The organism is Micromonospora ureilytica (genome assembly GCF_015751765.1).
Taxonomy (GTDB): domain Bacteria; phylum Actinomycetota; class Actinomycetes; order Mycobacteriales; family Micromonosporaceae; genus Micromonospora; species Micromonospora ureilytica.
On the sequence record NZ_JADOTX010000001.1, the window covers coordinates 5,037,653 to 5,265,565 of the forward strand.

Annotated in this window: 213 protein-coding genes and 2 tRNA genes (1 of these 215 running past the window's edge); 92 read left to right on the forward strand and 123 right to left on the reverse strand. The window is 70.9% G+C overall.

The features are described 5' to 3' along the window. The first annotated feature begins 256 nt into the window (after nt 1-256). Nucleotides 257-1,105 (forward strand): 1,4-dihydroxy-6-naphtoate synthase, encoded by an 849-nt coding sequence (locus tag IW248_RS22960; RefSeq protein ID WP_196928642.1) that lies wholly within the window; start codon nt 257-259, stop codon nt 1,103-1,105. Here the strand turns inward: IW248_RS22960 and IW248_RS22965 are convergent. Together IW248_RS22965 and IW248_RS22970 are read right to left on the reverse strand one after the other, a co-directional pair. Continuing rightward, entirely contained in the window at nt 1,066-1,452 is a 387-nt protein-coding gene (locus IW248_RS22965; protein ID WP_030486362.1) for a cold-shock protein, read from the reverse strand. The two genes, IW248_RS22960 and IW248_RS22965, sit on opposite strands and share 40 nt — an antisense overlap. Before the next feature lie 27 nt (nt 1,453-1,479). After that, nucleotides 1,480-2,103 (reverse strand): HAD family hydrolase, encoded by a 624-nt coding sequence (locus IW248_RS22970; protein WP_196928643.1) that lies wholly within the window; start codon nt 2,101-2,103, stop codon nt 1,480-1,482. Between the two features lie 83 nt (nt 2,104-2,186). On the opposite strand from IW248_RS22970, the gene IW248_RS22975 reads away from it, so the two are divergent. Further along, a complete protein-coding gene (locus IW248_RS22975; RefSeq protein ID WP_196928644.1) occupies nt 2,187-4,673 on the forward strand; it encodes a helicase-associated domain-containing protein in 2,487 nt (828 codons plus the stop codon). Nucleotides 4,674-4,702: 29 nt separating this feature from the next. Here the strand turns inward: IW248_RS22975 and IW248_RS22980 are convergent, their stop codons facing one another. Together IW248_RS22980 and IW248_RS22985 are read right to left on the reverse strand one after the other, a co-directional pair. Next, nucleotides 4,703-4,939, reverse strand: a complete 237-nt coding sequence (locus IW248_RS22980) for a hypothetical protein (RefSeq protein ID WP_196928645.1) — start codon at nt 4,937-4,939, stop codon at nt 4,703-4,705. Nucleotides 4,940-5,036: 97 nt separating this feature from the next. Beyond that, on the reverse strand, nt 5,037-5,918 hold the full coding sequence (locus tag IW248_RS22985; protein ID WP_196928646.1) for a L,D-transpeptidase family protein: 882 nt from the start codon (nt 5,916-5,918) through the stop codon (nt 5,037-5,039). Nucleotides 5,919-6,090: 172 nt separating this feature from the next. On the opposite strand from IW248_RS22985, the gene IW248_RS22990 reads away from it, so the two are divergent. Continuing rightward, on the forward strand, nt 6,091-7,770 hold the full coding sequence (locus tag IW248_RS22990; RefSeq protein WP_196928647.1) for a DNA repair helicase XPB: 1,680 nt from the start codon (nt 6,091-6,093) through the stop codon (nt 7,768-7,770). Between the two features lie 326 nt (nt 7,771-8,096). On the opposite strand, the gene IW248_RS22995 is transcribed toward IW248_RS22990, so the two are convergent. Next, on the reverse strand, nt 8,097-8,324 hold the full coding sequence (locus tag IW248_RS22995; protein ID WP_196928648.1) for a winged helix-turn-helix domain-containing protein: 228 nt from the start codon (nt 8,322-8,324) through the stop codon (nt 8,097-8,099). A 461-nt stretch (nt 8,325-8,785) separates the two neighbouring features. Between IW248_RS22995 and IW248_RS23000 the strand changes: the two genes are divergently transcribed. Continuing rightward, nucleotides 8,786-9,052 carry a hypothetical protein gene (locus IW248_RS23000; protein ID WP_196928649.1) on the forward strand — a complete coding sequence of 89 codons (267 nt, stop codon included), beginning with the start codon at nt 8,786-8,788 and terminating at the stop codon, nt 9,050-9,052. A gap of 21 nt (nt 9,053-9,073) precedes the next feature. On the opposite strand, the gene IW248_RS23005 is transcribed toward IW248_RS23000, so the two are convergent. Then, nucleotides 9,074-9,646: a TetR/AcrR family transcriptional regulator gene (locus IW248_RS23005; protein ID WP_196928650.1), complete on the reverse strand. Its 573-nt coding sequence runs from the start codon at nt 9,644-9,646 to the stop codon at nt 9,074-9,076. 88 nt (nt 9,647-9,734) lie between these two features. On the opposite strand from IW248_RS23005, the gene IW248_RS23010 reads away from it, so the two are divergent. After that, entirely contained in the window at nt 9,735-10,106 is a 372-nt protein-coding gene (locus tag IW248_RS23010) for a DUF4267 domain-containing protein (protein WP_196928651.1), read from the forward strand. Nucleotides 10,107-10,116: 10 nt separating this feature from the next. On the opposite strand, the gene IW248_RS23015 is transcribed toward IW248_RS23010, so the two are convergent. Next, the gene (locus IW248_RS23015; RefSeq protein ID WP_196928652.1) at nt 10,117-10,836 is read right to left on the reverse strand and encodes a hypothetical protein; all 720 of its coding nucleotides are present in this window, start codon (nt 10,834-10,836) and stop codon (nt 10,117-10,119) included. 128 nt (nt 10,837-10,964) lie between these two features. Beyond that, the gene (locus IW248_RS23020; RefSeq protein ID WP_196928653.1) at nt 10,965-11,717 is read right to left on the reverse strand and encodes a TIGR03089 family protein; all 753 of its coding nucleotides are present in this window, start codon (nt 11,715-11,717) and stop codon (nt 10,965-10,967) included. A 142-nt stretch (nt 11,718-11,859) separates the two neighbouring features. Between IW248_RS23020 and IW248_RS23025 the strand changes: the two genes are divergently transcribed. Together IW248_RS23025 and IW248_RS23030 are read left to right on the forward strand one after the other, a co-directional pair. Next, complete coding sequence (locus tag IW248_RS23025; protein ID WP_307788164.1) at nt 11,860-12,948, forward strand: hypothetical protein; 1,089 nt, start codon at nt 11,860-11,862, stop codon at nt 12,946-12,948. A gap of 54 nt (nt 12,949-13,002) precedes the next feature. Beyond that, on the forward strand, nt 13,003-15,303 hold the full coding sequence (locus IW248_RS23030; protein WP_196928654.1) for an esterase-like activity of phytase family protein: 2,301 nt from the start codon (nt 13,003-13,005) through the stop codon (nt 15,301-15,303). A 56-nt stretch (nt 15,304-15,359) separates the two neighbouring features. Here IW248_RS23030 and ligD (IW248_RS23035) read toward each other — a convergent pair whose 3' ends face one another. Both ligD (IW248_RS23035) and ligD (IW248_RS23040) read right to left on the reverse strand, forming a co-directional pair. After that, nucleotides 15,360-16,274, reverse strand: a complete 915-nt coding sequence (ligD, locus tag IW248_RS23035) for a non-homologous end-joining DNA ligase (protein ID WP_196928655.1) — start codon at nt 16,272-16,274, stop codon at nt 15,360-15,362. Continuing rightward, nucleotides 16,264-17,205: a non-homologous end-joining DNA ligase gene (gene ligD / locus IW248_RS23040; RefSeq protein WP_196928656.1), complete on the reverse strand. Its 942-nt coding sequence runs from the start codon at nt 17,203-17,205 to the stop codon at nt 16,264-16,266. The genes ligD (IW248_RS23035) and ligD (IW248_RS23040) overlap by 11 nt, the downstream gene beginning before the upstream one ends. Nucleotides 17,206-17,290: 85 nt before the next feature. Here ligD (IW248_RS23040) and ku point away from each other — a divergent pair, with 85 nt between their 5' ends. The 6 genes from ku (at nt 17,291) to IW248_RS23070 (ending at nt 22,591) form a co-directional block, all read left to right on the forward strand. Beyond that, nucleotides 17,291-18,319 carry a non-homologous end joining protein Ku gene (gene ku / locus IW248_RS23045; protein ID WP_196928657.1) on the forward strand — a complete coding sequence of 343 codons (1,029 nt, stop codon included), beginning with the start codon at nt 17,291-17,293 and terminating at the stop codon, nt 18,317-18,319. Nucleotides 18,320-18,391: 72 nt separating this feature from the next. Beyond that, on the forward strand, nt 18,392-19,030 hold the full coding sequence (locus IW248_RS23050) for a DUF4241 domain-containing protein (protein WP_124816470.1): 639 nt from the start codon (nt 18,392-18,394) through the stop codon (nt 19,028-19,030). A gap of 146 nt (nt 19,031-19,176) precedes the next feature. Beyond that, nucleotides 19,177-19,848 (forward strand): FKBP-type peptidyl-prolyl cis-trans isomerase, encoded by a 672-nt coding sequence (locus tag IW248_RS23055; protein WP_196928658.1) that lies wholly within the window; start codon nt 19,177-19,179, stop codon nt 19,846-19,848. A gap of 190 nt (nt 19,849-20,038) precedes the next feature. Continuing rightward, the gene (locus IW248_RS23060) at nt 20,039-20,866 is read left to right on the forward strand and encodes an SCO6745 family protein (RefSeq protein WP_196930322.1); all 828 of its coding nucleotides are present in this window, start codon (nt 20,039-20,041) and stop codon (nt 20,864-20,866) included. A 32-nt stretch (nt 20,867-20,898) separates the two neighbouring features. Beyond that, nucleotides 20,899-21,552 (forward strand): HAD family hydrolase, encoded by a 654-nt coding sequence (locus IW248_RS23065; protein WP_196928659.1) that lies wholly within the window; start codon nt 20,899-20,901, stop codon nt 21,550-21,552. Between the two features lie 28 nt (nt 21,553-21,580). Continuing rightward, nucleotides 21,581-22,591, forward strand: coding sequence for an NADPH:quinone reductase (locus IW248_RS23070; RefSeq protein ID WP_196928660.1), 1,011 nt, complete (start codon nt 21,581-21,583; stop codon nt 22,589-22,591). Between the two features lie 179 nt (nt 22,592-22,770). Here the strand turns inward: IW248_RS23070 and IW248_RS23075 are convergent, their stop codons facing one another. Next, nucleotides 22,771-24,405: a fatty acid--CoA ligase gene (locus IW248_RS23075; protein WP_196930323.1), complete on the reverse strand. Its 1,635-nt coding sequence runs from the start codon at nt 24,403-24,405 to the stop codon at nt 22,771-22,773. Between the two features lie 71 nt (nt 24,406-24,476). On the opposite strand from IW248_RS23075, the gene IW248_RS23080 reads away from it, so the two are divergent. Beyond that, nucleotides 24,477-24,968 (forward strand): NUDIX domain-containing protein, encoded by a 492-nt coding sequence (locus tag IW248_RS23080; RefSeq protein ID WP_196928661.1) that lies wholly within the window; start codon nt 24,477-24,479, stop codon nt 24,966-24,968. 15 nt (nt 24,969-24,983) lie between these two features. On the opposite strand, the gene IW248_RS23085 is transcribed toward IW248_RS23080, so the two are convergent. After that, the gene (locus IW248_RS23085) at nt 24,984-26,018 is read right to left on the reverse strand and encodes an aldo/keto reductase (RefSeq protein WP_196928662.1); all 1,035 of its coding nucleotides are present in this window, start codon (nt 26,016-26,018) and stop codon (nt 24,984-24,986) included. Nucleotides 26,019-26,143: 125 nt separating this feature from the next. Between IW248_RS23085 and IW248_RS23090 the strand changes: the two genes are divergently transcribed. Continuing rightward, entirely contained in the window at nt 26,144-26,776 is a 633-nt protein-coding gene (locus IW248_RS23090; protein WP_196928663.1) for a TetR/AcrR family transcriptional regulator, read from the forward strand. Nucleotides 26,777-26,843: 67 nt separating this feature from the next. Here the strand turns inward: IW248_RS23090 and IW248_RS23095 are convergent, their stop codons facing one another. Both IW248_RS23095 and IW248_RS23100 read right to left on the reverse strand, forming a co-directional pair. Further along, nucleotides 26,844-28,520: an MDR family MFS transporter gene (locus IW248_RS23095; RefSeq protein ID WP_196928664.1), complete on the reverse strand. Its 1,677-nt coding sequence runs from the start codon at nt 28,518-28,520 to the stop codon at nt 26,844-26,846. A 153-nt stretch (nt 28,521-28,673) separates the two neighbouring features. Next, complete coding sequence (locus IW248_RS23100; protein ID WP_196928665.1) at nt 28,674-29,216, reverse strand: type 1 glutamine amidotransferase domain-containing protein; 543 nt, start codon at nt 29,214-29,216, stop codon at nt 28,674-28,676. Between the two features lie 154 nt (nt 29,217-29,370). Between IW248_RS23100 and rfaE2 the strand changes: the two genes are divergently transcribed. Beyond that, nucleotides 29,371-31,197: a D-glycero-beta-D-manno-heptose 1-phosphate adenylyltransferase gene (rfaE2, locus tag IW248_RS23105; protein ID WP_196928666.1), complete on the forward strand. Its 1,827-nt coding sequence runs from the start codon at nt 29,371-29,373 to the stop codon at nt 31,195-31,197. Further along, complete coding sequence (locus IW248_RS23110; RefSeq protein ID WP_196928667.1) at nt 31,194-32,072, forward strand: glycosyltransferase family 2 protein; 879 nt, start codon at nt 31,194-31,196, stop codon at nt 32,070-32,072. Before rfaE2 ends, IW248_RS23110 begins: the two co-directional genes overlap by 4 nt. Before the next feature lies 1 nt (nt 32,073). On the opposite strand, the gene IW248_RS23115 is transcribed toward IW248_RS23110, so the two are convergent. From IW248_RS23115 to IW248_RS23125, 3 genes are read right to left on the reverse strand one after another with little or no spacing between them, the layout of a single operon-like run. Beyond that, complete coding sequence (locus IW248_RS23115) at nt 32,074-33,180, reverse strand: glycosyltransferase family 9 protein (protein WP_196928668.1); 1,107 nt, start codon at nt 33,178-33,180, stop codon at nt 32,074-32,076. Between the two features lie 8 nt (nt 33,181-33,188). Then, nucleotides 33,189-33,740, reverse strand: a complete 552-nt coding sequence (locus IW248_RS23120) for an Hsp20/alpha crystallin family protein (protein ID WP_196928669.1) — start codon at nt 33,738-33,740, stop codon at nt 33,189-33,191. Then, nucleotides 33,740-34,243 (reverse strand): DUF2231 domain-containing protein, encoded by a 504-nt coding sequence (locus IW248_RS23125; protein WP_124816362.1) that lies wholly within the window; start codon nt 34,241-34,243, stop codon nt 33,740-33,742. Before IW248_RS23125 ends, IW248_RS23120 begins: the two co-directional genes overlap by 1 nt. A gap of 166 nt (nt 34,244-34,409) precedes the next feature. On the opposite strand from IW248_RS23125, the gene IW248_RS23130 reads away from it, so the two are divergent. Continuing rightward, complete coding sequence (locus IW248_RS23130; RefSeq protein ID WP_196928670.1) at nt 34,410-35,027, forward strand: pyridoxamine 5'-phosphate oxidase family protein; 618 nt, start codon at nt 34,410-34,412, stop codon at nt 35,025-35,027. 35 nt (nt 35,028-35,062) lie between these two features. Here the strand turns inward: IW248_RS23130 and IW248_RS23135 are convergent, their stop codons facing one another. Further along, complete coding sequence (locus tag IW248_RS23135) at nt 35,063-35,617, reverse strand: DUF4240 domain-containing protein (protein WP_307788166.1); 555 nt, start codon at nt 35,615-35,617, stop codon at nt 35,063-35,065. A 110-nt stretch (nt 35,618-35,727) separates the two neighbouring features. Here IW248_RS23135 and IW248_RS23140 point away from each other — a divergent pair, with 110 nt between their 5' ends. The 6 genes from IW248_RS23140 to IW248_RS23165 all read left to right on the forward strand — a co-directional run bounded on the left by IW248_RS23140 (nt 35,728) and on the right by IW248_RS23165 (nt 41,832). Further along, nucleotides 35,728-36,372 (forward strand): class I SAM-dependent methyltransferase, encoded by a 645-nt coding sequence (locus IW248_RS23140; RefSeq protein ID WP_124816358.1) that lies wholly within the window; start codon nt 35,728-35,730, stop codon nt 36,370-36,372. Between the two features lie 283 nt (nt 36,373-36,655). Beyond that, nucleotides 36,656-38,971 (forward strand): hypothetical protein, encoded by a 2,316-nt coding sequence (locus IW248_RS23145; protein ID WP_196928671.1) that lies wholly within the window; start codon nt 36,656-36,658, stop codon nt 38,969-38,971. Further along, the gene (locus IW248_RS23150) at nt 38,968-39,579 is read left to right on the forward strand and encodes a tetratricopeptide repeat protein (protein WP_196928672.1); all 612 of its coding nucleotides are present in this window, start codon (nt 38,968-38,970) and stop codon (nt 39,577-39,579) included. Before IW248_RS23145 ends, IW248_RS23150 begins: the two co-directional genes overlap by 4 nt. Continuing rightward, the gene (locus tag IW248_RS23155) at nt 39,576-40,853 is read left to right on the forward strand and encodes a glycosyltransferase (protein ID WP_307788167.1); all 1,278 of its coding nucleotides are present in this window, start codon (nt 39,576-39,578) and stop codon (nt 40,851-40,853) included. The genes IW248_RS23150 and IW248_RS23155 overlap by 4 nt, the downstream gene beginning before the upstream one ends. Nucleotides 40,854-40,938: 85 nt before the next feature. Continuing rightward, nucleotides 40,939-41,157, forward strand: a complete 219-nt coding sequence (locus IW248_RS23160) for a hypothetical protein (protein WP_196928673.1) — start codon at nt 40,939-40,941, stop codon at nt 41,155-41,157. Nucleotides 41,158-41,253: 96 nt separating this feature from the next. Beyond that, a complete protein-coding gene (locus IW248_RS23165) occupies nt 41,254-41,832 on the forward strand; it encodes a hypothetical protein (protein WP_196928674.1) in 579 nt (192 codons plus the stop codon). A gap of 101 nt (nt 41,833-41,933) precedes the next feature. Here IW248_RS23165 and IW248_RS23170 read toward each other — a convergent pair. Then, nucleotides 41,934-42,007: transfer RNA gene (locus IW248_RS23170), tRNA-Thr, on the reverse strand. A gap of 12 nt (nt 42,008-42,019) precedes the next feature. Between IW248_RS23170 and IW248_RS23175 the strand changes: the two genes are divergently transcribed. Further along, nucleotides 42,020-43,906, forward strand: coding sequence for a metallophosphoesterase family protein (locus IW248_RS23175; protein WP_372432722.1), 1,887 nt, complete (start codon nt 42,020-42,022; stop codon nt 43,904-43,906). A gap of 147 nt (nt 43,907-44,053) precedes the next feature. Here the strand turns inward: IW248_RS23175 and IW248_RS23180 are convergent, their stop codons facing one another. From IW248_RS23180 to tmk, 6 genes are all read right to left on the reverse strand, one after another. Beyond that, the gene (locus IW248_RS23180; RefSeq protein ID WP_112585777.1) at nt 44,054-44,893 is read right to left on the reverse strand and encodes a PSP1 domain-containing protein; all 840 of its coding nucleotides are present in this window, start codon (nt 44,891-44,893) and stop codon (nt 44,054-44,056) included. Between the two features lie 377 nt (nt 44,894-45,270). After that, nucleotides 45,271-45,951, reverse strand: a complete 681-nt coding sequence (locus IW248_RS23185) for a hypothetical protein (protein ID WP_196928676.1) — start codon at nt 45,949-45,951, stop codon at nt 45,271-45,273. Beyond that, nucleotides 45,951-46,256 carry a hypothetical protein gene (locus tag IW248_RS23190; RefSeq protein ID WP_196928677.1) on the reverse strand — a complete coding sequence of 102 codons (306 nt, stop codon included), beginning with the start codon at nt 46,254-46,256 and terminating at the stop codon, nt 45,951-45,953. The genes IW248_RS23185 and IW248_RS23190 overlap by 1 nt, the downstream gene beginning before the upstream one ends. A 1-nt stretch (nt 46,257) precedes the next feature. Next, nucleotides 46,258-46,587 carry a YbaB/EbfC family nucleoid-associated protein gene (locus IW248_RS23195; protein ID WP_007454690.1) on the reverse strand — a complete coding sequence of 110 codons (330 nt, stop codon included), beginning with the start codon at nt 46,585-46,587 and terminating at the stop codon, nt 46,258-46,260. Nucleotides 46,588-46,709: 122 nt separating this feature from the next. Then, complete coding sequence (locus IW248_RS23200) at nt 46,710-47,963, reverse strand: DNA polymerase III subunit delta' (RefSeq protein ID WP_196928678.1); 1,254 nt, start codon at nt 47,961-47,963, stop codon at nt 46,710-46,712. After that, the gene (tmk, locus tag IW248_RS23205) at nt 47,963-50,026 is read right to left on the reverse strand and encodes a dTMP kinase (protein WP_372432765.1); all 2,064 of its coding nucleotides are present in this window, start codon (nt 50,024-50,026) and stop codon (nt 47,963-47,965) included. Before tmk ends, IW248_RS23200 begins: the two co-directional genes overlap by 1 nt. A gap of 343 nt (nt 50,027-50,369) precedes the next feature. On the opposite strand from tmk, the gene IW248_RS23210 reads away from it, so the two are divergent. After that, nucleotides 50,370-51,575: an amino acid deaminase/aldolase gene (locus tag IW248_RS23210; RefSeq protein ID WP_196928679.1), complete on the forward strand. Its 1,206-nt coding sequence runs from the start codon at nt 50,370-50,372 to the stop codon at nt 51,573-51,575. A 38-nt stretch (nt 51,576-51,613) separates the two neighbouring features. Here IW248_RS23210 and IW248_RS23215 read toward each other — a convergent pair whose 3' ends face one another. Further along, nucleotides 51,614-52,219, reverse strand: coding sequence for a TetR/AcrR family transcriptional regulator (locus IW248_RS23215; RefSeq protein ID WP_124818825.1), 606 nt, complete (start codon nt 52,217-52,219; stop codon nt 51,614-51,616). A gap of 226 nt (nt 52,220-52,445) precedes the next feature. On the opposite strand from IW248_RS23215, the gene IW248_RS23220 reads away from it, so the two are divergent. Beyond that, nucleotides 52,446-53,762 (forward strand): D-arabinono-1,4-lactone oxidase, encoded by a 1,317-nt coding sequence (locus IW248_RS23220; protein ID WP_196928680.1) that lies wholly within the window; start codon nt 52,446-52,448, stop codon nt 53,760-53,762. 64 nt (nt 53,763-53,826) lie between these two features. On the opposite strand, the gene IW248_RS23225 is transcribed toward IW248_RS23220, so the two are convergent. From IW248_RS23225 to IW248_RS23255, 7 genes are all read right to left on the reverse strand, one after another. Next, a complete protein-coding gene (locus tag IW248_RS23225; protein ID WP_196928681.1) occupies nt 53,827-54,792 on the reverse strand; it encodes an endonuclease domain-containing protein in 966 nt (321 codons plus the stop codon). Between the two features lie 118 nt (nt 54,793-54,910). Beyond that, nucleotides 54,911-57,742, reverse strand: a complete 2,832-nt coding sequence (topA, locus tag IW248_RS23230; protein WP_196928682.1) for a type I DNA topoisomerase — start codon at nt 57,740-57,742, stop codon at nt 54,911-54,913. Between the two features lie 427 nt (nt 57,743-58,169). Further along, the gene (locus tag IW248_RS23235) at nt 58,170-58,886 is read right to left on the reverse strand and encodes a hypothetical protein (protein ID WP_372432723.1); all 717 of its coding nucleotides are present in this window, start codon (nt 58,884-58,886) and stop codon (nt 58,170-58,172) included. Continuing rightward, a complete protein-coding gene (locus IW248_RS23240) occupies nt 58,877-59,416 on the reverse strand; it encodes a hypothetical protein (protein ID WP_196928683.1) in 540 nt (179 codons plus the stop codon). Before IW248_RS23240 ends, IW248_RS23235 begins: the two co-directional genes overlap by 10 nt. A gap of 103 nt (nt 59,417-59,519) precedes the next feature. Next, on the reverse strand, nt 59,520-61,880 hold the full coding sequence (locus IW248_RS23245; protein ID WP_196928684.1) for a sodium-translocating pyrophosphatase: 2,361 nt from the start codon (nt 61,878-61,880) through the stop codon (nt 59,520-59,522). A gap of 315 nt (nt 61,881-62,195) precedes the next feature. Beyond that, nucleotides 62,196-62,633: an ATP-binding protein gene (locus tag IW248_RS23250; protein ID WP_124819720.1), complete on the reverse strand. Its 438-nt coding sequence runs from the start codon at nt 62,631-62,633 to the stop codon at nt 62,196-62,198. Further along, complete coding sequence (locus tag IW248_RS23255; RefSeq protein WP_091395433.1) at nt 62,630-62,986, reverse strand: STAS domain-containing protein; 357 nt, start codon at nt 62,984-62,986, stop codon at nt 62,630-62,632. The genes IW248_RS23250 and IW248_RS23255 overlap by 4 nt, the downstream gene beginning before the upstream one ends. A 140-nt stretch (nt 62,987-63,126) precedes the next feature. On the opposite strand from IW248_RS23255, the gene sftH reads away from it, so the two are divergent. The 3 genes from sftH to IW248_RS23270 all read left to right on the forward strand — a co-directional run bounded on the left by sftH (nt 63,127) and on the right by IW248_RS23270 (nt 66,528). After that, nucleotides 63,127-65,547 carry a DEAD/DEAH box helicase gene (gene sftH / locus IW248_RS23260; RefSeq protein ID WP_372432725.1) on the forward strand — a complete coding sequence of 807 codons (2,421 nt, stop codon included), beginning with the start codon at nt 63,127-63,129 and terminating at the stop codon, nt 65,545-65,547. 99 nt (nt 65,548-65,646) lie between these two features. Next, nucleotides 65,647-65,856: a hypothetical protein gene (locus tag IW248_RS23265; RefSeq protein ID WP_124819716.1), complete on the forward strand. Its 210-nt coding sequence runs from the start codon at nt 65,647-65,649 to the stop codon at nt 65,854-65,856. A gap of 93 nt (nt 65,857-65,949) precedes the next feature. After that, nucleotides 65,950-66,528, forward strand: coding sequence for an LURP-one-related family protein (locus IW248_RS23270; protein WP_196928686.1), 579 nt, complete (start codon nt 65,950-65,952; stop codon nt 66,526-66,528). 460 nt (nt 66,529-66,988) lie between these two features. On the opposite strand, the gene IW248_RS23275 is transcribed toward IW248_RS23270, so the two are convergent. The 10 genes from IW248_RS23275 to IW248_RS23320 all read right to left on the reverse strand — a co-directional run bounded on the left by IW248_RS23275 (nt 66,989) and on the right by IW248_RS23320 (nt 75,464). Then, a complete protein-coding gene (locus IW248_RS23275; protein ID WP_196928687.1) occupies nt 66,989-67,405 on the reverse strand; it encodes an Rv3654c family TadE-like protein in 417 nt (138 codons plus the stop codon). Further along, complete coding sequence (locus IW248_RS23280; RefSeq protein ID WP_196930328.1) at nt 67,405-67,800, reverse strand: TadE family type IV pilus minor pilin; 396 nt, start codon at nt 67,798-67,800, stop codon at nt 67,405-67,407. The genes IW248_RS23275 and IW248_RS23280 overlap by 1 nt, the downstream gene beginning before the upstream one ends. A gap of 47 nt (nt 67,801-67,847) precedes the next feature. Next, complete coding sequence (locus IW248_RS23285; RefSeq protein ID WP_081883916.1) at nt 67,848-68,015, reverse strand: DUF4244 domain-containing protein; 168 nt, start codon at nt 68,013-68,015, stop codon at nt 67,848-67,850. A gap of 22 nt (nt 68,016-68,037) precedes the next feature. Beyond that, on the reverse strand, nt 68,038-68,772 hold the full coding sequence (locus IW248_RS23290) for a type II secretion system F family protein (protein WP_196928688.1): 735 nt from the start codon (nt 68,770-68,772) through the stop codon (nt 68,038-68,040). Next, on the reverse strand, nt 68,769-70,070 hold the full coding sequence (locus tag IW248_RS33760) for a type II secretion system F family protein (RefSeq protein WP_307788168.1): 1,302 nt from the start codon (nt 70,068-70,070) through the stop codon (nt 68,769-68,771). The genes IW248_RS23290 and IW248_RS33760 overlap by 4 nt, the downstream gene beginning before the upstream one ends. Next, nucleotides 70,067-71,278 (reverse strand): TadA family conjugal transfer-associated ATPase, encoded by a 1,212-nt coding sequence (locus IW248_RS23300; protein ID WP_196928689.1) that lies wholly within the window; start codon nt 71,276-71,278, stop codon nt 70,067-70,069. The genes IW248_RS33760 and IW248_RS23300 overlap by 4 nt, the downstream gene beginning before the upstream one ends. Beyond that, entirely contained in the window at nt 71,275-72,378 is a 1,104-nt protein-coding gene (gene ssd / locus IW248_RS23305; protein ID WP_196928690.1) for a septum site-determining protein Ssd, read from the reverse strand. Before ssd ends, IW248_RS23300 begins: the two co-directional genes overlap by 4 nt. 220 nt (nt 72,379-72,598) lie before the next feature. Further along, entirely contained in the window at nt 72,599-73,609 is a 1,011-nt protein-coding gene (locus IW248_RS23310; RefSeq protein WP_196928691.1) for a CU044_5270 family protein, read from the reverse strand. Beyond that, nucleotides 73,609-74,163 carry an RNA polymerase sigma factor gene (locus tag IW248_RS23315; RefSeq protein WP_307788169.1) on the reverse strand — a complete coding sequence of 185 codons (555 nt, stop codon included), beginning with the start codon at nt 74,161-74,163 and terminating at the stop codon, nt 73,609-73,611. Before IW248_RS23315 ends, IW248_RS23310 begins: the two co-directional genes overlap by 1 nt. A gap of 110 nt (nt 74,164-74,273) precedes the next feature. After that, nucleotides 74,274-75,464 carry a serine hydrolase domain-containing protein gene (locus IW248_RS23320; RefSeq protein ID WP_196928693.1) on the reverse strand — a complete coding sequence of 397 codons (1,191 nt, stop codon included), beginning with the start codon at nt 75,462-75,464 and terminating at the stop codon, nt 74,274-74,276. A gap of 452 nt (nt 75,465-75,916) precedes the next feature. On the opposite strand from IW248_RS23320, the gene IW248_RS23325 reads away from it, so the two are divergent. Together IW248_RS23325 and IW248_RS23330 are read left to right on the forward strand one after the other, a co-directional pair. Continuing rightward, on the forward strand, nt 75,917-76,207 hold the full coding sequence (locus IW248_RS23325) for a DUF7668 domain-containing protein (protein WP_196928694.1): 291 nt from the start codon (nt 75,917-75,919) through the stop codon (nt 76,205-76,207). A gap of 1,344 nt (nt 76,208-77,551) precedes the next feature. Further along, on the forward strand, nt 77,552-78,079 hold the full coding sequence (locus IW248_RS23330) for an AAA family ATPase (RefSeq protein ID WP_196928695.1): 528 nt from the start codon (nt 77,552-77,554) through the stop codon (nt 78,077-78,079). A gap of 25 nt (nt 78,080-78,104) precedes the next feature. Here the strand turns inward: IW248_RS23330 and IW248_RS23335 are convergent, their stop codons facing one another. Beyond that, the gene (locus tag IW248_RS23335; protein ID WP_196928696.1) at nt 78,105-79,370 is read right to left on the reverse strand and encodes an MFS transporter; all 1,266 of its coding nucleotides are present in this window, start codon (nt 79,368-79,370) and stop codon (nt 78,105-78,107) included. A 57-nt stretch (nt 79,371-79,427) separates the two neighbouring features. Between IW248_RS23335 and IW248_RS23340 the strand changes: the two genes are divergently transcribed. Then, nucleotides 79,428-80,399, forward strand: a complete 972-nt coding sequence (locus tag IW248_RS23340) for an ArsR/SmtB family transcription factor (RefSeq protein WP_196928697.1) — start codon at nt 79,428-79,430, stop codon at nt 80,397-80,399. 594 nt (nt 80,400-80,993) lie between these two features. After that, nucleotides 80,994-81,797: an HAD family hydrolase gene (locus IW248_RS23345; RefSeq protein WP_124822520.1), complete on the forward strand. Its 804-nt coding sequence runs from the start codon at nt 80,994-80,996 to the stop codon at nt 81,795-81,797. An 18-nt stretch (nt 81,798-81,815) separates the two neighbouring features. On the opposite strand, the gene IW248_RS23350 is transcribed toward IW248_RS23345, so the two are convergent. Continuing rightward, nucleotides 81,816-82,562, reverse strand: a complete 747-nt coding sequence (locus tag IW248_RS23350; RefSeq protein WP_124822519.1) for a Fic family protein — start codon at nt 82,560-82,562, stop codon at nt 81,816-81,818. A 219-nt stretch (nt 82,563-82,781) separates the two neighbouring features. Here IW248_RS23350 and acs point away from each other — a divergent pair, with 219 nt between their 5' ends. From acs to IW248_RS23370, 4 genes are all read left to right on the forward strand, one after another. Continuing rightward, nucleotides 82,782-84,746, forward strand: coding sequence for an acetate--CoA ligase (gene acs / locus IW248_RS23355; protein ID WP_124822518.1), 1,965 nt, complete (start codon nt 82,782-82,784; stop codon nt 84,744-84,746). A 267-nt stretch (nt 84,747-85,013) separates the two neighbouring features. Further along, nucleotides 85,014-87,809 carry an immune inhibitor A domain-containing protein gene (locus IW248_RS23360; RefSeq protein ID WP_231396409.1) on the forward strand — a complete coding sequence of 932 codons (2,796 nt, stop codon included), beginning with the start codon at nt 85,014-85,016 and terminating at the stop codon, nt 87,807-87,809. Between the two features lie 332 nt (nt 87,810-88,141). After that, a complete protein-coding gene (locus tag IW248_RS23365) occupies nt 88,142-90,586 on the forward strand; it encodes an immune inhibitor A domain-containing protein (RefSeq protein ID WP_196930330.1) in 2,445 nt (814 codons plus the stop codon). A gap of 165 nt (nt 90,587-90,751) precedes the next feature. Continuing rightward, complete coding sequence (locus IW248_RS23370) at nt 90,752-91,684, forward strand: alpha/beta fold hydrolase (RefSeq protein ID WP_196928699.1); 933 nt, start codon at nt 90,752-90,754, stop codon at nt 91,682-91,684. Between the two features lie 4 nt (nt 91,685-91,688). On the opposite strand, the gene IW248_RS23375 is transcribed toward IW248_RS23370, so the two are convergent. Continuing rightward, nucleotides 91,689-92,054: a UCP033725 family protein gene (locus IW248_RS23375; protein WP_124822515.1), complete on the reverse strand. Its 366-nt coding sequence runs from the start codon at nt 92,052-92,054 to the stop codon at nt 91,689-91,691. Next, nucleotides 92,051-94,969, reverse strand: a complete 2,919-nt coding sequence (locus tag IW248_RS23380; RefSeq protein WP_196928700.1) for an SseB family protein — start codon at nt 94,967-94,969, stop codon at nt 92,051-92,053. Before IW248_RS23380 ends, IW248_RS23375 begins: the two co-directional genes overlap by 4 nt. A gap of 152 nt (nt 94,970-95,121) precedes the next feature. Between IW248_RS23380 and mycP the strand changes: the two genes are divergently transcribed. Beyond that, on the forward strand, nt 95,122-96,345 hold the full coding sequence (mycP, locus tag IW248_RS23385; protein ID WP_196928701.1) for a type VII secretion-associated serine protease mycosin: 1,224 nt from the start codon (nt 95,122-95,124) through the stop codon (nt 96,343-96,345). Nucleotides 96,346-96,451: 106 nt separating this feature from the next. On the opposite strand, the gene IW248_RS23390 is transcribed toward mycP, so the two are convergent. Both IW248_RS23390 and IW248_RS23395 read right to left on the reverse strand, forming a co-directional pair. After that, nucleotides 96,452-96,745, reverse strand: a complete 294-nt coding sequence (locus IW248_RS23390; protein WP_124815472.1) for a WXG100 family type VII secretion target — start codon at nt 96,743-96,745, stop codon at nt 96,452-96,454. A 21-nt stretch (nt 96,746-96,766) separates the two neighbouring features. Beyond that, entirely contained in the window at nt 96,767-97,087 is a 321-nt protein-coding gene (locus IW248_RS23395) for a WXG100 family type VII secretion target (RefSeq protein ID WP_124815470.1), read from the reverse strand. A gap of 289 nt (nt 97,088-97,376) precedes the next feature. On the opposite strand from IW248_RS23395, the gene eccE reads away from it, so the two are divergent. From eccE to rarD, 4 genes are all read left to right on the forward strand, one after another. Then, on the forward strand, nt 97,377-99,332 hold the full coding sequence (gene eccE / locus IW248_RS23400) for a type VII secretion protein EccE (protein WP_307788171.1): 1,956 nt from the start codon (nt 97,377-97,379) through the stop codon (nt 99,330-99,332). Nucleotides 99,333-99,392: 60 nt separating this feature from the next. Then, nucleotides 99,393-99,779 (forward strand): phage holin family protein, encoded by a 387-nt coding sequence (locus IW248_RS23405; protein WP_030334166.1) that lies wholly within the window; start codon nt 99,393-99,395, stop codon nt 99,777-99,779. A 128-nt stretch (nt 99,780-99,907) separates the two neighbouring features. Beyond that, nucleotides 99,908-100,405, forward strand: a complete 498-nt coding sequence (locus tag IW248_RS23410; RefSeq protein ID WP_196928702.1) for a GNAT family N-acetyltransferase — start codon at nt 99,908-99,910, stop codon at nt 100,403-100,405. Further along, nucleotides 100,402-101,328: an EamA family transporter RarD gene (gene rarD / locus IW248_RS23415; RefSeq protein WP_196928703.1), complete on the forward strand. Its 927-nt coding sequence runs from the start codon at nt 100,402-100,404 to the stop codon at nt 101,326-101,328. The genes IW248_RS23410 and rarD overlap by 4 nt, the downstream gene beginning before the upstream one ends. 100 nt (nt 101,329-101,428) lie before the next feature. Here rarD and IW248_RS23420 read toward each other — a convergent pair whose 3' ends face one another. Beyond that, nucleotides 101,429-102,145: an anti-sigma factor family protein gene (locus IW248_RS23420; RefSeq protein ID WP_124821329.1), complete on the reverse strand. Its 717-nt coding sequence runs from the start codon at nt 102,143-102,145 to the stop codon at nt 101,429-101,431. Next, the gene (locus IW248_RS23425) at nt 102,142-102,657 is read right to left on the reverse strand and encodes a sigma-70 family RNA polymerase sigma factor (protein WP_051708644.1); all 516 of its coding nucleotides are present in this window, start codon (nt 102,655-102,657) and stop codon (nt 102,142-102,144) included. The genes IW248_RS23420 and IW248_RS23425 overlap by 4 nt, the downstream gene beginning before the upstream one ends. A gap of 227 nt (nt 102,658-102,884) precedes the next feature. Here IW248_RS23425 and IW248_RS23430 point away from each other — a divergent pair, with 227 nt between their 5' ends. Next, nucleotides 102,885-105,011 carry a PhoX family protein gene (locus tag IW248_RS23430; protein WP_196928704.1) on the forward strand — a complete coding sequence of 709 codons (2,127 nt, stop codon included), beginning with the start codon at nt 102,885-102,887 and terminating at the stop codon, nt 105,009-105,011. A gap of 94 nt (nt 105,012-105,105) precedes the next feature. On the opposite strand, the gene IW248_RS23435 is transcribed toward IW248_RS23430, so the two are convergent. Continuing rightward, nucleotides 105,106-105,888 carry an IclR family transcriptional regulator gene (locus IW248_RS23435; RefSeq protein ID WP_124821331.1) on the reverse strand — a complete coding sequence of 261 codons (783 nt, stop codon included), beginning with the start codon at nt 105,886-105,888 and terminating at the stop codon, nt 105,106-105,108. 154 nt (nt 105,889-106,042) lie between these two features. Here IW248_RS23435 and IW248_RS23440 point away from each other — a divergent pair, with 154 nt between their 5' ends. Beyond that, the gene (locus IW248_RS23440) at nt 106,043-107,272 is read left to right on the forward strand and encodes an MFS transporter (RefSeq protein ID WP_196928705.1); all 1,230 of its coding nucleotides are present in this window, start codon (nt 106,043-106,045) and stop codon (nt 107,270-107,272) included. Here the strand turns inward: IW248_RS23440 and IW248_RS23445 are convergent. The 20 genes from IW248_RS23445 to mqnC all read right to left on the reverse strand — a co-directional run bounded on the left by IW248_RS23445 (nt 107,248) and on the right by mqnC (nt 130,665). Then, nucleotides 107,248-108,333 (reverse strand): polyprenyl synthetase family protein, encoded by a 1,086-nt coding sequence (locus tag IW248_RS23445; RefSeq protein ID WP_124821333.1) that lies wholly within the window; start codon nt 108,331-108,333, stop codon nt 107,248-107,250. The genes IW248_RS23440 and IW248_RS23445 overlap by 25 nt on opposite strands. 90 nt (nt 108,334-108,423) lie before the next feature. Continuing rightward, nucleotides 108,424-109,977 carry an NADH-quinone oxidoreductase subunit NuoN gene (nuoN, locus tag IW248_RS23450; protein ID WP_124821334.1) on the reverse strand — a complete coding sequence of 518 codons (1,554 nt, stop codon included), beginning with the start codon at nt 109,975-109,977 and terminating at the stop codon, nt 108,424-108,426. Then, a complete protein-coding gene (locus tag IW248_RS23455; protein WP_196928706.1) occupies nt 109,974-111,506 on the reverse strand; it encodes an NADH-quinone oxidoreductase subunit M in 1,533 nt (510 codons plus the stop codon). The genes nuoN and IW248_RS23455 overlap by 4 nt, the downstream gene beginning before the upstream one ends. 64 nt (nt 111,507-111,570) lie before the next feature. Beyond that, nucleotides 111,571-113,496, reverse strand: coding sequence for an NADH-quinone oxidoreductase subunit L (nuoL, locus tag IW248_RS23460; protein ID WP_196928707.1), 1,926 nt, complete (start codon nt 113,494-113,496; stop codon nt 111,571-111,573). A 12-nt stretch (nt 113,497-113,508) separates the two neighbouring features. After that, nucleotides 113,509-113,808: an NADH-quinone oxidoreductase subunit NuoK gene (gene nuoK / locus IW248_RS23465; protein ID WP_030486270.1), complete on the reverse strand. Its 300-nt coding sequence runs from the start codon at nt 113,806-113,808 to the stop codon at nt 113,509-113,511. 57 nt (nt 113,809-113,865) lie between these two features. Then, entirely contained in the window at nt 113,866-114,636 is a 771-nt protein-coding gene (locus tag IW248_RS23470; protein WP_124821337.1) for an NADH-quinone oxidoreductase subunit J, read from the reverse strand. Continuing rightward, on the reverse strand, nt 114,633-115,274 hold the full coding sequence (nuoI, locus tag IW248_RS23475; RefSeq protein ID WP_196928708.1) for an NADH-quinone oxidoreductase subunit NuoI: 642 nt from the start codon (nt 115,272-115,274) through the stop codon (nt 114,633-114,635). Before nuoI ends, IW248_RS23470 begins: the two co-directional genes overlap by 4 nt. A 1-nt stretch (nt 115,275) precedes the next feature. Beyond that, nucleotides 115,276-116,628 (reverse strand): NADH-quinone oxidoreductase subunit NuoH, encoded by a 1,353-nt coding sequence (gene nuoH, locus IW248_RS23480; RefSeq protein ID WP_196928709.1) that lies wholly within the window; start codon nt 116,626-116,628, stop codon nt 115,276-115,278. Further along, nucleotides 116,625-119,132 (reverse strand): NADH-quinone oxidoreductase subunit G, encoded by a 2,508-nt coding sequence (locus IW248_RS23485; protein ID WP_196928710.1) that lies wholly within the window; start codon nt 119,130-119,132, stop codon nt 116,625-116,627. The genes nuoH and IW248_RS23485 overlap by 4 nt, the downstream gene beginning before the upstream one ends. Then, nucleotides 119,132-120,448 (reverse strand): NADH-quinone oxidoreductase subunit NuoF, encoded by a 1,317-nt coding sequence (gene nuoF / locus IW248_RS23490; RefSeq protein WP_196928711.1) that lies wholly within the window; start codon nt 120,446-120,448, stop codon nt 119,132-119,134. The genes IW248_RS23485 and nuoF overlap by 1 nt, the downstream gene beginning before the upstream one ends. Then, nucleotides 120,445-121,446: an NADH-quinone oxidoreductase subunit NuoE gene (gene nuoE, locus IW248_RS23495; protein ID WP_196928712.1), complete on the reverse strand. Its 1,002-nt coding sequence runs from the start codon at nt 121,444-121,446 to the stop codon at nt 120,445-120,447. Before nuoE ends, nuoF begins: the two co-directional genes overlap by 4 nt. A gap of 53 nt (nt 121,447-121,499) precedes the next feature. Continuing rightward, the gene (locus IW248_RS23500; protein ID WP_196928713.1) at nt 121,500-122,828 is read right to left on the reverse strand and encodes an NADH-quinone oxidoreductase subunit D; all 1,329 of its coding nucleotides are present in this window, start codon (nt 122,826-122,828) and stop codon (nt 121,500-121,502) included. Further along, a complete protein-coding gene (locus IW248_RS23505) occupies nt 122,825-123,562 on the reverse strand; it encodes an NADH-quinone oxidoreductase subunit C (protein ID WP_196928714.1) in 738 nt (245 codons plus the stop codon). The genes IW248_RS23500 and IW248_RS23505 overlap by 4 nt, the downstream gene beginning before the upstream one ends. Then, nucleotides 123,559-124,236, reverse strand: coding sequence for a NuoB/complex I 20 kDa subunit family protein (locus tag IW248_RS23510; RefSeq protein WP_124821345.1), 678 nt, complete (start codon nt 124,234-124,236; stop codon nt 123,559-123,561). Before IW248_RS23510 ends, IW248_RS23505 begins: the two co-directional genes overlap by 4 nt. Nucleotides 124,237-124,250: 14 nt before the next feature. Continuing rightward, a complete protein-coding gene (locus tag IW248_RS23515) occupies nt 124,251-124,616 on the reverse strand; it encodes an NADH-quinone oxidoreductase subunit A (protein WP_007454588.1) in 366 nt (121 codons plus the stop codon). Between the two features lie 135 nt (nt 124,617-124,751). Next, entirely contained in the window at nt 124,752-126,029 is a 1,278-nt protein-coding gene (locus IW248_RS23520) for a geranylgeranyl reductase family protein (protein ID WP_124821346.1), read from the reverse strand. Between the two features lie 139 nt (nt 126,030-126,168). Then, on the reverse strand, nt 126,169-126,393 hold the full coding sequence (locus IW248_RS23525) for a hypothetical protein (RefSeq protein ID WP_124821347.1): 225 nt from the start codon (nt 126,391-126,393) through the stop codon (nt 126,169-126,171). A gap of 87 nt (nt 126,394-126,480) precedes the next feature. Then, nucleotides 126,481-127,191 carry a demethylmenaquinone methyltransferase gene (locus IW248_RS23530; protein ID WP_196928715.1) on the reverse strand — a complete coding sequence of 237 codons (711 nt, stop codon included), beginning with the start codon at nt 127,189-127,191 and terminating at the stop codon, nt 126,481-126,483. 227 nt (nt 127,192-127,418) lie between these two features. Further along, nucleotides 127,419-129,068 carry a hypothetical protein gene (locus tag IW248_RS33985; RefSeq protein WP_231396411.1) on the reverse strand — a complete coding sequence of 550 codons (1,650 nt, stop codon included), beginning with the start codon at nt 129,066-129,068 and terminating at the stop codon, nt 127,419-127,421. A 406-nt stretch (nt 129,069-129,474) separates the two neighbouring features. Further along, complete coding sequence (gene mqnC / locus IW248_RS23540) at nt 129,475-130,665, reverse strand: cyclic dehypoxanthinyl futalosine synthase (RefSeq protein ID WP_196928716.1); 1,191 nt, start codon at nt 130,663-130,665, stop codon at nt 129,475-129,477. Nucleotides 130,666-130,782: 117 nt separating this feature from the next. On the opposite strand from mqnC, the gene IW248_RS23545 reads away from it, so the two are divergent. Then, complete coding sequence (locus IW248_RS23545; RefSeq protein WP_196928717.1) at nt 130,783-131,226, forward strand: hypothetical protein; 444 nt, start codon at nt 130,783-130,785, stop codon at nt 131,224-131,226. Nucleotides 131,227-131,262: 36 nt separating this feature from the next. Beyond that, entirely contained in the window at nt 131,263-131,790 is a 528-nt protein-coding gene (locus IW248_RS23550; protein ID WP_196928718.1) for a hypothetical protein, read from the forward strand. Nucleotides 131,791-131,998: 208 nt separating this feature from the next. On the opposite strand, the gene IW248_RS23555 is transcribed toward IW248_RS23550, so the two are convergent. From IW248_RS23555 to paaA, 6 genes are read right to left on the reverse strand one after another with little or no spacing between them, the layout of a single operon-like run. Beyond that, nucleotides 131,999-132,400: a hypothetical protein gene (locus tag IW248_RS23555; protein ID WP_196928719.1), complete on the reverse strand. Its 402-nt coding sequence runs from the start codon at nt 132,398-132,400 to the stop codon at nt 131,999-132,001. Then, nucleotides 132,397-133,506, reverse strand: coding sequence for a 1,2-phenylacetyl-CoA epoxidase subunit PaaE (gene paaE / locus IW248_RS23560; protein WP_196928720.1), 1,110 nt, complete (start codon nt 133,504-133,506; stop codon nt 132,397-132,399). The genes IW248_RS23555 and paaE overlap by 4 nt, the downstream gene beginning before the upstream one ends. After that, nucleotides 133,503-133,979 carry a 1,2-phenylacetyl-CoA epoxidase subunit PaaD gene (paaD, locus tag IW248_RS23565; protein ID WP_196930332.1) on the reverse strand — a complete coding sequence of 159 codons (477 nt, stop codon included), beginning with the start codon at nt 133,977-133,979 and terminating at the stop codon, nt 133,503-133,505. The genes paaE and paaD overlap by 4 nt, the downstream gene beginning before the upstream one ends. Then, on the reverse strand, nt 133,973-134,698 hold the full coding sequence (paaC, locus tag IW248_RS23570; protein ID WP_196928721.1) for a 1,2-phenylacetyl-CoA epoxidase subunit PaaC: 726 nt from the start codon (nt 134,696-134,698) through the stop codon (nt 133,973-133,975). The genes paaD and paaC overlap by 7 nt, the downstream gene beginning before the upstream one ends. Next, on the reverse strand, nt 134,695-134,979 hold the full coding sequence (gene paaB, locus IW248_RS23575) for a 1,2-phenylacetyl-CoA epoxidase subunit PaaB (RefSeq protein ID WP_124821353.1): 285 nt from the start codon (nt 134,977-134,979) through the stop codon (nt 134,695-134,697). The genes paaC and paaB overlap by 4 nt, the downstream gene beginning before the upstream one ends. Nucleotides 134,980-135,011: 32 nt before the next feature. Next, complete coding sequence (gene paaA, locus IW248_RS23580) at nt 135,012-136,088, reverse strand: 1,2-phenylacetyl-CoA epoxidase subunit PaaA (RefSeq protein WP_196928722.1); 1,077 nt, start codon at nt 136,086-136,088, stop codon at nt 135,012-135,014. Between the two features lie 370 nt (nt 136,089-136,458). On the opposite strand from paaA, the gene IW248_RS23585 reads away from it, so the two are divergent. Further along, nucleotides 136,459-137,448 (forward strand): hypothetical protein, encoded by a 990-nt coding sequence (locus IW248_RS23585; protein ID WP_196928723.1) that lies wholly within the window; start codon nt 136,459-136,461, stop codon nt 137,446-137,448. Continuing rightward, the gene (locus IW248_RS23590) at nt 137,448-138,410 is read left to right on the forward strand and encodes a serine hydrolase (protein ID WP_196928724.1); all 963 of its coding nucleotides are present in this window, start codon (nt 137,448-137,450) and stop codon (nt 138,408-138,410) included. The genes IW248_RS23585 and IW248_RS23590 overlap by 1 nt, the downstream gene beginning before the upstream one ends. A gap of 46 nt (nt 138,411-138,456) precedes the next feature. On the opposite strand, the gene IW248_RS23595 is transcribed toward IW248_RS23590, so the two are convergent. The 3 genes from IW248_RS23595 to IW248_RS23605 are packed head-to-tail and all read right to left on the reverse strand — an operon-like array spanning nt 138,457 to nt 141,281. Further along, nucleotides 138,457-139,308 (reverse strand): menaquinone biosynthetic enzyme MqnA/MqnD family protein, encoded by an 852-nt coding sequence (locus IW248_RS23595; RefSeq protein ID WP_196920646.1) that lies wholly within the window; start codon nt 139,306-139,308, stop codon nt 138,457-138,459. Then, on the reverse strand, nt 139,260-140,654 hold the full coding sequence (locus tag IW248_RS23600; RefSeq protein WP_196928725.1) for an MFS transporter: 1,395 nt from the start codon (nt 140,652-140,654) through the stop codon (nt 139,260-139,262). The genes IW248_RS23595 and IW248_RS23600 overlap by 49 nt, the downstream gene beginning before the upstream one ends. A gap of 42 nt (nt 140,655-140,696) precedes the next feature. After that, on the reverse strand, nt 140,697-141,281 hold the full coding sequence (locus IW248_RS23605) for an ArsR/SmtB family transcription factor (RefSeq protein ID WP_124821359.1): 585 nt from the start codon (nt 141,279-141,281) through the stop codon (nt 140,697-140,699). Between the two features lie 159 nt (nt 141,282-141,440). Between IW248_RS23605 and IW248_RS23610 the strand changes: the two genes are divergently transcribed. Together IW248_RS23610 and IW248_RS23620 are read left to right on the forward strand one after the other, a co-directional pair. After that, the gene (locus IW248_RS23610) at nt 141,441-142,691 is read left to right on the forward strand and encodes an HNH endonuclease signature motif containing protein (protein ID WP_196928726.1); all 1,251 of its coding nucleotides are present in this window, start codon (nt 141,441-141,443) and stop codon (nt 142,689-142,691) included. A gap of 288 nt (nt 142,692-142,979) precedes the next feature. Beyond that, complete coding sequence (locus IW248_RS23620) at nt 142,980-145,232, forward strand: HelD family protein (protein WP_231396412.1); 2,253 nt, start codon at nt 142,980-142,982, stop codon at nt 145,230-145,232. On the opposite strand, the gene IW248_RS23625 is transcribed toward IW248_RS23620, so the two are convergent. After that, complete coding sequence (locus tag IW248_RS23625; protein ID WP_196928727.1) at nt 145,221-145,832, reverse strand: hypothetical protein; 612 nt, start codon at nt 145,830-145,832, stop codon at nt 145,221-145,223. The two genes, IW248_RS23620 and IW248_RS23625, sit on opposite strands and share 12 nt — an antisense overlap. Before the next feature lie 198 nt (nt 145,833-146,030). On the opposite strand from IW248_RS23625, the gene IW248_RS23630 reads away from it, so the two are divergent. From IW248_RS23630 to IW248_RS23650, 5 genes are all read left to right on the forward strand, one after another. Then, a complete protein-coding gene (locus IW248_RS23630; protein ID WP_196928728.1) occupies nt 146,031-146,675 on the forward strand; it encodes a transporter in 645 nt (214 codons plus the stop codon). Beyond that, nucleotides 146,672-146,983 (forward strand): transcriptional regulator, encoded by a 312-nt coding sequence (locus IW248_RS23635; protein ID WP_196928729.1) that lies wholly within the window; start codon nt 146,672-146,674, stop codon nt 146,981-146,983. The genes IW248_RS23630 and IW248_RS23635 overlap by 4 nt, the downstream gene beginning before the upstream one ends. Beyond that, complete coding sequence (locus IW248_RS23640; protein WP_231396413.1) at nt 146,980-147,921, forward strand: ABC transporter ATP-binding protein; 942 nt, start codon at nt 146,980-146,982, stop codon at nt 147,919-147,921. Before IW248_RS23635 ends, IW248_RS23640 begins: the two co-directional genes overlap by 4 nt. 10 nt (nt 147,922-147,931) lie before the next feature. Beyond that, a complete protein-coding gene (locus IW248_RS23645; protein WP_196928730.1) occupies nt 147,932-148,669 on the forward strand; it encodes an ABC transporter permease in 738 nt (245 codons plus the stop codon). A gap of 94 nt (nt 148,670-148,763) precedes the next feature. Continuing rightward, nucleotides 148,764-149,528, forward strand: a complete 765-nt coding sequence (locus IW248_RS23650; protein WP_124821365.1) for a VOC family protein — start codon at nt 148,764-148,766, stop codon at nt 149,526-149,528. 23 nt (nt 149,529-149,551) lie between these two features. Here the strand turns inward: IW248_RS23650 and IW248_RS23655 are convergent, their stop codons facing one another. From IW248_RS23655 to IW248_RS23670, 4 genes are all read right to left on the reverse strand, one after another. Beyond that, the gene (locus tag IW248_RS23655) at nt 149,552-150,370 is read right to left on the reverse strand and encodes an ABC transporter ATP-binding protein (RefSeq protein ID WP_196928731.1); all 819 of its coding nucleotides are present in this window, start codon (nt 150,368-150,370) and stop codon (nt 149,552-149,554) included. Next, the gene (locus tag IW248_RS23660) at nt 150,367-151,464 is read right to left on the reverse strand and encodes a FecCD family ABC transporter permease (RefSeq protein ID WP_307788177.1); all 1,098 of its coding nucleotides are present in this window, start codon (nt 151,462-151,464) and stop codon (nt 150,367-150,369) included. Before IW248_RS23660 ends, IW248_RS23655 begins: the two co-directional genes overlap by 4 nt. 13 nt (nt 151,465-151,477) lie before the next feature. After that, nucleotides 151,478-152,407, reverse strand: a complete 930-nt coding sequence (locus IW248_RS23665; protein WP_196928732.1) for an ABC transporter substrate-binding protein — start codon at nt 152,405-152,407, stop codon at nt 151,478-151,480. A 355-nt stretch (nt 152,408-152,762) separates the two neighbouring features. Then, nucleotides 152,763-154,640 (reverse strand): M14 family metallopeptidase, encoded by a 1,878-nt coding sequence (locus tag IW248_RS23670; RefSeq protein WP_196928733.1) that lies wholly within the window; start codon nt 154,638-154,640, stop codon nt 152,763-152,765. A gap of 210 nt (nt 154,641-154,850) precedes the next feature. On the opposite strand from IW248_RS23670, the gene IW248_RS23675 reads away from it, so the two are divergent. Next, on the forward strand, nt 154,851-156,188 hold the full coding sequence (locus tag IW248_RS23675) for a C39 family peptidase (protein ID WP_196928734.1): 1,338 nt from the start codon (nt 154,851-154,853) through the stop codon (nt 156,186-156,188). Nucleotides 156,189-156,254: 66 nt separating this feature from the next. Here the strand turns inward: IW248_RS23675 and IW248_RS23680 are convergent, their stop codons facing one another. The 3 genes from IW248_RS23680 to mqnE form a co-directional block, all read right to left on the reverse strand. Beyond that, nucleotides 156,255-156,533 carry a DUF4229 domain-containing protein gene (locus IW248_RS23680; protein WP_196930335.1) on the reverse strand — a complete coding sequence of 93 codons (279 nt, stop codon included), beginning with the start codon at nt 156,531-156,533 and terminating at the stop codon, nt 156,255-156,257. Nucleotides 156,534-156,606: 73 nt separating this feature from the next. Further along, on the reverse strand, nt 156,607-157,044 hold the full coding sequence (locus IW248_RS23685) for a hypothetical protein (RefSeq protein WP_124815229.1): 438 nt from the start codon (nt 157,042-157,044) through the stop codon (nt 156,607-156,609). A 23-nt stretch (nt 157,045-157,067) separates the two neighbouring features. Then, on the reverse strand, nt 157,068-158,237 hold the full coding sequence (gene mqnE / locus IW248_RS23690; RefSeq protein WP_124815231.1) for an aminofutalosine synthase MqnE: 1,170 nt from the start codon (nt 158,235-158,237) through the stop codon (nt 157,068-157,070). A 239-nt stretch (nt 158,238-158,476) separates the two neighbouring features. On the opposite strand from mqnE, the gene IW248_RS23695 reads away from it, so the two are divergent. The 4 genes from IW248_RS23695 to IW248_RS23710 all read left to right on the forward strand — a co-directional run bounded on the left by IW248_RS23695 (nt 158,477) and on the right by IW248_RS23710 (nt 164,664). After that, the gene (locus tag IW248_RS23695) at nt 158,477-160,042 is read left to right on the forward strand and encodes a C40 family peptidase (RefSeq protein WP_196928735.1); all 1,566 of its coding nucleotides are present in this window, start codon (nt 158,477-158,479) and stop codon (nt 160,040-160,042) included. 114 nt (nt 160,043-160,156) lie between these two features. Further along, complete coding sequence (locus IW248_RS33210; protein ID WP_231398138.1) at nt 160,157-161,713, forward strand: hypothetical protein; 1,557 nt, start codon at nt 160,157-160,159, stop codon at nt 161,711-161,713. 197 nt (nt 161,714-161,910) lie between these two features. After that, nucleotides 161,911-163,941 (forward strand): DEAD/DEAH box helicase, encoded by a 2,031-nt coding sequence (locus tag IW248_RS23705; RefSeq protein WP_231396414.1) that lies wholly within the window; start codon nt 161,911-161,913, stop codon nt 163,939-163,941. Between the two features lie 102 nt (nt 163,942-164,043). Further along, nucleotides 164,044-164,664 (forward strand): putative glycolipid-binding domain-containing protein, encoded by a 621-nt coding sequence (locus IW248_RS23710; RefSeq protein ID WP_124818349.1) that lies wholly within the window; start codon nt 164,044-164,046, stop codon nt 164,662-164,664. 79 nt (nt 164,665-164,743) lie between these two features. Here IW248_RS23710 and cds1 read toward each other — a convergent pair whose 3' ends face one another. Both cds1 and IW248_RS23720 read right to left on the reverse strand, forming a co-directional pair. Continuing rightward, nucleotides 164,744-165,835, reverse strand: coding sequence for an L-cysteine desulfhydrase Cds1 (gene cds1 / locus IW248_RS23715; protein WP_196928736.1), 1,092 nt, complete (start codon nt 165,833-165,835; stop codon nt 164,744-164,746). Between the two features lie 52 nt (nt 165,836-165,887). Then, a complete protein-coding gene (locus tag IW248_RS23720; protein WP_124818345.1) occupies nt 165,888-166,346 on the reverse strand; it encodes an Lrp/AsnC family transcriptional regulator in 459 nt (152 codons plus the stop codon). A 270-nt stretch (nt 166,347-166,616) separates the two neighbouring features. On the opposite strand from IW248_RS23720, the gene IW248_RS23725 reads away from it, so the two are divergent. Next, a complete protein-coding gene (locus IW248_RS23725; protein ID WP_007454516.1) occupies nt 166,617-166,883 on the forward strand; it encodes a BldC family transcriptional regulator in 267 nt (88 codons plus the stop codon). Between the two features lie 102 nt (nt 166,884-166,985). On the opposite strand, the gene IW248_RS23730 is transcribed toward IW248_RS23725, so the two are convergent. Continuing rightward, nucleotides 166,986-167,615, reverse strand: a complete 630-nt coding sequence (locus IW248_RS23730; RefSeq protein WP_196928737.1) for a UbiX family flavin prenyltransferase — start codon at nt 167,613-167,615, stop codon at nt 166,986-166,988. 152 nt (nt 167,616-167,767) lie between these two features. Here IW248_RS23730 and IW248_RS23735 point away from each other — a divergent pair, with 152 nt between their 5' ends. Continuing rightward, a complete protein-coding gene (locus IW248_RS23735; RefSeq protein WP_196928738.1) occupies nt 167,768-168,751 on the forward strand; it encodes a terpene synthase family protein in 984 nt (327 codons plus the stop codon). Between the two features lie 21 nt (nt 168,752-168,772). Here IW248_RS23735 and mqnP read toward each other — a convergent pair whose 3' ends face one another. Both mqnP and IW248_RS23745 read right to left on the reverse strand, forming a co-directional pair. Next, entirely contained in the window at nt 168,773-169,684 is a 912-nt protein-coding gene (gene mqnP / locus IW248_RS23740) for a menaquinone biosynthesis prenyltransferase MqnP (protein WP_196928739.1), read from the reverse strand. Continuing rightward, on the reverse strand, nt 169,684-171,144 hold the full coding sequence (locus IW248_RS23745) for a menaquinone biosynthesis decarboxylase (RefSeq protein ID WP_124818338.1): 1,461 nt from the start codon (nt 171,142-171,144) through the stop codon (nt 169,684-169,686). Before IW248_RS23745 ends, mqnP begins: the two co-directional genes overlap by 1 nt. Nucleotides 171,145-171,352: 208 nt before the next feature. On the opposite strand from IW248_RS23745, the gene IW248_RS23750 reads away from it, so the two are divergent. Then, nucleotides 171,353-172,228 carry an alpha/beta fold hydrolase gene (locus tag IW248_RS23750; protein WP_196928740.1) on the forward strand — a complete coding sequence of 292 codons (876 nt, stop codon included), beginning with the start codon at nt 171,353-171,355 and terminating at the stop codon, nt 172,226-172,228. 24 nt (nt 172,229-172,252) lie between these two features. Here IW248_RS23750 and IW248_RS23755 read toward each other — a convergent pair whose 3' ends face one another. Beyond that, nucleotides 172,253-172,807 (reverse strand): carboxymuconolactone decarboxylase family protein, encoded by a 555-nt coding sequence (locus tag IW248_RS23755; protein ID WP_196928741.1) that lies wholly within the window; start codon nt 172,805-172,807, stop codon nt 172,253-172,255. 83 nt (nt 172,808-172,890) lie between these two features. Here IW248_RS23755 and IW248_RS23760 point away from each other — a divergent pair, with 83 nt between their 5' ends. Continuing rightward, a complete protein-coding gene (locus tag IW248_RS23760; protein ID WP_196928742.1) occupies nt 172,891-173,367 on the forward strand; it encodes a MarR family winged helix-turn-helix transcriptional regulator in 477 nt (158 codons plus the stop codon). Nucleotides 173,368-173,443: 76 nt separating this feature from the next. Here the strand turns inward: IW248_RS23760 and IW248_RS23765 are convergent, their stop codons facing one another. The 8 genes from IW248_RS23765 to hemL form a co-directional block, all read right to left on the reverse strand. Continuing rightward, nucleotides 173,444-173,632 (reverse strand): DUF397 domain-containing protein, encoded by a 189-nt coding sequence (locus tag IW248_RS23765; protein WP_196928743.1) that lies wholly within the window; start codon nt 173,630-173,632, stop codon nt 173,444-173,446. Then, complete coding sequence (locus IW248_RS23770; protein ID WP_196928744.1) at nt 173,623-174,429, reverse strand: helix-turn-helix domain-containing protein; 807 nt, start codon at nt 174,427-174,429, stop codon at nt 173,623-173,625. The genes IW248_RS23765 and IW248_RS23770 overlap by 10 nt, the downstream gene beginning before the upstream one ends. Nucleotides 174,430-174,694: 265 nt before the next feature. Continuing rightward, entirely contained in the window at nt 174,695-175,666 is a 972-nt protein-coding gene (gene ccsB / locus IW248_RS23775) for a c-type cytochrome biogenesis protein CcsB (RefSeq protein WP_196928745.1), read from the reverse strand. Continuing rightward, nucleotides 175,666-177,303, reverse strand: coding sequence for a cytochrome c biogenesis protein ResB (gene resB / locus IW248_RS23780; RefSeq protein ID WP_196928746.1), 1,638 nt, complete (start codon nt 177,301-177,303; stop codon nt 175,666-175,668). Before resB ends, ccsB begins: the two co-directional genes overlap by 1 nt. Further along, nucleotides 177,303-178,121 (reverse strand): cytochrome c biogenesis CcdA family protein, encoded by an 819-nt coding sequence (locus IW248_RS23785; RefSeq protein WP_196928747.1) that lies wholly within the window; start codon nt 178,119-178,121, stop codon nt 177,303-177,305. Before IW248_RS23785 ends, resB begins: the two co-directional genes overlap by 1 nt. After that, nucleotides 178,121-178,690, reverse strand: a complete 570-nt coding sequence (locus tag IW248_RS23790) for a TlpA family protein disulfide reductase (RefSeq protein ID WP_196928748.1) — start codon at nt 178,688-178,690, stop codon at nt 178,121-178,123. Before IW248_RS23790 ends, IW248_RS23785 begins: the two co-directional genes overlap by 1 nt. Continuing rightward, nucleotides 178,690-179,325, reverse strand: a complete 636-nt coding sequence (locus IW248_RS23795) for a histidine phosphatase family protein (protein ID WP_307788392.1) — start codon at nt 179,323-179,325, stop codon at nt 178,690-178,692. The genes IW248_RS23790 and IW248_RS23795 overlap by 1 nt, the downstream gene beginning before the upstream one ends. Before the next feature lie 19 nt (nt 179,326-179,344). Continuing rightward, nucleotides 179,345-180,682: a glutamate-1-semialdehyde 2,1-aminomutase gene (gene hemL / locus IW248_RS23800; protein ID WP_196928750.1), complete on the reverse strand. Its 1,338-nt coding sequence runs from the start codon at nt 180,680-180,682 to the stop codon at nt 179,345-179,347. A gap of 179 nt (nt 180,683-180,861) precedes the next feature. Here hemL and IW248_RS23805 point away from each other — a divergent pair, with 179 nt between their 5' ends. Further along, the gene (locus IW248_RS23805; protein WP_088951070.1) at nt 180,862-181,197 is read left to right on the forward strand and encodes an STAS domain-containing protein; all 336 of its coding nucleotides are present in this window, start codon (nt 180,862-180,864) and stop codon (nt 181,195-181,197) included. A gap of 14 nt (nt 181,198-181,211) precedes the next feature. Here IW248_RS23805 and IW248_RS23810 read toward each other — a convergent pair whose 3' ends face one another. Then, the gene (locus IW248_RS23810) at nt 181,212-181,766 is read right to left on the reverse strand and encodes a response regulator (RefSeq protein WP_030334012.1); all 555 of its coding nucleotides are present in this window, start codon (nt 181,764-181,766) and stop codon (nt 181,212-181,214) included. After that, the gene (locus tag IW248_RS23815) at nt 181,763-186,130 is read right to left on the reverse strand and encodes a HAMP domain-containing protein (RefSeq protein WP_196928751.1); all 4,368 of its coding nucleotides are present in this window, start codon (nt 186,128-186,130) and stop codon (nt 181,763-181,765) included. Before IW248_RS23815 ends, IW248_RS23810 begins: the two co-directional genes overlap by 4 nt. Before the next feature lie 294 nt (nt 186,131-186,424). On the opposite strand from IW248_RS23815, the gene IW248_RS23820 reads away from it, so the two are divergent. Together IW248_RS23820 and IW248_RS23825 are read left to right on the forward strand one after the other, a co-directional pair. After that, on the forward strand, nt 186,425-188,497 hold the full coding sequence (locus tag IW248_RS23820) for a SpoIIE family protein phosphatase (protein ID WP_196928752.1): 2,073 nt from the start codon (nt 186,425-186,427) through the stop codon (nt 188,495-188,497). Nucleotides 188,498-188,545: 48 nt separating this feature from the next. Beyond that, complete coding sequence (locus tag IW248_RS23825) at nt 188,546-188,953, forward strand: hypothetical protein (RefSeq protein ID WP_196928753.1); 408 nt, start codon at nt 188,546-188,548, stop codon at nt 188,951-188,953. A 20-nt stretch (nt 188,954-188,973) separates the two neighbouring features. Here the strand turns inward: IW248_RS23825 and IW248_RS23830 are convergent, their stop codons facing one another. Further along, entirely contained in the window at nt 188,974-190,332 is a 1,359-nt protein-coding gene (locus IW248_RS23830) for an FAD-binding oxidoreductase (protein WP_196928754.1), read from the reverse strand. Between the two features lie 96 nt (nt 190,333-190,428). Between IW248_RS23830 and IW248_RS23835 the strand changes: the two genes are divergently transcribed. After that, nucleotides 190,429-192,525: a S9 family peptidase gene (locus IW248_RS23835; protein WP_196928755.1), complete on the forward strand. Its 2,097-nt coding sequence runs from the start codon at nt 190,429-190,431 to the stop codon at nt 192,523-192,525. Nucleotides 192,526-192,689: 164 nt separating this feature from the next. Then, the gene (locus tag IW248_RS23840; protein ID WP_196928756.1) at nt 192,690-192,875 is read left to right on the forward strand and encodes a hypothetical protein; all 186 of its coding nucleotides are present in this window, start codon (nt 192,690-192,692) and stop codon (nt 192,873-192,875) included. 15 nt (nt 192,876-192,890) lie between these two features. Here IW248_RS23840 and IW248_RS23845 read toward each other — a convergent pair whose 3' ends face one another. From IW248_RS23845 to IW248_RS23860, 4 genes are all read right to left on the reverse strand, one after another. Next, nucleotides 192,891-194,423, reverse strand: coding sequence for an FtsX-like permease family protein (locus IW248_RS23845; protein WP_196928757.1), 1,533 nt, complete (start codon nt 194,421-194,423; stop codon nt 192,891-192,893). After that, nucleotides 194,420-195,121 carry an ABC transporter ATP-binding protein gene (locus IW248_RS23850; protein ID WP_124818300.1) on the reverse strand — a complete coding sequence of 234 codons (702 nt, stop codon included), beginning with the start codon at nt 195,119-195,121 and terminating at the stop codon, nt 194,420-194,422. Before IW248_RS23850 ends, IW248_RS23845 begins: the two co-directional genes overlap by 4 nt. Beyond that, nucleotides 195,118-195,654, reverse strand: a complete 537-nt coding sequence (locus tag IW248_RS23855; RefSeq protein ID WP_196928758.1) for a PadR family transcriptional regulator — start codon at nt 195,652-195,654, stop codon at nt 195,118-195,120. Before IW248_RS23855 ends, IW248_RS23850 begins: the two co-directional genes overlap by 4 nt. A 186-nt stretch (nt 195,655-195,840) precedes the next feature. Beyond that, nucleotides 195,841-196,419 (reverse strand): TIGR03086 family metal-binding protein, encoded by a 579-nt coding sequence (locus tag IW248_RS23860; protein WP_196928759.1) that lies wholly within the window; start codon nt 196,417-196,419, stop codon nt 195,841-195,843. Nucleotides 196,420-196,450: 31 nt separating this feature from the next. Here IW248_RS23860 and IW248_RS23865 point away from each other — a divergent pair, with 31 nt between their 5' ends. Continuing rightward, nucleotides 196,451-197,293 carry a helix-turn-helix domain-containing protein gene (locus tag IW248_RS23865; RefSeq protein WP_196928760.1) on the forward strand — a complete coding sequence of 281 codons (843 nt, stop codon included), beginning with the start codon at nt 196,451-196,453 and terminating at the stop codon, nt 197,291-197,293. A 35-nt stretch (nt 197,294-197,328) separates the two neighbouring features. On the opposite strand, the gene IW248_RS23870 is transcribed toward IW248_RS23865, so the two are convergent. The 6 genes from IW248_RS23870 to IW248_RS23895 are packed head-to-tail and all read right to left on the reverse strand — an operon-like array spanning nt 197,329 to nt 202,926. After that, nucleotides 197,329-198,867 carry a SpoIIE family protein phosphatase gene (locus IW248_RS23870; RefSeq protein ID WP_196928761.1) on the reverse strand — a complete coding sequence of 513 codons (1,539 nt, stop codon included), beginning with the start codon at nt 198,865-198,867 and terminating at the stop codon, nt 197,329-197,331. 4 nt (nt 198,868-198,871) lie between these two features. After that, nucleotides 198,872-200,233 (reverse strand): sensor histidine kinase, encoded by a 1,362-nt coding sequence (locus IW248_RS23875; protein ID WP_196928762.1) that lies wholly within the window; start codon nt 200,231-200,233, stop codon nt 198,872-198,874. Continuing rightward, a complete protein-coding gene (locus IW248_RS23880) occupies nt 200,230-201,243 on the reverse strand; it encodes a SpoIIE family protein phosphatase (RefSeq protein WP_124823143.1) in 1,014 nt (337 codons plus the stop codon). Before IW248_RS23880 ends, IW248_RS23875 begins: the two co-directional genes overlap by 4 nt. Beyond that, nucleotides 201,240-201,659: an anti-sigma regulatory factor gene (locus IW248_RS23885; RefSeq protein ID WP_124823138.1), complete on the reverse strand. Its 420-nt coding sequence runs from the start codon at nt 201,657-201,659 to the stop codon at nt 201,240-201,242. Before IW248_RS23885 ends, IW248_RS23880 begins: the two co-directional genes overlap by 4 nt. Further along, on the reverse strand, nt 201,656-202,066 hold the full coding sequence (locus IW248_RS23890; RefSeq protein WP_196928763.1) for an STAS domain-containing protein: 411 nt from the start codon (nt 202,064-202,066) through the stop codon (nt 201,656-201,658). The genes IW248_RS23885 and IW248_RS23890 overlap by 4 nt, the downstream gene beginning before the upstream one ends. After that, nucleotides 202,066-202,926 carry an STAS domain-containing protein gene (locus IW248_RS23895; RefSeq protein ID WP_124823137.1) on the reverse strand — a complete coding sequence of 287 codons (861 nt, stop codon included), beginning with the start codon at nt 202,924-202,926 and terminating at the stop codon, nt 202,066-202,068. Before IW248_RS23895 ends, IW248_RS23890 begins: the two co-directional genes overlap by 1 nt. Before the next feature lie 163 nt (nt 202,927-203,089). Here IW248_RS23895 and IW248_RS23900 point away from each other — a divergent pair, with 163 nt between their 5' ends. Then, entirely contained in the window at nt 203,090-203,446 is a 357-nt protein-coding gene (locus tag IW248_RS23900; protein WP_030332365.1) for an STAS domain-containing protein, read from the forward strand. A gap of 13 nt (nt 203,447-203,459) precedes the next feature. On the opposite strand, the gene IW248_RS23905 is transcribed toward IW248_RS23900, so the two are convergent. Then, the gene (locus tag IW248_RS23905; protein WP_231397698.1) at nt 203,460-204,611 is read right to left on the reverse strand and encodes an MFS transporter; all 1,152 of its coding nucleotides are present in this window, start codon (nt 204,609-204,611) and stop codon (nt 203,460-203,462) included. 215 nt (nt 204,612-204,826) lie between these two features. On the opposite strand from IW248_RS23905, the gene IW248_RS23910 reads away from it, so the two are divergent. From IW248_RS23910 to IW248_RS23925, 4 genes are all read left to right on the forward strand, one after another. After that, nucleotides 204,827-205,507, forward strand: a complete 681-nt coding sequence (locus IW248_RS23910) for a FadR/GntR family transcriptional regulator (protein ID WP_196928764.1) — start codon at nt 204,827-204,829, stop codon at nt 205,505-205,507. 39 nt (nt 205,508-205,546) lie between these two features. After that, the gene (gene mscL, locus IW248_RS23915; protein WP_196928765.1) at nt 205,547-206,008 is read left to right on the forward strand and encodes a large conductance mechanosensitive channel protein MscL; all 462 of its coding nucleotides are present in this window, start codon (nt 205,547-205,549) and stop codon (nt 206,006-206,008) included. Between the two features lie 81 nt (nt 206,009-206,089). Beyond that, on the forward strand, nt 206,090-206,341 hold the full coding sequence (locus IW248_RS23920; protein ID WP_196928766.1) for a hypothetical protein: 252 nt from the start codon (nt 206,090-206,092) through the stop codon (nt 206,339-206,341). A 220-nt stretch (nt 206,342-206,561) separates the two neighbouring features. Continuing rightward, the gene (locus IW248_RS23925) at nt 206,562-206,933 is read left to right on the forward strand and encodes a hypothetical protein (protein WP_030486187.1); all 372 of its coding nucleotides are present in this window, start codon (nt 206,562-206,564) and stop codon (nt 206,931-206,933) included. Between the two features lie 2 nt (nt 206,934-206,935). Here IW248_RS23925 and IW248_RS23930 read toward each other — a convergent pair whose 3' ends face one another. Beyond that, the gene (locus tag IW248_RS23930) at nt 206,936-208,159 is read right to left on the reverse strand and encodes a benzoate/H(+) symporter BenE family transporter (protein ID WP_196928767.1); all 1,224 of its coding nucleotides are present in this window, start codon (nt 208,157-208,159) and stop codon (nt 206,936-206,938) included. Between the two features lie 55 nt (nt 208,160-208,214). On the opposite strand from IW248_RS23930, the gene IW248_RS23935 reads away from it, so the two are divergent. The 7 genes from IW248_RS23935 (at nt 208,215) to IW248_RS23965 (ending at nt 214,149) form a co-directional block, all read left to right on the forward strand. Further along, nucleotides 208,215-208,775, forward strand: coding sequence for a helix-turn-helix domain-containing protein (locus tag IW248_RS23935; RefSeq protein WP_307788180.1), 561 nt, complete (start codon nt 208,215-208,217; stop codon nt 208,773-208,775). 115 nt (nt 208,776-208,890) lie between these two features. Continuing rightward, nucleotides 208,891-209,610, forward strand: a complete 720-nt coding sequence (locus tag IW248_RS23940; RefSeq protein WP_124770664.1) for a PP2C family protein-serine/threonine phosphatase — start codon at nt 208,891-208,893, stop codon at nt 209,608-209,610. Between the two features lie 102 nt (nt 209,611-209,712). Then, nucleotides 209,713-210,051, forward strand: coding sequence for a PadR family transcriptional regulator (locus tag IW248_RS23945; protein WP_196928768.1), 339 nt, complete (start codon nt 209,713-209,715; stop codon nt 210,049-210,051). After that, entirely contained in the window at nt 210,048-210,893 is an 846-nt protein-coding gene (locus IW248_RS23950; protein WP_124821713.1) for an ABC transporter ATP-binding protein, read from the forward strand. The genes IW248_RS23945 and IW248_RS23950 overlap by 4 nt, the downstream gene beginning before the upstream one ends. Further along, on the forward strand, nt 210,890-211,582 hold the full coding sequence (locus tag IW248_RS23955; protein WP_196928769.1) for an ABC transporter permease: 693 nt from the start codon (nt 210,890-210,892) through the stop codon (nt 211,580-211,582). The genes IW248_RS23950 and IW248_RS23955 overlap by 4 nt, the downstream gene beginning before the upstream one ends. A 91-nt stretch (nt 211,583-211,673) precedes the next feature. Then, nucleotides 211,674-212,864 (forward strand): GNAT family N-acetyltransferase, encoded by a 1,191-nt coding sequence (locus IW248_RS23960; RefSeq protein WP_196928770.1) that lies wholly within the window; start codon nt 211,674-211,676, stop codon nt 212,862-212,864. A gap of 100 nt (nt 212,865-212,964) precedes the next feature. Continuing rightward, nucleotides 212,965-214,149, forward strand: a complete 1,185-nt coding sequence (locus tag IW248_RS23965) for a hypothetical protein (RefSeq protein ID WP_196930340.1) — start codon at nt 212,965-212,967, stop codon at nt 214,147-214,149. Nucleotides 214,150-214,160: 11 nt separating this feature from the next. Here the strand turns inward: IW248_RS23965 and IW248_RS23970 are convergent, their stop codons facing one another. The 3 genes from IW248_RS23970 to IW248_RS23980 all read right to left on the reverse strand — a co-directional run bounded on the left by IW248_RS23970 (nt 214,161) and on the right by IW248_RS23980 (nt 216,927). Continuing rightward, nucleotides 214,161-215,243, reverse strand: coding sequence for an NAD-dependent epimerase/dehydratase family protein (locus IW248_RS23970; protein WP_196928771.1), 1,083 nt, complete (start codon nt 215,241-215,243; stop codon nt 214,161-214,163). A 227-nt stretch (nt 215,244-215,470) separates the two neighbouring features. Further along, nucleotides 215,471-216,508 (reverse strand): GlsB/YeaQ/YmgE family stress response membrane protein, encoded by a 1,038-nt coding sequence (locus IW248_RS23975; protein WP_196928772.1) that lies wholly within the window; start codon nt 216,506-216,508, stop codon nt 215,471-215,473. Beyond that, on the reverse strand, nt 216,505-216,927 hold the full coding sequence (locus IW248_RS23980; protein WP_196928773.1) for a PadR family transcriptional regulator: 423 nt from the start codon (nt 216,925-216,927) through the stop codon (nt 216,505-216,507). The genes IW248_RS23975 and IW248_RS23980 overlap by 4 nt, the downstream gene beginning before the upstream one ends. 235 nt (nt 216,928-217,162) lie before the next feature. On the opposite strand from IW248_RS23980, the gene IW248_RS23985 reads away from it, so the two are divergent. From IW248_RS23985 to IW248_RS24015, 7 genes are all read left to right on the forward strand, one after another. Then, nucleotides 217,163-217,663 (forward strand): cupin domain-containing protein, encoded by a 501-nt coding sequence (locus IW248_RS23985; RefSeq protein ID WP_196928774.1) that lies wholly within the window; start codon nt 217,163-217,165, stop codon nt 217,661-217,663. 246 nt (nt 217,664-217,909) lie between these two features. Further along, a tRNA-Lys gene (locus tag IW248_RS23990) sits at nt 217,910-217,981 on the forward strand. Between the two features lie 307 nt (nt 217,982-218,288). Continuing rightward, a complete protein-coding gene (locus IW248_RS23995) occupies nt 218,289-219,737 on the forward strand; it encodes an ATP-binding protein (protein WP_196928775.1) in 1,449 nt (482 codons plus the stop codon). 534 nt (nt 219,738-220,271) lie between these two features. Then, nucleotides 220,272-220,790 carry a hypothetical protein gene (locus IW248_RS24000; protein WP_196928776.1) on the forward strand — a complete coding sequence of 173 codons (519 nt, stop codon included), beginning with the start codon at nt 220,272-220,274 and terminating at the stop codon, nt 220,788-220,790. A 117-nt stretch (nt 220,791-220,907) separates the two neighbouring features. Further along, entirely contained in the window at nt 220,908-221,714 is an 807-nt protein-coding gene (locus tag IW248_RS24005) for an IclR family transcriptional regulator (RefSeq protein ID WP_231396418.1), read from the forward strand. Nucleotides 221,715-222,148: 434 nt separating this feature from the next. Further along, nucleotides 222,149-223,585, forward strand: coding sequence for an extracellular solute-binding protein (locus tag IW248_RS24010; protein ID WP_231396419.1), 1,437 nt, complete (start codon nt 222,149-222,151; stop codon nt 223,583-223,585). Next, nucleotides 223,582-225,618 (forward strand): ABC transporter permease, encoded by a 2,037-nt coding sequence (locus tag IW248_RS24015; RefSeq protein ID WP_196928777.1) that lies wholly within the window; start codon nt 223,582-223,584, stop codon nt 225,616-225,618. Before IW248_RS24010 ends, IW248_RS24015 begins: the two co-directional genes overlap by 4 nt. A 93-nt stretch (nt 225,619-225,711) precedes the next feature. Here the strand turns inward: IW248_RS24015 and IW248_RS24020 are convergent, their stop codons facing one another. Together IW248_RS24020 and IW248_RS24025 are read right to left on the reverse strand one after the other, a co-directional pair. Then, complete coding sequence (locus IW248_RS24020; protein ID WP_196928778.1) at nt 225,712-226,323, reverse strand: dihydrofolate reductase family protein; 612 nt, start codon at nt 226,321-226,323, stop codon at nt 225,712-225,714. An 82-nt stretch (nt 226,324-226,405) separates the two neighbouring features. Further along, complete coding sequence (locus tag IW248_RS24025) at nt 226,406-227,053, reverse strand: TetR/AcrR family transcriptional regulator (protein ID WP_307788182.1); 648 nt, start codon at nt 227,051-227,053, stop codon at nt 226,406-226,408. A gap of 56 nt (nt 227,054-227,109) precedes the next feature. Here IW248_RS24025 and IW248_RS24030 point away from each other — a divergent pair, with 56 nt between their 5' ends. After that, entirely contained in the window at nt 227,110-227,403 is a 294-nt protein-coding gene (locus tag IW248_RS24030) for a hypothetical protein (RefSeq protein ID WP_196928779.1), read from the forward strand. Continuing rightward, a protein-coding gene (locus IW248_RS24035; protein ID WP_196928780.1) for a class I SAM-dependent methyltransferase crosses the window boundary here: on the forward strand, nt 227,403-227,913 show its 5' portion. Its footprint extends 392 nt past the window's final position; only the first 511 of its 903 coding nucleotides appear in the window; the start codon lies at nt 227,403-227,405; its stop codon lies off the right edge, out of view. The genes IW248_RS24030 and IW248_RS24035 overlap by 1 nt, the downstream gene beginning before the upstream one ends.

A 227,913-nucleotide genomic window follows, 5' to 3' on the forward strand; every position in this document is an offset into this window, starting at 1 on the left:
GTCACCGACTCTGGGCGATTCGTTTACGGCATCAGCTCCAAAGGGAGAGTGGGGAGGGTGCCCGCCCCTGCTGGGCCAGCCGCTTCGGCGCGTCGTTCACCCGGCGGGCATTCGTCGGAGTTCGGGCCGCCGCCCGATCCGACGCGGATCACGCTTACGGGTGTCGGGCGCCAGTCGCGGATCAGGGTCGTGGTCGCGGATCACAGTTGCGGGGTGGGCACGGGCCCCGGGCAGAGGGCGGGGCTAACGTGAGGGGGTGGCGCTCTCCCTGGCGATCTCGCCCTGCCCCAACGACACGTTCGTCTTCCACGCGCTGGTGCACGGGCGGGTGCCCGGCGCGCCGCCGGTCGAGGTGACGTACGCCGACGTCGACGTCACCAACACGGCGGCCGAGCGGGGCGCGTTCGACCTGGTGAAGGTGAGCTTCGCGGCGCTGCCCTGGCTGCTCGACGACTACCACCTGCTGCCCTGCGGCGGCGCGCTCGGCCGCGGCTGTGGCCCACTGGTGCTCACCCGGGGCGACCGCGACGGCGGGCCGGACCGCACCGACCTGACCGGCGCCACGGTGGCGGTGCCGGGTGACCGGACCACCGCGTACCTGCTGTTCCGGCTCTGGTCGGCCGGGCGGCCGCCGGCCCGGATCGAGGTGGTGCCGTTCCACGAGATCATGCCGGGCGTGGCGGCTGGGCGTTACGACGCCGGGCTGGTCATCCACGAGGCCCGATTCACCTACCACCGACACGGCCTGAGCGCCCTTGTCGACCTCGGCGAGTGGTGGGAGGCCGACACCGGCCTGCCCATCCCCCTCGGCGCGATCCTGGCCCGTCGTGGGGCGGTGGACCCGGAGGCCGCGGCCGGCTGGGTCCGCGAGTCGGTCCGGCAGGCGTGGGCGGACCCGGCCGCCAGCCGGGAGTACGTGCTGGCGCACGCCCAGGAGATGGAACTCGACGTGGTGGACCGGCACATCGGCCTCTACGTCAACGAGTTCACCGCAGACCTGGGCGAGGCCGGTTTCGCCGCGGTGGCGGCACTGCTCGACCGGGCCGCCACCGCCGGCCTGGTGCCTCAGACCTCCAGCTCGCGGGCCACCGCGTGGACCAACTGAGCGATCTTCTGCGCGGACTTCTTGTCCGGGTACCGACCCCGGCGCAGGTCCGGCTGGACCTTCGCCTCCAGCACCTTGATCATGTCTTCGACCAGGCCGTGCAGCTCCTCGGCCGGCCGACGGCGCAGCTCCGCCATCGACGGCGGCGCGTCCAGCAGCTTGACTCCCATGGCCTGCGCGCCCCGACGGCTGTCCACCACGCTGAAGTCGACCCGCTGGCCACCCTTGAGGTCGGTGACACCCGCCGGCAGTGCCCCCTTGGGCAGGAACACGTCGCCGCCCTCGTCACTCGTGACGAAGCCGTATCCCTTGGCCGTGTCGTACCACTTCACTCGACCCGTAGGCACCTGAAAACCCCTGCTTCACTTGAGCCGCTACTGCTCCAAGGCTAGCTGGATCATCCCGTCGAGCGCCGCTGGGAATTCGGTGAGCTCGTTCAGCACCACTTCCGCCCCGGCCTCGCGCAGCTCAGCGGAGGAGCACGGGCCGGTCGCGACACCGATGCCGGGCACCCCGGCCGCTGCCGCCGCCACCATGTCCGCGACGTGGTCACCGACGTAGTGGGTGGCGCCGTGCTCCCGCAGCGCTGTCGCCTTCTGCTCGGCGAACAGGTCGCCGGCCAACTCGTCGACAGCGAGGCCGAGGTGGTCCAGGTGCAGCCGGGCCAGCCGGCCGATCTTGGACGTGACGACCAGCACCCGGCCACCCCGCGCACGGATCGCGTCGATGGCCTCCCGCGCGCCGGGCAGCAGGAGCGTCGGGGTGATCGCGTACGCCGGATACAGCTCGCGGTACACCCGCACGGCCGACTCGACCTGATCCGGGGGAAACCAGTGCGCGATCTCGGTACGCAGCGGCGGCCCGAGCCGGGACACCGCCAGTTCGGCGTCGACCGGCACCCCGGTCCTCGCGGTCAGTGCCCGGTACGCAGCGGCGATGCCGGGGCGGGAATCCACCAGGGTCATGTCGAGGTCGAATCCGACGGTCAGTGCGGGCATGTCGAGAAACGTACCGGCTACTCCCAGTCGGCCGGACGTCCGAGGGGCGCGGAAGCCCAGTGCCGGGCTAGCGTGGAAAGACGATGACCACCTCACTCGCCGACCACCTGCGGTCGCTGCCCGACGAGTCACTGGCCGCGCTCCTCCAGCTGCGGCCCGACCTCGTCGTGCCCGTGCCGGCCGACGTCTCCGCCCTGGCCATCCGGGCCCAGTCCCGGGTCTCCGTGGCCCGCGCTCTGGACGGTCTGGACCAGTTCACCCTCCAGATCCTCGACGCCGCCCGCCTCACCCGAAATCCGGACGACGCCACCACGGCCACCGACACCGTGCTCGCGATGGCGACCGCCGGGCCGCAACCGCCGGCTCCGACGGCCGTCCGGGCCGCCGTGGGCCGACTGCGTGCGCTCTTCCTGCTGTACGGCCCGGAGCACGCGCTCCGGGTGGTACCCGCCGTCGACGAAGTCTCCCCGCACCCCGCTGGGCTCGGCCGGCCCGCCGCGGAGCTGGACCCGCGCACGGCTGCGCTCTGCGCGGACCCGGCGAAGCTGCGACGGACGGTGCTCGCCGCCCCGCCCTCGGCCCGGGCGATCCTGGACCGGTTGGCGGCCGGCCCGCCGGTGGGCAGCGTGCCGCCGGGGGCGTTGCAGGCGCCGCCACTCGGCGCGGAGGACCCGGTCCTCACCGACCCGACCAACGGTGGCGCGCCGACCGGCTCCCCGGTGCGGTGGCTCGTCGACAACCGGCTGCTGGTCCCGGTGACGACCGGCTCGTCCACGGCCAGCGGAACTGTGGAGTTGCCCCGCGAGGTCGGCCTGCTGCTGCGCCGCGACAGCGGTCCGCTCGGGCCCCTGCGCACCAGCCCACCGCAGGTGGCCGCCGCGCCGCGTGAGCCGAAGGCTGTCGACTCGGCCGGGGCCGGGCAGACCATGGAGGTGGTCCGGCACACCGAAGGGCTGCTGGAGCAGCTCGCCGACGAACCCGCGCCGGTGCTGCGTTCGGGCGGCATCGGTGTGCGGGATCTGCGCCGGTTGGCGCGTACCGCCGGGTTGGACGAACCGACCACGGCGCTGCTGCTGGAGGTCGCGTACGCGGCAGGGCTCGTCGGTGAGCTGGAGATGCCCGGTTCGGTCACCGGCCGGTACGGGGCGGATCAGCAGGTTCTGCCGACCGGCGGGTACGAGGTGTGGCGGGCCGCCTCGCTGGCCCAACGGTGGGAGCAGCTCGCCCGAGCCTGGCTGACAATGACCCGGCAGGTGGGGCTGGTCGGCCGCCGTGACGACCGGGACCGGCCGATCACCGCGCTCTCCGCCGAGGCCGAACGGGCCAGCGTGCCGGCCACCCGGCGGGCGGTGCTCGGCGTACTCGTCGATCTGGAGCCGGCGACGGCGCCCACCCCGGAGGAGGTGCAGGACCTGCTGGACTGGCGGGCCCCACGCCGCAGCCGGGGCCGGGAGGCCGCCCACCGGGAGGTGTTGGCCGAGGCCGCACAGCTGGGCGTGACGGGTTTGGGGGCGCTCACCTCGTACGGTCGGCTGCTGCTCGGTGACCTGACGTCGGCCGACGAGCGGGGCGGCGACGACCCGCTGGGCGTGCACGCGGACGTCGAGAGCGGCGACCCGTCCAGTGCCGTCCGGGCATTGGACGCGTTGCTGCCCGCACCGGTCGACCACTTCCTGGTGCAGGCCGATCTGACCGTGGTGGTGCCCGGCCCACCCGAGCCGGCGCTCGCCGTCGAGCTGGAGGCGATGACCGAGCTCGAGTCGGCCGGCGGGGCCAGCGTGCACCGGGTGACCACGGCGAGCGTGCGACGGGCACTGGATTCCGGCTACACGGCCAACGACCTGCACGACGTGTTCCGGCGCCGGTCGCGTACCCCGGTGCCGCAGGGGCTCACCTACCTGATCGACGACGTGGCCCGTAAGCACGGTGGGCTACGGGTCGGCCTGGCCGGGGCGTACCTGCGCAGCGACGACGAGACGCTGATCAGCGAGGTGCTGGCCGACCGGCGGCTGGAGTCGTTGGCGCTGCGCCGGCTCGCCCCGACGGTGCTGTGCACGCAGTATCAGGTTGGTCGGCTGCTGGGCGCGCTTCGCGACGTGGGGTACGCCCCGGTGCAGGAGGACGGCACCGGCAGCACAGTGCTGGCCCGGCCGCGAATCCGGCGTGCCCCGCCCCGGGTGTCGGTGACCACTCGGACGATCGACCCGCTGGCCGCCCCGAAGCTGCCGATGCCCCGGCTGCTCGGCGTGGTGGAGCACATCCGACGCGGTGACGCGGCGGCGCGGGCGGCCCGACGGGCACCGGCGGTGGTGCGCGGCGGCGCGCCGGGGCTGGGTGGCGGCCCGGTGCCGGCGCACACCCACAGCGAGGCCCTGGCGGTGCTCCAGCAGGCGGTCCGGGACAAGGCGCTGGTCTGGGTCGGGTACGTCGACGCGCACGGGGCGACCGCGTCGCGCCTGCTCAAGCCGGTCTCGATCGGTGCCGGCTACCTGCGGGCCGAGGACGAACGGACCGAGATGCTGCACACGTTCGCGCTGCACCGGATCACCGCGGCGGTGGTGGCGGACTGACCGGCGGCGCCCCGCGCGGGCGCTGTCGGTCAGCGGCGGCTACGGCGTACGGTGCCGACCACCGAGATGATCAGCAGCAGCGCGAAGCCGGCGCCGGCGGACTCCCCGACCGAGTCGACGAAGCCCTGCTGGAGCACCAGCCAGCCGAAGAGGAACCACCCGAGGAGGAGCGTCGCGGCGACGGCGTACGCGATCACTGTCGCTCGGGACACCTCGTCGGGTGATGCTTGCTCGTGCTCCGCGATCACGTCACGGTCGACCGTCATGCCCAGCCTCCCCGCCCGGTCCGGCCCTGGACTCCCAGGGTGACACTCGAAAGTCCGGTCGGACAGGGGGTTACCGCCGTGATTCGCTCCGTGTCGCTCAGGTGCCGGGGCGCCGACCGATCAGCACGACCCGGGTGCCGACCTTTCCGAGCTCCCACATCCGGACGGCGTCCGCGTGCAGGAGGTTGACGCACCCGTGCGAGCCGATCGACTTCTCGTGCAGGTAGGTGGTGGTCTCGTGGAAGCCCATCCCCTGGGTGAAGTGCTGCCAGTACGGCAGCCACACCTCGTACGGGTTGGACCACTCCTTGGGGTTGCGGTAGTTGACGGCGTACGTGCCGGCCGGGGTGCGGTAGCCGGACATGCCGGTGCGGGTCACCGTCGGCGCCATGATCACCTTGCCGCCGCGGAGCGCCCAGACGGTCTGCCGGGTCAGGTCCACGCAGAACGTGGTGCCGGTGCCGGCCTTGCAGCGGGTCGTGTCGGTGGTGGCGAGGCGCTGGGCCACGTCGAGGGTGGTCGGTCCGGCGCGACCCTCGACGGGGCGGATGCCGTACCTCTTCTGGAACTTCTTGATCGCGGCGCAGTCGGCGGCGGACTGCCGACCATCCACTGTCACCGCCCCGAACCCGCCCAACCGGGCCAGGTGGGTCTCCACGGCACGCTGGTGCTGGCCCTGGGGGCAGCCGGCGACTGTCGGCGTACCGGTGCCGGGGGTCGTCGTGGGTGCTGCCGTGCGGGTCGGCTTCGGCGTGGGTTTCCGGGAGGGTTTCGGGGTGGGCACGGCCGGCGTGGGCCGGCCGTGCTGGTCCGGCCGGGACGTGTCGCTCGCCCCCGTTGCCTGTTCCGCCGCACCGGCTGGGGCGGCTCCCCCGCCACCACTCCCGCCGGACTGCGGATCGAACGCGCACGCACCCGCGCCGACCAGCACGACCACCACAAGGGTGACCAGCCGGGAAGTAATCCGGACATGCTCCATGGCACCTCCCCAGACAGTCGTCCCTTTACTAGACGTTCGTGAGTGCCGTCACGGTTGCGGCCGGTGAGCATCTTTCTTTCGTCGTCCCGCATCGTGCAACACTGGATGGTCGGCCAGCGGCGGGTATGCGACCCGTCCCGGCCGGACGGCCAACCGAGGAGAGGACGCTGGCGTGAGCGGTGGACCACTGATCGTGCAGTCGGACAAGACCCTGCTGCTGGAGATCGACCACCCCGACGCGCAAGCCTGCCGGATGGCGATCGCGCCGTTCGCGGAGCTGGAACGCTCGCCGGAGCACGTGCACACCTACCGCCTGACCCCGCTGGGTCTGTGGAACGCCCGCGCCGCGGGGCACGACGCCGAGGGTGTCGTGGACTCGCTGCTCAAGTACTCCCGCTACCCGGTGCCGCACGCGCTGCTGGTGGACGTGGCCGACACGATGGACCGGTACGGCCGGCTTCAGCTCGCCAACGACCCGGCGTACGGGCTGGTGCTGCGCGCACTGGACCGGCTGGTGCTGATCGAGGTGGCCAAGAGCAAGAAGCTCGCCGGGATGCTCGGCGACAAGATCGACGACGACACCATCCGGGTGCACCCGTCCGAGCGCGGCCGGCTCAAGCAGGCGCTGCTCAAGCTGGGCTGGCCGGCGGAGGACCTGGCCGGTTACGTCGACGGTGAGGCGCACCCGATCGAGCTGGCCGAGGCCGGCAAGGACGGGCGCAAGCCGTGGACGCTGCGCTCGTACCAGCGGGAGGCCGTCGAGGCGTTCTGGGCCGGCGGGTCGGGGGTGGTGGTGCTGCCCTGTGGCGCCGGCAAGACCCTGGTCGGCGCGGCGGCGATGGCCGAGGCGAAGGCGACCACCCTGATCCTGGTCACCAACACGGTCGCCGGCCGGCAGTGGAAGCGGGAGCTGATCGCCCGCACGTCGCTGACCGAGGAGGAGATCGGCGAGTACTCCGGTGAGCGCAAGGAGATCCGCCCGGTCACCATCGCCACGTACCAGGTGCTCACCTCGCGGCGCGGCGGCGCGTTCACCCACCTGGACCTCTTCGGGGCCCGCGACTGGGGCCTGGTCGTCTACGACGAGGTGCACCTGCTGCCCGCGCCGATCTTCCGGTTCACCGCGGACCTCCAGGCCCGCCGCCGGCTGGGCCTCACCGCGACTCTGGTACGCGAGGACGGCCGCGAGGGTGACGTGTTCAGCCTCATCGGCCCGAAGCGGTACGACGCGCCGTGGAAGGACATCGAGTCGCAGGGCTGGATCGCCCCGGCCGAGTGCACCGAGGTCCGGGTGACCCTGACCGACGCGGAGCGGATGTCGTACGCGACTGCGGAGGCCGAGGAGCGCTACCGGATGGCGGCCACCGCCCGCACCAAGCTGCCGGTGGTCAAGGCGCTTGTCGACCGGCACCCGGACGACCAGGTGCTGGTGATCGGCGCGTACATCGATCAGCTGCACCAGCTCGGCGAGTACCTGGACGCGCCGATCATCCAGGGCTCGACCACCAACAAGGAGCGGGAGCGGCTCTTCGACGCGTTCCGCACCGGGGAGATCCGCACCCTGGTGATCTCGAAGGTCGGCAACTTCTCCATCGACCTGCCCGAGGCGGCGGTGGCGATCCAGGTGTCGGGGACGTTCGGGTCGCGGCAGGAGGAGGCGCAGCGGTTGGGCCGGGTGCTCCGGCCGAAGGCCGACGGCCGGCAGGCGCACTTCTACACTGTGGTGTCCCGGGACACGATCGACACCGAATACGCGGCACACCGGCAGCGCTTCCTCGCCGAGCAGGGGTACGCGTACACGATCGTCGACGCCGACGACGTCCTCGGCCCGTCGCTGCCGTCCCTCGACTAACGACGCGCGCGCGGCCTTGATCGACTCGGTTTTCAGGAAGTCGCGGTGTCCGGGGCGCTTCGATGCCCCGGTTTCCTGAAACCCGAGTCGATCAGCGCGGTGGGTGCGGCCGCGGGGCGGGGACGTGGTGTCTCGCGCGCCCCCTATGGAGCTGATGTCGTAAACGAATCAGCCGTACGGCGTGGACGGCGGCCACTGGCAGCGCCGGGCAGCCGCGCACCGCGCTCCGGGCAGTCACGCCTCGGGCAACGCTTCAGGCAGTCACGCCTCATGCACCCTTCAGGCAGTCACGCCTCGTGCACCGTGCTCCGGGCAGCCAGCGAGCGTCAGCGCATGCGGGACTCCGCGACGAAGACCCCGCGCCCCGGACGTCCGACGAGCACGTCCTGCTTCCGCAGCTTCGCCACCGCACGGTGGATGGTCGACACCGACACGTCGTAGTGGTCGGACAGCTGCTGGGTGGACGGTATCTGCGACCCGGGCGGGAACTCACCCACCTTGATCCGCCTCAGCAGATCATCGATCAACTCGCTCATGGTCGGGGGAATCGGCACGCGGAGGCCCCTTGCAGTCGGTTGGCCCGCCCAGTATCGAGCACCGGGTGAAAGAGCGGCAACAACTGGAAGGGAAGCAGCAGCAACCACAGCAGCGAGATTTGCAAGATAGGAGAGCGTTGACAGAGGTGACAGGTATCGGTAGCGTCGCTCTCGGTGATGCGGTGCCGCTGCGGTCGGTTGGCGCCTCTCGTACTGGTCTCGCATCGCTGTTCAGGCCCCACCCGCCGCGCTCCCCCGCGCGGACCTGCTGCCGTACCCCCGAACGGCCGCAGGTGGGCGGTCTCCGCCGAGCGCAACCGGCGGAGACCGCCCCTCCACGTCGATCCCATCCGACGAAGGGCAACCACCGTGCGCAACCAGACCCGTCGGCCGGCGAGCCGACGCGACGAGCCACCTCCGACGAGAAGGTGGGAAGAGTCGCCGCAGCCCTGGCAGATCTTCGAACAGCGCCGCTACCGATGAGCGACCGCTGGGTGATCCACCTGCCGATCACCGCGCCTGACCTGCTGCGCGCCCGGATCTTCGCGCGTACCGCCGCTCGGGTATTGGTCCGGCTCAGCGCGCGGGTCGAGCCGGGCGGGGTGACCGTCTCGGCGGAGGACCAGCAGGGCGTACGACATTGGGTCTTCTGTGATCGGCCACTGCCCGGCGGCGCGCGGTGCGCCCTGCCGGTTGACCACCTCGCGCACTGCGCCCGGCGCACGCCCAGGCCCAGCGGTCGGTGAATTCGGTGCGCGCGGCAGCGCTCACCGGGAGAAGCGGGCCACCAGCACCGCCAGCCGGTGGTCGTGGCCGGCGCGGCGGAGTCGGCCGCTGCGCATCAGCGTGACCAGCCCGTGCAGGCCGGCCCAGAAGGTTTCGGTGACCGTCTCCAGGTCGTCGTCCCCAGCGACCGGGCGCACTGTCTCGGACAGTTCGGCGAAGCCTCGGGCCAGGTCCGTCGGGACGTCCTGAGTGGCGAACGGCAGGTCCACGGCGAGGGTGAACATCGCGTCGTAGATCGCGGGCCGCTGCTGGGCGAACGCGACGTACGCGGCTGCCACGTCGGCGACCGCCTGCCGGGGGCTGGCGGCCGAGGCTCGGGCCGTGGCCACGGCGTTGGCCAGCTCGGCGAAGCCCTCGACGGCTACCGCCGCCATGATGGCGTCCTTGCCCTTGAAGTGGCTGTAGAGGACGGGCTGGCTGTACTCGATTTCGGCGGCGAGCCGCCGGGTGGTCACCGCGTCCCAGCCTTCTGCCAACGCCAGGTCCCGTGCCGCGCTGATGATTGCCTGCTCCCGCTCAGCCCGCTCACGCTGCCGGCGCGCCTGTGTCGACATGACAGGATCCTAGCACCGCTAGCGATCCTGCCGGCGCTCTGCTAGCGTCGCTCTCACATCTAGCACCGCTAGGAATTGGAGCAGACTCATGCTGGCACCCCTTGCCTACGGGCTCGCCGTCGTACTCAGCCTTTTCGTTGCCTTTATCGGTCTGCGGTTCCTGCTGGTGCCCCAGGCCGCAGCCGCGGGGTACGGCGTTCCGGCCCGGCCGGACGGTGATCCCGCCTACCTGACGGTCAAGGGCCTGAAGGACCTCACCTTCGGGCTGCTCGGCCTCACCCTGATCGCCTTCACCACCGCCGACGCGGTCGCGTGGTTCATGCTGGTCGTCGCGCTCGTCCCGCTTGGCGACACCGTCATCGTGCTGCGGAACGGCGGGACGAAGGCCGTCGCCTTCGGCATCCACTTCGCCACCGCCGTAGTGGTCCTCCTGGACGCCGCCCTGCTGTTCGCCCTGTGACCAGCGCGCCTTACGAGGTGGGGGGTGGGCAGCGGTCGGGGAGTGTGACCTCGCCGGGGCGGTGGTCGAACGTCTGCATCGTGAACCACTCGTCCAGCTCCGGGTCAAAGAGGTTCTGCAGGCCGAACTGCAACACCTGCCACCAGCGGCTCGGGTCCCGCTGGTCGACGTAGATGTCGCCGAGCGCGAGCGGGAACCGGAAGAACTCCCCCGGCACTGTCGAACCGCCGACGACGCCGACCCGCCAGTGGTCGACGTGCCGGTCCTGGTCACCCTGCAGGATCTCCGGACCCACGTAGCGGGAGGTCTTCAGCTTGTCGTTGAAGATCTGCCGGTTGAAGAACCCCGGGATCTTGCTGCACGCGCGGGGCGGGAACAGCGGAATGTTCGGCCACCTGTAGGTGAGCGTGTAGAGCGTGTTCTCGTAGATCAGGTTCGTGAACCAGATCGGGTGGTCCGGGCCGCCGGCGGTCATCTGACTGTTGCCGTTCCGGCCCTGCCAGCTGAACGGAACGTCGATGCCGAGGTCACGCACGATGTACCGGCCGGTGCCCTGGAAGTCGGCGGGGAGCAGCGGTGGGCGCGGCTCGCGCCGGTCGGGGGCGGTGGGGCCGTCGGCCTGGGCAGCGCGGGGCGGCGGCGCCGCCGGACCGGGCGCGACCACCCCGAGGGCGAGCAGGCCGCCGGCCACCGCCGAAACCAGAGTCCGACGGGTACGCCTCAACGCCATGTCCCCTCCGCCAACGTGCACAGTGGCCGGCGCACTGACCGCGCGTGCCTTCGGCGAAGCGTAGGAGCGGGAAAAACATGAGAGCGGGCGGAACGGATGGCCTCCACCGGACGGGTGACGAGACGGCCTCAGAGGACCCGGGTCACCCGTTCGGCGGCGACGACCGCGTCCCGTCGCGACGGGTCGAGGTTGGCGCTGATGACCACGGAAGCGCCGGCCGAGAGCGGCGCGAGCAACCACTTCAGCGGCTGCTCGGTCTCCGCGGCGTCGACCAACAGGCGGTCACCGGCACGCAGCTCCAGCATCCCGGCGAACTCCTGGGCGAGCGCACCCCACTGGCCGTAGGTGGTGCCGTCCGCGGTGGCCGGGTCCGACGGGTGGATGGCGGTGTGGTCGGGCGCGGCGTCGCCGTGTCGAAGCACCTCGGCGGACCAGTCCAACCAGCCCAACGGCACGTCGTCCACCTGCCCCGGCCCGGTGCCGACGAGATAGCGGTGCGGCGCGTCCGGCACGTCCTCCAGCCAGTCGTCCTGCCGCTCCGGCGTTACGAAGACGGCGTCGAACGGCCGGTCGCCGCCGGGTTCGAGCACCGCCAGGCCCGCTGTGGCGCGCGGTCGGAACGACACCGCCAGGCCGGAGGCCCAGGCGCCCAACAACACCGCGGCGGTACGCCAGTGCGGCGGCAGCAGGACCGCTACGCGGCTGCCGGGGCCGAGCCCGCAGCCGTCCCGCAGCAGGCTCGCGCTGCGGGCCGCCCACGAGCCGACCTGCTGTGCGGTCAGGTCGACGCGCTCGCCGGTCGCCTCGTCGCGGTAGCTGAGCAGCGGAAGCTCGACCTCGACGGGTCGGGCCGCCAGGTCGGCCGTGACGGTTGGCTGCATCTCCACGCTCCCCGGGGTCGACGTCGGCACCACAGTACTCAACGACTTTGGTCACCCCGGTCGCCGACCGATGGCCGTATCGGGTGACCGGGTGGCCCGCGCACGGTGTAGATGACCCCCGCGACGCCGTCGAGGAGCGCCCGTGCCGATTGGACCCGACCCCGTCGCCGCCGACCATCCCACCGCCGACCGCCCTGCCGCCTCCGACCGCCCTGCCGCCGCTGCGCGTCTGCCACTGCGCCGGCGGCTCCTGCCGGTGATCGCGTTGCTGCTGCTCGCACCCTGGGCGGCGGAGTGCTCATGGGGTGGCTTCGCCATTGACGACTTCCTCCCGGTGCTCATCTTCCTGGGGCCGATGTACGGCGGCGCGGCGATCCTGATCCGGGAGACCGCCCGGCACCTCGGCGCGGGTTGGCCGACGATCGTGCTGCTCGCCGCCGCGTTCGGCGTACTCCAGGCCGGGCTGGTCGACCAGTCGCTGTTCAACAGCGACTTCCTCGACGACACCCAGTACGCCGACACCCGCGCCGCCGCCGAGGCGACGCTGGTGCCGGGGCTCGAATTCAGCCTCCGGCAGGCCTTCGACTACGTGGGCAACCACATCGTGCTGACCATCTGCGCGCCGATCGTGCTCATCGAGTCGTTCCTCGGGCCGGAGCGACGGCTGAAGCCGTGGCTGGGCCGGCCCGGTCTCGCCGTGGTCGGCGTGCTCTACCTGCTCGGCAGCCTGCTGATCTTCTCGGACAGCAGCGGCCGGAAGAACTTCCTGGCCAGCCCGCTCCAGCTGGCCTTCGCCGCGGTGCTGGTCCTCGTACTGGTCGCGGTCGCCCTGCTGCCCCGCTGGCGCCGCACCCGCCCGCGCCGGGCCCGTCGGGCGCCGCATCCGCTCTGGGTGGGCCTGCCGGTCGTCCTGGTCCGCCTCGGCTCCGACCTGACGCCCGGTTGGGCGGGGATGGCGATCGCGCTGGCGCTAGCGGCCGCCGCCGGTGGGCTGATCGCGTACTGGTCGTCCCGCAACGGTTGGGGGCAGCGGCACGTGCTCGTGGCTGGCACGGCGGGCCTGGTCATGGCCTCCGCGTTCGCGTACCTGGTGCCGCCGTACTCCCCGGCGAGCCCGGCGGCGGCCCTGGCCGGCGACGTCGCGGTCACCGTCGTCACGGTCACCCTGGTCGTGGGTGCCTGGTGGCGGCTGCGCGGTGCTTCGCCGACTGTTCATGTCGGCGCAAGCTGACGCTCCCCAACAACTGTCAGCCTCCGTGCGGGTACGACCTAACGGAGGAAGTCCTTGACACTCAGAAGAGCATTCACCGCGCTCACCGCAGCCGGTGTCGCCGCCGCCAGCCTGACCGGGGCCACCCCCGCGTCGGCCGGCGCGCACCACCACCCTTCGCTCGCCTTCGACCGGGTCGCCACGTACCCGGTGTTCCAGAACCGTCCGGCCGGCGAGGATCCGACGACCGCGACGGTCGCCGAGATCTCCGCGGTCAGCGAGGACGGTCGCACCCTGATCCACACCGACGCGCTGGCCCGGCGCATCGGCTTCCTGGACATCTCCCGTGCCGACCGGCCGCGCGGTCTCGGCACGCTCTCCCTGGCCCAGCTCGGCAACGCCGAGGACGAGCCGACCTCGGTCGCCGTGGTCGGCAGGTACGTGCTGGTGGTGGTGAACACCAGCGCCAGCTACACCGCGCCGTCCGGCCGACTCGACGTGATCGAGCTGGCCAGTCGGAAGCGGGTGGCCAGCTTCGATCTCGGCGGTCAGCCCGACTCCATCGCGATCAGCACTGACAAGCGGTACGCGGCGATCGCCATCGAGAACGAGCGCGACGAGGAGGCCACCCCGCCCGGCGGCGAGGAGGGCGACCTGCCCCAGGCGCCCGCAGGTTTCGTGCAGATCGTCGACCTGGCCGGGAAGGCACCGGCCGGTTGGCGGCTGCGGCCGGTCGCGCTGACCGGGGCCGACGGCAGTGCGCTGCCCGCGCTGGCGCAGGCCGGCCTCGCCGCGCCGACCGACCCCGAGCCGGAGTACGTCTCGATCAACAGCCGCAACCAGTTGGCCGTGACGCTTCAGGAGAACAACGGCGTCGTCCTGATCGATCTGCCCACCGGTCGGATCACCAAGGTGTTCAGCGCCGGCACCGCCACGATCAGCGGCATCGACACCAAGAAGGACGGTGTCATCGACCTGACCGGCAGCATCACCGACGTACCGCGCGAGCCGGACGCGGTGGCCTGGGTCGACGACAGCTATCTCGCCACCGCCAATGAGGGCGACTGGCACGGCGGCACCCGTGGCTGGTCGGTCTTCGACAGTCGCAGCGGACGCGTCGCCTGGGACGCCGGCAACACCTTCGAGCGGCTCGCCGTCACGTACGGGCTGCACAACGAGGACCGGGCCGCCAAGAAGGGCACCGAGCCGGAGGGCGTGGCCGTCGCCGAGTACGACGGCGTCCGTTACGCCTTCGTCGGCTCGGAGCGGAGCAACTTCGTCGCCGTCTACGACCTGGGCGACCCCACCCGGCCGGTCTTCCGGCAGGTCCTGCCGACCACCAACGGGCCGGAGGGGCTGCTTCCCATCCCGTCGCGCGGGCTGCTCGCGGTCTCCAGTGAGGAGGACGACGCTTCGGTGAACGTGCGGGCCTCGGTGTCGCTCTTCCAGCTCGGCAAGGGCACCCCGGCGTTCCCGAGCATCGTCTCCGGCACCGACCGGGCCGGCACCCCGACCGGTTGGGGCGCACTCGGCGCGCTGAGCGCCGTCCCGGGCAAGCGGGACCAGCTCTACAGCGTCACCGACGCGGCGTACGGCCAGACCCGCATCCTCACCGTCGACGCGAAGCGGACCCCAGCCGTGATCACCGGCGCGCTGCCGGTGCGGGACGCGGCCGGCGCTCCGATCGGGTACGACGCGGAGGGCATCTTCGCCCGTCCGCAGGGCGGCTTCTGGCTCGCTGTGGAGGGCGCCAAGGGCGCGGAGAACACGCTGGTCCGGCTCGACGCCGCCGGGGTGACCCGGCAGACCGTCGCGCTGCCCGCCGAGGTCGCCGCCGGCCTCGGTAAGCAGGGCCTGGAGGGGGTCACCGCGACCACCGACCGGCAGGGCCGGGAGATCGTCTGGGTGGCCGTGCAGCGGGAGTTGAGCACCGACCCGGCCGGCATCGTCCGGCTCGGCCGCTACGACGTCGCGGCGGGCACCTGGAGTTGGTTCGGGTACCGGTTGGGGGCCACCACAGTGCCCGGCGACTGGATGGGCCTCTCCGAGATCACAGTGGTCGGTGACCGGCTCGCGGTCATCGAGCGGGACAAGCTGAACGGCCCGGCCGCCACTGTCAAGCGGATCTACACGGTGCCACTGCCCGGTGCGGCGGCGACCGGTCCGCTGACCGTGCTGCCGAAGACGCTCGCCGTCGACGTGCTGCCCGCGCTGCGCGCCACCAACGGGTGGACGCAGGAAAAGCTGGAGGGTCTGACGGTGGCCGGCAACGGCGAGGTGTACGCGATCACCGACAACGACGGGGTCCAGGACGCCACCGGCGAGACGGTGCTCCTGCGCCTCGGTTCCAGCCGCAAGGTCTTCGGCCGCCGCTGAGCCGGTAGCCGACTCGGCCCGGCGTCCACCGACGTGGACGCCGGGCCGCGCACCCGTCAGCGGGTGGGCAGTTCCGGGCCGCCGTCGAGCAGGGGGGCGAGCAGGTCGTCGTACTCCTCGACCCGGGCCAGGACCTCGGCGGCGGTGAACTGGCGGACGGCCGGTTTCCGGCCGCGCGCGCCGGCCTCGACCTCGTCCCAGGTCAGCGGCGTCGACACCGACGGCACCGACTGGGCTCGCAGCGAGTACGGCGCCACTGTGGTCTTCGCCGCGTTGTTCTGACTCCAGTCGATGAAGACCTTGCCCGGCCGGAGGTTCTTCGCCATCTTCGACACGATCAGCTTCGGGTGGGCCTGCTCCAACTCCTGGGCGATCCGCCGGGCGTAGTCGGAGACGAGATCCGACGACTGGGTGCCGGCGATCGGGCAGCAGAGCTGCATGCCCTTCTTGCCGGAGGTCTTCGGGTACGACTCGATGCCGTCGTCGGCGAGGCGGTCGCGCATCAGGACCGCCACGGGGCAACACTCGGCGAGCCCGGCCGGCGGCCCCGGGTCCAGGTCGACGACCATCATGTCCGGGTCCTGGCCGACCTTCCACTGCGGTGTGTGCAGCTCCAGCGCGGCCAGGTTCGCCAGCCAGACCAGGGTGGGCAGGTCGTCGGCGACCACGTAGTCGATGGTCTCCCGGCCCTTCGTCGACCCGGGCGCGGGCAGATTCTCCACCCGCACCCAGTCCGGGGTCGCGGCCGGCTTGTTCTTCTCGAAGAACGACTTGTCGTCCACCCCGTTGGGGAAGCGGATCCGGGTGACCGGTCGGTCCCGCAGGTGCGGCAGCAGCACCGGGGAGATCCGGGTGTAGTAGTCGATCACCTCACCCTTGGTGAACCCGGCCGCCGGGTAGAGCACCTTGTCCAGGTTGGACAGCTCCAGCGCACGGCCCTCGACGTCCACCCGTAGCCGCTCAGTCGGCATCGTCGACCTCCTCCGGAGGCTTGTCCGGGCGCAGCCGCAGCACCCGGGGGAAGCGCAGCCGGCCGTCGGGGGTGCGCTGGCCGTACTTCACCTCCACCACCACCAGGGGTTCTACCCAGATGGCACCCCGCGCATCCTCGCGTGGCACACCCGGCGCGAACGGTGACACGCCGGAGCGCAGCGGCTCCAGCTCGGCGAGGAGCTGCCGCTCGATGGCCGCGCCGATCCCGCCACCGACCCGACCCCGGTAGATCAACCGACCGTCCGGGCCGGGGACCCCGACCAGCAGCCCGCCGATCCGGCGCGCGCCCGGTCGCCAACCGCCGATGACGAAGTCGCCGGTCACCTCCAGCTTGACCTTCACCCAGTCCGGCGAGCGCACCCCCGGGCGGTAGACGGCCCCGACCCGCTTGGCCATCACACCCTCCAGGCCGTGCTCCCCGGCCGCCTCGTAGGTCGCCGGCCCGTCGTTGAACGTCGGCGGCACCGCCCACCGGAGGCCACCGAGCGCGAGCGCGTCCAGCGCCTCCCGGCGGCGCTCGTACGGCCAGCCGGTCAGGTCGTCGCCGTTCAACCGGAGCAGGTCGAAGATCATGTACGTCACCGGCATGACCGCGGCCAACCGGGCCGCCTTGTTCCGGTCCCGTACGTGCATCCGCTCGGCCAGCGCGGTGAACGACGGCTGCCCGCCCTGGCCGAGCAGCACCACCTCGCCGTCGAGCAGCGCGTCGTCGACCTGCTCGGGCAGTGTGGCCAGCTCCGGGTACGCGGCGGTGATCTCCACGCCGGAACGGGCATACAGGTGCTGGCCGCCGCCGGAGATGTCGGCCAGGGCGCGGACGCCGTCCCACTTGAACTCGTAGGCCCAGCCGTCACCCGCCGGGAGCGGCCCGGTCATCGCGAGCATCGGCTTGAGCGGCGCGCCGGGCACGACCCGACTGTAGTAGCAGCCCGAACACCTCGCGTCAGGTTCTTTCGGATGCGAGCATGGTCGAGACCGGGGAAGGGAGCGCAGGATGCGTGCCATCTGGAAGGGAGCCGTGTCGTTCGGGCTCGTCTCGATCGGGGTGAAGCTCTACTCCGCCACCGAGGAGAAGGACATTCGGTTCCACCAGGTGCACCGCGAGGACGGCGGTCGGATCCGCTACAAGCGCACCTGCTCGGTCTGCGGCGAAGAGGTCACCTACGACGACATCGCCAAGGGCTACGACATCGGCGGTGGCGAGATGGTGATCCTCACCGACGAGGACTTCGCCGACCTGCCGTTGACCAGCTCCCGTGCCATCGACGTGCTGGAGTTCGTGCCGGCCGAGCAGGTCGACCCGATCCTCTACAACAAGGCGTACTTTCTCGAGCCGGAGGGCGCGGCGACCAAGCCGTACGTGCTGCTGCGCGACGCGCTGATCGACTCGGAGCGGGTCGCCATCGTCAAGGTGGCGCTGCGCCAGCGGGAGCAGCTGGCCACGCTGCGGGTCCGCGAGGGTGTGCTGCTGCTCAACACCATGCTCTGGCCGGACGAGATCCGTACCCCGGACTTCGGCTTCCTCGACGAGGACCTCAAGGTGCGCCCGCCGGAGCTGGCCATGGCCAGCTCACTTATCGACTCGATGACCGGCGAGTTCGAGCCGGACGTCTTCACCGACGACTACCGGGCCGCGTTGCAGGAGGTCATCGACGCCAAGGTGGAGGGTCGGGAGGTCGTCCAGCCGGAGGAGGTCGAGGAGGCCCCGGCCGCGGCGGTGGACCTGATGGCCGCGTTGAAGGCCTCGGTGGAGCGCGCCAAGGCGGCTCGCGGCGAGCAGCCCGCCCGCAGTGGTGGTGGCGGCGGCGAGCCGACGCCCATCTCGTCGGCCCGGTCGGCGCAGAAGGCAGCCGAGAAGAAGGCGGCCAAGGCACCCGCGAAGAAGACAGCTGCGAAGAAGACGGCCGAGAAGAAGACGGCCGAGCCGGCGAAGAAGACCGCCGCCAAGAAGGCAGCCGCGAAGAAGGCGGAGCCGGCGAAGAAGACCGCCGCGCGCAAGACCGCACCCCGCAAGAGCGCCTGACGTACGGCAGCGGCGGCGGTGTCCGCCGGGCCGGGTACGCTCCGCCGGCCGCTGGCGACCGGAGGAGCCCCCATGCCGTACACCCCTGATCTGGACCGGTTACTGACGCCCGGCGCCCGTTTCACCGACGAGCACGGCGGATACGTGATCGAGGTTCACCCGGTGGGCGACATCGTGTTGCCGACCGGCCGCGTGGTCGGGTGTGACCCGCTGGTGTGCCCGGAGGCGGAGCCGTTCACGGTGACCGTGCCGCCGGGGCGGCATCCCGCCCGCGCCTGGGTGGCGGTGGTGCTCCGGGAGGACGCCGAGGTGGACCGACGGGTCGCCGCGTTGGAGCTGGTCGTCTCCGCCGAGCCGACGATCCGTTGGGAGCCGGCCGTCGCGGGTGACCAGGACGTCGCCACGCTCGGCGCGGACGACTACTTCGGGTACGGGGTGGACGCCGGTGTCGGCACCTTCGCCGACCCGACCGCGCTCGCCGTCCTGGAGGGCTGGGACTCCGACCGGGTCGAGGAGGTGTTCATCCCGACCGAGCTGCCCTCGTCCCCGGTTCCGGGGCTGATCAGCGCCGTGTTGGACGAGGCCAGCGGCGCCAACGTCGTCACCGTGGCCACGGGTTGGGGCGACGGCTGCTACGGCACCTGGATCGGTCGTGCCGCCGATGGCCGGGTCACCTCGTTCGTGACCGACTTCATGGTCGTCCCGGAATAGGCGCCCGGGAAGACCCCGGAACTGTCGCGCTGGGCGATCCGAGGCGTCCGCGGCCGGCACGGTAGGCCGCGGTGCGGGTACCGTGTGCGTCGGCTTTCCCCCCGGCACCGGGTGCCGGCCACACTTCGCAGCAGGGAGTCGACGACGTGAGCGAGCGGACGCAGCAGAAGGGCCCGGACCAGAGCCCGGCAACCAAGTCGGGGCGCCGCCTGGCCGCCCAGTTGGCGGAGAAGAAGGCCGCCGACGCGAGGCGCAAGCGCAACGCGTGGGCCAGCGGCCTCGCCGCCGTCGCCGTGGTCGGGGTGCTGATCGGCGTCTTCGTGACGATCGGCGGGGGCGACGACAAGCCCAAGACGCAGGCCGACGCGACCCCGTCCGCCTCTGCCCCGGCCCCCGACGAGGCCGGCGCGCCGCCCGCTCCGCAGCTGCCCGAGGGCGCCGACCCGGCGCTGGGTAGCAAGCCGACGGTGGCGCCCGGCACGGGTGACCTCAAGAAGCTCACGGTCACCCCGCTGATCAAGGGCACCGGCCCGGCCGTGCAGAAGGGCCAGAACATCACCACCAACTACGTGGGGGTGTTCTACAAGGACGGCAAGGAGTTCGACTCCTCCTGGAAGGCCGGGCAGCCGGCGACCTTCCCGATCGGCGTCGGCCAGGTCATCCCCGGCTGGGACCAGGGCCTGGTCGGTGTGACGGTGGGCAGCCGGGTGCAGCTCGACATTCCGGGCGAGCTGGCGTACGGCAACGAAGCGGCCGCCGGCGATGGACGTCCGACCGGCCCGCTGCGCTTCGTGGTGGACGTGCTCGCCGCCCAGTGACCTGTCCGGGTCGTCCCGGTTGCCGCCGGGTCGCGATGGAGTTGTTCACATGGGGCTTCCGGCCCGTCACCCAGCGGCAGTAGGTTCGGCGTCACCCCGGGCGGTTCGCCGCCCGGGGTGAGCATCCGGAACCCGGGACGCGGAGGTGCATGTGACGGCGCTGGACGAGCCTGGGCGGACCGCCCGGTCGATGTGGGCGTACTTCGAGCCGGTGCACGCGGTCACCTACCTCCACCCCCGGGCCCGTGCCGCGTACGAGGCGGTCGGGCTGCGCGGCTACTGGCGTGGTTACTTCGCCGGCCGGGCCGCGCCGCTGGGAGCCACCGAGGCGGCCCCGGTGATCGCCGCCTTCTTCAACTTCGCGCCGCCGATGGTGGCCCGCGCGTTGCCGGCGGTGTGGCGGTTGGCCACCCCGCAGGAGGCGTTGCGCGCCCGCCTGACCGGTGCCGTGCAGGCGCTCGCCGAGCTGACCTACGAGCTGCCCGAGTCGCACCTGGTGGAGGCCGCCGACCTGCTGGAGCGGGCCGCCTCGGCGGCGCAGACCGCCGGCCGGGTGCTCGCCGCGGTCAACGCGGCGCTCCCGGTCGGGGAGTACCCTCTCGCGCGGCTCTGGCAGGCCGCCACCACGCTGCGCGAACACCGGGGCGACGGGCACGTGGCGGCGCTGGTGGCCGCCGGCCTGGACCCGGTGGAGACGCTTACCGGGCGGGTCGCGCTCGACGGTTCGCCGCCGCAGTACCTGCTGGGTCGGGGCTGGTCCGAGGAGCAGTGGCACGCCGCCCGCGAGCGGCTCACCCAGCGGGGCTGGTTGACCGGGGACGGCGCGGCCACCGACCACGCCCGGGCCGCGTTCCAGGCCGTCGAGGACGCCACCGACCGGGCCGCCGCACATCCGTGGCAGGCGCTCGGCTCCCAGGACACGGACCGGCTCCAAGAGCTGCTGGAGCCGATCGCCCGGGCCGGCCACACCCTGCTCCCCGAGGACAGCCCGCTCGGCCTGCCCGCGCTGCCCGGCTGACCGGGCGCCCATCCGTCGGGCAGGATGGGCCCGTGACGGATGCGGTGGTATTCGACCTGGACGGCGTGATCGTGGATTCCGAGCCGGTGTGGGAGGAGGTCCGTCGGGCGTACGTGGCGGCGCACGGCGGGACGTGGCAGCCGGACACGCAACGCCGACTGATGGGGATGAGCACCGGCGAGTGGGCCCACTACCTCAGCGGAGAGCTGGGCGTCGGCCGCACCGCCGAGCAGGTCGCCGTCGAGGTGGTCGAGGAGATGACCCGACGCTACCGGGACCACGTACCCCTCATCGACGGTGCCGACCAGGTCGTACGCCGGCTGGCCGCGCGGTGGCCGCTCGGGTTGGCCAGTTCGTCGCCGACCCGGCTGATCGAGGCGGCGCTGGCGGCGACCGGTCTGACCGACGCGTTCGGCGCGACCCTCTCCACCGAGCAGACCGAGCGGGGCAAGCCCGCGCCGGACGTGTACCTGAGCGTGGCGCGGCGCCTCGGCGTCGACCCGACCCGCTGTGTGGCGGTGGAGGACTCGTCCAACGGGGTGCGCTCCGCCGCGGCGGCGGGGATGCGGGTGGTGGCGGTGCCGCACGGCTCGTACCCGCTCGATCCGGACGCCGCCGGGCTGGCCGTGGTGACGCTGAAGGCGATCGGTGAGCTGACCCCCGAGCTGGTGGACGAGCTGGGTTGACTGGAGTCGAGCCGGGTAGAGACCACGGATGAAGGCCATCGTGTACGAGCGCAACGGCGACCCTTCGGTGCTCGATCTGGTCGACCGGCCGGTGCCGGAGCCGGGTGCGGGCGAGGTCCTGGTGCGGATGGCGGTCTCCGGGGTCAACCCGACCGACTGGAAGTCCCGCCGCAACTCCCCGCCGGACGGGTGGCAGATCCCCGGGCAGGACGGCGCGGGGGTGGTCGAGGCGGTCGGCGAGGGGGTCGACCCCGACCTGATCGGTGAGCGGGTGTGGGTCTGGGAGGCCGCCTGGCAGCGACAGTGGGGCACGACGGCGGAGTACACGCTGGTGCCGGTCCGGCAGGCGGTACGCCTCGGCCCCGCTCCGTTCGAGCTGGGCGCAGCCCTGGGCATCCCGTTCCTCACCGCGCACCGTTGTCTGACCGCCGGCGAGTTCATGCCGGACACGCTGCGGGCCGGCGCGTTGGCGGATCACACGGTGCTGGTGCAGGGCGGCGCGGGCGCGGTCGGCAACGCAGCGATCCAGCTCGCCCGTTGGGCCGACGCCACGGTGATCGCCACTGTGAGCAGTGCGGAGAAGGCGCAGCTCGCGGCGTCGGCCGGCGCCTCCTTTGTGATCAACTATCGGGAGCAGGACGTGGTCGAGGAGGTCCACAAGATCGCCCCCGACGGGGTCCACACGATCGTGGAGGTCTCTCCCGCCCGCAACGCCTCGACCGACGTGCAGGTGCTGCGGCACGGTGGCGCGGTCTGCATGTACGCCGACAACGGCGGGGCCGAGGTGAGCATCCCGATTCGGGCGATGATGGCGCCGAACGCCCGCTGGCAGTTCGTGCTGGTCTACACGGAGCCGAAGGCGGCCAAGGCGCAGGGCGTGAAGGACGTGGCGGCGGCGGCCAGTCAGGGCGGCATCCGGGTGGGCGCGGACGCCGGCCTGCCGCTGCACTACTACCCCCTGGCCGAGGCAGCCGCGGCGCACCAGGCGGTGGAGGACTCGACGGTGGGCAAGGTGCTCATCATGACCAGCGACGCCTGATCGGGTCGCTGACCACCTGATTTCCCCATCAGCAGGACAGAAGCGAATAACCTTCGCAACAATGACTGTGTGCGGGTCACCCCGCGTGGAGCGGGCGGCCCCGGCGCGGTGCGAACGCCGGGGCCGCCCCTGGGGAGGGTTGTTCTTTCGCCCAATAGGCGACGGGGCTCAGGAGAACGTTACGGGGCGGTCAGCTCCCGGACAGTCAGCTCGCCCTCGGCGTACCGCGAACGAACGACCTTCTTGTCGAACTTGCCCACGCTCGTCTTCGGCACCGTGTCGATGAACGCCCAGCGCTCGGGCAGCTGCCAGCGCGCCACCGACCCGGCCAGGAAGTCCCGTAACTCCTCGGCGGTCACCGACGCGCCCTCCCGGAGCACCACTGTGGCCAGCGGGCGTTCGTCCCACCGCTCGTCCGGGACACCCACCACGCACGCCTCCAGCACCGCCGGGTGGGCCATCAGCGCGTTCTCCAGCTCCACCGACGAAATCCACTCACCACCGGACTTGATCACGTCCTTGGCGCGGTCGGTCAGCGTGATGTACCCGTCCGGCGAGAGGGTGCCCACGTCGCCGGTGCGCAGCCAGCCGTCGCGGAACTTCTCCTCGTCCGGGGCGTCGTCACCGACGTACCTGGCGGTCACCCACGGCCCCCGGACCTCCAGCTCGCCCACGGCCTTGCCATCGGCGGGCATCGGGTCGCCCGACGGGCCGACAATCCGTGCCTGCACGCCCGCCGGCACCCGCCCCTGGGTGTAGCGGTAGCGCCACGCCTGCTCACCTGTCGCACCGGCGGGCGGCCGCGAGACCGACCCCAGCGGGGACATCTCGGTCATCCCCCAGGCATGGATGACATCGATTCCGTGCCGCTCGTCGAACGCGTGCATCAGCGCTGGCGGGCACGCGGAGCCGCCGACGATCACCTCACCGAGCGAGGAGGTGTCCACGTCGTGGGTGTCCAGGTAGGCCAGCAGATCGGTCCAGATGGTCGGCACCGCGCCGGCCAGGGTGGGCCGCTCGGCGGCGATCATCTCGGCGATCGGCGCGGCCTGGAGGAACCGGTCCGGCATGATCAGCGACGCGCCGGAGAGGAAGGCCGCGTACGGCAGGCCCCACGACATCGCGTGGAACATCGGCACGATGGCCAACTCGCGGTCGGTCGGCCCGAGACCGAAACCCTCAGGCATGCAGACCTGCAACGAGTGCAGATAGATCGACCGGTGCGAGTAGGCCACACCCTTCGGGTTGCCTGTGGTGCCCGACGTGTAGCAGAGCGCCGCGGCGTCACGCTCGTCGACCTCGGGCCAGTCGTACGTGTCGGGCCGGTCGGCGAGCAACGCGTCCCAGTGGTGCACAGTGATCCGGTCGCCGGCAGCCGCCACCAGCGGCGCCGGGTCGCCGCCGCCGACCACCACGACGTGCCGCACCGTGGTCAGCTCACCGATCACGCGGGCCAGCAGCGGGAGCAGCGTGCTGTCGACGAGCACCACACGGTCCTCGGCGTGATTGGCGATGTAGACGACCTGGTCGGGGAAGAGCCGGATGTTGAGCGTGTGCAGCACCGCACCCATGCTCGGCACCGCGAAGTAGGCGACCAGGTGCTCGTTGTTGTTCCACATGAAGGTGGCGACCCGCTCGTCGCCGCTCACCCCACACTCGTCGCGTAGCGCGTGTGCCAGCCGGGCGGCGGCACGACCGACCTCGGCGTACGTCATCCGGCGGGGTTCGGCGCCCGTCCAGGTGACCACCTCGGCCGTGCCGTGCACCAGTGCGCCGTGGTCGAGGATCCGGGAGATCTGCAGGGGGGCGCCCATCATCGTGCTACGCATGGGTAACAAGCTAGTGTCGCCGGTCACACGTTGGGAACCCCCGTAAGTTGGCGCAGGTGAGCATCTCCTGGGCCGACTCGTACGTGGGGCAGTTACGCGCGCTCGCCGGGGACCGGACGCTGATGTTCGTCGGCGCCCGAGCCGTGGTCAACGACGACGCTGGACGCATTCTGCTGATCAAACGCTCGGACAACGGCCAGTGGGCCATGCCGGCCGGCGCGATGGAGCTGGGCGAGTCGATCGCCGACTGCGCGGTGCGCGAGGTCCGTGAGGAGACCGGGCTGCGCGCGCTGCGGGTCTGCGCGTTCGCCCTCTACACCGGCCCGGACCGGACGAGCACCAACATGTACGGCCACACGTACCAGGTGTTCACGACGGCGTTCAAGGTGGAGGAGTGGGACGGGCAGTTGGCCCGGGTCACCGACGAGACCACCGACGCCGGCTTCTTCGCCCGCGACCGGTTCCCCGTCCCACTCTCCACCTCGGTCATCGAGACCCTTGCCGACCTGGACGTCTTCGACCAGACCAACAGGCTCATCCTCAAGTAGGTCGGCCGGGCCGCGTTACTGCGGGTAGCGCATCCCGGCGAAGAACCCTTCCTGGATCCAGTTCGGGTACGCGACGGGCAGCTTGGTGGCCTCGTCCAGCGCGGTGAGATCCTCCGCGGTCAGCGTGAGGTCCGAGGCGGCGATGTTGTCGACCAACTGCTCGTGCTTGCGGGCACCGACGATCACGCTGGTCACGGCCGGCCGGGACAGCAGCCAGGCGACCGCCGCCCGGGCCGGGCTGACCTCGTGCCGCTCGGCCACGCCCTTGAGCACGTCGACCACCCCGAAGGCGTGCTCCGGGTCGAACGGCGTGAAGCTGGCGTAGCCGGGCTGGGCGCTACGCGCGCCGCTGTCGGCGACGGCGCCGTCCCGGCTGACCTTGCCGGAGAGGAAACCACCGGCGAGCGGGCTCCAGACGGTCAGCCCGACACCCTCGTTGAGCGCCATCGGCACCACGTCGCGTTCCACGTCCCGGCCCAGCAGCGAGTAGTACTCCTGCACCGAGACGAACCCGGCCAGGTTCTCCCGGGCAGAGATGCCCAGTGCCTTGGAGATCTGCCAGGCGGCGAAGTTGGCGGCGCCGATGTAGCGGACCTTGCCCTGCCGGACCGCGTCGTCGAGCGCGCGCAGCATCTCCTCCATCGGGGTGACCTGGTCGAAGTTGTGGATCTGGTACAGGTCGATGTGATCGGTGCCCAACCGGCGCAGGCTGTCCTCCAGGTTCTGCATGATGTGCAGCCGGGAGGTGCCGACGTCGTTCGGGCCGGGGCCCGTCCGGGAGTGCACCTTCGTCGCCAGCACGACGTCGCGACGCCGCTTGCCGAGCGCCTGGCCGAGCAGTTCCTCGCTCTCGCCGTCGCTGTAGCCGTCGGCGGTGTCGACGAAGTTGACGCCCGCGTCCAGCGCGGTGTCCACCAGTCGCTGCACCTCGGGCAGCGCCAGCCCACCGAGGGTGCCCCAGAGCGGGTGCCCCTTGCCACCGAAGGTCATCGCGCCGAGCGAGATCTCCGAGACGTACACCCCGGTGTTGCCCAGCAGTCGGTACTTCACGTGTGTTGCTCCTCGTGGTGGGTCGGAGGCCGAGGTCAGGCGCTCCGTGGTCACTATGTCGGACACTGTGTCCGGCAACGAGCGTACGTCGCCCACCCGACCCCCTGCCACCTAGGATTCCGGCTATGCCCTCGATCACCCGCCGCCGCCCGCGCAACCCCGACGGACGTGCGGCAGTCGAAGCGCGGGTGCTGGCGGCCACCGAACGGCTCCTGAAGGAGGGGATCCGCTTCACGGACCTCGGCGTCCAGCGGATCGCCGCCGAGGCCGGCGTGGCGCGGTCGACCTTCTACACCCACTTCCGGGACAAGACCGAACTGCTCATGCGCCTCGCCGGCACCATGCGGGAGAGCTCGTTCGACCGCACCGGCGGCTGGGACCCGGGCGGGCCCGGCGATCCACTCGCACGGCTGACCGAGGTCTTCGCCGACGTGATCCGGATATACCGGACGTACGCCCCGGTACTGGCCGCGGTCAGCGAGGTCGCCGCCTACGACGAGGCGGTCCGGGAGTACTGGGCGTCCGGGCTGGAGCAGTTCGTGGCCCGCACCGTGGACGCGCTCCGGATCGAGCAGCAGGCCGGGCGTACCCCCGCCGACCTGGACGTGACGGCGGCCAGCCGGCTGATCGTGGTCGGCGGCGACCGCTTCCTGGCCGACCACGTCAGCACGACCTCGGCCGACCCCGAGACCGACGCGGCGGCCGCCCGGGAGTTGGCCGCTACCTGGTGGTACGGCGTCTACCGCCGTCCCGCCTAAGGACCGACGGCCCGGCCGACCGACACCGACCGCCCCGGAGCCGTCCGGGGCGGTCGGGTCGAGACGCTCAGATCATCGTCTGGGACTTGGCCTCCATGTCGGCGGCCGCCTCCTCCTTGGATTCCCGGGTCAACGGCTTACCGCCCGGCGCCGGAGCCTCGCCGCCGAGCGGGTCGGCACCACCGGTGGCGCCCTTCGGGCCGGCACCCCGCAGCTGCGTGTTGGGCAGCGCCAGGGTGACCACCACCGCCACGATCGCGATCAGACCGGCGGTCAGGAAGACCATGTCCAGCGCGTCGACGAAGGCGCCCTGGATGGCCGCGCGCACCGGCCCCGGCAGGGCCAGGATGGTCGCCGGATCGTTGATCGAGATGTTGGCGCCGCCACTCGCCGCCACCGCGGCCTGCTCCTGCGGCGGAAGCTGCGCGATCGCGCCGGGCAACCGATCGGCGAGCCCGCCGGTCAGCCGGGACGAGAGCACCGTGCCGAGAATCGCCACCCCGAACGAACCGCCCAGCGACCGGAAGAAGGTCGCCGAGGAGGTGCCGGCACCCAGGTCGCGTACGGAGACCGCGTTCTGCACCGCCAGGATCAGCGACTGCATGCACAGACCCAGCCCGACGCCGATCACCACCATGAACCCGAACGCGACCCAGAGCGAGGTGGCCACCTCCAACTGGGTGAAGAGGAACATGCCGACCAGGAGGGTCACCGAACCGGCCACCGGGAACCACTTGTAGCGGCCGATCCGGGTCATGGCGCGGCCGGTCAGGATCGAGGTGATGATGATGCCGGCCATCATCGGCAGCATCAGCAGACCACTGCGGGTCGGCGAGGCGCCCTTCACGATCTGCAGGTACAGCGGAATGAAGATGATCGAACCGAACATCACCAGACCGATGATGAGCAGCGCCGAGTTGGCCAGCGCGAAGGTGGCGCTGCGGAACAGGCGCAGCGGCAGGATCGGCTCGGCCACCCGGGCCTCCTGGAGGACGAAGAGGACCCCCAGCACCGCGCCGACCACGAAGAGCGTGATGATCACGCCGGAGCCCCAGGCGTACTCGTTGCCACCCCAGCTCAACGCGAGCAGCAGCGAACTCACCCCGGCCACCAGCAGGCCGGCGCCGAGCCAGTCGATCGAGTGGTCCCGACGTTCGAACGGGATCAGCCGCATCACGTGGTAGCAGACGACGATCGCCAGGATCGCCAGCGGCACGTTGATGTAGAAGATCCACCGCCAGTCGGTCTCCGCGAAGTAACCGCCCACCAGCGGCCCGGCGACCGACGAGATCCCGAAGACCGCGCCGAACAGGCCCTGGTAGCGACCGCGCTCCCGGGGCGACACCACGTCCGAGATGATGGTGAACGCGAGCGTCAGCAGACCACCGGCGCCGAGACCCTGGATACCCCGGGTGACGATCAACTGGGTCATGTTCTGCGACAGCCCGGCCAACAACGACCCGACCAGGAACGTGCCGATCGAGAAGAGGAAGACCGGTCGGCGGCCGTACAGGTCGGCCATCTTGCCGTAGAGCGGCGTCGACGCGGTCGAGGCGAGCAGGTACGCGGTGACCACCCACGAGTAGTGGTTGATTCCGCCCAGCTCGCCCACGATGGTCGGCAGCGCCGTGCCGACGATGGTCTGGTCGAGTGCGGCCAGCAGCATGCCGGTCATCAGGCCGAACATGAGCAGTCGGATCTGCTGACGGTTCAGCACCGGCGCGTCTGAGGCTTCGGTGGTCATGTGCCCTTCTATCCGTCGAGCAGCAGAACATGCGCCGAACCCCCAAAAAACAACCCCCACCGAACCCCCCTAGAGCGCGTTGATCATGAAGTTATTGCCACCGCGCGCGGCGTGTCGTGGCAATAACTTCATGATCAACCGGGGTTTGTGGGGTTAGGGGGTGGTGAAGGTTTTGGTGATTTCTGCGCAGAAGGCGGGGAGGTCGTCGGGCTTGCGGCTGCTGGTCAGGTTGCCGTCCGTCACGCACTCCTCGTCCACCCAGGTGGCGCCGGCGTTGGTCAGGTCGGTACGGAGGGTGGGCCAGGAGGTGATCCGCCGGCCACGCACCACGTCCGCCTCGATGAGCGTCCACGGGCCGTGACAGATCACCCCGACCGGCTTGCCCGCGTCGAAGAACGCCTTCACGAACCGCACCGCGTCCTGGTCGCCCCGCAGGAAGTCCGGGTTCGCCACCCCTCCGGGCAGCACCAGTGCGTCGTAGCCGGCCGCGTCGGCCTTGTCGACTGTCACGTCCACGTCGTACGTCTTGGAGTGGTCCAGGTGGTTGAAGGACTGGATCGAACCGGGCTTCAGCGAGACCAACTCGGCCGTCGCGCCGGCGTTCTCGACCGCCTCGCGCGGCTGGACGTACTCGACCTCCTCGACACCGTCGGCGGCCAGGAAGGCGATCCGCTTGCCCTGCAATGTCGCTGCCATCTCGGTACATCTCCTTTCCGGGGTACCTCAATTCCCTTCCCGACTCCGAACGTCCGAAACGGCCCAGCCGAGCACGAAGGGCACGCCGGTGACGTAGCCGCAGGTCAGACACCGCGCAGGTTTGTCCGCCAGGCCGCTGGGGACCCGGGGAGGCATGGCAGGAGCAGCAGCGGAACAGCGCCGGCTCGCCACCGTCGTGGAGAGCTGGCTCGGACGCCCAGTCCTGATCGTCGGTGACGCCATGTTGGACGAATGGCGGTTCGCCGACTCCGACCGGCTCTGCCGGGAGGCGCCCGCACCGGTCCTCACCCTGCGTCGGCGCATCTCCGCCGCCGGTGGGGCCGCGAACACCGCGGTGAACGTCGCCGCCCTCGGCGGCCGGGCGGTGCTGGTGGCACCGGTCGGCGCCGACGTCGCCGGGGACGAACTGCACGACTGCCTGGACCGCGCGAGCGTCTGGGACCGCACCGTCAACGTGCCTGGGCGGCCCACCCCGGTGAAGCGGCGAATGTTGGCCGGCAACCAGATCCTGCTGCGTGAGGACTCCGGAGACCCGGAGGACGCCCTGGACCACGACGGGGTGTCCCGGCTGCTCACCGCCCTGAGCTGCGCGACCGAGGAGTTGCGCGCCGCAGCCGGCGGGGAGGCGCCGACCCTGGTGGTCTGCGACTACGGCCTGGGCGCGCTGCCCGCGCCGGTCCGCGCGTGGCTGGTCGAGAACCGCCACCGGTACGCCACCGTCGCGCTGGACGCCCATGACCTGGCCGACTGGCGGGGCCTCGCGCCGACAGTGGTCACCCCCAGCTTCGCCGAGGCGACCCGACTGTTGGCCCGGGCGGGCGGTACGACCCGACCGACTGGCGGAACCGAACTGCACCTGGAACACCCGGACGGCGACCCGGCCGACGGGCCCTCGGAGATGACCGCGGGCGCGGCCCCGGGCGCGGTACGCGCCGACGACGTCACCGCCCCGGAGCCGGCACAGGACCGCAGTCCCGGGCCGGTCGGTGAGCCCACCCCTGGCGAGGGACGGGTGGCTCTCACCGGCGACGGGCTCAGCGTCACCGGCACCGGCGTCACAGTGAACACCCGGGCCGGAGAGGGCGTCGACCGGGCCGTCCTGGCCGAGTCGCGGCTGGCCGAACTGCGTGCGCACACCGGCGCAGACGTGGTCGCGGTGACCCTGGACACCGAGGGCGCGGTGGTCGGCGGCGCCGACGGGGAGCCACGACGCAGCCACAGCACCCCGGTGCCGGCGAGCCACGCCGTGGGTGCCGGCGACGCGTACCTGGCGGCGATGACGTTGGCCCTGGCCGCCGACGCGCCCCTGCCCACCGCAGCCCAACTGGCCCAGCTGGCGGCCACCATCACCGTCTCGGACACCGGCACCTGCGTGTGCCGGCGGGACGACCTGCTCGCCGCGCTCGACCAGCCGACCGACACGACGAGTCACCCCGCGCTTGTCGGCGGCGACGAGTTGGACGCGATCGTCGCCGAGTACCGCGAGGCGGGACGGTCAGTGGTCTTCACCAACGGCTGCTTCGACGTGCTGCACCGCGGGCACGTGCGCTACCTGGAGCAGGCCAGCGCGTTGGGCGACCTGCTCATCGTGGCGGTCAACTCCGACGACAGCGTACGACGGCTGAAGGGCCCGGACCGGCCGGTCAACCCGGTCGAGGACCGCGGCGCCCTGCTGGCCGCGCTCGCCTGCGTGGACCACGTGGTGGTCTTCGAGGAGGACTCACCCGCCGCGCTGATCGAGGCGGTCCGACCCGACGTGTACGTCAAGGGCGGCGACTATCCGCCGGAGCTGGTGCCGGAGGCGCCGCTGGTGCGCCGGCTGGGCGGTCAGGTGCGCACCCTGGGGTACGTGCCGGACCGGTCCACCTCCGCGATCATCGAGCGGATCCGGTCACACAGCCAGGACCCGTCGCCACACATCAACGACCCGTCGCTCAGCTCCCGCACCCAGGCGTCGTGAACCGCCCCCTCGACCCCGGCGCCCCGGAGGGGTTCCGCGCCGACCGGCTGGTCGACGTGCTGATTCCGACCCGGAACCGGCCCGCCGAGCTGGCCGTCACCCTGGGCGGGCTCGCCGCCCAGGACGGCGTACCCGGCTTCGGCGTGGTCGTCAGCGATCAGTCCGACGGGGATCCGGCGTACGCGCATCCCGCCGCGGCCACAATGGTCCGGGCGCTGCGCCACCGGGGTCACCCGGTGCTGCTCACCCGCCGGCTGCCCCGGCGAGGGTTGGCCGAACACCGCGCGTACCTGCTCGCCGCCTCGGCCGCCCGGTACGTCCTCAGCCTCGACGACGACATCTGGCTGGAACCGGGTGCGCTGCACCGACTGGTCACCGCGATCGGTGAGCTGGGCTGCGGGTTCGTCGGCAACGGCGTGCACGGGCTCTCGTACACCGATGACGTGCGGCCGGAATCGCACGGCCACTACGAGGAGTGGGTGGGCACGCCCACACCTGAGCGGATCCGCCCCGACACCCCGGAGTGGAACCGGGCCCAGATCCACTCGGCCGCCAACCTGCTGCACATCACCGAGCAGTTGGCGCTGCCGCCGGGTGCGTGGCGGGCGTACAAGGTTTCCTGGATCGGCGGGTGCGTGCTCTACGACCGGGCCAAACTCGTCGACGCCGGTGGCTTCGACTTCTGGCGTCGGGTGCAGGAGAAGCACCAGGGCGAGGACGTGGCCGCGCAGCTCGCCGTGTTGTCCCGCTACGGCGGCGCGGGCATCCTGCCCAGCGGCGCGTACCACCTGGAGTCCCCCACCACCGTCACCGACCGGGACGTGGAGGCGTGGGAGGTCGTCCTCGCCGACGAGGACACCCCGCAGCCGGCCTGAACTACGGGGTGAGCAACTCCCGGGCGGCTTCCAGCACCTCGATCACCGGAACGTCGGTGACGAACGAGTCCCGGTGCGGGCACTCACCGTCGCCGGGCCGGTGCGGATAGATGCCCGGTGTGCAGTCGACAGCGCAGACCGGGCAGTGCACGGTCCAGGAGCTGATCGGCCGGTGCCGGCCCCGCAGCGGGCTGGCCCCGTTGATCAGGTTGCCGACCCAGAAGATGCCCACCGTTGGCGTACCCACCGCCGCCGCCACGTGCAGCGGGCCGGTGTCGTTCGAGACGACCAACGCGCAGTCGGCGTAGCAACCCAGCAGCCCGCCGAGGCTGAGCGTGCCCACCTGCGGTCGCACCGGCACCCCGGCCGCCGCGACGACCCGGTCCACCACCTCCTGCTCGGAGGGCGTGCCGGTGACCAGCACCTCGTAGCCGTCCTCGTGCAGCGCGCGGGCCACCTCGGCGAAGCGCTCGGCGGGCCACCGACGGCGGGTGTCGGTGGCGCCCGGATGCAACGCCACCCGGGGGCGGCCCGCCGGGCCGAGCACCTGGGCGGCCTCGGCCCGGTCGGCGTCGGTCACCGCCAGCATCGGCGTGATGGTGGTGGCCGGTGCTCCCACCAGCGCCACCACCTCCAGGTAGCGGATCACCTCGTGCTGGTAGTAGACGTAGCGGAGCCACCGGTCCAGCGGCGGCGCGTCGTCGGCGCGCAGGCCGACGGTCAACCGGGCGCCAAGCCGACTGATCAGCGGGTTGGAATTGGCGCCCCCACCGTGGATCTGCACCGCCACGTCGAATTCCGCACCGGTGGCAGCGGCCAGGAAGTCGTCCATCGACGACTCCGGCTCGCCCGCATCCGCGGTACGGATGCCGGGCGTCGGTGGCACCACCAGCACCCGGTCCACCGGGCCGGGCCGGTCGCGCCAGAGCTTCGCGTGCCACGGCGCACCGAGCAACACGATCTCCGCCGAGGGGTACGCGCCGCGCAGCGCGTCCAGCGCGGGCAAGGCGAAGATGAAGTCACCGAGCGCGTTGGCGCGCAGCACGGCGATCCGCCGCACGTCGGGAAGGCGCTCGGCGGTCGGGCCGAGCACGGACGGGGTGACCATGCGGCCCGCTACGGCCGGTCGATCTCGCCGGCGGTGTCCGGGCGGTGCAGCTCCCGGTCCGCGGCGGGATCGGCAGGCATCGGCGTACCCGTGGAGACGTCGCCGGAGCGCGGCCCGGTGCGGCCCACAGTGATGGTGCGCGGCGTGGGCCGCGTCGCCCGAGGTAGACGGACCCGGAGCAGACCGTGGTCCATCACCGCGTCGATGGCGTCCGGCTCGACCCGCGACGGCAGATTGACCCGGTACTCGAAACCGCGCGTCTCGAAGCCGCCGGGTATGCCCTGGTCCGCGTTGACCTCCGCCTCCGAGCGGGCCCGCACGCACAACTCGAGGTCGTCCAACTCGACGGCCACCTCCTCCGGCGCCACCCCGGGCAGCCGGACGACCACCTCCCAGCCGTCCGAGGTCTCGGTCAACTCGACGTCGGACGCCCCGCCGCGACCACCGACCAGGCGACTCAACTCGGAGCGCAGCGACTGCAACTCCCCCATCGGGTCCCAGCCCTGCTGCCGGTTGCCGCGCCACCCCCGGCCGAAACCGCCAAACTGCTGTTCGCTCATCACACCTCTCCGATCCGCTGGGTGGCCGCCGGCGGCCGTAGCGAGCTGGGCGCGTCCAGGCCGGCGTCGCTGTCGACGCCCACACCGAGCCGATCGACCAGCTCACCGCCGAGCCAGGCGCTGATGCCGAGAATCGCCACCGCGACCACCTCGATGGCGACCAGTGCCCCACCGGCGGCCCGGGAATCCGCGTTGAGCCGGACGGCCCACACGGCGGCGAAGAGCAGGATCACCGCGACGTTGGCGCCCGCGTGCAGCAGACCCACCCGCTTGGCTCGGGTGCCGGTCGGAATCGCCAACAGGTCGAACGAGCCGGCCGCCGCGGCGAGCAGGCCACCGATCAGGCCGACTGTGATGTTCCAGTACGCGACCTCGCCGAGGAAGTCCGGACCACCCACGGTGTCCACCACGTCGAACAGCACCGCCGTGGCCAGCAGCGCGACCGGGAACATCACCAGCATCGGATGGACTGGGTGACCCAGCACCTTGAGTCGGCTCTCCATCTCCCGGCCTCCACTGGTCGGCGTCCTGCGAAACGGTCTCGTTTGCGGCGGCGCGTCGCGTGAGGCCGTACCCCCGGCAACCATGCACAAACCTCGCGCTGGTCACGGCGGCCTAGGCTGACGACGGTGGTGCCCGCCACCGGGTCAACGGCTGAGGGAGGACAACGTGACGGTGGAGATCACCTCGCACGAGGAGTTGCGCGAGCTGCTCGGCGTACCGCACGCTCGTGCCGCCAACAAGGAACGCACCCGCCTGCACGAGCGCGACCGCGAGTGGCTCGGCGCCTCGCCGTTCTGTCTGCTCGCCACGGCCGGCGCAGACGGCAGCTGCGACGTCTCCCCCAAGGGCGACCCCGCCGGATTCGCCCTGGTGCTGGACGACACGACCATCGCCCTGCCCGAGCGGCCCGGCAACAAGCGGGCCGACGGCTACCGCAACATCCTCGACAACCCGCACGTCGGGATGCTCTTCCTGATCCCCGGGCGGACCGACACGCTACGGATCAACGGACGGGCCCGCCTGGTCAGCGACGCGCCCTGGTTCGACGACATGGTGGTCAAGGGGCACCGGCCGGTGCTCGCCGTGGTGGTGGAGATCGAGCAGATCTTCTACCACTGCGCGAAGGCGTTCCTGCGGTCCGCGCTGTGGCGGCCAGAGACCTGGCAGCCCGAGGCGCTGCCGACCCGGGCACGCCTGATCAAGGAGGTCGAGGCACCGACGGAGAGCCTCGAAGACCTGGAACGGCACTACGGCCCGGAGTACGCCAAGAAGATCTACGTCTGATCCTGGTCCTCGTCGCGCGAGCCGCGTGATGCCGGTCAGGCCGACCAGCCGGCCGGGTTGCCGAACGACTCCCGGGAGATCCCGGAACCGGTATCCGGCCACGAACCGAACCGGTCGTTGTGCAGGTGCGCGAAGAAGTAGCACATGGCTTCGCAGTCGGCGTCCAGCAGAGCCATCGCGGGGTCGGCGAGGACCGCCTCGTAGTACGCCCGGCCCAGGGCCACGATGAAACCTCGGCAGTAGAGGAAGCCGTCGTCCGACCCGTCGGTCACCTCGTGGATGTCCTCCCGATCGAGGTCGTGCAGCTTGCGCTCCACCACCCGGTCGAGATCGGTCAGCTCCTGCCCCGTCAACTCGACGGTCAGCTGCCCGAGGCGGTCCAGGAAAGGATCAAGCCAGGCGTCGATCGCGGAGGACGGGCCGTCATCGTCATCGCCGTGGTCATTGGTGGGGTCGCGCTCGACGAGGGCCTGCCGCAGCGCCAAGGGTTCAGCGCCCAACTCGGCCCAGGCCGCCTCGATGAGTGCCCACAGCCGGGCCTCGTCGGCGGGGGTGGGCAGCGTCCCGGGGGCATCGGTGGTCACGGTCACCGGCGGACCATATCGACCACCGCCGACACTTTCGCCACCTCCGCAGACCACCAGATTCGCCGAACCTCCACATCGGCCGGTCGCCGTGTCGCTGCTCTAGCGTTGGCGTCGTGGACGATGACGGCTGGTTGGCAGAAACCCGTACCTCCTACGACACGGTCGCGGTCAGCTACGCGCGCCTGGTACATGACCTCTTGGCGGGGGCACCGCACGAACGAGCCGCTCTGGCGTCGTTCGCGGAGCTGGTGCAGGGTGCCGGCGGCGGGCCGGTCGCGGACGTCGGCTGCGGACCGGGGCGAATCACCGCCCACCTGCACACGCTCGGCGTCGACGCCTTCGGGATCGATCTCTCGCCCGGGATGATCGACGTGGCCCGCCGTGATCACCCAGAACTGAGGTTCGAGGTCGGTTCGATGACCGACCTCGATCTGGCCGATGGCTCGGTCGCCGGCCTGATCGCCTGGTACTCCCTCATCCACATCCCCGACGACCAGATCGGCGCGGTGTTCGCGCACTTCCGGCGAGTGGTGCGTCCCGGTGGGCCCCTGCTGCTCGGCTTCCACGTGGGCGACGAGACGACAGTGAAGACGGAGGGCTACGGCGGCCACCCGATGAACGTGCACGTCCATCGTCGGCAGCCAGCCCAGGTGGCGGCCTGGCTGCGCCGGTACGGGTTCACAGTCGACTCGCAGACCACTGTCACCTCGGCGGAGAGCCGGCTCGGCGGGATCATCGTCGGACGACGGGAGCCCTGAGCGGCGCCGCACTTGCGGAGACATCGCCGGGGCGGCGACCCACTGTCAAACGTGACGAGCCCTTTGCGATGGGTGGCCCCGGGTGGGCGGGTCCTTCAACACGGTGGCCAGGGCTTATGCGCTTTTTCGTAAGTAAATTCCACTTTCTCCTAAATATACCTATATGACGTCGAAACCCCTCTCGACCGGCCAATCAGTCGAATACGCTACGACTCGCCCAGCCGATAACGGCAGGTGACTAGTAGGTAGCTCTGGGTATATCCGGGGTGGCTCTGGAGGGGTCATGAGCAACAACCGACGGCTGCGGCGGCGACTGAACCATGGCCGGGCCGCTTCCGGGCTGAGTTCCGCCCTACTGGTAGTCGGGATGACGGGTGGGCCCGCAGCCGCAGCGCAACCCGTGGAAGCGAAGCCGTCCGCACAGGACGTGCACGTCGGTACGCCCGGTCCGCTCGGCCAGTACGGCGGGTGGCCCTCAAGCCTCCTAGCTGTCCGCCAAGACGGCGACGGACCTGACGATTCGTGGGACCAGTACCCCGACGGGCAAACGGACTACGGCCCACAGGGCTGGCAGAGCCCATGGGGCGGCCACGACAAGGGCAAGGACAAGGGGGGCTACCCGCACGGCAAGCGTGGCCCTCAAGGCCCCCAGGGTGCTCAAGGCGACGCGGGCGCTCACGGTGCTCAAGGCGCCCAGGGCGACGCAGGTGCGAGAGGCGCGCAGGGCTTCCAAGGCGAGGCGGGCGCGCAAGGCAACACGGGCGCTCAAGGCGCGACCGGCGCTCAAGGCGCGACCGGCGCTCAAGGCGACGCAGGCGCGCAGGGCGCTCAAGGCTTCCAAGGCGCGACCGGCGCTCAGGGCTCGCAAGGCGACACGGGCGCTCAAGGCGCGACCGGCGCCCAAGGCCCGCAAGGCGACGCGGGCGCCCAAGGCGCTCAGGGCGACACGGGCGCCCAAGGCGCTCAGGGCGACACGGGCGCACAAGGCGCGACCGGCGCTCAGGGCCCGCAAGGCGACACGGGCGCTCAAGGCGTGACCGGCGCTCAGGGCCCGCAGGGCGACGCAGGCGTCCAGGGTGCTCAAGGCTTCCAAGGCGCGACCGGCGCCCAAGGCCCGCAGGGCGACGCAGGCGTCCAGGGTGCTCAAGGCTTCCAAGGCGCGACCGGCGCTCAGGGCTCGCAAGGCGACACGGGCGCTCAGGGCGCGACCGGCGCCCAAGGCCCGCAGGGCGACGCAGGCGTCCAGGGTGCTCAAGGCTTCCAAGGCGCGACCGGCGCTCAGGGCTCGCAAGGCGACACCGGCGCACAAGGCGCGACCGGCGCCCAAGGCCCGCAAGGCGACACCGGCGCACAAGGCGCGACCGGCGCCCAAGGCCCGCAAGGCGACACGGGCGCACAAGGCGCGACCGGCGCCCAAGGCCCGCAAGGCGACGCAGGTGTCCAGGGCGCTCAAGGCTTCCAAGGCGTGACCGGCGCGCAAGGCGACACGGGCGCTCAAGGCCCGCAAGGCGACGCAGGCGCGCAAGGCGCGCAAGGCGCCGCAGGCGTCCAGGGTGCTCAAGGCTTCCAAGGCGCGACCGGCGCCCAAGGCTCGCAAGGCGACACGGGCGCGCAAGGCGCGACCGGCGCCCAAGGCCCGCAAGGCGACGCAGGCGCGCAAGGCGCTCAGGGCGACACGGGCGCGCAAGGCGCGACCGGCGCCCAAGGCCCGCAAGGCGACGCAGGCGCGCAAGGCGCTCAGGGCGACACGGGCGCTCAGGGCGCGACCGGCGCTCAAGGCGACACGGGCGCGCAAGGCGCGACCGGCGCCCAAGGCCCGCAAGGCGACACCGGCGCACAAGGCGCGACCGGCGCCCAAGGCCCGCAAGGCGACGCAGGCGCACAAGGCGCTCAAGGCTTCCAAGGCGCGACCGGCGCTCAAGGCGACACGGGCGCACAAGGCGCGACCGGCGCACAAGGCCCGCAAGGCGACACCGGCGCTCAAGGCGCGACCGGCGCCCAAGGCGCTCAGGGCGACGCAGGCATCCAGGGCGCCCAAGGCTTTCAAGGCGCCACCGGCGCACAAGGCCCGCAAGGTGACGCAGGCGCACAAGGCGCTCAAGGGTTCCAAGGTGCACAGGGAGCCCAGGGCGACGCGGGCGCGCAAGGCGCTCAAGGCTTCCAAGGTGCACAGGGAGCCCCGGGCGACACGGGGGCACAGGGCCCCCAGGGCCTGCAGGGTGCCACGGGCGCCCAAGGGCCCCAGGGCGTGGCGGGCAACGGAATCGAGGCCGCCTACATTCAAGGCCCACTGACGGTTATCGCAGACACCCCTGTCGATTTCGGCTGCGAGCCCGGAGACATTGCTGTCGGAACTGGCTATCAACTCTCGGGTGCAGGCGTCAATCCGGTGCTCATCCAGCCACTCTCGACCAGTGGCTACCAGTTCACCTTTACCGGCGGAGGCGCCGACATCTGGGTGTCCTGCATCTCACTCGGCACGCCGGTGGCGTTGACAGCTCCGTCCAACACGTCGGGCCGGGCGACGTCCAACAGTAGCGGGGCCGGCCGGCCGGACAGCAGGTCGAAGCGCCCCGTCGTCGTCGAGGAGGAGAAATGAGCATGCGCCAGATATTCGGGTCACTGGCCTGCGGTGCGGTCCTGCTGACCGGAGTCACGGCATGCAGTGACAAGCCTGCCGAGAAGCCACAGACGAACAACGCCGGCAACAAGACGAACGGCGGCGCCGAGACGCCGGAAGACCTGCTCAAGCTCGGTGTCGAGCAGGGCCAAGCCGGCAATTTCGACGCGGCGAAGGCAACCTTCGAGAAGCTGCTGGACGCTGAGGCCGACAACAAGTTCGCCTGGTTCAACCTGGGCTACATCGCCCAGTCGCGCAACCAAGCCGACGAGGCGGTCAGCGCCTACGACAAGGCATTGGCGGCCGACGCCAACTACAAGCCTGCCCTCTACAACAAGGCCATCGCTCTGGAAGGTAAGGCACCGACCACGTCGATAGACATCTACCGCAAGGTCGTGTCGATCGATGACAAGTCGTCAACTGCCTACCTCCGACTGGGCATGTTGCTGTCCCAGTCCGGTGAGGAGACGGCGGCGCGGGACGCCTTCAAGGCCGCGATCCGTCTGGACAAGGGGCTCACCTCAGCGGTTCCAGCGAAGTACCGACCGACCCCTACCTCTAAGTCCTCGACTCCGGCGGGTAGGTGATCGGCTTCATGCGCGCACCTCGCGTAACGGTCTTCACGGGGAGCAACCGCACCCGTTTCATCGACGAATGTTTCGAATCCCTCGTCGCGCAGACCTTCACTGACTGGGAATGGGTGGTCATCCTCAATCAAGGGTCGCGTTGGCGGCCCGAGAGGCACGACGATCGGATCCGGCTCATTGTCCAGGACGACCTGAACGGCGTCGGTGCCGTGAAGGGGTACGCCTGCGCCGAGGCTGCCGGGGAAATCCTGGTCGAACTTGACGACGACGATCTGCTCAGCAGCGACTGTCTGCAAGAAATAGTCGACGCCTTCGACTCCAACCCGGAGGTGGGGTTCGTCTACAGCGACACCGCGCAGATCCAGGAGGACGGCACCCGCTGTGAGGACCGTTTCGCGAGTTCGTTCGGCTGGCGGCACTACGACGACAAGGTAGACGGCCGCGAAGTGCTGGTCTGCCGGGCATTGCCGCCGACGCCGCACAACGTGAGCTACATCTGGTACGCACCGAACCACGTGCGGGCGTTCCGCCGGGACATCTACGAGAAGGTCGGCGGGTACGACGAGTCGCTCGACGTCGCGGACGACGCCGATCTCATGGCTCGGATGTACCAGGTGAGCGAGTTCCATCACATCCAGAAATGCCTGTACCTCCAACGCATGCATGCCAAGAACACGCAGCGCATTCCAGATGTCAACGCTCGCATCCAGCAGCGCACGGTGGAGATCTACGACCGGAACATCCAACATAATGTGCTGGCCTGGTCGCGACGGCAGGGACTTATGGCGCTCGACCTGGGCGCCGCTCACAACAAGCCGGAGGGGTACCTCGGCCTGGATTACCACGACGGGCAGGGCGTCGACATTGTTTGCGACATAACGAAAGGTGTCGACCTGCCGGACAACAGCGTCGGGGTCATTCGGGCGGTGGATTTCCTGGAACACATCCCGGACAAGATCGCGCTGTTCAACGAACTGTACCGACTGCTCGCACCGAACGGAATGTTGTTGTCGCTGACCCCCAGCACCGACGGCCGAGGCGCCTACCAGGACCCAACACACGTGGCGTTCTACAACGAGAACTCCTTCTGGTACTTCACGGACGCCAAATATTCTCGGTTCGTACCTGAAATCACATGCCGGTTCCAGGCGTCGCGGCTGGTCACGTACTTCCCGAGTGAATGGCACCAGGCGCACAACATCCCGTACGTCTCGGCGAACCTGATAGCAATCAAGGACGACGCCGTGCGCAACGGTGGCCTGCTGAACATCTGACCATCGCGCGGCGGGCACTACCAGGCGGCGCCCGCCGACCCCTGGGTGGGTGGCCGGGCTGGCCTCCACTACGTACTGTCGTCTCGTGGTTGACACCGATGAGGCCATCCAGATCGCGATGCGATTCCTGGCCTGTCGCCTCGCTGAGCGTCAGGATCTGCGCGAGCCACCGAGCGTGCAGGGGGTGACCGTCGAGCAGGTGATGACCGTGACCGGCGAGAGGCCCTGTCACATCGTGAGTTTCGGATGGCCGCTGCGGGTGGCTGTCGATCAGGAAACGGGCGACGCGGACATGCTGCGGTAAGCGATGCCCGTCGGCGGTGGCCGTCCTGGGGATCGGCTACTGGCACGTGGATGGCACGGACCACGCGTTAGGGGATCGAGGCCCTAAGCTGTCGCGGTGCCTGAGCATGACGTGATCGATCTCGACGAGCACAAGCATGTGCCGGCCGAATCGGGTGCCACCTCTACCCGTCGTGCGGTCAAGAAGGCCCAACTGCGCCTCATCGCCGCCTTCCTGGTCGGCTTGCTGCTGGGCGGCGTCAGTGTCAACGAGTTGCGAGACCGTCGTGAGCAGCGGGAACGGGCCGCGTCGGTCGCACTCGTCGTCATACCGGGGGCGGCCCGTACCGACGGCGTCGTTACCGAGGGCGTCGCCGAATTGGACGGGTCGGTGGAAGTGTCCAACTTTGGCCCTCTGCCGGTCACGATCCGTGCGGTGCAAGCGCAGACATCTGGCGTCCTGATTCAGGACACCGGCCAGTCCCAGTCGCTGCGCCCCGGGAGCACCCGCTGGCTCGACGTCAAGCTGCGGCTTCAGTGCCCGTCCGAAGTCCGGGACGAGCCGTTGTCGATGCGCATCTCAGTAGAGACAGCCGACAGGAAAGTCAGAGAGTTCGGCTACCCGGTAGACCTATACCGAAGCGGCTGGCACACCCAGGCTGGGATCCTGTGCTTGGAAGCAGGTCTGGACTGGTGAGATGTGACAACGGGGCCAAGGGCTTGAGGGACGTCCGGCGGCGCTGTCGTGGACCTTGGGAAACGGCGAAGCCCAGGTCAATGACCTGGGCTTCTGTACCGAGCCGCCTGACGGAATCGAACCGTCGACCTACGCATTACGAGTGCGTCGCTCTAGCCGACTGAGCTAAGGCGGCAACGATCAGCAAGTGTACGGCACCCCGGCGGCACCGCCCGAACGGGATACCCCCATCGCGCCTGCCAGCACCAACCGGACATCGGCCGCCATCTGGACGCTTACCGGACAGCGGATGATCGCGGCCGGGACTACGCTGCGGCGGGTGAGCGACGAACGCGACCACCCCGAACGTCAGGACGAACCCACCGAACGCCCTGACCGTGCGCCGGCCGGTGAACGCGCCGCCCACCGGCCGCGCAGCACCGACCCGCTGGAACTGGGCTTCACGCCGCGCAAACCGGTGCCGTGGCTGGCGCCGTTCCTGCTGATCAGCACCGGCATTCGTACGCTGCTCGCGGTGCTCTTCGGGGCGTACCTCGACAAGCGCGAGTTGCAGAACGCGTTCGGTGACGGCGTATTCCGCCAGGTCGGGCCGGACGGCGGGTTGTGGCTCGACTACGTGGCGGACCTGGGTGACGGCTTCAACGCCACGTACTCGGTGGCGTACCTGCTGGCGCAGCCCGAGCTGACCGTCGACGGGCACCGCCTACCCCGGGCACAGACCCTGGTGATGGGCGGCGACCAGGTGTACCCGTCGGCGGCCTACGCCGCGTACGAGGACCGGTGCAAGGGCCCCTACCAGGCCGCCCTGCCGGTGGCCCCGGCCGCGAAGCCCACGCTCTTCGCGGTGCCGGGCAACCATGACTGGTACGACGGCCTCACCGCGTTCCTGCGGTTGTTCGTCCGCTCCCGGGACCGGAACTTCGCGGGCTGGGGCACCGGGCAGTCCCGGTCGTACTTCGCTGTGGAGTTGCCGGCCGGCTGGTGGTTGCTCGGCGTGGACGACCAGTCCGGCTCGTATCTCGACGACCCGCAGCTGGCCTACTTCGACGAGGTGGCCCGGCGGCTCGGTCCGGAGTCCAAAGTGATCATCGCCGCGCCGGCGCCGACCTGGGTCAAGGCCGCCGACAACCCCACGGCGTACGACTCGATCGACTACTTCATCCGCACGATCATCGACCCGACCGGGGCGCGGGTGCGGCTGCTGCTCTCCGGCGACCTGCACCACTACGCCCGCTATTCGGGGCCGGACCGGCAGCTGATCACGTGCGGTGGCGGCGGCGCGTACCTCTACCCCACGCACAAGCTGCCGGAGCGCATCGAGGTGCCACCGCGGGACACGCTTGCCCGCAAGGCCAGCTCCGCCCAGCCGTACGACCTGGTGGCCCGTTACCCGGACGCCGCTCGGTCCCGTCGCTACGGCTGGGGCATCTTCCCCCGGTTGCCGTTCCGCAATCCCGGCTTCACCACGTTGCTCGGCACCCTGCACACCCTGCTGATGCTGGCCATGGCGGGTGCGACGGCGAACTGGGCCGACAGCACCGACCAGCGGCTGTTCAGCGTTCCGCTGGTGCTGATGGTGCTCGTGACGGTGATCGCGGCGGCCCTGTTCGCCAAGCCGCCGAGCGCGAGCGGCAAACGGCACGCGCGGCACTGGATCCTCGGCGTCGGCCACGGCGTGGCGCAGGTGGCCCTGGGGGCTGCCGGCACCTGGGCGTGGTTGGCGCTGCCGTTCTACGACTGGCCGTGGCCGCTGCCGGCAGCCGCCGCGGCGGTGCTCTACGGCCCGGTGATCGGTCTGGTCGCAAGCCAGCTGGTGGCGGCGTATCTGCTGGTGGCGGGCTCGTTCGGGGTGAACGTCAACGAACTCTTCGCCGGCCAGGGCATTGAGGACTCCAAGTCGTTCCTGCGGCTGCGCATCGACCCGGACGGCACGTTGACCATCTACCCGTTGGGGGTGGACCGCGTCTCCCGCGACTGGCAGGTAAATCCCGACCAGTCCCCCACCGAAAGCTGGCTAATCCCCAAATCCCCCCTAACCCCCCACCTAACCGAACCCCCCACAGTCCTGCGCTAAAGCCACCCCACCCCACCCCACCCCACCGTTGATCATGAAGTTATTGCCCCGACACGCCGCTGAGGGTGGCAATAACTTCATGATCAACACGGGGGACGGGCCCGGGGGCCGGGAGCGGGGGCGGGTGGGAGGGGGAAGGGTGCGGGGTTAGGGGGTGTAGTGCTGGTCGTGGGCTTGGCGGGGGGCGCAGACGGAGGCTCGGGAGCAGGAGCAGCGGGAGCCGTCCGCGTCCAGGCGTACCGTCACCGCGTCTCTCGGGACGCTGTGGCCGACGACCCGGCCGTCGCCCTCCGGGGTGGAGACCCGACTGCCGACTGCCGGGGCGGTCTCCTGAAAGCGCTGGTACAGCGGGTGCTCGTACTTGAGGCAGCACATCAGCCGGCCGCACGCGCCGGAGATGCGCAGCGGGTTGAGCGGCAGGTCCTGGTCCTTCGCCATCCGGATGGTCACCGGCTCGAAGTCGGTGAGGAACGTGGCGCAGCACAGGTCGCGACCGCAGGAGCCGATGCCGCCCTGCACCCGCGCCGAGTCGCGTGCGGAGAGCTGGCGCAGCTCCACCCGACAGTGCAGGGTTGCGCCCAGGTCGCGGACCAGGGAACGGAAGTCCACCCGGTGCGGGGCGGTGAAGTACACGGTGCTGCGCTCACCGCCGCTCTCGGCGGAGCCGAGCACGTGGTCGACAGCCACCACCTTCATCGGCAGGCCGTGCGAGCGGATCAGCCGTTTCGCGGCGACCTTCGCCTCGGCCTTACGCCGACGCAACGCCTCGTCCCGACGTAGGTCGTCGTCGCCGGCCAGCCCCACCAGGCGGGGGAAACCGTCGGTCTCCTCGGTCACCCACTGCGCGGCCCACACACACTCCGCCACCTCGGGCCCGTCATCGGTGGGCACCAGCACCCGGTCGCCCACCTGCGGACGCAACTCACCGGGGTCGAGGTAGTAGAGCCGCCCGTACCGGTTGAAGCTGACCGCGCAGAGCATGCCCATCCCCCCACCCTACGACGGGTCGCCGCGCAGGGCGCATCGGCCGGCTACGCCTCGCCGCATTCATGACCGTCGACTCGACCTATTGCCGGGCGTCCCGTCGTGCCGTTACTCCTCGCCCGGACGGTTGAATCCGGGGCCGGGCAGGAGACAAGACGTGCTTCGGCGGCGTTGAGTGGAGGCAGACCTGCGGGGGGTGCAGGGGGAAGACCACGGCGTCGCCGTGGGCACCGGCTCAGGTCGGGCGCCCGCGAGCGACGCCGTGGCCTGCCCGGAGCACCGCGGCCGCCGCCGGAAGAGCGAAGGTCCGAGCAACGCGGCCACGGCCGGATGACCAAAGGCCGGGCCAACGCGCCCACGGCCGGAAGACCGAGGGGCGGCTACCAGCCGACCCGGGTGGGCTGGTCGTAGCGGGGCCGCCCGTCCGTTGGCGGACGCCACGCGGTTTCGGCCAGGCTCGGCCCCCACTGTCGCAGCAGCGTCTCCGCGCCGTCGTACGCGACGCAGAGCACCGCCAGCACCCGTGCGGCGATCTCGGCCGCGTCGGCCACACCGGGCCCGACCGGTCCGGGGCGTGTCGACCCAGCGGTGGCGGTGGCGGCGACCACGGCGACCGCCTCGGCCGAGCGGAGCACGTCGGCCAACGTGCGGGCCAGCGCGAGACGGCTGCCCTCCACCCAGTCGGCGAGGGCGTCGGCGTAACCGGCGGTGGAGTCGATGCGCCCGACGAGGCTGTCCGGCCCCTCGTCGAGATGGCGCAGCAGCGCGGCCCGCTGTTGCCCGTACGCCGTGGCGGCCGGGCCGGACCAGAGCACCGAGTCGGTGAGCGCGGCGGAGACCTCGTCGTACCCCCGGATGAGCCGGCGCACGGCGTGGCCGGCGCTGGCGAGGGGCACCGGGTGCAGGTCGAGGAAGCTGCGGACCGCGTCGCCCGGCAGCACCTGCATGCGGCGCAGCAGGGGCCAGACCCGGTGGCCCTCGGGGACGCCGGCCGCGATCAGCGTGTCCACCCGGCGGAGCAGGTCGAGGCCGGGCTCGGCGAGCCGGTCCAGCGCGTCCATCACGGTTCTCCGGTGAGCCGGCGGCGGGCGGCCCGGTCGACCTCAGCGTAGCGGTCGGCGGCCTCCCGGACCGCCGCCGCGGCTGCGGCCAGGCGGCCGGCGGCGGCGCGGGCCTCCCGGGCCCGGTCGTCGGTGGCGGTGGTCCACTGCCGGTGCAGCGCCCGACCGATCTCACCCGGGCGGCCCGGCGCGTCGGCGCCGAACGCGGCCTGGGGCGGATCGCTGGCGGTGACGGTGTGCGAGATGAGGGTGAGCGTGGCGCTCGCCTCGTCCAGTCGGGCGGAGAGCGCGCGCAGTGTGTCCATCTCAGGCCCCCGCGAGCGGTCGGTAGGCGGCGAACGTCTCGTTGTGCAGCTTCTCCCGGGCCCACTCGGCGGCGTCGGCCGCCGCGGTGACCGCGGCCTGCACGGAACCGGCCACGTCGCGCGGGCTGCGGGTGTGCAGCGGCCCGAGGAACCGCACGTCGGTGATCCGTCCACCGGCGGTGACCACCACCTCGACCAGACCGTCCGGCGAGCGGACGGTCACCTCGACGGTCGACACCGCCTGGTCGAACTCGGCCTGGAGGGACTCGATCCGGCGGTAGCGTCGCACCGCCTCCTCGATCCAGGCTTCGTCGATCTCCCCCCGCGGCATCGGCCGACTCCTCCCGGGTGATCCATCACTCAGTGTGCTGCCACCGTCACCACGGCACACGGACGGTACCGCACCACAATCGGGCCTGTCGATGCCTGTGGACAACGCCGGGAAGCGCGGGGTCAGCCCTTCCACAGGGCGAGCATCATGGCCTCGACCGCGATCCGCGGCTTGACGTTCGCCTCGATCGCCGCGCGGCAGGCGAGCACGGCCTCCAACCGGCGCAGCGACCCCTCGGCGTCCCATTTCTGCGCGCCGGCGCCGGCCAGCGCGGCCGTGTCGGTGTGCACCGGGGCGACGGGTGCGCGCAGCGCCATGGTGAGCGCGTCCCGGTAGAAGCCCGCCAGGTCGACAAGCGCCCGGTCCAGTGCGTCCCGCTGGGCTCGGGTGGCCCGGGACTTCTGCCGCTTCTCCAATTCCTTGAGTTGCCCGGCGGCACCCCGCATGGCGCCGGCCGCGCCCCGGCCGGTGCCGCCCGCGCCGAGCGCGGTCTCCAGGGCCGCCCGCTCGGTCGTGTCGGATTCGGTGACCGACGCCTCGGCCTCCGCCTCGGCCGCCTCGATCAGCGCGGACGCTGCGTCGAACGCCGCGCCGACACCTGTCAGCCGGCGTGGCACCGCGAGCACCGCCTCGCGCCGTTTGCGGGCCTCCGGGTCGCGGGCCAGCCGGCGGGCCCGACCCACGTGACCCTGCGCGGCAGCGGCCGCCCACTGCGCCACGTCGGGCGCGATGCCGTCCCGACGAACCAGCACCTCGGCCACCGCGGTGGCCGGCGGCTGCCGCAGGGGTACGACCCGACAGCGCGACCGGATGGTCACCGAGATGTCGTCCGGGTGGGTGGACGGCGCGCAGAGCAGGAAGACCGTCCGCGGCGGGGGCTCCTCGATCGCCTTGAGCAGCGCGTTGCCGGCGGCCTCGGTGAGCCGGTCGGCGTCCTCGATGACCACCACCTGCCAGCGCCCGCCGGATGGGGTGCTGGCCGCGCGGAGCACCAGCGCGCGCATCTCGCCGACGCCGATGGAGAGCCCTTCCGGCACCACCATCCGCACGTCGGCGTTGGTGGCGCCCATTGTGGTGTGGCAGCCGGGGCACTCACCGCAGCCGGTGCCGTGCACGCACTGGAGTGCGGCGGCGAACGCCCGTGCGGCGACCGAGCGGCCGGAGCCGGGTGGCCCGGTGAAGATCCACGCGTGCGTCATCCCGGTGGACGGGTCCACCGCGCCGGGTGTGCTCACGGGCTCGGCAGCGCCGGCCGGGCCGGCGGCGACCAACGCGGCCGCGCCAGCACGCAGGACGGCGGCCGCTGCGGCGGCGGCGCGACGCAGCTCGACCACCGCCTCGTCCTGACCGACCAGGTCGGCGAAGACGTCCGACATTAGGTCTTGTGCTCCATCGTCACCAGCTCCGCGTCGGATAACTCAGGTTGCACCGAGGTGTCCGGGCCCTGTGCCGGCCGCGGGTGCACGATGCCGCCGGGCTTGCCGAGCATCTCCTCGACCCGTCGGACCACCCGCGCGGTGATCTCCTCGGTCGACCGGGACGCGTCGAGCACCAGGTAGCGCTTCGGGTCGGCGGCGGCGAGGTCGAGGAACGCGTACCGGACGCGCTCGTGGAAGGCGATCGACTCGGCCTCCAGCCGGTCGGTGCCGGTGTTGCGCGAGGCCACCCGGGACAGACCGGTGCGCGGCTCGACGTCCAGCAGCACCACCAGGTCGGGCTTGAGCCCACCGGTGGCCCAGGAGGAGAGCCAGGAGACCTCGTCGACGGGCAGTGTCCGGCCGGCGCCCTGGTACGCCAGGGACGAGTCGACGTACCGGTCACTGATCACCACGCCACCCCGGACCAGCGCGGGCCGGACGACGGTGGCCACGTGGTGCGCCCGGTCGGCGGCGTAGAGCAGCGCCTCGGCCCGAGGGGAGGGCGCGTCGTCGCCGGAGGTGTCCAGCACCAGCGACCGGATTCGCCGGCCGACGCCGGTGGCCCCCGGCTCGCGGGTGACCACCACCTCTCGGCCGTGGCCGCGCAGCCGCTCGGAGAGCGCGGTGAGCTGGGTGGACTTCCCCGCGCCCTCGCCGCCCTCGAAGACCACGAAGAGCCCGGCGGAGACGAACGGCTCGGCGGGCATCAGCGGACGGCCCCGGATGGAGCCCCACAGGTCGGCGAGGACCGGGACGCCCTTCTTGTCGTCCATCTGGCCGAACGCGCTGATCCCGGCGAAGATGCCGGCGGCACCGGCGGCGAGCAGCAGCAGTCGGGTGGAGGAGACGGAGATGCCGAGGTCGGCGATCGTCAGTTTGCGGGAGCCGCCGACACCGACCAGCACGCTGCTCAGCCCGATGGCCAGGATCAGCACCAGCCGGGTGCCGATCTGCACCACCGCGAAGACCCGGCCGCGCACCTCGTCGGCCACCTCGCCGCCCAGCAGCGTGGTGCCGGCCAGGAAGGCCATCCCGGCGCCGGCGCCGACCAGCACCGCGCCGACGATCGCCATGGACAGGTGGATGGCGAAGGCGAGGGTCATCACCGCGGCGCTGGCCAGCACGATGCTCATGCCGAACCAGCGGCGCCGGGACATCTCCTTGACGATCATCGGGCCGAGCCCGATGCCGAGCGCCAGGCCGACGAAGATGGCGCCGAAGAGCAGTGAGAACGCCGCGTCGCCAGCGCCGAGCGAGTTGGCGAAGAACTTGGCAGTGCCGACCACGATGCCGCCGCCGGCGAACGCGCCGAAGATGCCCAGCACCAGGCCGCGGACGAGCGGGGTCTGGCCGATGTACTTCCAGCCCTCGGAGAACTGCCGGAACATGCTCTGCTCGGCGCGCTCGGCCTCACCGCGTTGCGCCTCGCTGATCTCCTTGATCCCGAATGCCACCACCAGTGCGGTGGCGAGCCGGGAGAAGGAGTTGATCCAGAGCGCGAGCTGGGCCGGCTCGGCCCAGGACGGCAGGTCGCCGCCGACGGCACCACGGACGCCACGGTCGAGCACGGCAAGGCCGACGGCGGCGGCGACCGGGGTGAGGCCGTACGTGGTGATCAGGGTGAGCTGGTTGGCCGCTTCCAGTCGGGCCCGCGGGATCAGGTTGGGGACCGCGGCCTCCTTGGCCGGGATCCAGAGCAGAGTGAGCGACTCGATCAGGAAGGTGGCGATCAGCGCCCAGCCGACCACCAGGCCGCCTGCGGCGCCGCTGAGGGCGTAGAGCGGGATGGAGGCGAAGAGCACGAAGCGCAGCAGGTCGCAGATGACCATCGTCCAGCGCCTGTCGAACCGGTCGGCGAATACGCCGGCCACCGGGCCGAGCACCAGTGCGGGCAGCAGCCGGATCGCGGTGACCCCGCCGAACGCGGCGCCCTGGGCGGTGCTGCCCTGCACCTGCGAGGCGGCGAAGAGGGCGGTGGCCAGCAGGCCGAGCCAGTCACCGAAGGAGGCCGCGCCGAGCACGATCCACAGCCGGCGGAACGGCCGGATGCGCAGCACGGAGCGGATCGCGGCATAACCGGACGGATCAACCTGACCGCCGTTGGGCTGCTTGGCGGCGTTGTCCGACTGGTCGCCCGAGCGCGACACGCCGGGCGACTCGCCGCTGTTCTGGCTTTCGATGGCCGTACCTCCACGTGCCGGCCCATCGCTGGGCACCTCCGGTGCAACACTCTAGACCCGGGTGGGGCCACCCCCCGGGCGACATTCTCCTGCTCGCTGAGCCTAGGCCGCCGAAGGTACCGACCGCAGCCCGGACGTACGCGAGGGTATTTCGCATTCTCCGTCAGACAGTTAGCGTGCACACGTGGCCATCGAAAGCGACAAACTTCGCGAGCGCCTGGACCGGGCGACTGCCCGCCTCGACCCCCCGTACGCGGTGGTCGACCTCACGGCCTTCGACGCCAACTCGGTCGCCCTGGCCGATCGCGCCGCCGGAAAGCCGGTCCGCCTCGCCAGCAAGTCGGTCCGCAGCCGGGAGCTGATCAGTCGAGCTCTGGCCCGGCCCGGCTGGCAGGGCGTGATGGCGTTCACAGTGCCCGAGGCGATCTGGCTGGTCCGCGCCGGCGTCAGCGACGACGTGCTGGTCGCGTACCCGAGCGCAGACCGGGCCGCCCTCGCCGAGCTGGGCGCCGACCCGATGCTCGCCGCCGCGATCACCCTGATGATCGACGGCACCGGCCAACTCGACCTCATCGACGCCGTCACGGCCCCGGGGCAGCGCGCCGAGCTACGGCTCTGCCTGGATCTGGATGCCTCCTGGCGACCGCTGCGCGGGGTACACGTCGGCGTCCGCCGCTCGCCGGTGCACAGCGCGCGGGCGGCCGGCACGCTCGCCGCCGCCGTCGCCGGTCGGCCCGGCTTCCGGTTGGTCGGGCTCATGTCGTACGAGGCGCAGATCGCCGGCCTGGGCGACGCGCCACCGGGCAAGACGCTGCTGGCCGGCGCGATCAGGCTGGCCCAGCGCCTGTCGTACCGCGAGTTGCTGGCCCGCCGTGGTGCGGCGGTCGCCGCGGTACGCGAACACGCCGACCTGGAGTTCGTCAACGGCGGCGGCACCGGCAGCGTGGCCGCGACCAGCGCCGATCCCGCGGTCACCGAGGTCACCGCGGGATCGGGCCTGTACGGGCCGACGCTGTTCGACGCGTACCGCGCCTGGCGACCCACCCCGGCGGCGTTCTTCGCCTGCTCGGTGGTCCGCCGACCGACGCCGGAGCTGGCGACGGTGCTCGGCGGCGGCTGGATCGCCTCCGGCCCGGCCGCCGACAGTCGACTGCCCCGGCCGTGGCTACCGGCGGGGCTGAAGCTGGTCGGCACCGAGGGCGCCGGCGAGGTGCAGACTCCGCTGTCCGGAGCGGCGGCCGCCGAGCTGCGCGTCGGCGACCGGGTGTGGTTCCGGCATGCCAAGGCAGGCGAGCTGTGTGAACGGGTCAACGAGCTGCACCTGGTCGAGGGGGACGCGGTGGTGGCGACCGTCCTCACCTACCGGGGTGAGGGGCGGGCCTTCCTCTGAGGCCTGACCTCCGGCCGAGGCCCGCGCCCCGCGCCGACTCAGACGGGCTGGGCCGCCTCGGCCTGCTTGCCGACTGTGGACCGGCCGTTGTCCGGGCCGTCGACCTGCCGGTGCAGGTACTCCCGGATCAGCGCCTTCGCCTCCAGCAGCACCCGCTCGTCGCCGTCGGACTTCCGGCGGAACGCGAGCTTGATCAGCGCGTCCGCCGCCTCGACCGCGATCTCCAGCACGAAGCGCAGCTTGGGCACGTCGGTGAGTCCGAAACGCTCGGTGAGCACCCGGGCCAACTGGTCGGCGATCACGCCGTTGTTGTCCCGCTGCTCGTCGAGCAGGTGCAGGTCGACCACGTCGCCGAAGTGCAGGGTACGGAAGCCGGGGACGGTGCGGTGCATCGTGATGTACTCGTCGATGCCCGCGTCGACGCCGTCCCACCAGTGGGTCATCTCGTCGGAGGCGAACCGCTCGTCGAGGCGCTGGAGGTAGGACTCCATGGTCCGCAGGGTCAACGCCTGCACGATCGCCCGCTTGTCCGGAAAGAACTGGTAGACCGACCCGATCGCCACCTCGGCCCGCTCGGCGAGCAGGGTGGTGGTCAATCCCTCGTACCCCACCTCGTCGACGAGTTCGGCGCAGGCATCCAACATGCGCTGTACCCGCGCGACACTTCGACCTTGCACCGGTACGCGGCGCAGCGGCCCGGTCGTGGCGGCTGGTGTGGACACTCTGCGCCACCCCCCTTCGACGGATGAACATATCTCCACGTCACGAGTCCGTGACTACCGGTACAACGAGCGGATCGCAATTGCGGTATTTACCAGCTAGAACGTTCCTGATATGAAGTCAGTTCATATTCATGAATGAGGAGTGCGCATGGTTCGCACCGCACCGCTCGGGGCTGGCTGGTCCAACTGGGCCGGGAACCAGCGTGGCAGCGCCAGCGCGATCCTGCGCCCCGGCTCGCCGACCGATGTCGCAGAAGCCGTCCGATCTGCCGCCGCCGACGGTGGTCGGATCCGGGTGACGGGCAGCGGCCACTCGTTCACCGCCGTCGCGCTCGCAGACGACCGTCGGATGGACCTGTCCGACCTGGACACCATAGTCAGTGTGGACGTCGCCCAACGACTGGTCACCGTACCGGCGGGAATGACCCTGCACGCGCTCAACGGCCTGCTCGCCCGGCACGGCCTCGCGCTGCCCAACCTCGGCGACATCGACGAGCAGACCGTCGCCGGGGCGATCTCCACCGGCACCCACGGCACCGGCGCCGGCTACGGGTGCCTCTCCACCTTCGTCGAGGCGATCACTCTGGTCACCGGCACCGGCGAGGTGCTGCGCTGCTCCGCCGACGAACATCCCGACGTCCTCGCCGCCGCCCGGGTGTCGCTCGGCGCGCTCGGCGTCCTGGTCGAGGTGACCCTGCGCTGCGTGGACGCCTTCGTCCTGCGCGCCCACGAACGCCCGGCCGAACTGGCCGACGTGCTCGGCGAACTGCCCGCGCTGATCGGCCGGCACGACCACGTCGAGTTCTACTGGTTCCCGTACACGTCCCGGGTGCAGGTCAAGGCCAACGACCGGGTACCCGCCAACGACCGGCCACTGTCCCGCTGGCGCGGCTGGGTGGACGACGACTTTCTGTCCAACAGGGTCTTCGCCGGGGCCTGCCGACTCGGCCGGGCCGTACCCGCGCTGGCCCCCCAGATCAGCGCGGTCTCCGCCCGCGCCCTCACCGAACGCCAGTACACCGGCCGCTCCGACCGGGTCTTCTGCACTCCGCGCCGGGTCCGCTTCGTGGAGATGGAGTACGGCCTGCCCCGCGAGGCGTTGCCGGAGGCGCTCGCCGCGCTCCAGCGCATCGTGGACGGCCTGCCGTTCAAGGTGCTCTTCCCGGTGGAGGTGCGATTCACCGCCCCCGACGACATCTGGCTGTCGCACGGCTACGGCCGGGACAACGCGTACATCGCCGTGCACCAGTACGTCGGCATGCCCTACGAGCCGTACTTCCGGGCCTTCGAGCAGGTGGCCGCCGGGCTGGGCGGTCGCCCACACTGGGGCAAGCTGCACTACCGCGACGCCGCCTCGCTGGCCACGGCGTACCCCCGCTTTTCGGACTTCCAGGCCGTCCGCGACCGACTCGACCCCGACCGGGTCTTCACCAACGCCCACCTGAACCACGTCCTGGGGACCTGACGGACGTGGCCTCGGGATCTTGGAAGGAAACTGCCCTTCCAGGGGCACATTCCTTCCAAGATCTTCACCCCTGCCAACCGGCGGCGCCGAGGGCAGCGCGGAGTTGGGTAAGGACCTCGTCCGGGTGGGTACGGATCGCCCAGGCGGGAAACCGGAGTACGCGGTCGCCTTCGATCCACAGATCGTTCTGGCGTCGCATGTCCGCCCACCAGGCCTGGGGATCGACGTGTTGGCCGCCGTCGATCTCGACATGTACCCTCCAATGCTCGAAGTAGGCGTCGAGGTAGCGACGTCGCCCGGTCGAGTCGTAGCGGATCTTCTGCCGTGCCGGCTCGGGTAGACCCGCGCGACGGATCAGCCCCAGGAAGTCCAGTTCCGCCACCGAGTGGGCACCGCCTGCGGCGTCCGCAGCCGCCGCCAGAACCAGCTGGCGACGGCGGACCCGGGGCAGCCGTTCGACGACCCGGTTCAGGTCATCGCCGGCCACGATCCGTTGTTGGAATGCGGCGGCGACGATCGACCGCGCCTGCTGGTCGTCGCCTGACCACTGCGCGGCGTCCACGATTGAACGAGCCGCCTTGGTCCGCCTGGGTTGCCCTACCGCCAGCACGTCCTGGTCCCGCAGTGTCACGGTCCGATGCGCCAGCACACCGGCTGGCAGTGAGCCGCGCCGGCAGGAGGCAGGGAGCAAGATGTGGATCGGGCGACCAGGGAACCCCCGTAGTCCTCCGGCCTGCGCTGCGGTCAGGCCACCGAGGATTGCCTGCGGCCCCGCGGCGAGGACGGCTGCCCACCGGAGCTGGCCGGCGGTGACTGGGCCGTTGTGCGCGACGAACACGGCTCGATGAATCTGCCGCCACGTCCCGGTCGCCACCCGATGCCGGATGGCCTTGGTCGACAGATGATGCCGCGCCTGGTCAAGGCTCACCACATCTTCCTGATGGAAGAGCAGCCAGGTCAGCTCGTCGGCGTCATCGCTCGGCAGCCGGCGACCCCAATCAGCCGGCGACGACGTCCTCCGGAGACTCATGACCATCAAGTCTCCCGATCGCCGGCCCCGCCGGCAGCCCCTGTGGACAACGACGAGATCTTGGAAGGAGAACGCCCCTGGAGGGGCACATTCCTTCCAAGATCTCGCAGATCCAGGGCTACTCCGTGCTGGTGGCGGCCTTGCGCGGGGCGGCCTTCTTCGCCGGAGCCTTCTTCGCCGCCGTCGCCTTGGCCGTCGTGGTCTTCTTCGCGGCCGTGGACTTGCTGGCAGCGGCCGTCTTCTTGGTGGCCGTGGCCTTCTTGGCGGGCGCCTTCTTCGCCGCCGCCTTCTTCCGCGGCGCCGGACCCTTCGCCCGCTTCTCGGCCAGCATCTCGGATGCTTCCTCGATGGTCAGCGCCTCGGGGGTCTGCCCGCGCCGCAGCGACGCGTTGAACTCGCCGTCGGTGACGTACGGGCCGAACCGACCGTCCTTGATCACCATCGGCTTCTCGGTCGCCGGGTCGACGCCCATCTCGCGCAGCGGTGGCGCCGCCGCGCGCCGTCCACGCGCCTTCGGGGCGGCCAGCAGAGCCAGCGCCTCGTCCAGCGTGACTGTGAACATCTTGTCCTCGGAGTCCAGCGAACGGAACTCCTCACCCTGCTTGACGTACGGGCCGTAGCGACCGTTGTTCGCGAAGACCTCGACGCCGTCCGGCGCGACACCGATCAGCCGGGGAAGGCTGAGCAGCTTGAGCGCCTCCTCCAGGGTCAGCGAGTCCGGCGTCTGCGTCCGCAGCAACGACGACTTGCGCTCACCACTGGACACGTACGGGCCGAACCGGCCGGACTTGAGCACGATCGGCTCGCCGGTGGCGGGGTCGTCGCCGAGCTTGCGCTCGCCGCTGCCGCCGAGGAACAGCTCGTGCACCTTCTCCGGGGTCAGCTCGTCCGGGGCCAGGCCCTCGGGGATCGGCGCCCGGTCACCCTGGGTGCCGCCCTCCTCGCCCTCGGCAGCCGGTGCCGGCTGCTCGCCGCCGGGCAGCTCCCGTTGCAGGTACGGCCCGTACCGGCCGACCCGCACGACGACCTCGCGGCCGTCGTCGTCGGTGAAGAGCGGGATCGAGTTGACGCTGCGGGCGTCGATGTCGCTGAGGTTCTCGGTGACCAGCTTCTTGAGCCCACCGGAACGGGCGATGTCCTGGTCACCGGCACCGTTGGAGCTGCCGAAGTAGAACGCCGTGAGGAAGTCGACAGCGGCGTGGTCGCCGCCGGCGATCTCGTCCAGCTCGTTCTCCATGGTGGCGGTGAAGTCGTAGTCGATCAGGCGGGGGTAGTGCTGCTCCATCAGCCCGATCACCGCGAAGGCCAGGAAGGTCGGGATCATCGCCTGGCCGCGCTTGGTGACGTACCCCCGGTCCTGGATCGTCTGCATGATCGACGCGTAGGTGGACGGGCGGCCGATGCCCAGCTCTTCCAGGGCCTTGACCAGCGACGCTTCGGTGTAGCGCGACGGCGGCTGGGTGTGGTGGCCCTGCGCGGCCAGCTCATCGGCGGTCAGCGGCTGGTCCTTGACCAGGGTGGGCAGCCGGCGCTCGGCGTCCTCGGCCTCGGCGTTCTCGTCGTCGCTGGACTCGACGTACGCGCGCAGGAAGCCCGGGTCGGTGATGGTCTTGCCGGTCGCGCCGAAGTCGGCCTCCTCCTGCGAGGTGGAGACCGCCCGGATACGCACCGACACGCTGGAGCCGACCGCGTCGGTCATCTGCGAGGCGATGGTGCGCCGCCAGATCAGCTCGTAGAGCTTGAACTCCTCGGCGGACAGTTCCTTGGCCACCTCGCCCGGGGTACGGAAGTTGTCCCCCGCCGGGCGGATCGCCTCGTGCGCCTCCTGCGCGTTCTTCACCTTGCCGGTGTAGCGGCGCGGCTCCGGCGGAACGCTGCGCTCGCCGTACAGCTCGACGATCTGACGGCGGGCCGCCGAGATGGCGGTCTCCGACAGGTTGACCGAGTCGGTACGCATATAGGTGATGTAGCCGTTCTCGTAGAGCCGCTGCGCGGTGCGCATCGTCTGCTGCGAGGACAGGCGCAGCTTGCGGGCCGCCTCCTGCTGGAGGGTCGAGGTGATGAACGGCGCGTACGGGCGACGGCGGTAGGGCTTCTCCTCGACCCGGGTGACGGTGAACGGCCGCCCCTCCAGTCGGGCCGCGAGACCCCGGGCACCGCTCTCGTCGAGGTGCACGACGCCGGCGCCGGCCCGGACGCGACCGGTGGTCGGCTCGAAGTCCTTACCGGTGGCGATCCGGTCGCCGTTCAGGGCGATCAGGGTGGCGTTGAACGCACGCGGGCCCTCGCCGGCGTTCGCCACGGCGAGGGTGGCCAGGATGTCCCAGTATTCGGCGGTGCGGAAGGCCATCCGCTGCCGCTCCCGCTCGACCACGATGCGGGTCGCCACGGACTGCACCCGGCCTGCCGAGAGCCGCGGCATGACCTTCTTCCACAGCACCGGGGAGACCTCGTAGCCGTAGAGACGGTCGAGGATCCGGCGCGCCTCCTGGGCGTCGACCAGGTCGCGGTCGATCTCCCGGGGGTTGGCCACCGCCGCCTGGATCGCCGGCTTGGTGATCTCGTGGAAGACCATCCGCTTGACCGGCACCTTGGGCTTGAGCGTCTCGACCAGGTGCCAGGCGATCGCCTCGCCCTCGCGGTCCTCATCCGTCGCCAGGAAGATCTCGTCGACTTCCTTGGCCAGCTTTATCAGCTTGCTGATCTGCTGCTTACGGTCGGCGGAGACGACGTAGAGCGCCTGGAAGCCGTTGTCGACGTCCACCCCGAGCCGGGCCCAGGGCTCCTTCTTGTATTTGGCCGGCACGTCGGCGGCGTTGCGCGGCAGGTCGCGGACGTGACCGAAGCTGGCCTCCACGACGTACCCCGGGCCAAGGTAGCCCGAGATCGTCTTGGCCTTCGCCGGTGACTCGACGATGACCAGACGGGTGGTTCCAGCGTTGCTCGGCACGTCTCTCCCCGACCTCACTCCTGCTCGTGGCCTGTCGGCGCCCGGACAGCGACCGCTTTCGACCCCGCCGTCGCACCGGCGGTCCGGATGTCCAACGTAACGCGCCGCCCACGTTTCGGGTTTCGCGGGCCGCAAACCGCTTCGACACGGCGGTCGACGCCGCGCCGCCACGCTCGGCACTGCCGGACGGCGCCACCGTACACCGTGGGTAGGGCTCGAAGCGGGTCACTGTGACGATGGCGGACCCACGACCCGCTCATTTTCCGCCTGGATCGACCCGCCGGCTGTCCGGCACCGGACACCCGGCCGTTCCACCCCGGGCCGCCGCCCAACCGCGTCGATCATGCACTTATGGTGGGCGTTTTAACCCCGGACGAGCAATACGTCCCCCACCACAACTCCATGATCGACGCGGCGAGGGACGGGGTCAGGTTGGCCAGGCTTGGGGTGGGGTTGCCAGCGGCGGTCCGCCGACCAGTTCGGCGAGTCGGGCCAACCGGCGGCGGCCGGTGATCCGGTACGCCGGGCCGCCCTCGCCGGGGCCGAGCAGCGTCCCGGCCAGCCCGGCCGCGGCGAGCGCGACGCCGATCGGCTCCCAACACTCCTGGTCATCGGCGCCGAGCCGCAACAGGAAGCAGTCGGGAGGCTCCGGCGACCCGGCGGCGGCGAGCCACAGCCGCAACCGCCGGCCGGTCAGGTGGAAGGCCGCCGGCGGGCGCTTCGCCGTACCGTGCAGCCAGGCGGCCGCGAGCGGCTTCAAGACCCGGGTGTACGACGTACGAACTGCGTGTCGCTCGCCCTCGGTCGGCTGCCAGCTAGCCGCGAGCCCGCGCGACGCCAGTTCGGCGACGAGCACGTGCACCCGCCAGGCGGCGTCCACCTGCACCGACAGGCGGGCGGTGCCGCCCATCCGGACCACCTCACCCGGGCCGGCGAGCAGCCCGGCCAGGTCGGCGACTGTCGGTTCGGCCGCGTCCGCGCCGAAGAAGACAAGTTGCCGGCCCGCGTCGTCTCCCTGGGTCGGGCCGATCTGCGGCACGCCACCGCGGCGTCGCACGGGAGTGGGCGTGTCGGACTCGGGCGCGGGGAACAGCGCCGGGGGCGGCTGCGCCTTCCCGGTGTCACCGAGCCCGCTCAGCGACACTCCGGCACCTCGTCGAATGCCTGTTTCAACTCCTCGGAGTTGAGTTTGCTGGTGTCCAGCGCGCTGGCGTCGTACTCCTTGTTGAGGGTTTCCACGGCGGCCCGCACGCCGTCGTAGAAGGCGGTCGCCTCGCCGGTGCCCAGGTCGTCGATGGTGTCCCGGGCGCGGCCGTACGCGTCCCGCATCTTCCCCAGTGAGCTGCGGAAACCCGCGGAGATGGTTTCGCCGTTGTCGGTTTCCGGGATGCCAGCCTTCTCCACCTTGCGGCGCGCGGCCTCGCTGGCCTGCTCCGCCCCGTCGAAGAGCCGCACCAGGTTCTCCTTGGCCTGCGCCGGCGTGGTCTGCGCGGTCATCTGCTCGTCAGTGCTGCTGGTCAGCTTGTTGATCTCGGAGCGCCAGGGGGCGAGCGCGCCGCAGACCGAGGCCGCCCAGGCCCGTGGGCTGGGGCCCCCGCCGCAGCCGGCCAGAACGACGATCGTGGCCAGGACCACCGTGAACTTTCCGGCGGCAGACGCCCGGCACGTACGCATGCGTTGCAGCGTACGGCCTTTGGCCAGGTGTGGCACCGGGCCGGACGGCCGGGGTCCCCGGTCGACGCGGTACGTCGACCGGGGACCCCGGGCCGTTCCTGGGTCAGGCGTTGACCGTCTCCGGGCGGTGATCGGTGCTGCCCGCGCCGGTGTTGCCATCGGCGTCCGAGTCGGACATCGCGATGCCCTTGCGCTTGCTGAACACCACCGACGCCACGATGATCAGCGTCGCGACCAGCGCGATGCCGACCCGCAGGCCGACGTTGCGGTCGTCGCCCACGCTGTACGCCACCACGGCGGGAGCGATCAGCAGCGAGACCAGGTTCATCACCTTGAGCAGCGGGTTGATCGCGGGGCCGGCGGTGTCCTTGAACGGGTCACCGACGGTGTCGCCGATGACCGTGGCGGCGTGCGCCTCGGAGCCCTTGCCGCCGTACGCGCCGTCCTCGACCAGCTTCTTGGCGTTGTCCCAGGCCCCACCGGAGTTGGACAGGAACACCGCCATCAGCGTGCCGGCACCGATCGCACCCGCCAGGTACGCCGCGAGCGCGCCGGGCCCGAGGCCGAAGCCGACAGCGATCGGCGCCAGGATGGCGAGCAGGCCGGGGGTCATCAGCTCGCGCTGCGCATCCCGGGTGCAGATGTCGACGACCTTGCCGTACTCCGGGCGCTGGGTGCCGTCCATGATGCCGGGCAGCTCACGGAACTGCCGGCGGACCTCCATCACCACGGCACCGGCCGAGCGGGACACCGCGTTGATGGCCAGCCCGGAGAAGAGGAAGACCACCGCCGCACCGATGATCAGGCCGACCAGGTTGCGCGGGTTCGCCACGTTCAGCGAGTTGAGGATCTCCGCCCCGACGTCGCCCACGCCGGCGTCCGCGTACGCGGTGCTGAGCGTGTCGGTGTACGAGCCGAACAGCGCGGTCGCGGCGAGGACCGCCGTGGCGATCGCGATGCCCTTGGTGATCGCCTTGGTGGTGTTGCCGACCGCGTCCAGCTCGGTCAACGTGCGAGCGCCGTGCTCGTCGATGTCACCGGACATCTCGGCGATGCCCTGGGCGTTGTCGGAGATCGGCCCGAAGGTGTCCATCGCGACGATCACGCCGACGGTCGTGAGCAGGCCGGTACCGGCCAGCGCCACCGCGAACAGCGACAGCGTGATGGAGCTGCCGCCGAGGAGGAAGGCGCCGAAGACGCCGGCACCGATCAGCAGCGCCGAGTAGACAGCCGACTCCAGACCGATGCTGATGCCGGCCAGGATCACCGTCGCCGCACCGGTCTGCGAGCTCTTGCCGATGTCCTGCACCGGTCGCCGTTTGGTCTCGGTGAAGTAGCCGGTCAGCGCCTGGATCGCGGCGGCCAGCACGATGCCGATCACGACCGCGCCGATGGCCACCAGCCGAGGGTTGCCGGGAGCGTCGGTGAGGCCACTGTCGAACTCGCCGAAGGTCGCCGGCAGGTACGCGTAGGCGGCGATCGCCACCAGCACCGCGGAGAGCACCGCCGACAGGTAGAAGGCCCGGTTGATCGCGGTCAGAGCGTTCCGGTCGGACGCGCGCAGCCTGGTGATGAAGACGCCGACGATCGCGATCAGCACGCCGATGGTGGAGATGATCAGCGGGAAGACCAGGCCCTCCTCGCCGAACGCGGCGCGGCCGAGGATCAGCGCGGCGACAAGCGTCACCGCGTACGACTCGAACAGGTCGGCGGCCATGCCGGCGCAGTCACCGACGTTGTCGCCCACGTTGTCGGCGATGGTGGCGGCGTTGCGCGGGTCATCCTCGGGGATGCCCTGCTCGACCTTGCCCACCAGGTCGGCGCCGACGTCGGCGGCCTTGGTGAAGATGCCGCCGCCGACACGCATGAACATCGCGAGCAGCGCGGCACCGAAGCCGAAGCCCTCCAGCACGGTGGGCGCGTCACCCCGGTAGACGAGGACGACCATCGCCGCACCGAAGAGGCCGAGGCCGACGGTGAAGAAGCCGACGACGCCGCCGGTCTGGAAGGCGATCTTCATGGCCGCCTCGCGGCCGCCTACCCGCTCTCTCGCGGCGGCGGCCACGCGCAGGTTCGCCCGGGTGGCCAGCCACATGCCGGCGCCGCCGATGAACGCGCTGAACAGGGCGCCCACCACGAAGAAGAGTGAGCGGCCGATCTTCACCGCGAGCTCACTGCCATCGGTGTCGTGCACCGGAAGCAGGAAGAGCAGCACGACGGCGACGACGACGAAGATCGCCAGGGTGCGGAATTGACGGAGCAGGTAGGCCGAGGCGCCCTCCTGGACCGCCCCCGAGATCTCCTGCATTTTCTCGGTGCCCTTACCAGCGGCCAGCACCGTTTTTGTCAGGGCGGCAGCAAAACCGAGTGCCACCAGCGCGACAACCGCGGCGATGACGACGTAGGTGACATTGCTTCCGGTAAGGGAAAGCCCGCCGCCGTCGGCGGCCAAGGTCTCGGACATCTGTGTCCTCCTGTTACCGAACAATCGCGCCGGTGAGTGGAGACGCACTGACCGACGCCTGGATGCGGACTCGCAAGCGCGCGCCAACCCACCAGCGGACCAGCGATGAACACCCATACCCGCTGGCTGCGGGATGGGTCACTTGCTGACAACCCGGGTACTGTAGCCCTCCGCAGTGTTGGAGGTCACACCCAGGTGGCACCGTGTCGCGATGATCTTCGTCGCTGTGTTATGAAACGAAATCTGATATAGGGCCCCATCCATGCGAAAAGGCCGCATCCCCAGGAGGGGACACGGCCTACGCAGCGGAACTCGTCAGCGGCCGACCGGCCACACCATCCGCACCTCGGTGCCGACGCCCTCGTCGACCGGGCGCACCTGAAGGTCCTCGACGAAACCGGCGAGCAGCGCGAAGCCGACGCCGGTGGTCAGCGCCTCATCGGTCAGCGCCTCGTTGGCCAGCTCGTCCGGCGGCAGCGCCGTCAGACCGATACCCGCCTCGATCGGCGCCCGGTCCACCACCCGCACCGCGTACGAGCCACCATCGGACATCTCCACCAGCACCGGGTCGGCCAAGCCGTACTGCCGGTGCAGGGCCACCGCGCGCGTGCACGCCTCACCGATGGCCAGGCGCACCTCGTCCAGCAGGTCCTCGCGTACGCCGGCCCGGCGGGCGACGGCGACGCCGACGAGGCGGGCGGTGCGCACGTGCACCGGGGCGGGCGAGAAGGAGAGCTTGACTGTCGCCATCACGCGCCGGCGCCCGCCGAGTCGGCGCTGATCGCCGCGTCGACCGTCGGGTGCAGCGGAAACACCTGGTCCAGAGCGGTGATCCGGAAGATCTTGAGCAGCGGCTCCTTGTCGCAGACCAGCGCGAACGAACCGCTGGCCGACCGGAGCCGCTTGAGCGCGCCGACCAGCACGCCCAGCCCGGTGGAGTCGAGGAAGTCCACCCGACCGAGGTCGACCACCACGTGACGCGCCCCACCGTCGATCAGTTCGAGGAGTCGTTCCCGGAGCCGGGGCGCGGTGTAGACGTCCACCTCACCACCGACCTCGAGCACCGTGTGCTCGCCCACGGTGCGGGTCGCCAGTGACAGCTCCATCGGTCCTCCTCGCCAGAGCCGTAAACTCTCGTGGGCATCTAACCACTACCGCCGGGGCGGCCTGCGGACGCCAGCGGAGGCTTCCCCTTACCCCGGTGTCCGACTTTTCATCTCCGAACACCAGTGCGAGAGTGCAGGGCGTGACCTCCGACGACTTCAGTTCCGCGCGCGGCACGCCGCGCCACGAGCTGGAGTCGTCGTCCGCGGCCACCGTATCCGCTGGTCCCGGCCCCGGGCCAGCGCCGGCCGACCTGCTGCGCCGGTTGCGCGCCCGGGGCGCCGCCGACCCGGTCACCCACGTCGAGCGGGTACCCGCCCGCGCCGGGGTGCCCGCGCCGTGGCCGTCGTGGGCACCGGCGGAACTACGCGCGGCGTTCACCAGGCGCGGCGTGGTCGCGCCCTGGCAGCACCAGGCCGAGGCGGCCAACCTGGCGTACGAGGGCCAGCACGTCGTCGTCGCCACCGGCACCGCGTCCGGCAAGTCACTGGCGTACCAACTGCCGGCCCTGGCCACCCTGCTCGCCGACCCCAGGGCCACAGTGCTCTACCTGGCGCCGACCAAGGCGCTCGCCGCGGACCAGTTGCGCGCCGTCGCCGCGCTGGAGCTGGAAGGGGTACGCCCCGCCTGCTACGACGGGGACACCCCGCGCACCGAGCGGGAGTGGATCCGCCGGCACTCCCGGTTCGTGCTGACCAACCCCGACATGCTGCACCACGGCATCCTGCCCGGGCACGCCCAGTGGTCCGGCTTCCTGCGCCGACTCGCGTACGTGGTGATCGACGAGTGCCACACCTACCGGGGCGTGTTCGGCTCGCACGTCGCGCACGTCCTGCGTCGGCTGCGCCGGCAGTGCGCCCGGTTCGGGGCCACCCCGGTGTTCGTGCTCGCCTCGGCGACCTCCGGCGACCCGGCCACCGCCGCCGGCCGGCTGACCGGCCTGCCGGTAACGGCGGTCACCGAGGACGCCTCCCCGCGCGGCGGGGTGACCTTCGCGCTCTGGGAGCCGCCGCTGCTGCAAGCCGACTCGAACTCCTCCTCCCCGGTGCCCCCGCAGGCGACGGGCGACCACGACGACCTTCGGCAGGTCCGCCGGTCGGCGCTGCGCGAAACCGCGGACCTGCTCGCCGACACGGTCGCCGAGGGGGTACGCACCCTCGCGTTCGTCCGCTCCCGCAAGGGCGCCGAGGTGGTGGCCGCCAACGCGCGTCGAGCACTTGACGACGCGGTGCCGGGGCTCGGCGACCGGGTTGCCGCCTACCGGGGTGGCTACCTGCGGGAGGAGCGGCGCGAGCTGGAACGGGCGCTGCTGCACGGCGACCTGCTCGGCCTGGCCTCGACCAACGCGCTGGAGCTGGGCGTGGACCTGGTCGGGCTCGACGCGGTCCTGATCTGCGGCTACCCGGGCACCCGGGCGTCGCTGTGGCAGCAGGCGGGCCGCGCCGGACGTTCCGGGCAGGAGGCCCTCGCGGTGCTGGTGGCCCGGGACGACCCCCTGGACACCTACCTGGTGCACCACCCGGAGGCGATCTTCGGCGCGCCGGTGGAGGCGACGGTGCTCGACCCGGCCAACCCGTACGTGCTGGCGCCGCAGCTCGCCTGCGCCGCGGTGGAGGCACCGCTCACCCCGGCCGACCTGGTGCTCTTCGGCGAGGGGGCGAAGGAGGCGGTGGACGAGCTGGTCGCGGCGGGGGCGCTGCGGCAACGGCCCACCGGTTGGTACTGGCGGCACCGGGAACGACCCGAGGTGGACCTGCGCGGCCAGGGTGGCGCCCCGGTAGCCGTGGTGGAGTCGTCGACCGGCCGGCTGCTCGGCACTGTCGACGGTGGCTCCTCGCACTTCCTGCTGCACTCCGGCGCGGTCTATCTGCACCAGGGCGTCTCGTACGTGGTCGACCACCTCGACCTGGCCGACGGTTGCGCGTTGGTGCGCGCCGAGGAGCCGGACTGGTCCACCCACGCCCGCGACGTCACCGACGTGTCAGTGGTGTCGGTGCGCTCCTACGTGGACGCCGGGCCAGTCGGCATGTTCCTCGGCGAGGTGGATGTGACCAGCCAGGTGGTGTCGTACCAGCGGCGGCGGATCGCCACCGGCGAGGTGATCGACACCCGGCCGCTCGACCTGCCCACCCGGGAACTGCGCACGGTGGCTGTCTGGTTCACCCTGTCACCGCAGTCGTTGACCCTCGCCGGGGTCCAGCCCGCCGACGTGCCGGGTGCGCTGCACGCCGCCGAACACGCAGCGATCGGCCTGCTGCCGCTGATGGCCACCTGCGACCGGTGGGACATCGGCGGGCTCTCCACCGCGCTGCACCCGGACACCGAGGCGCCGACGGTCTTCGTCTATGACGGGCATCCGGGTGGCGCCGGGTTCGCCGAGCGGGCGTACGGGACGGCGGCGGCGTGGCTGCGGGCCACCCGGGACGCGATCGCGGAGTGCGGCTGCGAGACCGGCTGCCCGTCCTGCGTGCAGTCACCGAAATGCGGCAACGGCAACAACCCCCTCTCCAAGCCGGACGCGATCCGGGTGCTCGACGTGGTGCTGACGAACCTGCCGGGCTGAGCGGCTTGCATGAATCGGCATGGCACGGGGCACAATGATGTGGGAGCGCTTCCATCGATGTCTATGTTGCCGATCGACACCCGTGCCCGAGGAGAAGCTGTGGCCGACACCATCGCCGAGACCGTCGACCTGCTCTACACCATCGACCAGGACAATCTCACCCTCGACCAGCAGATCGCGCTGGGGTCGGCACTGGCCGCCCTGGCCCAGGCGGAACGGCTGGAACAGATCAACGAGCGGCTCCGTGGCATCCACCAGGTTTTGAACACCTGGGCGCTGCGGGCCGCGACCTCCGTCGACAGTCACTGAGGTCTCCCGGAGTGATCCTGCAAGGGCAGCGGGGGGCGCGACGGTGGTCGGGCTGTGCGAGACTCCGGCGCACCAACCCCCGGAGGAGTTCACATGCAGCCCGACAACTTGCAGGGTCAGCACCAGTTCCACATCCGTCAGCGACTGCGCATGATGGTCAACCAGTACGAGGTCCGGGCGGTCTCCCCGGACGGCACCGAGGGTGAGCTGCTGGCGTTCGCGCAGCAGAAGCGGCTCGCCTTCAAGGAGCAGGTGACCATCTACACGGATGACTCCAAGCAGCAGCCTCTGCTCGGCTTCAAGGCCCGCCAGCGCATCGACCTCGGCGCCACGTACGACGTCACCGACGCGGCGGGCAACCCGATCGGCCTGTTCCGCAAGGACTTCGCCCAGTCGCTGCTGCGGTCCACCTGGCACGTCGAGCAGGGCGGCCTGCCGCAGGTGACGGGCCAGGAGCGGAGCATGCCGGTGGCACTGCTGCGTCGATTCGTCGACTCGCTGTCCTGGCTGCCGTACCACTTCGACTTCACCGCAGGCGGCCAGCCGGTCTTCACCGTGGTCAAGAAGTGGGGCCTGCGCGACAAGTACGTCGTCGAGGTGCAGGACCCGCAGATCGACCGCCGCCTCGTCATCGCGATGGCCGTCGCCCTCGACGCGCTCCAGGCCCGCTGACACAGCCGGCTCGGACCAGGGCGGCGCGGCGCAGCGCGGTGCGGTTCCGTTCGGTTCGATGCGGTTCGGTGCGGCGACCCTTCGCGGTCGCCGTGGCGGCCACCCACTCCTCGGCTGCCGGCTGGGACCTGGACCTCGACCAGTCCCGGCCGGCAGTCCGCTAGGCCGCGCTCTCGGGCGGCAGGCCGTTGGCGGCTCGGCCCCCGGAGGGGGTTTCGCTTCCCTCTGGAGCTGATGTCGTAAACGCATCGCGTCCGATGTCGCAAACGATTCAGCTCCACAGCTCCCACCAACCCCACCAGAGCCCTGGCTCCTTCAGCCGCGCGCCGGACCCGCACCTGCGCTCGAAGCCGCGACGCGGGTCAGTCCGGGAACTCCACGCGCCAAGTCCTGCTCTGGCCGTGCCCGCCGCCGCGGTGGCGCTGACCAGGGACGCCGCCGCGAGGGTCAACCACGAGGATCAGCCACGCACCGGGCCGGCACGCGCGCTCGCCGCGGCCACCCCCGTCAGGCCGGGTAGTGGCGTGAACGCCACTTCGACGGTCACCAGCACGTCCAGCCCGTCGAGGTGACACCCGACCAGCCGACCATCGTTGCGACCGGCGAGGTCGGACGCGGACGCGCAGGCCGCAGCGTCGCCGTCGAGCGCCCGCGCCGCCCCGGCCAGCGCGCCGAGGTCGGCTGCCACCGCCGCCCGCTGGCTCGCCATTCCGGCGGCGATGATGGCGGCGCCGAACGTCCCGAACACCACGAAGACGAGGCCCATCGCCAGCAGCAGAACCGTCGCGCCACCTCGCTCCGGGTCCGTCCCACCAGCACCGAGCCCTCCGGCAACTGGTTCGCGGCCGGAGCCGAACGGATCGCCAGTTCGTCGCACTACCAACTCCCCTCGTGAGCGCCCGGTTCGACGGCGGCGACGGCGGTGGCGACCACTGTGATTCGCGGTAGCCGCCCACCCAACATCCGAACGGGTGCCCGTACCGTCGCCTGCGCCCGGTCGCCGTCGACGGACACCGACACCGCTGCCCCCGGCGGCGCGGCACGGCCACCCTCCGCGCTGCCGTCGGCGCCACGGGCGGCGGCGAGCGCCGCCTCCCGGGCCGCGTGCAGGCAACTCGCCTGTGTGGTGACGGCGTTGACCGCGGTCAGGCCGGCCAGCAGGAACAGGAGCAGCGCCGGCAGGCCGGCCGCCAGTTCGGCGGTGAAGGACCCCCGGTCCCCGCCAGCAGCACGTACGAGGACGCTAAATCTCCGCCCGCCGCGTGCCGCCAGCCCGGGAACGCTCGACCCTGAATCGCGGCCGGCCCGCCGGCGCTCGATCACTTCAGTGCCCGGTCGATGACGGCGGTCAGCGCCGACTGGACGTTGCCGGAGGTCAGCACCTTCAGCAGGATCCCGGCGAAGGCGACCGCGGCGAGCGTGCCCACGGCGTACTCGGCCGTGTTCATTCCGGCATCGCCGCGCAGGCGAGCGATGAGTTTGCGCATGATTGGTTCCCTTCTCGATGGGTCAGAGCACATCGCCGAGAACGGCGACGATCACCGGCACAAGGCCGGCGAGAATGAACGCCGGCAGGAAGCAGAGCCCCAACGGCAGGACGATGAGCACACCCGCCCGGCGGGCCGATGCCTCGGCGGCGGTGGCACGGTCGGCGCGCAGGTCGTCGGCGAGCCGGGTCAGTGCACCGGCCAGGGCGGCACCACTGTTGGCCGAGCGCAACGCCGCCGCGGTCAGGCGCTCCGCTCCGGGCACTCCGTCCAGCGCGGACCACGCCTCCGCTGGGCCACCCCCAAGCAGCAGCGTGCGGCCAACCCGGACCAACCGGTCGGCGAGCGGCCCGTCCAGCGCCTCGGCGACGGCCAGCACCGAGCGATCCACCGGGGCGCCCGCCCGCATCGCCGCGGCCAGGAGGTCCGCGGCGAGCGGCAGGTCGGCGGCCTCCCGCTGCCGCCGCTTGCGCACAGCGGGCGGCTCGATCCGACGCAACAGGACATCAAGCAGGAGCACGGCCGGGAGAGCGCTGAGCAGCCCGAGCCAGCCCTCGACGACGACGGCCACGGCAAGCCCACCCAGCACCGCCACGAGTCGAATCGCGTCCGGCCGCCGCCGCCGACTGGCTGAGCTGGCTTGGCTCGCTGAGCTGGGCCGGCCGGCTGGGCTGAGCTGGCTCCCCGAGCTGCGTCGGCTCGGCGAGCTGGACTGGCCGGCTGAGCTGGGTCGCCCGGCTGAGCCTCGGGCGGTCATCCGGCCCGCCCCGGTGTCGCGCCCAGCCGTTCTGCCCAGAGGAGGCCCACGATCTGCAGGGCGACCGCGACGACCGCGCAGGCTCCACCGACAGTACTGTGCAGGAGCACCGCCACGGGGTCGACGCCGATCCCGTACCCGAGCCCGATCCCGCCCATCGGCAGCGCCGCGAGTAGCCAGGCCGTAGCCCGGGCACCGGCCGCCTGGGCCGCCGCGGCGGCCAGGCCCCGGTCGGTCGCCCGGGCATCCGCCTCGATCCGTTCGACGAGCTCCGCCAGCGGCGCGCCGGTCCGGTCGGCCAACCGCACCGCCGCCGAGGTCAACTGACCTAGACGGCCTGCCCCGGAATGCTCAACGTCCGCGACGTCGAGCGCGTGTGGCACGGGCAGACCGGCCCGTAGGTCCGCCGCGAGGCCGCAGAGCTGGTCCAGCCCACGTCGTCGGTCCCGCTCGGCGCTCCGGTTCACTCGCCAACGCAGCACGGCGCGCACGGCCAGCGTGCCGTACCCGGCCATCGCGACCGCGGCCACCGGACCGCCGACCACGGCACCCACACCGCCGCCGAGCAGACCGACCAGTGGCAGCACGCGGGTCGTCGATCGTGAGATGCGCACCGGCGGAGGCGTACCCGGCGTTCTGTCGGTCGGGCCGACGCGCCGGGGGTCGTGGGAATCGGTGATCGCGTACCCGTCGGGCGCCGCCGCCGCAGCGGTCGCGTCGCCCCGAGAGCCCGTCTCCGGGTCGCCGTGCCCATCGGCGGTTGCCGTGTCGGAGACGTCGTGGCGACCGCCCACGTCCACACCGCTGACACCGATCGTGATCGTGGCCGCCGACGCGCCGGGGCATTGTTCGGCATCGAGCATGGTGGTGGCCTCCTCCGGCCGGGCGGCGCCGGTCGGCCGTCGGAGATCTCGGCGGGCCGGCGGGCGCGTCGGGCCCTCTGGACGCGTAGAGCCGCCTGCCGTTCTTGGCCACCTCGGGCTGCGGGTGACGTCCCGGTCGGGCCAGCCAAGCGCCGTCTGCCTTCCGCTGGAACCCGCGGTGGCGCCGGGCTCGTAGGCGATGCCGACCGGATGGCCCGAGGTCGGGGCAGCGCCGGTGCCGTCGACCGTCCCGTCCGGCGTGCGACCGAGTTCCCTGATCCACTGCACCAGGGCGTCATCCGGATCGACACCGCCGCGCCTCCGCCCCGGCGTCAGCACGCGACGTCGACGGGCCCGAATGCTCCGCACCGGCCACGCCACCAGGACCGCGGCGACCAGCAGCAGCGCCGCCACCAGCATCGTCGCGCCGGTCATGCCGGACCCGCCGATCCGGGCCACGGCTCGCTGAGGATGGGCGGCACCGTCACCCCACGCTCCCGCAGCAGCGCCCCGAGGGCACGGGCGGCGAGGCCGAGCCCACTGCCGCGCACCCAGGCGGGCACCACTGTCACCATCCGTTCGGGTCCCTCGGGCAGCAGCAGGCAGACCGACTCCAGGACGCGACCCCGGTCGCCACGTCGTACCTGGAAAAGCACCTGCAGCGCGGCGGCCACCTGGGCGTGTAGCGCGGCGCGAGGCAGCCCACCCAACATGCCCAGGGCCTCCAACCGGGCCGGTACGTCCGACGGTGTGTTGGCGTGCAGCGTGCCGGCGCCCCCGTCATGGCCGGTGTTGAGCGCGGCCAGCAGATCGACCACCTCACCGCCCCGGCACTCCCCGACGACCAGCCGGTCCGGGCGCATCCGCAACGCCTGTCGGACCAGGTCAGCCAGACTGACGACGCCCGTGCCCTCCACATTGGCGGTACGCGCCTGGAGCCCCACCACATGCGGATGTCCTGGACGCAGCTCGGCGGCGTCCTCCACCAGCACGATCCGTTCGGTGGCCGGCACCATCCCGAGCAACGTGTTGAGCAAGGTCGTCTTGCCTGACCCGGTGCCCCCGGTCACCAGGTACGCCAGCCGGGCCGCGACGACGGCGGCGAGCAGTGGTGCCAGCGGTCGCGGCACGGTCCCCTGGCGTACCAACTCGTCGAGGGTGAACGGCCGGTGCCGGAAGGTCCGCAGGGACAGGTAGGGGCCTTCGGTCGCCACCGGCGGCAGCACGGCGTGCAGTCGGGTGCCGTCGGGCAGCCGCGCGTCCGCGTACGGCGAGCCGTCGTCGAGCCGCCGCCCCGCGCTGGCGATCAGCCGCTGCGCCAGCCGGCGGACGTCCTCCACCGAGCCCACCGGCACGGCGACCTGGTGCAGCCCCGATCCGCGGTCGACCCAGACCCGGGAGCCATTGACGAGGACGTCGGTGACCTCCGGGTCGGCGAGCAGCGGCGCCAGCGGCCCGGCGCCGACGAGGTCGTCGCGCACCCGGTCGGCGATCCGCAGCATGGCCGTGTCACCGAGCACCGCGGCGGCGGGCTCGGCCCGTACCGCGGAGACGATCGCCGCTGCGGTGACCGGGGTGGTGGCGGCGGCGATCCGCTGGCGTACCCGGGCGGCGAGCGTGCCGTCCTCCGGCCCGGCGGTCATGCCGCACCCGTGGCCGGCACGCCCGTGAGGTCGGTGACGATCCGTTGGCAGAGCACGGCCAGTGGGCCCTTGCCCCCGGCGGCCGGCGCCTCGCCCCGCTCCAGCCCACGGCAGAGCCCCGGCTCGGGGCGCAGTGTGCCGGCCAGCGGGAGGCCCAGCGCGCGTGCCACCTCGGTCGCCCGCAGCCGCCCTGGGGCGGGCCCGCGCACCACGACCGAGAGCGCAGCGCAGTGCGGGGCGGCTGCGGCCACCACCCGTGTGGCCGCCGCGGTGGCGCGCAACTCGGCCGGCACGACGACGAACGCCTGGTCGGCGGCTTGCAGCGCCACCACTGCCGCGTCGTCCAACTGTCGGGGCAGGTCGATCACCACGAAGTCCCGCCCACGCCGGGCCGCGTCGACGGTCGCCGCCATCGCCGTCGCTGGCAACGTCAGCATCTCGCCGCGGTCCCAGGAGAGCACCACGAGGTCACCCCGGCTGGGCAGGGCCTGCACCAGCGCCGGGGCGTCCACCCGCCCGTCGGCGCTGGTGAGCGACGGCCAGCGCAGGCCCTCCAGCTGCTCCCAGCCCAGCACGAGGTCGAGACCACCACCGAGCGGGTCGGCGTCGACCAGGAGGGTGCGCAGCCGGGCCCGGGCGGCGGTCACCGCAAGACCACCGGCGAGCACACTCGCGCCCGCACCACCCCGCCCACCGAGGACCGCGACGACCCGGGCGCCGACGCCGACCGGGCGCTCCGGATCGTGTTCGGCGAACCGATCCACCAGCCACGGCTCCGCAGCCGGCAGCGTGGCGACGTGCTCGGCCCCGATCAGCTCGGCGATCTGCCAGCCCGGGTCGAGCTGACCGGCCCGGCCGAGCAGCACCAGCCGGGGCCGCTGCGGCAACCGGGCGCGTAGACACGCCTGCGCCTGATCGGCGCCGAGCAGCACCAGGGGCGCGGGAAGCCAACGGGTACGGGCAGCCGCTGGGTCGCGGGCGAGCTCCACCTCGGTCCCGCCAACGGCGGCGAGCCGGAGCACATCATCGAGCAGTTCGTCGTCGCCGGTGACGACCAGCGGGAGCCGGCGGATCGGCGGAACCGTGGTACGGGGTGGCATCGCGGCCTCCAGCGGTCGGACTCTGGTATGCCGCCGACAGTGCTCGGAATCCGCCCCGCAGGCCGCGCCAATTCCGTCGCCTGTGGACAACCTGGTGGCCTGTGGAAAACCCCCGCTGAGACAGTTGATCTGCTACGGGCACGGGCACATCCGCAGCTAGCGCCGCTGAGCCAAAAACAGCGGGGCCGCTCCCGAAAGGAGCGGCCCCGCGAGTCGGTGGTCAGCCGGGCTGATTTGTCCAAGCGGCATCGAGGATCACCTTGTACGAGCTGATCCGCACTGGCGACAGCGTCAACAGCTCATCGGCGAGCAATTCGCCCGTCTTCGGATCGAAGATCAGAAGGCATTGCTGGTCGTGTTCGCGGTCGTCGAAGGTGACGGCGACTCCTTTGCGGCCGGCACGGTCCGTGACCTGCCCCCGCCAGCGGAAGCCAGGCACGTCGGCGAGGACCCGCAGGACCGCAGCTCGGGTCGCACGCGGCACGACGTACTGCCCGTAGAGCGTGCCGACCCACTTACTCGCCGCCCCCGCGCCGTACTCGACCTTCAGCCGCTCCCGGAGCTCCGACGGGTCGGCCGACAGCGGCCTGAGCTCCTCGGGCGGCAGCGGAATGACGTCCGGTGCGGGGGTGCCGGTGGCTGCTGGTCGCCCAATGCTCTCGCGCTGCCAGTAGTCCCGAGACTCCTGGTCGGGGTACTGCGGCTCCAATTGAGTGCTGATCTGGTTACCGGTCCCGTCGGCGGCCTGCCAGAGCTTCGTCTCGCTGGCGAAGGCCACGTGGTGGCGGCCGTCGGCAGACGTCATCACCGGGTCGCCCCACAGCTTCGTGTGGTGATACATGTAGCGCCCGCTCTGGTGGTCGTACACCGCGTCTTTGATCTTGTCGGCTAGCATGCGCAGCTGCGGGCCGGCGGCCGGCGGGTCCGCGTCGAACTGGTACGCGACCGGCACGAGCACCAACCCCGCTGCCGCCGGCGGCCCGCCCGGCCCGTCCGGTGCGTCCTCACCGAACGGCTGGAGCACCGCCACGGCACCGACCGCGACCGCCAGCGTCCCGGCCGTCAGGACCAGCCGGCGGGTCGGGCGTACGCGACGATGCTCGGCGATCGTTTCGGTAGCGCTGGCGCGTTCGATCAGCTCGCGCGCCGAGACCAGCGGCGGCCCGACGGCGGCGTTCCGGGCCGGGTCGGCCGGGCCCAGAAGAGTACGGGTGCGCTCTGCTCCGAACATCACAGATCCTCTCGAATGGTCACCAACACCGGTCGACGCCGGGTCGGTGCGGGCCGGTCCGACATTGCTTCGGCAAGACGCCGACGGGCGCGGTGCAGCCGCACTGCGGCGGTCGCCCCGGTGCAGCCGAGAACCTTGGCCGCCTCGGACACCGTCAGCTCCTCCCAGCCGACCAGCCGGAGGATTTCCTGGTCGAGGTCATTGAGGGTGACCAGAGCGGCCCAAATGTCGGCGACCCCGACGGTCGTGTCGGCACCCGACGATCCGGCCAGTCGCTCGAGGTCGACATCGGTGATCGAGAGGAGGTCCGGGGCGGCACGCCGCGACCGCCACTGGTTCGCCAGAAGGCGCCGGGCCACCCCGTACAGCCAGGGCAGGCTGCGGTCCGGCACCTCGGCGCGGCGACGCCAGGCGACGACGAAGACCTCCTGGGCAAGCTCCGCCGAGGCATCCCGGTCAGCGAGCCGACGCAGGCCGTACCGGACCATGTGCTCGTACTCGGCGGCGTAGAGCCTGGTGAACCAGCCCTCGTCCCGCTGCTTCGGTGGACCCACCCGAACCCCCATTGCCTCGGCGACTCTCACAGTGGCTTGTGTCGCTGAGGACCCCGGGATTACCGCGCGGCCGAGGGCGGGTGCCGCCCACCGGGAAACGAACGCTGCGGTCAGTCGTCGATTGCCTGGTAGACGGTGGTCCAGAAGTCGTGCCACATCGGCAGCCGCTGGTCACCAGCGTGCGCCCGCTGCATGAACACGAGCGTCGTCAGGTCCTCGGCGGGATCGTTGTACCAGGCGGTGCCATAGAAACCGGGCCATCCGTAACTGCCGACCGAGGGCCCGAGGTGCGTACGCCGGGTCCGGACCGACATTCCGAAACCCCAGCCGATGGCGTCGAAGTAGCCGGGCCAGAACCCGGAGATGGCCTTCTGCGTCGGGGTCAGGTGGTCGCTCGTCATCAGCGTCACCGCCGTCCGCGACAGCACCCGCTCGCCGCCGTGGGAACCGCCAGCGAGCAGAGCCGACGCGAAGGCGAGGTAGTCCTGGGCGGTCGACACCAGCCCACCGCCACCGGACTCGAACAGCCGCGGTCGACTGAACCGCCCGTCGGGAGCGTCTTCGACGGGCGGCTCGCCGGTCGCGGCGTTGTCCTGCTCGTACGCCGTCGCGAACCGGCCGATGCTCTCGCTACCCACGCTGAAGCCGGTGTCGGCCATTCCCAGCGGCATGCACACCCGCTCACGCACGGCATCGCCGAAGGACATGCCGGTGGCTCGGGAGATCAGCACACCTGTCACGTTGGCGGCGGTGTCGTACATCCAGCGCTCACCCGGCTGGTGGACGAGCGGAAGGTCACCGAGCTGGCGGATCCACTCATCCTGCGACGGATATTCGAGTGCGTTCAGCGCGTCGGCGATCGGGACCGTTCCCGGCTCGGCCGGGACCATGCCGGTGCCGAGGGTGCCGTCCAGGACGTCCCGCAGCGTTATCGGGCGTTCCGCCGGGACGGTGTCGTCCAGTGGGCCCTGGGGATCGGCGAGCACTGTCATGCCCGCCAACTCCGGGAGGAGATCGTCGACCGGGTCGTCGAGGCGGAGAGTGCAGTCCTCGACGAGGGTCATCGCACACGCGGCGACGATCGGCTTCGACATCGAGCCCAGGCGACAGATCGTGTCGACCGCCATCGGCGTCTGCGACCCGGGGCCTTCGAACGCGAGATAACCCGTTGCCTCGATGTGCACCTCGCCGTGCCGGGCGAGGACGACCACCATGCCTGGGACGAGGCTCGACTCGACGTGGCGCTCAAGCAACCCTTGCAGCCGAGCCAGCCGTTTCGACGAGAAGCCACCAGCAGCCACCTGTTTCCCCCTCAACTCGTCCCGTTCGGCAAATTACACGGCAGGCGGTGATCGCACGGTCCACGACGAGGTGGGGAGGGAAGCCCGTCCGAGCAGCACCGCTCAGCACATGCGCTTCCCGCGCTGGGGCGTTTCCGTGGGGGAAAGGGACGACCCCCGTCGGGGGGAAAGTGACCTGACGTAGCAGCGAGTGTGATCAAGTGCCGTACCGCGTGGTCAGACGTACCGGTAGTGCTGTCGAGCATGATCGGGAATCGCCACGCGGTACGGCGTCCGCTGACGATCCGCTGACTTTGGAATGGCGCGCTGCGGGCGCCCGAGGACGGCCGGAGGCCGCCCGCAGGGCAGTCCGCGAGCGAGCATCAGCCCGACCTCTGCCTTGCAAAAATCATGCGGCATGTCGGCGGGCGTCGACTGCTGCTGCTGAACTGCTCGGGCCCGTCATCGAGCAGGTGGTCGAACGGATTGCCGCCGGCGATTTCGCCGGCCTAGCGCGGGACTACTCGCGGTCGGGCCAAGACCTGGGCCTGTGGGCCCGCGAGCACCCCGCGACGTTCATCCCAATGCCGCCTGAGGCGTGGCACCACGTCGACGCCTACTTCCTTGCTGACCACGGCGTTTGGAAGGTCGATGTCGACCTGTGGTCTCAGGAGGAAGGGCGGAGCGACATGACCTTGCAGGTGAAGGTCTGGGAAGAGGCCGACGCGATCAAGCTGGCCATTGATGACCTGCACACTCTCTAGCAACGGCCACCCTCACCGCACCGCCAGTTAGGAAGGACGAAGATCATGGCCGACAAGGACCTGGTGGGCCAGATCAATGCGCGAAGTGCTTGACCGTTCGTGCCCCCTGGTGACCGGCGGGGGTACCGGCTACTGGCACGTTGATTGCACGGCGCATCGGATGAATCCCGCCTTCCGCTACGGTGACGCTTCACGGATCGCGCCCTTACCGTCGTAGGCCTCGCCGTTCAGGGGGTAACGCGCATGCGAAGGACTAGCCGCATGGTGTGGTGGCCGCTCAGCATCTGCCTGATGGTGACGCCGGCTGCCTGTACGTCCTCAAAAGGGTCCAGCCAGGGTGAGGCCCGATCACCGGCACCAACTGCATCTCTGAGGGCTGACCCCAGCGCGTCCCCGTCAACCGACGGGAGCGCTAGGCAGGAGTCATGCACTGTCTCGGGCTTTCCGCTACAGGAACCGCCGACAGATTATCGGCTCGTGGGAGAGGACGTTGCGGTACCTGACCGGACGGTGCTTCAAGCAGAGGAATCGGGGGAAGCGGATCCGGCAGCCCGGCTGTTCGCCAAATGGGGATTGGTCGTACGCGGCGGCGCAGTGGTTGATCTTCGGGTGGCACCTGGCTGGGAGGACAGGGCACGTCTCGGATGGGGCTCTTCAGTGGTGCCAGCCGTGAGCGCCCATGTGCGTGCCTGCACACCTGTCGATGACCAACCTCAGTGGCTGGCCTTTGTCGGCGGCACGTGGGTTGCGCGGGCAACCTGCCTACCGCTGACAATTCGGTCGCGGGGGCAGACGGCACAAGTGCAGCTGGGTATCGGTGTCCCATGCGACGGGACTGACACGCCGAGTTCCTAGTACTCCAACTGTGGACTATCGGGGAAATTACTGATGGCCGCCCCCAATCGCACGGCGGGCCTCAGAGCCATCTCCGCCGTGAGTCTCACGCACCGTGGAGTGGGCCAGGGTCTGCTCGGCTCTGCCTGGGACTCATGGTGGAGATGGCGACCCGCGCAACCACCGACTACCGCACCGTCCGGACGGGCATCCCCCATCTCTGTCGTAGATCCCTGCCCGGAGGGCAAACAGCTTCTGCCGTCCGCCAACGCGGCCGGCCGGGCCGGCCGATGCCGGCCGGAGGTCGCCAGCAGGCCGGGGCCGGGCCGGCGCGGCCCGCTTTGATCCTAAAGAGAGCATTTCGGCAGTGGGGCTTGACGGATCACAAAGCTTGACGGATCACAGGCGTGAGTAATTCATTCACGCGCTGCCTCTTTGCTGCCTCGCTGCCTGAGGCTCGCTTACAGGTCCTGTGCAAATCGTCCGGTTGCCCACGCGTTAATGTGCTCCGTGATCGTATGGCTCAACGGCACTCACGGCGCGGGCAAGACGACGACCAGCGCACTCGTGCAACAACTGATCCCGGATTCCCGGGTGTTCGACGCCGAGAAAGTCGGCGAAACACTCATGGACATCACGCCGGGGCTGCCCGAGACGGACAACTTCCAGCACTGGCCACCGTGGCGACAGCTCGTCGTCGAGACCGCCCGCCGCGTACTCGACTACACCGGCGGCACTTTGGTAATACCCATGACCGTCCTGGTCGAGCAGTATTGGCGCGAAATCAGTACGGGCCTAGCCCAACACGCCATCCCGGTAAGGCACTTCGTCCTCCACGCTGATCAAGACACCCTTCGCTGGCGGATCGAGGGAGAACACCCCGTTCCGTCGCCGTTTCGTCTCAAGTACCTCGAGCCCTACGCCGAGGCGGCCCGCACGTGGCTGCATGCCGAGGCCGAGGTCGTCGACACCACGCACCTGACTCCCGCCCAAGCCGCCATGCAGATCGTCCTACGAGCTACCGGGGGAAGCCCATGAGACCCAACTTCGCCGGCACGCTCTCTCAGCCAGACAACAGCGACCCGTCCACCTGTCGTCGGACCAGCGCCATCGTCAATGATCCCGCGAGCAGGAAGAGCACGCCGAGAAGAATCCAACCGGGCCAGCCGTGCTCAAGCGCGGTCGCCGTCACGACCAGCGGCGCGAGCATCGAGCCCAGTGCCGCTCCGGTCTGGCTGACACCCTGGTACGCGCCGACGTTGGCGGGGTCGGCAAGCTCGAAGGCGAGCGTCCAACTGCCTGCCTCGGACAGGATCTCGGCGAGGCTGTGTGCCACGGTCGCGAGCGTCAGCATCACCACGACGACAGTGATCGTGCCGTGGGCGGACAGGGCGTACAGCCCACAGGCCAGCGCGAGCAAGGTACCGGCCCCGGCGACCGCGCGGCCGGCCGAGCGGATGGTTTTCGCTCCGCGTGCCGCCCAGACCTGAAGCAGGGACACTATGACGGTGTTCAATGCCAGCAGCGCCGCGATGGTCGCCGGGGGTGCCTTCGTCGAGCCGGCGACCCAGAGTGGTACCCCCACCGTGAGCATGCCAACTTGCATGCTCATGACGGCGTAGAGGCCGGTGATGGCCAGATAGGTCCGGTCGCGCAGTGGTGATTGGCGTACGCCGGCCGTCCGAGACCCGTCGGTCGCGATGAGCTCGGCGCCGCGGTCCATCCGGCGCAGCAAGAATGCGGAGACGAACAACAGTGCTCCGGTGGTGAACATCGCCAGCAGATATGCCAGTTTCGTGTCGAGCACGAGGGCGACGGCTGCCAGCGCGGTTCCCACGCCGATGAAGGCGTTGGTGACCACCCGTAGGCGGGCACGCATCTCCACGCGGTCCGGCCCGGTGAACGACTCGGCGATCATCGTCGTCAGGGCGGTGCGCTGCATGGCCTGTTGTCCGACGGCGGCACAGGCGACGACAACGAACGCGGCCGGGGTGTGGACCAGGAGGTAGGCCATCAGCGCCAGGCCCTGGCCGGCGGTCGTGGCGAGCAGCACCCGGCGCGCGCCGACGACACGGGCCAGGTAGCCCGCAGCCAACGCAGCGGCGACGGCGACCGCCCCGGCGATCGTCAACCCGAGCCCGACCGTGGTCGCGGCGAAGCCGGCGACGTGTGTGAAGAACAGCACGCTGACGCTGAAGAAGACTCCCTTGGAAAGCGAGCTGGCCATGGTGGCCCAGGTCAGCACGCGGGCGACGGGATCGTCCGGACGCAGGTACCGCCGAACCCAGCCGGCCGCCGGCGACCTGTGGCGGTCTGTCACAAGAAGCATGCCGTCAGTTATCGCAGCGTGCCGGACGGCCAGGCCAACGATGTAGCCTTTTGCTTCATGGTCCGGTACGAGCTGCTCGGCATGGATGTCGCCGATCTCCGATTCGCGGTGTCCCCGCTCAACGAGGCGGTGCTGTCCCTGCGGGCTTGGCGCGATCCAGGACGATATCCGCTTCAGTTGCGCTGGCTACGCACGCTCGAAGCCGTTCGCGGCAGCCTTGACGAGGCCATGCTGCTCGCATTGACGGACGTACGGCTGTGGACACCGGATTTTCTCAACCCGCGTCCGCACTCACCGCTGACCCGCTTCGACGACGAACTCGCGAGACTGGCCAGTACCGACCCGGCGGTCATCGAACGAGACCTGCGAGCGGTGCACGGTGCGACGCCACTTCCCGAACCACTACAGGGTTCCGCCGCAGAGGTGCTCAATCGGATCATCGACGCGCTCGCCGCGTACTGGCGGTTCTGCTTCGAGCCGCACTGGCCACGGATGCGGGCGATCCTCGAAGGCGACGTCACGTTCCGAGGACGACAAATCGCCCAGCGGGGTCTCGCCACGATGCTCAGCGGATTGTCGGACACGGTGCGGCTCGTCGGAAACGTGGTCGAGGTACGGCTGCGCTCGAAGCTCGACTACGCGCGACCGGCCAATGGCGGGCTGACCCTGGTGCCGAGCCTGTGGACCACCAACGCCTCGACACCCATCTCGGCCGACGAGCCACCGATGATCCTCTATTCCGCGCGTGGCGCGGCGACCCTGTGGGAGCCGCAGGCCCTGCCCGCACCAGACGGTCTCGCGGGACTTTTGGGCACCACTCGGGCCGGTCTGCTCAGCCATCTCGACACGCCCGCCTCCTCCACCGAATTGGCCGCCCGCCTCGGCGTCACCCCGACCGCGGTCAATCAGCACCTTCGAGCATTGCGTGCGGGCGGACTGCTGGTCGGCACCCGACACGGCCGATCGGTGCTCTACCGCCGCTCCGACCTCGGCGACATGTTGGTTACCTCGGCCGCTCCGCATTCGTGAGGCCCGCACACGCCGGATGGCCGAGAACTACTGCCGAGCCGCAGGAGGAGCCCAGCCCGTGAGCAACCTTCATGCCGCAGAAAAGGTGCGCCGTCAGCTCAGCCAGTTGATCAGCAGCCCATCGGCGCAGCCGTCTCCTCAAGCAATTTGGAGGCGTTCAACGGCTCTGCTGCCTCACTGCTGCCTCCGGCCGTAGAAACGCCGTCCCTGAACGGTCTGGACGGGCCCGGAGGACGACTTGTGAGCTGTGGTGGAGCGTTTCCGGCAGAAAGGGACGACCCCCGTCGGGGGGAGACGGGGGTCGTCTTAGGTTCGGCTCCGGGGGGGTCGAGCCGAACCACTCAGCGGTCACGGGGGGTGCAACCGCTGAGGGTCTGCCTGTTTCGAGGATGTGAAAGCTCGTCGTACGGACAAGTCTGCCTGAGCGGGCCCGTCACGTCGAGTGGTGCCGCCTCCACTCACTGCGAAAATCTCCTCGCAGAGTGTGAGCGTGATCACGCGGAGCGGAGATGGTGCTGCCAGCCCGCAGGTCTGAGGGGTGGCATGACCCCGGGCACCCGCCGACGATAGACCATCCGGCTAGACTTTCGCGCCGTGGGCCGAAGTGCCGCTTTCTTCGATCTGGACAAGACCGTCATCGCCAAGTCGAGCGCCCTGGCGTTCGGCCGTCCGTTCTACCGGGATGGGCTGATCACCCGGCGTGACGTGGTCAAGTCGGCGTACGCGCAGCTGATGTTCCGGCTGGGCGGCACCGACGAGCAGACCATGGCCCGAACACGGGACTACCTGGCTGCGCTCTGCAAGGGCTGGCCGGTGGAGCAGGTCCGCCAGATCGTCGCGGAGACGCTGCACGAGCTGATCAACCCCTATGTGTACGCCGAGGCTGCCGCCCTGATCGAGGAGCACCAGGCGGCTGGGCGGGACGTGGTGCTGGTGTCGGCGTCCGGTGAGGAGATGGTCCGGCCGATCGGCGAGCTGCTCGGGGTGACCGACGTGATCGCCACCCGGATGACGGTGCGGGACGGCAGGTACAGCGGCGAGGTCGAGTTCTACGCGGCCGGTCCGAGCAAGGTCGAGGCGGTCAGCGAGTTGGCCGCCGCCCGGGACTACGACCTGGCTGATTCGTACGCCTACTCCGACTCGTACAGCGATCGCCCGCTCTTGGAGTGCGTCGGTCATCCGAGCGTGGTCAACCCGGACCGGCAGTTGCGCAAGTTGGCCTCGGAGAACGCGTGGCCGGTGCTGGAGTTCCGGCACCCGATCCCGCTGGGCAGGCGCCTGCGGGAACGGCCCGCGGTCCCGGTGGCCGCGGCGGCCCTGGGGGTCGGGGTGGGCGTGGCCATCGGCATCGCCTGGTACGGCCGGCACCGTCGCACCCGAGCCGCCACCACTGCCTGACTCCACCCGACAAGCCGCTCAGGCGGCGGCGAGGATCTCGTCGCCGATGGCGGTGAGTTGGTCGGTGCCGACCTCGACGGCGGCCATGTAGTGGCGTAGCCAGGAGCGCAGCCCGTCGGGGGTGCCGGTGGCGAAGGCACCGGCCGAGCCGACGTACTCGGGCTCCCGCTCGCGGTGCCCCACGTCGACGGGGAGCAGGCCGCGCGGGTCGAGGCCACTGGCGAGCAGCACCAGCCGGGCGGCCCCCCGGGCCACCACGCCGGACGGCCCGGCGAACGGGCGCAGGTTCAGCAATTCCCCGTGTACGACAGCGGCGAGCACCAACGGTGAGACCTTCGTGCCGCCGGCTACGAGGGCGGCCAGCCCGTCCAGCCGGGTGGCGACCACGGGGTCGGCCACCGGGCGGCCCAGCTCGGCTTCCGACACCAGGTCCCGTGCGGCGAGTACGTGCAGCTTCGCGAGCGCCTGACGGGGCGCCTTCGGCCACAGCTCGCTCAGGCCCGGCAGCGCTCCGGCGACCCGCAGGGCCCCCTGGAGCACCGGGTCGGTGACGGTGCCGGCCCGGACCGCCTCGCGCTCGTGCCCGGCCCCCTCAAGAGCCGCGCTGGCCACCGCGGAGCGCAGGCTGACCTCGGCGGCGACCTGCCCACCGTGCCGGCGCAGCGCCCGGTGCCCGAGCGCCTGGTCGAACCGCTCACGGGCCTGGTCGACGGCGGCGGCGATGTCGGCGAGCGCGAGCAGCGGGGCGAGCGGGTCGGTGGTCACCCCGCCACGCTAACGACCCGACCCGAGGCGGCGGGCCGCACCCGCCCGCAACGCGACCGGGACCACCCGACCCGGGGGCGTACCGACGGGGACGGGCCGTCGGGCGCGCGGCGGGGGCCACTCGGCGCGACGGACCGGGCAGCCGTGGCCGGTGACAGGCCCCGCGACTACCCTCGTGCCATCGAGACCCAGGTCACCCCGAGGATGAGGAGTCACGGCATGAGCGAGGCATTGGCCAATCTGCTGAACGAGACGCGCCAGTTCCCCCCGCCGGCCGAACTCGCCGCGCACGCCAACGTCACAGTCGACGCGTACGCCGAGGCTGAGGCCGACCGGCTGGCCTTCTGGGCGAAGCAGGCCGACCGGCTGGCCTGGTCGAAGAAGTGGGATGAGGTGCTCGACTGGTCGAACCCGCCGTTCGCGAAGTGGTTCGTGGGTGGGCAGCTCAACGTCGCGTACAACTGCCTGGACCGGCACGTCGAGGCGGGCCGGGGCGACAAGGTGGCGATCCACTGGGAGGGCGAGCCGGGCGACACGCGCACCATCACGTACGCGGAGCTGCACGCGCTGACCTGCCGGGCGGCGAACGCGCTCACCGACCTGGGGGTGACCGCCGGCGACCGGGTGGCGATCTACCTGCCGATGATCCCCGAGGCGGCCGTCGCGATGTTGGCGTGCGCCCGGATCGGCGCCGCGCACAGTGTGGTCTTCGGCGGCTTCTCGGCGGACTCGTTGAGCAACCGGATCCAGGACGCCAGCGCCAAGGTGGTGATCACCGCGGATGGTGGTTACCGGCGGGGCAAGCCGTCGGCGTTGAAGCCCACTGTGGACGAGGCGGTGGCGAGTTCTCCGTCGGTGGAGCACGTGCTCGTGGTTCGCCGCACCGGCGAGGACGTGGCGTGGTCGGAGAAGGACCACTGGTGGCACGAGACGGTGGAGACCGCCTCGGCCGAGCACACCGCGGAGCCGTTCGACGCCGAGCACCCGCTGTTCATCCTGTACACCAGCGGCACCACGGCCCGCCCGAAGGGCATCCTGCACACGACCGGCGGCTACCTCACCCAGGCGTCGTACACGACGCACGCGGTGTTCGACCTGAAGCCGGAGACGGACGTCTACTGGTGCACTGCCGACATCGGCTGGGTCACCGGGCACTCCTACATCGTGTACGGCCCGCTCTCCAACGGCGCCACCCAGGTGATGTACGAGGGCACCCCGGACACGCCGCACAAGGGCCGGTTCTGGGAGATCATCGACAAGTACGGGGTGAGCATCCTGTACACCGCTCCCACCCTGATCCGGACGATGATGAAGTGGGGCGACGACATCCCGGCCGGCTTCGACCTGTCCTCGCTGCGTGTGCTGGGCAGCGTCGGCGAGCCGATCAACCCGGAGGCGTGGATGTGGTATCGGGAGCACATCGGCCGGGGTGAGCTGCCGGTCGTGGACACCTGGTGGCAGACCGAGACGGGCGCCATCATGATCTCGCCGTTGCCGGGGGTGACCGCCGCCAAGCCGGGTTCGGCGATGACGCCGCTGCCGGGCATCGTGGCCGACGTGGTGGACGACCAGGGTCAGTCGGTGCCGAACGGTGGTGGCGGCTACCTGGTGCTGCGTGAGCCGTGGCCGTCGATGCTGCGCACCATCTGGGGTGACGACGACCGGTTCATCGACACGTACTGGTCGCGGTTCCAGGGCATGTACTTCGCCGGCGACGGTGCGAAGAAGGACGACGACGGGCACATCTGGCTGCTCGGCCGGGTGGACGACGTGATGTTGGTGTCCGGGCACAACATCTCGACGACCGAGGTGGAGTCGGCGTTGGTGTCGCACCCGTCGGTGGCCGAGGCGGCTGTCGTCGGCGCGACCGACCCGACCACCGGTCAGGCGATCGTCGCGTTCGCCATTCCGCGCGGCACCACGGACATCGTCGGCGAGGCGGGCGAGCAGCTCATCGCCGACCTGCGCAACCACGTGTCGAAGACGCTCGGCCCGATCGCCAAGCCGCGGCAGATCATGCTGGTGGCGGAGCTGCCGAAGACCCGCTCCGGCAAGATCATGCGCCGGTTGCTGCGGGACGTGGCGGAGAACCGGTCGCTGGGCGACGTGACCACGTTGCAGGACTCCTCGGTGATGGACCTGATCTCCTCGGGGATGAGCGGCACGAAGTCCGACGAGGACTGACGGTAGGCGTACTCATTGGAGGGTGGCGGTCCGTGCGGACCGCCACCCTCCGTCATGTCTTACGGGTACGGTCCGCGCCGCCTCGCCGCTGTCACATCGGTCGGTCGGGGGAGTCGGGAGAAGCTGAACGGGCACAGGCGTAGATCACCTCTGTCCTTTCGGCGGGTTGTGCTTTAGGTTCACGCAGGTTGGAAGAGTTCGACACACATCGCTTCGATGGTCGGCCACGCCAACGTCCTCCTCCCCATGCCCGAGAAACGGAGCGGCATGAACCACAAACCGCAGTCCAGGGCGCGGCGACGACTACTCGTCGCGCTGCCCGTCATCGCCCTCGCGGCCACGTCACTGACCGTGAGTGGCAGCGCGGCTGCCCAGACACCGTCCGGCACCCCCCAGGCGGTAATCGGTGCCGACGAGCACTACATCAACTACGCCGAGCCCGAGGTGCAGCCGGACACCACCGGCCGTGAGGTGAAGGGCAAGGGTGGCATCTACACCCCTGCCGCGGAGTCCGCGCGTGCGTTCGACCAGAAGCACGCCCGGGGCAACCCGGTGACCGCACGGCAGCTGGCCAAGGACGAGGCCAAGTCGCTGAAGACCGGTCAGAACCCCCGCAAGTTCAAGAAGGCCCCGACCACCCAGACGGCGAAGCTGCTGACGCTGCTGGTGGAGTTCAACGACAAGGCCAACGACGACTTCACCGGTGTGATGGTCCCCAAGACGGTGTTCGAGGACCGCACCTGCGTCCCCGGCACGGTCCAGAACGGCCCGAAGCACAACAAGATCCCGGACCCGGCGCGCCTGCCCCACGAGGACAACAACTCGATGTGGGTGCCGAACTTCTCGCCGCAGCACTACAACAAGATGCTCTACAGCAAGAAGGGCATCACCGAGCGGGTCCGCACGGACCTGAAGGGCCCGGACGGCAAGAAGGGCATCGACCTGTCCGGCCGCACCATGCACAACATGTACCTGGAGATGTCCAAGAACGCGTACACGGTCGACGGGCAGGCCAGCCCATGGATCACCGTGCCGCACTCGGAGGGCTGGTACGCCGCCAACCGCTGCTTCCAGGACGAGACCGGCGCCTGGGTCCCCGGCCGTGAGCAGTCGATGAACGGCCACCCGGACAACCCGGCCGGCGCGGGCCGTCTGGCGACCGACGCGATCGACGCGCTCGTCGCCAAGGACCCGGCCTTCCCGTGGGCCGACTACGACATCGAGGACCAGGCCGACCGCGACGGTGACGGCAACGTCTTCGAGCCGGACGGCGTGATCGACCACCTCGTGCTGGTGCACGCCGGTCAGGGCAAGTCCCGCGGCGGCGGCGCCGAGGGTGTGTACGCCGTCTGGGCGCACTCCTCCACGGTCGCCGGTGGCTACACCATCCCGGGCACCAACCTCAAGGCGTCGAACTACATCGTGCAGCCGGAGGACGCCGGCGTCGGCGTCTTCGCCCACGAGTTCGGCCACGACCTGGGCCTGCCGGACCTCTACGACACGTCCGGCAACGCCGACTCCGACGTGGACTTCTGGGACCTGATGGCCTCGGGCTCGCACTCGGGCGAGATCTTCCAGGCGCTGCCGACGCACATGGGCATCTGGGACAAGTGGGTGCTCGGTTGGGCCGACCCGCTGACCATCCGCCCCGGGTCGAACCCGCGTGAGGTGAAGCTCGGCCAGACGTCACGCACCCCGATCGACTCCGAGGACGGCATCAAGGTCGACCTGCCGGACAAGGTGACGACGCTGGCCACCCCGCACAGCGGCACCAAGATGTGGCACAGCAACAACGACCAGGAGTGGGCCGACGTCAAGCTGAGCCGCTCGGTCGACGTGCCGGCCGCTGCCGACTCGAAGTTCTGGATGTGGAACAACTACATCATCGAGGAGGACTGGGACTACGGCTTCGTCGAGCTCTCGACCGACGGCGGTACGACCTGGACCGAGCAGAAGGTGTACGACGAGACCGGCAAGGTGGTCACCACGCCGGACGGCTACGCCGACCCGAACGGCCGGATGAACGACTTCGGCGGCAAGAAGTACGGCCTGACCGGCAGCACCGACGGCTGGCGGCACGACTACGTCGACCTGTCGGCGCACGCCGGCACGACGGTGCAGCTGCGACTGCGCCAGGCCACCGACGAGGCGTTCGAGGAGCGCAACTGGTTCGTCGACGACTTCTCGGTCACCGGCGGCGGCGCCACCACCTGGAGCGATGACGTCGAGGGCGGCGCGAACGGCTGGACGGCCACCGGCGGCACCTTCGTCGACACCACCGGCGGCGGCTGGAAGGTCTCCAGCGGCACCGAGGTGCACGCCCAGTTCTACCTGGCGGAGTGGCGCAACTTCGACGGCTTCGACAAGGGCCTGAAGTACGCCTACGACACCATCTACTCGCACGAGGCGTGGAAGGTCGACCGGATCTCCTACAACGCTCCGGGCATGCTGGTCTGGTACCGGGACACCGCGCTCGGCGACGTCAACCACGTCACCGGGCAGATGACCGCGCTGCCCAGCTACGGCGCGAAGGGCGGGCTGCTCATCGTCGACTCGCACTTCGACCCGTTGCGGCGTACGGGCGAGGCGGCCGTGAAGGACCCGTCGGTGACGGACAACCTGCCGAGCCGCCCGCAGTCGTCGAACGCGGCCTTCACGCTGAACCGGACGTACCCGTTCACCGAGTGCCTGGAGGCGGCGGACGAGCCGTACAGCGCGTACTGCACGAAGTTCAAGGGACAGGCGCCGGTGAAGGCGTTCACCGACGCCAAGGGCTATTACCCGGGCATCGAGATGCGCGATGGCGCTGCCTACGCCCGGGACAACGACGCGTCGGTGGTCCTGCCGTCGCGCGACAACGCGCCGTACACCACCCGGGTCACCAACCCGGACGGCAGCCCCGCGCCGGAGTTCTACGGCGTGACCCTGGGCGGTGGCGCGATCGTGCTGGGCACCGGTAACCCCGGCGACCAGGGCGTGAACTACGGCGTCTCGCTCACCATCAAGAAGGCGGCCGGGGACAACTCGTCCGCCACGATCTACGTGACGCCGGCGAAGAAGTAACGGTTTCACGGATCAGGAACTGACGGTGGGGCCGGTGGCGGAGACGCTGCCGGCCCCACTGTCGTATGTGCGATCAGCTTGATCGAAAAATGTCGTTGTATACGTTCGCGTCCGGTCCACGCTGGTCAGCGTGGCTGATGAACCGGCGGGGTGTGACGGTGAAAAGCATTCCCAACAAAATCTTGCAACAAATCGACGCGAGCGTCTTCCCACCCGTCCCGCCAGTAACTATGTTCACCAATGGTCCCACTAGTGGGATCGATCTCCCACCGGCCTGTACCCCCGTTGGGCCGGTTCCCTCACACCGGAGGTACCACGTGCGCAAAGTCGCAGTGGGTCTGCTCGGGCTCTCACTGACGGCGACAGGCCTGGCTTTCGGCCCGTCCGCCTCGGCGGCGCCTCAGCCCAAACTGCCGGCCGCAGCACCGGCCGCTGCCGAACCACAGGCGCTGAAGGATGAACTCCCCGACAAGCTCGAGGAGAAGCGCCGCGCACTGCGTGAGCAGGGGCTCAGCGACGTGCTGAGCGGTCGGAGCAAGCCGATCGAGCGCAACGGAAGCACTGTCGTCAAGGTCGGCGAGACGAGCGGAACGGGCGCCAACGCCCGCACCGCCGCTGGCGCGAAGAAGACCAAGGACCAGTACGTCGAGCTCAAGCGCGAGCGGACCGACAAGATCTTCGTGATCCTGGCCGAGTTCGGGGACGAGCGGCACCCGTCCTACCCGGACAAGGACATGAACCCGGACATCGCCGGACCGTCGACGTTCCAGGGGCCGCTGCACAACAAGATCCCCGAGCCCAACCGGGCCGTGGACAACTCCACCATCTGGCAGCCGGACTTCAGCCCGGAGCACTTCCGCCAGCTCTACTTCGGCACCAACCCGGGCGACGAGTCGCTCAAGCAGTACTACGAGGCCCAGTCCTCGGGTCGCTACACCGTCGACGGTGAGGTGACCGACTGGGTCAAGGTCAGGTACAACGAGGCCCGCTACGGTCGCTCCGACGACCCGATCCCGGACCCGGAGCCGGGCCAGGAGCCGGACCCGCAGGATGACCGGGCCGTGTGCGCCGACAACGTCTGCCCGAACACCTGGAACCTGATCGCCGACGCCGCCAACCAGTGGGTCGCCGACCAGAAGGCCAAGGGCCGGACGGACGCCCAGATCGCCACCGAGATGAAGTCCTTCGACCAGTGGGACCGCTTCGACTTCGACGGCGACGGCGACTTCAACGAGTCGGACGGCTACATCGACCACTTCCAGATCGTCCACTCCGGCGGCGACCAGGCCGACGGTGACCCGCAGCAGGGTGAGGACGCGATCTGGAGCCACCGCTGGTCGGCGTTCAACAGCTCGCCCGTCGGCCCGCCGAACTTCCCGATCGGCGGCACCCAGATCGGCAACACCGGCGTCTGGATCCGCGACTACACGATCCAGCCGGAAAACGGCGGCCGCAGCGTCTTCTACCACGAGTACGGCCACGACCTGGGCCTGCCGGACGACTACGGCCCGGCGGACAACAGCAACGAGCACTGGACCCTGATGGCCCAGAGCCGGCTCGGCGCCAAGAACGACGCCGGCATCGGCGACCGGGGCGGCGACCTCGGCGCATGGAACAAGCTCCAGCTCGGTTGGCTCGACTACGAGGTGATCGTGGCGGGGCAGAAGCGCTCGTTGGAGCTCGGTCCGCAGGAGTACAACTCGGACAAGGCTCAGGCCGCCGTGGTCGTGCTCCCGCAGCGGGAGTACACGTTCAACTACGGCGCTCCGTTCGAGGGCGCCAAGCAGTACTTCTCCGGTAACGAGGACGACCTCGACAGCAAGATGACGAGGACGTTCGACCTCACCGGCAAGTCCGCGGCGGCGCTGTCGCTCAAGGGCAAGTACAGCATCGAGGCCGGCTACGACTACCTCTACTTCGAGGCGTCCACGGACGGCGGTAAGACCTGGACCGACCTGGACGGCACCGTCAACGGCACGCCGATCGGCGTCGACGGCGCGGGGCGTCCCGCCCTCGCCGGCACCAGCAGGGGCGCCTGGGCGGACATCAACATCCCGCTGACCTCGATCGCCGGCAAGGTGGCGCAGGTCCGCCTGCACTACGTCACCGACGGTGGCGTCTCCGAGGGCGGCTTCTTCGGTGACGCGATCACCGTGACCGCCGACGGTCAGACCGTGTTCAGCGACGGCGCCGAGACCGACGCCGGCTGGGCCCTGGAGAAGTTCCAGGTGGTCGGGGCGACCTACACCCGGCTGTTCGACAACTTCTACATCGCCGGCAACCGCTCGTACGTCTCGTACGACAAGTACCTGAAGACCGGCCCGTACTTCTTCGGCTACGCGAACACCCGCCCGGACTGGGTGGACCACTACGCGTACCAGGAGGGCCTGCTCATCTCGTACTGGAACACCCGTTTCTCCGACAACAACACCGCCCCGGTGTCGGAGTCCAACCCGGGTGGTCACCCGGGTGAGGGTCGCAACCTGTACATCGACGCGCACCCGCGCCCGATCTACAACCTGACCGGGGCTCCGTGGCGCGCCCGCGTCCAGGTGTACGACGCACCGTTCAGCCTGAACAAGGCGGACTCGTTCACCCTGCACCTCAACAGCCAGCCGCAGTACATCCGTGGCCAGGCCGCTGAGCCGCTGTTCGACGACACCAAGAAGTACTTCTACGAGGAGCTGCCGAACCACGGCGTCAAGCTCCCCGCAGCCGGTGTCAAGATCAAGGTTCTGGAGCAGGACGGCACCTCGATGAAGATCCGGGTCAGCTGACCGCTGATCCCGCACCACAAGCGACGCCCGGGCAGGTCACCTGCCCGGGCGTCGCCCTTTGCCCACCCAACTCCCCCGGTCCCGATCCGGGGCAACCCGGGGCTTTCCCCTGTTCAACGCGACCACCAGGGCCGCCCGCAACAACCGGGTCCTAGGCTGTCTGCCATGACCGACCAGCGCGGCGGGGCCGTCGACGAGTCCAGTGTCCTCACCGAGGGGCCGTGGACGCACCGTTTCGTTGGCGCCAACGGCAGCCGGTTCCACGTGGTCGAGGCTGGCACCGGGCCGATGGTGCTCTTCCTGCACGGCTTCCCCGAGCACTGGTGGGCCTGGCACCAGATGCTGCCGGCGGTCGCCGACGCCGGCTTCCGGGCGGTCGCCGTCGACCTGCGCGGCTACGGCGCCAGCGACAAACCACCCCGGGGGTACGACGGCTACACCCTCGCCGCCGACATCGCCGGGCTGATCCGTGCGCTCGGTGAACGCTCCGCGACGATCGTCGGCAGCGGCCTCGGGGGCATGGTGGCCTGGACGGTGGCCTCGTTCCACCCGTCCCTGGTCCGCCGGCTCGTGGTGCTGGGGGCACCGCACCCGCTGCGACTGCGCGCCGCCATCTTCGCCGACCCGCGCGGGCAGTTCACCGCCTCCACCCCGGCGTTGAAGTTCCAGCTTCCCCGCTACGAGCACGTGCTGACCCGCGATGGCGCGGCCGCCGTCGGCGAGATCATGCGCCGCTGGGGCGGCCCACAGTGGGTGGCCGGGTCGGACTTCGAGGCGTACGCCGAGCGGTGCCGGGAGGCGATGTGCATCCCGCAGGCCGCGTTCTGCGCGCTGGAGGGTTACCGCTGGGCGTTCCGCTCACTGCTGCGGCTGCACGGCTACCGGTTCGTCCGCCTCATGCAGAAGCCGCTGTCCACCCCGACCCTGCAACTGCACGGCGCCCTGGACACCGCCTCCCTGCCCCGGACCGCTCTGGGTTCCGGCCGGTACGTCGTCGCCCCGTACGAATGGCGACTGCTCGACGGGGTGGGGCACTTCCCGCACCTGGAGGCACCGGAGCTGGTGCTCGGCGAAATCCTGCGGTGGGCGAAGACGTGACCGGTCAGACCCGCTGCTCCCGCAGGTCGGTGACCTCGGCTGCCGGCGCCCAACCCTGGTAGACGCCGAAGTCGAAGACCTCCAGCCGCATCGCCTCGGCCACCGGCCAGCGACCGCCCGTGTATTCCACCCGCAGCCAGGCGTCGTGCTCGCCGAGCACGATGAACGGCTGCCCCTGCCAGGTGCAGGTGGTCCGCACGTACGCCAGATCCTCGATCTCGCTCGCCGGCAGCACCCGGACGTGGCGGCCCGCGCGGACCTCCTCGAAGCCCTCGCCCGGCTCGGGCTGGTAGAGGCGGATGTCGTCGCCGTCCGGGCTGGCCTGGTATTCCCGGCCCTGCCAGCGGGCCACGTAACCGTCGCGCATCACGCCTCCCCGACCCGTCGCCAGGTGACCGAGTCGGTGTCCAGCTCCGCGACCACCCGCTCGGTGCCGTCCGCGCCGATCCGCCAGAGTTGGGCGCCGTGCGGCAGGCGGGCGCTGTCCACCTTGAATTCCGCCACCACGTCGCTGCTCTCACCCGGGGCGAAGCCGTTGCCCCGGAACGGCGGGCGTTCGATGACCCAGCCCTCCATGGCACGCATCGCCGGCTCGTTCTGACCGCCGTACGGGATGCGGTAGAGGCTCGGCCGGTGCGCCGGCCAGCGCAGCACGTAAATTTCCTCGGCGTCCGGGGCGAACGGCGAGCCGGGGTAGCTGAGGCCGAGCGCGCCGTGCAGCTGAGCCGGTGTGGTCAGGTGGGACAGCTCGCCGGCCCGGTGCACGAACCCGGACACCCGGTCGTACCCACGATCCAGGTAGTACGCGAGCTGGCTCGGCGCGATCGCCTTCTGCATGACCGTCGGTCGGGTCGGGTCGACCGCCGCTGGGGCGTACCGGGGGCGGGCGGCGGGCTCGGCCTCGGCCGGCGCTTCCACCTGGTCCACTTCCAGGTCGTCCCCGAGCCCCACCTCGGCGGCCCAGTTGGCCAACGCGACGATCTGCTCGCCGGGCAACTTGGCACCGACCGGGGTGCCCGGGTTGACGGCGAACGACCAGTCCTCGTCGGGCCAGCGCCGAATCAGTTGGGCGAACTTCACCCGGACCGTGTCGACGTCCCCATCGACATGGTCGGCGAGGCGTTCCGCTGAGGTGTAGACCACCACGTACGTCTCGCCGTCGAGCTGCCCGGTACGCCAGACGAAGCCCGGGTCCCCCGGGCGGCTTCCGCGTACCGAGTCCGGTGCCGCCGGCAGCAGCACCCGGGCCAGCAGCAGGGTGGACAGGAACGTGTCGGTGCTGCCGGAGCCGGCGGCGCTGAGCAGGTCCTCCTCGACCGTGTTGGCCGGCTCGAACTCGACGGGCGGCGGCTCGTCGGCCGGTAGTTGCGGATCGTCGCCCGCGAACATGCTCTCGCTGCCGGCCCGGTCCGTGCCGGTCAGGCCGACCGAACCTCCGCTGTCGGCCCGATCGGCGCTGAACGTCGCGTCGGTCCGCATGCCGCCCACACCGGCATGGCCGGCCTCGGTCGGACCGGTGGGATGCGGAATTGACGGGCTCGGGGCGGGCTGCCCGGGGCTGAACGATGCGGGAGCGGAAGGGCTGGGGCTGGGCGACGACGGACCGAACAGGCCCGGGTCGGAAGGCGCCGAGCCGAACCGCGGCGGGGCGGCCTCAGCGGGGCTGGGGCCAGGAGACGACGCGCCGAACAGGCCCGGACCGGAGGGCACCGCGCCGAACGGCGGCGGGGCGGCCTCGGCGGGGCTGGGCCGGCGGGGCGCCTCGACCGGCGCGCTGCTCTCGACCGGGTCGGTGAGGTCGCGGGACTCGATGATGGTGCCCTCGATGACGATGGGCGTGAAGCCGCGACGGGGCGCGGGTGGCCCGGAGACCGGTTCCGCGACGGACGCCGGCAGATCCTCCGTCGGCCCGAACCGGCCCGGCCGGTCCTGGGGGATCGCCTGCGTCTCCTCTGCCGACGGATCAGGCCGCCCAGGTGCACCGGCCTGTGGAGGCTCACTGGTCACCCGGAACGCGCGGGTGGGCTCCTCGGCCAGCGGGTTGTGCCGGCGCGGGGGCAGCGGCTGGGTGATCTCCTCGCCGGACGGCGGCGCGCCCGCCCCCCGGGACGCGCCGAGGCCGCCCTCCGGCCGACGGATCGGCTGGGTGGCTGCCGGGTCCGCTGCCATCGGAAAGGCCCGCGTCGCCGTCTCGTCGGCCGGCGCATCGGCTGGGCGGCGGCGAGGAAAGGGCTGGCTGCCCCGCCCGAACCGGGTCGGCGGGGCCGCCCGGTCACCCGAACGCCCCCCGCTCGGGGCCGGGTCGCGGGCCGGGTCGCGGGCCGGGTCGCGGGCCGGGTCGCGGGCCGGGTCGCGGGCCGGGTCGCGGGCCGGGCTGGGGTCGAAGAAGGAGCGCCGAGGCGCCGCCTGGGGGCCGCCGTTGCCGTTACCCGCGGCGGGGCCGTCGACGTCGCTCGGCCGGGGCGCCGCCGGCCAGCCCACGCTCGGCCCGGCCTGATCGGTGGTGGGGGCGGCGGACGCCAACGGGGTGAACCGGGACGGCCGCGCGCTGCGGGGCACGGCTCCGGTGCCCGACGCGGGCCGCGGCGGCTCGGTCGGGTACCGCTGGCCGGCAGCGGGCAGGTCCTCCTCGCCGGGTCGGCGCGTCGGCTCAGCGGGAACGGGTGGCCGGTCAGCGGGCACGGGTGGCCGGGGCGCCGGGCCCGGCACCGACGGGGCACCCACCCGGGGCCCCCTTCGGGGCGCGAGCGGGGCGCTGTCGAGCCCGGACGAGAACGCCCCCGTCGCCGGCGGTGATCCCGCGGCCGGCGCGGCGTCCCGGGGTGGCATGCCGGGCCGGGTCCGGGCCAACGTCTCGGCCCGCTCCAGGCGAGCGCGGGCACCCATGGCACGGCCGGGCAGTCGCACGTCGCCTCGGGACAGCTGCGACACGAACCAGGCCGGCAGGTAACCCTCGACCGGCAGGCCCGGATTGACCGCGAGCCACCATTCGTGGTTGGGCCAGCTGGCCGCGAGATCGGCGAAGGGGATGCGTCGGTTGCTGCCGGCGTGATCGCCGAGGCAGGCCCGCAGTGCGGCGGCGGAGGTGAAGGCCAGGACGTGGGTCCGACCGCCGGTGGTCCAGGTGCCCCATCCGGCGGGTGGCTGGCCGGGCTGCGTCGGCGCGGAGACCGGCAGCAGCACATCGGTGCGGGACAGGAGCCGGAAGTAGAGCTCCTGGTCGTTGGCGCGCAGCGCGTCGCGCATCGCCACCTCGGCCTCCGTGGCCGGCTCCCATTCGGTCACGGCCACCTCCCCTTCCGAGAACAGGCCACAGGTATCGCGTACAACCTACAAGGTGGTACCAAGATCACAATGGCTGGCCAGTGGCGGCCCGCCAAGGCGCGGAGGAGGCGATAACATCCCGTTCCGGAGCCGACACGATACGGAGGGTGCCGATGTCCCGATCGATTGCGCGCCCGGTCCTCGCGGGTCTGGCCGCCAGCCTGTTGACCGTACCGGCCCTTCCGACAGTTGCCGCCACCGCCGGGCTCCGGGCGGCACCGGCCTGCGCGACCCCGCTCGCCCCCGTCCGGCCGGTCGCGGCCAGGCCCTGGCCACAGCAGCGGTACGACCCGGCGCGGCTCGCGCCGCTGGCCACCGGCGCCGGGGTGACAGTCGCGGTGGTCGACTCCGGCGTGGACCGGGTGCACCCGCAACTGGCTGGCCGGGTGCTGGCCGGCACCGACCTGCTCGACCCCGGCGGGGACGGCGGTCGGGACTGCGCCGGGCACGGCACCGGTGTGGCGAGCATCATCGCGGCGGCACCCCGCCCCGACGTCGCCTTCCGTGGCCTGGCGCCGGGTGCCCGAATCCTGCCGGTGCGGGTGAGTGAGCAGCAGGTGGTGCAGGGGCGGGAGTCGGGGCGGACGGTCAGCGCCGGCGAGTTCGCCCGGGCCATCCGGTGGGCCGTCGACCATGACGCCGACGTGGTGAACCTGTCCGTGGTGCTGTACGCGGACGACCCGGAGGTCCGTGCGGCCGTGCGGTACGCGGTCGACCGGGACGTGGTGCTGGTGGCCGCCGCCGGCAACCTGCACGACAGCGGGAACCCCCGGCCGTTCCCCGCCGGTTACGACGGGGTGCTCGGCGTGGGCGCGATCGGGGCGGACGGCGGACGGGCGACCTTCTCGCAGACCGGCCCGTACGTCGATCTGGTAGCGCCCGGTAGCGAGGTGCTGACCGCCGCGCCCGGTGCGGGTCACCATCGGGTCGAAGGCACCAGTTACGCGGCGCCCTTCGTGGCTGCCACCGCCGCGTTGCTGCGGGAATACCGGCCGGAGCTGACCGCCGCGCAGGTGGCGGAGCGGATCGTCGCCACCGCCGATCCAGCTCCGGGCGCGGGCCACGGCGGCGGGTACGGCGCCGGGGTGTTGAACCCCTACCGGGCGGTCACCGAGACCAGCGGCGGCCGTGCGGCCGGTGCGCGGCCGGTCGCCGCGCTCGCCGACGATCGGGCCGACCCGGCGCTGCTCGCCCGTCAGGCCCGCCGGGTCGCCGCGCGGGACCGCGCCCTGCTGGTCGGCGCGGTGGCCGGCATGACGGCGGTCACCGTGGCGCTGCTCGCGCTGGTGGTGCCCCGGGGCACCCGTCGACGTTGGCGCCCGGCCGGCCCGGCCTGAGCCCGCCCGCGAACGGCCTGAGCCCGCCCGCGAACGGCCCCGACCTCGGACCGGCTGCGGGCGGGGCGCTGCCGCGGACACGGTCAGCGCTCCCGGCCCACATCGTTCACTGGAACAGCCCGGTGTTCTTCTTTTCGGTGTCCAGGTAGTCGGTGGCGGAGTCGTTCACCGCCAACCTGATGTCACGCAGCATCCCCTGGAGATCCTGCGAGGCCGAGCGCCAGCGGGCCTGCCGCTGCTCGTAGGCCTGCCGCGCCTCGCCCGTCCAGCTCTCCACCAGCGGGGCGGCGTCGCGTTCGAGTTGGCCGAGTTGCGCGTCGAGAGTCTTCAACGCCTTCTGAATGTCAGCGCCGGCCTGCTGCAGCGCGGCGAAGTTGACGACCAGCACACCATGGTCCATCGGATTCCCTCCCCAGCGGGATCAGAGCGGCAGCTGGATGCCGCCGCGGTTGGTGCCGGCCACCCGGCTGGCCACGTCGTCGTCGGACACGTCGTACTGCCGACCGGCGGTGCGGATCGCACCGGCGGTCTCCCGCAGCGCGCGGTGCAGCGCGGCCTGGTCCTGTGACCACTGCTGCTTGACCTGCTCGAACGACCGGCCACCAGCGCCACGCCAGGCCTGCTGCAACACCTCCAGCTCGGCCAGCAGGCCGGTCAGCATGGACTGCAACGACTGGTCCACCTGCTCGAACTTCGCGGCGGTCTGCTGCATCACTGCGGCTTCTGCCTTGGTTTGGGACACCCGGACGTCACCTCGTCTCTCGGATCGAACCTGGCCGTCGACGCGCCCACCCTGGGGAGACGCGTCGTCGCTTGGCCCGGTCGTCGAGCACTGAGACACGGGTCAGCGAAGGGCTTCGTGGCTGACGGTAGCGACCTCGTAGCGGTTCTGCTACCCCACGGGCTTCCCCTGTGGACAACCGGGACGGCCATCGGTCGCTTACGATGTGCCGCAGCCACGTCGCGGCGTGTGACGGGCCGTCAGAGGCGGCCGGCCGCCCGACCCGGTCCCCACTGGTCGAGGAGGCACGGTGCCGGCGATCACCACCGGAGGGCCGCATCCACCGACGGTCGGGCCCGAGGCAGGCGCCTCCGCACGAGCGATCGGGCCGGGCCGACCCACCGACCACGACCCGGGGTCGGCCGATCAGCGCATCCCCCGTCGCCGATCACCGGTGGACCGGTGGGTCACAGTCGGCCGTCGCGCCGGCGCCGCAGTACGAGCCGGCCAACTGGTCACCGCGCAGGTCGCGGCGGCGCTCGTCCTCGTCGCCCTCGGCCGACCCGCACCTGTCGTCGCGGTGGCCGTACTGGTGGCCGTGCTGCTGGTGGCGGCCGCCTGGGTGCCGGTTCGGGGGCGCTGGCTCTTCGAGTGGCTGGGCACCGCAATCGGGCACCTCACCCGCCGGCGGGCGCTGACCGGGCCGGCCGGAGCGGCCGAACTGCTCGACCTGGTCGCCCCGGGCACCGTCGTCCGCTCGACCGAGCTGACCGGCGGGCCGGCGGCCGTCCTGGAGGACACCACGGGCATGGTCGCGCTCCTGGAGCTCGGCGACCCCGGTGATCTGCTCGGTGACGCGTCCCAGGCGATCCCCGCCCCGGCCGCGTTGCTCCCCCCGACCGGGCCGGACCAACCGCCGCTGCTGGTCCAACTTCTGCTCGCCGGTGCACCGGCGCCGGTGCCGAGCGCCGGTGGCACTGTCGGCACGTCGTACCGGCAGCTCACCGACGGGCGTCTCGCCGGGCGCGAACGGGCGGTGGTGGCGATTCGGGTGCTGCGGGTGAACGGTTGGTCCGAGGAGGACCTACGCCGCGTACTCGCCGGCACGGTCCGTCGGATCGTCCGGCGGCTCGGGCCGTTGGCCGCGCGGCCACTCGGGGTGCCCGCGGCGCTGCGGGTCCTGGGCGAGCTGGCCCACCACGACGGCGAACCGGTCCGGGAGTCCTGGTCGACGATCCGGTCCGGCACCCTGGTCCAGGCCACCTTCCGACTGGTCCGGTGGCCCGACGCGGGGGGTGCGGCCGGACGCCGGCTGGTGCCCCGCCTGCTCGCGCTGCCGGCGACGGCCACGACGGTGTCGATGTGCGCGGGCCCGTCGCCGACGATGACGACGACGTCGGGTCCGCCGACGGCCAACGGAGCACCGACCGAGCTGACCGTACGCCTGGCGGCCGGGACGGCGACCGAGCTGGCGGTGGCCACCGAGGCGCTGATCCGCCTGGTGACCGACCTGGGCGGAAAGCTGCGACGGCTCGACGGCGCCCACCTGGGCGGGCTGGCCGCCACGCTGCCGTTGGCGCTGACGGCGCCCGGGGCACAGCCCCGTCCACTGTCGGCCGGGGCGCAGCCCAGCGCGGCGGCGGACGACTGGGAGTTGTCCCTGGGCGACGCGGGAATGCTGGTCGGCACCAACCGGCACGGTCGAGCCGTCACCGTGCGACTGTTCCGGCCGGAGAGCACCCGCGTGCTGCTGGTCGGCGGGGTGCGCGCAGCCCAACTGGTGGCCCTGCGCGCGCTGGCGCTCGGTGCCCTGGTGGTGGTGCAGACCGCCCGGCCACGGGCCTGGGAGCCGTTCGTCCGGGGGGTTGGCGCGCCGGGCGCGATCCCGTTGCTCCCGCCCGGGCGGGCGGTCGCCGACGGGATCGGCACCGCGCTGCGTCCGTTGCTGCTGATCGTCGACGCCGGGCCGGTGGCGGCCGAGGCGGCGCCGGGCCCGCCGTGGCGGGCCACCCTTGTGGTACGAGACGAGCTGACCCCGGCCGATGTGGACGCGTTGAGCCGCGCCGACCTGGCATTGCTGCAGCCGTTGACCTCCGCCGAGGCCACCCTTGCCGGAGCCGCGTTGGGGCTGGGCGGCTCGGCCGAGTGGCTGACCCGGATCCGCGAGGACATGGTGGCCGTGGTCAACCGTCGGGCGCTGCGCTGGGCGCTGCTCTCCCCCACTCCGATCGAGGCACAACTGATCGGGCCGCCGACCCGCCGTTGATCCACCAGATGGCCGGCTGCCGGGTTACGCCGGTGCGTGGTCCGTGGCACGATCCCCGCCATGGGTTTTCTGAAAGGTCTGCTGATTCGGCTGGCCAGCACAGCTCTGGCTTTCTGGCTGGCCACGCTCCTCATCCCGGGCATCTCCCTGGATTCGAACTCGGCCACCGAAACGGTGACCACGCTGCTCCTGGTGGCGGTGATCTTCGGTGTGGTCAACGCGGTTCTCCAGCCGATCATCAAGACCGTCGGCTGTGGCTTCTACCTGCTGACCCTGGGCCTCATCGCCCTGGTGGTGAACGGGCTGCTGTTCCTCCTCACGAGCTGGATCGCCGACCAGGCCGGGCTGCCGTTTGAGGTGGACGGTTTCTGGCCGGCAGCCGTGCTCGGTGCCCTCTTCGTGAGCATCGTGACCTGGATCCTCGGCGCCGTCCTCGACCGGGACTGACCGCCGACCAGCCAGCACCGACCCGGTCCGTCCGGGGCTCCGACCTCGGCCGGGGCCCCGGCGGGCCGATGACCAGAATCCGGGAATGTGACGGCCAGACCGCCCGCCTCGGCGGTTAGCGTCGCGGCATGTTCTCGCTTACCTATTCCGACGGTCACCTGCTCAGCACCGATCCGGCGCGGATCGATCTGGACCTGGTGCACCACTGGTTGTCCACCGACGCGTACTGGGCGCTCGGACGGGACCGGGAAACCACCGAGCGGTCGTTCGCCGGCTCACTGCCGTTCGGCATCTACCGGCCGGAGGACGGCCGACAGGTCGCGGTGGCCCGGGTGGTCACGGACGGTGCCACCTTCGCCTGGCTCTGCGACGTGTACGTCGACCGGGCCGCCCGGGGTCGCGGGCTGGGCGGGTGGCTGGCCGGCGCGGTCCGCGACCACCTGGACGAGCTGGGCGTACGCCGGATCCTGCTCTGCACCAACGACGCCCACCAGGTGTACGCGGGGGTGGGCTTCACCCCGCTGGACGCGCCGCAACGGTGGATGCAGCTGGACCGGCGGACCCCGGTGACCCCGATCACCGGAAAGGAACAAAGCAGCACTACGCCCCTTACGGTGGAGGCGTGACGCCACTCCGCCTGGGATACCTCTACGGCCTCGGCGCGTACCTGCTCTGGGGTTTCTTTCCGCTCTACCTGAAGTTGCTGCGACCCGCCGGCCCGCTGGAGATCCTGGCCCACCGGATCGTCTGGTCGGTGGTCTTCGTGGCCCTGCTGCTGGCGGCGCTGCGCAACGTCGGTTTCCTGCGGGCGCTGCTACGCCGCCCCTGGGCGGTGGCGGGCATCGTCGCCGCCGCCGCGCTGATCGCTGTCAACTGGGGCACCTACATCTACGGGGTCAACTCCGACCGGGTGGTGGAGACCGCGCTCGGCTACTTCATCAACCCGCTGGTCGTCGTGCTGCTCGGGGTGACTGTGCTGCGGGAGCGGCTCCGCCCGGCGCAGTGGGTGGCGCTGGGGATCGGCGCGTCGGCGGTCGCGGTGCTCACCGTGGACTACGGCCGGCTGCCCTGGTTGGCGTTGACGCTGGCGTTCAGCTTCGCCGGCTACGGCCTGGTCAAGAAGCGGCTCGGGCTACCGGCCGCGGAGGGGCTCTTCGTCGAGTCGGCGGTGTTGGCGTTGCCGGCTCTGGGCTACCTGGCGTGGCTGACGGCGAAGTCCGACCTGGCCTTCGGGCACGTGTCAGCCGGACACACCGCGCTGCTGGTGCTGGCCGGCGCGGCCACGGCGATTCCGCTGCTGCTGTTCGCCGGGGCGGCCAACCGGCTGCCCCTGAGCAGCCTCGGCATGGTCCAGTACCTGGCGCCGATCCTCCAGCTCGGATGCGGTGTGCTGATCTTCCACGAGCCGATGCCGCCGGCCCGCCTGGCCGGCTTCGCACTGGTCTGGCTGGCCCTGATCGTCTTCACCGCCGACGCCGTCCGAACCTCCCGCCGCACCCGCCAGTCGCGCCAACCCACCCCCGTCCCGACCCCTCTCCCCACCCCCTGACCCCGCGATCTTGCAGTTTCGGTGGTCGATATGCCGGCCACGCCCCTTATGGAAGGGCAGAAAGTGCAAGATCGCGGAGGGCCGAGGTGGGGTGGGTGGGTTAGGGGACGGCGTAGGTGAGGAGGGGGGTGCCGTCGGCCTTCTGCAGCTCCACGCTGACCAACTCGGCGTCGGTGAACCTGGTGGCGCCGGTGAACCTGAGGTCGTCGCCGGGGGCCGCCAGCCAGGAGCCGATCTGCTCGGTGGCGCCGTTCGGGCCCCGCGCCACCAGCCGGAACGGGTACGCCTTGCCGTAGCTCGTCCGCGCGTCGTACCCGCAGCGCATGGTCACCTCGGTGCCCCACTTGGTGCCGGTGAGCCCGAGGTCGGCGTGCACCGGCCCGGCCGCGGCCACCGGTCGCATGGCGACCATCGACACCGGCGGGGCCTGGTTGCCCTGCGCGCCGGGCGGCCGGGAGGGGCTGACCGGTCGAGGCAGCGCCACGGCGGTGCCCACGCCGACCAGCACCGCCAGCCCGGCGGCGGCCAGTGTGGTCAGTGCGTACCGTCGCCGGTCCGCGGAGCGTTCCCGACGACGGCGGTGGCGGGCCTCGTCGAGCAGCGCGGGCACCCGGGGCGGGGCCGGCGGCGGCAGGATCTGCTCCAACCCCGCCGGGTCGAGGCGCCCGAGCAACCCGGGCAGGACGGCGATCTCGGCGACCGCCTCCCGGCACGAGGCGCAACCGCCGAGGTGCCGCTCGTAGGCCGCCCGCTCGGCCGGGGCCAGGGCACCAAGCACGTACGCGCCGTCGTCGTACGCGAACTCGCACCCGGTCATCCCGTCACCCCCATCTCGGCCAGGACCAACCGTAGAGACCGCAGCGCGTAGTGGGTGCGGGATTTCACGGTCCCTGGCGGTACGCCCAGGCGGGACGCCGCCTCGGCCACTGACCGCCCCTGGTAGAAGCACTCGACAAGCACTTCCCGGTGGGTCGGGCTGAGCCGGTTCAGCGCCTCGGCGACGGTCCACGCCTCCACCGCCCGTTCCGCCTCGTCGATCACCTCGGGCGGTTCGGGCAGATCGTCGGTGAACACCTCGCCGACCCGGGTGGATCGCCGCCGCCAGGCGTCGATGGCCAGGTTGCGGGCGGTGGTGAACAGCCAGGACCGCACCGATCCGCGCCTCGGGTCGAGTGACTCCGGATGTCGCCAGGCCCGCAGCAGCGTCTCCTGTACCAGGTCCTCGGCCCGCTGCCGGTCCCCGTTGACCAGCCGCAGGGCATGGGCGTACAGCGCCTCCGCGTGCTCGTCGTGCAGCGCGCGCAGCAGTTGGGCGTCGTGGTCGCTGATGGCGGTCTCCTCGCTTCCGGCGCGCGTCCGGCGGTGCGTCCGCTCGGGAATACGTGCGGTCACGCCGATCGGTTCAGCCCGAGGTCAGACCGGTTGCGTGGTGGTCGCCGCCCACGAAGGTGTTCATGCCCGGTTCACATCGCGGCTGACGTGCGCTCACCACGTCCTCCTAGCGTCCGGCTGGTACGCCGCCTGTCGTGTCACCGACTTCTCTGGAGGCCTCCCCCATGAGCGACCGTCCCCGGCTGCTCCCCCTGTTGAACGGCGCCCGTCATGGCACCCGTGACGCCATGACCTGTCTGTACCGGTGCGGAAACGCGTGTGACCACCCGGTGCCGAACACCTCCGACAACGCGTACTTCGGTGATGTGGTGAACGCCGAGGTTTCGCGGCGTGGCGTGGTGCGGGCCGGCGCGGTCGGCGCGCTGGTGCTCGGTTTCGGCGGCGCTGCGGCCGGTGCGCTCGCCGGCGCGGCCCCGGCAGTGGCGGCCCCGACCACCCCGGACGTCCCGGAGGCCTTCGGTTTCGGCCGTCCCAGCACCGGGGTCGGCAGCGGCGCGCTGACCTTCAAGCCGATCCCACCGAACAAGTTGGACACCCTTGTCGTGCCGAACGGCTACGACCACGCCGTGGTGATCAAGTGGGGTGACCCGGTGCTGCCGGGCGCCCCGGAGTTCGACCTGCGTCACCAGACCGCCGCCGCGCAGTCCAAGCAGTTCGGTTACAACAACGACTTCGTGGGCGTGCTGCCGCTGGACAAGCAGGGCAAGCGGGCGCTGCTCGTGGTCAACCACGAGTACACGAACGAGGACCTGATGTTCCCGGGCTTCCCCGGCCTGGACGGGCTCTCCGTGGAGCAGCTGCGCACCGCCATGGCCGCGCACGGCATGTCAGTGGTGGAGCTTGAGCGGGTCGCCGGCACCGGGCAGTGGAAGCCGGTCGACAAGGGCCCGCGGCCGTACAACCGGCGGGTCACCGCGCTGAGCACCAAGTTCGACCTGACCGGTCCGGCCGCCGGCTCGGCCTGGCTGAAGACCGCCGCCGACCCCAGGGGCCGCACGGTCGTCGGCACGCTCAACAACTGCGCCGGTGGCGTGACCCCGTGGGGCACTGTGCTCTCCGGCGAGGAGAACTTCAACCAGTACTTCGTGGGCGCCGACGCCGCCCCGGCCGAGCTGAAGCCGAAGCTGGACCGTTACGGCATCAGCACCGCCAGCCGCTACCCCAGCGGCAGCCGCAAGTGGGAGCGCGCGGACGAGCGCTTCGACCTGGCGAAGCACCCCAACGAGGCACACCGGTTCGGTTGGGTCGTCGAGATCGACCCGTTCGACCCGGAGAGCCGTCCGCGCAAGCACACCGCGATGGGCCGGTTCAAGCACGAGGGCGCCAACGTGATCGTCGCGAAGGACGGCCACGTGGTCGCGTACATGGGCGACGACGAGCGGTTCGACTACCTCTACAAGTTCGTCTCGGACAAGAAGTTCATGAAGGGCAACTCCTGGGCTGCCCGCAAGCACAACCTGACGCTGCTGGAGTCCGGCACGCTCTACGTGGCGAAGCTCGACCAGACCAGCGCCGCCGAGATCGACGGCTCGGGCAAGCTCCCCACCGACGGCGCGTTCAACGGCCGGGGTCGCTGGATCAGGCTGGTCAGCGGCAACCGGTCGTTCGTCGACGGGATGACCGCCGCGGACGTGCTCACCTTCACCCGGCTCGCCGGCGACAAGGTCGGCGCGACCAAGATGGACCGCCCCGAGGACGTCGAGCCGAGCCTGCTCACCGGCAAGGTGTACGTGGCGCTGACCAACAACACCAACCGTGGTGTCGGCAGCAACCCGAAGGCGGACGAGGCCAACCCGCGCAACGCCAACAAGCACGGGCAGATCCTGGAGCTGGTCGAGGATCGCAACGACAACGCCGCGGAGACCTTCGCCTGGTCGCTGCCGATCGTCTGCGGCGACCCGACCGACCAGTCCACCTTCTTCGCCGGGTACGACAAGACCAAGGTCTCCCCGATCTCCTGCCCGGACAACGTCGCCTTCGACGCCACCGGCAACCTCTGGATCTCCACCGACGGCAACGCGCTGGGCAGCAACGACGGCCTGTTCGCCGTCGCGGTGGAGGGCCCGGAGCGGGGTCACCTCAAGCAGTTCCTGACCGTGCCGCTCGGCGCGGAGACCTGCGGCCCGTTCATCACCGGCGACAACCGCTCGGTCTTCGTCGCGGTGCAGCACCCGGGCGAGATCACCGGGGGCTCGGTGGAGAACCCGGCTTCGAACTGGCCGGACGGCGACTACGCCAAGCCGGGCGTGGTGGTCACCTGGCGCCTCGACGGCGGCCCGGTGGGCAGCTGAGCGGCCGATAGCCCCCGCTGACGTTGCTCCGGCGGTCCGGCGCCGGACCGCCCCGAGAGGCCCTCTCCCAGCCCGGGAGAGGGCCTCTCGGCGGTCAGTTGTCGGAGGCGATGCCGTCGGCCACGCTGCGGGCCACGGTGAGCAGCTTGGCGCGTACCACCCGGGCGGAGGTCATCATCTCGCTGGCCGGCAACGCGCAGGCCAGCACGACCCGGCGTTCCATGTCCTTGTCCGGCGCGACGAGCACCGCCGCGCAGGCCACCCCCTGCCGGAACTGCCCCATCTCCAACTGCATGCCTCGCCGGTCACCGGCGGCCAGGTCGGCCTCGAAACTCTCGGTGGTGGTCAGCGTGGCGGTGGTGAACGGGCGCATGCCGTACTCGCGGAGATAGCGGTAGCGCTGGTCGGTCGTGAGGGTGGCGAGGAGCGACTTGCCGAGAGCTGTCGCGTGCGCCCCCTCGTCGAAGCCGGGGACCAGGTCCTCCAGGTAGGGCGAGCGGTGCCCCTCGGCGACCGCCGTGAGGGCCACCTGACCGCCCACGAACCGACCGAGGTAGTGGCTGTAGCCGGTGTCCAGGGCGGCCCGCCGCAGCGTCTCACCGACCGCCGGCGGGCCCCGGAACGCCGTCACCAGCTCCCGGTACCGGTCGGCCACCTCCAACCCCACGATGTACGTGCCGTCCTCGCGACGGATCACGTAGCCCTCGTACGCGAGGGTGCGGACCAGGTGGTAGGTGGTGGCCACGGTCAGCTCGCAGCGCCGGGCGATCTGCTTCACGGTCAGGCCCTTCGGGGCGCGACCGACCGACTCCAGCACCCGTAGCGCTCGGGACACGCTGCGAATCAGGTCCGAAGGTTCTGCCAAGGGGTCGCGCACAACCACCTCCGCCGCCGGGGACTTACACCATATGAAAAACAGGCCCGGTGCGAAATGCCTGTTCGGGTCGAGGATGCCAGATCACCATCCACAGCTTGTGCCCTGCCGGTCACCAGGAGTGCTCTGAGTGGGGCTCGCGTAGGTTTGCCGAACGATGAGCGACACCTCCACAACCCCCGATCCGGCGATCGCCCAGCCCCACCCGGTCCGGGCCAGCGCCGGCGCAGTCGTCACCACAGTGGCCTGCGTACTCCCGGTCTTCCTGCTCGGCGGTCTCGCCGTGCAGATGGGCGCTGACCTCGGCTTCTCGCCGGCCGGTCTGGGCCTGGCCGTCTCCGTCTACTTCGGGGTCAGCGCGCTGGCCTCGGTGCCCTCCGGCCGCCTGGTCGAACGGTACGGACCGGCAGTGGTCGCCCGCTGCGGCATCCTGCTGGCCGCCGGGTCGATGCTGGCCGTGGCCGCCTTCGCCCGGTCGTACCCGGTGCTGGTCGGCCTGCTGGCGCTCAGCGCCGCCGCGAACGCGCTCGGCCAGTTGGCCAGCAACGCCGCGCTGGCCCAACACGTGCCGGCCCGGCGGCAAGGGCTGTCGTTCGGTGTCAAGCAGGCCGCCATTCCGGTCTCCACCCTGCTGGCCGGTGTCGCAGTGCCCACCATCGCGCTCACCGCCGGCTGGCGCTGGGCGTTCGTTGCCGCCGCCGTGGCCGCGCTGACGACGCTGGCCGCCGTACCCCGGCAGTTGCCCGGCCCGGCACGGCGAGCCGGTGCCACACGCGCCGGGCGGGCGACGACGGCGCTTGTGGTGATCGGCGCGGCGGCGACGTTGGCCTCGGGCGCGGCCAACTCGCTGGGCACCTTCCTGGTGGACTCCGCCGCGGCCCGGGGCCTGTCGCCGGGCCTCGCCGGCCTCACGCTGACCCTGGGTAGCGCGGTCTGCGTGGCCGCACGGGTGGGCGCCGGCTGGTTGGCCGACCGCCGCGAGACCGGCCACGTCGCCCTCATCGCCGCGATGCTGCTCGTCGGCGCGGTCGGGCTGGGCCTGCTCGCGTTGACCGGCTCGGTGCCGTTGGTGGTCGGCGTGGTGCTCGGCTTCGGCCTGGGCTGGGCCTGGCCCGGCCTGATGAACTTCGCGGTGGTCCGGCTCCACCCACAGTCACCGGCCGCCGCCACCTCGATCACCCAGACCGGGGTGTACGCGGGCGGCTGTCTCGGCCCGCTGAGCCTGGGCCCACTCGCCGCCCACCTCGGCTACCCGGCGATGTGGAGCATCGCGGCCGTGGCGATGCTGCTCGCCGCCGCCCTCATGCTCGTCGGCAGCCGACTGTTGACCCACGCCGCCGCCGCAGCGGGCCGGGGCGTGGATCAGCTGGTGCGGTCGGCGATGTAGTCGCAGAGCGACTCGAGCGCGCTGCGGGACGGGCCGTTCGGCAGCGGGGCGAGCTGCGCGCGGGCCTCCTCGGCGTAGCTGCGCACGGTCTCCCGGGCCCGCTTGAGCGCCGGGCTCTCCCGGAGCAGCCCCAACGCCTCGGCGTGCAGCGCGTCGTCGGTCAACGGGCCGGTCGCCAGGATCTCCCGCAGCCGCACCGACGACGCGTCGGAGTCGTCCGCCTCGCGGGCGTAGAGCACCGGCAAGGTCGGGACACCCTCGCGCAGGTCCGTGCCGGGGGTCTTGCCCGACTGCACCGACTCGGAGGCGATGTCCAGCAGGTCGTCGGAGAGCTGGAAGGCGACGCCGATCGTCTCGCCGTACCCGGCGAGGGCCTCCACGTGCTCCGGAGCGGCGCCACCGAACATGCCGCCGAACCGGGCCGATGTGGCGATCAGCGAGCCGGTCTTCTCGGCGATCACGTGCAAATAGTGGGTCACCGGGTCGTCGTCGGCGCGCGGCCCCACCGTCTCCGCGATCTGGCCGTGCACCAGTCGCGCGAAGGTGCGCGCCTGCAACCGGACCGCCTCGGGGCCCAGGTCGGCGGCGATGTCCGCCGCGCGGGCGAAGAGGTAGTCGCCGACCAGGATGGCTACCGAGTTGGTCCACCGGGAGTTCGCGCTGGGCGCGCCCCGACGGACGGCGGCCTCGTCCATCACGTCGTCGTGGTAGAGGGTGGCGAGGTGAGTGAGCTCCATCACCACGGCGGCCGGGACCACCTGCGCACTTGTCGGGTCACCGAACTGGGCGCCGAGCGCCACCAGCAACGGCCGGAAACGCTTCCCGCCGGCCTCGACGAGGTGCCGGGCAGCCTCGGTGACGAACGGGTCGGCGCTGGCCACGCTGGCCCGCAACTCGACCTCGACCGTGTCGAGTAGGCCCAACACGGATGCCTCGACACGGGGATCGGCGAGGTTGAGGCCAAGCGCGCCGAACTGACTCGTGCTCGCCCGACCCCGCCGACCGCCGGAGCCGGAGGCACCTGAACGCTCGCCCGCCGGATTCACCACGCTATCAACCATGCCACACGCGTTCGACCTGCTCCGGGCCGGGGATACGCACCGGGGGCCGGCGCGTGAACACGCGCCGACCCCCGGTGATCGATCCTTCGGTTATCGAACGAATTCGGCTGCTCCGGTGGCCAGATCGAGCAGCGGCGCCGGGGCGACGCCCAACACCAGGGTCGCCAGCACACCGATCATCAGCGCCGCGGAGGTGAGCCCACCGGGCACGGTGACGGTCGGGGTGGACTCGCCCGGCTCGGAGAGCCACATCATCACCACGACCCGCAGGTACGGGAACGCGAGCACCATGCTGGTCAGCACACCGGCGATCACCAGCCAGGCCTGGCCACCCTCCAGCGCCGGCCCGAAGATGGCGAACTTGCTGGTGAAGCCGCTGGTCAGCGGGATACCGGCGAAGGCGAGCAGGATGAACGTGAACAGCGCGGCGAAGAACGGCGACCGCCGGCCCAGCCCGGCCCAGCGGGACAGGTGGGTGGCCTCGCCGTCCTCGTCGCGTACCAGGGTCACCACGGCGAACGCGGCCAGCACCGAGAAGCCGTAGGCGACCAGGTAGAACATCGTGCCGGCGAGCCCGTCACGGCTCGGCGCCAACACACCGACCAGCAGGTAGCCGGCGTTGGCGATCGAGGAGTACGCGAGCAGCCGCTTGATGTCGGTCTGGGTGACCGCCAGCACCGCACCCACCAGCATGGTCAGCACCGCCACCGCGCCGAGGACCGGGGTGAAGTCCCAGTTGGCGTCGGCGAACGCGACCTGGAAGACGCGCAGCAGGGCACCGAACGCGGCGACCTTGGTGCAGGCCGCCATCAACCCGGTGACCGGGGTCGGAGCGCCCTGGTAGACGTCCGGGGTCCACACGTGGAACGGGGCCGCCGCGGCCTTGAAGAGCAGACCGATGGCGAGCAGCGCCATGCCGGCGAAGAGCAGCACCGGGCTGGCCGGTGACTCGCTCACCGCCGCGTGGATGGTGGCGAAGTCGACGCCGGCCGAGCGGCCCGGCATGCCGGCGGTGAAGCCGTAGATCAGGGCCACGCCGAACAGGAAGAACGCGGAGGCGTACGCGCCGAGCAGGAAGTACTTCATCGCCGCCTCCTGGCTCAGCAGACGCCGGCGACGGGCCAGCGCGCAGAGCAGGTAGAGCGGCAGGGAGAAGACCTCCAGCGCGATGAACATGGTCAGCAGGTCGTTCGCCGCCACGAAGATCAGCATGCCGCCGATAGCGAACGTGGTGAGCGGGTAGACCTCGGTGAGGCCGTTGCGCCCCTCGGCCTGCCGCCGGTCGTCGGCCGACTCGGCGGTCACCGCAGCCTGGGCGACGAACGCCCCGCCCCGCTCGACCGAACGGTCACCGATCAGCAGCAGCGCCATCGCGGCCAGCACCAGGATCGCGCCCTGGAGGAAGAGCGTCGGCCCGTCGATCGCGAGGGACTGGCCGGCGGTGATGATCCGCTCGTCGGCGCTGAGGACCACCATGGTCAGTGCCGCGAGCACCGCCAGCAGCGCCAACGTCAGCTGCACCACGTGCCGCCAGCGCCGAGGCACCAGGGCCTCGACCAGCACGCCGAGCAACGCCGTGCCCAGCATGATCAGGATCGGAGCGATCGCCGCGTAGTCGATCGACGGCAGTTTCAACTCGGTCACTTTGCCGCCTCCTGGACGGTGCCCACCGACGGGGCCGGGTCGGTTCTGCCGATGTCGTCCATGGTCGCCTGGACGGCCGGGTTGATCACGTCAGTGACCGGCTTCGGGAAGAAGCCGAGCAGCACGATCAGCGCGATCAGCGGGGCGACCACGACCTTCTCACGCAGGTTGAGGTCCCGGCGCATGCCGTCGACCTCGGTCAACGCCGGGTTGAGGGTGCCCTGGGTGGTGCGCTGCACCATCCACAGCACGTACGCGGCGGCCAGGATGATACCGAGCGTGGCGATGACCGCTACCGGCTTGTTCACAGTGAAGGTGCCGATCAGCACCAGGAACTCGGAGATGAACGGCGCCGTACCCGGCAGCGCCAGCGAGGCGAGACCGGCGAAGAAGAGCACCCCGGCGAGCACCGGGACGAGCTTGCCAGCGCCACCGAAGTCGCTGATCAGCGACGAACCACGCCGGGAGATGAGCATGCCCACCACCAGGAACAGCAGGCCGGTGGCCAGCCCGTGGTTGAGCATGTAGAGCACCGCGCCGGTGCCGGCCTGGGTGGTGAAGGCGAAGATGCCCACCCCGATGAAGCCGAAGTGCGCGATCGAGGTGTACGACACCAGCCGCTTGAGGTCGTTCTGACCGACCGCCAGCAGCGCGGCGTAGACGATGCCGATCACGCCCAGCGCCAGCGCCCACGGCGCGAACCACTTCGACGCCTCGGGGAACAGCGGCAGGCAGTAGCGCAGGATGCCGAAGGTGCCGACCTTGTCCAGCACACCGACGAGCAGCGCCGCCGCGCCCGCCGGGGCGGCACCACCGGCGTCGGGCAGCCAGGTGTGGAACGGGAAGAACGGCGCCTTGATGGCGAACGCGAGGAAGAAGCCGAGGAACAGCCACCGCTCGGTGCCGCTGCTGATGTCGACCTGCGAGAGCGCCTGCCAGTCGAAGGTCTTGCCACCGACCACCCACAGGCCGATCACCGCGGCCAGCATGAACAGACCGCCGACGAGCGAGTAGAGGAAGAACTTCACCGCCGCGTACTGCCGCTGGTGGCCGCCGTAGCTGCCGATCAGGAAGTACATCGGGACCAGCATGACCTCGAAGAACACGTAGAACAGGAAGACGTCGGCGGCCGCGAAGACGCCGATCATCGTGCACTCGAGGACCAGCAGCAGCGCGAAGTAGACGGGCACCGACCGCTTCGACGACTCCGCGTCGTGCCACGACGCCAGGATCACCAGCGGCACCAGCACCGCGATCAGCATCAGCATGACCAGCGCGATGCCGTCGGCGGCGAAGGTGAAGCTGACACCCCAGTTCGGAATCCACGAGTACGACTCGCGGAACTGGAACCGGTCACCGCCGGCGTTGAAGCTAACCCACATCACCACCGAGAGCACCAGCACCAGCAGCGACCAGGCGAACGCCACCTGCTTGGCCAGCTCCGGGCGGTGGCGCGGCAGGAAGGCCACCACCAGGGCGCCCACCAGCGGCGCCACGGTGAGCACCGAGAGGAACGGGAAGTTGGACATTATGCGGCCTTACCTCCGTCGTCACTGCGTGGTCCGCCGGCGGGGGCGGCCGGGAACAGGTCGATCACGCCAACCACCCCGCCTGCACCGCCAGGAACGCCGCCATCACCAGCAGCGCACCGGCCAGGATCGAGGTGGCGTACGAGCGGACAAAGCCGGTCTGCATCCGACGGAGGCGACCCGAACCCCCGCCGACCGCGGCGGCGAGCCCGTTGACGAGCCCGTCGATGCCCCGGTTGTCGAGGTACACGAGCGCCCGGGTGAGGAAGATGCCCGGCTTCTCGAAGACCGCCTCGTTGACCGCGTCGGTGTAGAGGTTGCGCCGGGCGGCGGTGACCAGCACCCCGGCCGGCTGCGGCGCGGTGGCCGTACCGGCCCGGAACAGGAACCAGGCGAGCCCGGCGCCGAGCACGGTGACCAGCAGCGACAGCGTGGTGATCACGGCGTGCGAGAGGACCGCCTCGTGCTCGGCGTGCTCGCCGCCCAGCCCGGCGGTCTCGGTCAACCAGTCCGGAACGGACGTGGCGAGCAGGAAGCCGGCGCCGACCGACCCGACCGCCAGGAGGATCAGCGGGATGGTCATCAGCTTGGGCGACTCGTGCGGGTGCTCGATGTCCTCGGTCCACCGCTGCGGACCGTGGAAGGTGAGCACGAACAGCCGCGTCATGTAGAACGCGGTCAGCCCGGCGCCGAGCAGCGCCGCCCCGCCGAAGAGCCAGGCGGTCCAGTCGTCCCGCTCGAAGGCGGCCACGATGATCGGCTCCTTGGAGAAGAAGCCGGAGAACGGGAACATGCCGATGATGGCCAGCCAGCCCATCATGAAGGTCAGCCAGGTGATCTTCATGTACTTCGACAGCCCACCGAAGCGGCGGATGTCGACCTGGTCCTTCATTCCGTGCATGACCGAGCCGGCGCCCAGGAACATGTTGGCCTTGAAGAAGCCGTGCGCCAGCAGGTGCACGATGGCCAGCGCGTACGCCGCGCCGCCGAGGCCCACACCGAGGAACATGTAGCCGATCTGGCTCACCGTCGACCAGGCGAGCACCCGCTTGATGTCGTCCTTCGCCGCACCGATGATGCAGCCGATCAGCAGGGTGAGCGCGCCGACGCTGACCACAACGAGTTGCAGCGTCGAGTTGGCGGAGAAGATCGGGTTGGACCGGGCGATCAGGTAGACGCCCGCGGTGACCATGGTGGCGGCGTGGATGAGCGCCGACACCGGCGTCGGGCCCTCCATCGCGTCCGGCAACCACGCCTGGAGCGGGAACTGACCGGACTTACCGGCCGCGCCGAGCAGCAGCAAAAGGCCGAGGACCAGCACTGTGGTGCCGGTCAGCGCGCCGACACCGTTGAACACCTCGTCGTACTGGGTGGTGCCCAGGGTGGCGAACATGATGAAGATGCCGATGGCCAGGCCGGCGTCGCCGACCCGGTTCATCAGGAACGCCTTCTTGCCGGCGGTGGCCGCGCTCGGACGCTCCGTCCAGAAGGAGATCAGCAGGTACGACGCCAGACCGACGCCCTCCCAGCCGAAGTACAGCATCACGTAGTTGTTGCCAAGCACCAGCAGCAGCATCGCCGCGACGAACAGGTTGAAGTACGCGAAGAACCGACGACGGCCCGCGTCGTGCGACATGTACTCCACCGCGTACAGGTGGATCAGGAAACCCACCCCGGTGATCAGCAGTACGAAGACCGCGGCCAGCGGGTCGAAGAGCAGGCCGAAGTCGACCCGCAGATCGCCCACCGCGATGAAGTCCCAGAGGCTCAGCTCGACCGACTTGTTCTCCAGGCCACGCAGCTGGAAGAAGAAGCTCAGGCCGAGCACGAACGCGGCGCCGATGGCGCCGACGCCCAACCAGTGCCCCCAGCGGTCGGCCCGGCGGCCGAGCAGCAGCAGGATGGCCGCGCTGACCAGCGGGATCGCCACCAGCAGCCAGACGCCCCCGAGCAGCCCCGTGGCCTGGGCGTATTCCACAGTCTCTTCCACCGGTGGACCCCTCTAGTACTTGAGCAGGTTGGCGTCGTCGACACTCGCCGAGCGTCGCGTCCGGAAGATGGACATGATGATCGCGAGCCCGACCACGACCTCGGCCGCCGCCACCACCATCACGAAGAACGCCATGATCTGACCGTTCAGGTCACCGTTGATCCGGCTGAAGGTGACCAGCGTCAGGTTGGCCGCGTTGAGCATCAGCTCCACGCACATGAACAGCACGATCGCGTTGCGCCGGACGAGCACCCCGGCGGCGCCGATGGTGAACAGCACCGCCGCGAGCACCAGGTAGTAGTCAGGCGTCATGGCTGGACTCGCTTTCGTTCGCGACTGCGGGGCTCCGCTGCGCTGCACTCCTCGCGCTCACCGGTCCGTCCCCTTCAGCGTGGTCTCCTGCGCCGTCAACTCCCGCACCGGCAGGATGTCCGGCGTACTCCGCTCGGAGAGGCGGCCGTCCGGCAGTCGGGCCGGGGTGGCCACCGAGGACGAGGTCGCGAAGACACCGGGGCCCGGCTTGGGGCCGGGGTAGTTGCCCGGCGCGAAACGGGCCCGCATCGTCGACACCTGGTCGACCTTGTCCTGCTTACGACGCTCGATGTGCGCGAGCACCATGGCACCGACCGCCGCGGTGATCAGCAGCGCCGAGGTCAGCTCGAACGCGAAGACGTACTTGGTGAAGAGCAGTCGGGCGATGCCTTGGACGTTGCCCTCCGCGTTGGCCTGCTCCAGGCCGACCGCTGTGGTCCCCTGCAGCGCCCGGTAGAGCGCGCCGCCGACCAGGCCGGCGAAGCCCAGGCCCAGCACGATCGCGGCGACCCGCTGGCCGCGCAACGTCTCGATGAGCGAGTCGGTGGAATCCCGACCGACAAGCATCAGCACGAAGAGGAAGAGCATCATGATCGCGCCGGTGTAGACGATGATCTGCACCATGCCGATGAACGGCCCGGCCTGGAGCACGTAGAACACGCCCAGACAGAGCATGGTGAGCACCAGCCAGAGCGCGGAGTGCACCGCGTTGCGGGCGGCCACCATCCCGATCGCGCCGATGAGCGCGAGCGGGCCGAGGATCCAGAAGGTGACCTCCTCGCCACCGGACACCCCACCCGCCGCGGCCAGCACCGTAGACGTGGTCATGCCTTCTCTCCCTTGCCGGCCGCGACGCGCTGGGCGGCCTGCTCGGCGCCCGGGAACGTGACGCCGGGGTGCTCCTCGACCTGGTAGTGGCCGGGCCCCATCGGGGACTTCTCCGCACCGGCGGAGGTGCCCGGGTTGTCCAGCGCGCCGACGTAGTAGTCCTTCTCGCTGTCACCCAGCCGCATCGGGTGCGGCGGCTGCTCCATACCCTCGAGCAACGGCGCGAGCAGCTGCTCCTTGGTGAAGATCAGGTCCTGCCGGTTGTCCCGGGCCAGCTCGTACTCGTTGCTCATGGTGAGCGACCGGGTCGGGCAGGCCTCGATGCACAGCCCGCAGAAGATGCACCGGGCGTAGTTGATCTGGTAGACGCTGGCGTACCGCTCACCCGGCGAGAAGCGCTCCTCGTCGGTGTTGTCGCCACCCTCGACGTAGATCGCGTCCGCCGGGCAGGCCCAGGCGCACAGCTCGCAGCCGATGCACTTCTCCAGGCCGTCCGGATGCCGGTTGAGGATGTGCCGCCCGTGGTAGCGCGGCGCCGACACCGGCGGCTTGAACGGGTAGTCGGTAGTGACGACCTTCCTGAACATGTGCGAGAAGGTGACACCGAATCCCTTGAACGTTCCGGTGATCGCGCCCACGTCACACCTCCCTGGAGTCCGAGCCGGCAACGATGTTGGCCGGCTCCCGCTCGGCGACCACGCGCGTGATACGCGGGCTCGGTGGTACCTGAAGATCCATCGGTGGCAGCGGGAAGCTCCCGTGCGGCCGGTTGTCGACCTGTTCCTGCGTCGTCGGCTTCGACTTCGGGCGCCGGCTGGGCCAGAAGATCGAGGCGATCAGCAGGATGCCGGCCGGAATGCCGACGGCGATCACCTTGCCGCGGGTGTCCCAGTCCTCGATCGAGCGAAGGCCCGACAGGACCAGGATCCAGACCAGGTTGATCGGCAGCAGCACCTTCCAGCCGAGCCGCATGAACTGGTCGTACCGCAGCCGGGGCAGCGTGCCACGCAGCCACACGAAGACGAAGACCAGCGCGATCACCTTGCCGAAGAACCAGAGCATCGGCCACCAACCGGAGTTGGCGCCCTCCCAGATGGTGATCGGCCAGGGTGCCCGCCAACCGCCCAGGAACAGCGTGGTGGTGACCGCGGACATGGTCACCATCGCCACGTACTCGCTGAGCATGAAGAGCGCGAACTTCAACGAGCTGTACTCGGTCATGAAGCCCGCGACCAGCTCGGACTCGGCCTCGGGCAGGTCGAACGGCGCCCGGTTGGTCTCACCCACCGTGGCGATGAAGAAGATGATGAAGCTCGGCAGCAGCAGGATCGCGTACCAGCCCGGCGCCGGGATCGTCTGGCCGAAGATGCTCAGCTCGGTGCCGTCGCCCTGAGCGGCGACGATCCCGCTGGTGCTCATCGTGCCGGCGGTCATGAAGACCGCCACGATGCTCAGCCCCATGGCGACCTCGTAGGAGATCATCTGGGCGCTCGACCGGAGACCACCCAGCAGCGGGTACGTCGAGCCGGAGGCCCAACCACCCAGCACGATGCCGTAGACGCCCATCGAGGAGCAGGCGAGCAGCAGCAGCACCGCCACCGGCACGTCGGTGACCTGCAACGGCGTGTGGTGACCGAAGATGCTCACCATCGGGCCGAACGGCACCACCGACAGGGCGGTGACCGCGCAGATCACCGAGATGGTCGGGGCGAAGAAGTAGACGACCTTGTCGGCCGCCTTCGGCAGGATGTCCTCCTTGAAGGCCATCTTCAGGCCGTCGGCGAGGGTCTGCAGCAGGCCGAACGGGCCGACCTGGTTGGGGCCGGGCCGCACCTGCATGTAACCGACCACGCGCCGTTCGAACCAGACCCCGAGCAGGGTGGCCAGCAGACCGAAGGCGAACGCGAAGACAATCTTGCCGAGAACCAGCCACCACGGATCCCGGCCGAAGTCGGCAAGCGTCGGATCCTGGGCGAGGATTGACGAAGTCACTGGTTACCCCCAGAACTGAGGAGTGGACCCGGGAGACCGGTCTCGTCGGCCGCCACGCGCCCGGCCGGGATGGCCGTGCTCGGTGCGGGGACGGAGATCCGGACGACCGCGCCGGACGTCGCCCCGAGGCTGCGCCGCACGGTCGAGCCGGGTGAGTTGGTCGGCAGCCAGACCACGCCGTCCGGCATCTCGGTGAGTTCCGCCGGCAGGGTCAGCGCCCCCCGGTCGGTGCCGACAGTGACCGCGTCACCGTCGACCACACCGAGCGCCTCGGCGGTGCCCTTACCCAGCCGGACAACCGGCGGACGGGCGGTCCCGGCGAGGTTCTCGTCGCCCTCGGTCAGGGTGCCGAGGTCCACCAGCTGGTGCCAGGTGGCCAGCACGGCCTCCCCGGCCTTCGGCTCCGGCACACGGCCCGGCGCGACCGACGGCGCGGCCGGACGGGACATCCGCGTCGCCGGCAGCGTGCCCAGCTCGCGACGCACGCTCGGCACGTCGGCCGTGCCGAGGCGCACGTCGAGCAGCGCGGCCAGCGCGTCGAGCACCCGACCGTCGGTCATCGCCGCGGTGTTGAGCACCGCCTCGAACGGACGCAGCCGGCCCTCCCAGTCCAGGAAGCTGCCGGCCTTCTCGGCCACCGGGGCGACCGGCAGCACGACGTTCGCCCGCCGGGTCACCGCGCTGGCGCGCAGCTCGAGGCTGACCAGGAACGGCACCGCGTCCAGGGCGGACTCGGCCAGTCGCGGGTCGGCCAGGTCGGCCGGGTCGACACCGCCGACGACAAGTGCTCCGAGCTGCCCGTTGGCGGCCGCGGTCAGGATGCCGTCGGTGTCCCGACCGGCCTGGCTCGGGATCACCCCGGCCGGGATGTCCCACGCCTCACCAAGCTCGGCCCGGGCGGCCGGCTCGGTGACCAGGCGTCCACCGGGGAGCAGGTTGGGCAGGCAGCCCGCGTCGACCGCGCCGCGGTCACCCGCGCGCCGCGGCACCCAGGCCAGCTTCGCGCCGGTACGCCGAGCCACGTCGGCCGCGGCGGAGAGCCCACCCGGCACACTTGCCAACCGCTCGCCGACGATCAGGATCGCGCCCGGTGCGCTCAGCGCCTCGCTGACCGTGGCGTGCTCGGCGAGCACGCTGGCCTCCTCGCCCGGCACCACCCGGGCCAGCTTGGCACCGAGCTTCTCCAGGCCACGGGTGGCGAAGGGCGCCAGCGCGTACACCGTCAGGGTCTTCTTCAGGTACGCCTTGCGCAGCCGCAGGAAGAGGATGGGGCACTCCTCCTCGGGCTCCAGGCCGACAAGCACCACCGCCGGCGCGTTCTCCACGTCGGTGTAGGTGACGTCGGTGACCCCGGCGACCGAGCTGGCCAGGAAGTCGGCCTCCTCGCGGGAGACCGGCCGGGCCCGGAAGTCGATGTCGTTGGTGTTCAACGCGACCCGGGCGAACTTGGCGTACGCGTACGCGTCCTCCACGGTCAACCGACCGCCGGTGAGCACCGCCGTGCCCTGCTGGCTCTCCCGAGCGGCGTGCAGCCCCTCGGCGGCGACGGTGAGCGCCTCGCTCCAGGACGCCTCGCGCAGCTCACCGGTGTGCTCGTCGCGGACCAGCGGAGTGGTCAGCCGCTCGGCGGCCCGGGTGTACTGGAAGCCCCAGCGGCCCTTGTCGCAGTTCCACTCCTCGTTCACCGCCGGCTCGTCGCCGGCCAGCCGGCGCAGCACCTTGCCGCGCCGCCAGTCGGTGCGCTGCCCGCAGCCGGCCGAGCAGTGCTCGCAGACGCTCGGGCTGGAGACCAGGTCGAACGGGCGGGCGCGGAAGCGGTACTGGGCACCGGTCAGCGCACCCACCGGGCAGATCTGAACGGTGTTGCCGGAGAAGTAGGAGTTGAACGGGACATCCCCCGCGTCGCCCTCTTCGCCGTACGCGTCGTCCCGGTAGATGTTGATCTCCTCGGCGGACGACCGGCCCATCAGGTCGATGAACTTGTCGCCGGCGATCTCATCGGAGAACCGGGTGCACCGCTGGCAGAGCACGCACCGCTCGCGGTCCAGCAGCACCTGGCTGCTGATCGCCATCGGCTTCTCGTACTCCCGCTTGTGCTCGTGGAAGCGCGAGTCGGTGCGGCCGGTGGACATCGCCTGGTTCTGGAGCGGGCACTCACCGCCCTTGTCGCACATCGGGCAGTCCAGCGGGTGGTTGAGCAGCAGCAGCTCCATCACCCCCTCCTGCGCCTTCTTGGCCACCGGGGAGGTGATCTGGGTACGCACGACCATGCCGTCGGCGACGGTCTGGGTGCAGGAGGCGACAGGCTTGCGCTGCCCCTCCACCTCGACCAGGCACTGGCGGCACGCGCCGGCCGGGGCCAGCAGCGGGTGGTCGCAGAACCGGGGGATCTCGGTGCCCATCTGCTCGGCGACCCGGATCAGCAGCGTCCCCTTGGGGGCGGTGACCTCGACGCCGTCGATGGTGAGGGTGACGGTCTCGGTCTGCTTGGCTACGTCGGTCATTAGTGCGCCCCTACCAGGGTCTTCTCCGACAGCTTGGGTGCGGTCCGACCCTCGATGTAGTCGAGGTAGTCCTGCTTGAAGTACTTCAGCGAGGAGGTCACCGAGCTGGTCGCGCCGTCACCCAGACCGCAGAACGAGCGGCCGAGGATGTTGTCGCAGGTGTCCAGCAGGGTGTCCAGGTCTTCGTGGGTGCCCTGACCGGCGAGGATCCGCCGGTAGACCCGGACCATCCAGTAGTTGCCCTCGCGGCACGGGGTGCACTTGCCGCACGACTCGTGGTGGTAGAACTCCAGCCACCGGTACGTCGCGTAGACCGGGCAGTCCTGGTCGGAGAAGATCTGCGTGGCAGTGGTGCCGAGGATCGAGCCGGCCGCCGCCACCCCCTCGAAGTCCAGTGGCACGTCCAGGTGCTCGGCGGCGAGCAACGGGGTGGACGAGCCGCCCGGGGTCCAGAACCGCAGGTTGTGGCCGGGCTGCATGCCACCGGCCAGCTCCAGCAGCTCGCGCAGCGTGACACCCATCGAGCACTCGTACTGGCCCGGATTGGCCACCCGACCGGAGAGCGAGTAGATCATCGGCCCGGAGGACTTCTCGGTGCCCATGCTCTTCCACCAGTCGGCCCCACCGAGCACGATCGGCGGGACGCTGGCGATGGTGCCGACGTTGTTCACCACAGTCGGGCTCGCGTACAGGCCGTGGGTGGCCGGGAACGGTGGGCGCAGCCGGGGCTGACCCCGGAACCCCTCCAGCGAGTCCAGCAGCGCCGTCTCCTCGCCGCAGATGTACGCCCCGGCGCCGGAGTGCACCACCAGCTCCAGGTCGTAGCCGCTGCGCAGGATGTTCCGGCCCAGGTAGCCCTTGTCGTACGCCTCCTGGACCGCGCTGCGCAGCCGACGCGCGGCGTGCACCGCCTCGCCCCGGATGTAGATGTAGGCGCGGGCGGCCCGGATCGCGTACGACGCGATGATCACGCCTTCGACCAGCGCGTGCGGGTCGTGGGTCATCAACGGCAGGTCCTTGCAGGTGCCCGGCTCGCCCTCGTCGGCGTTGACCACCAGGTAGTGCGGCTTACCGTCGCCCTGCGGAATGAAGCCCCACTTGAGGCCGGTGGGGAAGCCGGCGCCACCTCGGCCGCGCAGCCCGGAGTCCTTGATCAGCTGGATCAGGTCGTCCGGGTGGGCCTTGAGCGCCTTGCGCAGCGCGGCGTAGCCGTCCAGCTGCTCGTACGTGCCGATCCGCCAGGCATCCGGCGACAGCCAGCGCTTGGTCAGCACCGGCGTCAGCTTGGCCAGCGTCTCCGGGCGGGGAGTGGTCACTTCTGGGCCCCCGTTTCGTTCGCGTCCGCCCGTCCGGCGCCGTCGGCGTCCGTCCCAGCCTTCGCTTCGGTGAGGTTGCGCTCCTGCGCCCCGGCCTCGTCGCCGGCGGGCTTGCGGTCGCCAGCGGGCTCGTTGGCCGCAACACCGGCGGCCGCCGCCTTCTGCGCGTCACGCGGTTCCGGCGGCGAGGTCTCCGCGGGAATTTTTGCGGACGCCCCGTCGCCACCCTTGACCGGTGCCGCGCTGGCCTCGACGGGCGCCGGCTTGGTGGCCTCCGCCTTCGCCTTCGCCTCGGCGGCGGCCTTGTCGGCCTCGGCCTTGCTGCGGATCGGGGTGTTCGGGTCGAAGCCCGGCACCGAGACGCCGTGCTGCTGGGCCAGCCGCAGCCCGCGCAGGGTGGGCTCGCCCGGTCCGCCGTCGGCCACCGCACCGTCGCGCTCGTCGGCGAAACCGGCGAGCTGCACCGCCATCTCCTTGAGGGTGCAGAGCCGGGCGCCCCGGGTCGGCATCGGCCGGCCACCGGCCCGCAGCTCGTCCACCACACCGACAGCCGTGGAGGCGTCCACACCATCGAAGAAGTCGTAGTTGACGGTCATCACCGGGCCGTAGTCGCACGCCGCCAGGCACTCGGCGTGCTCCAGCGTGATCGTGCCGTCGGCGGTGGTCTCGTCGTGCCCGACGCCCAGGTGCTCGGCGAGGGTGTCGTAGACCTCCTGGCCACCGAGCACATTGCACATCGTGTTGGTGCAGACGCTCACCAGGAAGTCACCCGTCGGCTTGCGCTTGTACATCGTGTAGAAGGTGGCCACCGCGCCGACCTGGGCCTTGTTCAGCCCCAGCACCTCGGCGCAGAACGCGACCCCGGCCGGGGAGACGTACCCCTCTTCGGCCTGCACCAGGTGCAGCAGCGGCAGCAACGCCGAGCGGGACCGGTCCGCCGGGTAACGGGCGATGATCTCGCGCGCCCGCTCCCGGGTCTCATCAGTGAAAACACTCATCGGCGTCGCCTTCCCGTTCGCGACTGCGGGGCTCGCAAGCTCACTCCTCGCGCTCACCTGTCACAACCCCCCATGACCGGGTCCAACGAGGCGCCGCCGGCGATCACGTCGGCGATCAGGCCGCCCTCGGCCATCGCCGGGAGGGCCTGCAGGTTGACGAAGCTCGGCTCCCGGTAGTGCACCCGGTAGGGCCGGGTGCCGCCGTCGGACACCGCGTGTACGCCCAGCTCGCCGCGGGGCGCCTCGATGGCGACGTACACCTGGCCGGGCGGGACCCGGAAGCCCTCGGTCACCAGCTTGAAGTGGTGGATCAGCGACTCCATCGACTGACCCATGATCTTCGCGACGTGCTCCAGCGAGTTGCCCATGCCGTCCACGCCGATGGCCAGCTGCGCCGGCCAAGCGATCTTGCGGTCGGCGACCATCACCGGGCCCGGGCGGAGCCGGTCAAGTGCCTGCTCGACCAGCTTCATCGACTCCCGGATCTCGGCGAGCCGGACCAGGTAGCGACCCCACACGTCACCGTCGGGGTGGGTCGGCACGTCGAACTCGTACGTCTCGTAGCCGCAGTACGGCATGGTCTTGCGCAGGTCCCAGGCGAGGCCGGCGGAGCGCAGCACCGGGCCGGTGATGCCGAGGGCCACGCAGCCGGTGACGTCCAGCACCGCGACGCCCTTCGTCCGCTCGGTCCAGATCGGCTGGCCGGAGAGCAGGTCCTCGTACTCCTTGAGCTTCTTCGGCATCATCTTGAGGAACTCGCGGATCTTGACGATCGCCTCGTCCGGCACGTCCTGCGCCACACCGCCCGGCCGGACGTACGCGTGGTTCATCCGCAGACCGGTGATGGTCTCGAAGATGTCGAGGATGTACTCCCGCTCGCGGAAGCCGTACAGCATGATCGAGATCGCGCCCAGCTCCATGCCGGTGGTGGCCAGCCAGACCAGGTGCGACGAGATCCGGTTGAGCTCCATCATCAGCACGCGGATCGTGGTGGCCCGCTCGGTGATGTCGTCGGTGATGCCGAGCAGCTTCTCGACCGCGAGGGCGTACGCCGTCTCGTTGAAGATCGGGGCGAGGTAGTCCATCCGGGTCACGAACGTCGAACCCTGGACCCAGTTGCGGTATTCGAGGTTCTTCTCGATGCCGGTGTGCAGGTAGCCGACGACCGAGCGGGCCTCGCGGACCGTCTCGCCCTCCAGCTCCAGGATCAGCCGCAGCACCCCGTGCGTGGACGGGTGCTGCGGACCCATGTTGACGATGATCCGCTCGTCGTTGATCGGGTCGGTGCCCGCGACGATCGTGTCCCAGTCTCCACCGGTGACGGTGAAGACCCGCCCCTCGTCGGTCTCGTGCTCGCTGGCGTAGTTCGACGTAGCGCTCACTGGTACGACCTCCGCTCGTTCGGCGGCTGGATCTCCGCGCCCTTGTACTCGACGGGGACGCCGCCGAGCGGGTAGTCCTTGCGCTGCGGGTGGCCCTCCCAGTCGTCTGGCATCAGGATCCGGGTCAGGCTGGGGTGGCCGTCGAAGACGATGCCGAACATGTCGTACGCCTCCCGCTCCTGCCAGTCGGCGGTCGGGTAGATGGCGGTCACGCTCGGCAGGTTCGGGGCCTCGACGGAGACCGCGGCCTCCAGCCGGACCCGCCGCCGGTACGTCATCGAGGTGAGCAGGTAGACCACGTGCAGGCGGCGTTCGTCGGCGCCCAGGTAGTCCGCACCGGACACCGAGGAACACAGCTCGAAGCGCAGCGCCAGGTCGTCCCGCATCACCTGGCAGACCTCGGCGATGCGCTCCGGGCGTACGTGCAGGGTCAGCTCACCCCGGTCGACCACGACCTTCTCGATCGCGTCGCCGAAGGCCGGGTACGCCTCCTCCAGCGCGTCACGGACCTCGTCGAAGTAGCCCCCGTACGGCCGGGACGCCTCCTCGATGGGCTGGCGCTGGCGGACCAGGCCGCCGTAACCGGACACGTCGCCGGTGCCCTGGTTGCCGAACATCCCGCGACCGGCCGGGCTGGACGGCGGGAGCTCGGCGGGGGCACCACTTGTGGCGCCGGCCGGCACCACCGGCAGCGGTACGCCGCCGTCGTTTGGCTTGTCCGTGGGTGACGTCATTTCGGGCCTGCCTGCGGGTGGAGGTGGTTCTGAGCGTTCATCCAGTTCTCGATACGCAGCTGCTCCTCGCGGCCCTCGCGGACCGCCCGGGTCCACTCGGCGCGGCGGGCCTTGTCGCTGCGGTACGAGGAGGGCATCGAGCCGTAGGGAACGATCGGAACGTCGCCACGCTCCTGGCGGGCGGCGAGCATCTTGCGACCGTTCGGGCCCAGCGGCTCGTACATGATCTTCTCGCGGAGCTTGAGGATCGCGTCGATGAGCATCTCCGGCCGGGGCGGACAGCCGGGCAGGTACATGTCGACAGGCACCACGTGGTCGACGCCCTGCACGATCGCGTAGTTGTTGAACATGCCGCCGCTGCTGGCGCAGACGCCCATCGAGAGCACCCAGCGCGGCTCGGCCATCTGGTCGTAGATCTGGCGCAGCACCGGGGCCATCTTCTGACTCACCCGGCCGGCCACGATCATCAGGTCGGCCTGCCGGGGCGACGCCCGGAAGACCTCCATGCCCCAGCGGCCCATGTCGTAGTGCGGACCACCGGCGGCCATCATCTCGATGGCGCAGCAGGCCAGGCCGAAGGTGGCGCCCCACACGGACGACTTCCGAGACCAGTTGACCAGCTTCTCCACCGAGGTGAGCAGGACGCCGGCGGGAAGCTTCTCCTCGATGCCCATCTGACGTTCCTTCCTCAGTCCCAGTCCAGGCCGCCGCGCCGCCACACGTAGGCGTACGCAACGAAGACCGCGACGATGAACAGGACCATCTCCACGAAGCCGAAGATCGGCAGAGCGTCGAACGAGACCGCCCAGGGGTAGAGGAAGATGATCTCGATGTCGAAGACGATGAAGAGCATCGCCGTCAGGTAGAACTTGATCGGGAACCGCCCGCCGCCGACCGGCTGTGGGCTGGGCTCGATGCCGCACTCGTAAGCCTCGAGTTTGGCCTTGTTGTAGCGACGGGGACCGGCGAAGCGGGCGGCGCCAACGGAAAACAGCGAGAACGCCGCGGCGAGGGCGAACAGCCCGATGATCGGTGCGTAAGGCGAGAGCGACATCGTTTTCTCCTGCTCGTCCTTCCCTGCCCTCGGTGCTTGACGAAAATCACACTATTCACGTCCCTCGCAGTGGCAGTCGGCGGGGGTCGATCTTTGTCAGCGTCGGGGCCGTGACCAGCGCCGATGCCGTCCTACTTATACGGCTGGGGCGGCCTTCGTCATCGCGTTGATGACCCGATCCATCGCGTCCCCGCCACGCGGGTCGGTCAGGTTGGCCAACAGCTTGAGGACGAAACGCATCAGCGTCGGGTGCGGCATGCCGTGTTTGGTGGCGATCCGCATGATCTCGGGGCGGCCGATCAGTTTCACGAAGATGCCGCCCAACCGGTAGTAGCCGCCGAGCCGGGCCTTCAGCTCGTTCGGGTACGCCATCAGCGCGCGCTCGCGTTCCGGGCCGGCCGGCCGGGCGAGGGCCTGGACCATGGCCTCCGCGGCCAGTTCGCCGGACTCCATCGCGTACGCGATGCCCTCGCCGTTGAACGGGTTGACCATGCCGCCCGAGTCGCCGACCAGCAGCACGCCCCGCGTGTAGTGGGGCACCCGGTTGAAGCCCATCGGCAGCGCGGCACCGAGGATCGGACCGTCGGCGTTGGTCTCGTCGGTCATCCCCCAGTCTTCCGGGGTGTTGGCGAGCCAGTCGGTGAGCAGCCGGCGGTAGTTGGTCTTGCCGAACGCCGACGACGAGTTGAGCACGCCGAGGCCGACGTTGACCCGGCCGTCACCGAGGCCGAAGATCCAGCCGTACCCGGGCAGCAGGTTGTCGCCGCTGTCCTTGCTGCGCAGCTCCAGCCAGGACTCCAGGTAGTTGTCGTCGGCCTTGGCCGGTGAGCGGTAGTAGCGGCGGACGGCCACGCCGATCGGCCGGTCCTCCCGCTTGGCCAGCCCGAGCGCTAGCGGGAACCGGCCGGAGACGCCGTCCGCCGCGACGACGAGCGGGGCGTGGAAGGTGGTGGGCTCCTTGTCCGGCCCGACCTCCGCCTCGACGCCTGTCACGCGACCGTCGCCGTCGAGCACCGGGCCCAGCACGTTGACGCTGGTCCGCAGCTTCGCGCCGGCGGCCACCGCACGCTGGGCGAGCAGGTCGTCGAAGTCCAGACGCGTGCGCACCAGACCGTAGTTGGGGAAGCTGGCCAGCTCCGGCCAGTCCAGTTCGAGGCGCACCCCGCCGCCGATGACCCGCAGACCCCGGTTGTGCAGCCAGCCAGCCTCGGGCGAGGTGTCCACACCCATCCGGATGAGCTGGCGCACCGCGCGCGGGGTCAACCCGTCGCCGCAGACCTTCTCCCGGGGGAACTCGGTCTTCTCCAACAACAGCACCCGTACGCCGTGCCGGGCCAGGTGGTACGCAGTCGCTGATCCACCGGGACCGGCGCCCACGACAATGACGTCGGCGTCGTGTTCCACCGCGGTCATTCGCGCCTCCTCCCGCACGCTCGTGAAATGCTTCACAAGCCAGACGGGACGAGTGTATGACCGGCGTCATACCAGCGCAGGATCAGGGGTACCTAACTCGCCGATGTGACAGCCGATGACCGTCCACAGCGGTCGGGTGTCAGGCCGGGCTGGAGGCGTCCAGGCCCGCGTCGACCCGGATCGTCTCCGGCAGATGTTCGCGGAGCGCCCCACCCGCAGCCCGGTCCAGTGCGGCCAACACCTCGGCGACCACCTGCCGGACCTCCACCGGGTCGGCCCCGGCCAACTGGCGCAACTGGGCGATGAGTTCGGCCGCGTCGTCGTCGGTGGCGGCCACCGGGTCCGCCGGGTCTGCTCCGGTCATGCGCTCGAGCGTACCGGGCAAAGTGGACTAAAAGCCGATATTGCCGGAACCTGAATAATGTCCGTGCCGCTTGATGCGGTCCGTCAGCTACTCGCGGATCCCCCGGTGCAGGGCCACCACGCCGCCGGTCAGGTTGCGCCACGCCACACGTCCCCACCCGGCCGCGGCCACCCGCCCGGCCAGCGCGGACTGCGCCGGCCAGGCCCGGACCGACTCGGCGAGATAGACGTACGCCTCGGGGTTGCTCGACACCGTGCGGGCCACCGCCGGCAGCGACCGCATCAGGTACGACAGGTAGACCGTCCGGAAGACCGGGTTGACCGGGGTGCTGAACTCGCAGACCACCAACCGGCCACCCGACCGGGTCACCCGGGCCAGCTCACGCAGCGCCGCGTCGGTGTCGTTGACGTTGCGCAGCGCAAAGGAGATGGTCACCGCGTCGAAGCTGGCGTCGGCGAACGGCAGGCGCAGCGCGTCTCCCGCCAGCAGCGGCACCTCGGGCCGGGCCCGCTTGCCGGTGTGCAGCATGCCCAGCGACAGGTCGACCCCGACCGCGTACGCCCCGGACTGGGCCAGCTCGCGCGTCGAGACACCGGTGCCCGCGCCCACGTCCAGCACCCGCTCGCCCGGCCGGAGCCCGAGCGCCGCCCGGGTGGCCCGGCGCCAGGAGCGGTCCTGACCCATCGAGATCACCGTGTTGGTCAGGTCGTAACGCTCTGCCACGCCGTCGAACATCGCGGCGACCTCGTGCGGCTGCTTGTCCAGACTGGCGCGCTGGCCCTGCGGGGTACGGCTCACCCCTCCACTCTGCCAGCCGCCCGCCAAGCGACGCTCGCTGGGTGGGCGGCACGCCCGCGACGCTCGCTGCGTGGGCGGCATGCCGCGCGTACGCGAAAGGGCGGGGTGGTCGCCCACCCCGCCCTCGCGTCGTGCCCGCGTCCATGACGCCTCGGTCAGGACGCGTGTCGTCCTCGCACCCGTCGCGGTCGCGCCTCTTCTGCGCGCCGCTGGTCAGGGCACCGGTGTCAGTCGGTCGACTTCTCGTCGGCCGGCGACACCAGGACCACCTTGCGGCGACGGCTGAGCACCAGCAGCGCTCCGCCCACGAGCAGGATGATCACGCCGATCCCGCCGATCAGGCCGACCTGCACACCGGTCACGGGCAGGCCGCCACCGCCCGAGCCGCCACCGTCGGAACCGCCGCCGGCACCCGGCGAGACGGTCGTGCCCGGCGTCGTCGTACCGCTCGGGACCGGAGTCGGCGTGGCCGTCGCGGTCGGGGTCTCGGTCGGGGTGGCCGTCGCGGTCGGCGTCGGAGTGACAGTCGGCGTCTCCGTCGGAGTAGCCGTCGGGGTCGGGGTCGGCGACTCGGTCGGAGTGACCGTGGGCGTCGGGGTCGGCGTCTCGGTCGGCGTCGGCGTCTCGGTCGGAGTGACCGTGGGCGTCGGAGTCGGCGACTCGGTCGGCGTAGCCGTCGGCGTCGGGGTCGGCGACTCGGTCGGGCTGACCGTCGGCGTCGGAGTCGGCGTCTCCGTCGGCGTCGGCGTCTCGGTCGGAGTGACAGTCGGCGTCGGAGTCGGCGACTCGGTCGGCGTCGGAGTCGGGGTCGGCGATTCCGTCGGAGTGACCGTCGGCGTCGGAGTCGGCGTCTCGGTCGGGGTGACGGTTGGCGTGGGCGTCGGCGTCGGGTCCTCGGCCTGGTCGACGAAGACGTCGAAGATCGCCTGGTTGTCGCCCTCGTCGACCTCGGTGAAGGTCTTCCGCTGAGCGGTGCTGGCCCGCTTCGGCTGCTCCTCGGGCTTGCCGGCTGCCGCGTCCAGACCGTGCGCGACCAGCTCGCCGACCCGCAGCACCGGCTCGGTGACGTCCTTGCCGACTGTCACCTTGATGTCCGCCGTGTAGTAGTCACCGGGCTGGATCACCGCGCCGTCGTCCTGACAGAGCGCCTGAGCGACACCGAAGGACTGCTGCGTGCACGTGTCCGGCAGGGTGTCGAAGGTGACGCCCGCCGGGAGGGTGAGCACGTAGGCGAGGCCGGTGGCCTTGCGGCTGCCGTCGTTGTAGACGGCCCAGTCGACCGGCACCGTCTCGCCCGGCCGCACCGGCCGAAGGTCGGGGTCGTCGCCGTTGACGCCGTTCACCACGACGTTCGCGTTGACGTCCTGCACCCAACTGGTCAGGTCGTACCCGGGCTCGGTGACGGTGATGTCGTGCTCGACCTTGTTGTCTTCCTTGTTGGGGTCCTCGGTGGCGGAGCGGATGGTGACCACCAGCGTGCCGGCGGCACCCTTACCACCGGTGGAGAAGATCGGAATGCCGAAGTCCTCGCTGGTGCCGGCGGCCAGGTCACCGAGGCGGCAGGTGAACTTCTTGCCGTTCACCCGGCAGCCGTCGGGCACCACGACCCGAACCTTGTTCGTCTTCAGCTTGCTGGTGTCCACCGTGTAACTGACACCCTTGGCGTCTTCCTCGCTCCGGGTGTTGTCGACAGTGAACTTGAACGGCTTGCTCTTGGCCTCCGTGACACCCTTGGCCAGGTTGTAGCTGAGCGGCACCAGGGCAAGGTCGGCCTGCTCGGCCGCCAGCACTGGGGCGGCCACGGCGGCGATGCCGCCGGCCGCGAGCAGCGCCACGACACTGGCGCGCACCAGCGTCGAGCGGTGGAACGCTGTCATCAGTCCCCCGGGGGTAGGGAAGAAAGAATGGTTGCGGAACGAGCGGACGCTATCGGAGGCCGATCTTCCACGCCAGCAGGCGGACCCGTTTTCATCCGTCCAGCCCCAGCTGGGCAGACAGTACGGGCGGGATGGTCACCCATCCCGCCCGTACTGCCGTGCGTTATATGAACGACCCGCAGCGGGCCGATGGAGGACAGCCCCGTCTGGCGACGGTGGTCACGGATATGAGCCGGGACGCTAGCGGCCGACGATCATCTCCACCAGCCCCGCACCGGACAGCCTGACGCTGCGGCGGCGGGGACCACCCGTACCGCCGGGGGGTGATCCGGCGGGAGCATGAGCGTCGATCAGCCGAACGGCCGGGTGTCGAGGCGGCCGTGGCCGTCGCGAAGCAGACGGCGCGTCAGCTGACGTCCACCAGAGGCAGGGATCGGCCCGCGCCGCCACCGGGCAGCGCGATCGAGGAGAAGTGCGAGACCACCCGCTCGTCGGTCGGGTCGTCGGCCGGCGTGTGGTGCACGGCGAGCCGGTTGTAGAGGGTGTCGCGCTGGGCGGGGATCCGGTCCGCCGAACGGATCATGCCGATCAGCTCGTGCAGGTTGGAGCGGTGCCGCGCCCCGGCGGAGGAGATGACGTTCTCCTCCAGCATGATCGAGCCGAGGTCGTCCACGCCCATGTGCAGTGAGAGCTGCCCGACGTCCTTACCGGTGGTCAACCAGGACGCCTGCAGGTGCGGCACGGTCTCGAAGAAGAGCCGAGCCACCGCGACGAGCCGCAGGTATTCCAGGGTGGTCGCCTGGGTGCGGCCCTTCAGGTGGTTGTTCTCCGGCTGGTACGTCCACGGGATGAAGGACCGGAAACCGCGGGTGCGGTCCTGTACGTCCCGGATCATGCGCAGGTGCTCGATCCGCTCGGCGTGCGTCTCGCCGGTGCCCATCATCATGGTGGCGGTCGACTCGATGCCCTGCCGGTGGGCCAGCTCCATGACCTCCAGCCAGCGCTCGCCCGACTCCTTGAGGGGCGCGATGGCCTTGCGGGGCCGCTCGGGAAGCATCTCCGCGCCGGCGCCGGCGATCGAGTCCAGGCCGGCGGTCTTGATCCGGGCGATGGCCTCGTCCAGGCTCACCCCGGAGACCTTGGCCATGTGCAGGATCTCGCTGGGGCCGATCGAGTGGATGACCAGCTGCGGGTACGCCTGCTTGACCGAGGAGAACAACTCCTCGTAGTACTCCACGCCGTAGTCCGGGTGGTGCCCGCCCTGGAGCATCACCTGGGTGGCGCCCAGCTCGACCGCCTCGCCGCACCGGCGCAGGATCTCCTCGGTCGGGTGGGTCCACCCTTCCTTGTGCTTGGGGGCCCGGTAGAACGCGCAGAACTTGCACGCCGTCACGCAGACGTTCGTGTAGTTGATGTTGCGATCGATCAGGTAGGTGACGACGTTGTCCGGGTAGCGCCGCCGACGCACCGCGTCCGCCGCCTCGCCCAACGCGTGGAAGGGCGCCTCGGTGTAGAGCAGCAGCGCCTCCTCGGGCGTGATCCGCCCGCCGTCCGCGCCGCGCTGCAGGATGTCGTCGATCTCCCGGCTCACCGTCACCCCCCGAGCCTACGTCGGCCCCCGACGTGGCCTTCGGCCCGGGGATACACATGCGGGCGCCTATTATATTTTGAGATCATCTATAACTTGTCAGTCTGCGCTTGACAACCTGTACTCATGAACGCGAACATCCTCTTCAAGGCTTCGCCCCAGGGAGGTTGCGATATGAGCGAGATGGATACCGCTCCGGGCATTGCCGCCCGATGTCGGGCCGACGGCGGGCTAACGGAAGCAACCCTCGGCGAGTTACGGGACGAGTTGGGCTACCGAAAGCTGGGCCGTTGGGTCTTGGTGGAGATCGCGGACAGGCTCAGGGCGACCGGCCTCGGCTTCTTCCCCCCACAACGGCTCGATGCGGAACTCAACACCGAGCCTCGCCAGTCGCAGACGGTCTGGATCTACGTGCGAGACGGCGGGTCCCGGGCACGGGTAATCGACGCTGTCCTTGAGCCTGACAACTGCGACGTTCGGGCGGAGCTCAACGCCATCGGCACCAAGCACCTCGAAGCACTGACGCCCCAACAGAGGCTGGATCGAATCCGCGACATCGTCAACGCCTGACCCGCCCTTGGCCTCCACGAGAAAGGTCCACGCTCCATGAACGCGCACGTCTTCGTGGACGAGACCAAGGAGCGAGGGCTTCTCGTCGCGGCTGCGATCGTACTGCCGGCGGATGTGGCCGCTGCCCGCCGGACCATTCGCGATCTGATCCTGCCCGGCCAGCGCCGTATCCATTTTCACAAGGAAAAAGACGACCGACGCCGGCAGATAATCGCTGCCGTCGTCACACTGTCTGCCCACGCGGTGATCTTCGACGCAAGAAGACATCGTGACCCCAGGATGGTGCGCGAGGCTTGCCTCGTCGAACTCGTGGAGCACGCAGCGAAGATAAACGCTGCACGCCTCGTCCTGGAGCGTGACGATTCGACATTCCAAGCCGACCAGCGTCTGCTCTTCGAGCAGGTGAGGAAGTCGGGGACGTCCGGCAACCTGCGTTACGACCAACTGAGAGCCCACGAGGAGTGCCTGCTGGCGATTCCCGACGCACTGGCCTGGTGCTGGGCCAAGGGTGGCCGATGGAAGACGTCCGTGCAGCGCGTCGTCAGGGAGACGCGGCAGGTCTGACAGGGCCCGGGAGACGCGAAACCCGGCTCACCCACCGTCCGGAAGGCTGCCGGGTTCACTTCCAAGGAGCTACTGCCCCTGGCAGTTGCAGGCTACCTCTGCCCGTCTCCCACGGGCAAGGAATTGGCCGTTGGGCGATCTGATAAATCTCCCCTATGCCGGAGTGATCTAGGGCAACACCCCCGGAACGGCAGGCTGCCGGATCTACTCAGCTCTCGCGTACCTCGACGTTAATGCCGTAGGTGTCCCGCAGTTCCGCCGCGAGTTCCGGCCCCGCCCAGGCCGGCGCGTACGCCTCCCACCACGGACGCTCGGAGAGCCCCGGCATCCCCTGCTCGGAGAGAACTGCCCGGAACCGCTCGTCCGCAGCCGCGACCCGCTCCCGGACCCACCCCATCTGCGGAAAGCCGAACAACCGTTCGTCGGTCAGCACCCTCTCGATGGCGTCCCGGATGCTGAGGTCGAGCCAGTACTCGTCGAAGACGTCGTCGTAGCCCTCCTCGCAGAACCCGACGAACTGCTCCCATCCCTCCACGTAGCCGGTCGGACGACGCCCTCCGGTGACGTCGGCGAACCGCTCGACGAACTCGCGGTCGTTCGGCGGCCTCACGCGTCGTAGTCGATGGTGAGCTTGTCGGTGGTCGGGCTGGACTGGCAGGTCAGGACGTAACCGGCGGCCAGCTCGTCGGGCTCCAGCGCGTAGTTGCGGGCCATCGTGACCGAGCCGTCGACGACCTTCGCCTTGCAGGTCGAGCAGACACCGCCCTTGCAGGCGTACGGCAGCTCGCCCCGTACCTTCAGCGCGGCGTCCAGCACCCGTTCCTCGCGGCCCATGGTGAAGCTCGACGACCGGCCGTCCAGCACGATGGTGACCTCGGCCCCGGCGCCCGCCTGGTCGACGGGTCGGCGCACCGGCTCCGGTGGTGTGTCGACGTGGAACAGCTCGGTGTGCACCGCCGACTCGGGCAGCCCGTGTGCGGTCAGCACGTCCCGGACGTCGACCACCATGCCGTACGGGCCGCAGAGGAACCACTCCTCGATCAGGTCGCCCGGCACGATGGTGCCCAGCAGCCGGCCCAGCCGCTCGGCGTCGATCCGACCGGAGAGCAGCGGCGACTCGCCCTGTTCCCGGGAGAGGACGTGCACCAGGTGCAGCCGGGTGGGATAGCGGTCCTTCAGGTCGGCCAACTCCTCGGCGAACATCACAGTGTTCGCCGTGCGGTTGCCGTACACCAGTGTGAAGGTGCTGGCCGGCTCGACGGCCAGGGCTGTCGCGACGAGCGCGAGCACCGGGGTGATGCCGGAGCCGGCGACGACCGCGCCGTAGTGCCGCGCGCGGTCCGGCGCGAACGCCGTGGTGAAGGTGCCCAGCGGCGGCAGCACCTCGACCGTGTCGCCACCGCGCAGCGCCCCGCAGGCGAACGCCGAGAAGGCGCCGCCGGGGATCTCCCGCACCCCGATCCGCAACCGGCCGCGCCGGGCCAGGTCGTCGGGGGTGGAGCAGATGGAGTACGACCGGCGCACGTCCGCGCCGTCCTCAGCAACTCGCCGGACCGTGAGGTGCTGGCCCGCGCGGAACGCGAAGGTCTCCCGCAGTTCCTCGGGTACGGCGAAGGTCACCGCCACGGAGTCGTCGGTGAGCCGGTCGACGGCGGCGACGGACAGCGGGTGGAAGACCGGCCGGCGGCGAACCGGACGGGTGATGGTGACAGTCACAGCGCCTTCAGGTGGTCGAAGGGTTCGGAGCAGGAGCGGCACCGCCACAGCGCCTTGCACGCGGTGGAGCCGAACCGGCTGACCTGCTCGGTCTCCGGCGAGCCGCACTGCGGGCAGCGGACCGCGAGCGTCAGCGACACGACGCCGGCGGTGGGCACCGGGGCCGGCGGGGCGATCCCGGCGGCGGCGAGCTTGGCCCGCCCACCCTCGGAGATCCAGTCGGTGCTCCACGGTGGGCTGTAGACGGTCTGGACCTCGGCGTCCGGATGGCCGGCAGCGGTGAGCGCGCGGCGGATGTCGGCCCGGATCACGTCCATCGCCGGGCAGCCGGTGTAGGTCGGGGTGATGGTGACGGTGACCCGGCCACTGGTCGGGTCCTCCTCGACCGCCCGCAGGATGCCCAGCTCGTCGATGGTGATGACCCGGATCTCCGGGTCCACCACCGACGCGGCCGCGTCTCTGGGGTTCACCAGTTCGCTCCGGGGTGGGCCCGGTGCAGCACCTGCATCTCGGCGAGCAGGTAGGCCAGGTGCTCGGTGTGCACACCGGCCCGCCCGCCGGCCGGGGCCCAGGCACTGTCCGGCCGGGTGAGCGTCGCCTCGGCCAGCGCCGGGCCGACGACCTCGTCGAACGCCGGCCGCACTGTGGCCGGGTCGACCGGCGCCGCCGGGTCCGCGGCGAACAGCTCATGGGTGTACGGCCACACCTGGTCGACGGCCGTCTGCATCCGACGGTGCGACTCCTCGGTGCCGTCACCGAGCCGCTTCACCCACAGCGCGCCGTGGTCCAGGTGGTACGCCGACTCCTTGCGCGCCTTCGCGCCGATGGCGGCTAACCGCTCGTCCGCGCAACCGGCCAGCGCCGTGTACAGCGGCAGCTGGTAGGCCGCCAGGAAGAACAGCTTCGCCATCGTCACCGCGAAGTCGCCGTTGGGCAGCTCGACCAGTAGCGCGTTGCGGAACTCGCGGTCGTCGCGCAGGTACGCCAACGCGTCCTCGTCGCGCCCGGCGCCCTCCAACTCGCCCGCGTACGACAGCAGCAGGCGCGCCGCGCCGAGCTGGTCGAGGGCGATGTTGGACAGCGCGATGTCCTCTTCCATCTCCGGTGCGCGGGTGGCCCACTCGGCCAGCCGCTGGGCCGCGACCAACGCGTCGTCGGCGAGCGAGAGGGTGAAGTCGAAGGGCCCGTTCACAGGTGTGCCACCCCGTCCGGCACCTCGTAGAAGGTGGGATGGCGGTAGACCTTGTCGGCGGCCGGGTCGAAGAAGGCGTCCTTCTCGTCCGGGCTGGACGCGGTGATCGCGCCGGCCGGCACCACCCAGATCGACACGCCCTCCTGGCGGCGGGTGTAGAGGTCGCGGGCGTTGTGCAGCGCGAGCTCGGCGTCGGGGGCGTGCAGGCTGCCGACGTGCGTGTGTGACAGCCCGCGCCGGGCCCGCACGAAGACCTCCCACAAAGGCGAATGACTCGTCATGCCAGGTTGCTCGGCTTGCTCGCTACGCACGCTCACGCGGCCACCGTCTCCTTCTGTCCCGCCCGCTTCGCGGCGTACGCCGCGGCGGCCTCGCGTACCCAGGTGCCGTCGGCGTGCGCGGCCCGGCGGTGGGCGATCCGCTCGCGGTTGCACGGCCCGTCGCCGGAGATCACCCGCATCAGCTCGTCATAGTCCGGCTGGGTGTAGTCGTACGCCTGCCGCTCGTCGTTCCAGCGCAGGTCGGCGTCGGGGATGCGCAGCCCGAGGATCTCGGCCTGCTGGACGCACATGTCGACGAAGCGTTGCCGCAGATCGTCGTTCGAGAAACGCTTGATCTTCCAGGCCATCGACTGGGTGGAGTGCGTGGAGTCGCCGTCCGGCGGGCCGAACATGGCCAGCGACGGGTACCACCATCGGTCCACCGCGTCCTGTGCCATCGCCCGCTGCGCGGGGGTGCCGTGCCCCAGGGTGTGCAGGATCTCGTACCCCTGCCGTTGGTGGAACGACTCCTCCTTGCAGACCCGGATCATCGCGCGGGCGTACGGGCCGTAGGAGCAACGGCAGAGCGGCACCTGGTTGACGATCGCCGCGCCGTCCACCAACCACCCGATGGCACCCACGTCGGCCCAGCTGAGAGTGGGGTAGTTGAAGATCGAGCTGTACTTCTGGCGGCCGTCGAGCAGCAGTTGGACCAGCTCGTCACGGCTGATGCCGAGGGTCTCGGCGGCGGCGTAGAGGTAGAGGCCGTGACCCGCCTCGTCCTGCACCTTGGCCAACAGGATCGCCTTGCGCTTGAGCGACGGCGCCCGACTGATCCAGTTGCCCTCCGGCTGCATGCCGATGATCTCGGAGTGGGCGTGCTGGGCGATCTGCCGGATCAGCGTCCGCCGGTACGCGTCGGGCATCCAGTCGCGGGGCTCGATCTTCTGCTCGGCGTCGACCACCTCGGCGAAGTACGCCGCCAGGTCCTCGTCCGGCGCGGGGCCGCCACGCCGCCCGCGCGCCGCCGCTGCTCGCAGCTCTGCCTCGGCGGCCTCGACCTCGCCCAGCAGGCCGCCGGGCGCCTCGTCCGGGGTGCCGTTCGGGGCGGAGAAGTCGTTGCCATACATGAGGCTAAGTGTTACAGCTTGCGCCTCGTTGCACCAGGGGGTGTAACAGGAATCCGAGCATCCCATCCGTAATCGAATGACTGCTTTGTGCTACCTGGAGGTCGTTATGTCGTCGTGACTTAGGCCACGAAACAAAGGTGAATCACTGCAAAAACCTCATACCGGCCCCATATCCCGCCTTTATCGCAGGTTGCCTAGTGTCGAACCCTGGCGGTCGGCCGGTCCGGACGTAGACTTCTGCCGGACAACCGATCGGCTGCCGACATCGACATCTCCACAGAGGCCACCTCCCCCGGCCTCGGCGATCGCACCGATTCGTCCCGACGACAAGCCGGTCCCCCCGGCCCTGACACCTGGAGTTCACCCACTCATGCGATCTCGCGTGACCCTGGTGCTCGCCATCACGGCGGTCGTGCTCGGTGGCGTCCTACTGGTCCCCACCGCGTACGCCCGACTCGCCAGTGACGACAGCGGCGGAGGCGGCGGAGGCGGTACGTCGAGCGTCGCCGCTCCCGCACCCGCCCCACCACCGCCACCCACCCTGGCGGCAGGCCCGGTGTCGGTGAGCTTCAAGGGGCAGTTCTTCTCGTGGGCTCTGCTGGATCGGAAGACCGGCAAGATCTCCGGGTCGCCGAACATGACCGCGACCAGCTCCACCGAATCGATGATCAAGGCATGGATCGTCTCCGACTACCTGCGACAGCTCGGCAACAAGGAGCCGTCCGCAGCGATGAAGGAGATGGCTAGACTCGCCATCGTCGACAGCAACGACGGGGCGGCCAACAAGGTCTACGCCGCCGCGGGAGGCTCGTACAAGGCTTCGTCCAGCAGCATCCCCGATCCGGTGATCCAGCGGGCGATCAAGATCTGCGGGCTGACCGACACCAAGCGCGGCAACGTCAAGCAGTACACCGGCTTCTGGAGCTTCACCCGGATGTCCCCCCGCGACGCGGTCCGGGTCGGCGACTGCATCGCCGACGGTAAGGCCGCCGGCCCGAAGTGGACCAAGTGGGTGTTGGACCAGATGAGCAAGGTCAAAGGCACCACCGCGGCCAAGGACCAGCGACCCTCGTCCGGCGGTGGCCGCTGGGGGATCATCGACGGTCTGCCCAAGTCGATCACCGCGCAGGGGCCGGTCAGCATCAAGAACGGGTGGACCCCCATCTACGGCGACGGCAACTGGCACGTCAACTGCCTCGCCGTCACCGGCAAGTGGAGCCTCGCGGTGATGCTTCGCTACCCGATCAGGACCGGTCTGGACTACGGCGCGAAGGTCTGCGCCAGTGTGGCCACCCAACTGGTCACCCCGCAGCCCGGCGCCGCGCTCAAGGTGCCGCAGCAGCCGGTCGGGAAGCTGTGATGGCCGGCAACCGTCGGGTCGACCGGCGCAACGGCGGCGAGGCCTCCCCGATTCGGCTGATCGCCGTCGCGGTCATCCTGATCGGGCTGGTCCTGGTGTCGCTGCGGCTGCTGCCCGGGTCGCCGTTCGAGTCGTCCGCAGCGGCCAAGTGGGGTGACGCCGGCTCCGACACCAGCGACCGCCCCACCGGCGCCGGCACCGACCGCAGCGCCCGCCAGCCGTCCTCGCCGTCCCCGAGCCCCAGCCCCTCGCTGGAACCGCTGCCCTTCGTGGCCAAGGACCTCAAGCTGGACATCAAGGGCTGGTACTCCTGGAGCGTCCTCGACCGCCGAACCGGAAAGATCATCGGTTCGAAGAACATGGGCGAGACCAGCACGACCGCCTCGATGATCAAGGCCTGGATCGTCGCCGACTACCTGCGTCGCGCGGCCGACGCCGGCCAGACCCCGAGCGACGCGAAGCTCGCCGACGCGACACGCATCATCAGGGACAGCGACAACACCCGAGCCGAACAGTTCTACAACCAGGTCGACCGGGACGCCTCGATCAAGCGACTCATCTCCATGTGCAAGCTGACCGACAGCAGCGTCGCCCCCGACGGCGGCTGGAGCCGGACGGCGCTCTCCCCCCGGGACACCGCCCGGATGGGCAACTGCATCGTCACCGGCACGGCCGCCGGGCCGAAGTGGACCAAGTGGCTGCTCAACGAGATGAAGCAGGTTCGCGGTGCTGGCGACTTCGGTATCCGCAAGGCATTCCCGGCCTCCGAGCAGAAGAAGATCGCCATCAAGAACGGGTGGATCGACCGGACCAGGGAGCAGGAGATGCACATCAACTGCCTGGCCATCGGTGACACCTGGACGATGGGCGTGATGGTCAAGTACCCGATCAACATGGGCTACGACTACGGCATGAAGAACTGCGAGAAGATCACCGAAGCGCTGCTCCGCCCCGGCACCTGAGCCGCGCAGGCCAACGCCGCCTGCGCTGGCCCCGGGGCCGGCGGTGTCAGCCGGCGAAGAACTCGGGGCCGCCGTCCGGCAGCGCCGGGGCCTCGCCGATGGCGGCGGCCCGCCGGGCCCACTCGCGCAGCCCGGCGACCTGCCGGTCGCCAAGGGAGAAGTCGAGGGTCCGGAAGTACGTGGCAAGCGTCTCCGCGTCGAAGGTCTCCCAGCGGGCAGCCGCCTCCGCGACCTGGTCCAGCTCCGCCAGGCAGAGGTCCCGCGAGCGCAGGAAAGCCTCGTGCACCTCCTTCACCAGGCCCGGGTGGGCGGCGGCGAAGTCGCGGCGGACCGCCCAGACGGCGAAGACCATCGGCAGCCCGGTCCACTCCCGCCACGCCTGCCCGAGGTCGGTGACCGTGAGGCCCTTCTGCGGTGCCTCGTAGTACGCCCGCAGCGCCACGTCGCCGATCAGCACGGCGGCGTCGGCCTCCAACAGCATCTGGGTCAGATCCGGCGGGCAGCGGAAGTATTCGGGCCGCACGTCGTACTGCTCGGCGAGCAGCAGCTGAGCCAGCATGACCCCGGTCCGCGAGGTCGAACCGAGCGCCACCCGGGCGCCGTCCAGCTCGCCGAGGGGTCGGGTGGAGACCATGTTGACCGAGAGCACCGGCCCGTCGCTGCCCACCGCCAGGTCCGGCAGGAGCAGCAGCTCGTCGGCGTGCTTCAGGTATTCCAACAGCGTGATCGGGCCGATGTCGAGATCGCCGGCGACCAGCGCCGCGCTCAACCGGTCCGGCGAGTCCTTGTGCAGGTCCACGTCGAGCAGGGCACCGGAGCGCATCAGACCCCAGTAGATGGGCAGGCAGTTCAGGAACTGGATGTGCCCGACCCGCGGGCGTGCGATGCGCTCAGCCATGGCCCGACCGTATCCCCGGCGGCTGGCTCCGGCTCGGCGGGCCGGCCCGGAGTGGCCAAGCCCGCACTTGACGACCGTCGTGCCGCGCGGGTCACGACCGGCACGAACACCAGCACCACCAGCAACCCGACCACACCAGCGCCGGCGATCAGTGGCCGAGGCGGAACGACCGCGAGCAACGCCCCGCCGATCAGGAAGCCCGCCATCGAGCCACCCTGCACGGCCGCGCCGTAGCTGGCGTACGCGCGAGCGCGCATCGCCTCCGGCACCCGCCGAGCGGTGAGCAGGTTGGCGAAGACGTTCTCGCCACCGTTGGCCGCACCCCCCACCAGCCAGAGCGGCACCAACACACCCGCCGCCGGCACCGTCGCCGCGAGCAACACCATCAGGCTGCACACGGCCAGAGTGGCAAGCACCCCCCGTACCAACGCGCCGTCGTCGTCGAGCCGCCTGGCGAGTCGTACGGCAAGCCAGGTCCCCGGCAGCATTCCGGCCATCCATGCGGCACTGACCAGGCCGTACGTGGTCGGTGAACCTCCCAACGTCTCCCTGATGAAGAAGACCTCGATCACGTTGATACCGCCGATCGCCGCGATCACCACGGCGGTGCTCACCACCATGACGAGCATCAGCGGGTCGCGGCGCAGCCGCCAGCCGATCTCCGTACCCCCGGCGGTTGGCACGCCGCCCGAGACGGCCTGGCTGCTTGCGGCGGCCTGGCTGGCGGCGGGGGCCTGGCTGCTTGCGGCGGCCTGGCTGGTGGCGGGCCGCCGGCCGCCGCGTCGGGTCCGCAACAGCAGGCCCGCGACCACGAGCGCCAGGTAGGTCGCGGCATCGAGAAGCAGCGGTACGCGGGTGCCGAACTGCCCCACCAACAGGCCGGCCAGCACCGGGCCGCCGAGCGCGCCGAGCGAGACGGCGGTCTGACTGATCGCGCTGGCCCGCGGCAGGTCGGCGGGACGGACCATCGCCGGCAGCAGCGCTGCCAGGCAGGGTTGGGTCACTGCGAGCCCGCAGGCCAGCAGGGTGACGAGCCCGACCACCAGGACCGGTTGCTCGACGACGGCGAGGAGCGCGCAGATCGCGGCCTGCGCGAACCCGATGGTCACCAGCAGGGAACGGCTGTCCATCCGGTCGGCGAGTCGACCCGCGAGTGGGGCGAGCACCACAAGGGGCAGGGTTGCGGCCAGCAGCAGCCCCGACACGGCCAGCCCACCGGCACCGGCACCCTGGAGGGCCAGCGCCAGGGCGGTCGCCGCGAGGAAGTCCCCGCAGATCGTGGTGCCCCGCGCCGCGGCGGCGATCCAGACGTCCGCCCAGCGCGACTCTCCAGTTGTGAAGGACATACTTCGAAGATAATCCTTCACAACTGATCCATGCAACCCTGCCTATGCCAGCGGCACCGTCCGGTACTGCACAGCTACCGTGCGCGCCCCCGGCGGTGGATCACCCTGCCGCCGTCGTGGTTGGTACGGCCGGAGCAGCGCCAGCACCGCCTCGTTCAACTCGGCCAACTCCTCGGCGGTGAGCAGCAACAGCGTGTCGCTGAACAGGGCCGTGTCGTACCACTCGGCGGGCTCGTCCCCAGCGCGCCGCAACCAGTCCCGGGTCCGCTCCATGGCCCGGACCGCATGCGCCTCCACCAGCGCCTGCTCGGCCGCACGCGCCTCAGGCCCGGCATCACGACCCGCCTCGACCAGCACGCTCAGACTCGGCACGCGCCACAGCCGCTCGCGCGCGTCCCCTCGGCTCGGCGCCTGCTCGACCAGGCCGAACTTCGCCAGCGCACGCAGGTGATAGCTGGTCGCGCTCGGCGACAGCCCAACGATCTCGGCACACTCGGTGGCTGTCGCACCGCTCTCGCGGCTACTCAGGTACTCCATGATCGCGATCCGGGCCGGATGGGCCATCGCCCGCATCACCTGCGGGTCGCTGATCGTCATCCGGCGCGAGTCAGGGCGGGCCTCGGTCATAGGCCCATGATCCCGGCAGGTCCCCCAACCCGCCATCACCCCCACGTTCGGCCCGGACCACGAGCAGGGCGTGGGGCTCGCCATGATCGACGAATTTGGTTTCCATCCATTGATCAACACTAACGCGAAAGTGTCGTACACCAGTTCTAGTGTGGCTTGATGTTGGAGGCGTTGACGCAGGTGGGCGGTGCGGTTGACCACTGCGCCGAGACCGCGCTCTGGGGGCTCTCCGACGACGATCTGCTTGCTGCTCTCGACGCGACTCAGGTGTTGGCGCAGCGGTTGGCCGCCGTTCAGCTCGGTCTGGTCCGCGAGTTGGACGGCCGCGGTCTGGCTGTCGCGCAGGGCGCCTCGTCCACCGCGGTCTGGCTGCGGGAGCGACTACGGCTCTCCGGTCGCGGTGCGCGCCAACTGGTCCAGCTCGCCGCCACCATCGACGCCGCCCCGTCAGCGGTGCGCGACGCGCTACTCGGCGGCGCCATCACCGTCGAGCAGGGCCGGGTGGTGGCCGAGACGATCGCCGCCCTCCCGGCGGAAGCCGGTCCCGAAGTGGCGGACAAGGCAACCCAACTGCTGGTCGCCTGGGCCGACCGCTTCGATCCGACAAGTCTGAGCCGGCTCGGCGAACGCGTCCTCACGCACGTCGCCCCGGAGCTGGCCGACGAAGCTGAGCTGAAGGCTCTGGAGCGGGCCACCGAGCGGGCCGAGGCCCGCCGGCACGTCACGCTCTCCGAGCAGCAGAACGGGCAGGTACGCCTCAGCGGCAACCTCGACACCGAAACCGCGAGCCTGCTGCGCGAGGCCATCGATCCGCTCTGCACCCCAGCCGGGGAGCACGATGACCGCAGTCCTGGTCAGCGCCGTGCCGACGCGTTGGGCGAGATCTGCCGGCTGGCGCTACGCACCGGTCAGCTGCCCGACAACGGCGGCGACCGTCCTCAGCTGGTGGTGACCGTGTCGCTCGACGAGCTGGTCAACGGCGTACGCGCCGGAGCACTGGAGACCGGCACGCGCCTCACGCCCGGTGCGGTCCGCCGCCTGGCCTGCGACGCTGGGGTGCTGCCGGTCGTGCTGGGCGGCAACAGTCAGGTCCTGGACGTCGGTCGTCAGCGCCGGCTCTTCACCGGCCCGCTACGGCGCGCGCTGGTCCTGCGGGACGGCGGTTGCGCCTTCCCTGGTTGTGATCGGCCGCCGAGATGGTGCGATGGTCACCACCTCCGACACTGGGCCGACGGTGGGGTGACGGCGCTGGGCAATGCGGTGCTGCTCTGCGGTTACCACCACCGGTTCATCCACCGCGGCGACTGGACGGTCCGCATCGCGGCGGACGGCCGGCCCGACTTCCTCCCGCCCAGCTGGCTCGACCCGCTGCGCACCCCACGTCGCAACCTCTACCACCGGCGCTGCTGACGCCGCCGACCAGACACCGCGACCTCATGACAACCGAGTCGATCACGGCGAGAAGGCCGCGCCACCTTGCGATACGCCACTCGGTGACACTCGACCGGGCAACACGCCGTCTCGGTCGGGTGGTCGCGTCGGTAATTCGCTGGATGCGGCGGGTTGGGGAGCGTAGGGTTGCAGCCCGCTTGACGGCCGAGGTGAGCTGCACCGGAACGGACGTCTTCGCGCCGGGCGGCCGGCCATCCGCCCCCGGACACGCGAGCGCGCAGCAGATGTGAACGATGGGACGTCAGCATGCCCGCACTTGACCTCGACACCCAGCTCAGCACCGACGCCGACACCGATACCGACCTCGACGCGGACCTGGCCGCCGAACGCGCACACCTCACCACCTCGCGGGCGGCGCTGGGTCGGATGCGGGCGAGGGCCGAGTCTCTCTTCGCCACCGGTGACCAGGTGGCCGGCGACGCGTACGCGGCCGAGACGCTCGGCCGCACCCTGGCCCGCCGGGTCGCCGAGCTGGCCGACGACCCGACCACTCCGCTCTTCTTCGGCCGCCTCGACTTCGCCGGCGCCCCCGACAGCAGTGCCACCGACAGCAGTGCCACCGACAGCGGCGCCACCGACAGCGGGACGACGGACACCGCAGACACCGGGACCACCAACAGCAGGCCCACGAGCAACGGGCCCACAGCCAGCAGGCCCAAGAGCGACCCGGCCACGAAGGGCCCGGCTGCACCCGACACCAGCGGTGATCATCACGGGCGGCGGTATCACGTGGGGCGGCGGCACGTCACCGACGAGCACGGCGAGCCGTTGGTGCTGGACTGGCGGGCGCCGGTCTCGCGCTCGTTCTACCGGGCCAGTGTGCGGGATCCGCAGGGGGTGGCGGTCCGGCGGCGGTTCGGGTTCAGCAATGGTGTGCTGACCAGCTTCGAGGATGAGCGGCTGGATCGGGGCGAGGAGCTCGGTACGACCAGTCGGATCCTCACCGCCGAGATCGAGCGTCCACGTGTCGGGCCGATGCGGGACATCGTCGCCACGATCCAGCCGGAGCAGGACGAGCTGGTCCGGGCTGACCTGGCCGACTCGATCTGTGTGCAGGGGGCGCCGGGTACGGGAAAGACGGCTGTGGGCCTGCACCGGGCCGCGTATCTGCTCTACCTGCACCGGGAGCGGTTGCGGCGGGCGGGTGTGCTGATCGTCGGGCCGAACCGGGCCTTCCTGTCGTACATCGCGGCGGTGTTGCCGGCGCTCGGTGAGGTCGAGGTCGAGCAGGCCACGGTGGAGGAGTTGATCTCCCGGGTGCCGGTCCGGGCGGTTGAGGCGCCGGCGGTGGCCGCGCTGAAACATGACGTACGGATGGCGAGCGTCCTGCGGCGGGCGGTGCAGGCACAGATCGGCACCCCGACCGAGTCGATCACCGTCTCGGACGGTTCGTTCCGTTGGCGGATCGGGCTGGAGCCGTTGCATCGGATCGTCGAGGAGACCCGCCGGGAGGGGTTGCCGTACGGCACGGGTCGGGAACGCGTCCAGGCGCGGGTGGTGAGCCTGCTGCAACGGCAGGCCGAGGCGCGGCGTGCGGAGTCGCCAAGCGACGCCTGGCTGCGTCGGATGAGCAGGTGCCGGCCGGTGCTCGACTTCCTGGACGCGGTCTGGCCGGCGCTCACTCCGGAAGGGCTGGTGCACGGTCTGTTCTCCGATCCGGGCCGACTCGCCGCCGCGGCGGACGGGCTGCTCAGCGACACCGAGCAGGCGCAGCTCACCTGGGCCAAGCCGGCCCGTACCCCGAAGGCGACCCGTTGGACCGCCGCCGACGCGGTGTTGATCGACGAGGCGACCGGGTTGCTGGAACGGCTCTCCGGGTTCGGGCACGTGGTGGTGGACGAGGCGCAGGACCTCTCCCCGATGCAGTGTCGGGCCATCGCTCGGCGCAGCGAGCACGGCTCGGTCACGCTCCTCGGTGACCTCGCCCAGGGCACCGCGCCGTGGGCGGCGACGGACTGGCGGGAGTCCCTTGCCCATCTGGGCAAGCCGGACGCGGTGGTGGTTCCGTTGACAGTCGGTTTCCGGGTGCCCGCCGCAGTCGTCGCGTTCGCGAACCTGCTGCTCCCGGCGCTCGCTGTGGACGTACCGCCGGCCGAGTCGCTGCGGCACGACGGCGGCCTGGACGTGCGTACGGTGACCGATCTGACCTCGGCGACGGTGGCCGAGGTGCGCGCGGCGCTGGCGCACGACGGCTCGGTCGGTGTGATCGCCGCGGACGACGCGGTCGACGGCCTGCGCGCGGCGCTGGCCGAGGCCGGCGTCGAGACCGCGACCGCCGACGACGTGGCGGCCGCGGAGCGGGTCACAGTGGTGCCGGCGACGCTGGTCAAGGGCCTTGAGTACGACCATGTGGTGGTGGTCGAGCCGGCGGCGATCGTCGCGGCCGAGCCACGCGGGCTGCACCGGCTGTACGTGGTGCTCACGCGGGCGGTGTCCCGGCTGGCGGTGCTGCACGTCGCGCCGCTGCCCGCCCCGCTCGTCGCCGGGTCAGCGGGCTGACAGGGCCGCCGCGATTTCCCGTAGCGGGCGGCCGGAGTCGGCCAGCGGCACGTGGAACGACAGCCACGACCCGTCGGCGAAGTCGATCCGCAGCCGTTTCCAGTTCAACCGGTACCTGCCGAACCGGGCGGTGACGGCCGTGCGCGGCACCGACCCGAGCAGGTCGATGTCGGTCTGCGCGCGCTCGTCCGCCGCCGAGCTGGACAGCAGCCCGACGGGTGCTGTCGCGCCGAGCAGCAGCCGTTGGTCGGTGACACCCAGCACGAGGGTTCGGACGCCGACGCTCTTCGCCGCCACGGTCAGGGCATGGTGCAGCACTGATGCCTGGGAGCCCGGTTCGCCTCGACCTCCGACACCGAAGACGAGCCAGTCGACGGCGTTGTCCGCCCGACCGACTGTGATGGTCGGGGACAGCACGTTGAGCAGGACACCCAGAAAGCCCGGCCCACCCGTGCTGGCTGGCGCCGACGGCTGCGGGGGCGGTGCCGGGGTCAGGCCTCCGCCCGCTCGAACCTTGGCCACCGCGCGCACCCGCTCGTCGACAGGTATCAGCCGGGTGATCCCCTCGACGTACCGTGCCCGACTCTCGTCGACAGTCATCGGCACCCCTCGTGGTCGGCCGGCGCCAGAGCCCCCAGCTCATTGCCCGGGCTTGACACGGACCCTCCCCAGTGGCCTGTGCGACGGATCGGTCGCCTCGGCTCCCCACCCTAGGCACTGCTCGCCGCGATCGGGGGTCCGCAGCAGCCGGTGATGACGGGGTCTCCCGTCTCGACTTTGTGCCGTAAAGTAGTTTGCGTGGACCTCGACGATGATTCACCGCCCACCGACGCGGCGGCGGCGCTCCGGCTGATCCAGGACCAACGGTCGGCGACGGCACGCCGGCTCGACCCCGACGCCCGCCTGCTCTACTGGCCGTGGGGTGTCGCCTGGCTGGTCGGCTTCGGGTTGTTCTTCCTGCGGTTCTCCCCCGGTGACCGGGCGCTGGTCGACCTGCCGAGCTGGCTGCCGCTGACCGTCCTGTTCGTCCTGCTCGCGGCCGCCGGAACGATCCAGGCGGTGGTCAGCGTGCGGGCCTACGGCCAGGTGACAGGTGACTCCGCCCGGCGTGGCAAGTGGTACGGGTACGCCTGGGCCCTCGGTTCGGTGAGCATCTACGCGGGGCTGGGCCGGATCTCCGAGCACCTGCCGCACGACCTGGCGGCGCTGCTCTGGTCGGCGACCGCCGTCGGGTTGACCGGCGCGCTGCACATGGCCGGCGGGGCGGTCTGGCTGGACCGGGACCTGTTCCGGCTGGGCGTCTGGATCAGCCTGATCAACCTGGTCGGGGCGTTCGCCGGGCCGGGCTGGCACCCGCTCATCGTGGCGGTGGCCGGCGGCGGCGGAATGCTGGTGGCCGGCGCGATCGCCCGGCGGCGACAGCGGCAGCGGCAGCAGCCGTGACCGAGCTGGATCCGGTCATCCACGCGCAGGCCCGGCTGCGGGTGGTCGCCAGCCTCTCCGCTCTCAACGTCGGCGACAGGATCGCGTTTCCCCGCCTGCAGGATCTGCTCGCGATGACCGCCGGCAACCTCTCGGTGCACCTGCGCAAGCTCGAAGAGGCCGGCTACGTGGAGATCACCAAGACCCATCGTGGACGCACCCCGGCAACCCTGGTCCGGCTCAGCCGGCGAGGTCGGCTGGCGTTCGAGGAGTACACCGAAGCTATCCGCGCCCTGCTCGACCCCATCCCGTCGAAGGAGCAGTCATGATCCTCGCCCGCGCCGACCAGGCCAGCCGCCGGTACGGCGACGTCCTCGCCCTCGACCGCGTCGACCTGGAAGTCCGGGCCGGTGAGCTGGTCGGCCTGCTCGGGCCCAACGGCGCCGGCAAGAGCACCCTGATGAACCTGCTGGTGGGCCTGCGCCGTCCCAGCTCGGGGCGGGTGGAGTTGTTCGGCGGCGACCCCCGCGACCCGGCGAGCCGGCGACAGATCGGGGTCACCCCGCAGGAGACCGGCCTGCCCGGCACGCTGCGCGTCGGCGAGGTCGTCGACTTCGTCTCCGCGCACTACCCCGACCCGGTGCCCCGGGCGGAACTGCTCGACCGCTTCGGCGTCGCCGACCTGGCCCGACGACAGACCGGTGGGCTCTCCGGCGGGCAGCGCCGCCGGTTGGCCGTGGCGTTGGCGTTCGTCGGCCGGCCCCGGTTGGTGCTGCTCGACGAACCGACCACGGGCCTGGACGTGGCCGCCCGGCACACCCTGTGGGACGCCATCCGGGCCTTCCACGACGACGGTGGCACCGTGCTGTTGAGCAGCCACTACCTGGAGGAGGTGGAGGCGCTCGCCCGCCGGGTGGTGGTCATCGGGCAGGGCCGGGTGCTCGCCGACGACAGCGTGGACGCGGTGCGCGGCATCGTCGGCGTACGCCGGGTCAGCCTGGTCGCCGACCACCTGCCCGACCTGCCCGGGGTCGTCCGCACCGAACGGGTGGACGGTCGGCTGCACCTGCTCACCACCGACGCCGACGAGCTGGTCCGAGCGCTGGTCACGGCCCAGACTCCGTTCACCGACCTGGAGGTACGGCCGACGTCGCTGGAGGAGGCGTTCCTCGCCATCACCAGCGGGGACGCGCCCAGCGGCGACGCGCCCGCCAGCACCGGCCGACCCACCACCGCCGCTGCCGGCGGCCGACCCACAAGCGTCTGAGGAGGCGACCGTGCAGCTCGCCCTGGTCCACGCCCGCTACCAGCTCCTGGAGATCATCCGGATTCCGGTGGCAGTCTTCGGCAGCGCCTTCTTCCCGGCCGCCGCCATGATCTTCTTCGTGGTGCCCTTCGCCGCTGACGACGCGGTGGGTGCCACCTACGCCACCGCGTCGATGGTCACCTTCTCGGTGATGAGCGCCAACATCTTCCAGTACGGCGTCGGTGTCGCCGAGGACCGCGACCAGCCCTGGAACCCGTACACCCGGACCCTGCCGGCCGGGCCGGCGCCGCGGTTCGCCGGCCGGGTGCTGGCCGGCCTGGCGCTGACCTACCTCTCGCTGATCCCGGTCGTGGTGATCGGCGCGACGCTGACCGCGGCCACGATCACCCCGGCGGCTTTCCTGCTGGCCCTCGGCACGGTGGCCGTCATCTCGGTGCCGTTCACGCTGATGGGGCTCGCCATCGGCTACTCGCTGCCGAGCAAGGCGGCGATCGTGGTGGCGCAGGTGCTCTTCCTGCCGCTGGCGTTCGGCGGCGGCCTGCTCTCCGCGCCGGGCGACGCGCCCGGGTTCATCGAGACGATCGCGCCGTACCTGCCGACCCGGGGCGCGGCCGAACTGATGTGGGCGGCAGCGGCCGACTACGACGTGCAGCCGCTGGCAGTGATCATGCTCGGTGTCTGGGTGGTGCTGCTCGCCGCGCTCGCCGGCTGGGCGTACCGGCGGGACGAGGGTCGCCGGTTCAGCTGACGATTCGTCCGTTTCCGCCCCGAGCCACAGCGGGACGGTGCCAGGATTCCGGCAGGGGGCCGCCGTGGCCACCCGGGCCGAGAGGGGTCTTGACGTGAGCACCGTCCCGCCGGGTACGCCCTGCTGGGCCGACCTGGCCACCCCGGACCTGACCGACGCCCGGCGCTTCTATCCGGAGCTGTTCGGTTGGACCGGCCAGGTCACCCCGGAGCCCGAGGCGGGCGGCTACACGGTCTTCCTGCTCGACGGCAGGCCGGTGGCCGGCGCCGGCCCGCCCGCGATACCGGACCAGGTCCCGATCTGGTCGACGTACCTCGCGACCGACGACGCCGAGCTGGTCGCCGGGCGTGTCGAACGGGCCGGCGGGCAGGTCGTCGTACCACCGTTCGAGGTCTTCGACAGGGGTTGGATGGCGGTCTTCGCCGACCCGGCCGGCGCCACGTTCAGCGTGTGGCAGCCGCTGGCCATGGCCGGCGCCGAGGTGTTCAACGTGCCGGGCGCGATGAGCTGGAACGAGCTGGTCACCCCCGACCCCGAGGGCGCGAAGGTCTTCTACGAGCTGGTGTTCGGCTGGCAGCCCGACGACCAGGCGGTGGGCGCGATGACGTACACCGGGTGGCGGCTCGGGACGCAGATCGTCGCCGGGATGATGCCGCCGCTGGCCGGCGACTTCCCGGCCGACCTGCCCGCGTACTGGACCGTGTACTTCGCGGTGGCCGACGCGGACGCCGCCGCGGCCCGCGCCTCCGAGCTGGGCGGAACGATCCTGGTTCCGCCCCGTGACATCCCGGCGGGCCGCTTCGCCGCCCTCCGCGACCCCCAGGGCGCTCTCTTCTCCGTCATCGACCTGGGCCCCTGACCAGCCGCCCCGCCCCGGCAGGCTCAGGGGCGGGTGGGGCGGACGGGGACCACCAGGGGGCCGTGTGTACCGGGGACCACCCGGACGCTGGCCCGGTAGTGGGTGGCGAGCAACTCCTCGGTCAGCACCTCGGGAGGAGTCCCGGCGGCCACCACCTGACCGCCGGCGAGCATCACCATCCGGTCGGCGTACTCACCGGCCAGGGAGAGGTCGTGCATCGTGGCCAGCACGGTCAGGCCGTGCTCGCGGCGTAGCTGGTCGACGAGTTCGAGCACGTCCTGCTGGTGCCCGATGTCGAGCGCGCTGGTCGGCTCGTCGAGCAGCAGCAGCGTCGCGCCCTGGGCGAGCGCGCGGGCGAGGAACACCCGCTGCCGTTCGCCGCCGGAGAGGGTGGCCAGTTCGCGACGGTGGAAGCCGGTGAGGTCCAACCGTCCCAGCACCTCGTGCACGGCGTCGATGTCGGCTGTCGACTCCCGGCCCAGCGCCGGGATGTACGGGGTGCGACCGAGCAGCACGTAGTCCAGCACCGACATGCCGGGTGGCACCACCGGCGACTGTGCCACAGTGGCCACCACCCGTGCGCGGTCCCGACGGCGCAGCGCGGCACTCGGCGTACCGAACAGGGTGATCGACCCCGGCGCGGGCAGCAGCCCACCGACGGCGCGCAACAGGGTCGACTTGCCGGCGCCGTTCGGGCCGATCACTGTGACCCACTCGCCGACGGCGACGGTGAGGTCGACGCCGGTCAGGATCGGCGTGCCACCGAGGTCGACGTGCAGCCCGCGCACCTCGACGGCCGGCGCGTCGACAGCCGGCGCTCCGACGGCGGGTCCGCGGCTCACGTGAGCACTCGCCGGGCGGTCCGCAGCACGAGGACGAAGAACGGGCCGCCCAGTAGGGCGGTCACCACTCCGATCGGCACCTCGGACGGAGCGGCGGCGGTGCGGGCCACCACGTCGGTCAGTGCCAGGAACGCGCCGCCGAACAGCAGTGACATCGGCAGGATCACCCGGTAGCTGGACCCGGCGAGCAGCCGGACGGTGTGCGGCACGATGATGCCGACGAAGCCGATCAGCCCGGTCGCGGAGACCGCCGCCGCGGTGCCCAGGGAGGCGGCGGCGATCAACAGGTAGCGGGTGCGCTGCGGGTGCAGACCGAGGCTTCTCGCCTCGTCGTCGCCGACCGCGAGGACGTCCAGCTCGCGGCGGTGCAGCAGCACCACCACAGTGGTCAGCGCGGCGTACGGCAGCACCAGCAGCACGTCGTGCCAACCGGCGGTGGCCAGCCGGCCGAGCAGCCAGGAGTAGACCGGCTGGATGCTGTCGGCGTGTCGTTGCAGGAGGTACGTCTGCCCGGCGGACAGGAACGCGGAGACCGCCACCCCGGCCAGGATCAGCATCGCCGGTGACCCGCGTCGCCCCCCGGCCGCGCCGAGCACGTAGGTCATCGTGACGGCGAGCAGGGAACCGGCGAACGCGGCCAGCGGAATGGTCATCGGCAGCCCGGAGAGCGTGCCCTGCTGGCCGGCGCCGCCGAGGGCGATCGCCGCGGTGACCGCGAGGCCGGCGCCGGCGGCCACACCCAGCAGGTACGGGTCGGCCAGCGGGTTGCGGAACACCCCCTGGTAGCACCCGCCGGCCATGGCGAGCAGGCCGCCGACGAGCAGGCCCAGCACCACCCGGGGCAGCCGCAGCTCGGTGACGATGGCGATCTCGCGCTCGGTCAGCCCGCTGTCCAGGTGCACCCCGGGGAACAGGTTGAGCAGCTCGGCGGCGACGCTGCCCGGGGGCAGGCTCACCGGGCCGAGCGACACCCCGACGACGAGCGCGACGAGCACCGCGACCAACCCCGCGACCAGCCAACGTTTGCGCAGCCCGGCGGGCCGGGCCCCAGATAGGAGCCCAGCGGGCCGGGCCGCGGACAGCGGCCCGGTCACCGACGGACGACGGTCACGCGGGCACCTTGGCGACCGCGTCGATGATGACCCGGAGCAGGTCCACGACGCGCGGCCCCCAGCGGGAGGCGATGTCGTCGTCCAGGGCCACGACCTGGTTGTTCTTCACCGCGGTGAGGCCGGCCCAGCCACTGCGGGCCTTGACCGTGTCGGCGCTCTGCTGGCAGCACTTGGCATCTGCCAGGAAGACGAAGTCCGGGTCGGCCTTGACGATGAACTCCTGGGACAGCTGCGGGTAGCCGAAGTTCTTGCCGTCCGCGTCGGCGGGGTCGGCGATGTTGGTCAGGCCGGCCTGACCGTAGAGCGAGCCGATGAAGGTCTTGCTGGTGGCGCTGTACAGCTCCGGGCCCAGCTCGTGGAAGTAGGTGAGCTTCTCCGCGCGCTGCGGCAGGTCCTTGACCAGCTTGGCGATGTCGTCCTTCATCCGGGTGGCGACGTCGGTGGCCTGGTCGGCGTGCCCGGTCAGCGTGCCCAGCTCGGTGATCTGCCGGTACGAGTCGTCGAGGGTGATCGCCGCCGGGGTCTGGTACACCGGGATCTTCAGCTTGCCGAGCTGCTCGACGATCTTGTTGCGGTCGTCGGAGAGCACCACGAGGTCCGGGTTCTTACCGGCGATCGCCTCGGCGTTCGGCTGGAAGGCGGAGAGGTCGGTCTTGGGCACGTCGGCCGGGTAGTTCGACTGGTCGTCGACGGCGGTCACCTGCGGGCCGGCACCGATCGCGAAGAGCATCTCGGTGGCGGTGGGCGACAGCACGACGATCTTCTCGGGCCGCTTGTCGAGGGTGAGCGCGCCGACGGTGACCGGGTAGGCGGCGGCCGCGGTGCCGGTGCTCGGCTTGTCGTCGGCCTTCTCGGCGCAGGCGCCGAGGGCGAGGGCGGCGACCGCGAGGGTCGCCGCGAAGAGCCGAGGGGTACGTCTGAACATGGGGGCCTCCTGTCGGTCGAGGAGTGTGGTGCTTCGCCGACAGGGACTTCCGTACGCCCGCCCACGAGGCGCCCTTCCTCGAGAGCGCGTTTCGCGACCGGTCCGCAGGCGACCTGGCTCGTCCCCACCTACCGGTGGGGCATCACAGTTGCGGGACAGCGCCGGGATGAGCACCGGCTTCGCTGCGGACTGGTCGGTAAGACGGTAGCGCACCGCCAGGACGTGCCGGATCGATCAAGGATTGATCGACGACGCACGATCGGCGGCTCGTCGCGCTCCGAGGGATTTGTCCCGGATCTGGAGGATCGGGAACGGGTGGTGGGGCCCCGCCGGGGCGGGACGGGGCCCCACCCGATCAGGAGGACGTGATGGTGACGTTGTCCACAGCCGCCTCCACCAGGCTGGCCCCGGACGCGTCCGCCGCCTCGATCAGCACGCGGACCGACTGGCCGGCGTACGGGGTGAGGTTGAGGTTCGCTACCGCCCAACTTCCGTTGCGGTTGCTGGCCGCGCCGGCCTGGGTGAGCAGCGCTGTGGTGCCGCCGTTGTGCACCACGCTCACCCGCAGGTAGTCCGCCGACGAGGCGTTCGAGCCGTGCGCCAGGTACCAGGCCAGCGAGAGGCTCAGCGTGCCGGACGACGGCAGGGTCACCGCCGGGGACCGGGCGCTGGTCACGCCGCCGTCGACGTCGTAGTCACCGGCGGCCGAGCCGGCGAGCCGGCCGGTCACCAGGTCGTTGGATCCGGCGTACGGGGTGAGCTGCTTGGCGCCGGAGGACGTGGTCGCCTGGGCGGCGCCCCGCTCGAACGCGCCGACTGTGGCGGTGTCGGTGCCGCCCGGGTTGATGGTCCAGCCGGTGGCGGTCTCGAAGGTGTCCGACCAGACAGTGGTGCCGCCACCGCCGCCGCAGTACTGCGACTGCTTGTTGATGGCCCGGTACGGGCAGTCGGCGTACTCGCTGAGCAGCAGCACTGCCTCCCGGTTGCGCGAGGTCTGCGCCGGGATGACCTCGTCGGGCGGGTAGAAGCCCCCGCCGCCGGACGAGCCGGGATACATCTCGAAGGTGTACGCCCAGATGTTGTGGGTGGCCCACATCCAGTCGAGGCTGTCCCCGTCGGTGATGTAGAGGTCGCTGGACTGTTCCGGGGTGTAGCCGTTGGTGGCCGCCATCTGCTGACCGATGGTGGCGAAGGTGTTGTACTGGTCCGCGCTCATCCCGGTCGCGGTGTTCGCCGTGGTGTAGCCGTACGGCCAGAGCACCAACTGCGAGTACGTGTGGAAGTCGATATTGGCCTTGATCTGCTGCACGCCACCGACCACCCGGCCGTTGACGAAGTTGCGCAGCGCCTGCGTCTCGGGGGCGGAGAACGCCGACGGCCCCCGGTAGGTCTCCGACGAGGTGGTGCCGGACGAGCCGCCGCAGCATCCCCAGTTGTAGGACCAGTTGCGGTTCAGGTCGGTGCCGACGTTTGACGAACCGCTGTTGGGCTGCCGGTTCTTGCGCCAGGACCGGTACGACCCGGTGGCGATGTCGTACTCGCTGCCGTCCGGGTTGACCGTCGGCACGATCCAGAGCTCCCGGCCGTTGACGATGTTGGTGATCCGGGAGTCGCTGCCGTAGCTGTCGGTGAAGAGGTTGAGCAGGTAGATCGCCATCTCGACGGTCAGGTGCTCACGGGCGTGCTGCTGGGAGTTGAACAGGATCTCCGGCTCGTTCTCGTCGGTGCCGACGTTGTCGGAGATCTTCACTGCCATCAGGTCGCGGCCCTCGTACGAGGAACCGATGCTGATCTTGCGGGCGATCGCCGGATGGTCGGCGACGACCTGGTTCACGACGGCTGTCAGTTCCGCGTAGTCGTGGTAGTTGGAGTCGGCGGGCGGGAAGGCCAGCGCGCCGAAGTCGCCGGCGCCGCGCTCGGCGTTGGGCGGCGGGGCCAGCGGTTCCAGCCGGAAGCCGAGTTTGCCGATCGCGGCGGCCTCACCCGCGGTCGCCGAGATGTGCAGCACCCCGTGTTCGGAGTAGTCGATGGCGGCCCCGGTGCGGGCCACCGCGTTGCGGTCGGCGAGGGTCCGGGGCCCGAGCACCCGGTAGCCGGAGGCGGCCTGCTCAGCGGTGCGGTCCGGTGCCGGTCGGGCGGCGACCGGACCGGCGGCGACTGTGACGATGCCCAGCCCGGTGACGACAGCGAGCACCAGGACACGGCGGAGAGGGGTGGGCGTGCGGAGGGCCATTGACTACCTCCTCGATGGGCGGGAGATCCCGCTCGGTGAAGGACACTTCACCACCTGTCACATGGTCATATCAATATTGATCGCTGCGTTCTCCATCCCAGGTGGACCATCACGGCGGCAATGATTTTCCACCTATCAACATCTGGCGAAACTTCCCTCCAAGCGGAAAACTGACCAGCGACGATGCCCCCTCGACACCGCGGAGCACCCATGGCCAGATCCCGCCTGCGCGCGGCCGCCCTCGCCGGCGTCACCACGCTCACCCTGCTCACCAGCGCCGCGCCCGCGCTGGCCGCCCACCCGCCCGCCCCCGTCCACGACGAGCAGATCACCTACCAGGACTGGTCCGGGCCCGCCGACTGGCACCGGGGCAGCCGGGCCGGCACCCGCGTCGTGCCCGGCGCCCGAGCGGGCGTCACCCTGGCCCGTCCGGCCGGCACCATCGAGTACGCGGACCCGCACACCGGCGCCACCCGCACCTGGGAGTACGGCACCTGGACCTCGCCGACGACCCGAATCGGGTTCGACGCCACCGAGCTGATCGCCTCCTGGAACGCGGAGACCCCCGCCGGCACCTGGATCCAGGTGGAGATGCAGGGCAACTACACAAGCGGCGACCAGACCCCGTGGTACGTCCTGGGTCGCTGGGCGTCCGGCGACACCGACATCAAGCGGACCAGCGTCGACCGGCAGGGCGACCCCTGGTCGACGATCTGGACCGACACCTTCAGCATCGACGACGCCACCGCCGGGGTGCTGCTGCGGTCGTACCAGCTCAAGCTGACCCTCTACCGGGCACCCGGGCAGAACGCCGCCCCGGTGGTCCGGATGCTGGGTGCGATGAGCTCCACAGTGCCGGACCGGTTCACAGTGCCACCGAGCGCCGGGCACATCGCCTGGGGCCGGGAGCTGCCGGTGCCGCGCTACTCGCAGAACGTGCACGCCGGGCACTACCCCGAGTACGACGGCGGCGGCGAGGCGTGGTGCTCACCCACCTCGACCGAGATGGTGGTCGAGTACTGGGGTCGCAAACCGTCGGCGGCCGACACCTCCTGGGTGGACCCGACCTACCCCGACCCGACGGTCAACCACGCCGCGCGGATGACCTACGACTACGCGTACGACGGCGCGGGCAACTGGCCGTTCAACACCGCGTACGCGGCCAGCTTCCCCGGGCTGGAGGGCCGGGTGACCCGACTGCACTCGTTGGACGAGCTGGAGCGTTTCATCGCCGCCGGCATCCCCGTCGTGACCAGCCAGTCCTTCCTCGCCAGTGAGCTGGACGGGGCGAACTACGGCACCTCCGGGCACCTATTCGTGGTGGTCGGCTTCACCGCCGACGGCGACGTGATCGTCAACGACCCCGCCTCGTCCAGCAACGACGTGGTGCGCAACGTCTACAAGCGTGCCCAGTTCGAACAGATCTGGCTACGGACCAAGCGCACCAACGCCAGCGGCGGCGTCTCGGGCGGCTCCGGCGGCGTCGCGTACCTGATCAAGCCGACGTCCAAGCCCTGGCCCAAGGCCCCCAACTCCACCAACTGGTAGGCACCGCGCGGTTGATCATGAAGTTATTGCCCGACTACTCGGCGTGTCGTGACAATAACTTCATGATCAACGCGGGGAGTCTGGGGTTTGGGTGGGGGGTTGGTCGTCGCCGGCCAGGGCGGAGCGGAGGCGTTCCTTCTCGGTACGGCGGCGCTCGGCTGCTTCGGCGATCTCCCCGGCCATCTCGTCCCGCCAACCGCGCAGCAGGAAATAGGAGAGCGCGGCAGAGAACACCAACGCCAGCATCAGCTTCAGGAACACGTTCATGTCGACCAGCCAGAGGCCCGCCAGCACGGCGACGAACAGCCCGATCCGGCCCAGCGTGTACTTGAGCGCGGCGCTCACCTGCACCACTCCGTTCTCTCCGTCGCCCGCCACTGCCGGCGGAAGGATCGAGCCGCCCGGCGGGCGGTCGTGGTCAGCCGGTCCGGCGGGCCAGCCAGCGGACGCCCGGGAACCAGAGAGCCGCGTACGCCACTGTGAACGCCCCCGCCGCCAACGCGCCGGAGAGCAGCGGCGGCAACCCCGCGCCCAGACCGGCGACCAGCAGCCCCACGAACACCCCGACGGCAGCGGCGACCACCGCGGCCAGCACCCGGGCCGCGCCGAACTCCCAGGCTCGGAAGTCGTCCCAGAACAACCAGGCCGGCAGGATCACCGCCAGCCAACCGTTTGTGTGCCCGAAGTCGCCGGCGCCGACCGAGGCGAACGCCCAGTCGAACAGCACCAACGCGAGCACACCGATGACCAGGCCGGCCAGGCACACCCCGAGCAGATCGCCCAGGGTACGGATGCGCCCATCGGCGTCCCGGCGGGGAAACCCGCCCTGCTGCTCAGGTCCTCGTTGCTCGGTCATCGACTGCGAGGGTACGTGGCGGCTCAGGCCCAGACCTGCTGCGGCTCGGCGCGCCGCTCGGCCAGCGACGGTGCCTTGTCGTACTCCCGGACCACGTTGTAGCGGGTGTCCCGCTCGACGGGCTGGAAGCCGGCGTCCCAGATCAGGTGCAGCAGGTCGTCGCGGTGCATGGTGTTCGGGGTGCCGTACGAGTCGGCGTCGTGCGTGATCTTGTATTCGACGACGGAACCGTCCAGGTCGTCCACGCCGAAGTTCAGCGAGAGCTGCGCCACCGACAACCCGTGCATCACCCAGAAGTTCTTCAGGTGCGGCACGTTGTCGAAGAGCAGCCGGGAGACCGCGAACGTCTTCAGCGACTCGGCCGGCGAGGCCATCGTGGTGCGCGCCTGGATCCGGTTACGGATCTTGCCGTCCGCCGAGTCGACGAAGTCGTGCTGGTAGCGCAGCGGGATGAAGACCGCGAAGCCGCCGGTCTCGTCCTGCAACTCGCGCAGCCGCAGCACGTGGTCGACGCGGTGCCGGGGCTCCTCGATGTGGCCGTACAGCATCGTCGCCGGGGTCTTCATGCCCTTGCTGTGTGCCAGGGCGTGGATGCGCGACCAGTCTTCCCAGTGGCAGGCGTGGTCGACGATGTGCTGCCGGACCTCCCAGTCGAAGATCTCCGCGCCACCACCGGTCAGCGACTCCAGGCCAGCGTCCATCAGCTCGTCGAGGATCTCGTCGGCGCTCAGGCCGCTGATCTTCTCGAACCACTGCACCTCGGTCGCCGTGAAGCACTTGAGCTTGACGTTCGGCAGCGCGGCCTTCAGCTCGCGCAGCACCTTCGGGTAGTAGCGCCAGGGCAGCGTGGGGTGCAGGCCGTTGACGATGTGCAACTCGGTGAGCTGCTCGTCCTCCATCTCCTTGGCCTTACGGACCGCCTCGTCGATGCGCATCGTGTACGCGTCCTTCTCGCCCGGCTTGCGCTGGAACGAGCAGTACGCACAGGACGCCGAGCAGACGTTCGTCAGGTTGAGGTGCCGGTTGACGTTGAACATCACCCGGTCGCCGTTCAGTTCGGTGCGCTTGTGGTGCGCCAGCCGCCCCAGCCAGGTCAGGTCGTCGCTCTCGTAGAGGGCGACCCCGTCCTCGCGGGTCAGCCGCTCACCGGCGTACACCTTCGCTTCGAGCTCACGCTTGAGTCCGGCGTCCATGGCACGTCCCTTCCACCTGCGGTCCGGATCGAGCGTACGTCGCGGCGCCGACGGGCCCGGCGGCACGGTCGCCGGCAGCGACCCACTTCACCAGACTCTCAGCCTCCCGTAACCCGGCAACGCATCGACATGAGTGGCGAGGTGCGGTAGTAACAAGGTGGGGCGGAACACACACACTGGTACCGTCCCGGCGGCCGCGCCCACCGAGCGCGGCGACGAAGGGTCGAACGGGGAGCGGAATGATCTACAGCGGGCGCGGGCGACGGCAGCGACGACGGAGCCCGGTGATCTCGCCGGTCCTGCGTCCGAAGCTCTGGGCCGCCCTGCTCGGCGCGATCGCCGCGGCCGTGCTGGCCACCCCGGCCTACGCGGAGCCCGGCCTGCCGACCACAGTGCCGGACACCGGCTCGCGCCCGGCGGTCACCGGCGCGCTTCAGCTGCCCGGCGGCGCACCGGTCGCCGGCGTGCCGGCGCCGCCGTTGGTCAACATCGGCAACGGCCCACTGGCCGCTGCGATCTCCGCCGGTGAGGCCCAGGTCGGCGCGCTCGGCGAGGATTTGCTGTTGAGGCGGCAGAAACGCGTCGACGCGCAGGCGCAGCTCGACGCGGCCGGCAAGGCGCTGGCGACCGCGCAGGACGCAGTGCTCCGGGCCCAGCAGACGGCCGACACCGCCGCCGCCGAGGCCATCAAGGCAGCCGCCGCTCTGCCGCCGGGCGACCTCGCCCAGGACATCCGTGGGCTGAGCCGCCTCCAGGCGATCACCCGTGGCGAGAAGGTCGACGGCGGCACCACCGGAGTGGCCGGGGAGCTGTCCCGGGCCCGCGCCGGTGAGCAGGCCGCGTACCAGAAGCACAGCGAGGCGAAGGATCTGCTCGCCGCCGCCGAGACGGAGTTCACCGCGGGTGAGAAAGGGCTCCGCACCGCCGAGGCGAGCCTGCTCAAGCTGCGCCGGGACAATGCCGCCGCGCTGATCGAGATCGAACGCCAGCAGGAAGCCGCCGAGCAGCAGATCGGCGCCGGATACGTCTCCAACCAGAGCATCAGCGGCATGGCCGCGCACCCCCGGGCACTGGCCGCGGTCCGGTACGCGCTCGCCCAGCTCGGTGACCCGTACAAGTGGTCCGAGGAGGGGCCGGACGAGTTCGACTGCTCCGGCCTGATGTGGGCGGCCTACCGGTCCTCCGGCGCCGACTACTTCGACCTGCCCCGGGTCTCCCGCGACCAGTACGCCGCCACCCGTGGCCGCACCGTTCCGCAGAGCGCGCTGCTCGCCGGCGACCTGCTCTTCTTCGCCTCGGGCAGCAGTTGGACGACGATCCACCACGTCGGCATGTACATCGGCAACGGCAAGATGGTGCAGGCCCCCACCACTGGCGACGTCGTCAAGATCTCGGTCGTCCGCTGGTCCCGGCTGTATGCCGCCACCCGGGTGATCGGCGCGGTGCCGGCACCGGTCGTGACCAATCCGACCCCGCCCGTCTCGACCCCGAAGCCGACGCCCACCCCGTCGCCCACCAAGACCAGCAAGCCGACACCCACGCCGTCGCCCACGAAGACCACCAAGCCCACGCCCACGCCGACGAAGACGCCCACGCCGACGCCGACGCTGACCACCACCCCGACGCCGACCCCGACCGGCAGCACCACGCCGACGCCGTCGAAGACCCCGAGCAACACTCCGACGACAGTGCCCTCGGCACCGACCAACGCCCCGACCAGCACGCCTCCGACGACCACGCCGAAGGCCAGCGCGAGCGCGACGGGCAGTGGCAGCGCGACGGGCAGCCCCAGCACCACGGGCTGATCCGCCACGACCGCCTCCGGCTGTCCGCTCGGCAAGATCTGTGGCACCGTGACAACCAGGCACATCCGACCCGACGTCACGGGTCCGGGTGCGAGCATGGCGCGGAGGGCGGAAATGGCCGAGCAGAGAGATCCGGCGGAGACTGTCGACCCCGTGGTCGACCAGGTCGGCCCACCAGGGCCGGAAACCGCCGACCCGGTGGCCGCCAGCGAGGCCAGCCCAGCTGACACCAGCCCGGCCGACAGCGAGGCCAGCCCGGCCCACAGCGGCACGGCAGCTGTCGTCCCGGACGCCTCGACCGACGCCGTACCCGCCGACGCCGTACCCGCCGACGCCGTGCCCGCCGACGCCACTTCCGGCGACACTGACGTTTCCGGGACCAGCGCCGCGGAGTCGGCCGCGGTCGACGCGCGCCAGGGGCAGGCCGCCGCACCGGTACGCGCACGCGCCAGCGTCGTGACCGCCGGGGCGCTCCGCAGTGACCTGCCGGCCAGCGCTCCGGTCACCGCGACCACCTACCGTGCGACCGGCTCGGCCAGCCCGGCCGACGTGTCGTTGCCGGGGCAGCGCAACGACTCCCCCGCGCCGGCCCGGGCCAGCGCCACGGTTCCGAGCGGCAGCCGGGGCACGGCCGACGCCCTGGGCACCCCGGACCTTCGCGAGAAATCGCCTGGCGTCTACCGAACCGCGCCGGTGGACGCCGAGCCGGAACCGGCACCGCCCTCGACGCCGTCGACTCCGGAGCCGGAACCCACGCCACCCGGTCCCGGGCCGACGCAGCCGCCGCCACCGGAACCGGAGCCCGCGCCGGCCCCGGGTCCGTTCCCGCCCGGTCCGATGCCGACGCCGGGCCCCCGACCCACGCCGCCACCCGGTCCGGTTCCGCCCGTTCCGGGCCCGCCCAACCCGCCGCCCTCGCCGGTGCCGCCCATCCCCGGCCCGCCGTCGCCGCCCGTGCCGAGCCCGCCGCTTCCGCCACCCGGCCCGCCGGTGCCCGCACCACCAGCCCCGCCCGGCCCGATGCCGGCACCGCCGTTTCCACCGCCGCCGGCGATGACCGACAGGCCCGGCGTACGGGCCAGCGCGTCGGTCTCCGCACCGCCGGCCGGGTGGCCATCCACGGCCGGGGCGACCCGCCCGACGTCCGGCGGCGGATGGACCGGGACGGCTGCCTCCGCGCCGCCGGTGGTACCCGCCCCAGCGCTGCCGAGCTGGCCACCGTCCACCGCCGGGGCTCCCTCGTCGACCCGGAACGGCACCGGAAACTCCCGAATGACAGCGTCGCCGAGCAGCCCACCGGCTGCTTCCCCCGGACGGGACGCGGCCGGCACCCGTGGCGGGCGGCCGGACGGCGGCTCCGACCTGGCCGGCTCGCGTGGCGGGCGGCCGGACGGCGGCTCCGATCTGGCCGGCACCGTATACGGCAACGGCGAGGGGGCCGGCTTCACCACGATCGCGATACCCGCCAACGCGGTGGAGACGTCCGGCTCGTTGACCGGGCACATCCTGGCCCAGGGCTGGGCCGACACGCCGGCCGAGCGGTCCAGTAACGCCCGGGTGATGATCGTCCTGGCCGCCGCTCTGGGGCTGCTGGTGGCGATCAGTGTTCTGGTCGTCCTGCTGGCCAGCGACGCCCTGGACGGTCTGATGGGCAGCGTGCTCAACGGGTGAGCCAGCGAGTGGTAACGATGGTGAGTCCGCCCACTACCGTCGGACAACCGGCTGGCGGCTTCGCCAGACCGCCGTACACTGGCTGAGATCACTGACCCGGCGCGCGTGGTGTGCGCCCCTGGGCGATCTTGCGGGCGATCCGGCGGTACAGCCGCGGCAGGCCATCGCGAAGATGCGCCCCGCTCGAAAGGTTTTTGTTGACCACCTCTGCTGACCCCAGCACCGTTTCGTCCGTTTTCAACTCAGTCCCGGCGACCGACACCGCCCGGGAGCAGCTCGACGTTCCTCCGAGCGAGGCCGGCACCGCGCCGGCGGCGACCGTCACCCAGCAGGCCGAGCCCGCGCCGACGGAGACCGCCGAATCGATCAGTTTCGCCTCCCTCGGCCTGCCCGAACCCCTGGTCCGCGCGCTGGCGCAGCAGGGCATCACCAGCCCGTTCGAGATCCAGCGGGCCACCGTTCCGGACGCGCTCGCCGGCCGCGACGTGCTGGGCCGTGGGCAGACCGGTTCGGGCAAGACGCTCGCCTTCGGCCTGCCGATGATCGCCCGGCTGGCCACCCGCAACCGGGCCCGGCCGATGCGTCCGCGCGCCCTGGTCCTGGTTCCGACCCGCGAGTTGGCCATGCAGGTCAACGACGCACTGGTGCCGCTGGGCAAGTCCGTCGGCATCTTCCTCAAGACCGCCGTCGGCGGTGTTCCGTACGACCGTCAGATCGACGCGCTGCGCCGCGGCGTGGAGATCATCGTGGCCACCCCGGGGCGGCTCGGCGACCTCATTGAGCGGGGCATCTGCCAGCTCGACGAGGTCGAGGTCACGGTGCTCGACGAGGCCGACCAGATGGCCGACATGGGTTTCCTGCCCGAGGTGACCGATCTGCTGGCGAAGACGCCCGCGAACAGTCAGCGGCTGCTCTTCTCGGCCACCCTGGACGGTGACGTCGACGCGTTGGTCAGGCGGTTCATGACCGACCCGGTCACCCACTCCACCGCGCCGTCCACCGCATCGGTGTCCACCATGGACCACCACATGCTGTTGATCCCGCCGCACGAGAAGTTCCCGGTGGCGGCCTCGATCGCCGCCAGGGACGGCCGGACCATGGTCTTCGCCCGTACCCAGCTCGGGGTGGACCGGCTGGTCGAGCAGCTCGCGGCCGTCGGCGTACGCGCCGGTGGTCTGCACGGCGGCAAGACCCAGCGGATGCGCACCAAGACGCTTGCCGAGTTCCGTGAGGGCCGGATGAACGTGCTGGTCGCCACGGACGTGGCGGCCCGGGGCATCCACGTCGACGGGGTCACCCTGGTGCTGCACGTCGACCCGCCGAAGGACCCCAAGGACTACCTGCACCGCGCGGGACGTACCGCCCGGGCCGGCGAGTCGGGCGCGGTGGCCACGTTGGTGCTGCCCAAGCAGCGCCGCACCACCCTGGCGATGATGGAGAAGGCAGGTGTCGCGCCGGCCGAGACCCGGGTCCGGGTCGGCGACGCGGCGTTGGCCGAGCTGGTCGGCGCCCGCGAGCCCAGCGGCGTTCCGGTTCGCGTCGAGGCGGAGCCCCGGGGCTACGGCGACCGCTCCGGCGGCCCGCGCCGGTACGACGACCGGTCCGGGGGGCCGCGTCGGTTCGGTGACCGCACGGGAGGCGAGCGCCGCTACGGCGACCGTCCGCAGGGCGACCGGCGCTTCGGCGACCGGCCGACCGGCGAGCGCCGCTTCGGCGACCGCCCGCAGGGTGACAGGCGCTTCGGCGACCGGCCGCAGGGCGAGCGGGGCCACGGCGACCGCCCGCAGGGTGACCGCGGCTACGGCGACCGCCCGCAGGGTGACCGCGGCTACGGCGACCGCCCGCAGGGCGAGCGCCGATACAGCGACCGGCCCACCGGCGAGCGCCGCTTCGGCGACCGCCCGCAGGGTGACCGCGGCTACGGCGACCGCCCGCAGGGCGAGCGGGGCCACGGCGACCGCCCGCAGGGCGAGCGCCGGTTCGGCGACCGCCCGCAAGGTGACCGCCAGTACGGCGACCGCCCGCAGGGGGACCGCCGCTTCGGCGACCGGCCGCAGGGTGAGCGGCGCTTCGGTGACCGGGACGCTCGGGGTGGTTTCCGCCCGGAGAGTCGGGTTCGGGACGACCGGCCCCGCGATGACCGGCCCCGCGATGACCGCCCGCGTGAAGACCGGCCGCGTGACGATCGGCGCGGTTTCGGCGGGCGACCGCCGGCGCGTACTCACTGATTGATCCACCGAACGCCGTCGCGAAGCCCAGGCTTCGCGGCGGCGTTCGCGCATGCCCTGCCGATGTCGGTCGGGTCGCGTAACGTCCGGCTCATGCCGACCATGCCGAAGTCAATCTTCTGGTCCCGGACGGACACCGCCGGCAGCGAGCAGGTCCTGCTCGACGACGGCCACGGGTTGGCGGCCCGGGGCACCCTGCTCGCCGTGGACCCGATCCCGTGGACCGCCCGCTACCAGCTGACCACCACGCCGGACTGGGCCACCACCCGGGTCGAGGTCGAGGCCGAAGGGCTCGGCTGGCTACGCCGGGTGACGTTGGAGCGGGCCGCGGGCCGGTGGCGGGTGACAACCGCCGAGCAGGGCAACCTGGACGCGGCCCTGGTCGCGGCCGGTCACCCCCGGGCCGGGCTGCCCGGCACTGACGACCCGGATCGGCTGGCCGACGCCCTCGACGTCGATCTGAGCGGCTCGCCGCTGTTCAACACCCTGCCGGTCCACCGACTCCGGATGGCGGCTGAGCCGGCCGATGTGGCACACCGGATCACCGTCGCCTGGGTGCTGCTGCCCGGCCTGGAGGTGGTGCCGGCCGAGCAGATCTACACCGGGCTGGGCCCGGGTCGGGTGCGCTTCGCGAGCGGCACCTTCACGGCCGACATCGATCTGGACGACAGCGGCTACGTAGTGCGCTACCCCGGGCTGGCCGAACGCATCGACCCGCGCTGAGAAGCGCTCAGCCGGGCCAGGCCCGCTGGGCGGTTCAGCCGGCCCAGGCTCCGCTGGGCGGTTCAGCCGGGCCAGGCTCTCAGCCGGGCCAGGCCCCGCTGGCCAGGAATCGGTCGATCGTGGCCAGGTGCGGGGCCAGGTCGAGGCCCTGGGCGGCCACCCAGTCGTCGGCGTAGTACGTGTCGGCGTACCGGTCGCCCGGGTCGCAGATCAGGGTGACCACCGAGCCGGTCCGACGCTCGGCGAGCATCCCGGCGATCAGGCCGAACGCGCCCCACAGGTTGGTGCCGGTGGACCCACCCACCCGACGGCCCAGCAACGCCGACCCGGCGCGCATGGCGGCCAGTGACGCCGCGTCCGGCACCTGGACCATCCGGTCCACCACCGAGGGCAGGAACGACGCCTCCACGGTGGGCCGGCCGATCCCCTCGATACGGGAGCCCTTCCCGGTGCGTACCGACCAGTCGGCGGCCAGCCAGGCCGGGTAGAACGCCGAGTTCTCCGGGTCGACCACGCAGAGCTTGGTGGCGAGCCGGCGGTACCGGGCATAACGGCCGATGGTCGCGCTGGTGCCCCCGGTGCCCGCGCCCACCACGACCCAGGCGGGAATCGGGTGTCGCTCCAGCTCCAACTGTGCGTAGATCGACTCGGCGATGTTGTTGTTGCCCCGCCAGTCGGTCGCCCGCTCGGCGTAGGTGAACTGGTCCATGAAGTGCCCGCCGGAATCCTCCGCGAGCCACCGGGCCTCGACCACCACGCTTGCCGGGTCGTCCACCAGGTGGCACCGGCCGCCCTGGAACTCGATCTGCGCGATCTTCTCCGGCGAGGTGGAGGCGGGCATCACCGCGATGAACGGCAGGCCCAGCATTCGGGCGAAGTACGCCTCGGAGACCGCCGTGGACCCCGACGACGCTTCGACGATCGTGGTGCGCGGCCCGATCCAGCCGTTGCAGAGCCCGTAGAGGAACAGCGAGCGAGCCAGCCGGTGCTTCAGCGAGCCGGTGGGGTGTGACGACTCGTCCTTGAGGTACAGGTCGATCCCCCATTCCCGGGGCAGCGGGAACGGCAGCAGGTGGGTGTCGGCCGAGCGGTTCGCGTCCGCCTCGACGGCGGCGATCGCCTCGGTCACCCAGGTCCGGCTGGCTTCGTCGCACCGGTCGAGATGAGTCACGCTCGGAAACCTAGCAAGCAGGTCAGCGGCGGTCTGCGCCGGTACGAGGTGGTCAGGCCGCAGCCGGGCCGACCGGTTGGGGGCGGTTCTCCCACTTGGTGGAGAGCGCGATGGCGGTACGGGTGGAGGCGACCCCCGGCGTCCGGTTCAACCGCACGATCAACTGCTCCAGCTCGGCGATCGTGCCGACCCGCGCCTTGAGGAGGAACGACTCCACGCCGGCCATGAAGTAGCAGGACTCGATCTCGGGCAGCACCCGCAGCGACTCGAGCATGTCGTCGGTGTCGGCACCGGAGTCCTCGACGATGCCGATCAGCGCGGTGACACCCAGCCCGATCGACTCCGGAGCCACGTCCGCGCGGTAGCCCCGGACCACCCCGCTGCTCTCCAGCTTGCCGACCCGCTCGTGCACGGCTGGGGGTGAGAGGCCCACCTGGCGGGCCAGCTCGGCATACGAGAGGCGCGCGTTGCCGCGCAGCAGGTCGACGAGGCTCAGGTCGATGGCGTCCACAGAGAGTGACCTTAACTGTTCGCGCGTAACGTGCGGCCTTCGGCACCCGTTGGACTGAGCGGTGAGTCACTGTTCATAAACCGCCGGTCAGGGCAGAGGTAGCACCAGTAACATTACTAACTCCCCACTCAGTGCATTTTTCGCGTTTGGGCGGACAGGCCATGTCCCTGGTGCTGTAATTGCCATACGTCCCTCATGACGGCTCTGGGCTACGCACCAGCCGGGGGCAGTGTGTTCAGCCGGGGGCTTCGTCGACGCGAGGAGGGGGCTGTGGACACTGGAGATCGCCTGCTGACACCGGGTGAGGTCGCCGCGCTGTTTCGGGTAGACCCGAAAACGGTGACGAGATGGGCGGCGGCCGGCCGGATAGGAAGCATCCGGACTCCAGGCGGGCATCGCCGGTTTCGGGAATCCGAGGTGCGAGCCCTGCTTGAGGGGGAGGGCATGCTGGACGAGGTGGATGAGGTCGGAAAGCCACGCAATGTGGGGCCGGCGGCATCCACGGGGCCGGGTCCGGCCAACGCCGGCATGTACTGAACTGGTGCGGACAACGCCACGCGGACCGGACACCAGTCCGGTCCGCGTCCCGCTTCGGCCGATCGCCGGCATGAACGGGACGGCCCGGCACGAGCGGACGGCTCAGCTTCGGGCCGCCCCGAGTTCGCCGGACCAGCGCCGGAACAGGGTGTGCTTGACGCCGAGCGCGTCCAGCACCTTGCCGGCCACGAAGTCGACCAACTGCTGCGCGCTGGCCGCCGCGCCGGCGCCGTAGAAGCCGGGGCTGGCCGGCAGCACCACCGCGCCCGCGTCGTGCAGCGCGATGAGGTGCTCCAGGTGGCTGCGGGTCACAGGTGTCTCCCGGGGGACCAGCACCACGGGACGGCGTTCCTTGAGGTTGACCTCGGCGGCGCGCTGCAACAGGTCCTTCGAGAGGCCGATCGCGACGCCCGCGCAGGCTGCGGTGCTGGCCGGGACCACTGCCATCCCGCGTACCCGGTAGGAGCCGCTGCTCGGCCCGGCGGCCAGGTCGCCGGCCGGCCAGTGCCGCACGTCCGCCCCGGTCAGGTCCCGGTCGAGCCAGGCGGCGAGGTCCTCGGCCCAGTGCCCGTCACGGAAGGGTCGGCCGGTCTCGTCGAGCACGGTGAGGCGCGCCGCCCGGGACACGATCAGGTCCACCGGCTCGCCCGCGTCGAGCAGTCCGCCGATGACGGCCGCCGCGTACGGCGTACCGGAGGCACCGGAGACCCCGACCACCCATGGTTCCCGCATGCCCCCAGCCTGCCTGGTCCGGCTGGTTCGCTGGTGGGCACCCCCGGCGTTGGTCCGGTCCGACATGTCGGGCGGGGTACCTGCGTATCCCGCCGACCTGAGATGCTGCCGCTGGCGATTCGCACCGGAAGCATGTCGCAGAGGAGGCATCGGTGACGACCGGCGAGATCCTGCGGGCGCTGCGTGCCGATTGTCCGATCCCGGCCCGGCTCCCCCCACACGCCGATCGTGTGCAGGGCTGGCTGCTCGGTCTGCTGCCCGAGCTCGGCCTTGCGCTGGACGACGCCGCGCTGCACCGACTGTCCCGGGGAGCCTTCGCCCGGTACGCCGGGCGGCTCTACCCGGAGGCGACCGAAGCCGACCTGCGGGTGCTGGCCGCGCTGTTCACCTGGTTCTTCCTGGTCGACGACGCCTGCGACGGGCCGAATCGGTTGACCCCGGAGCAGATCCGGGCGCTGCGCAACGGCACCCTGGCGCTGCTGCACGACGGCACCCGGCTGCGGCAGGCCGGGCTCACCGGCCCGCTACGACGACTGCTGGTGCTGGCCTGGCGGGAGCCGCGCCGCCGGATGCCGGCCCGGTGGCGGCAGCGTTTCGCCGACGCGGTGGCCCGGCACCTCGACGGCACCTGGCAGGAGGCGGTCAACAAGGAGGCCGGCCGCCGCCCCAGCGTGGACCAGTACGTCGAGCTGCGCCGGTCGACCTCGGCGGCGGAGGTGTCGTACCCGCTTGTGGAGTTCGTCAGCGGTCGGCCGCTGCCCGACCCGGTCTACCACCACCCGCTGCTGCGTCAGATCGCCCGTACCGGCAACGACCTGCTCTCCTGGTACAACGACCTGGCCTCGCTGGAACGGGACCGGACGACGGCCGGCGGGCACAACATCGTCCTCGCCCTGCAGGCCGAACTGGCCGTGCCCGAGGCGGAGGCGGTCGAACGGGCGGCCGAGCAGTGGCGGGCGGCGATGCGACGCTTCGTCGCGCTGCGAGCCGAGGTGCCGTCGTTCGGCCCGACGTTGGACAAGGCGGTCACCGACCATCTCGACGGTGTCGCGTACGCCGTGCGCGGGACCATCGACTGGACCTTCGAGAGCGCCCGCTACCCCGTCAGCTCCACGCCGCCAGCCTCAGGGCCGTAGGCCGAGCCGGATCACCCAGCCTCAGGGCCGTAGGCCGAGCCGGATCACCAGGTCGAGCAGGGCGAAGAGGAACAGCGCGATGCCGACGAACCCGTTGGCGGTGAAGAACGCCCGGTTGACCTTGCTGAGGTCGGTCGGGGTGACCACCAGGTGCTGGTAGGCGAACGCCACGGCGGTCAACGCCAGCCCGATCCACCAGAGCCAGCCGAGACCGATCAACGCACCGAACCAGATGAACAGCGCGAACGTCACCACGTGCGCGACGGTGGAGGCGTGCAGCGCGAAGCGTCGACCGTATCGGGCGGGCACGCTGTGCACACCGATCTCCCGGTCGATCTCGGAGTCCTGGCAGGCGTAGATCAGGTCGAACCCGCCGATCCACAGGCCCACGGCCGCGCCGAGCAGCCAGGCCGGCCCGGAGCCGGACAGGGTGCCGGTGACCGCCAGCCAGGCGCCGACCGGGCCGACCGCCTGGGCGACCCCGAGGATGGCGTGCGGCCAGTTGGTGAACCGCTTGGCGTAGGGGTAGACGACGAGCGGCACCACGGCTAGCGGCGCGAGCACCAGGCAGAGCGGGTTGAGCAGGGCGGCAGCGACGAGGAAGACCACAAGCGCGACGGCCGCGCCGGTCCAGGCCGTCCGCACGCTCACCTCTCCGGTGACCAGCTCCCGACCGGCGGTACGCGGGTTCCGCGCGTCGATCTTGCGGTCCAGGATCCGGTTGGCGGCCATCGCGAACGTCCGTGCCCCGACCATCGCCACGGTGATCAGCAGCAGGTCGAGCCACCGCACCCGCCCGCCGTTGACCTGCATCGCGGTCAGCGCCGAGAGGAACGCGAACGGCAGCGCGAACACGGAGTGCTCGACGGCGACGAGCTTCAGGAAGGACTTGGTCCGGCCCGGCTTCGTGGCCGGTGCGTCGAGGACGGCCATCAGATTCCGTACTCCTTCCAGCGCTTGTCGACCAGGGCCGTGACTTCCGGGCTCATGCTCATTTCCTCCGGCCAACCGCGGGTGTAGCCCTCGGTGGGGAGCTTGCGGGTCGCGTCGACGCCGGCCTTGCCGCCCCAGAACTGCTGGTACGACGAGTGGTCGAGGTGGTCCACCGGGCCCTCGGTGAGCAGCAGGTCGCGCGCGTAGTCGACGTTGCCGAAGGCACGGAAGGCGACCTCGTTGTAGTCGTGCACGTCGCAGTCCTCGTCGACGATCACGATCAGCTTGGTCAGCGACATCAGGTGCGCACCCCAGATCGCGTTCATCACCTTCTGCGCGTGCTTCGGGTAGCGCTTGCGGATGGAGACGATCGCGCAGTTGTGGAAGACGCCGGCGGCCGGCAGGTCGTAGTCGACGATGTCCGGGATCATCAGCTTGAGCAGAGGCTGGAAGATCCGCTCGGTGGCCTTGCCGAGGCCGTGGTCCTCCTGCGGCGGCTTCGAGGTGACGATCGAGTGGTAGACCGGCTTGCGCTGCATGGTCATCGCCTCGATGTGCAGCACGGGGAACGGCTCGACCGGCGTGTAGAAGCCGGTGTGGTCGCCGAACGGTCCCTCGGGCAGCCGCTCACCGGGCTCCAGGTAGCCCTCCAGCACGATCTGCGCGTGCGCCGGCACCTGCAACGGCACTGTGAGGCAGTCGACCATCTCCACCCGCTCGCCGCGCAGGAACCCGGCGAACAGGTACTCGTCGATGTCGCCGGGCAGTGGAGCGCTGGCCGCGTACGAGACGACCGGGTCACAACCGATCGCGATCGCGACCGGCAGGCGCTGCCCGAGCCGCTCGGCGACCGCGTGGTGCGCTGTGGAGTCCTTGTGGATCTGCCAGTGCATTCCCAGGGTGTTGCGGCCGTGCTGCTGGAGTCGGTAGAGGCCGAGGTTGCGCTTGCCGGTCTCCGGGTGCTTGGTGTGGGTCAACCCGTAGTTGTGGAAGATCCCGCCGTCGTCGGGCCAGACCTGCAACCCCGGCAGCCGGTTGAGGTCGACGTCCTCACCCCGGTAGACGACCTCCTGGCAGGGGGCGGTCTTCACCTTGCGCGGCGGCACCGACTTGAGCTGCATGACCTTGCCGAGACCCTCGCGGATGCCCGACCAGCCGACCGGCAGCTCCGGCTTGATCAGCGCGCCGATCCGGGCGCCGACCTCGTCCAGCGAGTCGACGCCGAGGGCCATCGCCATCCGCTTCTCGGTGCCGAACAGGTTGATCGCCACCGGCATCTCGCCCCGGGTCGGACGCTCGAAGAGCAGCGCCGGGCCGCCGGCCCGCACCGTGCGGGTGACCACCTCGCTGATCTCCAGGGTCGGATCGACCGGGACGTCGACCCGGCGCAACTCCCCCGCGCGCTCCAGCGCCGCGAGAAAGTCCTTGAGATCGGTGTACGGGAAGCCACGAGCCGCCATGTCGCCCAGTCTCCCGCACCGGCTCCCGCACGGCCCAAGCCGGGTGCTGTGACGCTCGCGATCCCCCCAACGCCAACTGCGGCCGGGGTCCAGATCCACTGGCAGGGCCCGCACCTCGCGGGCATGGCGGCCGGTTGAGCGGGTAGCCGGGCAGGCGGCGGGCGGACGGCAGAGTGCACGCGCAGGCGGACGGCGGACGGAGGCGGCGATGGGCGGGGAGCGGGTTCCGGCGGGGTTCACCGAGCAGCGGGCACGGGTCGGCCAGATCACCATGAACTACGTCCGTGGGGGCACCGGCCCACCGCTGGTGCTGCTGCACGGGTATCCGCAGTGTTGGTACATGTGGCGGCACCTGCTGCCCGAGTTGGGGCGCTCCTTCGACGTGGTCGCGCCCGACCTGCGGGGCTTCGGGGGCAGTGACGCGCCGGACGGCGGGTACGACAAGAAGACGGTCGCCGCCGACCTGCACGGACTACTCGACCAGCTCGGCCTGGTCAGTGACCTTCGGCTGGTCGGACACGACCTGGGGACCATGGTGGCGTACGCGTACGCCGCCGCCCATCCGCAGCGGGTGAGTCGGCTGGCGCTCACCGAGGCGCCGATCCCCGACGAGAGCATCTACACGTTCCCGGCGCTCACCTCGGTCGGGCCCGGGGTGTGGAACTTCGGCTACTTCTCCCTCGGCAACGGGCTCCCGGAGGCACTGGTCGACGGGCGGGAGGCGCTCTGGGTGGACAAGTTCACCGACGCGCTGATGGTGCGCAAGGGCAGCATCGCCGCGCCCGACATCGAGGAGTTCGCGAGCCATCTGCGCGACCCGGCGCATCTGCGGGCCAGCTTCGCGTACTTCCGGGCGTTCGAGCAGGACATCGCGGACAACGCGGCGTACCGGGGCACGAAGTTGACCATGCCGGTGCTGGCCGTCGGGGCGGCGGCCAGCCTGGGCGGTCAGGTCGCCGAGCAGGTTCGCCGGTACGCCGACACGGTCCGCGGCGAGGTGATCGAGGACTGCGGGCACTGGCTGTACGAGGAGCGCCCCGACGAGATGCTCGCCCTGCTGCGCGACTTCCTCGGGGCGTCCTGAGCAGCAGCCGGCCGGCACCCTCGGTCAGGCGGCGGGCGTCCAGGCGTGGACGGCCAGTGGCGCGTCGAGTGGTGCCCGGGTGAGCCGGTTGGCAAATGTGGACATGGTGTACGCGCCGATGCCGAGCACCACGTCCAGCGCGTGCCGGGGCTGGTAGCCGGCGGCCAGGAAGTCGTCCATCTCGTCGTCGGGCACTGCGCCCCGGTGGTCGAGCACGGCCAGCGTGAAGCGGCGCAGCGCCTCCAGGCGCGGGTCGGGCAGCACCGAGCCGGCGCGCAGCGCGGTGATCAGCTCGGGGGTCGCGCCGAGTCCGGTGAGCTTGCCGGTGTGCAGGGCGACGCAGAAATGGCATTCGTGACTGGTGGAGACGGTCAGGATGACCACCTCCCGGTCCAGCGGGGCGAGGTCGGTCTGCTCGAAGCCCGTGCTGGCGGTGAGGAAGCCGGTAAGCAACTGCGGCGAATCGGCCATCAGCGCCACCGGGGTGGGCAGCCAGCCGAACCGGCCCTGCACTCCCTCAATGGCTCGGCGGGCGGCGGCGGGTGCGGTCTCAGCGGTGTGGGCGGTGAAGACGGACATGGTTACCTGCTTTCCGAAACCTGGATCGGGGGACGCTACGATAGTCAACGTGGTTGACGAAATAGTAAACGTGGTTGTCGAACATGGCAAGCGCTGATCCCGCGCGCCCCGGCTTCGCGCTGCCACTGCTGCTGCTGGCCGGCTTCCGGACGCTTATCGACGACCTGCACACCGAGCTGGCCCGGGAGGGGCATCCGGAGCTGCGACCGCTGCACGGGTTCGTGCTCCAGGCCGTTGGGGCGGACGGCACCACCGCCACCGAGCTGGGCCAACGGCTGGGCATCTCCAAACAGGCCGCGGGCAAGACCGTCGACCGGCTGGTCGCCGTCGGCTATCTGGAGCGGGTCGACGACCCCTCCGACGCCCGACGGCGGCTGGTCCGGGTGACACCGCGCGGCGCCGACGGGTTACGCCGCTCGGCCGAGATCTTCGACCGACTGCGCGCACAGTGGACCGACGCCCTCGGCCCGGAACGGGTCAACGCGATGGAAGACGACCTGCGCACGATGGCCTCGGCCAACTGGTTCCGGCTCGACGTGCCCGGCTGGTTCGGCGGCTGATCGCAAGGCCGCCGACCGGCTGCCTGGTTTGGCGGCTGATCGCGGCTGCCGACCGGTTGCCCGGCTCGGCGGGCGGTCAGGGGGTGCGGGCCAGCTCGACGAAGGCCCGCCACGCGGCCGGGCTGAAGGTCAGCAGGCCGCCGTCGCGGTCCTTGGAATCGCGGACGTGCACCCGGCCGGGCAGGTTGTCGGCGACCTCGACGCACGCGCCGGCATCGTTGCCGCTCCGGGTGGACTTGCGCCAGCGGGCTCCGGTCAGATCCATGGCTTCACGATCTCCTCGAGCAGGTCGATCGACTGCTGCCGGGGCAGCGCGTCACTGCGCAGACTCTCCCACCTTCCGAGCAGGGTCGCCACCTCGTTGATGTCGTCCACGGCGGTGCCACCGGTCTGGTTGTCGAGGAAGCCGAGCCAACTGCCGTCGGCGGTGCGGCCGAGGATGAACGGCCCGAAGAGGCCGGCGTGCAGGCCCACTCCCTGCGGCAGCACGTGCACCCTGATGTGCGGGCGGCGGGCGCACGCCACCAGGTGCCGGAGCTGCTCGGCCAGCACCCCGGCGCAGCCCTCCGCGAAGCGCTGCAGCGCTGCCTCGTCGATCACGGCGGTGAGCTGCGGCGGGTGCTCCCGGTCGAGGATCGTCTGCCGCTCCAGCCGGGCCGCCACCAACTCCTCCACCCGGTCGGCGGTCAGCCCGAGGTCGAGCCGGAACACCGCACGGGCGTAGTCGGCGGTCTGCAACAGCCCGGGAATCATCGTCGCGCCGAAGCAGCGCAGCTGGGTGGCGACCCGTTCGACCTCCAGCCAGGGGCGGAACCAGATCGGCTCGCCGTCGCGCCGGCCCAGGTCTCGAAGCGAGGTCAGCAGGCCGCCGGTGTCGAGCACCTCGTCGGCCCGGGTCAGGTACGCCTCGTTGGGCGCCGTGTGCCCCAGCTCGACGGCCGACACCATGGACGGCGAGTAGTGCGCGCGTTTGCCGTACTCCTCCTGGGTCAGACCGGCCGCGAGCCGGGACCGCCGGAGCTGCTCCCGGATCAGCGCCGCCGTGGACACCACTGTGGTCACTGCGCCCCACCTTCCGCCACCGATTGTTGGGTCGCACGACCCACCTGCCGCACGGTAGCGAGCGGTCAACGCTGTGTCAGCACACAACACGGATATCGGGGTAACGCGAGCTGCCGCCCGGCCCCACCGCGTGATTCGTCGACCGCCACATAGCCGGTCAGGGTCGGGTCAATACCGGCGGACACATCTCACCGTGCCTAGCCGAATGGCGGGACAGAATGTAGAACTACGCTTCTAAGAAGTGTGGTTCTACGTTCTGTCAGGATCAGTCCAGCCCGCCGTACGAGTGCAGGCCGGTGAAGAAGATGTTCACGCCGAACAGGTTCATCAGCATGGTGAGGAAGCCGAGCACCGCGATCCAGGTGGCCACGTTGCGCTTGACGCTGGGAGTCGCGCGGGCGTGCAGGTAGCCGGCGTACACCACCCAGGAGATGAACGCCCAGGTCTCCTTCGGGTCCCAGCCCCACGGCCGGCCCCAGGCCGCCTCGGCCCAGATGGCACCGGCGATCACCGCGAAGGTGAAGATCGGGAACGCGAAGGCGTGCAGCGCGAAGGTCAGCCGCTCCAGGCCCATCGCGCCGGGCAGCCGCTTGGCCAGGGTGTACGGGAAACTCCGCTTGCCCTGCTCGTACCCGTTGCGCATCAGGAAGCCGACCGCCGGCACCACGCCGAGCAGGAAGATGCCGGACGCGAAGACGATCGTCGAGACGTGGATGACGAACCAGTACGAGTTCAGAGCCGGCACCAGCGGCACGATCGGCACGTACAGCACCAGCTCGGCGGTGGCGACCAGCAACACCATCACCAGGGTGAGGAAGAGCCCGAGCTTGCGCAGCGACGGCCGCTTCCAGAGCACCACCAGCCAGGCGGCGACCCCGATGAACGTCACAGTGAGCACGAACTCGTACATGTTGCCCCAGGGCATCCGGTCCGCGGCGAGCCCACGGGTGACCAGCGCAGCCAGGTGCAGGACGGCCGCGACCGCGGTGGCGCCCACCCCGATCAGGCCGGCGAGCCGGGCCCGCCGGGCGGAACGGTCGGCGGTGGGCGGCGACGGGACCGGCACGGGCGGCGTCGGGACGACACCGCCGCCGGCACCCACCAACTCGCGCGCCGGAGCCGCAGTGGCGACCCGGGTACGCACGTTGCCCAGCGCGTACTCGACGGCGTGGCCGATCATCGCGACCAGGTAGGCCAGGATCGCGAAGGTCACCAGATTGTCGGAGAGTGCGGACATCACTCGGCTCCTTCTCGCACGCCGGCTCGGTCAGCGGAGTCAGCTTCAGGCCGTTCGGCACCGCTGACGGCGGCGACGAGCTGGGTGAACTCGTCGGCGAACCCTGGATAGTCGGTACGCGGCAACCCACCGACCTCCATCAAGCTACTACCGCTCGTCGGAGATCCTTCCCCGGGGTCGGCCGGCACCACCCGGAAGAACACCCGGCGGCGCTTCCCGAACAGCGAACCCATGAGACCGACCAGCAGGACACCGCAGCTGATCAGCAGCATCGTCGAGCCGGGATCGTGCCGGATGGAGAGGGTGACGTACCGCTCGGTGCCCAGGAACTCGACTGTCGTGCCGTCGTCCAGCTTCCAGGTCTCGCCCTTGCGGAGCAGTTTGGTGCCGACCTCCTTGACCTTGCCGGCCCGCACCTGCCGCTGGTCGAGTTGGTAGACCGAGCCGGGGATACCGGCGTCCAGGCCGAGGTTGCCCCGGTAGGCGACCAGGTTCAGCGCCGGGTTGCGCTCGGTCGGGTACTGCGACCGGACGAACGGCGCCTGCTCGGGCGCCGTGGGCAGGTAGATGCCGGTGAACGCCATCTGCTGGCCCGGTGCGCGCTGGCCGGTCGCCGGGTCGACGTTCGCGTCCGGGAAGGCCGCCAACCCCTCACTGGTCAGGCCCATGTCGCCGGTGGTCAGGAACGGCTCGTCACTGATCTGGCTGTTGCCGAACCGGTCGGTGTAGCGGATCACCGGGGCGTACCCGTGGCCGAGCAGGTAGACGCTCGCGTCGTTCAGGCGCAGCGGTGAGTTCACCGAGAAGTCGGCGCTGCGGGTCGGCTCGTCCGGGCCGTCGACGGTGACCGTGGCGTTGAAGAACTCCGGCTGGCCGGACGGCAGGAACCGGGCCTCGAAGTCGTCCAGCCGCAGGCAGAAGCGGGGCAGGTCGGCGCTGTCCACCTGCGGGCCGAGCTTCGCCTCGGCGTACTGCTGGCGGGTGTTGCAGAACGCGTTGTCCGCGCCGGCCACCAGCAGCCGGTTGCCGCTCCAGCCGTACCAGGAGCCGAGCGCCACCCCGATCAGCACAGCGATCAGCGAGGTGTGGAACAGCAGGTTGCCGGTCTCCTTGAGATAGCCCTTCTCGGCGGAGACCTCGTCGCCGCGCACCTCGACCCGCCAGCGGCGCTTGCGCAGCGCCTCGGCGATCGCCGCCGCCCCACCGGGCGGGGCGGGCAGCACCGTGTGCTGCGGCAGCCGGGCCATCCGCTTCGGCGCGGCCGGCGGCCGGGACCGCAGCGCGCGGACGTGGTCGCGCAGCCGAGGCGTGATGCAGCCGATCAGGGAGATGAACAGCAGCAGGTAGATCGCGGAGAACCAGACCGAGCCGAAGACCTCGAACGCGCCGATCCGGTCCAGTCGGGGGGCCCAGTCCGGGTGGTCGACGAAGTACTCGTTGACCTTCTCCGGGCTGATCCCGCGCTGCGGCAGCACCGAGCCGGGGATGGCGGCGATCGCGAGGAGGAAGAGCAGGATCAGCGCCGTACGCATGCTGGTGAGCTGCCGCCACGAGTTGCGCAGCAGGGCCAGCAGCCGGTTCGGCCGGCGGCGCGGCGCGGGCGCCACGGTCTCCGGTCGGTCGTCGACGACAGTCATCAGATGCTCACCTCGCCCACCCCGACGGTGGTCTGCAACCAGATCACGAAGCTCTGCCATCCGCCGGTGACCAGGGCCAAACCGATCAGGATGAGCAGGGCGCCGCCGACCCGGGTGACCCAACGGCTGTTGCGCCGGACGGCGCGGAAGACCCCGAGCAGGCGTTCGAAGCCCAGCCCGAAGACGATGAACGGTATCCCCAACCCGAGGCAGTACGCCACGGCGAGCACCACCGCGCGGTCGCTCTGGCCGCTGGCGGTGGCCATGCCCATCACCGCGCCGAGCGTGGGGCCGGTGCACGGCACCCAACTGAGCGCGAAGACCGCACCGAAGACCGGTGCGCCGAGCAGCCCGGCCGACGGCAACCGGGAGATCCGGAACTCCCGTTGCAGGGCCGGGATCATCCCGAGGTAACTCAACCCCGCCACGATGATCAGGACGCCGACGCCGATCTGCAACTCGCGCTTGTAGTCGAAGAACACCCGACCGATGCCGGCGAAGAGGATCGCGGTGGCCACGAAGACGACAGTGAAGCCGCCGATGAAGAGCAGCGTTCCGGCGAGCACCCGACCCTTGACCGCGCCGACCCGCGCGACCCGCTCCTTGACCGCGACACCCCCGCCGGCCGGCGTGGGATCGGCCTCCGGCCGCCGGCCCTCCAGGTCGGCGCCGGCCAGACCGGTCACGTACGACAGGTAACCGGGGACGAGCGGGAGCACGCACGGGGAGAGGAAGCTGACCAGGCCGGCGAGCGCCGCCGCGCCCATGGCGAGCAGCAGCGGCCCGTTGAGGGCCAACTCCCGGAAGGTCTCGCCCATCAGTTCGGCGCCGACTTCTCGGCGGCGATCCGTTCGACGATCGGTTGCAGGCCCTCCTGCTTGACGGCGGCCCGGATCACCGCCGCGATCCGGCCGTCCCGGTCCAGCACCACGGTGGCCGGCACGCTGTTCGGCGGGATGTCCAGCGCAAGTGCCGTCTTGCTGGACGGGTCGAACAGGCTCGGGTAGGTGACCCGGCCCTTCTCGAACGCCTTGGCCTTGTCCCGCGAGTCCTGGACGTTGATGCCGAGGAAATTCACGCCGGAACCCTTGGTGGCCTGGTAGACGGCTTCCAGGTCGTCGGCCTCGGCGCGGCACGGCGCGCACCAGGAACCCCAGAAGTTGACCACCACCACCTGACCGCGAGCCTCGGTGACGTCATAGGTGCCGCCGAGAAGCAGCTCACCGGCGAGCTTCGGTGGTGCGGAGCGCTGGTCCGGTGCGCACTCGAAGATCCCGTCGGTGGTGGTCGTGCAGGTCTTCTCCTGCGCCTTCGACGACGTGCAACCGACCAGCGCCACCGCGGTGGCGGCGGCGAGCAGACCGGCGGTCCACCTCCGGGCGTTCATCAGGCCCCCTTGGCCGTCCGGGCTGTCGCGGAGAGAGCGATCAGGTGCGCGGCCGGCTCGCTGTAGCCGATGCCCGCCACCTTCGCGCCGTCGAAGTGGAACGACGTGAGGCTGGCCAGCCCGCACTGCCGCTTGCGCGGGTCGTGCCAGAGCCGCTTGCGCTCGACGTGGCGGCGCAACGTCCAGATCGGGAGCTGGTGCGACACCAGCACCGCCTCGCGCCCCTCGGCGGCGACCCGGGCGGCGTGCACGGCGGCGAACATCCGCTCGGCGATCACCTGGTACGCCTCGCCCCAGGACGGGGTCACCGGGTCGCGCAGCACCCACCAGTTGCGCGGGTCGCGGAACGACCCGTCACCCGGGGAGACCTTCTTGCCCTCGAACCAGTTGGCGCTCTCGATCAGCCGCTCGTCCACCCCGACCGGCAGCCCGAACTGGGCGGCGATCGGCTCGGCGGTCTGCTGGGCGCGCTCCAGCGGGCTGGCCACCACGTGCACGATCTCCCGCTCGGCCAGGCCCTGCGCAGCGGCCTTGGCCATCTGCACGCCCAACTCGGAGAGGCGGAAACCGGGCAACCGGCCGTAGAGGATCTGGTCGGGGTTGTACACCTCGCCATGCCGAAGCACGTGAACCACAGTCTTGCTCAAGGTTTTGTTACCCCCCGTGACCGGCCGCTGCCGCCGCGTTCGCCGCCGTCGGCAGCGCGTCGGCAATGTGTTCCAGAGCGGCGTCGTCGAGCGCCGCCGACACGAACCACGACTCGAACGCGCTCGGCGGCAGGTAGACCCCGGCGGCGAGCATCGCGTGGAAGAACGCCTTGAACGCCGGCACCTGCTGGGTGCGCGCGCTGTCGTAGTCGACCACATCGGCGTCGGTGAAGAAGATCGAGAACATGCTGCCCGCGTACGACAGTCGGTGCGGGACCCCGGCGGCGGCCAACGCCTCGGACGCCAGCTTGCCCACGACGGCGGCCGTCTCGTCGAGGCGCTGGTACAGCGCGTCGTCGGCGAGCCGCAGCGTCGCCAGACCGGCGGCGCAGGCGAGCGGGTTACCCGAGAGGGTGCCGGCCTGGTAGACCGGGCCGGCCGGCGCGAGCCGCGACATGATGTCCGCGCGCCCGCCGAACGCCGCGGCGGGCAGGCCACCACCCATGACCTTGCCGTACGTCCACAGGTCCGCCTCGGAGGCGTCGAGGCCGTGCCACCCGGCGCGGGAGACCCGGAACCCGGTCATCACCTCGTCCACCACGAGCAGGGCGCCGTGTGCGTGCGCGATCCGGGCGAGCTGCTGGTTGAAGCCGTCGCGGGGAGCCACCACGCCCATGTTGCCGGCAGCGGCCTCGGTGATCACCGCGGCGATGTGCTGGCCCTCGGCGGCGAAGACCTCCTCGACGGCCCGGATGTCGTTGTACGGAAGAACTATCGTCTCGCTGGCCGCCGCGCCGGTCACGCCTGGCGAGTCGGGCAGGCCCAGGGTGGCCACGCCGGAGCCGGCGGCGGCGAGCAGCGCGTCGACGTGGCCGTGGTAGCAGCCGGCGAACTTGACGATCTTCGAGCGGCCGGTGAAGCCACGGGCCAACCGGACCGCCGACATGGTCGCCTCGGTGCCGGAGTTGACCAGGCGGACCTGCTCGACAGGGGTCCGGGCGACGATCTCGGCGGCCAACTCCACCTCACCGGGGGTGGGCGTGCCGAAGCTGGTGCCCAAGGCCGCGGCGGCCTGGACGGCCTCCACCACCTCCGGGTGGGCGTGCCCGAGGATCAGCGGACCCCAGGAGCAGACCAGGTCGACGTAGCGGCGACCGTCGGCGTCGTACAGCCACGGGCCCTCACCACGGACCATGAAGCGCGGGGTGCCGCCAACCGCCTGGAAGGCGCGCACAGGGGAGTTCACCCCGCCCGGCACGATGGCGCGGGCGCGGTCGAACAGGGCCTCGGAGGCCGGCGCGTCGGCTGGGTAGCGGCCGGATCCGGCGGGAAAGATGTCGGTCACGATGCCGCCATTGTGACAGCGCCGGACGGTCAACGAGCAGCCACCCCGTGGTGGGGTTACCCGGCTCACCCGTGATCTGCGCTCGTCAACAGCGGCGGCACGGGGGGCCTCGCGGCCTGGAGGGCGACGGCTCGCGGCCTCGACAGGCCAGGTCGGTCGGATCGCGCTAGGCTGACCGGGTGGATCGTGCCGAACTGTCCATCACGCTACACCGGACGGGCGACGAAGCAGTCTTGCGCCTAGCCGGTGAGATCGACATGCTCACGGCGGCGCAGCTCTCCACCGTCGTCAACGAGGTGCTGGCCGACCCGCCGCCGAAGATCGTGCTCGACCTCGGCGGCGTGACCTTCTGCGACTCGCAGGGCCTGGGCACCCTGGTCGTGCTCAGCCGCAAGGCCAGCCACGCCCAGAGCCTGCTGATGCTGACGCACGTGGGCGACTTCCTGATCCGCGTACTGGACATCACCGGTCTGCGCAGCGCCCTGATGATCCGCAACGACCAGCCCACCGGCTGAGCCGCCCCGCCGCATCAGGCGGTGTTGCCCCAGCGGGCCTGTTCGAGCAGCCGTACCGCCCGGTCCCGGACCTCCGGGTCGTCCGAGCGCAGCAGGGCCGTCGCCTCGTCGACAGCGTCGGTGAGCCGACGCCACTGCGTGTCGCGCTCCCGGACCAGGTCCGACTGGGTGGCCAACTGCCGGGTCTTCACCCACAGCTCCACGAAGACCGACACCTTGGCCCGCAGCACCCACGGGTCGAACGGCTTGGTGAGGTAGTCCACCGCGCCCACCTGGTAGCCCCGAAGGGCGAGCTGGGCGTCCCGGTCGGCGGCGGTGAGGAAGATGATCGGCACGTGCCGGGTCCGTTCGCGGCGCTTGATGTGGCTCGCGGTCTCGAAGCCGTCCATGTCCGGCATCTGCGCGTCCAACAGGATCACCGCGAAGTCGTCCACCAGCAGTTGCTTGAGCGCCGCCTCGCCGCTCTCCACCGCCACGGACTGGACCGGCAGCCCCTGAAGGATCGCCTCCAGGGCCGTCAGATTCTGCCGCCGGTCGTCCACGAGCAGCGCTTTGGCCATCTGGGTCACGAAGTCTCCTCGGTCCGGCTGCCGTTGATCCAGGACGACATCAGTTCGATCAGGTCGTCCAGGTCGACCGGCTTGGTGATGTAGTCGCTGCCCCCGGCAGCGAGCGCCGACTCACGGTCACCCGGCATCGCCTTCGCGGTCAGGAAGACCACCGGCAGGTCGGCGAACCGGTGGTTGCGGCGAATCTGACGTGTGGTCTCGTAACCGTCCTGGTCGGGCATCATGGCGTCCATCAGCACGATGTCCACCTCCGGATGCTCGGCCAGCAGGCGGACACCGTCCGCCCCGTTGTCCGAGTACAGCACGGTCATCCCGTGCAGCTCCAACGCGCTGGTCAAGGCGAAGACATTGCGCACGTCGTCGTCCACGATCAGCACTGTGGCACCGTCGAGTTGGCGGGTGGCCGGTGCCTCCGGCCGGTCCGACAGCAGTTCCAGCGGCGGCATCAGCAGCGACGACGGCAGGCCGGCGCGCTGCGGAGACGGCGTCTGGGGCGCGACCACGGCGTCCGGGGCCAGCACCTGCGGCACGAACAGGGTGAAGGTCGAGCCCTGACCGGGCGCGGACGACACCGTGATCGTGCCGCCGATCAGCCGGGCCAGATCGCGGCTGATCGACAGGCCCAGACCGGTGCCGCCGTACCGGCGACTGGTCGTGCCGTCGGCCTGCTGGAAAGCCTCGAAGATGATCGACAGCTTGTCGTCGGAGATGCCGATCCCCGTGTCGATCACGGTGAACGCGATCACCTGCTGGGCGTTCGTCAGCGCCGGGACGTCGAAGACCGCGTTCTCCGCGGCCGGGGCGATCCGCAGCGTCACGGCTCCGTTGTCGGTGAACTTCACAGCGTTGGAGAGCAGGTTGCGCAGGATCTGCTGCAACCGCTGCGGGTCGGTCACCAACGCCGGCGGCAGATCCTTGCTCACCCGTACCTGGAAGTCCAGGTTCTTCTCCTCGGCCTGCGGCGCGAACGCCTGCTCGACGAAGCCGCGCAGCTCGGTGAAGCGGATCTCGGTCGGCTCGACGTCCATCCGACCCGCCTCGATCTTGGACAGGTCCAGGATGTCGTCGATCAGACGCAGCAGGTCGGAGCCGGACCCGTGGATGGTCTTTGCGAACTCGATCTGCTTCGGGCTGAGGTTCTGCTCCGAGTTCTCGGCCAGCAGACGGGCCAGCAGCAGCAACGAGTTCAGCGGGGTCCGCAGCTCGTGGCTCATGTTGGCCAGGAACTCCGACTTGTAGGCCGACGCCCGGGTCAGCTGCTGCGCCTTCTCCTCCAGGCCCAGCCGCGCCAGCTCGATCTCCCGGTTCTTCGTCTCGATGTTGCCCTTCTGCTCGGACAGCAGAGTGGCCTTCTCCTCCAGCTCGGCGTTGGTGCGCTGCAACTCCGCCGACTGCTCCTGCATCTCGTGCGCCAGCCGCTGCGACTGGGCCAGCAGCTCCTCCGTACGCCGGTTGGCCTGGATGGTGTTGACCGCGATGCCGATGGTGAGCACCAGCCGCTCCAGGAACGCCAGGTGTAGCGAGGAGAAGGCCGACACGCTTGCGAACTCGATCACCCCGAGCAGCTCACCCTCGAACAGGACGGGGAGCACCACCAGGTCGGACGGGGGCGTCTCGGCCAGACCGGACCGCAGGGTGAGCCGGCTGTTCGGGGAGGCGCTGACCCGGATCGTGCGACGGGAGAGCGCAGTCTGCCCGACCAGCCCCTCGCCCGGACCGAAGGTGACGTCGTGCCCCCGCGCCACGTACCCGTACGACGAGGTCAGCCGCAGCCGCATGCTGCCGTCGGTGTCGTCGGCCAGGAAGAAGGCGCCGAGCTGGGCGTCGACCAGCGGGGTCACCTCCGTCATGATCATGCGGCAGACCTCGCCGAGGTCGCGCTGGCCCTGCAACAGGCCGCCGATGCGGGCGAGGTTGGAGTCCAGCCAGCCCTGCTCGGCGTTCTTCTTGGTCGTCTCCCGGAGGGTGACGATCATCTGGTTGATGTTGTCCTTCAGCTCGGCGACCTCGCCCTGCGCCTTGACCGCGATCCGCTGGGTCAGGTCGCCCCGGGTCACCGAGGTGGACACCTGGGCGATGGCACGCAACTGCGTGGTCAGCGTCGAGGCGAGCTGGTTGACGTTCTCGGTGAGGTCGCGCCAGGTGCCGGAGACGCCCTTCACCTGCGCCTGGCCGCCGAGCTTGCCCTCGATCCCGACCTCGCGGGCCACCCGGGTCACCTCGTCGGCGAACGACGACAGCTGGTCGACCATGGTGTTGACAGTCGACTTCAGCTCCAGGATCTCGCCCTGGGCGTCCACGGTGATCTTCTGCGACAGGTCACCCTTCGCCACGGCGGTGGTCACCGAGGCGATGTTGCGGACCTGGCTGGTCAGGTTCGACGCCATCGAGTTCACGTTGTCGGTCAGGTCCCGCCAGGTGCCGGAGACGCCCTTCACCTGCGCCTGGCCGCCGAGCTTGCCCTCGGTGCCCACCTCGCGGGCCACCCGGGTCACCTCGTCGGCGAACGACGACAACTGGTCCACCATCGTGTTGACAGTCGACTTCAGCTCCAGGATCTCGCCCCGCGCGTCCACCGTGATCTTCTGCGACAGGTCGCCCTTCGCCACCGCCGTGGAGACCTGGGCGATGTTGCGGACCTGGGCGGTCAGGTTGGAGGCCATCGAGTTGACGTTGTCGGTCAGGTCCCGCCACGTGCCCGCGACCCCGCGCACCTGCGCCTGGCCGCCCAACTTGCCCTCGGTGCCCACCTCACGGGCCACCCGGGTCACCTCGTCGGCGAACGACGACAACTGGTCCACCATCGTGTTGACAGTCGACTTCAGCTCCAGGATCTCGCCCCGCGCGTCCACCGTGATCTTCTGCGACAGGTCACCCTTCGCCACCGCCGTGGTCACCGAGGCGATGTTGCGGACCTGGCTGGTCAGGTTCGACGCCATCGAGTTGACGTTGTCGGTCAGGTCCCGCCACGTGCCGGAGACGCCCTTCACCTGCGCCTGGCCGCCCAGGTTGCCCTCGGTGCCCACCTCGCGAGCCACCCGGGTCACCTCGTCGGCGAACGACGACAGCTGGTCGACCATCGTGTTGACAGTGTTCTTCAGCTCCAGGATCTCGCCCTGGGCGTCCACCGTGATCTTCTGCGACAGGTCGCCCTTGGCCACGGCCGTGGAGACCTGGGAGATGTTGCGGACCTGGCTGGTGAGGTTGCCGGCCAACTGGTTGACGTTCTCGGTGAGGTCCCGCCAGGTGCCGGAGACGCCGCGCACCTGGGCCTGACCGCCCAGCTTGCCCTCGATGCCCACCTCACGCGCGACCCGGGTCACCTCGTCGGCGAACGACGACAACTGGTCCACCATCGTGTTGACGGTGTCCTTCAACTCCAGGATCTCGCCCTGCGCCGCCACCGTGATCTTCTGCGACAGGTCGCCGCGTGCCACCGCCGTGGAGACCTGGGCGATGTTACGGACCTGGGCGGTCAGGTTCGACGCCATCGAGTTGACGCTGTCGGTCAGGTCCTTCCAGGTGCCGGCCACGTTCGGCACCTCGGCCTGGCCGCCCAACTTGCCCTCGGTGCCCACCTCACGGGCCACCCGGGTCACCTGCTCGGCGAAGAGCCGCAGCGTGTCGGTGAGGTAGTTCATCGTGGCGGCCAGCTCGGCAACCTCACCACGCGCGCCGACCGTGATCTTCTGCGACAGGTCGCCCTTCGCCACCGCCGTCGCCACCTGCGAGATCGACCGCACCTGGCCGGTCAGGTTCGACGCCATGGTGTTCACCGAGTCGGTGAGGTCCTTCCAGGTGCCGGCCACACCCCGGACGTCGGCCTGGCCGCCCAGCTTGCCCTCGGTGCCCACCTCACGGGCCACCCGGGTCACCTCGTTCGAGAACGACGACAGCTGGTCCACCATCGTGTTCACGGTGCGCCCGATGCGCAGGTACTCACCGCGCAGCGGCCGACCGTCGATCTCCAACGCCATGTGCTGGGACAGGTCACCGTCGGCGACCGCCACGATCACCCGGGCGATCTCGGTGGTGGGTCGACCCAGGTCGTCGATCAGCGAGTTGATCGCCCGCTGCCCCTCCGCCCAGGAGCCGTCCAGCCCCTCGTCGTCGAGCCGCTCGGTGAGCCGGCCGTCGCGGCCGACGATCCGGCTGATCCGCCGCAGGTCCAGGTACTGCCGCTCCTGGAGCGAGACCACCTCGTTGAAGGCGTCCGCCACCTCGCCGGCCGCGCCGGCGCGGCGGGGAAGCCGGACCTTCAGGTCGCCGCGACCGATCCGTCGCAGTGCCTCGGTCAACTCACCGAGGAGCGCCTCGTGGTCGGACGCGGACGGATCCGCCACCGACTGCTTCGCCGTGGTCATCATTCCTCGCTCAACTCGGGGGCGCCGGTCCGTGCGGACACACCGGCACCCCATATTGTGCCCGCGCGCGCCGTAGTGCCAGGGTGCGCGACCCGCCAGGTGGCATCGATCGCCCCGTCGACCCGCCCGATCGGTGTCGACCCGGCACGGCGCGCCGCAAACCTCGCCCGGCTCCCGCAGCCATCGTTTCGACACGTCACCGCCATGCCCCGCCACTCGTGCCCCTGACCGACGCGACAGCCCCGATTGGTGATCGGCTTGGCACCCGGCAGGGCAACGGTGGAGGATACGGGGGTGTCAGCCGAGGCGGGGCCCGCGACGGCCGGGGCCCGGGACGGGGCCGTCCGGCGTGTCCGGCTGCCCGCCGACCGCCGCACGCCGGCCGCCGCCCGCGCCGTGGTCCGCTCGGTGTTGACCGAGTCACACCTTGACGAACTGGCCAACGAGGCGCTGCTGCTCACCACCGAGCTGACCACCAACGCCGTCGAGCACGCCGGCACCGAGTTGGACATCGAGGTCGTCGCCGACGAGATCGGGCTGACCGTCACCGTCTCCGACTTCGCCCCCGGCTCCGGCGACGAACTGACCGTCGGCGACCGCAACGACTCCACCGAGATCGACGAGGTCTCCGTGCGGGGCCGGGGCCTCCTGCTGGTCGACCACTTCGCCAGCCGCTGGGGCACCACGTACCTGCCCACCGGGAAGGGCGTCTGGTTCCGCCTGGACCGCCCCGGCGTCGACCCGCCCGCCCCGGGCACCGTCGGCGAGTCGACACCGGCCAACGCCGGCCCACAAACGAGCACCGACCAGTCCGCGCCGAGCGCCAGCGCGATGAGCGAACTCATGCAGACCGCCCCCGACCTGTACGGGGACGACCCGTTGCCCGACTTCGCCACCAGCCTGCTCAGCCGCGTCGCCGAGATGGTGGGCGCGGCCGGCGGCACGATCCGCCTGGACCGGGGCGACGGACAGGGCCGCCAGGTTTTGGCCCGCTTCGGTCGGCCGCCCCGCCCCGGCAGCGAGCTGCTCCGGGTGCCGCTGACGGTGCACCGCCCGTACGCCGGGGAGTTGGAGTTGGACGCCGCGCCGTCCGCGTACGCCCGACCGCTGGCGGTGCTCACCGCCGAGCGACTGTCGCTGCACCTGGAGAACGACCGGCTGCGCCGGGCCGACATCCGCCGGCAGGTGTGGTTGACGTTCCTGGCCGAGGCCAGCGAGCTGCTGGCCCAGTCGTTGGACGTCGACCTGACCATGGCGCTGGTGCCGCAGTTGGTGGTGCCGCGACTCGGTCAGTGGTGCGCGGTGCACACCACCGACGAGTGGGGCCGGCTCCGGCTGGCGGCGGCCAGCCACGCCGACGAGTCGATGCTTCCGCAGCTGCACAAGGTGCTGGCGGAGACCGGGCCGGATTCGATCCAGGCCCGCCTACGCGAGGCGTCACGCAGCGCGGCGCAGATCCCCCTGGGCGGCCCGATGGAGGGTTTCGCGGTCCCGCTGATCGCCCGCGGACAGCGGCTCGGGACCCTCGCGGTGGGGCGACACCAGCGGCACCGGCACGACCCGGACGAGGTGGCCGTGTTGGAGGACGTGGCCCGGCGGGCAGCGCTGGCCATCGAGAACGCCCGGATCCACGCCGAACGCCGTCGCGTGGCGCAGACGCTCCAGCAGTCTCTGCTGCCGCCCGTCCTGCCGGTGGTGGACGGGATCGGTTTCGCCGCCGAGTACGTCCCGACCGGTGACGACGCCGAGGTGGGGGGCGACTTCTACGACGTGGTGCCGCTGCCCGACGGGCGCTGGCTGGTGGTGATCGGTGACGTCTCGGGCAAGGGTGTCCAGGCCGCCGCGGTGACCGGGCTGGTCCGGGACGTGATCCGGGTGCTGGTCGGCGACGGCAAACCGTTGCCCGAGGCGCTGGCGCGGCTCAACGAGACACTTGTCGAGCGCGGCGGCGGTCGCTACTGCACGCTGGCGCTGGCAGCGGTCGGGCCGGGCGAGGGCGGCCGGTTGGACGTGGCGCTGCACCTCGCCGGGCACGACCGGCCGGTGCTGCTGGCCGGGGCGGGCGGCGCCGAGTTCGTCGGCACCGGCGGCACCGCGCTCGGCCTGCTCGACACGATCACCTCACCGACGGCGGAGATCACGCTCGCGCCGGGCGATTCGCTGATCTTCTACACCGATGGCGTCACCGAGCGGCGGCGCGGCCGGGAGCTGTTCGGCGCCGACCGACTGCGGGACGCCGCAGCGCCCCTGGCCGGATATTCGGCCGACGTGGTGGCCGCCCGGCTGCGCGCCGCGGCGATCAACTTCTCGGTCGAGCCGCCCCGGGACGACATCGCCATCCTGGTGCTGCGCAACGACGCAACCTGACCGCTGCGCGGCCCCCGGACATCGGGTCCGCTCGGTAGATTGACGGTCATGACGAGCGTCGCGCAGGTCACGTCGTACTCCCGGTCGGCGGTCCGGGCCCTGATCGTCGCGCAGCTCGCGACCATCGGCGCGTTCCTCGCCGTGCTGCTGCTCTACCTCGGTCGGATGACGAGCGCCGGCGTCGGCCCGGCCGAGATGCTGACCGGCGCTTACGACCCGAAGGACCTGATTCCGTTCCTCTGGCTCTATGCCGTGGTCGGGATGCTCTACGTGGTGGGTGCGGTGCTCGGGCTGCCGTTGGCGATCGTCGCGGTGGCGCTGGCCGCCCGGGAGCGCGAGGCACTGCCCCGGGCGACCCGGTCACTGCTGCTGGCCGGCGCGGTGGGCAGCGTGCTGGTGCTGGTGGCCCGGTTCACCCCGCCGCTGCTGGACATGCACCGGTGGTGGATGGACTGACGCTCTGCCGGGGCCGGGCCCTACAGGCCGCCGGGGAGCCGTCCGGGCGCGAGTCGGTGCTCCGGATCCACGCGCCGCTTCGCGGCCCGCAACTGGGCCAGGCCGGCCAACTCGCCCCACAGGTCGACCGCCTGGCGGACCGCCGCCGGAGCGGAGACCACCACGCAGCGGCCCTGCCGGGCCAGCAGCACCCCTCGGACGGCGGCCAGGATGGACGCCACCCGATCGGGTGCCAGCGCCCCGGGCAGTGCCGCGTGCACCACGCCCAGCCCGGCGGATCCGCGAACCGGGACCGGCGCGCCGGCCGCGTCGCGTAGCGCGTAGACGGCGGCATGCAGGTCGCCGATCGGCACTTCCAGGCGCAGCGCCGTGTCACCTGGGGCGAACGGGTAGCGGCGCCACCACGTCGGCGCGGAGTGGGCGATCGTCGCCTCCCCGTGCAGCAGGCCGACCAGCCGCTCGGCACGCTCGGTGACGTCGGCGGGCCCGCCCTCCAGCAGCATCACCAGGCTACCGGCCCGGGACGGGGCACCGGCCCGGCCGGACATCGAAGGATGGCGCTCCCGGGCGGTGGCCGCCGGGTGACCGGGCGGGTACGGCGTACGCGGGCGGGGGGTGCCGCCGGGCAGGTCCAGCTCGATGGCCGAGGGCTCCAGCCGAGCGGCGAGGATCGTCCGGACCAGGTCGTGCACCTCCAGCGGCGTCCACACCGGGCGGGACACCCAGAGCCTGCTCGCCGGCGCCGGCTGCACCCGCAGGCTCGCCGAGACCAGCACGCCGAGCGCGCCCTGGGAGCCACAGAGCAGGCGAGCCAGGTCGAGCCCGGGCGCGCCACCGCCGACGCTGATCAGCTCGCCGTCGGCGGCGAGGTAGCGCACGCCGAGCAGCTGGTCACAGGGGCTGCCGTGGCGGTGGCGCAAGGGACCGGCCTCGCCGGCGGCGAGCACGCCACCCACTGTCGCGCCGGGTGACGGGGCGTCCATCGCGAGCCGCTGCCCGGTGCGCTCCAGAGTGGCCTGCACCGCCCGCAGTGGGGTGCCGGCCCCCACGTCGGTCGCCAGCGAGTCGACCGACTCGTGACCGATGCCCGCCAGCCGACCGGTGTCGAGCAGGATGTCGACCTGAACGGGGGTGGCACCCCAGTCGATCTTCGTGCCCGCGCCTCGGGGCACCACTGCCAGATCGTGCCTGGCGGCCAACCGCAGCACCTCGGCGGCGGCGTGCGGGCCGCCCGGGACGGCCACGAAGCGCGCCGGCCGCCCCGCCACCTCGTCGGCGGGACCGGCCAGTCGGGAGAAGGGTGGACCGCAGATCGCCGCCAACCGCCGGCTGATCTCGAGGGCTCCGGACCGGCCGAGGGAACTCGCTGCTGCCGCCATGCCGGCCATCGTACATGTGTTCGAAAGCCGTGGTGGCGAGTATCGGGATGCCGCTGGTCCGGCGCGCTGCGGCTGCCGGCCGGTAACGTGGCCGCCGTGACCACCGAGATTGCCCCGCCCGCGGCGAAGCGGGTGCCCAGCGAGCGCACCCACCACGGCGACACCGTCGTCGACGAGTACTCCTGGCTCGCCGTCAAGGACGACCCGGAGACGATCGCCTACCTGACCGCCGAGAACGAGTACACCGACGCGCGTACGACACACCTGGCCGAGTTGCGCGCCGACCTGTTCGAGGAGACTCGCCGCCGCACCCAGGAGACCGACCTGTCCGTGCCGACCCGCAAGGGCGGGCACTGGTACTACACCCGGACGGTCGAGGGGCAACAGTACGGAGTGCAGTGCCGCCGGGCGGTCCGCGACGGCGAGACCGACCCGCCGGTCAGCGCGGACGGCGCCCCGCTCGACGGCGAGGAGGTGCTCCTCGACGGCAACCTGCTGGCGGAGGGGCACGACTTCTTCTCGCTCGGCGCGTTCGACGTCAGTCCGGACGGTCGCTGGCTGGCCTACTCCACCGACTTCTCGGGCGACGAGCGGTTCACCCTGCGTGTGAAGGACCTGACCACCGGCGAGTTGCTGCCGGACGAGGTGCCGGACACGTTCTACGGCACCGCCTGGTCGAGCGACGCCTCGGCGCTGTTCTACGTGACGGTGGACGACGCCTGGCGTCCGAACCGGGTCTGGCGACACCTCATCGGCTCCGCCGCCGCCGAGGACGTGGTGGTCCACCAGGAGGACGACGAGCGGTTCTGGGTGGGCGTAGAGCTCACCCGGTCGGAGAAGTTCATTCTCATCGACGTGCACAGCAAGGTGACGAGCGAGGTGCTTGTCATCCCCGCCGGCAACCCGACCGGCGCCCCGGCCGTGATCGCTCCCCGCCGACAGGGCGTCGAATACACTGTGGAGCACCACGGCCACCGTTTCCTGATCCTGCACAACGACGGTGCGGAGGACTTCGCGCTGGCGTTCACCTCGGCGGACGTACCGGGCGACTGGGTGCCGCTGATCGAGCACACCCCCGGCACCCGACTGGAGGCCGTCGACGCCTTCGCCAACCACCTGGTGGTGTCGCTGCGCACCGACGGGCTCACCGGGCTGCGGGTGCTGCCGGTGGGCAGCGACGACGGGCACGACATCGACTTCCCGGAGCCGCTGTACAGCGTCGGGTTGGACGCCAACCCGGAGTACCGCACCGGCCAGGTCCGGCTGCGCTACTCCTCCCTGATCACCCCCGACTCGGTGTACGACTACGACCTGGTCACCCGGCAGATGGTGCTGCTCAAGCAGAAGCCGGTGCTGCCTGGGCCGGACGGGCGACCGTACGACCCGGCTGAGTACGAGCAGCACCGCGACTGGGCGCTCGCCGACGACGGCACCCGCGTGCCGATCTCGTTGGTCTGCCGCGCCGGCACCCCCCGGGACGGCTCGGCGCCCTGCGAGCTGTACGGCTACGGCTCGTACGAGGCCAGCATGGACCCGTGGTTCTCGGTGGCCCGACTGTCCCTGTTGGACCGGGGCGTGGTCTTCGCTGTGGCGCACATCCGGGGCGGCGGTGAGTTGGGCCGACGGTGGTACGACCAGGGCAAGCTGCTGGCCAAGAAGAACACCTTCACCGACTTCGTGGCGTGCGCCCAGCACCTCGTCAAGGCCGGCTGGACGGCCAGCGACAGGCTTGTCGCCCGGGGCGCCTCGGCCGGTGGCCTGCTGATGGGCGCCGTGGCCAACCTCGCGCCGGACGCGTTCACCGGGATCGTGGCGCAGGTGCCGTTCGTGGACGCGCTCACGTCGATCCTCGACCCGTCGCTGCCGCTGACCGTCACCGAGTGGGAGGAGTGGGGCAACCCTCTCGACGACCCCGAGGTGTACGCGTACATGAAGTCCTACACGCCGTACGAGAACGTGGCGGCCGTGGACTATCCCGCGATCCTCGCGGTGACCAGCCTCAACGACACCCGGGTGCTCTACTCGGAGCCGGCGAAGTGGATCGCCCGGCTGCGGGCGGTCGCCCCGGGCGGCGATTATCTGCTGAAGACCGAGATGGGCGCCGGGCACGGCGGTCCGAGCGGTCGCTACAACTCCTGGCGCGAGGAGGCGTTCATCAACGCCTGGATCCTGGACCGCATCGGCCGCGCCTGACCCGTAAGTCGACGTGATCGCGCTCGATCCTGGAGGTGGTCCCCCGGCGGCTGGGGAGAGCACCACTTCCATGATCGGGCGCGATCACCGGCGGCGCGCGGGGCCCGCGCGCCGGGTGGCTGGCGTTGCCGGGCCGACGTGGGTGCCGGGCCTAGACTTCCGGGGTGACCGGGGCTACGGATGGTGACGGCGAAGCCGTTTCGGAGGTCCGCCGACCGAGCGTGGCGGCGGTGGCACGGGACCGCCGGGTCTGGCTGATCCTCGCCGTGGTCGCCGGCCTCCTGGTCTGCTGTTGCTCCGCAGTGGTCGGCACGCTGGTCGCGCTCTCCTCCGGCCTGCTCGGCGCCTGACCCGGCCGCCTCGGCTCAGGTCGTCCGCAGCTCGTCCAGGGCAGTGCTGGCACGCAGGAAGAGCAGGCCGACACCGACCGTCACCAGCACCGCCGCCAACGCGCCGGCCCCGAGCCACGCCAGGTGCTCAAGAGGTACGGGAACGGCTCGCTGCACCACGGGAAAGTGCACGATCCGGGTGTACTGCCCGCTGGTGGCAGGGTCGTCACAGAGCGCCGCCGTGGCCTCGCAGATCTCCATCGACCCGCCGCCCGCGGACACCTCCCCACCGAGCCCACGGCCGAGCAGCGTGCCGACAGTGAGCGCGAGCAGGATCGCCGGCACGGCCGGGGCCAGCGCCTGCCAGGCCACCGAACGGCTCAGCGTGGCGCGGGGCACCCCGGTGGCGACCAACGCCGCGTAGGCGCGTCGACGGGCGACGATCCCCTCGACCAGCGCGACGATCAGCCCGCCCGTCGCGATCAGGATGGCCACGGCGACCGCGCCGTCGACAAGATCCATGGTCGACAGATAGAAGGGGTTGTCGCCCCCACCGCCCGCCCCGGCGAGTCGGCTCTGCTCCCGGTCGAGCTGGTCCTTGGTGGCGAAGTAGGCGCGCTGGGCGGCCGCGCCCCCGCCGAAGATCAGGGCGGCGAGCAGCGCGGCGAACGTGCGGCTGCCCGCCCACGGATCGACCATCAACCGGCCCGCCGCGAGCAGGGCCGGGGCGCGGCGGGCATGCCGACGCAGCAAAACCCCGCAGCGGTACGAGATCCAGCCGGTGCCGACCACCACCCCGATCATCGCCGCCAACCCGCCCACCACGAACAGCAGCGGCACCAGCCAGGCCAACTCTTCGTTGTCGTCGAACCGAAAGACCACCGGGCGGACCACCACGAACGAGAGCACGCCGAACCCGATCAGGAGCCCGGCCCACGGGCCTGGACCACGCTCGCGGGCCGCCCTGCGGTTCACCCCGAGCGGGCTGGTGGTGACCGTACGCAGCATCAGGGCGGTGGCCAACGCCGCGACGACAGGCAGACCGAGCACCATGCCGGCCAGCGCGCCGGTCGACGGCAGCACGTCGGTGGGCAGGGCCAGTCGACCTTCCGCGTCCGGTCGGTGCAACAGATCGCGGCCAACCAGGTAGACACCCAGCCCGACGAGCGTGCCGAGCAGAGCGGCCACGCCGGTCTCCAGCACCACCAGTCGGGTGACCTGCCCGGGAGTGGCGCCGGCCAACCGGAGCGCGGCCAACCGGCGGTCCCGTGCGGGGGCGCCGAGCCGGGCGCACTGACCGGCCAGCGCCAACACCGGAACCATCAGCATCAGCAGCGCGAACGCCGTACCGCCGCGCAACCCGGGCTCCACCAGCAGAGCGTGCTGGTACTGCTCCGACCACCTGTTCGGGTTCTCATCCGTCGCCGCGGGCGTGGGGATGGCCAACACGGTGAGCGCCGCGAGCCCGGCCAGTGTCGCCAGCAGGGCGCTCAGCGCCGTGAGCACCACCCGGGCGGTGTCGGTGCGGGTGCCGGCGAGCGCGAGGCGGACCAGCGTCGCCGGTCTCACCGGGCACCACCGGCCAGCGGCACGTCGAGCCCCAGGCCGGTGTGGTCCACCAGGCCGTCGCGCAGCACGATCTCCCGATCGGCGTACGCGGCGATCCGCGGCTCGTGGGTGACCAGCACGACGGCGGTGCGCTGCTCACGGGCGAGCCGGACCAGTTGGGTGAGCACCTGCTCGCCGGTGAGCGTGTCCAGTGCACCGGTCGGCTCGTCGGCGAAGAGCACCCGAGGCTCGGTGACCAGCGCCCGCGCGGTGGCACAGCGTTGCTGCTGACCCCCGGACATCTCACCCGGCCGCACGTCGGCCACCTCGGCCACCCCGAACCGTTCCAGCCAGGTGAGCGCCGCCGTCCGTGCCTCTCGCCGCCCCGTGCCGGCGAGGAGCAGGGGCAGGGCGACGTTCTCGGCCGCGGTCAGCTCGGCCACCAGCTGACCGAACTGGAACAGCACCCCGAACTCGGTGCGCCGCAGCCGGGACCGGGCCGCCTCCGACCAGGTGTCGATGCGGTGCCCCTGCCAGGTGACCTCGCCCGCGTCCGGCCGAAGGATCCCGGCCAGGCAGTGCAGCAGTGTCGACTTGCCGCAGCCACTCGGCCCGGTCACGGCGACGATCTCGCCCTCGGCCACCTCGAGCGTCACACCGCGCAGCGCAGGCGTCGGGCCGTACGCCCGAACCACGCCGCGAGCCTGGAGTTGCGTCACGGATGCACCTCCCGGTGCCAGTCGGCGACCCGGCCCAGCGTGGCGTGCAGCCACCGCAGATCCGCGTCGAGGTGGGCGATCGCGAAGTCGGCCGCGACCACATCGCTGAGAGTGGCGGCCGGGTCGGATTTGACAGCGGTCAGCTCACGCAGCCGTGCGGTGTGCGCGCCCCGCTGGGCGATCAGGTACGACCGGGCCCGATCGACATCGGCGACCAGCAACGCCACCACGACCTTGGCGAAGAGCGTGCTGGCCACGTACGGCATGGGCGGTTCCACAGTGGACAGCCACTGGTCCAGCGTGTGCCGCCCCTGGTCGGTCAGCGCGTACGCCGTGCGATCCGGCCCGGCCACCCGGTCCTGCCCGGCGGCCGCCACCAGCCCGTCGCGTTCGAGGCGGCCAAGCGTGGCGTAGACCTGCCCGAAGGCCAGCGGCCGAGCCCGCGGCAGCCGCTCGTCGTGCGCACGCTTCAGCTCATACCCGTGCCGGCTGCCCCCAGCAAGCAACCCGAGCAGAACATGCGGCGTAGACACGCCGCCCACTATTCACCGAGCGAATACCCAAGTCAACACCCCCCCACCCACCCACACCCACCGGCCCCCACCCCCGCCTCACCCCGTTGATCATGAAGTTATTGCCATCCACCTCGGCGTGTCTGAGCAATAACTTCATGATCAACAGGAGGGAAGGGAGGTGGGGGCAGAGGGGAAGGTTGGGGGTTAGGGGGTTTGGGGCCAGGTGGGGGTACGGCCGGTTTTGGTTAGGAGGTGGGCCAGGTCGGGGGTTGGGGGTGGGGCTGGGAGTGGGGGTGGGGTGGCGAAGACGCCCATTTTGCGGGCGGTGGGGCCCAACTGCTCCACCAGACCGTGCAGCTCGGCCACCGCCTCCGGGGCTGGGTGGTACGGCAGACCGGTGGCGACCGCGAGGTCCCAGCCGTGCACGGTCAGGTCCAGCAGGGCCATACCGCCGATGACGGACTGCGGCATGCCCATGCCCGGTGACACGCCTTCCAGGGTGGACGGGTCCGACCAGGCGGCGACCAATCGGCTGGTTTCCGCCTCGAAGCGGTCCCGCCAGCCGTCGCCCAGGTGGTCGGGCTTCTCCGCCCACTCCACCTGTCGCTTCTCGGCCAGGTCCTGAAAGTTGACCACCACCTGGAAGAGATGATTGAGCAGATCACGGACCGCGTACTCCTGGCACGGCGTGGGCAGGTCGAGCTGGTCGTCGGAGATACCGCGCACCACATCGACGGTTCGCGGCGCCGCAGCGGCCAGCAGATCGCTAGTCTGAGTGGACATATGGCCAGCGTATGAGGGTGGTCTTGAACAAATGCGACACCGACCGCGTGGCGACAGCAGGGGGATTCTCGACCCCGGGCGGCTGCTGCGCGAGGTGCGCTTCCGTCGACACCTGCCGGCGGAGTCGCTGCGCCCGTGGGTCGAGCACTACTGGTTGATCGACTGGGTGTTGAACGCGCCGTTCGAGCAGCGGGTCGTGCCGCACCCGGCGGTGAACGTGGTGTTCCGACGCGACGACGGCGACCACGACGGCGACAGGCCCGAGTCCGGCGAGGTGGCCGGGGTGGGCCGCGACCTGTTCCGGATCACGCTCTGCGGCACCGGCCGGGTGTCCGGGGTGCAGTTCCGCCCAGGCGGCTTCCACGCCTTCTGGCAGCGCCCGGTCAGTGAGTTGACCGGACGTAGGGTGCCGCTGCCCACCGGCCGGCTGACCCACCCGGGCTTCCCGGTGTGCGCGGGCGGGCCCGCGGGACCACCCACGTCGGCAACCAGCGACAACGAACGCTGCCGGGCTCTGGACACCCTCCTCACCGCTTGGCGGCCCGAGCCGGACCCGGTGGCCGAGGAGGCCGTCCGGCTGGCCGAGGCGATCCGCACCGACCGGACCGTGCTGCGCGTCGACGACTTCGCCGCGCGGCACGACGTTCCGGTCCGCCGGTTGCAGCGGCTCTTCATGGAGTACGTGGGGGTCGGGCCGAAGTGGGTGATCCGCCGCTACCGGCTCCAGGAGGCGGTCGAACAGGCCGCTGGCGGCCCGCTGAGCTGGGCTGGCCTCGCCGCCGACCTCGGCTACAGCGACCAGGCCCACCTGGTCCGCGACTTCACCGCCGTGGCCGGCGTGTCCCCCGCCGCGTACGCCCGCTCGGTGCGCTGAGGAAGCCGAAAGAGAAAGCCGAGACAGCTGGCAGATCAACGGCGACGCAGGACGACCACGGCGACGTCGTCCTGGATCTCCGGTGGGGCCAGCTCCACCAGCAACCGGGCGCAGAACTGGTCCAGGTCACCGTCGACAGTCGCGGCGACCGCGGCCAGCGCGGACAGTCCCTCGTCGATGGTGGCGTCCCGTCGCTCGATCAGCCCGTCGGTGTAGAGGACCAGCGTGGCTCCGGCCGGCACCACGAACTCCAGGTCGGCCGGGCGAGGGGCGCGGATGCCGAGCAGCGGCGCGGAGTGCTGCACGAACTCGACCTTGCCGTCCATGATCAGCAGCGGCGGAAGGTGCCCGGCGCTGGCCAGCCGAACCCGTCCGGTCGGCGGGTGCAGCAGCAGTACGCAGAGCGTCGCTACCTCGTTCGGCAGCAGTGTCCGCATCAGCTCGTTGACCCGGTGCAGGATCTCGCCGGGCTGGTGGCCCTCGACCGCGTACGCCCGCACGGCGTGCCGCAGCTCGGCCATCACTGTCGCCGCGTGCAGCGAGTGGCCGGCGACGTCCCCGATCGCCAGCAGCAGATGCCCGTCGAGCATCACCAGCTCGTAGAAGTCGCCACCCACCTCGGTCTGCGCGCTTGCCGGTTCGTAGCGCACCGCGAAATCGAGGCCGGCCACGGTGGGCAGCCCGCGCGGGAGCAGGCTGCGTTGGAGGGTGACCGCGATCCGGTGCTCCTCGTCGAACGAGCGCTGCCCCTCCACGGCCGCGGCCACCGCCTGAGCCAACTGCTTGAGCACCGGGGTTCGCGCGGTCTGGGTGGCGGTCGGGACCACCACGTACAGCGGGGCCCGGTCCTCGCGCAGCTTGGCGGCGGCGATGGTCACCGTGTCGTCCGCCGGCCAGTCGACGAGCGCCCAGTTCGCCGGGGCCTCCACCCGGACCGTGGCACCGGTCGGCACCCCGGTGTCGTCGACGACCCACGGCACCACGGCGGCCACCGCGCCGGGACCTGCGCAGATCCCCGCGAGACAGTCGCCGTCGAAGGTCTCGGCGATCACCGCCGCCGGGCTTCTGAAGATCTGGGCGGCACCCTCGGCGGCGGCCTCCAGCAGGCGCGCGAAGGTCGGCGCGGCGTGCACCGCCACTGTCGTGTCGGCCAACCCGAGCAACCGCTCGGCGAGCAGTTCGGCGCGCTGCCGTGCCTGGTAGTAGCGCAGCACCGCCCGCGTGGTGGCGATCAGCTCCTCGGGCTCGATGGGCTCGGTCAGGTACGCGTCCGCGCCCCGGGTCAGCCCTTGGGCGCGGTCGGCCACGTCCACGGCGTGCGCCGACACATGGATCACCGGCATCGCCGGGTGCCGCGCCTTGATCTGTTCGCAGACTTCGTACCCGCTCAGGTCGGGCAACCGGACGTCGAGCACCACCAGGTCGATCCGGTCCACCTCGACCCGAGCCAACGCCTCGGCGCCGTTCTCGGCTTCCAGCACTGTGAACCCGGCCCTGGTCAGCCAGCTGACCAGTAGGTAACGCTTGGTACGACTGTCGTCGACCACCAGGATGGTTGTCGGCAGGCCGTCCATGCCGTCACGCCCCGCCGGTGGGCAGGGAGACGGTGAACGTGCTGCCTTCGCCCGGCGCGCTGGTCAGCTCCAGCGTCCCGCCCAGCAGCGTCACCAACCGCCGGGCGTACGGCAGGCCGAGGCCGGTGCCGCCGACGCGGGTGGCTCCGGGCACCTGGTAGAACTCCTCGAAGATCCGGTCGTGCAGCTCGGGAGCGATGCCCGGCCCGGTGTCGCTGACCGTGAAATGCCAACGGTCGCCGTGTTGGCTGGCTCGCAGTCGTACCTCGCCGCGTTCGGTGAACTTCAACCCGTTGTGCAGCAGGTTGCGCAGCACCTGGCCGAGCAGCACCTCGTCGGTGCGCAGCAGGGCAGGCGCGGCCGGTTCCTCGACGACCAACTCCACCCCCGGGCGGGTGGCCAGGGCGCGCAAAGTGCCGCGGAGTTGACCGAAGACCGGGCGCAGGTCGACCTCGGCCAGGTCTGGCTCGATCCGGCCGGATTCCGCCTTGGCCAGGTCGAGGAGTTCGTTGACCAGGTTGAGCAGATCTGCCGCCGACGAGCGGATCAGATCAACCTGGCGGCCCTGCTCGTCGGTGAGCGGGTCGGAGGCGGAGTCGGTGAGCAGCCGCCCCAGGCCGATGATCGCGGTGACCGGGGCGCGCAGCTCGTGGCTCACGTTGGCCAGGAACCGGCTCTTCGACTCACTCGCCGCACGAAGCTGAGCGGACTTCTCGTCCAGCTCGGCGTAGAGGGCGACGACGCCGCGGTTGGTCTCCTCCAGCTCCTCGGTGAGCTGGTTGTAGAGCGCCAGCACCCCCCGGTTGGTCTCGGCCAGCTCCTCGTTGAGCACGGCCAGCTCGTCGCGCTGACTGCGCACCTCGTCGAGTGCGGCGATGAGCTGCCCGTTCTGCACGGTCAGCTCGTCCAGCGCGCTGGCCGGCGCGGTACTGCCGAGTTCGGTACGGAACTCGGCGAGCCGCTCCGGGGTCGGCGTCGGCGCGCTGGCCGGGACTCGTCGGGACATCCTTACGACCGTAACCCCCTGGACGGTCGACACGCTCAGTGTGTCAACCAGTCGGGACACCGCGCCGGACTGCGGTTGGTAGCGACCGTCCGGGAGCGGGGACACCGGGGCCAGGTCGGCGCGCAGGTGGAACCGGCCGTCGGCACCCGCGTCGACGTGGAACGAGACGTCGGCACCGCCGGTCGTGCCCAGCAGGTCCCGGGCGACCTCGCTGAGCGCGGTGGCGATCCGGACCTGGTCCTGGTGTTCCAGGCCGACCACGGTGGCCACCTCGCGGCCCCGCTGGCGGATCACGAAGATGTCCTGCTCGACCCGCAGCGCCATCTGGAGCAGCGGCAGCGCTGCCGGCTCCCCGCTCATGCCCAGGACCTCGCTACCAGTACGCAGGCGTCGTCGCGTCGTACACCGGCGTCACGCAGCAGGGTCGCCGCCATGACCAGCGGGGATCTCTCCATCAGACCCGGGTAGTCGGCCATCCGCCACCTGTCGACCACCCCGTCGCTGTGCATCACCAGCCGGGCACCGGGACCGAACGGGTAGTCGTACTCCCGGATCGTCGGCCGTTGGTGGCCGGCGATGCCGGGCAGCGACACCAGCCCCCGGCGCTGGCCGCCGCCCTCGACGACCACACCGGAGATGTTGCCCAGGCCGGCGTAGTGCAGCACACCGGCCGCCGGCGCCAGCTCGGCGACCGCGAGCGCTGCGCCACGGGTGTGCGACATGCTCCGGTGGAGGTGACCGACCACCACCGCCGGTGGACCGGCCGGGGCGTCCCGGAACGCGGCCAGGGCCGCGTCGGTTGCCGCGCCGGCCAGCGGGCCGTGCCCCAACCCGTCGCTGACCAGCACCTGGTGCCGCCCGTCGGCGACCCGCACGGCGTAGCCGTCGCCGCTTACCGTCTCGCCGGTCAGCGGTCGGGTGAGAGCACCGGCCCAGGACGGCCGTGCCGGCTCCGCCGGCCAGACCTGCACGGCGAGGACGGTGCCCTTGCCCGGCAGCGAATATCCGTCGAACCAGCTGGCCTGCCTCACGATGGCACCCAGACCGATGCCGAGCGTGCCGGTGGTGGAGTGCCCGTCCTGGGACGAGACGGTCAGGTCGGCCATGCCGGGCCCGGAGTCGATGGCGATCAGTTCCACGCCGGCCTGCCCGGCACGGCGCACCGGCCGAAGCAGCAGCACACCCTCGTCGGCGTGCTTGACCAGGTTGCTGGTCAGCTCGGCTGCGACGATGGCCAGGTCGGCGATGCGCACCGCACCCATTTCCACCTGGGCGCCGAGGCGCTCGGCGGCGCGCCGGACGGCGCTCGCCGCGCTGCTGGCCTCCACCCGGAACCAGATGCCACTGTCGGTAACGGCGTCGGCGTTCACCGGGACCACTTGGTGACCGTGATCCGCGTGCCGGTGTCCGGAGAAGTCTCGATCTCGAACTCGTCGACCAGTCGACGGGACCCGCTCAGCCCGAGGCCGAGCCCACCGCCGCTGGTGTAGCCGTCGGTCATGGCCAGATTCAGATCGGCGATGCCCGGCCCGGAGTCGGCGAAGACGATCCGGACGCCCTTGCGTCGGCCGTTGTCCACGGTCGTCACCTCGACCGAGCCGCCACCGCCGTACACCAGGGTGTTGCGGGCCAACTCGCTCGCCGCGGTGACCACCTTCGTCTGGTCCACGAGGGACAACTTGACGGCCACCGCCACGGCACGGACCAACTGCCGGACGCGTACCACGTCCTCGTCGCTGCGGACCGACTGCGCCTGTGGCTGGCCCAGGTCGATGCCCGCGGTCACGGCGTGGCCGTCTCGGCGTCCGGATCGTCGTCGAGCTGGTAGTCGAGCTCGTCGGCGTGGGCCGCCGCGATCAGTTCCATGCCGCGCTCGACGTTCAGAGCGGTACGGATGCCGTTCAACGACAGCCCGAGTTCGACAAGTGTGATGGCGACTGCCGGACGCATCCCGACCACCACCGTCTCCGCGTCGAGCACCTTGGAGATCGAGGCGATGGCGGAGAGCATCCGCCCGACGAAGGAGTCGACGATGTCCAGCGCGGTGATGTCGATGATGACGCCGTGGCAGCCGGTCGCGACGATCCGCTCGGCCAGGTCCTCCTGGAGCTGGACGGCCGTCTGGTCGGACATGTCCAGCTGGATGGAGACGAGCAGGATGTCCCCGATCTTGAGGATCGGCACCCTTTCCATCAGACGCCCCGACGCGGCTGGCGACGGGCGGTTTCCACCCCACTGAGCCGCAGCACGTGACGCAGCGCGTCGGCGAGGCTCGCCTTGGTGGCGATGTCGCCGAACTCGATGCCGAGCGCCACGATGGTCTGCGCGATCTGCGGGCGGATGCCGGAGATGATGCAGTCGGCGCCCATCAGCCGGGCGGCGACCACTGTCTTCAGGATGTGCTGGGCGACCTGGGTGTCCACCGCCGGTACACCGGTGATGTCGATGATCGCGTACGGCGAGCCGGTGTCGACCAGGGTCTGCAGCAGCCGCTCCATGACGACCTGGGCCCGGGCCGAGTCCAGGGTGCCGACCAATGGGACGGCGACGACACCCTCCCAGAGCTTGACCACCGGCGTGGAGAGTTCGAGCAGCTGCTCGGCCTGATCGGCGATCAGGCTCTCCCGGGTGCGGACGAAGCTCTCGAAGGTGAACAGGCCCATCTCGTCGACCAGCTTCGAGAAGGCGACATAGTCCTGCAACGCGTTCGGGCCGCCGGCCTCCTGCACCAGCTCGGCCAGCACGTCCTTCAGCGCGAAGACGCTGATCGTGGTCTCGGTGGCGGAGAAGCCCTGACGGGCCCGGCCACGGGACAGCTCGGAGAGTGCGGCGCGCAGTTCGCCGGCGCTCTCGGCGGACAGGTCGATGGTGCCCTTGTCGCCGGTGGCGACGATGGCGTGGTGCAGGTCCTGGACCTGTCGGCGCAGCTCCGCCTGGCTCAATCGGCCGCGCAACGACCTGGTGACGATCTCGGTCCACCGAGTTGTGACCCGTTCGTCCTGCCCGCTCAGCAGCGCGGCGAGCCGACCACTTTCTTCGGTGCTCAACGCCATTTCGAACCCCCTTGACCTGGACCGGGCGGACTCTATCACCGGGGGCTGACCAACTACTTGCCCCGTAGCAACAGAATGACGAGAGCCACCGGATCACGGCTCCCGTGCTACGTCCGACCATGGTCGTGGGATACCGTTCCCCCGATAACAGGAGGTCTGGCGAATGTCGTTGACGGTGCACACGGAACAACGCGGCGACGTGGTCGTCGTGGCGGTCGCTGGCGAGCTGGACATGGCCACTGCACCGCAGCTGCAGGACCAGATCACCGACCTGCTCGACAAGGGCCGCAACCGGCTGGTGTTCGACCTGGCGGACGTCTCGTTCTGCGACTCGACAGGTCTGTCGGTCTTCGTCCGCGCCAAGAACAGCTGCGACGAGGCTGGCGGCGTGGTCCGGCTGGCCGCCCCGCAGCGCGGTGTGCTGCGCATCCTTGAGGTGAGCGGGCTGGTCGAGGTGCTGCACACCTACCCGACGGTGGATGAGGCAGTCGCCGGCGAACCGACGCCGGCTTCCTCCTGACCGTCCGCGTTCGTCACTCGTCCTCGACGTAACGGGGACGAGCGATCGCCATGCCCGCCGTCGTCTGCACGGCCAGGGCGCCCAGCAGGAACCCGATCGGCGCGGTCCAGCCGTCGGTGGCCTCGTAGAGGATGCCGACCATCAGTGGGCCGAGGGCGGCGATCACGTACCCGGTGCTCTGCGCGAATGCGGAGAGCGCGACAGTCCCCTCGGCGGTGCGGGCGCGTAGGCCGATGGCGGTCAGGATCATCGGGAACGCGCCCTGGCCGATCGCCAGGAGGGCGACCCAGAGCAGCGCGGCACCGTGCGGTGCGAGCGCCAACCCCAGGTAGGCCAGCGCCGACGCGGTGGTCAGCCCGAGCACCAGCGGACGCAGGCTGCCGAGCCGACCGGCCAGGGTGGGCATCAGCAGCGCGATCGGCACGCCGAGCGCGGTCACCCCGGCGAGCAGCAGCCCGGCCGACTCCGGCTGGTAACCGGCGTCGCGGAACAGCTGGGCCAGCCAACCCATGATCGCGTACCCGCTGAGCGACTGCGCCCCGAAGTAGACGGCCATCGCCCAGCCGAGCCGGGTCCGCGCCGGCCGGACCCGCGGGGGCGTGGCGACGACCGCCGTCGGGGTCGCCCGCCGCGCCGCGGCGCGGGTCCGCAGCGCCAGCGGCACCCACGGGAGTACGGCCACCGCGGCCATCGCGGCCCAGACGCCGAGCCCGGCCCGCCACGACCCGAAGGCGTGCGCGATCGGCACCGCGGAGGCGGCGGCCACCGTCGTGCCCACTGTCAACGCCATCGTGTACGCCCCGGTGACCAGGCCGGTGCGGTGCGGGAAGTGCTGCTTGACGAGCATCGGCAGCAGGATGTTGGCGACCGCGATGCCGGACAGCGCCAGCGCGCTGGTGAGCACGAAGATCAAGGCCGAGTCGGTGGCGACCCGGAGCACCTGGCCGACGGCGAGGGCGAACATGGCGACCACCAGCACCCGGGCCGGTGCCACCCGGCGGACCAGCCACGGGGTGAGCGCGCCGAGGCCGGCGAACGCGATGGTCGGCAGGGTGGTGACCAGGCCGGCGGTGACGCCGGAGAGGCCCAGCCCGTCGCGAACCTCGTCGAGCAGCGCGCCGAGGCTCGTCACCACGGCACGCAGGTTGAGCGCGACCAGCAGCATCCCGACCAGCACCAGCGCGCCACCGGTCGCCGGGTGCGTCCGCCGGCCGGCGCCGGGGTCCCGCGTCGGGCGAGGGTCGACGGCGGCGGGGGCGGGCAGCGCCGGAGCGGCGGTTGGTGGCGGGGTCATGACCTCTAACCTACAATCATGGGATGAATTTGGGACCGGTGATGTAACCAGTGCCACCGTCTGTTGAATTCCCCTCCGAGCCGTCAGTGCCGCCCCCCGGCCAGTCCGCCGTGCCGCCCCGCGGCCACCGGGTCCGGCAGACCACCGAGCAACTCCGCGCCCGGATCCTCGGCGGCGAATGGCCCGTCGGCGGGCGCATCCCCACCGAGCCACAACTGGTCGCCGCGCTGGGCGTCGGGCGCAACACGATCCGCGAGGCCGTCCGCGCCCTGGTGCACGCCGGGGTGCTGGAGTGCCGGCAGGGCTCCGGCACCTACGTGGTGTCCACCGACGAACTGGCACCGGTGGTCGCCCGCCGACTCGGCGACGACCGGATGACCGAGGTCATCGAGGTACGCCGCGCCTTCGAGGTGGAGGCCGCCCGGCTCGCCGCGCTGAGGCGTACACCCGAGGACCTGGCGGCGCTCGACGGCGCGCTCGCCCAGCGCGAGGCCGCCTGGCACGGCGGCCGGGTCGACGCGTTCGTCGAGGCCGACGTGGCGCTGCACACGGCGGTGGTCGCCGCCGCGCACAACGCCATGCTCGCCGAGCTGTACGCCTCGGTGGGCGCCGCCCTGCGCAGCACCGTCGCCCAGGCCATGGGCGGGGCACTCACCCCCGAGCGCTACGTCGACCACACCCGGTTGGTCGAGGCGATCCGGGCCGGCGATCCCGGCCGGGCGGCACTCGAAGCCGGCGCTTTTCTGGAACCCGCCGAACGGGCATAGGTTGTGCCCGACAGAAAAGCGGACACCTCGGGAGTACGAATGCTCAAGGGCTTCAAAGACTTCATCATGCGCGGCAACGTCGTCGACCTGGCGGTCGGCATCGTCATCGGCGCCGCGTTCACGGGCGTGGTCACCCAGCTCACCAAGTCGTTCCTCGAACCACTGATCAAGGCAGTTGGCGGGGGCAGTGGCCTGTCGGCCGGGAGGTGGGAGATCACCAAGGGCAACTTCATGGACTGGGCGGGGTTCATCAACGCCCTGATCACCTTCCTGCTCACTGCGGCGGTGCTCTACTTCTTCGTGGTGTTCCCGATGAACAAGCTGGCCGAGCGGCGGCGTCGGGGCGAGGAGCCGCCGCCGGCGGCGCCGAGCGAGGAGGTCAAGCTGCTCACCGAGATCCGGGACGCCCTGGTCTCCGCCGGTCACACCACCCCGGGCCAGCAGCGCGGGGCGCTGGACGACGTGCTGGGCCGGCGTCCCGAGCCGCCGACGCAGCGCTGACCCGAACGGATGCACATCGGCCCCTGCGGGATTCCCGCAGGGGCCGCACCTTCTCGTACGTGTGTTCGATAGAGTCCCGCCATGGAGCAGCGAAAGCACTGGTGGAACGGGAAGTGGGGGCGGCTGGCCCGACGGGACGTCTTCCTGCGGGTGGACGCCGACCGGTGGCACGTCGAGCAGCGGGCCGGCGGTGCCGAGGGCATCTCCCGTTTCTACGAGTACGGCAGTGCGGACGAGGCCGAGGACACCGTCCGGGCGCTGCTCGACGGCCCGGACACCTGGCGGGAGCTGTCCCCCCGCCCGCCCGGCGGCTGGCCCCTCCCGAACAGCTGAGCGGGCCACCGTTGCTCCGCCTCCCGGTGGCGGTACTGCTCTTTACGGTGATGACACTGAGACATATTGATGCCACACAATCATCACGCTCTCCGGACCCATCGCCTCGCGCCACCGCCGCTACCCATCGGCGAGCGGGCCAAGCGGCCCGCACCAGCGAAGCGGCGGTGCCTGCGAGCGACGGCGTTTAGCGGCGCGCCGGTCTGGGAACCGCAGCGGGATGGACCAGCAGGACGAGCAGCAGGCGACCATCTCGCGGATCACCACCGGGATGCCGGTGATCGACTCAGCCGGCACCGAGGTCGGGACCGTGGACCTCGTCCAGCGGGGTGACCCGAACGCGGTGACCGTCCAGACACCGACCGCCGACCCGGGCAGCAGTCTGGACGAGCTGATCGAGGCGACCGCGGTCGAGGAGCCGGACGTCCCGGCCGATCTGGCGGCGCGGCTGCTGCACAGCGGCTACCTGAAGGTCTCGACCGAGCTGACCCGCACGGGCGCGGTCTACGTACCGGCCGACCGGATCGGATCGGTGGCCGACGGCCGGGTCCTCCTGGCCGTCGGTGTGGCCGACCTGCCGCCCGAGGAGTGACTTCACCGCCCTTCCCGCCCGGCGGGGACGGGCTGGTCCGGCATGGCGGGAGCGGGCTGGTCCGGCGCGGCGGGTTGGCGGCGGTGGAAGAGCAGCAGCATCAGGCAGCCCGCGACCAGGCCCCAGAACGCGCCGCCCACGCCGATCAGCGTCACCCCGGACGCGGTCACCACGAAGGTGACCACGGCGGCTTCGCGGGTCGCCGGGTCGGTCACCGCCGAGGCGAGCGCGGTGGCCAGTGCGCCCAGTAGCGCCAGCCCGGCGACCGCCTCGATGAGGATCGGTGGGGCGACCGCGACAAGTGTGGTGGCCACGCCGGCGCCCAGACCGAGCACTGCCAGTCCAGCGCCGGCGGTGACCGAGGCGATCCATCGGCGCTCCGGGTCGGGGTGCGCGTCGGGGCCGGCGGCCAGCGCGGCGGTGATCGCCGCGAGGTTCACCGCGTGCCCGCCGGCCGGGGCGGCGAGCAGGCTGGCCAGGCCGGTGGTCCGCAGCGCGGCGCCGAACGGCGGCCGGTAGCCGTAGCCGACAAGCACCGCCATGCCGGGTACGTTCTGCGCGGCCATGGTGACCAGGAACAGCGGCAGGGCCAGTCCGACAAGTGCGGACGCGTTCCAGGCCGGCGCGGTCAGCGTGATCGACGGGATCAGCGCGGCGCCGGTCAGGCCGGCCGGCGGTGCGGTCAGTGCGATCGCCGCCACAGCCACCACCAGCGCACCGGGCACCGCCCAGCGGCGGGCGAACCGGTGCAGCAGCAGCCAGCCGACCACCACCGGCCCGGCCACCATCGGCAGTTCGACAAGCGCGCGGACCGGGGCGGTGCACAGCGGCAGCAGCACCCCGGCGAGCATCGCGCCGGCCACCGGCTTGGGGATGGCGGCCACCGCGCGGCCCAGTGGCGGGAACAGTCCGGCCGCGACGATCAGCGCGCCGGAGACGAGGAAGGCGCCCACCGCCACCCGCCATCCGCCCGGTGGCGGCCCGGTAGCCACCAGCAGCGCCGCGCCCGGCGTGGACCAGGCCGCGCTCATCGGTATCCGGTACCGCCAGCCCAGCCAGGCGGCGACGAGCCCGCTCGCCACGCAGAGCGCGAGCAGGCCGGAGGCGGCCTGTGCGTCCGACGCGCCCGCCGCTCGGAGCCCGGCCAGCACGACGGTGAACGAGCTGGCGAAGCCCACAAGCGCCGTCACCACACCCGCCAGCACCGGTTGTACGCGTCCGGCCACTCCACCCTCCCGACTGTTCCGTTTACGGAACGGCAGCGTGTAGCACGATAGCCGGGTGCCGCACCCACCACCAGAGCAGCGCCCGGGCCTCGACGTGGATCCCGCCGTCGTCGGCCGCCGGGTCCGTGCACTGCGCGAGGAGCAGGGGATCTCGCTGTCCACACTCGCCCGGCTCGCCGGCGTCGGAAAGGCCACCCTCTCCGGCCTGGAGAACGGCACCCGCAACCCGACCCTGGAGACGCTCTGGGCGGTCACCGCGCAGCTCGGCGTACCGCTGACGGCAGTGCTGGCGGAACCGGCCGCCGGCCCGACCGTGCATGGCGCCGCGGTCACCGCCACCCTGCTGGAGGTGTTCACCGACACCGACGCGACCTACGAGCTGTACCGGATGCGGGTCGCGCCCGGCCCCGGGCAGCTCTCCCCTGCCCACCCGCCCGGGGTCACCGAGCACGTCACCGTCTTCGCCGGGGTGCTGCGCGCCGGACCGGCCGACGCACCGCTGACCGCCTCGGCCGGCGGTCACCTCCGCTGGGTGTCGGACGTGCCACACAGCTACGCGGCGGTGGGTGACGAGGAGGTCGCCGCAAGCCTGCTACTGCGCTATCCGCGCCGCTGAGGCCCCGCCGATCGGGCACGGACCGTCGCGCCGGTCGACGAAAATCGCAATCATTTCTCGACCTAGGTAGGAGGCGTAGAGACGAATGCGGGTTGTTCTTGGCAAGCTTGACCCCATGACGCTGATCCTCCGCTCGGTCATCCTCAACGACATCGGCTTGGTGCGCACCAACAACGAGGACTCCGCCCTCGCCGGTGACCGCCTGATCGCCGTCGCCGACGGCATGGGTGGGCTGCCTGCGGGCGAGGTGGCGAGCGAGATCGTGATCCGGATCCTGGACGAGCTGGCTCCGCCCACCGACCCCGACGGTGCCGCCGACGCACTGCGTGCCGTGGTCAGCACCGCCAACCAGCGCATCCACGCCGCGATCACCGTCGACCCGAGCCGGGACGGCATGGGTACGACGCTCACAGCGGCGCTGCTGGCCGGGGAGACGCTGGTGCTGGCCCAGGTGGGCGACTCCCGCTGCTACCTGCTGCGCGACGGGGAGCTGACCCAGCTCACCCGGGACGACACGTTCGTGCAGGCGCTTGTCGACCAGGGCACCCTCTCTCCCGAGCAGGCCCGCCACCACCCGCAGCGGTCCCTGGTGACCCGGGCCGTGCAGGGCGCCGACACCCCACCCGCGGTCGGTGTGCTCACAGTGGTCCCCGGCGACCGGCTGTTGCTGTGCAGCGACGGGCTCTCCGACTACGTCGAGGACGAGGCCATCGCGGCGGCCCTGGGCATGTACGCCGACCGTCAGCAGTGCGGTGAGCAGTTGGTGAAGCTGGCCCACCACGCCGGCGCACCGGACAACGTCACAGTCGTGGTCTCCGACGTCGTCGCCCGCTGACCCGTACGGCTCACTCGGCGGCTCACCCGAACCTACTGGTTCGGGTTCCGCTGCCCCAGTAGGTGGTTGTGCCATCTAGCTTGCGTCGCTACTGTCCCTCGGGTGGATTCCGACCGGCGCGGGCAGTGGCTGCGGGGGGTGCTCGACATCTGCGTCCTGGCCCTGCTGTCCGAAGGCGAGTCCTACGGCTATCAGCTGGCCCAGGCGCTCGACGCGGGAGGTGTCGGGCCGATCCAGGGCGGCACGCTCTACCCCGTGCTGCTGCGCCTGCAGAAGACCGGCCTGGTGACCGCACAGTGGCGGGAGGGCAGCGCCGGGCCGGCCCGCAAGTACTACCGGCTCACCGACGACGGGTACGAGGCGCTCCGCGCCGGCGGCAGCGCCTGGCTCACCTTCGTCCGGCCGGTGAACGACATCGTCACGAAGGGGGTCACCCGGTGAACGCCGACGATTGGCTGCGTACGCTCACGGCCGAGTTGCACCAGCGCCGGGTCGCGGCGGACGCCGCGCGGCACGTGGTCGCCGAGGCCGCCACGCACCTGCGCGAGGGGGGCGGCGACCCCTGGGTCGTCTTCGGCCCACCCCAGCAGTACGCGGGCGCGGTCGTGGAGAGCATCGGTACCGCACCCGGACCGCGCCCCGGGGCGGTCCGGCTGCACGCGGCGGGCATCACCAAGAAGTACGGACGGCGAACCGTGCTGCGCGACGCCACGCTGACCGTCCGGGCCGGACAGATCGCCGCCGTCGTCGGCGCGAATGGCTGCGGCAAGAGCACCTTCCTACGGATCTGCGCCGGGCTGATGTCACCGGACGCCGGTGCGGTGACCGTGTCCGGGCGGCTCGGCTACTGCCCACAGTCCGGCGGCACCGCCGACTTCCTGCTCGCCGACGAGCACTTCGTGCTGGTCGGCGCGGGTCAGGGCGTGGCCCGAGGCCCGGCCCGCCGCGCCGGTCGGGCGGCTGCTCGCCAGCTCGGTTGGGAGGCGGGCGGGGACGTGCAGGCCCGCCACCTGTCCGGCGGCACCCGACAGAAGCTCAACCTGACCATGTCCACGCTCAGCGCCCCCGACGTTCTGCTGCTCGACGAGCCGTACCAGGGCTTCGACCAGGGCACGTACGTCAACTTCTGGGACCAGCTCAGCAGGTTGCGCGACGCCGGCACGGCCATCGTCGTGGTGACCCACCTGCTCAACCAACTCGACCGGGTGGACATCGTGCTCGACCTGACCCCGGCACGCGAGACCGGGTGGCAGGCGCCCGGCATCCAGGGAGGTCGCCCGTGAACCGGCTCGTCACCGTCGCCGAGATGACAGTGCGGGAGTTGCTGCGGCGTCGGGGCGTACTCCTGCTGTTGTTGTTGATGCCGTTGACCTTCTACCTGATTCGGCGGGACGCCTACCTCGGGCAGTCGGTTCGCTCGCTGCTGCTCGGCGTGGGCTGGGCGGTGAGCACCGCCGCGCTGTTCGCCACGACCGCGGCGCGCGAGTTGGAGCCGAGGCTGCGGCTGGCCGGCTACCGCCCACACCACCTCTATCTCGGCCGGATGCTCGGCCTGTGGACGGTGGGCCTGGTCATCTCCGTACCGTTCTTCCTGCTCCCTATGATCGACGGCGCGGACCTGCGGTACGGCGGCCTGGCGGCGGCGCTGCTCTGTTCCGTCGCGGTGGCGGCTCCGTTCGGGATGCTGATCGGTGCGCTGCTGCCCCGCGAGTTGGAGGGCACGCTGCTGCTTCTCACAGTGGTGACGGTGCAGATGCTGATCGACCCGGCCGGGTCCGGGGCGAGGCTGACGCCGTTCTGGTCGAGCCGGGAGATCGCCACCTGGACTGTCGACAACACCGACCAGGGCTACCTCTCCCGTGGCCTGCTGCACGGTCTCGTCGTCACCGCCCTGCTGGCCGTGGGCGTGGCCGCGGTGGCCAGCGTCCGACTACGCCGTCGCCGGCACCTGCGGCACCTGCCGGTCGGCTGACCGCCGGCTGACCGTCGGCTGACCGTCGGCCGGCGTCCCGGATCGGGCGAATCCGGTTGCTGCCACCCGCGCGGCGGGTTGAGATGGGCGAATGACCATCCGCCGGGTGACCGACGACGACCGTCTCACCACCAGCTTCCCGCTGGCCGCGTACGCCTTCGAGTCCTCGCCGCTCAGTGCCGCGCGGACCGCCGAGTTCCGCGACTACCTGCCCTACAACCAGGGCAACCGGACGCTGATCGTCGAGGAGGACGGCACCACGTTGGCCGCCGCCTCGGCCATTCCGATGCGACAGAACCTGCGCGGGGTGGTGCTGCCGATGGCCGGTGTCGCCGGGGTGGCGACCCATCCGCTGGCCCGCCGGCAGGGGCACGTCCGGACGTTGCTGCACCAACTCCTCGACGAGATGCGCGACGAGGGCCACCTGCTCAGCGCGCTCTATCCGTTCCGGCCCAGCTTCTACGCCCGGTTCGGCTACGTCGGGCTGCCCAAGCCCCGCCGGGTCACCTTCACGCCGGCCAACCTGGGCTCGCTGCTGCGGGTGGACCTGCCCGGCGAGGTGGGCTGGGAACGCATCGCCGCCGGCTATCCGGCATGGCGGGCGTTCACCGAGCGCAACCTCCAGGAGCGACACGGCTTCGCGATCTTCCCCGACCACCGTGCGGTCGGGATGCGCGACCGTGACGAGTACTGGCTGCTCACCGCCCGGGTGGCCGGGGAGGTCACCGGCGCGGTGACGTACCGGATCGACGAGCACGGCGGCACGCTGCACGGCAACGAGTTGCTGGTCACCGACCCGCTCGCGCGGACGCTGCTGTTGCAGTTCTTCGCCCGGCACGTCGACCAGATCGAGCGGGTCACCGTCCAGGTTCCACCCGACGAGTTGCCCGAGCTGTGGCTGACGGATCTGGACGTGCACGTCGAGGCCCGCACGGCCGTGCCGGGTTCGTCCGCGCCGATGGCCCGGCTGCTGTCGCTGGACGCGTTGAGCGGGCTGCCCGCCGGCCCGGGTCGGGTGCGGATCGAGCTGACCGGGGACCGCTGGCTGGCCGGCACCCACCTGCTCGACGGCACGACCGGCGCGCTGGAACTGGTCGACGACACCACCGGTCGCGCCCCGACCGCCACGCTCACCGCCGCCGGGCTCTCCGCCCTCGCGTACGGGGTGCTGGACCCGGCCGAGCTGCCGCTACGCGGTCTGGGTGAGGTGCCGGTGGACGCCGCCACGGAGCTGCGCGGCCTCTTCCCCCGCCGGGTGCCGTACCTCTTCGCCGACTTCTGAACGCGGTTTGCCGCCCGCCCGAGGTGGCTTAGCTGCGCATTAAACCGGCTCGGCGGATTCGTCGCGACGCCGTCGTGGCTCCTAGCATCAGGGGGTGCGCATGACGTCGCTTGCCGCTCTCCTCGTCCTCGGTGTCGCCACCGCGACCCTGCCCGCCTGCGCGCCCAATGACCCGGCCCCCACCTTCGAGGCCGGCTCGTCCGCCTCGCCGACGGCCCTGCCGACCGGCGGTCAGGGTGAGGCGCCGGGGGCCCGGGACGGCCTCGGCGGCCCGGGTGCCAGCGCGAGCCCGAAGCCCGCCACGAAGGTGCTCGCGGCCGGCAACCCGAACGGCAAGGCCACAGTGCCGGCCGAGGCGCGGGCGGTGGACACCTCGAAGCCGACCCGGACCATCGGCACCGGCACCCCGGCGAGCTGCACCTCCGCGGCGGTCGTGAAGGCCGTCGCGGCCGGCGGCGTCATCACGTTCAACTGTGGACCGGCCCCGGTGACGATCAAGATGGCCGCCACCGCGAAGGTCCGTAACGCGAACGGGCCGAAGGTCGTGCTGGACGGCGGCGGCACTGTGACGTTGAGCGGCCAGGGGCAGCGCCGCATCCTCTACCAGAACACCTGCGACGAGGCCCAGGGCTTCACCACCTCGCACTGTCAGAACCAGGATCACCCGCAGCTCACCGTGCAGAACCTCACCTTCGCCGACGGCAACTCCACAGGCGAGAAGGCCGAGGGCGGCGGCGGTGGGGCGATCTTCGTACGCGGCGGGCGGTTGAAGGTGGTCAACTCGCGCTTCGTCCGCAACCGCTGCGACCGCACCGGCCCCGACCTGGGTGGCGCGGCCATCCGGGTGCTGAGCCAGTACGAGAACAAGCCGGTGTACGTGGTGAGCAGCACCTTCGACGGCGGTTCCTGCTCCAACGGAGGGGCGCTGAGCAGCATCGGCGTGTCCTGGGTGGTGCTGAACAGCCTGCTCCGGGACAACGAGGCGATCGGCAGTGGTGCCAACCCGGCCAAGTCCGGCACGCCCGGCGGCGGCAGCGGCGGCGCGATCTACTGCGACGGCAACGAGTTCACCGTACGGATCGCCGGCACGATCATCGAGAACAACACTGCCAACGAGGGCGGCGGCGCGGTCTTCTTCGTGAGCAACAACCGCACCGGCACGATGAAGATCGAAAACTCGACCCTGCGCCGCAACCCCAGCGGCAAGTTCGAGACCCGCGGCTTCCCCGGCATCTTCTTCCTGGGCGCCCGCAACCCCACGGTGACGGGCTCAAAACTGAGCTGAGGCCGCGTACCTCAGTAGGGGTTTCCCTCGCCCGGGGGGCGGGCGTGGAGAAGGGCGGCCGGGCGGCCGGGCAGGTCCCGTGCACCGGACATCGGTGGGCTTGTCGTGTGGTCGCCGTCGGCCATCCCGGCGAAGAGTTCCCGGAGCGCCGTCAGCGCACTGATCTTGGGGTGCCAGCCCAGCTCGGTCTCCGCGCGCTCGCTGGACATCAGCGGGGCGTTCAGACCCAGCTCCACCCAGCCCGCGTCGACCGGTTGCAGCCGCGCCCGCCAGGTCAGCGCCGCCGCCGCGCGCAGCACCGGCGCGGCGACCGGCACCGTCCAACCATGGAAGTGCCGGGCCACCAGCTCCGGAGTGAGCACCGGGTCCGCGGCGACATTGAAGGCGCCGCGCGCATCACCCAACACCGCCCGGGTGTACGCATCAGCCACGTCATCGGCGTGCACCGCCTGCATCCGCAACCGGCGGTTCGTCGGCACCAGCGGGATCCGGCCGAAGCGCAGCAGCCGCACCGGCGCCAGCGGGCCCAGGAAGTAACGCGTGATCTCCGCACCGGCGGCCCGCTGGAAGATCAACCCGGGTCGCATCCGTACCACCCGCAGCGTCGGATGATCCTGCTCGACCCCGTTCAGCAGCGCCTCCACCTCAGCCTTGTGCTCGCTGTACGACGAACCGGGCACACCGGTGGCCGGCCACCGCTCGCTGATCGGGTGGTCCTTCGGGCCGGGCGCGTAGGTGCCGACCGACGAGGCGTACACCAGAGCCGGCACGCCGGCCCGGACCACCGCGTCGATCACCGCCCGGCTGCCCTCGACGTTGGTCCGGCGCAGCACCCGCTGGTCGTGACTGGGCTGGATCTGCCAGGCCAGGTGCACCACCGCGTCCGCACCCGCGAACACCTCGGCGAGCTGCCCGGCCGCGCCCGGCGCGCCGATGTCGCAGGAGTGCCACTCCACCTGGTCGTACGGCTCGCCAGCATCCGGACCGGGCAACCGTCGAACGACCCCGGCCAGTTCGACGCCCCGCTCCCGGCGCAGCCGCCGCAGCAGCGCCGTACCGACGTTGCCGCTCGCCCCCACCACCACGATCCGCATGCCCGACCCCGTACCCGCCCAGCAGCAGCTCAACCACCCACCAGCGCAGCGCAGTGCCTGCGGCCTGCAACGCGGCCCCGGCGGCTTGATCCACTCGACTTCCTGAAAGTCGCGGTATCCGAGCAGCCAGGACCGCCCGACTTCCTGAATCCCGAGTCGATCAAGACCGAGGGTCGAGGCCGTTGACACCGCTCGGGCATCGGAGGTAGCCGAGGGCTGCGGGAGGGTCACGCCTCCGCTGCGACCTCCGGCCGATGTCCGCAGGTCGGGCAGGTGCTGTCGAATGCACTACGCCGGACGGTCCGATGTCGTGTGGCCCGACCGGCGAGGACAACTGTCAGCAGCGCCGCGCCCACGAGAAGGATCGACCCGGTGGTGACGGCGAAGGCAGCCAGGGTCGGTCCGCCCCAGAGCCCTTGGCTGAGCTGGTTGGCGCCGAACAGACCGGCCGGGGTGGCGAGCAGCAGTGCCGCCCAGAGGCCGGCGTCGTCGGCTCGCAGGGCGCGGCCGAGCCCGACGAACAGGACCAGCGCGAACATCAGCCCACCGGCCATCGCCAACAGCTCGGGAGTCGAGCCGTACGAGGTGAACATGCCCCCGCCGCTCTCGGCGGCGTTCAACGCCACGGATGCGGCCGTCACACAACCGGCCGTGAGCGGCGGCAGGCTACGCGCGACCCAGCCGGGATGGGAGGGCAGCGCGAGCGTGGCCAGGCCCAGCGCGACAGCGGGGATCAGCACGAACAGTGGCGGCCCAGGCTGTCCGGTGAGAGCGGCCACGGGCGGCACGGCGACGGTCAACAGGACAGCTCCGGCCGCGACAGAACGGGCCCAGGCCCCGGGCAGCACAGCGGCGGTGAGGCCGACGACCAGCCAGCCCAGCCAGATCACGACGCCGAGCGTCTGAAACGGACCAACCGAATCCAGCCGGGCGAAGCGGGGGTCTTCGACCTCGACCTGCAGGAGGAAGAAGGCGGCGACAGCGACCAGGGTGTTCAGCGCGGCAGTCGCGGCCAGCGGGAGAGCCGCGACCAGCCCGAGCGCGCCGTACCCCCGCAGTCGCTCCCGAAGCCCGGCCCCAAGCAGATCGACGGCGTCATGTGGTGAGGGCCAGCGCCGGCCCGGTTCGACGGTGTCGAGGTACGTCCCGACGATCTCGTCGCCCCGCTCAGCCTGGTAGTCACCCGGGTAGGCCCACAGCAGCCGCCGGTAACGGGACTCCAGCGGTGACCCGACCTGCTCCTGCACGGGGTGGGGCTGATTCATGCCAGACCTCCGGTCGGTCGAAGGATGGGGTGAGCGGCCGTACCGGGGAGGTTGAGAGGGCCGCGTGCGAAGCCACCGGCGGTGCTGGTGCCCGCGGGCCGAGCCCGCAGCCGCTCGCTGGCGGCCTCGACGTTGCGGCGCAGTCGTTCGGTCTCGGCGGTGAGCACGGACCGACCCGCTTCGGTGAGCCGGTAGTAGCGGCGAAGCCGCCCCTCGACGACCTCCTCGTGGTCCCGCTCCACCAACCTCTCGTCGGTGAGGCGGTCGAGGGCGCCGTAGAGGGTCCCGGGCCGCAGCGCCAACCGCCCACCGGAGAGGGCCGCGACGTCGCTGATGATGCCGTAGCCGTGCATGGGCTCCCGCGCGAGCGCGGTGAGGATCAGGAAGGTGGGTTCCCGCAGCGGCGTGGGTGTGGCCATGGCCTCAATATAACGGTGATGAAGCTATACCGGTGACAAAGTGGTGCTGAACGTGCAGGTGGCCGAGGCGCAGGAGCCGCAGCAGTAGCAGTCCCGGCCAGCCACCGGAAAGCACGCGAGGTGGAGGTGCTCTCCACGAGGATCAGACCGAGCGGCCCCGTCGAGTTGCCTTCGGAGACCCGCCGTCGCCCGGCCCATCGAACCAACCGACAGCACACCCCAGGAGACGAATCCGATGATTCCCGACGACGATCCCACTCGCTCGCTCACCGTGGCGGACCCCGACGATCCCGCCACGACCTACATCTCCCTGGTGGGCAACACCTACGGCATGTTGATCACGGGCGAGCAGACCAACGGCGCGTACTGCCTGATCGACATGCGCGTCCCCGACGGCGGCGGGCCGCCGCCGCACCGGCACGACTTCGAGGAGATGTTCACGATCCTTGAGGGCGAGATCGAGTTCACCTTCCGCGGCGAGAAGCACGTCGTGCGGGCCAGCTCCACGATCAACATCCCGGCCAACGCGCCGCACAACTTCCGCAACACCTCCGGTGCGCCGGCCCACATGCTCTGTATGTGCACCCCGGCCGGGCAGGACGAATACTTCGCTCGCATCGGCGACGTCGTCGCGGGCAAGGACGCACCGCCGCCGCAGCTTTCACCTGACGAACTCGCCGAACGCCGCCGCCGCGGTGCCGAGCTGGCCTCGACCTACCGCAGCGAGTTCCTGTGACCAGCCAACCGCTGGCGCTCTGACGAGTTCGAGCCCGGCCAGCAGCATCCGTCGGACTGACTGCGGAAGGGGTCCGAGCCGCATGTGCGCGGCTGGGACCCTTCGTCGGTTCACCGTCGAGGGGTGATGAAGCTGTACCGGTGACAAAGCGGTGCGAAGTCCGCCGTGGGTGTAGATCAGCATCGCTCCTCTGGACCGGGGGCGGACATCAGCCGGGGCGCAGACGGTCGGGTAACCTGAGCGCGCGGGCCGCTAGCTCAATGGCAGAGCTGTGGACTTTTAATCCATAGGTTCAGGGTTCGAGTCCCTGGCGGCCCACGCATTCCCTCGACTGTCCCTCTGCGGCAGGAAACGATCGCCATCCGGAGCTTCGGCGTGCCGCCCGCGAGCGATGGGGAGCGACCGCCAGGGAGCCGGCTCATCTTGTCGACCTACTCCCGGCTCGTCCATTGGTGTCCAGGGTCAGCCCGGTGGCGACCCTGTCGAGCGTGAAGCAGTTCGTCCGTGCGGTAGCGGACACCGGCCGATGGCGTGGCGCTTGAGTCGCTGCGACGTACATCAGTAGCGACCCCGAATTTAGGTAGACTGGTCCGAAGTAAGATCCGATCTAGCTTCGGGAGGGTCGATGTTCATCGGCCGGCGCACGGAACTGGACCTGCTCACCAAACAACTTGATCATGTGAAGCGCACTGGCGGGGGTCGCTCTGTCGCTATCCGCGGCCGGCGGCAGGTGGGCAAGTCGCGGCTGGTGCAGGAGTTGTGCGACCGGGTCGATCTGCCCTACTGCTTCTACACCGCGGTCAAGGGCGCGTCGAGCATCGAAGCGGTCAGCTACTTTCTCGGGGCCTTGCGCGACTCGTCACTGCTTACCGCTGGCGGTCGTGATCTTCTGCCGTCCCAGCCGCCGGCCGGTGCCTGGGGAGACATGCTGCGGGTGTTGGCAGGTGTCTTGCCCGACACGCCGAGCGTGGTCGTCCTCGACGAACTGCCGTGGATCTCTGAGCAGGACCCGACGTTCGACGGACACCTGCAGGTCGCCTGGGATCGGCTCATCTCCAGCAGGCCAGTGCTGATGCTGCTGCTCGGCAGTGATCTGCACATGATGCAGCGGTTCACCGAGTACGACCGACCCTTCTACGGCAGGGCCACGAACATGGTCCTCGGCCCGTTCAATCTTGCCGAAACCGCCGCCGTGACCGGGTTGAGCGGCGCGGACGCGATCGATGCACACCTGATCACCGGTGGATTGCCGGGTATCGCTCTGGAGTGGTCCCCGGGAACGCCCCCGGTCGAGTTCCTGAGTCAGGAGATCTCCAACAAGACTTCGGCGTTGTTCACCGTCCCCGAGCAGTCCCTGGCATCGGAGTTTCCCGCCCCCGACACTGCCCGCCGCATCTTGGAAGCTGTCGGTGGAGCGGGTAGCCGCACGTTCAGCAACATCGCTGCTGCCGCCGGGGACCGCGGCGGCCCGGTCAGTTCCGGCACGCTGTCCCCGCTGCTTCACCGGCTCGTCGAGGAGAAACAGATCCTCGCTGTCGACAAGCCGCTGTCCACCAAGCCCAGCAAACTGGCTCAGTACCGGATCGCTGACAGTAATCTGCGCCTGTATCTGGCCATCTTGCGCGATGTGCATCAACTGGTTCTGCGCGATCGGTCAGCGGCCGCTCGCGCCATCCTCGATAGTCGGTGGTCGAGTTGGCGGGGTAACGCCGTCGAGCCGATCATCCGCCATGCGCTCGCCATCTCCGCCGGTGCCGGAGGTCTGCCCTGGACTGACACGTGGGAAGTCGGTGGTTGGTGGAACCGGCAATCCAACCCAGAGATCGATCTTGTCGGAGCCGACCGCGCCCCGATCGCCTCCCGCATCACGTTCGCTGGCTCCATCAAGTGGCAGGACGGCCCGTTCGACCGGCACCACCTCGACGAACTTCGGCGTCACGCCCCGCTAATCCCGGGTTTTCAGCCCGGCACCAGCGGCCTGGTCGTCGTCAGCCGCTCCGGAGCTGACCTCCCGGACGGGGCCGTGGACCTTGTCTGGGGGCCCGACGACGTCATCCGCGCCTGGTCGGTCTGATTCTGTCCAACGTGCGACGGACGCGGTGTTCTCCGCCGGTAATGGTCACGGAGCGCAATCCGTCAAGCTAGCAGCGAAGTACAGCAACCGTGCGAGCCGAACCCAGCCGAGAAGCACGCCAGCAGCCCGGGTGACCTCGAACCACACCGCAGGAGGCCGCCTCGCCGGCAATCCATAGGTTCAGGGTTCGAGTCCCTGGCGGCCCACTCACACACAGGTCAGCAGCCCGGCCGGGGGTCGCCTTGCTGGCCGTCGGCTGAGCTCGCCCACTGGTAGCCTGCGCCTCTCGGCGAGAGCGGAGTATGCCCGGTGCTCAGGATGGTGCTGCACAGGTCGGTTGCGGTGGCGGCCCTCTGCCTGGTGACCGCCTGCGGTTCTCCGACGACCTCAACAGCGGACGCGGGCGGAACGAAGCAGGCGACGGGCTCGGCCACAGCCACGAAGCCAGCAGTTCCGGCGACCGGCGGGCCCGGGTACTCCGCGACGCTGTCGGCACGCTTGGTGGCCACGGAGTCACTACCGCCCGGCTTCACTGTGGAGATCGCGACCAGCATGGCGCAGGATGCTGGAGATCGGCGTGCAGACGTCGACGCATCCTGTTCGCACAGCATGATGCCGCTGCTGTCGGCCCGCCGGCTGACCGGCACGCCGTCAGCGATAGCCGCGGCGACCCTCAGCTACGACGCGGGTCCCGATGACTTGTGGGTGGGGACCGAGGTCCTCAGGACCTACACCGATGACGGTGCACGGCGAGCGATGACGGACCTGCGAGCGCTCATCGACCGTTGCCCGACCCTTGCGCCGTCCGGCCAGGGCGTCGGCGGCAGTTATCGCTTCGCGGTAGCGCCAGGGCCGCAGTTGGGCGATGACAGTGTTCACGTCAGCCACACCACGACGTCGGACCTTGGCACGCTGGAATGGGACACCATGCTCGTCCGGATCGGGACCACTCTGGTGGTCGTCCAGGCGGAGGGCAACAAGCCCGGCGGCGGCAGATACCTCACTCAGGTTGCCGAAGCCGCTCTGCACAGGTACCAGACGACCGGATCCTGAACGCCTCGGAGGGCAGCCGGCGCGCGGCCCTGATCGCCCGGGTGCGGCGGTGTCCGGGACCTGGCGCCGGAGGCTGACGTAGATATCCTCTTCAGGTGCTGGCCCGTGTGGAGATCATTGACACGGGTCCGGCGCTGCGAAGGGACTTTCGACATGCCCCGTGTGGTACCGGCGGTCATCCGCGCGCTCGACGTCCTCGAACTGTTCCTGGACTGCCCCCAACTGTCGGCCCGCCAGGTGATGGAGCGGCTCGACCTGCCCCGCACGACTGTCCACGAGTTGCTCGTGACGCTTGAGGCTCGCTCGTACCTGATCTCCGTACCGGGCCAGCCGGTGCAGTATCGGCTCGGCATGCCGCTGTTCCAGCTGGGCGCGGCGTTCGCGGGCCGGCTTGATCTGGTACGCGAGGCGCAGGGCGTCGCGCGGGACGTGGCGGCCGCGTGTGACGAGGCGGTCCATGTGGCTGTGCTCGACGGCGCCGATGTCATCTATCTCGTCAAGTTCGACAGCACCCACCCCGTTCGGATGGTTTCCGGGGTCGGACTGCGGCTGCCCGCGCACTGCACGGCCGTCGGCAAGGTACTGCTGTCGGCTCTCGACCAGGCGGACCTGGACGTCGTCCTGCTCAAGGACCCCCTGCCGGGCATGACGCCGGACAGCATCACCGATCCGGATCTTCTTCGTGATCATCTGAACCGTGTCCGCGCGGAGGGTGTCGCGGTCGACATCGGCGAGTCGGACACCGCGATGCGCTGTGTCGCTGCAGGGATCCGGGACCATACCGGCGCCATCATCGCTGGAATGAGTCTGTCTGCGCCGATCATTCGCTGGACGCCTCAGGTGCAGGTGGAGTGGACCGGGCTGGTTCGCGAGGGCGCGGCTGTGTTGTCGGCTCGCATGGGCTACCGGGCGCAACCTCGGTAGGCAACCTCCCGCTTTCGGTTCGAAACAACATCGAAACATTGACATTGCTCATCGCACTGCCTTAGCGTCGCGACCACTCGATACGGTATATCGAACCTAGTTCGAAATCTCGAACGGCGGTGGTCAGGTGACCCGACCGAACTGGAACGTCAGCGCTACTACCTCGGCCCGGTCGCCGATCGCCTCAACCTTGTCGCGCTACCCGGAGAGCGCCACCCGACATGTCTCGGGTGGTGGCTCCGACGAAGCGCGCGTGAGCGGACGTCCCACGGTGACGGGCGGGCCCGCTTACCACCGCAGGAAGCCACGAACGAACTGATCTCGACGGGCGCCCCTCGGTGGTCGCCGGCAGAAACCAACTGCAACACAACCATCGCGGTGTTCGCCAGCTATGCCTTCGGCGTGCAGCCGTGCGCGGGAGAAAGAGGAGACGTATGTCCATGATGGACAAGTCGGTGTGGTCACGGCGTGGCTTTCTGGGAGCGGGGGTGGGGGTGCTCGGCGCGGCTGGTCTGGCCGCGTGCGGTGACACCTCCGAATCACCCAGCAAGGTGCAGCCGGAGGTTCCGCAGGAGCTGATCGACGCCGCTGCGGCGATGAAGGGCTCCTCGATGGGGATGCTGTCGCAGAAGCTCTATTCGACGGCGGCGAACGAAGCCCTCGACAGCTCGATCAAGAAGTTCGCCGACACCACCGGGACGAAGATCGAGAACAGTCTGGTCCAGGCCGACGCCGGTGACGTGGTGGCCAAGATCGACGCCGAGGTCAAGGGCGGGGTGGCCCGTGACCTGGCGTTCATGACCGACTCGCGGTTCGTGGCGCAGTTCCAGGCGCTGGGCGACCTGGAGGACGTGACGGATGTCGTCACGGCGCTGACCGCCAAGTACGGCGAGCCCTGCGCCGAGGCGAAGAACTTCTGCGTCTTCGACGGCAAGTGGTTCGCGATCCCGTACCACTTCATCGGGATCGGGTCGTTCCTGCGCAAGGACTGGATGCAGGACAAGGGCATCACCCCCAAGGACATCTACAGCTGGGAGGAGCTGCGGGACCTCTGCCTGGAGATCTCCGATCCGACCAAGCGCCGGTTCGGCTGGGGCATGACGGTGAACCGGTCCGGTGACGGCAACGGCATGATCGAGGCGCTGATCAACGCCTACGGCGGGTCGATCGCCTCCAACGACGGCCGGAAGGTCACGTTCAACACCCCCGAGACGGTGCAGGCGGTGTCCTTCCTGGGCGACATCTACACCAATCAGAAGTACAAGCCGATGTTGCCACCGGGGATCGCGAGCTGGACCGACACCAGCAACAACGAGAACTGGCTCGCCGGGATCCTCGGCTACACCCGCAACCAGTTCAGCGTCTACGCGGACTCCAGGACCAAGAAGAACCCGGTGCACGCGAACACCCATGTGTTCTCCGACTGCATCGGGCCGGCGACCGACAATCCGCTGCTGCTCGGCCAGTCGCAGGGCTTCGTCATCTTCAAGGGCGCCAAGAACCCGGCGCTCGCCAAGCTCCTGGCGCAGTACCTGGTCAGCGCGCCCGCGCTGCTCGGGGTGGCGAAGGAGGCACCCGGCCTGGTGATGCCCGCCTGGGAGAAGGTCTGGGACGCCGACCCGTTCTTCACCAGCGGCGACCCGGCGTTCCCCATGCTGCGCAGAATCACCGAATTGAAGCTGCCGCTGAACACGAAGAACGGCCTCGCCTTCCCGCAGAAGGCCAGCGCGGGCCAGCAGGCGGTGGGTTCGGCCTACGTCCTCACCGACATGATGCAGCAGGTCGTCCAGGGCACGGCGCCGGCGCAGGCCGTGACGGCCGCCCACGCGAAGATGGTGCAGATCTTCAACCAGCAGGGGCTGCCGCAGTGAGGTCTGTCCGCCCCGCGCGGGTCCCGACGGCGAGGAAATCCGCGCCGTCGGGACCCGGCTCTCTCACGGCGGTCCAGCGGCGGCTGGGTCGTGACTGGCGGCTGGCGGCACTGTTCCTGGCGCCGATGGCCGTGCTGGTCGGCGGGCTCGTCCTCGTGCCGATCGCCCGGTCGATCATCACCAGCACCACCGAACGGCACGGGCAGGACACCGTGTTCGTCGGCCTGGACAACTACCTCTCGCTCGTCGGCGACGACCAGTTCCACACGGGCGTGGTGAACTCGTTCGTCTTCACCGCGTACGCCGAGGTTTTCAAGGTCGTGCTGGGGTTGGCCGCCGCCCTGCTGCTGCACCACCGGCGACGCGGGCGGGCCGTGCTGGCCGGGTTGCTCCTGGTGCCGTGGGTGGTGCCGACGGTGGTGACGGCGTTCAGCTGGCGCGCGCTGCTCGACCCGATCTTCGGCAGCGTCAACACGCTGCTCACCGCCAGCGGGATCGGGCCGCTGCTGGCCAGTGCTCACCTGGTCGACAGCTGGCCCGCAGGCTGGCTGTCCGACCCGTCACTGGCCATGCCGTCGGTGATCCTCGTCAACGTCTGGAAGGGGGTGCCGTTCTTCACCGTCTGTTTCCTCGCGGGGCTGAAGGCCATCCCGGCGGACCTCTACGAGGCGGCGACCATCGACGGTGCCTCGGCGTGGCAGCGGTTCAGAAGCGTGACGCTGCCCGGACTGCGCCACGTCATCACCGTGACGGTGACCCTGTCGTCGATCTGGACGTTCAACAACTTCGACCTGGTCTGGTTGCTGACGCAGGGTGGCCCGGGCGACGTGACAGCGCCGTACGTGCTCATCGCCTACTCGAAGGCGATCCTGCAACTGCAGTACGGCGCAGGCGCGGCGGTCACGCTCGTCATGCTGCCGATCATCGGCGGGCTGGTGTTCGTCCTGGTCCGCTTGTTGCGCCAGGACACCAACATCAAACTGCCCCGCCGACGTCGGGCAGCGCGGTGGATCGGCACGCCGCTGTGGGCCCCGACGGCCCGGAAGGCGCTGCCCTGGGTCATCGCCGCGCTGGTCACCGGTCTGCTGGCCTGGGCGTCGCCGCACATCTTCTGGAAGGCGGCGGTGGTCCTCGGGGTGATTCTGCTGATCGCGGCCGGAGTCGGCCGGGTGGTCTCGACCCTCCAGTCACGAGGCGGCCGCCGGTCGGGGTCCCTGGTGTCGGGCCTGGGGTCCTGGGTCGCGCTGGCCGGGTTGCTCCTCTTCGTGCTGGGCCCGCTGTACTGGATCGCCGTCACGGCCTTCAAGTCCGAGGGCCAGGTCGTCATGCGCACCGACGACCTGTGGCCGACGCCGTGGACCCTGGAGCAGTTCGGCGCCCTGTTCGACAACCAGCCGTTCGGCCGTTGGTACCTCAACACCCTGCTGGTGTCCGCGGCGTCCACGGCGGTGGCCCTGGTCTGCGCGGCCCTGGCGGGCTACGCGCTGGCCCGGCTGCGGTTCCGCGGGGCGCAGGGCTTCACCGTCACGGTGCTGCTCACCTACGTGATGCCGGGCGCGCTGCTGTTCATCCCGCTGTACCAGATGCTCATCGGCGCCCGGCTCACCGACTCGTTGTGGTCTCTGGTGGTGACGTATCCGACCTTCACGCTGCCGTTCGCCACCTGGCTGCTGGTCGGGTACTTCTCGTCGATCCCCATCGAGCTGGAGGAGGCCGCGTTGGTCGACGGCTGCAGCCGCATCCAGGCGTTCGGCAAGGTGGTGCTGCCCCTCGCCAAGCCAGGGCTGCTGGCGGTCGCGCTCTTCACCCTGACCAACGCCTGGAACGAGTTCCTCTTCGCTTTCGTGTTCATCACGAAGGACGAGTACAAGACGCTCCCGGTCGGAATGCAGTCGATGATCGCCGGAGACGTCGTGCCGCAAGGACAACTCGCCGCGGCGTCGCTGCTGGTCAGCATCCCCGTGGTGATCATGTACGCCCTCGGGCAGCGCTTCCTGACCGAAGGGCTCACTGCGGGCGCGGTGAAGGGCTGATCGCACGTCGACGCCGGACGCAGTTCGTGGCGAACGGGCCGCTGGTGCCGATCGGGCACCAGCGGCCCAGCACGATGTCGTCACGGGACGTGCTCATGCGGACCCGTTTCCGGTCTCTGTGCGCGTGTAGGTGAGGAAGAGAGCGCCACTGTCCAGGACGGTGTGGTCGGTCAAACGCCAGGTGCGGGGGGCGAAGACGGCGTCACTGCCGAACAGCGGGATGCCAGCGCCGATGGTCAGCGGAGCGAGCTTGACGATCAGCTGATCGATCTCGGGGTACAGGGCTCCCGCCAGGGCGCCGCCGCCGATCACCCAGACGTCCTTGCCGTCGTGGCGCTTCAGCTCTCGTACCGTGGCAATGGGGTCTTGGGCCATGACCTCGACGGCCGGGTCCGGGCTGCTGCCCAGCGTGCGGGAGAACACCAGGTGGCGCAGGTGGGGGTACGCGTCGGTCACGCCGGCCTTCAGGCCCACCTCGTAGGAGTGGCGCCCTTCCAGCACAGTGTCGAACCGGCTGCCCTGGTCGGTGATGCCGAACGCCTGCCGGGCCGGACCGGGGAGGGTCTCCGGATATTCGCTGACGAGGTGGTGCAGGTAGTCCTCCGGAACCGGCCAGAACCCGTCGGGGCCGGTCGGGTCGGCGCCGTCGGGACCGGCGATGAAGCCGTCCACTGTGGTGGCGATGTAATACACGAGCTTGCGCACGACGATCTCCTCGTTCAGGCCGCCGGATGCTGTTCAGCGGTGACGTCCATCAGCCTGCCCGGCGAGGCCCCGGGCCACAAGATCATAAGTCGGCGCTGGCGATGATCGCGCCGCTGACGGTGTCCACATACCACCGCTGGTACTGCTCGATCGCCCAGCCGCGTTGCCGGACGAGCCAGTCGAAGTTGCGGACGTCCTGGGCCAACCAGAGGATGTCGGCCACCTGATCGACGCCCAGGTCGGGGCGGACGCCTCCCGTGCCGACGAGTTCGGCGGCGAACATGGCCATGCCGCGGCGGCGGTCGTCGACGTTCTTGCGCCAGATCTCGGCGGCGTCCGGATCGGCCGTGGCCGCGCCGGCCAACGCGAGCATCACCTGGGCCTGCCGGGCGTTGACCTCGGCCAGGTGGCGGGCGTAGCGGACGAGCTTGGCCCGGGGGTCGGTGAGTGCGCGGATCTCGGCGACGAAGGGCCGGTCCGGCAGGGCCACCGGTTCGTCGTCGCCGGCCAGGGTGACGTCGACCAACTGGGAGAGCAGTTGCCGCTTGCTGCCGAACACCGCGTACAGGGTCTGGACCGCGACGCCGGCTTCCACGGCGACAGCGGTCAGCGGTGTGGCCGCGTAGCCCGGGTCGACGAACAGCCGGCCAGCCGCTTCGAGGATTGCTCGTCGGGTCTGTCGGGCCTGCTCCTGCCGGCGGGAAGAGTCATAACGTCTCTTGACAACCACCCGTCGAGTGTAGTGCTCTATTCGATAGAGGTTCACTCTATCGAGAGGTGACGGCTATGCCGTTCGGTGTGCTCCAGGAGATGCCCGGCGTCAGCGAGGCGGAATACCGGCAGGTGGAACGACACCTCGGGCCGGATCGACCGCCGGGCCTCCTCGCCCATGTCGCCGGGCCGACCGAGGACGGCTGGCGGATCATCAACATCTGGCAGGACGAAGCGGCATTCCGCAGGTTCCAGTCCGAGCGGCTGGTCCGAGCGGCTGGCTTGGCGGCGCAGGAGGACGGCTTCGACCCGGCGAAGGCGGCTCACTTCCGCTCGACGAGCGTCGACGGCACCGAGATGCCGTTCTGATGGCCGACGCCGCCAGCCTGCGGGCCCGCAGCGCCGCTTTCTGGGCGGGAGCGGCAGCTGGCTGGATTCGCCACGCCGATCGGCAGGACGAGACCGGTCGACCGCTGGGCGCGGTGGCCATGGGTCGACTGGCCGCACGACCCGCCGAGCGAATCCTCGATGTGGGCTGCGGCTGCGGCGGCACCACTGCCGAGATCGCCGCTGCGGTCGGCGAGACCGGCGCGGCGATCGGTGTCGACCTCGACGAGGCGATGGTGACCTCCGCTCGACGCCGGTTCCCCACCGACGGGTACCCGGGCATCCAGTTCCACGTGGCCGACATCGAGACCCTCGATGTCGTGCCGGGCGCCCCGTTCGACGCGGCGTTCTCACGAATGACAGTGATGCTGTTGGCGGACCCGGTCGCCGGCTGCCGCACGATCCGACGGTCACTGCGCCCGGGTGGGCGCCTCGCCGCGACCGTCTTCCGCGACAGCGGCGTCAACCCGTGGCTGTCCGCGGCGATGCTCG

What these genes read in the sequence shown, in the direction of transcription:
- IW248_RS22970 (WP_196928643.1), bottom strand. Translation starts at nt 2,103, where the DNA reads ATGCCCGCACTGACCGTCGGATTCGACCTCGACATGACCCTGGTGGAT.
- IW248_RS22975 (WP_196928644.1), top strand. Translation starts at nt 2,187, where the DNA reads ATGACCACCTCACTCGCCGACCACCTGCGGTCGCTGCCCGACGAGTCA.
- IW248_RS22980 (WP_196928645.1), bottom strand. Translation starts at nt 4,939, where the DNA reads ATGACGGTCGACCGTGACGTGATCGCGGAGCACGAGCAAGCATCACCC.
- IW248_RS22985 (WP_196928646.1), bottom strand. Translation starts at nt 5,918, where the DNA reads ATGGAGCATGTCCGGATTACTTCCCGGCTGGTCACCCTTGTGGTGGTC.
- IW248_RS23000 (WP_196928649.1), top strand. Translation starts at nt 8,786, where the DNA reads ATGAGCGACCGCTGGGTGATCCACCTGCCGATCACCGCGCCTGACCTG.
- IW248_RS23005 (WP_196928650.1), bottom strand. Translation starts at nt 9,646, where the DNA reads ATGTCGACACAGGCGCGCCGGCAGCGTGAGCGGGCTGAGCGGGAGCAG.
- IW248_RS23010 (WP_196928651.1), top strand. Translation starts at nt 9,735, where the DNA reads ATGCTGGCACCCCTTGCCTACGGGCTCGCCGTCGTACTCAGCCTTTTC.
- IW248_RS23015 (WP_196928652.1), bottom strand. Translation starts at nt 10,836, where the DNA reads ATGGCGTTGAGGCGTACCCGTCGGACTCTGGTTTCGGCGGTGGCCGGC.
- IW248_RS23020 (WP_196928653.1), bottom strand. Translation starts at nt 11,717, where the DNA reads ATGCAGCCAACCGTCACGGCCGACCTGGCGGCCCGACCCGTCGAGGTC.
- ligD (WP_196928655.1), bottom strand. Translation starts at nt 16,274, where the DNA reads ATGCCGACTGAGCGGCTACGGGTGGACGTCGAGGGCCGTGCGCTGGAG.
- ku (WP_196928657.1), top strand. Translation starts at nt 17,291, where the DNA reads ATGCGTGCCATCTGGAAGGGAGCCGTGTCGTTCGGGCTCGTCTCGATC.
- IW248_RS23050 (WP_124816470.1), top strand. Translation starts at nt 18,392, where the DNA reads ATGCCGTACACCCCTGATCTGGACCGGTTACTGACGCCCGGCGCCCGT.
- IW248_RS23060 (WP_196930322.1), top strand. Translation starts at nt 20,039, where the DNA reads ATGTGGGCGTACTTCGAGCCGGTGCACGCGGTCACCTACCTCCACCCC.
- IW248_RS23070 (WP_196928660.1), top strand. Translation starts at nt 21,581, where the DNA reads ATGAAGGCCATCGTGTACGAGCGCAACGGCGACCCTTCGGTGCTCGAT.
- IW248_RS23075 (WP_196930323.1), bottom strand. Translation starts at nt 24,405, where the DNA reads ATGGGCGCCCCCCTGCAGATCTCCCGGATCCTCGACCACGGCGCACTG.
- IW248_RS23090 (WP_196928663.1), top strand. Translation starts at nt 26,144, where the DNA reads ATGCCCTCGATCACCCGCCGCCGCCCGCGCAACCCCGACGGACGTGCG.
- IW248_RS23095 (WP_196928664.1), bottom strand. Translation starts at nt 28,520, where the DNA reads ATGACCACCGAAGCCTCAGACGCGCCGGTGCTGAACCGTCAGCAGATC.
- IW248_RS23100 (WP_196928665.1), bottom strand. Translation starts at nt 29,216, where the DNA reads ATGGCAGCGACATTGCAGGGCAAGCGGATCGCCTTCCTGGCCGCCGAC.
- rfaE2 (WP_196928666.1), top strand. Translation starts at nt 29,371, where the DNA reads ATGGCAGGAGCAGCAGCGGAACAGCGCCGGCTCGCCACCGTCGTGGAG.
- IW248_RS23115 (WP_196928668.1), bottom strand. Translation starts at nt 33,180, where the DNA reads ATGGTCACCCCGTCCGTGCTCGGCCCGACCGCCGAGCGCCTTCCCGAC.
- IW248_RS23120 (WP_196928669.1), bottom strand. Translation starts at nt 33,740, where the DNA reads ATGAGCGAACAGCAGTTTGGCGGTTTCGGCCGGGGGTGGCGCGGCAAC.
- IW248_RS23125 (WP_124816362.1), bottom strand. Translation starts at nt 34,243, where the DNA reads ATGGAGAGCCGACTCAAGGTGCTGGGTCACCCAGTCCATCCGATGCTG.
- IW248_RS23145 (WP_196928671.1), top strand. Translation starts at nt 36,656, where the DNA reads ATGAGCAACAACCGACGGCTGCGGCGGCGACTGAACCATGGCCGGGCC.
- IW248_RS23150 (WP_196928672.1), top strand. Translation starts at nt 38,968, where the DNA reads ATGAGCATGCGCCAGATATTCGGGTCACTGGCCTGCGGTGCGGTCCTG.
- IW248_RS23180 (WP_112585777.1), bottom strand. Translation starts at nt 44,893, where the DNA reads ATGGGCATGCTCTGCGCGGTCAGCTTCAACCGGTACGGGCGGCTCTAC.
- IW248_RS23185 (WP_196928676.1), bottom strand. Translation starts at nt 45,951, where the DNA reads ATGGACGCGCTGGACCGGCTCGCCGAGCCCGGCCTCGACCTGCTCCGC.
- IW248_RS23190 (WP_196928677.1), bottom strand. Translation starts at nt 46,256, where the DNA reads ATGGACACACTGCGCGCGCTCTCCGCCCGACTGGACGAGGCGAGCGCC.
- IW248_RS23195 (WP_007454690.1), bottom strand. Translation starts at nt 46,587, where the DNA reads ATGCCGCGGGGGGAGATCGACGAAGCCTGGATCGAGGAGGCGGTGCGA.
- IW248_RS23200 (WP_196928678.1), bottom strand. Translation starts at nt 47,963, where the DNA reads ATGTCGGACGTCTTCGCCGACCTGGTCGGTCAGGACGAGGCGGTGGTC.
- IW248_RS23215 (WP_124818825.1), bottom strand. Translation starts at nt 52,219, where the DNA reads ATGTTGGATGCCTGCGCCGAACTCGTCGACGAGGTGGGGTACGAGGGA.
- IW248_RS23220 (WP_196928680.1), top strand. Translation starts at nt 52,446, where the DNA reads ATGGTTCGCACCGCACCGCTCGGGGCTGGCTGGTCCAACTGGGCCGGG.
- IW248_RS23225 (WP_196928681.1), bottom strand. Translation starts at nt 54,792, where the DNA reads ATGAGTCTCCGGAGGACGTCGTCGCCGGCTGATTGGGGTCGCCGGCTG.
- IW248_RS23240 (WP_196928683.1), bottom strand. Translation starts at nt 59,416, where the DNA reads ATGCGTACGTGCCGGGCGTCTGCCGCCGGAAAGTTCACGGTGGTCCTG.
- IW248_RS23245 (WP_196928684.1), bottom strand. Translation starts at nt 61,880, where the DNA reads ATGTCCGAGACCTTGGCCGCCGACGGCGGCGGGCTTTCCCTTACCGGA.
- IW248_RS23255 (WP_091395433.1), bottom strand. Translation starts at nt 62,986, where the DNA reads ATGGAGCTGTCACTGGCGACCCGCACCGTGGGCGAGCACACGGTGCTC.
- IW248_RS23270 (WP_196928686.1), top strand. Translation starts at nt 65,950, where the DNA reads ATGCAGCCCGACAACTTGCAGGGTCAGCACCAGTTCCACATCCGTCAG.
- IW248_RS23285 (WP_081883916.1), bottom strand. Translation starts at nt 68,015, where the DNA reads ATGCGCAAACTCATCGCTCGCCTGCGCGGCGATGCCGGAATGAACACG.
- IW248_RS23290 (WP_196928688.1), bottom strand. Translation starts at nt 68,772, where the DNA reads ATGACCGCCCGAGGCTCAGCCGGGCGACCCAGCTCAGCCGGCCAGTCC.
- IW248_RS33760 (WP_307788168.1), bottom strand. Translation starts at nt 70,070, where the DNA reads ATGACCGGCGCGACGATGCTGGTGGCGGCGCTGCTGCTGGTCGCCGCG.
- IW248_RS23300 (WP_196928689.1), bottom strand. Translation starts at nt 71,278, where the DNA reads ATGACCGCCGGGCCGGAGGACGGCACGCTCGCCGCCCGGGTACGCCAG.
- ssd (WP_196928690.1), bottom strand. Translation starts at nt 72,378, where the DNA reads ATGCCACCCCGTACCACGGTTCCGCCGATCCGCCGGCTCCCGCTGGTC.
- IW248_RS23310 (WP_196928691.1), bottom strand. Translation starts at nt 73,609, where the DNA reads ATGTTCGGAGCAGAGCGCACCCGTACTCTTCTGGGCCCGGCCGACCCG.
- IW248_RS23335 (WP_196928696.1), bottom strand. Translation starts at nt 79,370, where the DNA reads ATGCTTCTTGTGACAGACCGCCACAGGTCGCCGGCGGCCGGCTGGGTT.
- IW248_RS23340 (WP_196928697.1), top strand. Translation starts at nt 79,428, where the DNA reads ATGGTCCGGTACGAGCTGCTCGGCATGGATGTCGCCGATCTCCGATTC.
- acs (WP_124822518.1), top strand. Translation starts at nt 82,782, where the DNA reads ATGAGCGAGGCATTGGCCAATCTGCTGAACGAGACGCGCCAGTTCCCC.
- IW248_RS23360 (WP_231396409.1), top strand. Translation starts at nt 85,014, where the DNA reads ATGAACCACAAACCGCAGTCCAGGGCGCGGCGACGACTACTCGTCGCG.
- IW248_RS23370 (WP_196928699.1), top strand. Translation starts at nt 90,752, where the DNA reads ATGACCGACCAGCGCGGCGGGGCCGTCGACGAGTCCAGTGTCCTCACC.
- mycP (WP_196928701.1), top strand. Translation starts at nt 95,122, where the DNA reads ATGTCCCGATCGATTGCGCGCCCGGTCCTCGCGGGTCTGGCCGCCAGC.
- IW248_RS23390 (WP_124815472.1), bottom strand. Translation starts at nt 96,745, where the DNA reads ATGGACCATGGTGTGCTGGTCGTCAACTTCGCCGCGCTGCAGCAGGCC.
- IW248_RS23405 (WP_030334166.1), top strand. Translation starts at nt 99,393, where the DNA reads ATGGGTTTTCTGAAAGGTCTGCTGATTCGGCTGGCCAGCACAGCTCTG.
- IW248_RS23410 (WP_196928702.1), top strand. Translation starts at nt 99,908, where the DNA reads ATGTTCTCGCTTACCTATTCCGACGGTCACCTGCTCAGCACCGATCCG.
- IW248_RS23420 (WP_124821329.1), bottom strand. Translation starts at nt 102,145, where the DNA reads ATGACCGGGTGCGAGTTCGCGTACGACGACGGCGCGTACGTGCTTGGT.
- IW248_RS23430 (WP_196928704.1), top strand. Translation starts at nt 102,885, where the DNA reads ATGAGCGACCGTCCCCGGCTGCTCCCCCTGTTGAACGGCGCCCGTCAT.
- IW248_RS23440 (WP_196928705.1), top strand. Translation starts at nt 106,043, where the DNA reads ATGAGCGACACCTCCACAACCCCCGATCCGGCGATCGCCCAGCCCCAC.
- IW248_RS23445 (WP_124821333.1), bottom strand. Translation starts at nt 108,333, where the DNA reads ATGGTTGATAGCGTGGTGAATCCGGCGGGCGAGCGTTCAGGTGCCTCC.
- IW248_RS23455 (WP_196928706.1), bottom strand. Translation starts at nt 111,506, where the DNA reads ATGTCCAACTTCCCGTTCCTCTCGGTGCTCACCGTGGCGCCGCTGGTG.
- nuoK (WP_030486270.1), bottom strand. Translation starts at nt 113,808, where the DNA reads ATGACGCCTGACTACTACCTGGTGCTCGCGGCGGTGCTGTTCACCATC.
- IW248_RS23470 (WP_124821337.1), bottom strand. Translation starts at nt 114,636, where the DNA reads ATGACCACGTCTACGGTGCTGGCCGCGGCGGGTGGGGTGTCCGGTGGC.
- IW248_RS23485 (WP_196928710.1), bottom strand. Translation starts at nt 119,132, where the DNA reads ATGACCGACGTAGCCAAGCAGACCGAGACCGTCACCCTCACCATCGAC.
- nuoE (WP_196928712.1), bottom strand. Translation starts at nt 121,446, where the DNA reads ATGAGTGTTTTCACTGATGAGACCCGGGAGCGGGCGCGCGAGATCATC.
- IW248_RS23505 (WP_196928714.1), bottom strand. Translation starts at nt 123,562, where the DNA reads ATGACGTCACCCACGGACAAGCCAAACGACGGCGGCGTACCGCTGCCG.
- IW248_RS23510 (WP_124821345.1), bottom strand. Translation starts at nt 124,236, where the DNA reads ATGGGCATCGAGGAGAAGCTTCCCGCCGGCGTCCTGCTCACCTCGGTG.
- IW248_RS23515 (WP_007454588.1), bottom strand. Translation starts at nt 124,616, where the DNA reads ATGTCGCTCTCGCCTTACGCACCGATCATCGGGCTGTTCGCCCTCGCC.
- IW248_RS23520 (WP_124821346.1), bottom strand. Translation starts at nt 126,029, where the DNA reads ATGACCGCGGTGGAACACGACGCCGACGTCATTGTCGTGGGCGCCGGT.
- IW248_RS23525 (WP_124821347.1), bottom strand. Translation starts at nt 126,393, where the DNA reads ATGACCGGAGCAGACCCGGCGGACCCGGTGGCCGCCACCGACGACGAC.
- IW248_RS33985 (WP_231396411.1), bottom strand. Translation starts at nt 129,068, where the DNA reads ATGACAGCGTTCCACCGCTCGACGCTGGTGCGCGCCAGTGTCGTGGCG.
- IW248_RS23545 (WP_196928717.1), top strand. Translation starts at nt 130,783, where the DNA reads ATGAACGCGAACATCCTCTTCAAGGCTTCGCCCCAGGGAGGTTGCGAT.
- IW248_RS23550 (WP_196928718.1), top strand. Translation starts at nt 131,263, where the DNA reads ATGAACGCGCACGTCTTCGTGGACGAGACCAAGGAGCGAGGGCTTCTC.
- paaB (WP_124821353.1), bottom strand. Translation starts at nt 134,979, where the DNA reads ATGACGAGTCATTCGCCTTTGTGGGAGGTCTTCGTGCGGGCCCGGCGC.
- paaA (WP_196928722.1), bottom strand. Translation starts at nt 136,088, where the DNA reads ATGTATGGCAACGACTTCTCCGCCCCGAACGGCACCCCGGACGAGGCG.
- IW248_RS23585 (WP_196928723.1), top strand. Translation starts at nt 136,459, where the DNA reads ATGCGATCTCGCGTGACCCTGGTGCTCGCCATCACGGCGGTCGTGCTC.
- IW248_RS23590 (WP_196928724.1), top strand. Translation starts at nt 137,448, where the DNA reads ATGGCCGGCAACCGTCGGGTCGACCGGCGCAACGGCGGCGAGGCCTCC.
- IW248_RS23595 (WP_196920646.1), bottom strand. Translation starts at nt 139,308, where the DNA reads ATGGCTGAGCGCATCGCACGCCCGCGGGTCGGGCACATCCAGTTCCTG.
- IW248_RS23600 (WP_196928725.1), bottom strand. Translation starts at nt 140,654, where the DNA reads ATGTCCTTCACAACTGGAGAGTCGCGCTGGGCGGACGTCTGGATCGCC.
- IW248_RS23605 (WP_124821359.1), bottom strand. Translation starts at nt 141,281, where the DNA reads ATGACCGAGGCCCGCCCTGACTCGCGCCGGATGACGATCAGCGACCCG.
- IW248_RS23610 (WP_196928726.1), top strand. Translation starts at nt 141,441, where the DNA reads ATGTTGGAGGCGTTGACGCAGGTGGGCGGTGCGGTTGACCACTGCGCC.
- IW248_RS23620 (WP_231396412.1), top strand. Translation starts at nt 142,980, where the DNA reads ATGCCCGCACTTGACCTCGACACCCAGCTCAGCACCGACGCCGACACC.
- IW248_RS23625 (WP_196928727.1), bottom strand. Translation starts at nt 145,832, where the DNA reads ATGACTGTCGACGAGAGTCGGGCACGGTACGTCGAGGGGATCACCCGG.
- IW248_RS23640 (WP_231396413.1), top strand. Translation starts at nt 146,980, where the DNA reads ATGATCCTCGCCCGCGCCGACCAGGCCAGCCGCCGGTACGGCGACGTC.
- IW248_RS23665 (WP_196928732.1), bottom strand. Translation starts at nt 152,407, where the DNA reads ATGTTCAGACGTACCCCTCGGCTCTTCGCGGCGACCCTCGCGGTCGCC.
- IW248_RS23670 (WP_196928733.1), bottom strand. Translation starts at nt 154,640, where the DNA reads ATGGCCCTCCGCACGCCCACCCCTCTCCGCCGTGTCCTGGTGCTCGCT.
- IW248_RS23675 (WP_196928734.1), top strand. Translation starts at nt 154,851, where the DNA reads ATGGCCAGATCCCGCCTGCGCGCGGCCGCCCTCGCCGGCGTCACCACG.
- IW248_RS23685 (WP_124815229.1), bottom strand. Translation starts at nt 157,044, where the DNA reads ATGACCGAGCAACGAGGACCTGAGCAGCAGGGCGGGTTTCCCCGCCGG.
- mqnE (WP_124815231.1), bottom strand. Translation starts at nt 158,237, where the DNA reads ATGGACGCCGGACTCAAGCGTGAGCTCGAAGCGAAGGTGTACGCCGGT.
- IW248_RS23695 (WP_196928735.1), top strand. Translation starts at nt 158,477, where the DNA reads ATGATCTACAGCGGGCGCGGGCGACGGCAGCGACGACGGAGCCCGGTG.
- IW248_RS33210 (WP_231398138.1), top strand. Translation starts at nt 160,157, where the DNA reads ATGGCCGAGCAGAGAGATCCGGCGGAGACTGTCGACCCCGTGGTCGAC.
- IW248_RS23710 (WP_124818349.1), top strand. Translation starts at nt 164,044, where the DNA reads ATGCCGAAGTCAATCTTCTGGTCCCGGACGGACACCGCCGGCAGCGAG.
- IW248_RS23730 (WP_196928737.1), bottom strand. Translation starts at nt 167,615, where the DNA reads ATGCGGGAACCATGGGTGGTCGGGGTCTCCGGTGCCTCCGGTACGCCG.
- mqnP (WP_196928739.1), bottom strand. Translation starts at nt 169,684, where the DNA reads ATGGCCGTCCTCGACGCACCGGCCACGAAGCCGGGCCGGACCAAGTCC.
- IW248_RS23745 (WP_124818338.1), bottom strand. Translation starts at nt 171,144, where the DNA reads ATGGCGGCTCGTGGCTTCCCGTACACCGATCTCAAGGACTTTCTCGCG.
- IW248_RS23750 (WP_196928740.1), top strand. Translation starts at nt 171,353, where the DNA reads ATGGGCGGGGAGCGGGTTCCGGCGGGGTTCACCGAGCAGCGGGCACGG.
- IW248_RS23755 (WP_196928741.1), bottom strand. Translation starts at nt 172,807, where the DNA reads ATGTCCGTCTTCACCGCCCACACCGCTGAGACCGCACCCGCCGCCGCC.
- IW248_RS23760 (WP_196928742.1), top strand. Translation starts at nt 172,891, where the DNA reads ATGGCAAGCGCTGATCCCGCGCGCCCCGGCTTCGCGCTGCCACTGCTG.
- IW248_RS23765 (WP_196928743.1), bottom strand. Translation starts at nt 173,632, where the DNA reads ATGGATCTGACCGGAGCCCGCTGGCGCAAGTCCACCCGGAGCGGCAAC.
- ccsB (WP_196928745.1), bottom strand. Translation starts at nt 175,666, where the DNA reads ATGTCCGCACTCTCCGACAATCTGGTGACCTTCGCGATCCTGGCCTAC.
- resB (WP_196928746.1), bottom strand. Translation starts at nt 177,303, where the DNA reads ATGACTGTCGTCGACGACCGACCGGAGACCGTGGCGCCCGCGCCGCGC.
- IW248_RS23785 (WP_196928747.1), bottom strand. Translation starts at nt 178,121, where the DNA reads ATGGGCGAGACCTTCCGGGAGTTGGCCCTCAACGGGCCGCTGCTGCTC.
- IW248_RS23790 (WP_196928748.1), bottom strand. Translation starts at nt 178,690, where the DNA reads ATGAACGCCCGGAGGTGGACCGCCGGTCTGCTCGCCGCCGCCACCGCG.
- IW248_RS23815 (WP_196928751.1), bottom strand. Translation starts at nt 186,130, where the DNA reads ATGACCACGGCGAAGCAGTCGGTGGCGGATCCGTCCGCGTCCGACCAC.
- IW248_RS23825 (WP_196928753.1), top strand. Translation starts at nt 188,546, where the DNA reads ATGACGAGCGTCGCGCAGGTCACGTCGTACTCCCGGTCGGCGGTCCGG.
- IW248_RS23830 (WP_196928754.1), bottom strand. Translation starts at nt 190,332, where the DNA reads ATGGCGGCAGCAGCGAGTTCCCTCGGCCGGTCCGGAGCCCTCGAGATC.
- IW248_RS23860 (WP_196928759.1), bottom strand. Translation starts at nt 196,419, where the DNA reads ATGTCCACTCAGACTAGCGATCTGCTGGCCGCTGCGGCGCCGCGAACC.
- IW248_RS23865 (WP_196928760.1), top strand. Translation starts at nt 196,451, where the DNA reads ATGCGACACCGACCGCGTGGCGACAGCAGGGGGATTCTCGACCCCGGG.
- IW248_RS23870 (WP_196928761.1), bottom strand. Translation starts at nt 198,867, where the DNA reads ATGGACGGCCTGCCGACAACCATCCTGGTGGTCGACGACAGTCGTACC.
- IW248_RS23875 (WP_196928762.1), bottom strand. Translation starts at nt 200,233, where the DNA reads ATGAGCGGGGAGCCGGCAGCGCTGCCGCTGCTCCAGATGGCGCTGCGG.
- IW248_RS23890 (WP_196928763.1), bottom strand. Translation starts at nt 202,066, where the DNA reads ATGGAAAGGGTGCCGATCCTCAAGATCGGGGACATCCTGCTCGTCTCC.
- IW248_RS23895 (WP_124823137.1), bottom strand. Translation starts at nt 202,926, where the DNA reads ATGGCGTTGAGCACCGAAGAAAGTGGTCGGCTCGCCGCGCTGCTGAGC.
- IW248_RS23900 (WP_030332365.1), top strand. Translation starts at nt 203,090, where the DNA reads ATGTCGTTGACGGTGCACACGGAACAACGCGGCGACGTGGTCGTCGTG.
- IW248_RS23905 (WP_231397698.1), bottom strand. Translation starts at nt 204,611, where the DNA reads ATGCTGCTGGTCGCGCTCAACCTGCGTGCCGTGGTGACGAGCCTCGGC.
- mscL (WP_196928765.1), top strand. Translation starts at nt 205,547, where the DNA reads ATGCTCAAGGGCTTCAAAGACTTCATCATGCGCGGCAACGTCGTCGAC.
- IW248_RS23920 (WP_196928766.1), top strand. Translation starts at nt 206,090, where the DNA reads ATGGAGCAGCGAAAGCACTGGTGGAACGGGAAGTGGGGGCGGCTGGCC.
- IW248_RS23925 (WP_030486187.1), top strand. Translation starts at nt 206,562, where the DNA reads ATGGACCAGCAGGACGAGCAGCAGGCGACCATCTCGCGGATCACCACC.
- IW248_RS23940 (WP_124770664.1), top strand. Translation starts at nt 208,891, where the DNA reads ATGACGCTGATCCTCCGCTCGGTCATCCTCAACGACATCGGCTTGGTG.
- IW248_RS23960 (WP_196928770.1), top strand. Translation starts at nt 211,674, where the DNA reads ATGACCATCCGCCGGGTGACCGACGACGACCGTCTCACCACCAGCTTC.
- IW248_RS23965 (WP_196930340.1), top strand. Translation starts at nt 212,965, where the DNA reads ATGACGTCGCTTGCCGCTCTCCTCGTCCTCGGTGTCGCCACCGCGACC.
- IW248_RS23970 (WP_196928771.1), bottom strand. Translation starts at nt 215,243, where the DNA reads ATGCGGATCGTGGTGGTGGGGGCGAGCGGCAACGTCGGTACGGCGCTG.
- IW248_RS23975 (WP_196928772.1), bottom strand. Translation starts at nt 216,508, where the DNA reads ATGAATCAGCCCCACCCCGTGCAGGAGCAGGTCGGGTCACCGCTGGAG.
- IW248_RS23980 (WP_196928773.1), bottom strand. Translation starts at nt 216,927, where the DNA reads ATGGCCACACCCACGCCGCTGCGGGAACCCACCTTCCTGATCCTCACC.
- IW248_RS23985 (WP_196928774.1), top strand. Translation starts at nt 217,163, where the DNA reads ATGATTCCCGACGACGATCCCACTCGCTCGCTCACCGTGGCGGACCCC.
- IW248_RS23995 (WP_196928775.1), top strand. Translation starts at nt 218,289, where the DNA reads ATGTTCATCGGCCGGCGCACGGAACTGGACCTGCTCACCAAACAACTT.
- IW248_RS24010 (WP_231396419.1), top strand. Translation starts at nt 222,149, where the DNA reads ATGTCCATGATGGACAAGTCGGTGTGGTCACGGCGTGGCTTTCTGGGA.
- IW248_RS24030 (WP_196928779.1), top strand. Translation starts at nt 227,110, where the DNA reads ATGCCGTTCGGTGTGCTCCAGGAGATGCCCGGCGTCAGCGAGGCGGAA.